Raw genomic sequence first — 230,686 nt, forward strand, 5'->3', positions numbered from 1 at the left:
AAGGGATCAATATTAAAAATATCGTTTTCAGCTGTGGCGAGAAAATAAATATTTTTTTTGTGCTTTTCTGCTTGTGCAAGGATGGTTTCGGCAACAGCAATACGTTTTTTCCATTCTTTTGCAGATGCCCAACCATTATCGATGATGAGCGCAAGAGGTTGAGATCCTGAGAGAGTAATAGGTTTTGGATTCCAAGTAGGCTGTGCTAAAGCGATAATAACCAGTGTTGCCATGGTTAAGCGTAATAACAATAACCACCAAGGTGCATGGTTTGCAGCTTCTTGCTGATTTGCTGTCTTAGGCAAAAAACGCAAAGGGGGGAAAAGCTCTTTGCGCGGAGCAGGAGGCATTATCCTTAAAAGCCACCAAATAATTGGTAGGGATAAAAGTCCTAATAAAAGTAGGGGGGCACCAAAACTCAAAGTGACCTCCTTGTAGAAAATGAAGAGTCGTTTATTTTATTTACAAGTTGTAAAATAACTTCTGTTAAGGACTGATCGGTTGTACTTACTTGATAGGTCCATCCTTGGCGTGCGCAAAAATTTTTCAATTCTTGTCGTCTTGCGTGGTATGATTTGTGATATTGTTCACGCAAATTTTCTGCTTTTTTCAAAATACGTTTTTCTTTTGTTTCAGGGTCAAGAAATTCTGTATGACCTGTGTAGGGAAAGTTTTCTTCTGCAGGATCTGCAACCTCAATTAAATGAGCAGTGATCTGTTTTGCAGATAAAGTTTTAAAATCTTGAATGATTTTTTCGGGAAAATCAAGAAAATCACTTATTATGATGACATGTGAAAAACGCGTAATGACTGAAAAATCTGGAAATGGATTATTTGCTTGATAATTTGTAAAAGCAAGCGCCATGCGTTCCACTACATTAGATGCTATTGTAGGTGGCATTAAATTGGGAATCGCAATATGTTCGCCGCTTCGCGCAAGAAGTATTGCTAATGCAAGAGAAAGAATGATGGCATGATCGTTCTTAGAATTTTTAGAAAAGCGTGAGCAATAATGCATGGAAGTGCTTTGATCAGGCCAAATCCAAACCGTCTGTGTCATTTCCCATTCATGTTCACGTAGATAAGTATGCTCATCACGCGCTGAGCGGCGCCAGTCAATGTGTGTAATGGATTCACCTTCAACATAAGGTCGAAATTGCCAAAAATTCTCTCCGTTACCGCGTTTATGTCGGCCATGTCCTCCTTTTATCAGTGTATTGGCGATCAAGCGTGCTTTTAAAAGAAAGTATGGCATTTTTGCCGCATCTTTATGCAGCTTTGCGGCGAGTGACAGTGGAGACTTTTTCAAAACTTTTTTGCCAATGGCCATTAGAGGACATCTTTCACAAGATTTTCGATAATATATTTTATGGTTATATCTTCAGCACGTGCAGAAAAATTAAGCGCCATACGGTGTTGTAATACGGGTTGAGCTAATTTTTCAACATCATCAAGAGAGGGAGATAAACGTCCATGATAGAGAGCGCGCGCACGAGCACAAAGTGAAAGCGCTTGCGATGCCCGAGGACCAGGACCCCAAGCAACGTAAGTATTGGCAAGGATGTTATCTTTATGAGGGCGTGCTGAACGAACTAGCTTTAAAATGGCTTCAACAACACTTTCTGAGATAGGCATTTTGCGGACGATTTTTTGAATTTTTTGCAGTTCTTTTGTCGATAAAACCGATTTTGCGCTTTGTTTTTTTGCAGTTGTTGTTTCTAAAATGATACGTCGTTCTGTTGTCAAGTCAGGATAGTCAATATCGATTTGCATTAAAAAACGATCTAGTTGCGCTTCAGGAAGTGGATAAGTTCCTTCTTGTTCAAGAGGATTTTGAGTTGCAAGTACATGAAAAGGTTTTGGCAATTCATAATGAGTGCCTGCAACGGTTACATGATATTCTTGCATAGCCTGTAAAAGAGCTGATTGCGTACGTGGAGAGGCACGATTAATTTCATCAGCCATAAGCAGTTGGGTGAAAATAGGGCCTTGAATGTAACGGAAAGAACGCTTACCATTTTCGTCTAAATCCATAATTTCAGAGCCGATAATGTCCGATGGCATTAAATCAGGTGTAAATTGGATGCGTTTTTCACTAATTCCCAATACGATTCCTAATGTTTCAACAAGACGCGTTTTTGCTAGCCCTGGAACGCCAACGAGAAGGGCATGCCCACCAGCTAAAATAGCTGTTAAAGCATATTCGATTACATGATTTTGGCCAAAAATAACTTTGTCAATTTCTTGTTGTAGAGTATCCAATTGTTTGTACGCTGTATCAATATCATCAATAGTTATTTGATCTTCATTACTGATATTGGCCGTCTCAATAGAATTGGATAATGTATCGCTTTGACTCATATTTTTTCCTTAGGGCATTTATCGCAACATTGATAATTTTTGCATGATAATGAACGTCCCATAATTTGTAGCAGAAAATGACAAGAAAAGAAGTATAATATTTTTTTGCATTTATGTGCAGATAGAAAATCCACTTTTTAATGCGTAACATGTGTTTTATTAAGCGATGTAATGAAAAATTTTCTTATAAGAGAATAAATAACAGTTTACAAACAAATGGTTGTTGTTTGTGTAAAGGGGTAAAGGGTGAGCGTAATACAAAATTTTAAACATGTTGATTGGTTACAGGATAGTTGCATCCAAACATTGCTCCACGTTTTGTCTTTAGATGGTGGAGAGGCACGTATTGTAGGTGGAGCGGTGCGTAATCAGCTGCTAGGGCAGCCTATTAGTGATATTGATATTGCTACAACTTGTTTGCCACAACAGGTAGTAGAGCGTGCAGAAGAAGCCGGGTTTAAAGCAATTCCTACAGGTGTTGCGTTTGGTACAGTAACGGTGATTTCCAAGTCATGCGCTTATGAAGTTACAACGCTTCGCTCTGATGTTGAAACGGATGGTCGCCATGCAAAAGTGGTGTTTGGTTGTGATTGGAAAAAAGATGCTGAACGGCGGGATTTTACTATTAATGCACTTTATTGTGATTCTGCTGGTCAGCTTTATGATTTTGTGGGAGGCTTAAACGATATTGCCAGTCGCACAGTGCGGTTTATAGGTATTGCAGAAAATCGTATTTGTGAAGATTATTTGCGTATTTTGCGTTTTTTTCGATTTTTTGCTTGGTATGGAGCGGGACGACCAGATGTAGAAGGATTAAAAGCATGTGTTCGTCAAAAATACGGTTTGCAAAAACTTTCATGTGAACGGATTTGGGGAGAAATGAGAAAACTGTTCGCTGCCTCTGATCCAACACGTGCTCTTTTATGGATGCGTCAAAGCGGAATTTTGACACTTATTTTTCCAGAAACAGAAAAATGGGGCATTGATGCGATCCATTCACTTGTTAAAGTAGAACAGGCTCTTGGTTGGAAAATAGATCCGTTGTTGCGGCTAAAAAGTATTCTTCCCCCAGATTCCATACGTCTTGATGAAATGATGCATCGCTTGCGTTTATCTAATAAAGAAACAACGCGGTTGAAGGAATGGGCAGAGTTGGAAAAGATTAGCCAAAGCAGTTCAGATACTTTTGTGCAAAAATTGATTTATTTGCATGGTCGACAACCGGTTTTGGATCAATTGTCCTTATCTATAGTTGCTGCGTATGATGATACTCAAGAGAAAAGCAAGGCTTTGCAAAAAGCAGAACATTATATAAAGCTCTATCAGCTTGCTCAAAAATGGCAGATTCCAACTTTTCCTGTTAGTGGCAAGGATTTGATAAAAAAAGGTTTGGAGCAAGGCGTGTTTATAGGACAAAAGCTCAAAGAATTAGAAATGATGTGGATTGAAAGTGGATTTGTAATAGATCGAAATGAATTATTAAAAAAAATTAATTTATAACATTATATTTTGTTAATAACTTTCCGATTTTATTTATTATATATCAATTATATTTGGCTTTTTATGGTGCTATGTTAGGATTGTTGGTAGTAGAAATGATATGAAGCTTTAATGGTATTGTAGCATTTTATAAGCTTGGCTTCTTTCTTTTAAAAATTGTTTATCATGTGTAATGTAGTGGTATCTGTGCCAATAGATTGAAGATTTTTATATTTTTTTATTATTGTAACCAATTTGGCGCAGTGCTTCCCCTGTCGTTATGGCTACACTCATTGCAATATTGAGAGAGCGTGCATGTGGCTGCATGGGAATTTTCAATGTATAATCAACGTCTTTAAAGACGTAGTCTGGAACTCCTGCTGATTCACGACCAAAAAGTAAAATATCGTCTTTTTGATAGCGCATATCTGTATAGTATATGTCTGCTTTTGTACTTAAAAGCAAAAGGCGACGATTAAAATGTTTCATGGTGCTCATAAAATGTTGCCAGTCAATGTGTCGTTCTAGTGAGACATATTCGAGATAATCCATACCGGCTCGCTTAAGGTTGCGATCCGACAGGTTAAAGCCTGCAGGCTCAATAATGTGCACATGTAAACCAAAACAGGCGCTAAGGCGCAAAATTGTTCCAGTATTACCAGCAATATCAGGTTGAAAAAGAGCAATGTGAAGTGTCATACACTATGTATTATGTTTTTTTCTTTGTGATTTGTAAAGGAGCCATATGGACTACTTCAGAAATATGATTTTGAGACCATACAGTTTTTGTGCTTGGCTATCCATTTCTTTAAAATTTCAGAAGAAAATTTTTCTGCTTCCCAACATGTAAGAATTTGGCAGTACGTAAAAATTTTTGATACTAATTAGATTGGACAATTCTCTGAGCATTAGAGAATAAAAAGTTGAATGGGTTGTGAAGAAGTCTATAGCTGATGTTTACAATAAAGTGCAATTACAACATGGAATGAAGGTCTTTATCAATAAATTATTATAGATTAGAAGATATGTTGGTTTTCACAATTTGAAGGAATTTGGTCGTAATTCAAGTGCGGGTTAAGGTTTTCCATAAGCAATATGTGAGCGATGGTTCGAAGAGGAAAGGAAAATTTTTAAAATGAGCTGATTGTTATAATAGACTATTTCCCATCCCTTTTTGTTCATGCAAGAAAACATTGATAATGCGCTTATTTTTTCAGATTTTGCATTGATGGCATGTATGCGTGCAATATATTTTTCATTTCTTCTTTTTATTTCTGATATTGCCTGATAAGCTCTACGTTATAACGGCTGTCAAAATAGGATATCAGAAGATGATTAGAGAGCATAAAAATTACTAATGGTTATTGATTTAGCCTTTATTTCATTGCAAATATCGTTTTTGTATGGAAGTTTTTTTTTGATATGGATAGCTGAGCTATGCGGGGAAATTTGTAAAAAAACAGTCTCCATGTCTTTTTATGTTCAGTTATTTTTTGAACTTATGTCTATAATAGGCTAGCTCTTTGTATACTCTAGAGGAAGAGTTGGAGGATAAATAGAAGAACTGAGAGAGACAGAGAAAGTTCTTGGTTCGAAAAAAAGCACAGGGAACAAATCCGGTTATGACGCATTGAAGTTTTGTAAAGTCAAAACGGAGATGTTTATAAAATGAATAAAATTGCATTTACTACTATGTTAGTTGTAATGGCTTCTAGTGCTTACGCTCAGTCTTTTACAGCTTCTTCTGAACCTGAAATAATTGCTTCAACGGGTATTGTACAGATTAATTCAGCTATGTCTACACGTTATGTTACTCCTTTAGCGACTGATTTCGTTGCTTCAAGTCTTATTGGTGCAGATGTATACAATATGGAAAACGAAAAAATTGGTGAAGTGAAAGATATTATTTTACGTGAAAATAATATCGCAGGGATTGTTGTTGCTGTTGGTGGTTTTCTTGGTATAGGGGAACATTATGTCGTTGTTGCTCCAGAAACAATCCAGATGTCTAATGATTATGGTAAATGGAAACTTATTACTAATGCGACAAAAGATTCTCTAAAGAATGCTCCAGCATTCAAATATAAAGGACGTTGGAACCTTTAATTTTTTCTTTGCTTTGTTTTATAGGTAAGAACAGTCGCTATCACACAGCGTATGATGGCGCTGTTTTTGTTTTTTAGAAGTGTAAAACATTTTAACAGAATGGTTTCAGGTATTGTGTTTAAATAACATGATATCACCATCTTGCACAATATATTCTTTTCCTTCATCGCGAGCTTTCCCCGCTTCTTTTGCTCCACTTTCTCCACCTAGAGTAATATAATCTTCGTAGCTTATGGTTTGAGCGCGGATGAAGCCGCGTTCAAAATCTGAATGGATGACACCAGCTGCTTGTGGAGCCTTGGTTCCACGCACAATTGTCCATGCTCGTGTTTCCTTAGGTCCGCACGTGAAATAAGTAATTAAGTCCAACAAATGGTAGCCTGCGCGAATAAGTCGATTTAGACTTGGCTCAGAGAGTTCTAAAGCACTAAGATATTCAGTGGCTTCTTCATCGCTTAGCTGGGTAATTTCAGCTTCAATGGCAGCAGAAATGATAATGCTTTGAGCATTTTGCTCTCTTGCCATTTTCTCAACTGTTTGAGTAAAGCTATTTCCGTGAGCAGCATCATTTTCGCTTACATTGCAAACATAGAGTACAGGTTTAGAGGTTAAAAGATTCAAATCATCAAGGATGCAGCGTTCATCAGAGGAAATATTTTTGAGCAATAATCGGACAGGGCTTCCCTTTTGCAGCAAATTCAATGCTGCTTCCATTACGGGAAGAATTGCCAGAGCTTCTTTATCTTTTCCTGTCGCACGTTTACGGATTTGTATGATTCTTCGCTCAAGACTTTCAAGATCTGCAAGCATAAGTTCTGTTTCAACAGTTGTGGCGTCAGAAACAGGATCAACGCGTCCTTCTACGTGGGTAATATCTTCATTTTCAAAACAGCGTAGAACATGGATAATAGCATCAACTTCGCGAATATTAGCTAAAAATTTATTGCCTAAACCTTCACCTTTTGAAGCTCCACGTACAAGTCCCGCAATATCAACAAAATTAATGCGCGTAGGAATGATTTCTTTTGAACCAGCAATTGATGCAATTTTTTCCATACGCAAATCTGGAACAGCAACTTCACCAGTATTTGGTTCAATTGTACAAAAAGGATAATTAGCAGCTTGTGCTGTGGCTGTTTTTGTTAATGCATTAAAAAGGGTTGATTTACCGACATTTGGTAATCCGACAATACCGCATTTAAAACCCATGAGCTGCCTTCTTTTCTGTTTGTTTTATGGTCAAGATAATGTTTTTAGCATTTCTATAACATATTTCAGAAAAAGTCATAGCTTCTAGTTGCTGTAAGAGAACAAAAAAGCTATGCTAAGAAATAGTTAACTTTTTATCGTCATATTTTAAGTATTTCCTATCTTAAATCATGATAGAATTTAAAATTAAATATTAACAGTGTATTAAATTTCTTTTAATACATGGATTCGCATGATGAATTAATCGGAGTAAATATGAGAGTACTGTCTCGTCGTGCCTTTTTGATAGCAACGCCTTTGGCTTTGGCTGCATGTGCTACGCGCCAACAATTAGATATGTCGCTTATTTCTTCTCAGCAAACTTGGCACGTTCCAGCGGAAATGCAGGCTTTGTATGGGCCTGTAATAAATGAACCTTATTCGTTACCTGCTGTTGATCTTTCTACAATTGAGCCAAAGTTTTGGCGTCAAGAAGTCATTTATTATACACCTTATCCATCTGGTACACTGGTTGTTGATACTCAGAAACGTTTTCTCTACCTCATTGGTGAAAATGGGAAAGCTCTACGTTATGGTATTGGTGTTGGTAAAGAAGGGTTAGAATTTGAAGGTGAGGGGATTATACGGCGTAAACGTCATTGGCCTAGCTGGGTTCCAACTCAGGCAATGATGATTCGAGAACCAGAACGTTACGGTCATTTAGGAAAGGGAATGCCACCAGGACCTGATAATCCACTAGGGGCACGGGCTCTTTATCTTTATAAAAATGGGCAGGATACACTTTTCCGCATCCATGGTTCACATGAAGCGTGGTCAATTGGTCATGCAGTTTCAAGTGGGTGTATTCGTTTGCTTAATCAAGATGTAATTGATCTTTATGATCGTGTTCCCATTGGTGCGCGTGTGGTTGTGTTGCGGAGCCAAGAAAATATATCTAAAGTTTCAAGTCAACAGCAAAATGTTCGTGATCCATTATTGTCGACTATCAATCAAAACGATTTATTTTAGTTTCATAAGATACAGAAATTTAAATAGTTTTATTTAATAAATTTTACTTGCTGCTCAATAATTTTTTATATGTATAGAAACTGCAGCAAGTGATATTAACTTTGTTTTATGAGTTAAAAGGTTATTTCTTATTAGAGATCTTTATTTTTCATTATTCGTGAGATTTCATTCAAAAACAAACTGTTGTTGCCGTTTATGAGAAGAGCAATATTTTTTGCAATCGTGTCTAATAGAGGCAGTAGCCATTCTTGGTCAGATTTCGCAAAATTTCCTAAAACATATTGACTGACAAGATCTTTAGAACCAGGGTGTCCGATCCCAAGTCGTAGACGGTAGTAATCAGTGCTGCAATGAGAATCGATGGACTTTATACCATTATGCCCATTACTGCCTCCACCGATTTTTATGCGTACTTTTCCAGGCTGTAGATCCAGTTCATCATAGATGACAATCAAATTTTTTGACTCTAATTTATAAAATCTCAAAATTTCACCAATAGCTTGGCCAGATAAATTCATGAAAGTTTGAGGTTTTATAAGAAGGGTTTTTTCGCCATTTATAAGTCCATTGGAGATTTCGGATTGAAACTTTTTTGACCATGGAGAAAAAGAATAAAACTGGTAAATAGCATCAACTGCCATGAAACCAATATTGTGACGGTTATTTTGGTAAGATGAACCAGGATTGCCTAGACCAGCAATAAGCCACATGTGCGCCCTTAGTGAAATATATGGGTTCAAAAATTTTTAAGAGAAGGCGGGAATTTTTCCCGCCAGCTAGAGTTTATTAAGATTTTGCACCGCCATCGCCATTTTCTTGTTCTGAACTTTCATCACGGATATCCAAGTCAGCGGGAGCTGCAATGGTTGCAATGGTGAAGTCTCTATCTTGAATCACTGGTGTAACACCTTTTGGCAGTTGCACCGCTGAAATATGGATAGAGTCACCAATAGAGTAACCAGAAAGATCAATTTCAATTGCGTGAGGAATCGCATTTGCTGGGGCAGTACATTCAATTTCATGGCGAACAATATTTAAGACACCTCCACGTTTAATACCAGGAGCGGTATCTTCATTGAGGAAGTGCACAGGAATATTTACATCCACGACGGATTCTGCTGAAATACGTAAAAAGTCCACATGTATGGGAAAGTCACGAACTGGATCTAGTTGATAATCTTTTGCTAGAACCTGAATTTTTTTCTCACCGATGATAATCGTAGCGGTGGTTGTACGAAAGCCGCCAGCGTGAATTTTATAGAAAATTTCTTTATAGGGAACTGCAATTGCTAAAGGCGGTTGTTTGTCACCATAAATGACAGCTGGAATGAGACCGTTGCGGCGTAGTTCACGGGAGGACCCCTTACCAACCCGCTCGCGTACTTCGGCCTTAAGAGTGTAGCTTTTGCTCATAATTTAAGTCCTTTTACATGATTGGAGATTCATCAAAAACTAACAACAGTTTTTACATGAAAATGAAGATATGCGCTTTATTAATTAGCGATTGCTCCATTCTGCGTTGCCTCCAAGGGTGTCTACGCAGAAGATTACTCTATAGTTCAAACCTTTTGAAGTTTCAAGAGTTGTGGGAAATATTCACGATTTCTACCGTTAAAGAAGAAGAAATGTTACAAGTTTCATACATATGGGGAATCAATCAATACGGATTTGTATATTTACAATCGAATACTGGAGACATTCATGAAGGTTGAGATTGCCTTGGGTGAGGTGTCGGAATCTCGTGCTTTACACAAATCGGTTCCAGCACTTGTTGATCTTGAAGAATTATTGGCGACACGTCTTTTAGTGCAAGGCAATTCTGGTTCAGGAAAATCCCATCTCCTTCGACGTCTGCTTGAACAAAGTGCTCCATGGGTACAGCATTGTGTCGTTGATCCAGAGGGTGATTTTGTAACTTTGGCAGATAAATTTGGCCATGTTGTTGTTGAGGCTGAGCGTAGCGAACAAGAATTGGCGCGTATTGCTTATCGAATTCGCCAACATCGGGTTTCTGTTGTGTTTAATCTTGAAGGTTTAGATAATGAACAACAGATGCGTGCTGTTGGTACTTTTCTTGGTGCATTGTTTGATGTGGAGCGCGATTATTGGTATCCTATGCTTGTTGTGGTTGATGAAGCACAATTATTTGCGCCAGCAGCGGCGGGAGAAGTTTCTGATGAAGCGCGTAAAATTTCACTTGGTGCGATGAGCAATCTTATGTGTCGAGGGCGCAAACGTGGTCTTGCCGGTGTCATTGCTACACAGCGTTTGGCTAAGCTTGCAAAGAACGTTGCTGCAGAAGCTTCAAATTTTTTAATAGGACGAACTTTCTTAGATATAGATATGGTTCGTGCTGCAGATCTTTTGGGAATGGAGCGCCGCCAAGCAGAAATGTTTAGAGATCTTGAGCGTGGTCATTTTATAGCTTTAGGTCCCGCTTTATCACGACGATCATTACCCATCATCATTGGACCTGTTGAAACATTAGCGCGCTCTTCTAGTCCAAAACTCATGCCACTTCCAACAGAAAGAGATGACGTAAAGGAATTGGTTTTTACGGTTTCGCCAGAGGAAATTTTAATTTCATCTAAATATTCACAGGAGCCTGTGAAAAAACAATCTATTCATGAAATGTTAGAAGAGGCCGTGCACAAAAAACAAGAATTGTTGGAAGAAAAGCTAAGCCTTTTTCCTGAATTTTCTGCTGTTGATCACAATATACAAGTCGAGCGTGTTATTTGTGAAATTATGGATGATCCCGATGCTGCTTATCGTTCAACAGCGGTATTGTATCAAGATTTTTTGGTTCGTTGCCGTATTCATGGAATTTCAGGAGTTTCTCTTAATCTTTCGCAATTTCGGCGTAAATTGGCTATTGCTCAAGCTGATATTGATGAAGAAACTGCTGAAAGTGAAAGTTGGAAACGCATTTTATACATATCAGAAAGTTTAGAAGATGATATCCAAGGTGTTTTTTTGAATGTGGCACAAGCAGCGCTTACTGGAAAACCTTGCCCATCAGATGCATTTTTAGCACGTCTTTATGGAACTCATTCTTTAAGTCGTGTACGCTGGCTTTTAACTCATTTCGAAGAACGTGGACTTATTGTGATCCGTATGCATCTTGGCGGTCAACGCATTATAGCTTTTCCTGACATTGGTGTAGAAACAGCACCAGGAGATCCAAAAGCTCCAATTTAGTTGAATAAACTTGAGACAGATTGTTCTGCTGCTGTTCTTGCAATTGCTTCTCCAAGTAAATCGGCAACTGGCAGAACACGGATATTGCGTGCACTCTCAATTGCTGATGTTGGCATAATTGAATCAGTGATGACCAATTCTTTCATTTCTGAGTTTGTAATGCGTTCGATAGCATTTCCGGAAAGAACACCGTGCGTAATATAAGCTGTGACGCTATTTGCACCGTGTTTGAGCAAAGCACTTGCTGCGTTGCATAAAGTTCCTCCAGAATCAACAATATCATCGAGCAAAAGGCAATCTTTTCCAGAGACATCTCCAATGATATTCATAACTTCTGATTCTCCTGGGCGTTCGCGACGTTTATCAACAATAGCAAGCAAACTGTTTAAGCGTTTAGCTAAGGAACGTGCACGCACCACACCTCCCACATCAGGTGAAACAACAATAACATTTTCAAGAGAGTAATGTATTTTCACATCACGAGAAATGACAGGAACAGCATAAAGATTGTCTGTTGGGATATCAAAAAAGCCTTGGATTTGTCCTGCATGAAGATCCAATGTCAAAACGCGATTGGCTCCTGCTTCAGTAATCAGATTAGCAACAAGTTTTGCGGAAATTGGGGTACGTGGTCCAGGCTTTCGATCTTGGCGAGCGTAACCAAAATAGGGAATAACAGCTGTAATACGACGTGCTGAAGAACGGCGAAGAGCATCAATCATGATGAGTAATTCCATCAGGTGGTCATTTGCAGGATAGGATGTAGATTGCAAAACAAACACATCCTGTCCTCGGACATTTTCTTGCAATTCTACAAAAATTTCTTGATCTGCAAAGCGCTTCACCGTTGCCTTGCCTAAGGGAATATTTAAATAAGCTGCAACTTTTTCCGCAAGGCGTGGGTTAGAGTTTCCGCAAAAAAGTTTCATAGTAGAACCTCTGAATAATCATGACCGAGTGTGATTCAGTTTTTAACTTTTTGTTATCAGATTGCAAGAAAACAATCACAAGAACATTACAATTTTACTCATCATTATTAACGAGGCGCATGTTTTATTTTTTAGAAAAGTTTTTAACTGTGGAGAAAAGAAATACATACTGATTAAAGTTTTTTGCAATCGCTTTATAAAAAACGGTTTCAGCATTAACAATATTTATGTTTAGGGTAATGATGGGGGCGTGTTTAAACAGAGTGCTTTTCTATAAGTTATTCTAATTAAATGTTAAAAAAAAGAATAGGAAAAGCTATCCTATCATATGAACTAATAACTGATTTTGTAAAAGACAGCATTGTATAACTAAGTTTATTCTTTTAGAATAATAGCAGAAATTTGTCGTCCGTAATCTGGTTCTTTACGGTGCACTGCACGGCGATAGGAAAAAAAGCGCTGTTCATCTTTGTAAGTGCAAAGCTCTAAGCAAGAAGCATTGACTCTTGCTTGCGTGAGTTGATCTATAATGAATGCCCATAGGTTAAATTTAAAGCAATTTACTTTATCTGTTTTTAAAAAATACTTTTGAAATTCACTGTGGCAATCAAGAAATTGGTTATAAAATTCGCTTGTTACTTCATAATGGCATGGACCAATACAAGGTCCAAGAACTGCTGTTATTGACTGTCGTTTGGCACCTTGTTCTTCCATAACAGAAATTGTTTTTTCCACAATTCCGTTTAAATTTCCTCTCCAGCCAGCATGCGCAGCAGCGATAACACCTGCTTGCGGGTCAGAAAAGAGAACAGGGCCGCAATCTGCCGTAAGAATGCCAATTGCTAAATTTTTTGTGGTTGTAACAAGAGCGTCAGCTTTAGGAGGTTCACCATTGAAGGCTTCATGAACAACAACGACTTTACAAGAATGTATTTGATTGATAGTGACTAAATTTTGCATTTCAATACCAAAGTAATTGGCGATTAAAGTGCGGTTTTGTGCAACATGTTCAGGGTTATCATTTGAGCTTTTGCCTGTATTAAGGCTCTGATAAATACCCTGTGAGACACCACCTTGACGTGTAAAAAAGCCATGCTGTATCCCATGTGTGTGTAAATCAGAAAGATTTTTTGCCAATATGGGCTTAAGAACAGGTTGCATAAAAGTTCCTTACAGGATTTTTGTTAAGTGGTAATGGTGTGTGAGATATTTGCATTTGTCAATGTATGTTATTGTGGGCAGTTAAAATTTAGGAGGTAAGGGTATATTTTTATCGCTTATGTGTAAAACTTTAAACAGTTTACCCATTTGATCTGAACCAGCTAATCGTTCGATATCTTGGCGGATTTTGTTTTGCAGTGTAGCGTTTTTGTTGATTCCAAGCTGTTTAGCTCTTTCCAACAGACCCATTTTTAAAAGAAAGTCTCTTTGTTCTAAAATTTCAGCAAAACAGCCTTGTTCAATGGCTATCATTTTTAAAGGGAAAAAATTTACATGTGATGTTAGATCATGTTCACCTGGAGCATCAAAGATATCACGAAATTTGTGTTTTGAAACAGCTTGCAATGTATCACCAAATGCAAAATCAGAAGCTCCATAGTCAATAAGTAAAGCAGAACCTTTCATTTGTATTAACCGGTTACTGATTTTGTGCATCAATTGATGTCGTAAGGGCGCATGTTCAAAAATTGTTCCATCAGGGATGTTCCAATCGTAAGATTGTAAATAAAGGAAAGGGAGTTTACGCTGTTTAGCAATAAATGTGAAGTTTCCGTTTTGATTAACGGTAATGCAGCGTTCTTTCCATTCTCCATCAAGTTTAATATATTGGTTGATTGGGAGTGCATCGAAGAATTCATTGGCAATTAAGAATAAATGTCCTGAGGGGATCTGGTCAAAATTTTCAACGTTATGGATCTGTTTTTGATAAGATGAAAGACGACTTTTTTGTTCTTTTGCAAGGTTTTGGCTTATTTCAATAAGAAAAATTTCAGCAGCATTAAATGCTGTGGTACATAATTTTTGAATGGTACGTAAAATATCATCCATAAGAGTTCCGCGTCCTGGGCCTATTTCAGCTAAAATGAAAGGGCGAGGACAGTTATGGGCTTTCCAGCTTGCGAGAGTCCAAATGCCAATCATCTCTCCAAATAATTGGCTTATTTCAGGGGCAGTGATGAAATCACCGGTGCGCCCAAAGGGTGTTTGTGTTTGATAATAGCCAAATTGAGGATCTGTGAGAGCCAATGTCATATATTGACTGACAGTGATTGACCCATTGAGCGCGATAATTTTTTTAATTTTCTCTTTGAGTGTGGCCATTATTCTTTAAATTATTAGGATTGGTGCTTGAAGGCTTTAAAAATAAGATAAACACCGAAAAAAAACATAGGCAGAGATAAAGCCATGCCATAGGTAAATCCAGTGGAATGAAAAAGGATAGAAAACCATTCTGGGTCTTCTTGAGGAACACGGTAAAGTTCTGAAATAATACGCGCTATTGCATAGCTCATAACAAATGTTCCTGCTATAGCTCCGGAGCGTTTTAGTGCTTTGAAAACAAAAATAAGAATGAACAGGATGATAAAAAGAAGAAATCCTTCCATGAATGCTTCGTAAAGTTGGCTTGGATGACGCGGTAAATACTGAGGATCTTGAGGAAAACAAACGGCCCAAGGGACACTGGTCACATTGCCCCATAATTCTTGATTAATGAAGTTGCATATTCGTACAATACCAATACCAATAGGGGCACCTGCAGCGATTATATCAAACATTGCTCGCATTTTAATGTTATTCTTACGGGCAAATAAAATCATTGCAATGCCAATACCAATGAGCCCTCCATGAAAAGACATTCCTCCATTCCATATAGCGATGATGGAACTTGGATGACTAAAGTAATAAGCTGGATCCCATACGAGTACTTGGCCTAAGCGACCACCAACGATGATGCTGATAATAGACCAGATAACAAAGTTTTCTATCTTTTCTTTATCCATAGGAGGTTGGTTTGCATACCATAAGGATGGTCTTTCTAATAATTTTTGCGCATACCACCAAGCAAAAAGAACGCCAATAACGTAACCAAGTCCGTACCAATGTAGAGATATGGGACCTAAATGAATAATTACAGGATCCAGATAATCAGGAAAAGCAATGGCAGGACAAAAAAAATCATTCATGAGTTAAGTACTCTAATATTTATAAGGTTATATGATACTCAGGAATGACAGATGAATGTGCAGTGGTCAAGAGCCAAGAAAGAGGCAAGTTATGGAGGGATTTGATAAGGCTTTCATTGTTTACAGGTGTAGGCGTAAAAATTATAGTGATAAAAAATTATAAAAGGCATAAACAGAAGTCTATATAACTGATGTACAGTCTATTAAGTGTGAGGGAACAAATGCGATATCTAAATGTTGTGAAAATGCGTTATAATGCACGTGTTAAGAATGAAAACTAAAGGAAAATTACATGCGTAGTCGATCAAACCGTATTTTTGATGAATTAGCAAAATTAGCAACAGATGCAGCTGATGCTGCACAAGGTATAAAACATGAAGCTGGAATGGCTTTTCGTTTACAAGCTGAAAAGATAGCAAATAAACTTAACCTTGTTTCACGCGAAGAATTTGAAGCTTTTAGGGAGATGGTGCTGAAAGTCCATGCTGATAATGCTGATTTGAAAAGGCGTTTTGATGATTTAGAAAAAGAACAAACGCAAGAAGAATAAATTGGTTTTTGTAAAAAAATTATAGATTCAGAAAAAATATCCCCAATTTTTCGATGTAGTGCATAAATTAAAAAAATGCTTAATCTTGAGTCTGTTAGAGAAGATCGCTCATTTATTTTGGGTTTGTTTTTTATAAAAAAAGCATTTTTTTGAATCAGGGGACTGGCGCTATGAAATTGTATCAATACACTGAAAAACTTGATGATTCGTTTTAATTATCAGGCTTATTATTGAAGGAGAGTATCTTTCGGTATTGTGTATTGCTTTGTGTTTTAGTGTGTATTTGTGTGGCGTAAAGGCTGTAATTGTAGCAAATTGTTAGAGTTTCAGTGTTTTGAGTTTTGTTGTAACGTTGTTCATATTATTGATTGTTGAGGACTAATGATGAGGCTTGCATTTTGCGCCACAGAAAGAGAAGAGCATCCTGTTGATTTTATCGAGCAGATTGCCCATAAGTACGATTGGTCTTTTGAGCGGAATGTTAAAGATGAAATTAATGTTTGTGTAGAAGGGGCACGGACAAATTATCGCGTTGCATTTTCATGGATGGAAGAACAGGAAGCCCTTCATTTAGCTTGTGCGTTTGATCTTTTTACCGACAATGCTCGAACAGCTGAAATGCATCGTTTATTGCTCGCAATTAATGAAAAATTATTGCTGGGGCATTTTGATTATTGGCAAGGGGACAATTCAGTTATTTATCGGCAGGGTCTTCTTTTGGCTGGAGGTTTGCATCCATCTCATATACAGGTTGAAACATTGTTGGTACATGCGCTTAGAGTTTGTGAAAGCCATTATACTGCGTTTCAAATGGTTGCTTGGGCTGGTGAAAGCGCTTGCAAGGCATTACAATACACTTTATTTGAAACTGTGGGAAATGCTTGAGTTCCTTAGGCATGTTTGTTTAACAGTTACTTTTCTATGATCAATTTGCAAAATATTTATCATAAGGGGATGTCGATAATAGCACGAAATCTCCCTAGTGGGCTGTTATCTAATTGATATTGCCTCCATGGTTGCGCGCTATATCTTGAGCAATAGAAAGGCCAAGATCCGTTCCACAGACATCTTGATCTCGTGCTTTATCAAGTTTGAAGAATGGTTTAAAGACTTCCGTACGCATGTTTTCATGAATGTTAGATCCATCATTATCAATAGTCATTATAAAAGATTTTCGTTGTGAATAGCTGTTAGTTTAACAGTGTTTGCTTAACAAAATGCATTTGATACGAGATTGCTGACCAAGCGCGTGAAAGCATGAGGGTGTTTTTGTATTTCTGTAGAACTTTTAATGGTGTAGAAAAATTGACGTTTGTGAAGATGGGCATCAGCGGAAAATGTTTGCATAAGAGCATTTAAGTCAAAGGTTTTAACATTTTTACTGTTTTTGCTTGCGTACAAAAGTAAGGTAATCCTCTAGCATATTTTGCATATCACTGACATCTTGTTCAAGTTGTTCAAGTGAAGTTGTGTCAAAGTTGTTAGTATTGACGAGTGCTAGCTACAGTTTGAAGTGCATGAGAGTGGTTCTTAAATCATGATTTACGCCTGATAGCATCATGGTGCGTTATTCAATTTGGCGTTCAATACATTCACGCATACGCAAAAACGTGATGCCAGCACGACGGATTTCATCAGTTTCTTGAGGCTGAAATCTTTCTGGTAAGGGATGACTAAACCCAAAACTTTCTACGACTTTTGCTAATTGTTGGATTGGTTTGATTTGATTGCGCAAAAAGTAAATTGCTATCAGCAATAAAACAAGAACTGTTCCTACCATCCAGCTTTAAAAAATATCAGTATTGGCAGCATAAGCTTGGTTAGGCATAGCAAAGATGCACAAGATGCTGTGACAAAGATGGAGACAAATTTCGATAAGATCAGAATTGCCCACTGTATCATCAATAATAATTTGTTCGATTTTGGGTTGGTTTTGCGAAAAGCTACGTCGTAAAATGGCGTTGCTGCAGTAAACGCTCACGAGGATCAAACAAACTGCTTGACTAAATAGTCATCTGCGCCTGCTTCTAATCCATGGATCCGATTTCTCTGTTTCTGATAAAGCTGTGAGCATGAGAATGGGAACATCTTTTGTTTGATGTAGTGAGTGAGTAAAATCGATATCATTTTCGCTAGGCATCATTACATCAACTATTCGAAGATCAAAGTTTAAGCTGGCAAGTTTCTTTCTTACTTCATCGGCATTGGCAGAGATGGAAACACGAAATCCATTTTTAAAAAGAAATTGAAATAAAAGACCGGTGAATACGAGTGTCATCATCAATAACAAGTAGATGAGATGCGTTGTCGTGCAAAACTTAACTGGTCATTCTTCAAAACTATGATAAAAATTCAGTTTACACAAAATTTAATTTTACATAAGTTGTATAAAACTATCGAGCGGGTTATTTTATCAAAGAACTGAGCAGTGTATTTATAAAATTAGAAATATTTAATTTTTGAAAAGGATATTATGGGAAATCTCAGTGCATATATTATCCCAGTTACACCTTTCCAACAAAATTGCACTCTGCTTTTTGATAATGATCACAAAACGGGTGTTTTAGTTGATCCAGGTGGAGATTGGCTTCGTATTCAAGAAGGAATTCAAAAGGTAGGCGTTACCGTTGAGGCTATTTGGATAACACATGGTCATATTGATCATGTGGGAGCGGCAATGCAAGCTAAAGAAGCACTTGATGTTAAAATTATTGGTTCGCATTGCGACGATAAGCCTGTAATGGACATGATGAACGAAAGTGCTAAAAGTTACGGTATGACTGGAACACGTATTTGTGTTCCTGACCAATGGTTGGAGGATGGCGATAGCGTTAATTTTGCTGGACACGTATTTAATGTTTTCCACACACCAGGGCATTCTCCTGGTCATGTTATTTATTTCAATAAAAAGGAACGTTTTGCTTTATTAGGAGATGTACTTTTTCGTGGTTCTATTGGACGTACGGATTTTCCTTTTTGTTCTTACGAAGAATTGATAAAATCCATTAGGGATAAGATTTTGCCTTTAGGCGATGATGTGCGTTTTATTTGTGGTCATGGTTTAGGAAGTTGGATAGGTTATGAGCGCCAGAGGAATCCTTTTCTTCAAGAGATTGACAAATGAACAAACGCAAAAAAACCGCCTTAAGGCGGTTTTTTTGTTGCTTAAAATTTCTAAAATGCTTTTAGTAAGGTATATCAGAAGTTAATGGGGGCATAACAAATGTGTTCCTTGCCATCATAGCCTTTAAAGGTTCCTGTTTTTTCGTTAAATGAACGATATTTATTTTTGCAATATTGAAGCCAATTAGATGCCAATGGTTGTTGGACAGTCTGATATGTCTCTGTTGGTACTGTTTTATAAATCACCTGAGCTTGTGGAACAGTTTGATATACCACTTGGCGTTGTGGTTCTGGTGCAACTTGATAGATAACCTGTGGCGATTTTGATTTTGTTAAAACATTACCGATAAGTGCACCTGCAGCAAGACCGAAAATACCCGCAGCTAAAGTATCTCCAGAATCATTACGATTTATATAATGGTGGTTGTGTACTACATGTTTATGGTTTTCCGTGTGAGTGTAACGATGCGTTTTTTGCTCACGATGTACTTGATGACGTTCACGCCTAATATGGGTTTGTACTTGCGCTGGATGATTATGATTAAAAGCAGGATAAGAAGGACCAGTTATCGTTGTGCTTGTCATTCGTTCATCAAAGATTGATTTTACATCTGCAAAAGTTGCACTTAGTGGAGCTACAACGGTTGCAGTTGATACCGCTGATAACACCGCTAGCTTAGTAAGTTTTTTCATAGCGACACTCCTTTTATAATTCGTTATTTGCATCTTACATACGTCAAACTGAATATAGCCTGAACAATTTTGGACTTTATTTAGGCAAAACGAATAAAGAGCCATTTAGTTTAGCTAAATTATAAAATCATAAAATAAAATTAGATATTTCATGCAAAAAAGTGCAATTTATTTAGATTAATTTATAAATATTGTATTTATAAACACTTACTTTTTAGTTTTTGTAGTAAAATTTTACACTGAATAATAATATTTGCACATTATTAATTGTCCAATCTAAAATTTTAGAGAATTTAAGGTTTATTTTGAGTAGCTTGAAAGTTTAAGATCATTTATTGGAAATTTTTTTCTTTGTTTTGTTATTAGATAGTTTAATAGTATTTTTGCGAAATTTTTTTCTGTCTATTAATTCTTCAAAGTACTTATAGCCATAGCTGAACTTATGTGATCTCAGGTTCTGGTTTAATGAAGAGGACGATTGTATCATAGGATGTATAGAAATTATTCACTGTGGTAAGGTAAAGGATTGTCAATGATTGTTAATTCTACTTTCTTCAGTTGTTTGATTTCATCACGAAGTCTTGCTGCTTCTTCAAAGTTAAGATCGGCTGCTGCTTCATGCATTAGTTTCTCAAGATGTTGAATATGGGATGTCAAATTATTGCCAACCATACTGTTTTGCGTAATGAAATCTGGAATATTTGTGTGAATGTGGTCATTTTTGTATTCTGAATTGAGAATATTGCTGATATTTTTTTTGATACTCGTTGGTGTAATATTGTGCTTTTCGTTGTAGGCTATTTGTTTTTGTCGACGTCTTTGTGTTTCTTGTAAAGCTCGCTTCATGGAGCCAGTGATTGTGTCTGCATAAAGAATAACGTGACTATCTACGTTGCGCGCAGCACGCCCTATTGTTTGCACAAGCGAAGTTTCGGAGCGCAAAAAACCCTCTTTGTCAGCATCTAGAATAGCGACAAAACCGCATTCTGGAATATCTAAACCTTCTCGAAGCAGGTTGATACCAATTAAGACATCAAAGGTGCCAAGCCGCAGATCACGAAGAATTTCAATACGCTCTAATGTATCAATATCAGAATGCATATAACGTACGCGAATATCTTGTTCGTAAAGATATTCAGTTAAATCTTCAGCCATACGTTTTGTTAGAACAGTCACCAATGTACGGTAGCCTTTTTGAGTTGTTTTACGAATTTCGTTTACAACATCATCGACTTGCATGCTGGCTGGACGAACTTCTGTTGGTGGGTCAATAAGTCCTGTTGGGCGAATAATTTGTTCAGCAAAAATGCCGTGAGATTGTTCTATTTCCCAGCGCCCTGGCGTTGCAGAGACAGCAACAGTTTGCGGGCGCATAGCATCCCATTCTTCAAAGCGTAAAGGACGATTGTCCATACAAGAAGGCAGGCGAAATCCATATTCTGCTAAGGTGGCTTTTCGTCGAAAATCACCCCGATACATGCCACCAATTTGGGGAATTGTTACATGGCTTTCGTCGATAAAAACTAGAGCGTTGCTTGGAATATATTCGAACAGGGTTGGCGGTGGTTCACCAGGATTTCTTCCTGTTAAATAGCGTGAATAATTCTCAATTCCAATACATGATCCAGTTGTTTCTAACATTTCTAGATCAAAAATTGTACGCTGTTCTAAACGTTGTGCTTCTAAAAGACGTCCAGCTGCTTTTAATTCATCGAGACGTTGAGTTAGTTCTATTTTAATTGATTTTATTGCCTGATTTAATGTTGGGCGTGGTGTTACATAATGTGAATTGGCATAAATTTTAATAGATTGAAGATCGCCAGTTTTTTGTCCTGTTAGAGCATCAAATTCAGTAATTGTTTCGACTTCATCACCAAATAGTGAAATACGCCAAGCACGATCTTCAAGATGAGCAGGAAAAATTTCAATTGTATCTCCTCGGACACGAAAGGAACCACGGATGAAATTGATATCTTGTCGACGGTATTGTTGAGAAACCAAATCAGCAAGTAGTTTGCGTTGATCAAGTTTATCCCCTTTTTTTATTTGTAAAGTCATGGTTGTATAAGTTTCTACCGAACCAATTCCATAGATACAGGATACAGATGAAACGATGATGACATCATCACGTTCAAGAACAGCGCGTGTTGCAGCATGGCGCATACGGTCGATTTGTTCATTAATAGAGGATTCTTTTTCAATATAAGTGTCAGAACGTGCAATATAGGCTTCTGGTTGATAGTAATCATAATAAGAAACAAAATATTCAACGGCATTATGGGGGAAAAAGCTTTTAAATTCTCCGTAAAGCTGTGCAGCCAGAGTTTTATTTGGTGCTAAGATCAAAGCTGGACGTTGTGTTTTTTCAATGATTTTGGCCATTGTATAGGTTTTTCCTGAGCCAGTAACTCCTAAAAGCACTTGAGTACGCTCATTTTTTTCAATTCCTTCAACCAAAGTTTTAATGGCTTGTGGTTGATCCCCTGCAGGTTCAAAGGATGTTTCAAGTTGAAAAAAAACGCCGCCTTCAGATTTCTCGGGACGAATAGGGCGATGGGGTGTCCACAACACGCCATTTTTAAAAAGAGGATTTCCTGAGGCAATAAGCGCAGAAAGTGCTTCAACTGTTGCTGTGATGCCATTTTTCATCGTTGCATCCTTTAATGTAAAATGCTCATGATTTTGAAGAAAATACCAACTTTTGTTACTTATTTAAAATAACGAAAAAGTATTACGTAGCAATTTTGTTTCAGTTCGTTTGGTATTTTGTGGGATCTTTAGTTAATTTTTGAGGAAGTTTTTTCAGTGTTTTTATAATATCAGTGTTTTTACAACAATTGTGGTTGTTCTTAATTTTATTTGCATCATGATGATGTTTACGAAGCATTTATTATAATATCCATTATATACTCTGCTACGGATAATGGGTGTGATTTATGACTGAAAGCATTGTGTATGTGCGATAAAGATCATTTCCATCTTTAAATGAGAGATAACGAGATGAGACCCAGCCTGTTTGATTCTTATATCTGATGTGGCACCAATTCCCTCTACAAGCTTGAACAAATACAGATTGTCCTGCAGGAATTAAACCATGAAGTGCAGATTGCGTGCTTGGCCCCGCCCTAAAATTAAGATTCTTTGTAACAAAAGCATCTGCAGATTTAACTACTTTTGTGGTCAGAAAGAGAGAGCCAAACACAAAAAAAATTATCGATTTTTTCATTTTTTTTCCAGAGGACTCTTTTAAAGATTTTTCGTCCTTCTATCTTTATAAAAACCCCCCTCTAAACTATGATAAAACAGAGAATAATACAATTACTTCTTTTATATATTTCTTATTATAGAGATTTGAGTGGAGATTTTTAACTCTTTTAAGTGGTTTAAATGCAGTTAGTGGAGTGCTTTATGTTCTTTTTTATTTTTATATGGAAAACAAGAACGCTGTACTATATAATACTATACTATATAATAAGGGATTAGTTTTTCGGATTCCAAAAGTAATTTTGGAAGCCGTTTTTTGTATTTTTATTGAACCTTCCGTGTAATAGAAAGGGACGGATTATGGAAAAAGTTCCGATGACTACAGCTGGTTTTGAAAGTCTTAAAGAAGAGTTACGTTGGCGCCAACAACAAGAACGTCCGCGGATTATTGAAGCAATTTCTGAAGCGCGTGCGCATGGTGATTTGTCAGAAAATGCTGAATATCAAGCTGCAAAAGAGGCGCAAAGCCATAATGAAGGACGTATAAATGAGCTTGAAGATTATATTGCGCGTGCAGAGGTTATTAATGTTTCGCGGCTTTCAGGTGACAAAATTAAATTTGGGGCAACTATAAAGCTTTTGGATGAGGATACTGAAGAAAAAAAGATTTATCAGATTGTAGGTGATCAAGAGGCTGACGTAAAAACTGGTAAAATTTCTATTTCTTCACCTATTGCACGTGCGCTTATTGGTAAGCAAGAAGGTGATGTCATTGAAGTGAATGCACCAGGTGGCGCGCATAATTATGAAATTATTCAAGTGCAGTATATCTAATGAGAAGGATATACAAGAGAAGATTAGCCACTAAAAAGTTTTATTATCTTTAATTTTATGCGTGTACTTTTGCAAGAAACAGATGTCATAGCTCCTCACTTTAAAAAACGTTTGTCAGGAGTGACATCTACGATTATTCAGCTTATTCCATTGCAGCGAAGGCAAGGTATACGTATATCCACTTTGGGAGTGGGGTTGCCAAAGAATTTGCCTGCTCTCACTTTTAAAGATCTTTTGGGGCTTTGGAAAAGCCCCACAGATAAACCATTTCGTATTTGGCATGCACGGCGTAATATCGAGATGCTTTGTGGGGTCTTTTTACGCGATATTTTGCGAATGAAGCTGAAGCTCATCTTTACATCGGCATCTCAACGTCACCATAAGCCTTTTACCAAATGGTTGATTCGTCGTATGGATAAAGTTATTGCGACGAGTTTGCGTACAGGAGCCTACTTAGAGGTGCCTTATCAAGTTATTATGCATGGGGTAGATGTTGAGCGTTTTTCACCGCCAAAAACTATTGATGATCATTTTTCTTCATCTGGATTTCTGGGGAAATATGCAGTGGGGTGTTTTGGGCGTTTGCGTTATTCAAAAGGTGTAGATTTGTTTGTGGATGCAATGATAGCATTATTGCCACGTTATCCTGATTGGACAGCAATTATTGCTGGTCGTACTATGATGCAGCACTATCATTTTGAAAAAAAATTACACCAAAAGATTGCTGAGTTTGATTTAAGCGATCGCATTATTTTTCTTGGTGAGATATTGGATGCACCTCTATGGTACCGTCGTTTATCGCTTTATGTAGCACCTTCTCGTATAGAAGGTTTTGGTTTAACACCATTAGAGGCAATGGCTTCTCAGACTGCTGTGGTGACCAGTGATGTAGGAGTGTATAAAGAATTAGTGGTAGAAGGAACAGGGACGGTTGTCAAAGCAGGGGATTTACAGGCTTTAACAACAGCGATTGAACCTTATCTTGCTGATTTAGAAAAAACATTAGTGGCTGGAGAAAGAGCTTTATTCCATGTTCGTGCTCACTTTCCTTTAGAAAAAGAGGCAGCAGCAATTGGAAATGTTTATGAAACGATGTTTGCAGAAAAAAATTTTAAACATATTCAAAGCTTCTCTTGAGAAGCAAATGAAATAAACTATTTTAATTTTTGCAAATTAAATCTTTTAAAAAATAATAAAACAATATAAACATTATTTTATGTATTTTATACTTTAAGAATGTTGCTTTAAATAATAATTCATACATTTTATTTTGTTTCAAGAGTGTTTTTTTAGAAAATATAGGAAAATTTTTTAAAAAATAGATTTTTTAAGCCATTTAACTTAATCTAGTGTTTGAAACAATAGTGTATTTTTCAGTAAAAAGTTCAATATTCGTGTGCACTGCAATATAAAAATTATTTGTGCTGCAAGTTATCCAGCTTTACAAATTCACAGTTTTTCTTAAGGTTGAAATTCTTACAGAAAAATTTTTAAAGGGAGTAGCTTAAACAAAGCAAAATTTTGTGAGATTATGCTTATGTAAGAGCCATTGAATGATAACTGACAATTTTAATGTAACGTATTTATTTTAAACGATTAATGCACTCAAGATAAAAATATCAGAGAAGCTAACTTGTGCATTAGTTTTATATCATTGACATTGAATGTTCTTAGAAATTTTTTAATTAATCGAATCCTATAACGCATGTTATTTATTCTGTAAATTCTTTGCTATTATAAAGAAAAAATGCCCAAGCATTAAAACTGTTCACGCCAAAAAGCGGGGATAAAAAGCACAAATATGGTTATAATTTCAAGGCGTCCAGCCAACATCAAAAAGCTTAAAATCCATAAAGCATTGTCATTAATTGTAGAAAAATTGCCAACAGGACCAATAATATCTCCAAAGCCTGGACCAATATTTGAAAGAGCAGTTAAGACACCTGTAAAGGCAGAAGTGAAATCGAGACTGGTTGTAAGTAAAAGTGCTGTACCGATAATAAGACAAAACATGTAAAGGCATACAAAAAATAATACTGCTTTAGCAGCATCATTTGATATATTTGAATGATCATAGTGCGTTTTTACAATGACATTGGGAGAAAGAAGTTTTGCTATATTTGTTTGCGTAATGCGCCAAAGAATAATTAGGCGATTGATTTTCATGCCGCCGGAGGTAGAACCAGCACATCCACCTGTAAAAGAAACAATGAAAAAAACTCCAAGTGCAAAAGGTCCCCAAAGCTGATAGTCTTCAGCACTATAGCCAGTGGTGCTGATGATAGAAGAAAGGTGAAAAATTACATCAAGAAAAATCTGGTAGAAGGCGCGGTGATCATGAAATCGCATCCATGCAGCTAGTGCAAAGCTGAAAATTAAAACAATATTAAAAAAAACAATTACTTGCGGATCAATGAAGCGTTTTGAACGGCCAGGAAGCACTAATTTAACGTAAAGCACAAAGGGTAAAGAAGAGAGTAACATAAAGATTGTAGCAACAATCAAGATAGCTGGTTTATCAACAAAATAGCCAAAGGAGGCATCATGGGTTGAAAATCCAGCTGTTGCGATTGTGCTCATTGCATGGTTAACAGCATCAAATAAAGTCATACCAGAAGCAAAGTAGGAGAGCATGCAAGCAAGTGTTAATCCGACATATGCTATAATAATTCCATTAGCGATTTGATTTATGCGGGGGAGTATTTTTTCAGATTTATCTGATGATTCCATATGAAAAAGCTGGACACCTCCAACGCGCAGTGAAGGTAAAAGCAATAAAGCAAAGCCAACAAAGCCAATGCCTCCAATCCAGCACATGATAGAACGCCATAGTAAAATACTTCGTGATAAATTATCAAGGCCAGTAACGACTGTAGAACCTGTGGTCGTAATGCCAGAAACGGATTCAAAAACCGCTCCTGCTAAAGAAATTGGAAGAGAAGAAAGATAAAGAGGAAAAGCACCCACGATACTTCCCGTTAACCAAAGACAAACAGTGAGCATAAAACCAAGCCTTGCTGAAAAACAGCAAGTGGCACCTCTGGTTGCCAAAAGAATCAGCGTTGCTAACATAGTAGTCATGGCGCAAGAATAGAGGAAGATCTTCCAATCATGGTTACCATCATGCAAATCCACAAATGCTGGCAGGAGCATTGTCATTCCCATGATTAACGCAAAACGCGCACAGACATTGATAATAAATTGAAAAATGATTATTCCCTATCTTTTTTTATCACAATTTCATATTCATTAGAATCTACGTTTTTATATTACAAGATAAAGCCTAATTGATACATTAGGTAGGAGTTCTCTGGTAAGTTAGTAATCAACCTTTAGTAATAAAGTGAAGAAAGCACATATACACTATAATTTAAGTTGTTGAAAAATGTTTTTTTAAAGGCAACATTTTATTATAGTTTATAAAGTAGTCCAAGGATCAAAAATGAAAGGGATGCCATGGAACAATCGCATATTCGTCTGCTTATCATTGGATCGGGACCTGCAGGCTATACAGCGGCGATTTATGCGGCTAGAGCAATGCTAAAACCTGTTTTGGTCACTGGATTGCAACAGGGGGGACAGTTAACGATTACAACTGATGTTGAAAACTATCCAGGTTTTTCTGAGCCAATCCAAGGACCATGGTTGATGGAACAAATGGCAAAACAGGCCGAATATGTGGGCACAAAAATGGTCTATGATATTATTATAAAAGCCGATTTATCAAAGCGCCCTTTTGTTTTATATGGAGATTCGGGAACACAGTATTTTTGTGATACGTTGATTATTGCAACAGGAGCGCAAGCGCGCTGGCTTGGCTTGGAAAGCGAACAAACATTTATGGGTGTTGGTGTTTCTGCTTGTGCTACGTGTGATGGTTTTTTTTATCGTGGCAAGGACGTTCTTGTTGTCGGAGGTGGAAATACAGCTGTTGAAGAAGCTCTCTATTTATCAAATTTAGCTAAAACTGTCAGTGTAATTCATCGGCGAGATCATTTTCGGGCAGAAAAAATTTTGCAAGATAGGTTACTTGCTTGCAATAATGTACGTGTTATTTGGAATCATGTAGTGGAAGAAATTGTTGGTATACCAGCGCAGGCTTCAACAGGAGCTTGTGTAACGGGTGCATGTCTTAAAAATGTGATAACGGGTCAGAAAATTCAAGTCGAGGCAGATGGGGTATTTATTGCTATTGGACATAATCCTGCTGTCTCTTTGTTTGAAGGACAACTAAAACAGAAAGCTGGTGGTTACTTATGGACAGCACCAGATTCAACAGCAACGAGTATTGCTGGTGTTTTTGCTGCAGGAGATGTTGCAGATGATACATTTCGTCAAGCTGTAACAGCGGCAGGAAGGGGATGTATGGCAGCATTGGAGGCAGAACGGTTTTTAGATTTACAGGTATAGATGTCCAAAAGTCGACATCCATAAAGTAAAATATTAAAGGAAAAATTGTGATGTCACCATTGGATTGGGATAAGCTAAGAATTTTTCATGTTGCAGCAGAGGCTGGTTCTTTTACACATGCAGCTCAAAGGCTTCATTTATCTCAATCAGCAATTTCACGACAGGTTTCAGCTTTAGAACAGGATGTTGGTGTGTCTCTGTTTCAACGTCATGCACGTGGTTTAATTCTAACAGAGCAAGGTGAAATTCTTTATCGCACAGCGCATGATGTTTTGATGAAGCTTGAAAGTGCGTGTTTGCAATTAAGTGAAAGCTGTGAAAAGCCAGCGGGACGTTTGCGTGTTACATCAACCTTCGGAATGGGAGCTGGATGGCTTGTAAAGCATATGCCTGAATTTCTTAACCTTTATCCTGATATGCGCATTCAACTTTTATTTGATGATGAAGAACTTGATTTGGCAATGCACCATGCAGATTGTGCAATTAGTTTGCGTCAACCTAAACAACCCGATCTTATACAAAAAAAATTATTTACAGTTCATATGCATGTTTATGCTTCAAAGAATTATATTACAAATTATGGTAAACCAGAAAAATTGTCGGAGTTAGATGCGCATCGTATTATTTCATTTGGCCAACCTGTGCCAGCTTATTTATCTGGTTTAAATTGGTTAGAAAAGGCTGGAAAAAACGATGGATCTTTGCGTGTTCCAGTATTACAAATCAACAATATTATTTCAATTAAGAATGCGCTTGTACATGGTCTTGGCATTGCTGTGCTTCCTGATTACATCGTAAATAATGATGAGCGCGTTATGCGTCTTTTTCCCAATATGATTGATATTCCTTCTTTTGATACCTTCTTTTGTTATCACGATACTTTAAAAAATTTTGCAAAGTTAAATGCTTTTCGAGATTATATTTTTCTGAAAGCTCGTACATGGTCTTTTTGATGGATGGTATGTTTAAGCTATGTGTTTATTGCATAGCAGGTGCGCGTAAGTTGTTATTGTTCTTTTGGGTATAAAATGACATAAAGCGTCATCTCTTGATCATGTTGCCTCCCATTGCATTTTCTTGAGTGTTCCCTTATGAAAATCTGTCGGATTGATTTTATCTCTGGGATTTTCAAAATTTGCCGGGCATTAATTTGTCCGGCTTTTTTTATTTATGTCTAAAATAAAAATTGATATGTCTTAAAGATTGTAAGAAAAAGTTTTATAGACGTCTAATAATTTTTTTACAAATGTTAGGTGAAACTAAGAATCTGAGCAGGGGTTTTATGAGTAAAAAACTGTAAAAGATAAAATATGATGGGATATATAGTGTAAGTGCCAGATTTTCAGCATTGCAAAATTTAATTAAGATATTTTAAGCCTTACAAGTATGTGGCAATGTTTTTTTATGATAAGAATTCAATATGATTATAGAAATTTTTAAATTTTATTATAAATTTGAGATAAATAATGGCATTCTTTAAGCATGAAAAAAATAGAAGTCTATTTATTTTGCGTTGTGTCATCTTAGAAATGATTTGTGTACCATCAGCGTGAGTTGAGTATCTAAAAACTTTTGATTTCTGTTATGATATATGCTGGTGTATAATTTCATTAACACAAATTTTTTTACAAAATCCATTTATTAATGCAACAACTTAACTTGTCGGAAATATGGAAAAAATATTTGTACTAAATAATAGATCTTAATAATTTGCAATCTTTAAGAATTTTAGAGTAAATTATTACAAAAACGTTGGATACGGGAGCAAGCTTCTTCAAGTAATTTTTCTGATGTTGCGTAAGAAATGCGAAACGCTGGTCCAAGTCCAAAAGCAGATCCATGAACAACAGCGACGGATTCTGCTTCTAAAAGAGCGAGTACAAAATCTTCATCATTCATGATAACTTTACCTTTAGGGGTCTTTTTTCCAATAAGTTCTGCACAAGAGGGGTAAACGTAAAAGGCACCTTCTGGTGTTGGGCAGTTAATGCCAAGAGCTTGATTTAACATGGAAACGACGAGATCCCGACGTGTTTGGAAGATACTTTTATTCTGAGCGATAAAATCTTGTGATCCATTGAGAGCCTCGACGGCTGCCCACTGAGAAATAGAACTTGTACCGGATGTTTGTTGTCCTTGAATGATATCCATGGCTTTAATTAATTGTTGTGGACCACCTGCATAGCCAATTCGCCAACCAGTCATGGCATAAGCCTTAGAAACACCGTTCATTGTAAGTGTGCGGTTGTAAAGTTCTGGTTCTACTTGAGCGGGAGTAACAAAAGTAAAATCCCCATATGTTAAATGTTCATATATATCGTCGGTAAGAATATGTACATGAGGATATTTCACTAAAACATCTGTTAACTTCTTTAATTCATCGTATGTATAAGCAGCACCTGATGGATTTGAAGGAGAATTAAAAATAAACCACTTAGTTTTGTTGGTGATAGCCGATTCTAGATCTTGTGGTTGAAGCTTATAAAAGAATTCAGCTTTCGTCTCTACAAAGATGGATGTTCCACCGTTAATGGCCACCATTTCTGGATAACTTACCCAATAAGGAGATGGAATAATAACTTCATCTCCTTTATTTAGAGTGGCCATCAGGGCATTAAAGAGGATCTGTTTACCTCCAGTACCAACAATAATTTGCTCTGGTTTATAAGTAAGATTATTTTCTCTTTTAAATTTTGCAGAAATTGCTTGGCGTAATTCTGGAATCCCAGATATCGGCGTGTATTTTGTCTCTCCACGTCGAATAGCTTCAATGGCAGCGTTTTTAATATTATCTGGTGTGTCAAAATCAGGTTCTCCAGCGCTTAAAGCAATAACATCTTGACCTAACGCTTTCAAATCACGCGCTTTTTGAGAAATAGCGATTGTTGCAGAAGGTTTGATATAAGAAAGCTTATCGGCGATAAGAGCCATAATTTAATTCCTCACACGATATAAGATAAGTAAACAATTGATGATTCAAAAATATTCTATAAAAGATTACGTTGTATGCAATAAAAAATTGCGAAAAAGCTTTTAAGAAATTTTATATCGTTATTTTTTTGAAATTTCATAGGAAAGCGGTTTTTGGTGATGATGAAAATTAAAAAAAGAACAAGGAGATTGTAGCAGTTCTTATGAAATTTTTGATATTATCTGATACATAAAATGCAATATTTTATGAAGATAAGCTCTATAATTGTAGAGAAAAAATCCTTATCAATAAGGATAAGGATTTTTTATATTTAGAAAATTTTAAATATTAAAGAGCTGCAAGGTTACCAGCGGCAAATTTCCCTGAGCGACGATCTTGAAGAACATCATAAGAAACCTTTTGTCCTTCTTTAAGATCACTTAAGCCAGAACGCTCAACGGCGGAAATGTGTACAAACACATCTGCGCTTCCGTCACTAGGCTGAATGAATCCGAAACCTTTTGTTGTGTTAAACCACTTAACTGTTCCTGTAGACATTGGAAACTCCTTGGAAATATATAATTAACGCGTGCTGAAAAAAATCAGCAAAAACCTTGATCGAAATTAGGTGGAGAAAGTCTCGTCAAAAGCATACGCTCTAAGCCGCGTATTGCACAGGGAAGAAAGTTACATAACCGAAAGTTCGACGGAATCTAAATAAAGATTTTTTAGATAAAAAGCAAGCCTTAATTTATATTTTTTGCAAAAAAAATATAAATACAAAATGTAGTAATACTAAAACTTTAAATCAAATAGCTTTGCAGTGAATGTACTTCAAGGTTGTTTTTTTTAAGTGCTTCTATGGCTTGTACTACAGCTTCAGCACCAGCTGTTGTTGTATAATAGGGGACTTTGTGCATAAGTGCTGCGTGACGCAATGATTTAGAATCTGAAATAGCACTGGCGGTATTCGTTGTATTAAAAATTAGTTGAATTTGTCGATTGCGGATTGCATCTTCAATATGAGGATGACCTTCTAGCACTTTGTTGATTTTTTCTGCTTTAATATTGTGCTCGGAGAGAAATTTTTGTGTTCCTGTTGTCGCTAAAACAGAAAAACCTATCTCCGTTAAACGTTTAACGGGGGTAAGAACGCGTTTTTTGTCTTCATCTCTGACAGAAACAAACAAAGTCCCTTCTTGTGGAAGCTCAACACCAGCTCCAAGCTGTGCTTTAGCAAAAGCAAGCGCAAATTCACAATCAAGTCCCATTACCTCACCAGTTGAACGCATTTCTGGTCCAAGGAGTGTGTCAACACCTGGAAAACGAGCAAAAGGAAAAACAGCTTCTTTTACAGCAATACGTTGTTTTTGTTTCTGAGATGGCAGTCCACCATAAGCCTGAAGGGCACTTTGGAGGGTTTCTCCTGCCATAATACGTGCAGCCATTTTAGCAATAGGGCGACCAATTGTTTTGGCAACAAATGGAACAGTTCTCGAAGCACGAGGATTTATTTCTAGAACATAAATCGTGTCATCTTTAATGGCATATTGCACATTCATAAAGCCGCGAATATGAAGTGCCTGCGCTAACGCTTTAGTTTGACGCTCTAATTCAGTGACTAATTTATGTGAAAGCGTATGTACTGGTAGGGAACACGCTGAATCTCCAGAGTGGATTCCTGCTTCTTCAATATGCTCCATAATGCCAACAACTAGCGTTTCTTTTCCATCACATAGACAATCAACGTCAACTTCAATTGCTTCTGTTAGATAGGTATCAAATAAAAGTGGATTTTTACCAAGCAATGTATTGATCTGGCTAGTTTTGTCATTGGGGTAACGAGCTTTAATATCTTCCGATACTAACTCAGGAACGATTTCAAGCAAATAATTTTGCAAGTTGCGTTCATCGCGGATAATTTGCATAGCACGTCCTCCTAGAACATAAGAAGGGCGTACAACCAATGGAAAACCTAATTCATGTGCGATGAGGCGTGCTTGTTCTATTGAATGAGCAACACCATTTTTGGGTTGTGTTAAATTAAGTTTGAATAACAATTTTTGAAATCGATCTCTGTCTTCTGCTAAATCAATAGCGTCAGGCGATGTTCCTAAGATGGGGATATTGTGTTTTTCTAGTGCACTTGCCAATTTTAATGGTGTTTGTCCTCCAAATTGAACAATGACTCCAATCAACTCACCTTTTTCTCGTTCTGTTTCTAAAATAGCGAGGACATCTTCTGTTGTTAAAGATTCAAAATAAAGACGGTCAGATGTATCATAGTCTGTTGAGACTGTTTCGGGATTACAATTAATCATGATGGCTTCAAAGCCTGCATCACGTAGTGCAAAAGCAGCATGACAGCAGCAATAATCAAACTCAATTCCTTGTCCAATGCGGTTTGGTCCTCCACCCAAAATAGCAATTTTTTTGCGTTCAGAAACTTGTGCTTCTGAGTGTTCTGCACCTGCAAAGGGTGTTTCATAGGTTGAATACATATATGCTGTGGGCGAAGAAAATTCAGCTGCACAAGTATCAATGCGTTTGAAAACATTCCTAACATTGAGGGATTTGCGTAAAGCCGCAATATCATCGGGTTCTTGTTGCGTAAGAGTGGCTAATCGCGCATCCGAAAATCCCATAGCTTTCAACATGCGCAGAGTTTCTGCGTCTTGGGGCAATCCATGTGTGCGGATGCGTTGTTCCATTTCAATGATGGAGGCTATTTGTTCTAAAAACCATGGATCAATTTTGCTTACTTGATGAATTTCATTCAATGGTAAGCCCATCCGCATTGCTTGGGCTATGTAGCGCAGACGATCAGGGCTTGGTATTGCAATGGCGGAGCGTATAGAATTTTTTTCATCACCTTCAGCGTGTTCAGGAATCATAATTTCATCAAGACCGGTAAGACCTGTTTCAAGTCCACGAAGCGCTTTTTGCAGTGATTCTTGAAAAGTGCGACCAATGGCCATTACTTCTCCTACAGATTTCATCGCAGTTGTTAAGACAGGTGATGAACCAGGAAATTTTTCGAAGGCAAAACGAGGAATTTTCGTAACAACATAGTCTATAGAGGGCTCAAATGATGCTGGTGTTACACCGCCTGTAATATCATTTCTTAACTCATCAAGTGTGTAGCCAACTGCTAATTTAGCTGCTATTTTGGCAATTGGAAAACCTGTTGCTTTTGAGGCAAGGGCTGAAGAGCGGGAAACGCGTGGATTCATTTCAATAACAATTAAGCGACCATTTTCAGGATTAACAGCAAATTGTACATTGGATCCTCCAGTTTCAACGCCAATTTCACGCAGTACTGCTATTGAAGCGTTACGCATACGTTGATATTCTTTATCAGTTAAGGTGAGGGCAGGAGCTACGGTGATGGAGTCGCCAGTATGGATACCCATAGGATCAATGTTTTCAATGGAACAGATAATGATACAGTTGTCATTTTTATCACGAACAACTTCCATTTCATATTCTTTCCATCCTAGGACACTTTCTTCAATCAAAACTTCTGTTGTTGGCGAAGCTTCAAGACCACGCTCAATAATTTCATAAAATTCAGAGCGATTGTAAGCAATTCCACCGCCTGTGCCACCAAGTGTAAATGAAGGACGGATAATGGCTGGAAGACCGATAATCTCAAGGGCTTGAACAGCTTTTGCAGTAGCATGTGCTATATAACGTTGTTTGCGATCAGTTTGTGTGAGATGCCAATCATTCTCAAGTTTTTTTAGCGCTTGATCAAGAGCATCGCCAGAAAACTTAGCTTTAAGTTCATTGCGTTTTTTTGCATATAGTTGCCGATCTTCTTCTTTGAGTTCAGTCGCATTGGCTAACATAGAGCGCGGTGTTTCCAAACCGATTTTTGCCATTGCCTTTCGAAACAAAGCGCGATCTTCAGCTTTATCAATAGCATCGGCATTTGCGCCTATCATTTCAATATTGTAGCGATCTAAAATGCCCATACGTTTTAATGATAAAGCGGTATTAAGTGCCGTTTGTCCTCCCATAGTTGGTAAAAGAGCATCTGGGCGTTCATGAGCGATAATTTTAGCCACTATTTCAGGAGTGATGGGTTCAATATAAGTTGCGTCAGCTAAATCTGGATCCGTCATAATGGTGGCGGGATTTGAATTAACTAGAATAATGCGGTAGCCTTCTTCTTTTAATGCCTTACAAGCTTGTGTGCCAGAATAGTCAAATTCACATGCCTGACCAATAACAATAGGTCCTGCTCCAATGATAAGAATAGATTTTATATCTGTGCGTTTTGGCATGTTTTTTCCTATAGCAAACATCTGTGCCTGCTACTGTAGCAGGCAGAGTATTTAAATTCTGAAGCTAAATATAATTTTATAAGTTAATAGACAAGAAAGTAAGCTATAAAATGCCTTTTTCCATGTTTTTTTTATAAAGTGGAAATTCAATGTGATGAGTAAAATAAGCTTGTTATTGGTGGCAAGTGAAAATTCTTTGATTGGGAACAAGTCTCTTAATGTATGATGGTAAATATAATGTGCGTGTTGCTTTTATTGTGTTTATCTTTTTAAACTTTTTTTGGTGATGCATCCTTTGATTATACAGTATATTTGTGGATAGCTGAGGGAATAGTTTTAAAACGATATGTTTTGAAAATTTTATGTCAGAATACATTATGCCCAGAATTTAACAGGGTTTCTTGAAAGTGATGATATTATATTGTACGGAGCATTAAATGTGCATAATAAAATTGGTCATAGTGCTTTTGAATGCTGATAATCCCCATATCTTCTTTTTAAGATCTTGCTTATGATTTATTCAGTTAATCAATAGATTTTTAAAAGTATAAATCGTCATTTTGAATATTGCATAAGATCCATTGGAATATTTTGTTACTTTAAACATTTCCATTTTTAGTTAGCAAAGATTGTTTAATAGCAAAACAATGAAGCAGTTGATTATCAGTATTACAAAGTATTTTTAGAATAAATTCATTATACGGTTGCTGAACTATTTAAATGCAAAAATAAGAGTGGAGTATTCGGGGTGAGGCAATACATGACAGAGCTGGTTTATCCCTTCATAAATATAAATAATAGTGGTGCTCAGTGAGTTTTGCGTTATCCCTCATGAGCAAATGTTAGGGAGTGAGATTTAAGGGTAAGAAAAAATTGATCTTTAAAGAAAATTAATGAATTAAAATAGATAAATGGCGCAATATTATTTACATAATATGAAAAGTAAATTTTATTACAGTTATATGAAAAATAATATTTAGTATTATTATAATATTATTTATCATTTAGAAGTAAATAAAATAGTATATATTATTATATATTATAACTTAAATAAAATTTATTATAATTATTCTTCATAATTTACCTAAATATTTTACTTAGTTAATGGGAAAGGATATTAAGGTATCTCTTTGTAGAAAAAGGAAAATTACTTGTGACTTATTCAGTGATGCAATTTTGTCTTGTCATTGGCGATTTTTTTATTCGTTACGGTCATTACTCTATTTTGCTTCTCTCTGATTATTCGTTTTGTTGTTGATAATTTCATATGTGTTATAGCACAGAGCTATTTTTTCTGTTTGTTTAGCATCTTTATAGGGATAAGTGATAGCGAGTTCTATAATTTGTATGGCTTATCTTGCTGATGTATCTAATGATAAGATATGCACGTACAATTTTAGCATGTTGAGAATTGTACTTAGATTAGTTTTTTAAGTTTGCTTATTGGTGGTTTGTTGTAGTCAGTTGATTCTTCATATCCCGTTTAATTTTGCGACTGGTTTTTCATTCATTAATTTTATTTTTGCGTGTACAATGCCTCTTGAGTATTTTTATGCACTTATGCGTGATAGCTTTCAGCGCAAATACTCAAGAGAAATTGCAGGGAACTATGGTGTTCGTTGTTTCATTTAATTAAAATATTTGATCCTATTTTTTATATGCTTTTTTGAATAATTTACAAACAAAGATGTGGTGTTTTATCTTTTGTGCTCTTTTGTAGAAAGTCTCTGTGTGCTTGTTATTACGACGGTAATTTTGAGCTTACAAGTGCACTACTCTTTTATAATTTTAAGGGAGAATATCTTATCTAAGATAATTCAAAAGTAAAATGAAGCTCGTGACTCTATAATCAAGATAAGTGGTTTTGCTACGAAAAGCAACAGCTTCTATGCAAAACGTGTGTTTATGCGCAAAAAGGTTGAGTTTTTGAAAAAACAAACACAAAAATTTTTTGATTAAGTTGTTTTTTTATAATCTAGAATGAGATTGAAAAAACGTTGAAAGAGATAGTGACTATCTTGTGGTCCAGGAGAAGCTTCAGGATGGTGTTGAACAGAGAAAATTGGCTTTCCGATAATCCGAATACCGCAATTCGAGCCATCAAAGAGGGAAATATGTGTTTCTTCAACATGCTTTGGTAAAGATGCAGTGTCTACTGTAAAACCATGATTCATTGATACAATTTCAACTTTTCCAGTGATAAAGTCTTTAACAGGATGATTGGCACCATGGTGTCCTTGATGCATTTTGATGGTTTTGGCTCCAACAGAAAGAGCAAGAAGCTGGTGTCCAAGACATATGCCAAAAATTGGTATATTACTCTCAATGAGTGCTTGGATGGTTGGAACAGCATAATTAGCTGTAGCCGCTGGATCTCCTGGTCCATTGGAAAGGAAAATGCCATCAGGCTTCATTGTAAAAATTTCCTCTGCAGTTGTATCTGCTGGCACAATGGTTATGCGTGCACTTTGTGCAGCCATGAGGCGGAGAATATTGCGCTTAATACCATAGTCAATCGCGACAATATGAAAGTTGTGCACGTCATTTGTGCTATAGCCTTTATCCCAAATCCATGGCTTTTCGTTCCACTCTCTCGATTGTTTTGACGCTGCTTCTTTTGCAAGATCAAGATTAATGAGACCTGTCCATTTTTGTGCGCGTTTTTTTAGAGCATTGATATCAAAATTTCCATCTGGGTCATGAATGATGACGCCATTTGGTGCTCCTTTTTCACGAATAAGGACTGTCAATGCTCGTGTGTCAATGCCACAAAGCGCAATGATTTTACGTGCTTTAAGCCATTGATTAAGATTTTTATTTGCACGGTAATTGGAGGGATGAGTAATGTCTGCTTTAAAAATAGCACCGACTGCTCCATGGCAATTAAGGGGGATGAGATCTTCAATATCTTCATTATTTGTACCTACATTTCCGATGTGAGGAAAAGTGAAGTTAATGATTTGTTGTTTATATGATGGATCTGTAAGAATCTCTTCGTAGCCTGTCATGGCTGTGTTAAAACATACTTCTGCTTCAGCAATACCTGTCGCACCCGCTCCTTTGCCCTGAATAACTGTTCCATCAGCTAACACTAAAAGAGCTGTAGGCCTGCTTGCACTCCAAGGATTGGGAGATAGGATCGTTTGTGTCATAGTGCGTGCGCTTACAATTTATTATCTTATCATCTGAAAGGTACAATGATCAATGTTACACAGAAAACACAACTATAACAGATGTTGTATATTGTTTATTGCAATGTTTCCCTTGAAGAAGGAAGTATAAGTATATTCTACTAAGAGGTAAAGTCTTGTTTTAATATTTTTTAAGACGATATTAATCATTTTAAAGAAATTGGCTCTTCAATAGACAAAAGATTCATAAAATTTAATGAAGATAAATCAAAAGCCTTTTCTCTTAAAGGTATGAACATTGTTACTTTAAGTGAAGAAGAGTTATTCAATAAAAGAATAAATGATTACAAAACATTACGTCAAGCTATGGAAGACTATAAAAAAATTCTACAGAACCGTTAACAGTTTTGGTTCTTATTACAATATAATTGGTTATCATTTAACTGAACAGCAAAAATAAAGCGGGCAAAAGAAACTGTATTTTATGATCATTCACTCCTAGCTACCCACTTTTACATGATAAAATGGAAAGGATTACCGTAAATAGTAGCGTTTTCATAAGTTTTAGCATTATAAAAAAACAACAATATCCGTTATGTGATAAATTTTTTCAGATTCTATGTATCCCCCTAAATCGTATCCCCCTAAATCTCTTTTCTTTACACTTAAAAAATCAGTAATTGCTTTTATTCGATAACGTATTTAGTCATCGATATAAATTATATCATCGGTTAAGACATTTTTTTCAAAAAAGGTTCTATATAACGTTTAACTCCAATTTATGCATTATACACGACCATAATATTATGCTTTCAGCTAATTTCTTTAAATGATAATGTGATCTCATTTTACCTGTGATTGCATTTTCATACATTTTATCTGATAAAAAGTGCTTGAATAATGTGAAGAGTTGGCATGTATTTATTCCCATAGGAAATTGAGTAGCGTGGCATTGGTGAAGACAAAACAAAAGGAAATGGCAGTCATCTGTGACTTTCTTTCTCTCTGTTTATTAAGAGGGGAAATTGAACAATTTTTTTATAAAGTTTTGATACAAGCAAAGGTTAAAGAGCAGCGTGGTATGGTATGTGATAAGCGTTGGTAAGCAGTAAGGTTATTGTTGTGGTTCAACAGAAAAAATGAATTTCTCTAAGGTGCGTCATAATCTGTATGAAAAATTGCAATAAATCTTCAATATTAGAAGCTTATGAAGTGTATAGAGTGTGGAGGGGGAATGTTAATAAGCAATATTTATGGAACAACAATAATAGTCTAAGGTAAGCAAACTTGTAATTTTTTTGCTGAACAATAAATAAAGCATTTATTCTCTGTTATTCATTATGCTCTTTAATTTGTGTTTTCCATTGATGCAGGGGTTATTTTGTACAACGGTGAAGCTGCTAAAAATAATTCAGTTAGTAATAATGGTTGGCCGGCTAGTCGTAGACGAGAACGGCGTGCCCACAGTGTATTTTGTCGGCCGATATGAATATAATCACGGGTTAGTTTATCACTACTGAATAAATATCGCCCTAGTGGTGTAGTGCCCAAATGCATTAGGGCTTGATTGTGATAAAAAAGAGTTTCTTGCGGGATCACAGTGCGTCCGATAAGCCAAGGTTGATTGTCTCCCATCAGTATAACCTCACGTAGCCAGTAACGTGAAGTTTTTGGCAGATGTTCAGCTTCTTCCTTCAGTTTATCTTGCGTAATAAAACCTTCACGTTGTGGTTCGACACGTATACAAGTGCAGTGAGTTTCAAATCGACGGGTCATGGATCCCTCTTCCATTAACCAATCATTGACATCAGCTGGAATTGGAAGATCTTGATCTGATAACCATTTAAGAGGTGGCAAGATAGAATCTTTAAGATCAGGTGTCATCTCGTTCCATATCTAAACCGTATTGCATGTACTCTGTGGGATGATAAAAATAGACATTCTTATTTTAGTACAAAAATATAAATGCAGCAAGATTCTAAATGGAAAAATACAAAATAGAAGCGGAATATTCTCTTTTAAAGAGCTATATTTGCATTTCCTGCTCGTAGAAGGATAACTCTATTTTTATCAATTCTGGTTATCAGTAGGGTGCATTGTAGTAAAATTCTATATTAAAAAAGATACTCTTTGAGAGAAAATTAAAAAACAAACCAATGCTGTGCAAATACAGCGCAAAAATTGTTAAAGATCATTTTGCTCAATATGGTAATTAAAAAGCTCGGGGTAGCGCATATCACTATTTTCTATTGGTAATGTTTACAATGCTTAAAATCATAACAGAAATATTTCAAACGTTCCAAAATACGAGGAGGGTATTTTTAATAAACGAAGAGGTGTCCTATATATATAAAAATGCAGGAGCCAATCAGACCTAAAACGGGATAGCTAAGCCAGCCAGCAAAATGAATGCTGAAAAAGCCAGAAAGAAAATTAGCAAATGCTGCTCCAATAATTCCTAAGACGATATTTAAAAATACTTTTGTTTGGTTTTTCGTAAAATATTTTGCACCCCAACCTACTAGACCACCAAGAATAATAGCTGTAATCCAACCAATGTTTACATCTTCCATTATCTTTTCCTTTATCTGAACCTGATTTGCTACTCCCAACTAGGGTAATCTTTATAAAGGTCAAGATTTTTTATTTTTTTATTTAAGAAGATATTATTGTTATTAAAAAATATTACAATTTTTATTTTACTATTTTAAAATAATGAAAATATATTATAATTTTAGTGTAAAGTTAATTAAATAATAAATTATATATTTATAGTTTTACTTATGATAATAAGAAGTAATTAAGTTAATACTTTTTTCGTAAAAAAATGTTTTTGCTTAACTCTTTATAGAATGTTGTGAAGACTAAATTTGTGAAAACATTAATACAAATGCAATTATAATTCGAAAAATATTTGTATCTCTCATGACATCATTTTTTATTTTAAAGTTATGACTTTGCTGTCTGCTGTTCAGAAGGATTACGTAGGCGGGAGCTTTTAAGTAATCCCTGTGCTTCTAAGATTGGATAAATCATTGAGGTTAGAAGGGAGTTAATCTGTTTCAGATCGCGTACGGTGTCAAGATGCAGACTAGAGGACTCAGCGTTTTTGAGATCACCTTCACGAAGACGTTTAAAATGCTTCAGACTCATCTCTTTTTCTAAATTTCGAAGCTGATCTTTTTTTTGTACCAATAAATGCGCAGTGTGTGTGTCACGCGAGACAAGAACATTAAATGCGATATGCGCATTGGCTAAAACAATGGCGTGAAAACGAAGTAGATCATTCCATCCGTCTTTGCTGAATTGTAAGCTTTTTTGTTGTTTCTTTTTAACCAGCGTAAGCATATTATGAATGATAATATTTCCTGCTTGATCTAATTTTATACAAGCGCCTAAAAGCTCTTGTGTTTGAAAAGCTTCTTCATCGGATAATTTTTGCCTCGCTAGTCGTGCAAGATAAAGTTTGATTGCGGTATGCTTTTTGTCCAAAATGGTGTTCAGTTGATTGAGCTCACATATGATGTCAGGATCAGGTTTTTCATAAAGTTCCATGATTTTTTCTAGCATGATGTCCACAAGATCACAAATATGAATGACTTCACGCATAACGTTAGAAAGTGCTAAAGTTGGACATTCAATAACACTATCATCAAGAGCTGTTTGATCAGATAAATTAATAATTTTATGAGTTTGTGTTTTTTTTATACTGACATGAATGATTTTCGTTGTCAGTTTTAAAACCCATTTTGATAATGGTATTCCAGCAAAGAGAGTGAAAACATTAAAGATGATATGGGCATTAATGACTTGAGTAGGAGCATCATTACCAAGCCATGTAATTGACGGCTTAAAGGAGAGGAATAAGATAAGGATAAAAATTGAACCAGCACCGCGCATGAGTAAATTGCCTAATGGGACAATGCGTGTGTTCGGAGAGGCGTTACGTGTTAAAAGTGGCGCTATGAAAGATGAGCCAAAATTAACGCCAAGAACCATTATGACACATAATTGAGCATGGATAAGGTCATAATTAGCAAAATTGACCAGTAAAATAATTCCAGCGATGGATGAATGCAAGAGATAGGTCAATATCGCTGCTAACAAAAAAGAGGAAATAGGATCAGTTGAAAGATAGCCAATGATGCTAGGCAAAATTACACTATCACGTAAAGGTTCTGTGGCAGCGCTTGTCATTTGTAAAGACAAAACCAAAAGGCCAATACCGATGACGATGCGTCCTATTTGACGCCAATTACGTTTTTCAGTTGCCATGAAAATAAAAGTGCCAATTAAAAGACATAGTGGCACAACAATAGTGAGGTTATAGGAGAGAATTTTTGTAACTAATGCCGACCCTAATTCTCCTCCACGAACAGCCATAAGTCCTGCCAAACTAGAGACAAAACCAGAATCAACAAAAGAACCAACAAGGAGTGTTACTGCTGTAGAGCTTTGTAAGATCATTGCTGTAAAAAATCCAAAATTTACAGCAAAAAACGGATTGGACATAATGTAGCGCATTTTAAGTTTTAGCCTATCTCCATAGGCGCGTTCAACTCCTGTACGCACCATGCGTGTAGCCCAAAGAAGTAAGGAAATAGCCCCTGCAAGATGAAGGAGTACCAATGAACCATTCATGATACTTTTTTCTCTCTATTGTTATGGATATGGGTTTATCTAAAAATTGTTAACATGATGGTTTATCATTTCACCTCTTTTCAAATGCATGCATAATATCATAGCCGCTTGGATTTTGAAAAACTTTTAGACCAAAACTGGGAAGAATGGAATAAAGGTGGTCAAAAATATCAGATTGAATTCGTTCATAATCCGACCAGACTATCGTGTTAGTAAAGCAATAAATTTCTAAAGGTAAGCCATTTGGTGTAGGAGGTAATTGTCTCACTAAGAGAGTTGCGTTCTGTTTAATGTATAGATGCTGTCCTAGATAAGCTAAAATATAAGCGCGAAAGGTTCCAATATTGGTTAGACGGCGCTTATTAGCTAATATGTTATGGTTTCTGTCTAATTGAGCGTTCCATTCATTAATTTGCGGTATTTTTTGCGCAAAGTAATTTTCTAACAAATTAAATCGGGAGAGATATTTTTGCTCTTCTTCTGTATGAAAACGAATACTTAACTGATCGATAAATAAGGATCGTTTGATACGTCTTCCACCTGATTCTTGCATTCCACGCCAATTTTTAAAAGAATTGGTTACAAGCTTACGAATAGGGACTGTGGTGATTGTTTTATCAAAATTTTGAACTTTGACGGTATGAAGTGCAATTTCAATGACATCACCATCTGCATTGAGATCAGGGATTTCAATCCAGTCGCCTACACGAACCATATCGGTGGATGAAATTTGAATACCCGCAACAAGAGAAAGCAGCGTATCTTGAAAAATCAACATGAGAACTGCTGCCATTGCACCAAGACCGGAGAAAAGAATAATAGGTGAGCGATCAAGCAATGTAGCTACCATTAAGACTGCAGCGATAGCAAAAAGAGCAACTTTAGCGATTTGAATATAACCTTTTATTGGTCTCAGTCGTGCTGCTGGTCGTTGTTGGTAAAGTGTATTAACGACATTGAGAAAAGCAGAAATTGCTAAAGCAACGACAAAAATAATGAAGGAGTTAGAAACATTGCGGATAATGATGCTGAATGTTTCAGGCAATGCAGAAATAAAATGAGAACCGATTGAGAGAATAAAAGCTGCGACAATATTTGCTATGTAACGAATGATTTGCTCAATATCAGTGGTTGTATCTTCGGGGAGAAACAAAGAAAGCCGCTTTGTTCCATGAATGAGCATATTTCGTACTAATACATTGACTAAAAATATTGCGAAAGTAAGAATAATGAGCCAACAAATAGATTCTAACCACGGATATTGCACAAGAAATTCAGTCACTTTCGCTATCTCCATTTTTAAATTTTTATCTCCATTTTTAAATTATATAGTTTAATATATAATGTGCAGTTGATCTTTTAAAATTTTTAAATCATTTAAAATGAAGCATTGGAATTATGCTCTAAAGCCGTTAAACATGCAAAAAAGAATTTTACAACTCTGTGAGAGATAATGCGTTTTCCGTCTGATTTCCTTGATGAGATTCGTACCAGATTACCAATTTCAATGGTTATTGGCAAAAGGGTGACATTTGATTCCCAAAAAAGCAAGCCTTCACGGGGAGATTTCTGGTGTTGTTGTCCATTTCATGGCGAAAAAACGCCAAGTTTTCATTGTGATGATCATAAAGGCCGTTATTATTGTTTTGGCTGTGGTGTGAGTGGTGATATTTTTACTTTCCTTTGCGAACTTGATGGGTTGCGTTTTTCAGAAAGTGTAGAGCGTTTGGCTGATTTGGCTGGAGTGAAATTGCCTGTCTTTGATTCACAAAGTCATAAACGTCAAATGGAAAAAACTAACCTTTATGATGTTATGAAAACAGCCACGGATTTTTTTCAATATAGCTTAAAAGATAAGGGAGGTGAGCAGGCACGTCGTTATCTTAGTGAGCGTGGTATAACGCCAAAACTTGCAGAACGCTTTCGGATTGGCTTTGCTCCAATTAGGCGTACAGCTTTGAAAGAAGCTTTAAGTGCACGCGGTATCTCAATAAAACAAATGGAAGATTGTGGGCTTCTTAAATTGAGTGAAGGAAGTGCGGTTTCTTATGACCGATTTAGAAATCGTATTATATTTCCTATTGAAGATTTACGAGGGCGCGTAGTGGCTTTTGGAGGGCGTGCGTTAGATAAGAATACACCAGCAAAATACCTTAATAGCCCTGAAACCATACTATTTCATAAAGGAAACATTCTTTACAATGCAGCAGCTGCACGTAAAAATAGCTGCTTAGTTGGTGATGGTGATAACAAAGTCCGTTCATTGCTCGTTGTTGAAGGTTATATGGATGTGATCGCGTTGACTAAAGCTGGTTTTGAAGGGGTAGTGGCGCCTTTGGGTACAGCTTTAACAGAAGCGCAAATTCGGCTTTTATGGCAGATGGGAGCTGAACCAATTTTATGCTTTGATGGGGATGATGCTGGTTTAAAAGCGGCTTTTCGTGCTGCGGATCGTGTACTGCCTTTTTTAAAGGCGGGAGTGTCTGTACGTTTTGTTTTGTTGCCACAAGGCAAAGATCCTGATGAAGTTATTTGCTCTGGTGGTGCAGAACTTTTTAATAGTTTTTTGCAAAAGTCAATTTCGCTCATTGAGCTTTTGTGGTGGCGTTCTACCTCTGGGAGGAATTTTGAAACTCCAGAAGCACGAGCAGCATTGGAAAAACAACTGAAACAGCAAATTTTTACGATTAAGGATGAAGATATTCGCCGTTATTATTTGCAGGATGTAAAAAAACGACTTTTTGATTTTTTTCGTCCATCTTTTCCAAAAAAGAAAGGTGCAGGGCGGTATGACCAAAACCAAAAAAATAAGATATTTAAAAATCAATCTTTTTCTGCTTTGGAAAGTTCCAATATAGTTCGCAACTCATCACATTTCATTCCTTTACGTGAAGCGGTTATTTTGCTCATCTTAGCGCATTATCCTGAATTATGGTATGAAAATTTTGAAGTTCTTAGTGAATTAGAGCTACACAATGCGCAATTAATTAGCTTTCATCAATCGATGCTGGAAATTCTCGGGAATCAGCAGCTTCATAATCAAGAAAAAATGGTTGCACTCTTGGAAAAAAGGGGGCAAAAAGCTCTTTTAGAGCGTATGAAAAATCTCGTAAAAAATGTTGGTATGAATATCATTTTTGCTGAGGGGCCTATAGAAGATATCCGTACTGTATTAAAACAAGCTGTCTACTTGCATCTTCAAGAATACCACCTACATAAGAGATTGCAAGATGTTGAAGAGCAACTCGTGGAGAATCCTAAGAGTGAGGTTTTTGATTTGCTTCGTGAAATAAAAGTTGAGCTAGAGCAAATGCAAGCAACAGAAGCTTTGATTGAAGGGTTTGGAAGTTGGTTTAATGAAAAAATAGATGGGAATAAGCAAGACGGAATAAAATGATTCGCTTTTTGGGAGCGAATCAGTCACCTAAGCTAGGTATGAGGAATGTTATGTAGCGTGTCATTTTTGTAGAAGTGACAGTTGAATTTTAGGAAAAGCGGGAAATTGGTTCTTATTATATTGTGCAGAGATTTTCTCAAAAAGGCTGAGAGGTATTGGGGAAGCTTCTGGAGTTTTTCCGTGTTTTTGTGTAAGAAGAGCGTGTACATATGTACTCTTTGTATTTCTTTCAATAAAGCTTTCCTTTAAGGATAATATATTGCGAGAAATTTTTGATATGCTAAGTAAGAATGCAAAAAAACTGGTCACATAGAAGCTGGGTAAGTGATCAAGTGGAGTGAACGGTATGGCAACAAAAATTAAACAGAAATACAATACGGAAGTAACGAGCCAAGCGAGTCTAGATCGTCCTCTTCTTGATTTTTCTGATGATGCCATCAAGAAAATGGTAAAACTCGCCAAAAAAAATGGTTACGTGACGATGGATGAATTGAATGCAGTTCTTCCTTCTGAAGAGGTCACGTCGGAACAAATTGAAGATATCTTGGCGATGTTTTCTGAGATGGGCATTAATGTTGTGGACGATGAGGATGAAGTCGAGTCTGAGCATTATGAAGAAGAAGCTGCTATAGAAGGTGGTGATTTAGTAGAGGCTACTAACTACGCAGTTGCAACAACATCTAAGCGTGAAGTAGCAGATTCTACAGATGATCCAGTGCGCATGTATTTGCGTGAAATGGGAGCTGTTGAGCTGCTTTCACGGGAAGGTAAAATCGCTATTGCTAAGCGTATTGAAGCAGGGCGTGAAACAATGATTGCGGGGCTTTGTGAGAGTCCTTTAACTTTTCAAGCCCTCATCATATGGCGTGAAGAACTAAAAGAGCAGCGTATTCTTCTTCGTGAAATTATTGATCTTGAAATGACTTATGCTGGTCCAGAAGCTAAACAAGCTCCTGTTCTTGAGCGAAGTGAAATTGAAAAACTAAAAGAGGAAAAGTCATCTTCTGGAGTCCATGATATGGAGGACTTTGTGGGAGATCTAGGTCTTGATGAAGATGAAGATGAAGATGATGAAGCCAATTTATCGCTTGCTGCAATGGAAAATGAGCTATGTCCTCAGGTTATGAAGACATTAGATTTTATTGCTGACACTTATGTAAAATTGCGAAAATTACAAGATCAGCAGGTTGAGAGCAGTTTGGCAGAGCATAAAGAGGGGGGACTTTCACCTTCTCAGAAGAAGAAATATATTCAATTAAAGGGAGAATTGGTTCAAGCAGTAAAATCTCTTTCTTTGAACCAAAATCGTATTGAAGCTTTGGTTGAGCAGCTTTATGATATCAATAAGAGGTTGATTCATAATGAAGGTAAGCTGAAGAGGCTTGCCAATAATTATGGCGTTAGTCATGAAGGTTTTTTAAAAGAATACCAAGGCCGTGAATTGGATGCGGATTGGGTTAATTATATTGCGACTTTGTCAGGGCGTGGTTGGAAAGAATTTTCAACGTGTGAAGCTAAGGAAATTCAAAGGCTGCGCAGCGAAATACAAAATCTTGCACAAGAAACTGCAATTTCAATTGGTGAGTTTCGTCGGATTGTTACGCAGGTACAAAAAGGTGAGCGCGAATCAACTATTGCTAAAAAAGAAATGGTGGAAGCCAATTTGCGTCTCGTGATTTCAATTGCAAAAAAATATACCAATCGTGGTTTACAGTTCCTTGATTTGATACAAGAGGGTAATATTGGTTTGATGAAGGCTGTGGATAAGTTTGAATATCGGCGTGGATATAAGTTTTCAACTTATGCCACGTGGTGGATTCGTCAAGCAATTACACGCTCAATTGCTGATCAGGCACGCACCATTCGTATTCCTGTTCATATGATTGAAACAATTAACAAAATTGTTCGTACGTCGCGCCAAATTTTACATGAAATTGGGCGTGAGCCTACATCAGAAGAATTATCCAGCAAACTTTCTATGCCACTAGAAAAAGTGCGCAAAGTGCTTAAAATTGCAAAGGAACCGATTTCATTAGAAACACCTGTTGGTGATGAAGATGATTCACATTTGGGTGATTTTATTGAGGATAGGAATGCATTATTGCCAATTGACGCAGCTATTCAGGCAAATTTGCGTGATACAACAACTCGTGTACTTGCTTCGTTAACACCACGTGAAGAACGTGTTTTGCGGATGCGTTTTGGTATAGGAATGAATACTGATCATACGTTAGAAGAAGTTGGTCAACAATTTTCTGTTACGCGGGAGCGTATTCGCCAAATTGAAGCGAAGGCTCTCCGTAAATTGAAACATCCAAGTCGCTCACGAAAATTGCGTAGTTTCCTCGATTCTTAGACAATATAATAATAATGTGATCGCACTTTTTAAAAGTGCGTCCTAGAGTGGTGGATATGAACAAAAGATATATCATAGAGTTTTCTAGTGTTTTTTAAGGAAATAGAAAATTGAGAAAGGCTCTTTTTTCTTTGATGTTTGCACTATGGTTTATAGGGTACAATAGGGGAATATTTACTAATTTTAAAAAAAAGATAAACGATATCTAAAGCATTATTTTGTGCGCATCAGCGTGTTTGTTGGCAAAGATGATAACTAAGAGTACTTTAAAAACCATCAATTTTTAGTGGAGTGGTAAGGTTTTTTCTTGTTTCTAATTATCTACAGAAGTGTCTTGTGTTGAATATGTGGGGAGATGAAAAACCTCGTTTACAGTGTTTTGTTTCTTAAGCTTCTCGATATTTGAGGTTGTAATTACAGACTTAGTTTATATTTGCTTATGATGGATAATGTAGTTAGTTGTTTTTTAATCATGTGATTGAGAGAAGATATATTTTATTTTCAGTTAAATTGGATTTTGAAAAAGTTGCTTTTATATAGCATGCTTTGAGAAGTAGTGTACTGGATTAAATAATTTTAAAATAAGTAAGATATAAAAATGATAGGATTTGAATTTTATATATAATTTTTTGTAGATTTTCTTATTTAAAAAATATACGGTCGATTTTATGAGTGAAGAGGTTCCTTTTTGGAAAACGAAAAAATTGGAAGAAATTTCCACTTCTGAGTGGGAGAGTCTTTGCGACGGCTGTGGGCATTGTTGTTTGCACAAAGTGGAAGATGAGGATACCGGTGATATTTACACAACTAGCGTTGCTTGCCATCTTTTAGATAGTGAAACTTGTCGGTGTCGGGAGTATACTAATCGGAAATCAATAGTTCCAGATTGTATATCGTTGAATGTTGCAATAGTTAAAACGGCTCGTTGGCTTCCAGAGAATTGCGCTTATAGACTTATTGATGAAGGAAAAGATCTGCAATGGTGGCATCCATTGGTGTCAGGAAGTTATAAGACGGTGCATCAGACTCAGTTTTCTGCGCGTAAACAAATAAAAATTTACGATGACGAATTATCATCTGAAAGAGATTATACTCAGCATATCACCGGTATTTTAAATAAAGACCAATGATATGCATGATATGTTCTATGCAATTTATTCAACAGCAAATGTCACAGTAACATTAACGTTATAATTTAATTCACCACCTGAAAAGTCCGTATCTTCAAAGCTTGTATTTGTTGCCATGCCCATTAAACGTGGTGTGGGGTGAGTATAATTATTGCTTTCCGTGATTTTTAGAATTTTCCCTAATTTTAAATCAGCCGCTTGTGCTATAGTTTCCGCTTTTTCAATGGCTTCAGTAATGGCTTTTTTCCGTGCTTCTTGATAAAATGGCTTTGTATTACTATTAATAAAAGTGATGCCACTAACTGAGTTAACACCGAGTGCCATTGCTTGATCAAATATCTTTCCAGCGTTTGGAAGATCGCGAATGCGGACTGTTAGAGAGTTCGAAACTTGGTAAAGGGTTTCGTTATCTTTTTTTTCATCATGTTTATTTGAACTAGATTGATAAATGGACAAGCCTGATGTTTGCAAATCATTTGCTTGAATGCCACTGCTTTTAAAAGCTTTTATAACACTGTTCATAGATTTGTTATTGGCTGCTAGTGCTTTTTGAGCAGTTTTGTTTTGGGTAACAATGGCTAGGTTGATAATTGCTATGTCTGGTGCGGCGTGACTTTCACCGGTTGCAGCAACAGTAATAGATGGATTTTTAATTATTTCTTCTTCTGCGTGTGCACTGAATGAAGTGATTAATAACGCGAATACCGTCATAGCTATTTTTATTCGGTAGCTATTTAACGCCTGAAAAATTACTTTTTTCATATCTGCTCCTTACTTTGATTGATTTATTATGTTCTCATTTTCTAAAGTTCCTGTAAAGAAGTTAAGATTCTAGAAAAAAATGATAAAAAAGAAAAAAAGGTAGCTTATAATTTAAACAAGCTATTGTGTCATTGAATATTTTAGTTTAGAGAAAGAACAAGCTGTGGGGCCTGTAGCTCAATTGGTTAGAGCCAGCGGCTCATAACCGCTTGGTTGGGGGTTCGAGTCCCTCCGGGCCCACGTTGCCATGTAAAATTGGTATTCTTGTATATATGAATCATCGGCGCTATTGGTTTCAGGGGTTTTATTCTTCGTTTTTTATTTTACGATTTACGGCTTTTTTATAACTTACAACATAGCCAAGTAGAATGACATATTTTATTGGGATTGCAAGGCGTACTGGGTTATAAATTTTTGTTATGTATCGAAAGTCATCCATAAGGGACAATCGTCGGTTTATTGTGATTTCTTATATGTTTTTTTTGATTTATCTTCTATTTAATTATAACTACAAACTTGAGCTTAATAAAAGAAAGTGATGCTTATTTTATAGGATAGAGCTAGTTTAATGCTTTAGGGCGATAAAATTTATTTGCCTAATTCACAGAGAATTGCACAAATTTATCAGTCAATTTGCAGCTTAAGATGTGTGGATAAAGAGGCTGTTTATATAATTTGAAATAGGTCTAGTCTTAGGTTTGGAATCTAGATTTCCAAAATAACAGGATAGATTTCTGAAAACTAAGCAATGTTATGTGCTTTTTTAAGGGGAGAGCAGTTTATTCATAAAAAATTAACCAACTGCTTATTGATAAATTAAAGCAATCCAATTCTTGAACAAAAAGATTTTGCAAAAAAACTCCTTTACGACCGTTTGCAGTGTGCTGCAATTTTGTGAAAAAACACTTCCTTCCCTATTGCAAAAGAAGCATTCTCTCCAAAGTAACGCAAACACATCACACTGCAAACATCCTGTAAAGTAAATTTTATCTTAATAGAAAAATATTAAGATTGTAATTCTTTAATAGGGGCTCTATGCGTGATTTTTTTAATTTGTTCAATATTTACAAGAGTATCATGCTTTGTTGGATATCCCTTACCAGAAAAAGCAACTTTTTGTTCATCTCCTGAGATTAAACGCCAGTACCATTGATTGTGAACTCCTTGAAACACTTCAAAATACATGCCTCTTACCTCATAAAACAGTCTCCAAATTCACGGTATGAACATACGAATCACTTAACCATGAATATTAAGTATGTCTAAATAATAAGTAGTCAACAGATTTTTTTATTTCACAATAAATTTCACAAAAATTACATTCTGTAATAAAAAACATTTTTTCCAATAGACCATAAAAAAGTAACTTCTTTGTTAAAAAAATTCCTTTTTATTTTCACTAGGAAAAATATCAATTTTATTACAAAAAACTTTACACAGCGCTCGAACTTTTGCAATATGAAAAAATTTAAATACTTCTTTTTATTCCAATAAAGTTCGAGTTCTTCCTTTTAATTATAATTATTGATTCGCGACAGCCTCCTTTTGTGATATGCTTCGAATGAGTAAATCGATGAACAGGCTAAGAGTATAAGAGTTAGCCATCTTTGCTTTCATATCCATCAAAGAAGTTGATGTTTTTGAATTAGGTCCATCGAGCGATCCTTGTGCTAGCAAATACTGCTGCAACTTGTTATAAGAATTTTCGACTTTTTCTTTGTCTAATTCTTCATTACGATTACTATTGACAAGAATTTCTTCAAGTCCTTCAATTTTTTTAATAAAATAGTTCCAATCAAAGTCGCCTTGCGTATATTCGTTGTCAAACATTTTTCCTTGTCCTGTTAGAAGCCAGTTAATATTGACTCCGTATAACGTACGATATGTTTGCAAGACACTAAGATTTGGTTCTCTTTCTCCACGCTCATAAAAAGCGATAGAATTTTTTGTCATACTAAAACTTTTAGCTAACGCTTCACGTGATGGATCTCCTAAAGCTAGGCGTACATAACGTAAACGTTTTCCAAATATAGTTTTTGCTTCAGTTTCAGGACGTGCCACGAATTATCTCCCTCAGTAAATCATCATGGTATAATACACAAGGTATAAGATTCAGCAGGTAAATGCACACTACGTATTAATATCTCATTATGCAATGTCAATATTTGTAATCAATATTTATAACATTTATTTCTTTTTATTCTCTAAATTTAGCGGATAGAGGGTAATTTTCAACTTAATTTTCAACTTATTGTGATTTTTAATTTAAAAAATTTAATGAACTTTATCCTTTCTAAATTAAAAGACACACTTATCTGATTCTTCTCTTGTTTTTTAGGGGGGAGATTTCATATAAAGCGCTGTATGCATTCTCTTTTTGTGTGAATGATACATTAAATTTGCGAAATTAAAATTAAAGAAAAATTTTGAGGAATGATCATGGCCTTATTAGGCTATTTTAGGTGGGCTTTTTTTTTCACAATTGTTGGCGTTTTTTTGGGGGGAGCAGTTGGGTGGTTTGAAACAAGAAGTGCTACAGGTTTTTTTAAATATTTTTTCATTTGCTGTCTTTTAGGTATTTTAGAAATTTCTTTATCTTTTGATAATTCTATTATTAATGCTCGCATTCTTGAAAAAATGAATCAGCTATGGCGCCGTCGTTTTTTGGTATGGGGCATTTTAATAGCAGTGTTTGGGATGCGGATTATTTTTCCATTATTGATTGTTGCTGTTGCTGCTTGGATTAATCCTATTGCAGCAGTAAAATTAGCAATATGGGAACCACATCAATATGCTGCAATTTTAACGAGTGCCCATGTAGGTATTTCTGCTTTTGGGGGAACTTTCCTCATGATGGTTGGTTTAAAATATTTCTTTGATCCTGAAAAGGAGGTGCATTGGTTAACTTTTGTGGAGAGGTTAGCTCAAAGGCTTGGTGCATTTGTTAAGATTGATATTACAATTGTTTTTATCTTGATGTTATTTTTTTCAGGACAAATTGTAGCAGAAGATAGGATGATTTTTTTATTAGCGGCGCTTTATGGACTTTTGACGTTCATTGCAGTTGAGGCTGTTGGTTCATTCTTAGATGCTCCAAGAATTACTTTATCTACGGTTGCCAAGGGAGGAGCAGGCTCATTTCTTTATCTAGAAGTTCTGGATGCTAGTTTTTCTTTTGATGGTGTTATTGGGGCTTTTGCTTTTTCACATAACCTTTTTATTATTGCAATTGGTCTTAGTATAGGTGCATTTTATGTTCGCTCTATGACTATTATGTTAGTCGAATCAGGGATATTGTTACATTATCGTTATCTGGAGCATGGTGCTTTTTATGCAATATTAATACTTGCAGTGATTATGTATATGCGAACCATTATACCAGTTCCTGAAACATTAACGGGATTCATTGGTGTACTCATTATTGGAATGTCACTTTACTCTTCTATTCGTTTTAAGCATAATTCTTTAAAAAAACAGGTTGTATCTAGGTAAGCTGTAAGTTTTTGATATCATTGTAATTATTAAGAAAAACAGAGGTCTTTTAAGAAGCCATCAAGAGTTCTATGCCTGTTTCGTTCATGGTTTTAAGTATTGTGTTAAGTGATCCATTTAGATCAATACCGGCACAAGCATTTAATGAAACGCTGACTTTAAAGCCGCATTCTACAGCATGGAGTGCAGAAAAACCGACACAAAAATCTGTTGCTAAGCCACACATAGCTAGTTTCGTAAAACCATGTTCTTTAAGATAAACGTGTAGACCTGTGGGGGTTTTTTGATCATTTTCAAAAAAGGCAGAATAGCTATCAATTTTTTTATTGTAGCCTTTTCGAAGGATGAGTTGTGCTTTATCAGCTCTGAGGGATGTATGAAATTCTGCTCCTTTTGTTCCTTGTATGCAATGATCGGGCCAAAGTGTTTGGAGCCCATAGTCAAGATTAACGGTGTCGTAGGGTGCTTTCCCAGGATGAGAAGAAGCGAAGCTGCAATGATTTTGGGGATGCCAATCTTGGGTTAAAATAACATGATCAAAATGGTCGATAAGATTATTTACTGCAGGTAAAATGATGTCACCCTGTGGTACTGCAAGTGCTCCACCTGGCAAAAAATCATTTTGAATATCAATGACGATTAAGACTTTCTTTTCCATAAATATATTCCTAGAGGTCTCCTTTTTTGTAGTAGACTGTGAAGACTGTATTTTATCTTGCTAGTTTAGAAATGATTTGGTGGATATTGATGTTATTTTTGTAATTATTAAGCCAAAAGAGATTGGGAGACAAATCTTTACAATTCATCTTATAGTTTTTCACTAATTGCAACCATGTGTCAATGGAAAGTGCACTGTAATTGCTATTAGCGACATGCTTGTGTAAAGATTTCATGATCATAGGGCTGGGTACGTCAGATCCCATAAGACGGCGGTCATTTTTTAAACGCAATTTTAGCCACATTAAGGCAAGTGGTGAATACCATTGTTCTTCGTGGCACAAAAGCGATGAAAAGAGGTGAGGATTTTTTACAGCGTAATGTAATGCCCATAAAGCAAAAAAAGAAGGGGCATAGAGAACTGGCTTTATTTGTGGCGTTATATTGCATTGATAGGTTGGATGAATACGATAAAAGCATAATGTTATATCTGGTATAGAAAAGCAAAACGACGTCTGATAGCAGGTTTCAGGTACAGCTAAGAAGATTTTTTTTTTGCTCTGAGAAGGGATATTTTTATGCATTCAAAATCGTAGTGGGGCTTGTGAGAATGGGAAAAATGTATCAATATAGAACTATAGCTCCTGATGCAACATGAATGCTCCTTTGCTGACCGTGAAGTTTAAGACAGCGAAAGTGTTTTTTGAAATTTTAACATTTAATAACTTTTAATATACCGCACAATAAAAATAAAGAGAAGTTTATGGCACGTCAATTTATTTACCACATGGCTGGACTCAATAAAACTTATGGAAATAAAAAAATTTTGGAAGATATTCATCTGTCTTTTTATCCGGATGCAAAGATAGGTATTTTAGGGCCAAATGGTGCGGGTAAATCAACCATTTTACGTATTATGGCTGGATTAGATAAAGAGTATACAGGAGAAGCATGGCTTTCTGAAGGGGCGCGTTGTGGTTATTTGCCACAAGAGCCCGTTCTTGATACAAGCAAGGATGTGTATGGTAATGTGATGGAAGGTGTTGGGGATAAGCAGGCAATTTTGGATCGTTATAACGAATTGATGATGAATTATAGCGAAGAGACGGCTGATGAAGGGGTGCGGCTTCAGGATATCATCGATAGTCAAAACCTCTGGGACTTAGAAAATCAAGTAAAAATGGCTATGGCTGCTCTTGATTGTCCGCCAGCAAATGCAGATGTGGAAAAACTTTCAGGAGGTGAAAAGAGGCGCGTTGCACTTTGTAAGTTACTTTTGTCCAAACCTGATTTATTGCTTTTGGATGAACCAACAAACCACTTGGATGCTGAAACTACAGCTTGGCTTGAAAGACATTTGCGTGAATATCCAGGCGCGGTGCTTTTGATTACACATGATCGTTATTTTCTTGATAATGTCACGGGTTGGATTTTAGAATTAGATCGTGGTAAAGGTATTCCTTATGAGGGGAATTATTCTGCTTATTTGAAAGCTAAAGCAAAACGGATAGCTCAGGAAGGCCGTGAAGAGGCTGCTCGTCAGCGTGCACTGTCACGCGAGCAAGAATGGATAGCATCCAGTCCAAAAGGGCGGCAGGCAAAGTCAAAAGCCCGTATTAAAGCTTATGATGAATTGGTTCGGGCTGCGCATGAGCGTCGTCCTGGAGAGGCACAAATTATTATTCCTATTGGCGAAAGGCTGGGGCAGGTTGTCATTGAAGTTGATAACTTATCTAAAGCATATGGCGAACGTGTGTTAATTGATGCTCTTTCTTTTAAACTTCCTGCCGGTGGGATTGTTGGAGTCATTGGTGCCAATGGGATGGGAAAATCTACTTTATTTAAAATGCTGACAGGGCAGGAGCAGCCAGATTCAGGTCAAATACGTATTGGGGAAACTGCTCAGATGAGTTACGTTGATCAGAGTCGCGATTTATTGGCAGGTGAAAAAACCGTTTGGGAGGAAATTTCTGGTGGAAATGACATTATTAAGTTAGGTAAATATGAGATGAATAGTCGTGCTTACTGTAGCGCGTTTAACTTTAAAGGTGCAGATCAGCAGCAAAAAGTGGCAAATCTTTCAGGAGGGCAGCGCAATCGCGTACATTTGGCTAAACTTTTAAAAGAGGGGGGTAATGTTCTTCTTCTTGATGAGCCGACAAATGATCTTGATACTGAAACGTTGGGTGCGCTGGAAGATGCATTGGAAAATTTTGCTGGTTGCGCGGTTATTATATCGCACGATCGTATGTTTCTTGATCGATTAGCAACTCATATTTTGGCTTTTGAAGGTAATGGTCATGTTGAGTGGTTTGAAGGTAATTTTGCTGAATATGAAGCTGATAAGATTCGCCGTTTTGGTGCAGATGCTCTTAGCCTTAAGCGTGTAAATTATAAACCGCTTACACGATAACATTTTTTGTTTTGCTTGAAGTTGAAATTAAAAAAAATTTGATGGCATGCTGTTAGCTTTATTTTTGAAGGAGAGAGAGTGTGTTGTGTTATAAAGCTAGGCTTTTGGTTAATTGCATCTTATATAAAAAGAGAGTGTAGAATTCTGATTATATTCTTCATGAAGTGATGATCTGTTTAAATATACTGATGGCACATTATGTGGATAGTTTTTACCTATAAAGTTATAATAGAGAGTAGTAAATTTTATATGAAATTTGTGCGATCGCTCTGGTTATTATAGCAGAGTAGATGCCGCGTTCTGTATTACCTATTTCCTATTATCACAACATAATATTTCTAGAATGGACGTAGATATGCATGTGTTGACTTTCTATTAATGTCCGCTGATATTTATATGAGTGGCTAAAAATATTTATGAAAAAGTAGTTAGTTTGGGCGAAATGGTCGTGCTGCAGCTGAGAGCAATGGGAATAGCTGTTTGCATATTGTACGTTTTTGTATCATAAAGATTTAACAGTTTTGGGTTTTATTTTCACCTTTAGCGCGTTGTGCGGTGTGTATCGTTATGTTTGCGTTTATTGTACAAGATGTGAGAAGGGTGAGTCTTATCAGGAAAGGGGACTATTTAAAGCTTTTCGTGATTGTTTAAGTGAAGATTTAATGTGGTGACTGTTACTTTAAGTTTTTCCAGATGGTAATTTAAGTTAGCGTGTATTTAACATCTTTAGTGGGTATTTTAAAATAGTGTTACAAGCGAGAAAGGTATTTTGTACAATAGCGTAATAAGTTATCACAGTAACAGATCACATTGGGGAGAGGGCTTTGCTTAAAATAGTTGGCGATAATATTTGAAATGATGCTGGGCTGTTGATGCAGTTAGAGGCTTTGTATTGAAATGATTTTCAGGTTTTTATACTTTTTATATGTATGCAGTTTAAGTTGCTATTAAGAGTGATTCTTTGGGTTTGTTTTTTAGAAAAACAACTTTTTATCTAGAAATTTTTTGTTGGGTTTTAATTAAACTTTTTGATAGTTCTCAGATGGCATTTAATGAGGTTGTACGTGTTTTTGCGTTCTCATGATATTATTGGTCGTGGATTTTTTTCTGCCATGAGTTTAAATTTTTACTTTCTGATTATGTTCATGGGTATTCTTGGATTTTCAGATTTATACATAGGGTAGTGATTTAAAAATGCAGAGCTCATTCAAGAATAAGCGGTTGGTCTTATTCCCATGCAAAATGTGAGGGCTTATTAAGCTTTAGTTGCTCGTAGATTGGCGTTTATTGGTAAATGATATACAATAAAACAATACTGGATTTTTTATAATAATATTTTCTAAAATATTAGTTTCTTTTTTTAGTGCGTGAAAATAGTTTACGTTCATATTAATGCGCAATATCTTTAGTTTTTTCTGTGATCTTAAGGAGTCTAAAATATTTTTATAGCCACATTTAAAGTTTAATTATGATTGTTGTTGAATAATTATTGTATTCATATGGTTGTTTTTTCACAGAGATTAAAGCGATAAAAACCGTATATGTTTTCTAAAATTTTATAGCGATGAATTTTTTTAGCAAAATTATAATAAAAATGAAGATGATAAAAAGATATTTTTGAGTATACTCTAAAGCGAAATTGCTTCAAATTGGATCAATTTTTATTGTGTTCTGCCTAAATTTAGTCATTTTTAAAGCAATTTGCAACTTTTTTGTATTTTTTGTATAAAAGATGACAAGAAATTCTTGTTGTTTAGAATATTTTACTTCATAGCATGATTACATCGGCTATTTTAGCGGATGTGAGAAGACGATCAGGGGACCTCCTCCCCTCCCCCCGCGTGGATCCCTTAGATTGTCTGGCCTGACTGGGGGAAACCTCAGCCGGGCCTTTTAGGGATCAATATTCAAGTATTATAATGTGATGAGAAGTAGTAGGTATGTGACGTTATGTCGCATGGTGAAAAGTCACTGAAGATTACTTGTGATAAGTGTTATACTCTAATGTTTTTTGTAATGGGAGGGATTCTGTAGTGATTGAGGGTCTGAGGATTGTGAATAAGGAGCTTGCCTAGTATATTGCGACGTTTGTGAGTGAAATTATGGAATTTTTCTGGCGGCGTATAACTTTAGCCCTGTTTTTTTTATTGATTTTAGGAGCTATTTTCTTTACTTTTCAGAGTAGAACGGTTTTTGAGTTTGTGTTTGCCAAGCGATTTTCTTCTAATCAAACCAAGGTGTCCCATCATGCGGAGGCGGATTTAACAGAAGGTATAATTTTAGAAAGATTGTTAGTATCCTCTCCAGGTATTATAGAGAGCATTTCTAAGATGAATTCTCAGCAAAAAGAAAAGGCAATTGAGCTTGTGCGTCAAAAGGCGATTGCTATTGCTACTATGAATGGTTGGAGCGATGAACGTGCGCGAGAGTTTGGTAAATCTGTTGCCATGGCTATATCAAAAGCCGCTTCTCGTGCTTCAGTTGGTAATGATTATTTTTAGCTTTTTATAAAATTGGGGAAATTATACGTTTTTTGTTGACACAAATTTTTTATTATGTTCTCTGCAGTGAAAAAAGTTTGTAGGAGGGCTATTATATAGATGTGGGTGAAAAGCTAGATTATTTAAGTGCTGCTTTTCAACGAGTATGGTGTTTGTTTCTATTTAAGAAGTGCTGCATTGGTGCGCGTATGTATTTTGTTCTCTACAAAATGGTTGGTTTTGGCAAATAGGGTTTGTGTAGTTCCATAGTTTTTGTAACGAGTTTGCCTCTCCATGAAGTATTGAGAGCGTTTTTTTTCTAAGTATTAATGATATTGAGCAGCATTTTGATAAAGGCATCCTAATTTATATCTTCTTTTCATGATTAGAGGGTTAGCATATTGGGTGTTCAATAGTTACGCGTGAAAAATGATAGAGATTTTTCAGAAAAATTTTCGTTCGCTAAAAGTTATTAGTATAGCAGATATCAGTAACTGATATATTACATGATTTTAATTTAGTGTTTTCAAGTTCGTATTATAATTTTTTTACTTTTTCAATATTTTGTAAAATAATTATATACTTAATAAATTGATTATTTTTCTTTTTATATAGAAATTTATCTTGATATTTTCATTTTAGCAACACTTTTTAGCTTTCTTTTTACATATAATACACCCACAAAGTTTTTATAGCTGTGATTTAAGAATGTTTTATTAAAGAGAAAGAGAATGCAATTTTTAAAAATCCTTTTAAGCACAGCATGTGCTGTATCTTTTATGATTAACATAAGTGTGGCTCGTGTTGCGCTAAATGCTCCAGAAGGTTCAGATGAGCGCTTAACGAGTGTTGTTTCTAAGACGCCTGCTCGTCCTTATGAATCTCTTATTAATAAACTTGCGATTAAGTATAATGTTCCCGTTAATTTAGCACATGCTGTTGTAAGTGTTGAAAGTAGCTATAAAGCATATATAAGGGGTGCTGCTGGTGAAATAGGTCTGATGCAAATTAAGCCATCTACTGCACGAGCATTAGGTTTTAGTGGTTCTGTGAAGGATCTTTACGACCCTGCGACTAATCTTGAATATGGTATGCGCTATTTAGCACGGGCATATAAGTTAAGTGGTGGCAGTACGTGTGGCACAATTCTTAAATATAATGCAGGTCACGCTGCAAAAAAAATGAATTCCGTCTCAGCAAAATATTGCACAAAAGTGAAAACTTATCTCGCTTCATTAAAGTAATAATGTCTTTTGAAGATGGTAAGTTTTTTATAAAGATTTATAAAATGTTTTTGTTGAACTATTTTCACTTAATTAAAAATGTTTTATAAATGATGTGTCAGTCGGCTGGGCAGCCGCGCTTGCTCAATGCTTAAAGATGGTAAGTGAGGAAAGTCCGGGCTCCATGGAAAAACGGTGCCGGGTAACACCCGGCGGGGGTGACCCTAGGGAAAGTGCCACAGAAAGCAAACCGCCTATTTTTGGTAGGTAAGGGTGAAAGGGTGGGGTAAGAGCCCACCGCGCATTCAGTAATGAGTGTGGCAAGGTAAACCCCACCGGGAGCAAGACCGAATAGGAATGACGCGCAAGGCTTAACTTGCAGCCAGTTTCCAGGTAAGTCATTCGGGTAGGTTGCACGAGGCGGATGGTAACATCCGTCCTAGATGAATGGTTGCCATGTAAAGTGTGAGCTTTACCATACAGAACCCGGCTTACAGGCCGACTGATATTTATGTAATTATATTGTACATAATTGATACTGTACATATTTTGCTATGAAAATTTGGTTTTTTATCTGTGCACTTGAAAAGAAGAGTGTGCTTTTTTTATCATAACATTTTTTTAAACATAACGCGTTAATATCTTCGTTGAACTAACTTTAGTTCTGTTTTCTTTCATTATGAGAGGGATACGAGAGCTAAAGTTTTGGTTATCATGGCACTATTTGTTATTAATAGTTATGATTTGAATAAGCGTAAACCAAGACGGATTATTTTGATAAAACAGGGTAACAGAGCTGAACGTCATATTCCAGTGTTGTTACAGTCAGTTTTAGCTGGGCTTGCACCATTGGCTGGGATAAAAATAATTGATGGCACCTTTGGTGCTGGTGGTTATACGCGTGCTTTTTTAAATGCAGGTGCAGATGTTATTGCTCTTGATCGTGATCCTCTAGCTATTCGTGAGGGACAACCACTTGTTGATGAATTTTTTCCGCGGCTTCGTTTGGTGCAAATGGAATTTTCAAAGTTGGATCGCGTAGTTGAAGAGAAGGTGGATGCGGTTATTTTAGATATAGGTGTATCTTCAATGCAGATCGATGAGGCTGAAAGGGGGTTTTCTTTTCAAAAAGATGGTCCGTTGGATATGAGAATGGCTCAGACAGGTTTTACAGCAAGCGATGTTGTCAATCATTTAAAAGTCAATGAGTTAGCTCAGATATTTAAAATATTAGGAGAAGAGCGTTATGCAGGTCGAATTGCACGGATGATTGAAAAGCGCCGTTCTGTTCGTCCTTTTTTACGTACAGGTGATCTTGCTAATGTCATTGAAGCATTAGTAGGTCGTAGCTCGAAAGATCGTATTCATCCCGCAACACGTGTGTTTCAGGCTCTTCGCATATATGTTAATGATGAAATTGGTGAACTTGCGCGCGGCTTATTTGCTGCTGAACGTGTTTTGAAAGCAGGAGGTCGTTTAGGCGTGGTGAGTTTTCATTCTCTTGAAGATCGCATGGTCAAAAGATTTTTTTCTGCTCGCTCAGGAGTACAAGGAAGATCACGCTATCTTCCTGAAGTAGAGGCATCTCCAGCGACATTTTTTCCTTTGTTTAAGGGTGGAATAACTGCAAGCAAAGAAGAGTTAGCACAAAATCCTCGTGCACGTTCTGCAAGGTTGCGTATCGGTGTGCGCACCAAGGCAGATAATCTCGCTGCAGACATGAAATTATTTGGCTTGAGTGAGATTGCTTGTTTTGAAGGTAGCAAAAAATGACAGTTTTTCGCACTTTGGATATGATTTTAGTAATGGTTATGATTTGTATGGCAGGTCTTACTTATAAGGTGAAATATGATGTCCAAAAACGTATGAGCGAAATTCGTCGTCTTGAACATAAAATTTTAGTAGAAAAAAATATGGTTCACTTGCTTCATGCTGAATGGGCTGTAATGATAGAGCCTTCACGGATGCAAAAGCTTGCAAAGCGTTATAAAAAAGAGCTTGGTTTAGAGATAATTCAACCTCGCCAAATTGTTGAATTTAAAGATATTCCGATACGTGTGCATGATGAAATTGAGGAAATTATTAAACAAAATACTTTGGAAAAGAGTAAAAATTTTTTGGCAAATAATCGTGCTGCACGTATGGATGATGTTATTCAAAAGGGCGTGCAGTGATAAAGCTATCTTTTCTATTTTCGCGGAAAAAAAATCGCTTAAATAATAAGCTAAATATTCATAATCTTTCTGTTGATCGCTTGTATTCTATTCGTTTGCGTTTGCTTTTGTCTTTGTTATGTTTTTTCATTTTATATGGCATTATGGGGGCGTGTCTTATCTCATATGGGCTTAAAGGTGGACAGATTGAAGAAGCGAAAGGACCAGCAGTTTTTCAGTTAGCTGCTCGACCTGATATTATTGATCGCAATGGGCGTTTATTGGCAACGGACATTAAGACTTATTCACTTTTTGCTGAACCACGACGTATCATTGATGTGGATGAAACAATTGAATTGCTCTCAACAGTTTTGCCCAATCTTAATTGGCAGGAGACTTATAAGCGCTTAAAAAGAAAATCTAGCTTTTCTTGGATACAACGTGGATTAACGCCAACGCAAAAATCACAAATTATGGCGCTTGGTATTCCGGGTATTGGTTTTTATACTGAAATTCGTCGTTTTTATCCAAGTGGATCTGTAGCATCGCATGTTCTTGGCATGGTTAATGTTGACAATCATGGCATAGCGGGTATGGAAAAATATATTGATGATACTGGTTTGAGTGTTTTGCGTGCTGCTGGTCTTGCAACGGAATCATCATTAAAGCCAGTTCAGCTTTCACTTGATATACGTATTCAGACAATTGTACATGATGAATTGATCCAAGCGATGAAGCGTTATAAAGCAATTGCTGCTGGAGCAATCATTTTAAATATTCACACTGGTGAAGTTTTAGCTATGGCATCTATACCTGATTTTAGTCCTACAAATCCTGTTGATGCTTTGAAAAGTGATCGCTTAAATCGGATGACTGCTGGAGTTTTTGAAATGGGATCTATCATTAAAAGCTTTACGACGGCGATGGCACTTGATTCAAATCTTTTTCATTTAAACAGTGTCATCGATGCTTCACAGCCTATTCAAGCAAGTGGACATTATTTTATTCGTGATTTTCATGGAAAAAGTCGTCCTCTAACATTATGGGAAGTTTTTATTTATTCTTCTAACATTGGTTCTGCTAAAGAAGCATTGGCGATAGGGGTTGATGAACATCGTAATTTTTTAAAACGGTTAGGTCTACTTGATCGTGTAGTAACCGAATTACCTGAAGTTGCTCATCCTGTTGAACCGCGTCATTGGCGTGATATTCATTCTATGACAATTTCGTTTGGGCATGGTATGGCAACAACGCCTTTACAAACAGCAGTAGCTGCTGCTGCTTTAATGAATGGTGGTTGGTTAATTTCCCCCACTTTTTTAAAGCGCACAAAAGCACAAGCTTTTCAACATGCAAAGTCGGTTTTACATCCTAAAACGAGTCAAGATATGCGCTACCTTTATAAATTAAATAGCAGTATAGGTTCTGGGCGTAATGCAAAAGTGGAGGGGTATCGCGTTGGTGGTAAGACAGGGACAGCTGAAAAAGTTGAAAATGGAAAATATTCTAAAACAAAAAATTTAAATAGTTTTCTTGCTGCTTTTCCGATTGATGATCCTTCTTATGTTATCTTAACAATTATTGATGAACCTCAGTCTGAAGATGGAAAAAAATCGGCAACAGCAGCAATGAATGCAGGACCGATGCTTGCTAATATTGTTCGCCGCTCAGCTAGCCTTTTGGGAATTAAACCAGATTTTAAGAAAGAATACGAGCCAATTTTAAATTTGAATAGTGATATGAGACTGTTAAAAACAATGGTGAGAAATTAACATAGAGATAGGTGTTTGGTCATGTTACTTGGAGCATTGTTTCCGGAATATATTAAAGAGGATTGTCTTGGACACATTGAAATTACAGGAATAAGTGCAGATTCTCGACAAATATTGCCGGGCTATGTTTTTGTGGCTATTCAAGGAAATAAGGGTGATGGCAGACAATACATAAATGATGCGATAAAGCGTGGTGCGAAAGCGATTGTGACAGATTATAATTTCACCTTTGAGAATTTATCTGTTCCGGTTTTGCGTGTTTTAGATGTTCGTCATAGTTTAGCGGTAGCAGCTGCACGTTTTTATGGTCTCCAACCTAAAACTGTCGTAGCTGTAACAGGTACAAGTGGTAAGACATCGGTTGTATCTTTTGTCCAGCAAATTTGGAAATATGCTGGGCTTTGTGCAGCTAGCATAGGGACGATAGGTGTTGTTTCTCAAAAACGGAATGATTATGGATCTCTCACGACACCAGATCCAGTAATTCTGCAGCGTTTATTATGTGAAGTTACGAAAGAGGGGGTTACGCATGCTGCTCTTGAAGCTTCTTCGCACGGACTTGATCAGAGCCGGCTTGATGGGATTCATTTAGCGGCAGCTGCTTTTACGAATTTAGGTCATGATCATATGGATTATCATACGTGCGTGGAGGATTATTTGCGTGCTAAAATGAGATTGTTTGATACGCTTTTGCCGCAAAATTCTCCTGCTTTAATTTTTGCAGATGATGTTTATTCACAAAAAGTTATTGATTATGTTGAACGCGCGCATCGCCGTGTGTTAACAATTGGACGTAAAGGGCAGTTTATCACAATTAATCGCGTTGAGCATCAACGTGCAAAACAGTGCGTTGAATGCCGTATGGGAGACAATATTTACACATTTAATTTGCCTTTAGCTGGAGATTTTCAAGTAGCCAATGCACTTATGGCCGCAGGGTTGGCGATTGCAACGGGTGTGTCCTCTGATGAAGTTTTTCGTTTTCTTGAAAATTTGCGAGGAGCACCTGGCAGATTGGAATTGGTGGGAAAAACAGAAAACAATGCCCCTGTTTATGTAGATTATGCGCATAAACCAGAAGCTTTGGAGCAAGTATTGCTTTCTGTTCGCCCTTTTACGCAGAAACGTCTCATTCTTGTTTTTGGTTGTGGTGGTGATCGTGATAAAGCAAAAAGACCTTTAATGGGAAAAATTGCAGCTAATAAAGCTGATATTGTTATTGTGACTGATGATAATCCTCGCACTGAAATGCCGGAACAAATTAGAAAAGAGATTTTACAAGCAGCACCAGAAGCAATAGAAATAGCAGATCGGGGTGAAGCAATTTCTTATGCAGTGGGGCTTCTTGAAGCTGGAGATACATTGATTATAGCTGGAAAAGGTCATGAAGATGGTCAGATTATAGGGCAAAAAACCTATCCCTTTTCGGATCATTTGCACGTGCTTTCTGCTTTAAAGGAAAGATATTAATGACCGCGCTATGGGATAAACAGACACTTCTGACTGCAATGAATGGTTTTGCAATTGGATGCTTGCCAGAGACATTTTCTGGGATTTCTATTGACAGTCGGACACTTGTAAAAGGCGATGTTTTTTTTTGTATAAAAGGAGATCGTTTTGATGGTCATGATTTTGCTGCACAAGCTTATGCACAAGGTGCTGGAGCTGTTGTAATTGCACAAGATCATTTGTCTGAAATAGAAAAATTAGCTCTTCCATTAATTGTTGTTCCTGACGTTTTGCAAGCATTAAAAAAACTTGCTCAAGCAGCACGTAAGCGTTCAAAGGCTAAGGTTATTGCCATAACAGGTTCTGCTGGGAAAACAACGACAAAAGAAATTCTAAAACAAGCACTTGAAACTGTTGGAAAAGTTCACGCTAATCCCGCATCTTTTAACAATTGTTGGGGGGTTCCGCTAACTTTAGCGCGGATGCCTGTAGATAGTGATTATGGCATTTTCGAAATTGGCATGAATCATAAAGATGAAATTCGTCCTCTCGTTAAGTTAGTTCGTCCACATGTGGTTTTGATTACGCGGATTGCTGCTGGACATATGGGATTTTTTAACAATCTTGAGGAAATTGCAGATGCAAAAGCTGAGATTTTTGAAGGGTTAGATGGAGAGGGCATTGCCATTTTAAATGCAGATGATGATTTCTTTTCTTATTTAGTTCATAAAGCAAAACAATGTGGTGTGAAGAAGATTTTTAGTTTTGGTGAAGTTCACCATGCTGATTATCAAGTTAAAGAACTTCGTCTTTTGACTGATTCTTCTCATGTGGTTGTACGCATTGCTTCTGGTCATGATATGATGGTTAAAATCGGTGCTCCTGGTCAACATATCGTATATAATAGTCTAGGAGTTCTTGCCGTTTGTGATGCTGTTGGTGCTAATTTAGAGCATATTGCTTTCGCTTTGGGCTGTTTTTCTCTCCAAAAAGGTCGTGGTATTTGTCACCGGTTGTTTTTACCAAATGGTGGAGTGTTTCATTTAATTGATGAAAGTTATAATGCAAATCCTGCCTCTATGCGGGCTGCTCTTAATCTCCTTGCTACGGGACCTATAGGAAAAAAGGGACGGAGAATTGCTGTTTTGGGAGATATGCTTGAATTGGGAACTTATAGTGAAAAACTTCATCGTGATTTAGTCGAACCCATATGTGCTTCTGGTGCTGATTTAGTCTTTTTGTTTGGTGAGGCAATGAAGTTTTTAACTCCTGATCTGTCTGCTTATGTTCAGGTTCATTATGCTGAAAATATTGAAAAGATTTTGCCGCTTATTTTTTCAGAAATTTCAGATGGAGATCTGATTATGATTAAGTCATCCCGTAGTGTTCATTCATCAGATATTGTGATTGCACTTTTGGATAGCTATAAAATGATTTCTCTATAATTTTAATAGGTTTTTTTACGTTATGATGCTGTTTTTTTCTTTGCTTAGTGATTGGCTTCCAGGCGTCAATGTTTTTCGTTACATTACTTTTCGTACTGTGGCGGCTATACTTACATCGGGACTTATTGTGTTTTTGTTTGGTCCTAGCATCATTGCTGCCCTTAAATTGCGGCAGGGGAAAGGGCAGCCGATTCGGGCTGATGGTCCTCAAACACATTTTAAAAAAGCTGGGACACCCACTATGGGTGGATTAATGATTTTAACTGGCGTTGTGGTATCGGCACTTTTGTGGTGTAATTTATCAAATGTTTATTTTTGGATATCATTGTTGGTTATGCTTTTTTTTGGAGCAATTGGTTTTTATGACGATTATCTTAAGGTAACAAAACAAACGGAGAAGGGGTTTTCTGGTAAAGCACGGCTAAGTTTAGAGTTTTTGATTGCAATGATTGCTGCTTTTTTCATTTTGCAAATTGGCTCACCTGATTTAGCTTTGCCTTTTGTGAAAGATTATTTTATCAATTTAAGCTGGTTTTTTATTCCTTTTTCTGCTTTTGTTATGGTAGCGACTGGTAATGCAGTTAATGTAACTGATGGTCTTGATGGGCTCGCTATTGTTCCTGTCATGGTTGCTGCTCTTTCTTTTGCTCTGATTGCTTATCTTTCTGGTAATATAAATTTCGCTGATTATCTACAAATCCATTATGTCTCGGGGACAGGTGAATTGGCTGTTTTATTAGGAGCTGTTGTTGGTGCTGGTCTTGGATTTTTATGGTTTAATGCACCCCCTGCTGCGATTTTTATGGGAGATACTGGCTCATTAGCGCTTGGAGGATTGTTGGGTGTTGTCGCTGTAGCAACCAAACATGAAATTGTTTTGGTTCTTATTGGTGGGATTTTTGTTTTGGAAGCATTCTCGGTTGTTATTCAGGTTGGTTACTTCAAATTAACAAAAAAGCGTGTTTTCCTTATGGCGCCGGTTCATCATCATTTTGAGAAAAAAGGCTGGACAGAAAGTCAAATCGTAATACGCTTTTGGATCATTTCAATCGTTTTAGCTTTGATTGGTCTTTCAACACTTAAGTTGCGGTGAGATTGTGATTTCTATTGAATGTTATAAAGGTCAAAAAGTTGCTCTGTTTGGGTTAGGACGGTCAGGAATAGCGGCGGCACAGGCGTTGATGAGTGGCGGTGCAGAAGTGGTCGCGTGGGACGATAATCTTTCAGGTGTGAAAGCGGCTAGTGAGGTCAATATTCCAATCAAAGATCTTCGGTGTGAGGACTGGTCCAAATTTGTTGCATTGATTTTAACGCCTGGAGTCTCTTTAACTTATCCTAGGCCTCATTGGGTCGTTGATAAAGCGCATCAAGCAAATATAGAAATTATCGGTGATATTGAATTATTTGTTCGTGCGCGTAATCATTTTTTACAGCATTCTGGTCTTGGTGATAAAGATGTTCCATTTGTTGCTATTACGGGCACAAATGGGAAGTCGACAACAACGGCTTTGCTTACCCATTTATTAAAGGAAATGGGGTATGATGTGCAGATGGGAGGAAATATTGGAACTCCAATATTAATGTTAAAGCCATTTATTAAAAAATGTATCTATGTAATTGAATGTTCATCGTTTCAGATTGATCTTACACCATCTCTTCAACCGACAGTTGGTATTTTGTTGAACTTAACGCCGGATCATATTGATCGCCATGGTAGCTTTGCTCATTATGTGCAAGTCAAAAAGTATCTGGTGTCTAAAGCATTTCATGCCTTTATTTCAATTGATGATGCAGCTTGTCATGATTTGTATCAAAAATTAGTTGATGAGGGGCGCAAAGTTGAGGCAATTTCTAAGAATAATTCTATTGAAAATGGTTTTTATGCAGAGGGGACAAAACTTTTTTCTGCTCGTTGTGGAAAGTCTCATATGCTTGCAGATCTTGCTCATATAAGCACATTGCGTGGTAGTCATAACGCACAAAATACTCTTATGGTATTGGCAACATTACAGGCTTTAAAAATTACTGATCCACACATAGAAAAGCACTTAGCAAGTTTTAAGGGGTTGGCGCATCGTATGCAGCAGGTGCGTAAAATTGGGTCAGTTTTGTTTATCAATGATAGCAAAGCTACCAATGCAGATGCATCAGCTCCTGCGCTTTCTGCTTTTAGTGATATTTTTTGGATTGTTGGAGGGCAGGCAAAGAAAGGTGGAATTAATATTCTTAAAGAGTTTTTTTATAAAATTCGTAAAGCCTATTTGATTGGGAGTTCAGCAGAAAAATTTTCTGGTGTTATTGGGTCTGCTTTTCCTTTTTCGATGAGCTTAACTTTAGAAAATGCAGTGCATGAAGCGGCTATGGATGCAGCTTGTTGTAAAGAGAAAGAGGTTGTTGTTCTTTTTTCACCAGCTTGTGCAAGTTACGATCAATTCAAAAACTATGAGGTGCGTGGAGAAGCATTTGTTTCTTTTGTTATGCAGTTAAAAGGAACATAAAGTATAAAAAATTGTTTTGTGTTAATATTCCGGAATCCTTTTTCCTGTAATTCAGTTTTTGAAGTGCTTGCTAAAAAATGGGCAAACCATGTCACTTTGATAAAATAGTGAAAAGGATAAAGTGAATATGATGGTTACACGTATAGATCGAGATCCCATTGCTAATTGGTGGTGGACAATTGATCGTTCCATTTTTGCTGCTTGTTTGATGTTGATGGGAATTGGGATTATGTTGTCTTTTGCAGCAAGTCCTGCCATTGCGAAAAAAATCGGGATCGCTGATAGTTTTTATTTTGTTCGTTGGCATATCATTTTTAGCGTTTTTGCATTTTTTACTTTGATTACTATTTCTTTTTTTTCTCCCCGTAATATTCGTCGTTTATGCGCTCTTTTGTTAATTGTAATGCTTGTTCTTATGATTGCAACTTTATTCTTTGGTCCAGAATTAAAGGGAGCACGACGGTGGATTCGTGTATTTGGTGTTTCTATACAAGCTTCTGAATTTATGAAGCCAGCTTTTGTTGTTATGTCGGCTTGGATTTTTTCAGAACAGGTGAGACGTCGGGGTATTTTCAATTACATATTCGCTATTGCACTTTATGTTTTTTGTTGTACGCTTCTCGTTTTACAGCCCGATATTGGTCAGACATTGTTACTTAGTATAGCGTGGGGCGGTTTGTTTTTTGTTACAGGTGTGCCTATAACCATTATTTTATTATTTATTATTTTAGGTCTTGTAGGAGGCATTTCCGCATATCTTTTTATTCACCATGTACGTGAACGGATAAATGGTTTTTGGACAGGTAAAGGCGATACCTTTCAAGTGGATGTTGGACGTGAGGCTATTTTGAATGGCGGTTGGTTTGGACAAGGACCAGGCGAGGGAGCGATTAAACGTATCATTCCTGATAGCCATACGGATTTTGTATTTTCAGTTGCTGCTGAAGAATATGGTATCATCCTCTGTTTATTGATTTTGATGCTTTTTGGCTTTATCGTCATGCGCTCACTTTATTTAGCAATAAATACGCGTGACACATTTACACGTTTTGGTATTACTGGCATAGCAATGATGATTGGCTTTCAATCAGGGATTAACATGGCTGTTAATTTGCATTTAATGCCTCCAAAAGGTATGACATTGCCATTTATTTCTTATGGTGGCTCATCTATGATAGCGATTGCTATTTCCATGGGCATTTTGCTTAGTTTGACACGTCGCTGGCCAGAAGCACGTCTTTCAGCTTTTCCTTCATCTGTTGTTCTGGATGCTACTTATGACAAATAAAAAAGTTATTGTTTTAGTTGCTGGTGGTACAGGGGGACATCTTTTCCCTGCAGAAGCGCTTGCTGTTGAATTAAGGCAGCGCGGGTATGATGTTCATTTGGTAACAGATGAAAGAGCTAAGCGTTTTGTGCGTCACTTCGATAAAGAACATGTTCATATTGTTTCATCTGCAACATTTGCACGGCGTCATCCTTTTGCATTTATAAAGACATTTGGATCCCTCTTAAAGGGAATGGGGCAATCATTAGCACTTTTTTATAAATTGCGTCCTGTTCTTGTTGGTGGATTTGGTGGTTATCCGACAGTTCCTCCTCTTATAGCCGCTTTTTTAACGAGGCGCATAACGTTTATTCATGAACAAAATGCTGTCATGGGACGTGCCAATCGGGTGTTGGCAACTATGGTGTCTGCGATAGCAGGTGGCTTATTGTCGCCAAATAGTCCCCATACTCATAAAACACTTCTTACGGGGAATCCTGTGCGTGATGCTGTTCTCAAGGCTGCAGAAGTTCCTTATTGTCCTTCTATTGGTGATAAGCCATTTTACTTTTTGGTTTTTGGTGGGAGTCAGGGGGCATCTTTTTTTTCACAAATTGTGCCAGAAGCAGTTGCTTTGCTGGATAATGGGATCCGTAAACGTTTACGGATTGTTCAGCAAGTTCGGAGTGAAGCAGTAGAGTTGGAAAAAGTTTATCACGATATGGGCGTACAAGCAGAAGTTGCTCCTTTTTTTGATAATATGGCTGAACACATGGCGCAATCTCATTTTATTTTGTCACGCGCTGGTGCTTCATCTGTTTGTGAAATAGCTGTGATTGGTCGGCCTGCTTTACTCATTCCATATCCCTATGCTTTAGATCATGATCAGGCAGCAAATGCCGCATTGCTTTCTGCAGTGGGGGGTGCTCAGATTATACCAGAAAAGGATTTAAATGCACAAAAACTTGCGTCTTTCTTAACGCATGCTTGTTGTGAACCGTATTTATTGGAAAAACAAGCGCTGGCTGCAAAACAGGTTGGGCAACCCCATGCAACAAGTCGTCTTGCTGATATGGTGGAAGCGTTGATTGCAGAGCGGTTGTTGTCGGATATTAAAGAGGAGTTTTTTGATGAAAATGCCGCTTAATATAGGTCTTATCTATTTTGTCGGCATCGGTGGGATTGGTATGAGTGGAATTGCTGAGGTTTTGCACAGTCTTGGCTATAAAGTGCAAGGATCCGATCAAACTGATAATGCAAATGTTAAACGCTTACGAGATAAAGGAATTAATGTTTACATAGGCCATCATGCTGAAAATTTAAGGGATGCAGAGGTTGTTGTTATTTCTACTGCTGTAAAAAAAACAAATCCTGAATATATTGCTGCGAAAGAAAAACATTTGCCGATTGTAAAGCGTGCGGAAATGCTGGCTGAATTGATGAGATTTCGTCGGGCAATTGCTGTTGGTGGTACGCATGGAAAAACAACGACCACGTCAATGATTGCAGCGCTTCTTGATGCTGGTCGTTTTGATCCGATGGTGATTAATGGCGGTATTATCAATGCTTATGGTACTAATGCTCGTATGGGTGATGGTGATTGGATGGTCGTTGAAGCTGATGAAAGTGATGGTACATTTTTAAAATTACCCGCTGATATTGCTGTTATTACAAGTATAGACTCTGAGCATTTGGACCATTACGGTAGTTTTAGTGCTGTCCGTGATGCTTTTTGGCAATTTGTAGAGAATGTTCCATTTTATGGCTTTGCTGTTTTGTGCCTTGATCACCCAGAAGTTCAAACATTGGCTAGTCGTATTGATGATCGTTGGGTAATTACTTATGGAGAAAACCCACAAGCTGATGTTCGTTTCCTTAATTTATTGATGGATGGTCAAAAAACGCGTTTTGATGTTCTTATTCGGTCAAGAAAAACAGGAAGAGAAACTGAGTTTAGAAATTTGGTTCTGCCGATGTCTGGAAAGCACAATGTTTCTAATGCAACTGCAGCAATTGCCATTGCTCACGAGCTTGGTATTTCAAATGAATCTATAAAAAAGGGTTTAGCAGAATTTAGCGGAGTGAAACGGCGTTTTACGCAAACAGGGAGTTGGCGTGGTGTTGAGATATTTGATGATTATGGGCATCATCCTGTTGAAATAAAGGCTGTTTTACGTGCAGCCCGTGAAAGTACAAAAGGGCGGGTCATTGCAGTTGTACAGCCGCATCGCTACTCACGTTTACGTAATTTATTTGATGATTTTGCAGCCTGTTTTAATGATGCAGATACAGTGATGATTGCACCTGTTTATGCGGCTGGTGAAGAGCCAGTTACTGGTTTTGGTGCTAAAGAATTAGTAGAGCATATTAAAATGGCAGGACATCGTGATGTGCGTTTGGTTAACTGTTTAGAGGATGTTGTTTCGGTTGTATCTACATTTTCTAAGCCTAGTGATTATATTGTTTTTCTTGGTGCAGGAAATATTACACAATGGGCTTATGCATTGCCTAATAAGTTAATGGTACTTGATAACAATGATGAATTTTCAAGTAATTGATGGTGAGGCGCTGTTGGCGCGGTTGCAATCGGTGTTGGGTGGAATAAAAGGGAAGCTTACACCTAATGTTGATATGCGGAAAGTGACGTGGTTTCGCACTGGTGGGTTGGCTGAGCTTTTTTATCAGCCTGCTGATGAGGCAGATTTAGCCCTTTTCCTTCATGTTTTGCCTGAATGCATTCCTGTAACAATTGTGGGAATTGGTTCTAATCTTCTTATTCGGGATGGAGGTATCCCTGGAGTGGTTATTCGTCTTTCGGCAAAAGGTTTTGGGCAAGTGCAGCAAGTTTCTCCGACACGTTTTTTAGTTGGAGCTGCTACGGCGGATAAACATTTAGCAGCAGCAGCTTTGGAGGCTGAGATTGCAGGTTTTCATTTTTATCATGGTATTCCTGGTGGTCTTGGTGGAGCACTAAAAATGAATGCAGGAGCTAATGGTATTGAAACAGCCGCATGTGTCGTTGAGGTTTATACGCTTGATCGTAAGGGGCAGCGTCGTACCTTAAGTTTGGCAGATATGCGTTATTCTTATCGTCATTGCGATATCCCTGAAGATCTCATTTTTACTGCTGCTTTGTTGGAAGGGCAGCGAGGGAATAGAGATGATATTCGTGCTGCCATGGATGAAGTTGCTTATCATCGGGAAACAGTACAACCTATTCGTGAAAAAACAGGTGGATCAACTTTCCGCAATCCCAAAGATACATCTGCTTGGCGTGTTATTGATGAGGCAGGGTGCCGTGGTTTGAAGATCGGCGGTGCTCAAATGAGTGAAATGCACTGTAATTTTATGATTAATACGGGGCATGCAACAGGTTATGATTTGGAAGCATTGGGTGAAACAGTGCGTGCGCGTGTTTTTTCCCACTCATCTCATTTATTGCAGTGGGAAATACAGCGTATTGGTCAATTTGAGCAAAGCCGTATAGTTCCCTCTTTTGATCAATTTCGTTGATTTTTTGGACATAAAGAAATTAACCAAAAAAAAATGAGTCATTTCAAAGAGATAATAAAAAAAATTCGTTAAGAATCAATAAATTAACATGTAGACTCTTGCGTCATGCGCCTGAGTCTGATTCATTAGGGAGAGATGCTAGATTATTGATTCGCAAAGATAAATCTTGTTTTTTTCTGTATATGGTATTGGTGATTTCTATGTGGTCTATATGTAGTATACAAAAAGGAAAAATTCGTTATGAATGATGAGCATATAGCTGTATTGATGGGGGGATTTTCTTCTGAGCGGTCTATAAGCTTGTCTTCAGGATCTTCTTGTGCGGATGTTCTTGAAGCCAAAGGATATCGTGTGAGCCGTGTGGATGTTGATAGTCATATTGCTTCTGTTCTAGAGCAATTGCGTCCCGATATTGCTTTTAATGCATTGCATGGGCCATTTGGTGAGGATGGGAGCATTCAAGGTATTCTTGAGTATTTAAAGATTCCTTATACTCATTCTGGAGTGATGGCATCAGCATTGGCAATGGATAAGGGACGTGCGAAAATTATTGTTGCTAGCGCTGGTGTTTCTGTCGCTCCTTCTTGTGTGATGAGTCGTTTTGCTGTGGGGCAGAAGCATCCTATAGAGCCTCCTTATGTGATTAAGCCTGTGTGTGAAGGGTCGAGTTTTGGCGTTGTAATTGTAAAGAGGCATGAATCTTCGCCGCCGCATAATATTGTGGGAGCTGAATGGGCTTATACAGATGAAGTAATCGTTGAAAAATATATTCCTGGACGTGAGCTGACTTGTGCTGTTTTGGGAAATGAAGTTTTGGATGTTTGTGAAATTATACCCGATCAGTGTTTTCAGTTTTATAATTATGAATCAAAATATAAATCTGGTGGCTCTCTTCACATTTGTCCTGCACAACTTTCACCAAATATTTACCAAAAAGTGCAAGAAATGTCTTTGGCGGCACATCGGGCAATAGGTTGTCGAGGTGTTAGCCGTTCTGATTTTCGTTTTAATGAGGAAGCGGAAGAGTTGATTTGGCTTGAAATTAATACGCAGCCTGGCATGACATCAACGTCTCTGTTTCCTGATATCGCAAAAGCGAGTGGTCGTACTTATAGCGATATCGTTCAGTGGATGGTGGAGGACGCGTCATGTATGCGTTGAATGTTGATAAAACAAATGTTCAGATGGCATTATCAGTGCCAGCTCTTCCACGCCTTTATCGCCGCTTTTTTTGGTTTATGTTTGAGCTTGTCAATATTCATGTGCCTCGCCATTTAGGTTCTTTTGCAGTTGTATTTTTTTTCTTAGTGACAATGCTTTATGGAATTTTATCGAGTGGTCGCATGGAAATGATTATGACAACGACAATGTCGGATATTGGCTTTGTGGTCACTGATGTCGATGTACGTGGCAATAAGCGTGTCGTAAAACAGGAAATTTTGAAGCTTCTAGGACTTGATGTTTTTCCATCAATATTTATCTTTGATGTTGATAAGGCGCGTTCTGTTTTAGAACAACAAGTTTGGATTCAATCGGCTAATGTTCAGAAGATTTATCCCAATCGCTTGCGTATTTCAGTTGTGGAGCGTGAGCCATATGCAATTTGGCAACATGATGGTATGATGGATATTATTGATAATGCAGGGCGCGTAATTGTGCCTTTTCAGGGAGGGGTAGTCCAAGGTTTTCCTCTTGTTGTGGGGCAAGGTGCACCAAATTCTGCCAAAGCATTTATTCAAGCGCTTTCAGCGTATCCGCAAGTGTATGATCGTGTTCGCGCTTATGTACGTATAGGTGATCGGCGTTGGGATCTTATTTTGGATAATGGGGTACGCGTTATGTTGCCTGAAAATGGTGCATTAACAAGATTGGCCTCTCTTATTGAGGAAGGGCAAGCACAAAGTCTTTTTTCGCTTGATGTTTTAAGTATTGATTTGCGTCTTTTTGATAGGATTACAGTTTCCTTATCAGATGAGGCGTTAGAACGTCGTAGTGCTGCTGTGGCAGAAGAAGAACGCGCTTTAAAGGCGCGTAAAGCAGGGGGACTATAATGTTGCTAGGGGTACATCATCTAAGCGGACGTAAAACGCGTTATTTAACAGTTCTTGATGTGGGGTCAAGCAAGATCGTTTGCCTCATTGCTTGTTTGCGTCCTTTAAAGTATAAGCAGCATTTACATGGTCGTACGCACTCTATAGAAATTTTAGGTTTGGGAGTGCAGCGTTCACGCGGTATTAAATCGGGTGTTGTAATGGATATGTTCGCGGCAGAGCAATCAATACGATTGGCCGTTGATGCGGCAGAAAAAATGGCTGGTTTATTGGTAGATTCAGTGATTGTGAGTTTTTCTTCCGGTCGATTACAAAGTGCTCTTATCAATGGAATGGTACGTTTAAATGGTCGTGAAGTAACTGCGCGTGATGTGCGTATGGCATTGGCAGATGTTTCGCGAAAAGTTTTTGATGTTGAGCGTCATGTCGTGCATTCGGTTCCATTATCTTATGTATTGGATGGAGATAAAGGAATTTCTGACCCTGTTGGAATGATGGGAGAATTATTTGGTGTGGATGTGCATGTTGTGGCAGCAGAAACAGCGTCTTTGCGTAATTTAGAAACCTGCATTAATCGTGCGCACTTGAGTGTCGAAGCAATGGTTGCAACTCCCTTAGCAAGTGGTCTTGCTGTTTTAATTAATGATGAGGCGCGTTTAGGCGCGGCATGTATTGATTTTGGTGGCGGAACAACAACATTTTCAGTGTTTTCTGAAGGAAAATTTGTTCACGCAGATGTCCTTGCGGTTGGTGGACGCCATGTGACTCTTGACGTTGCACGTGGCTTCTCTACGTCTATTGAAGAGGCAGAGCGTTTAAAGGTTAAGTATGGTTCAGCGCTTTTGTCCAGCGCTGATGATCGGCATATGATTAATGTGATGGAGCTTGGGAATGAGCATCGTGAAACCCAATATCCACGTTCTGTTCTTTGTCGTATTATTCGTGCACGTGTTGAAGAAATATTGGAAATGGTGCGCGATTGTCTTAATCGATCTGGTTTTGGTCATATTATTGGGAAGCGTGTCATTTTAACTGGGGGAGCAAGTCAATTAATAGGGTTACCAGAAATGGCATGTACTATATTGGGGAGAAATGTTCGTATGGGACGACCCTTGGGTATTTCAAGGCTTCCTTCTCTTGCAAAAGGGGCGGCATTTTCATCTGCTGTTGGGTTGTTAATTTATCCGCAATTAATGGAGTTTGAAGAAAAAACAGTACAAGCGGCAGTAAATCATTTATCTATGGGCACGCGTGGATGTTTGCAACGTGTTGGTCAGTGGTTGCGTGAGAGTTTTTAAGTGAGTTTATTTAAATAAAGTTAAAAGTTAATTTTCATCGCTTTGGCTTGCGATGTCTTATGAAAAGGAAAAGGAAATGACGATTAATCTGCATCGGCCAGATATCGCGGAATTGAAGCCACGCATTACCGTTTTTGGTGTTGGTGGTGGTGGTGGGAATGCCGTGAACAATATGATTAATGCTGGTCTTCAGGGAGTTGATTTTGTTGTTGCTAATACGGATGCGCAGGCTTTGGCGATGTCAAAAGCTGAACGTGTGATCCAGCTTGGTGCGGCAGTGACAGAAGGTTTAGGTGCTGGTGCTTTACCAGAGGTTGGTCAAGCAGCCGCAGATGAGTGTATTGATGAAATTATTGATCATCTTGCAGATTCCCATATGGTTTTCATTACCGCAGGTATGGGAGGTGGTACCGGAACGGGAGCAGCGCCTGTTGTTGCTCGCGCAGCGCGTGAAAAGGGTATTTTGACTGTTGGTGTTGTGACAAAACCATTTCAGTTTGAAGGTGCTCGTCGTATGAAAACGGCAGAGACTGGTATTGAAGAATTACAAAAATCTGTTGATACATTGATTGTTATTCCGAACCAAAATCTTTTTCGCATTGCCGATGAAAAGACAACTTTTGCTGATGCTTTTGCTATGGCTGATCAGGTGCTTTATTCTGGTGTGGCTTCCATTACAGATTTGATGATTAAAGAGGGACTTATTAATCTTGATTTTGCAGATGTTCGTTCTGTTATGCATGAAATGGGTCGTGCAATGATGGGAACTGGTGAAGCGTCCGGCGATGGGCGTGCTTTGGCTGCTGCTGAAGCTGCTATTGCTAATCCGCTGTTGGATGACACTTCTATGCGCGGTGCTCGTGGTCTTTTGATTTCTATTACCGGCGGTCGTGATATGACTTTATTTGAAGTGGATGAAGCTGCTAATCGTATTCGCGAAGAAGTTGATGCTGATGCGAATGTTATATTTGGTGCTATTGATGATGAATCCCTAGAGGGTGTTATTCGTGTGTCTGTGGTTGCAACGGGTATAGATCGTGATGTCAGTGAGGTGGTTCAACCTTCTCATCCTAAAATGCAAAGACCTACAACTTCAATGCGCAAAAGCGATCTTGGAGTTTCGCAAACTTCTTTTCATTCCCAAACCCCTTCTCACTCACGTTCTGAGCCAATGGGAGAGATGATAGAAGCACTTGAAGTGGAAATGGGAAAATCTACTGAAGAAAAATTTCAACCAAAAAGTCAAATTTTTGCACAACCTGCGGATGCAGCTTCTGCGCGAAGTGTGAATGCTTTCCCTTATGGATCAGGTGTTGCTGCACAAGGGCAGCTGTCAAGTGCATCGCGTGCGCAGATTAATCGTGCTGCTCACCAATCCATGACTGCGGCAGTGAGTATGGAAGCAACAGCGCATGCTCTTAATGAAATGAAAGGAGCAGTTGTGAGGCGCAATGAGAAGCATGTGCAACAGATTCAGCCTCGTTCAGCACCAGTGCGTATGCCTGAGTTAAAGGATTTTCCTCCCGTTGCTCAAGGACAAAGTGGGAGATCTGTTTCTGCTGATCAAGGACCTCGTAATCTTTGGCAACGTTTAAAACAGAGCATATCATCTCGTGAAGAAGTAGAACCAGAAGCTCGATTAGAGCCTGCTGTTAGATCTCAGCAGCAAGAAACTTCTGCTTATGGTAAAAGTTCTCAGGCATTTTCTCAAGATTCTTCTTTTTATGTTCCGCGTCGTTCTGGAGAATTGCATCCACATGCATCGCAAGAGCAGCGTGCTATAAGTGAGGAAGATCAGCTAGAAATACCAGCGTTTTTGCGTCGTCAAGTATATTAATTGACAAAAACTAAGAAGAGGGGAAATTGTTGTACTTCTTCCATAGTTAGATAAAAGCTTTATGCCGTAGAGTGGGAAATGTTTTTATGTTCTTTGTAAACCCGCTTATATGAAATAGGCGGGTTTATTATTTATTATAGCTTATGTTTTTTATGATTTTTAATATTAAAAGAAAGCATAAAAAAATCAATAAAGTAATATTATGAATTTAATGCAAAAATATCAATCTACTCTTAAAAAGCCCGTAACATTTCAAGGATGTGGCGTCCATAGTGGATGTTTGTCTATGGTTAAAATTTATCCAGCAGATGCTGGGTGTGGTATTCTTTTTAAGCGTTGTGGAGTGGATGGAATAGAGCAAGTATTTCAAGCACATGCATTGCAAATAGGAGCAGTTGAATTATCAACAACGCTTGGACATGGAGATGTAAGGATTGATACAATTGAACATTTGATGGCTGCGATTGCAGCTTATAATTTGGATAATCTTATTATTGAGGTGTCAGGCAATGAGATCCCTATTTTGGACGGTTCTTCATGGCAGTATTGTCAAGGTTTTGAAGAAGCTGGTGTTGTGCAGCAGGATGCATTGCGTTCCTATTTTGTTATAAAAAAGCCATTGCGCGTTGAAATGGACGGTGGCGGTGCAGAGTTTTTGCCGTTTGATGGCTGTCGCTTTGATGTAACGATTTCTTTTTCTTCTTCTGTTATTGGTAAACAAAGCTTAGTTTTTGATCTTACTTTACAAGGGTTTCGAGACGATTTGTCACGTGCACGTACTTTTGGCTTTATCAAAGACGTAGAAAGACTACGAGCTTCTGGAAAAGGGTTAGGCGCTTCTTTGGAAAATTCTCTTGTTATTGATTTTGATAACAAAATTATGAATCCAGATGGTTTTTATTGGGAAAATGAATGTGTTCGGCATAAAATACTTGATGCAATTGGTGATACTGCTCTGCTTGGAGGGCCTTTTATTGGATTATTTCGCTCACATTGCAGTGGACATAAGATGAATTTGCAGTTGGTTAAAGCTATGTTAGCGGATGAATCATACTATGAAAAAGTGAATTTATAGGTTGAGTGAAAAAAATTAAAAAGATTTTATTAGAGCTTTTTTGATTTTTAATAGAATAATTGATCTAAGATTATAAATGGGTTAGTGGGTTTTAAAGTGATGTGGTATAAGGTTTTTTTTATAGATGACTTTTGCTACAAGGTAATGTTTTCTGGAGGCCAAAAAAAAATTATGACAAAACCTTACATACGTATTGAAAATATGGCATATGGGAAATCTAATATTAGATGTAGAATTTTGAGTGGAGTTCTTTTGGGGAGTACTCTCTTGCTGGCAGGTTGTTTATTTAAAGAAAAAAATACTCTTCCTTCATCTGCATATGTTTTAGCGATTGATCCACCAGATGTTTTGTATAATCAGGCACTTGCTAATCTTAATAGTGGGCGACTTGAGGAGGCATCAAAAAAGTTTCTTACGATTGAAAAACAGTACGCTTATACTGATTGGGGGCGTAAATCTTTAGTGATGGGCGCTTTTACAAATTACCGCCTTGCCAAGTATGATGATGCAGTTAGTATGGCTCAGCGTTATATTACTCTTTATCCAAGCGCAAATGATGCAGCTTACGCTTATTATATTATTGGTCTTTCTTCTTTTCACCAAATTCCTGATGTTACACGCGATCAACGAGATACTAAACGCGCTATTGCTGCTATGCAGCTTCTTATAGAGCGATATCCAAATTCTAAGTATGTTAAGGATGCTAAAGCTAAAATACGTTTTGGGCGTGAGCAGCTGGCTGGTAAAGAGATGCAGATTGGTCGTTACTATGAAGAAGGTCGGCGGTATCTTGCTGCAAGTAGAAGATTCCGTACAGTGGTTGAAGAGTATTCAGACACAAACCAAATTGAAGAAGCGCTTTTCCGCTTAACAGAGGTAAATCTTGCCCTTGGCTTAACTATGGAGGCTCAGACAGCAGCAGCTATTTTAGGACGTAATTATCCAAAAAGTGAGTGGTATAGATTATCTTACAATTTATTGAAAAAAAAGAGAATATCGCCGCAGGAGCATAAATCTTCTTGGATCTCACATGCTTTGAGTGGTAATAAAAATAAGGCACGTTGATTTTATATGCTGATACAGCTTTCGATTCATGATATTGTTTTGATCGAAACGCTCGATATTCATTTTACGGCGGGTTTATCGGTTTTGACTGGAGAAACGGGTGCTGGGAAGTCTATTTTACTTGATGCTTTGTCTCTAGCACTTGGTGGGCGTGGAGATGCTTCGCTTGTACGTCATGGCGCAACACAAGGACAAGTGACGGCTGTCTTCGATGTGCCTATTTCACATCCTGCGCGCCAAATTATCCGTGAAAATGGTTTTGATGATACAGGCGATATTATTTTACGACGTGTACAATCAAGCGATGGTCGCAGTCGTGTTTTTATCAATGATCATGTGGCCAGTGTTACATTGATGCGCAATATTGGTCGTATGTTGGTTGAAATCCATGGACAACATGATGATCGTGCTCTTGTTGATGTTGCTACGCATCGTCAATTATTAGACGCTTTTGGTGGGCTTGAAGATGAAACGAAAAATTTGCGTCTATGCTACCAGATATGGCGTGAATTTGAAGAACGTTTGCAACAACAGCGTATTAAGGTAGAAGATGCGATACGTGAAGCTGATTATCTGCGTGCATGTGTGGAAGAGCTTGATAAGCATAATTTTCAAGTTGGTGAAGAAGAAACATTGTCTCTTCGTCGCGCAGATCTGCTGAAGTTAGAAAAGATAGCGACGGATATTAAGGAGGCTGATGATCTTTTAAGCGGTACCAAATCGCCAATTCCTGTTCTTTCCAATTTAGTGAGACGTTTAGAGCGGAAGATCTCTGAAGCGCAAACATTGATTACACCTGTAGTAAAATCGCTTGATGATGCATTGTATGCACTTGCTACAGCACAAGACGGTATAGAAGCAGCAATGCAGATGTTGGATTTTGATACTGGTGAATTGGAACAGATAGAAGAGCGTCTTTTTACTCTTAGGGGGATTGCTCGTAAATATCATGTCTCAGCGGATGAGTTAGCGCAGTTACGTGATAAAATGGACGCTAAGCTTGTTGATTTTGAAGAGGCTCAAATTACATTAACACGTTTTGAAGAAGAAACGCGAGAAGCCAAAAAAAACTACGACATATTGGCGCAATCGTTGTCAATAAAGCGTAGAGCAGCAGCAAGTCGCTTATCTGAAAGCGTTATGGCTGAATTACCTGCGTTGAAATTAGAAAAGGCAGAATTTATCGTTGAAATGCAAAGTAATGCTGAAAAGCGTACGGCAGAAGGGATTGATCGTGTTGAATATTGGGTTCGAACAAATCCTGGAGCACGTGCTGGGCCAATGCTCAGTGTGGCTTCTGGCGGTGAACTTTCTCGCTTTTTATTGGCATTAAAGGTTGTCTTATCTGATAGTGGATCAGCTCCTACGCTTATCTTTGATGAAATTGATACAGGAGTTGGTGGAGCTGTAGCTGCTGCCATTGGGCAACGTTTGCAGCGTTTGTCAAAAACTGTTCAGGTTTTTGCTGTTACGCATGCACCGCAGGTAGCGTCTAAAGCGCATAGCCATTTTCTTATTTCAAAAGCTGAAAGTGGTGATGAAGGACGCTTTATTACGGCTATCCATAAAATGGAAGAGCAGGAGCGTGCAGAAGAAATTGCACGCATGTTGGCAGGAGAAAGGGTTACTAAAGAAGCTCGTGCAGCCGCTCAAAAGCTTCTTGCACAGAAATAATTGGTAAGCGATAAAATACTGACGATTTGACGATTGTGCGTTTATTTGATTCTATTCGTAATACAAAGAGTTAAGATTTTATGGTTATCGTCCATAATTTGGAATAGGTTTTATGAATAAAAACGCAATTAAAGACTTAACTGTTCTTGAGGCAGAAAGTGAATTGGAATGGTTAGCAAAAGAAATTGCACGTCATGATGTGCTTTATAATAATAACGACCAGCCTGAAATTTCTGATGCAGAATATGATGCTCTGCGTCGTCGTAATGCAGAGATTGAAGCTTTATTTCCAGAGCTAATTCGTTCAGACTCTCCTTCACATAAAATTGGAGCACCGGTTTCTGAAAAATTTGAGAAGGTTGTTCATACCCAAGCAATGCTTTCTCTTGATAATGCATTTAGTGCTGAAGATGTCAGTGATTTTGTTGAGCGTATTCGTCGTTTTTTACGTTTTCCAGAAACACAAGTTTTAGAAATAACAGCTGAGCCAAAAATCGATGGTTTATCTTTGTCTTTACGCTATGAACAAGGAAAACTTGTGCATGCTGCAACGCGTGGTGATGGGCATGTAGGTGAAGATGTGACAGCGAATGCACGAACAATTTCTGATATTCCGCAAGTTTTGCAGGGTGAATTTCCCGATATTATTGAGATTCGCGGTGAAGTTTATATGAGACGGGAAGATTTCCAAGCACTTAATGTGAGTCAAAAGGAAAAGGGAAAATTAGCTTTTGCTAATCCTAGAAATGCGGCGGCTGGTTCTTTACGTCAGCTTGATTCACGCATAACAGCTAGCAGGAAGCTTCAATTTTTTGCTTATGCTTGTGGTGAGGTAAGTGAAACATTTGCAGAAAGTCAAATGGATATGATGCAAAAGTTTCAGAAATATGGATTTGTTATAAATCCATTAACAAAAGTTTTTAACACAGTAGAAGAGATTATTTCTTATTATCATGATATTGAAGAACATCGTTATTCCCTAAGCTATGATATTGATGGGGTCGTTTATAAAGTTAATGATTTGACGTTACAAATGCGTTTGGGATTTGTATCTCGCTCACCACGTTGGGCAATTGCGCATAAATTTCCAGCAGAAAAAGCCGCGACTCTTTTGGAAGATATTGATATTCAAGTTGGGAGAACTGGGGCATTAACTCCTGTTGCGCGTCTTGCACCTATTACTGTTGGTGGTGTGGTAATTACGAATGCAAGTTTGCATAATGAAGATTATATTAAAGGGATCGGCAATAGAGGTGAGCCAATTCGTGAAGGGCGTGATATCCGTGTAGGAGATACAGTGATTGTGCAGCGCGCTGGCGATGTAATTCCTCAAGTTGTTGATATTATGGTTGAAAAGCGCCCAAAAGACACTTCTGCTTTTGTTTTTCCGCATCTTTGTCCAGCTTGTGGAAGTCATGCTGTTCGTGAAGAGGGAGAAGCTATACGTCGGTGCACAGGCGGACTTATTTGTCCCGCACAGGCAATTGAGCGTATTCGTCATTTTGTTTCGCGCAACGCTTTTGATATTGATGGTCTTGGTAAAAAGCAGGTGGAATTTTTCTTTCATGTTCAAGATAAGGCGCTTTGTATCCATACACCAGCTGACATCTTCACTTTACAACGACGCCAAGAAAAATCTCTAACACGCTTAGAAAATATGGAAGGTTTTGGTACTGTTTCAGTACGTAAGCTTTATGATGCCATTAATGCTTGTCGAAAAATTCCTTTAAGTCGTTTTTTATTTGCGCTAGGCATTCGCCATGTTGGAGAGGTTAATGCACGGCGCCTTGCGCGTGTTTATCAAAGTTATACCGCTTTTGAGACTGCAGCGATGGCAGCTACTATGCCATGCGATAAGATGGGTGAAGAGGGCAATGAGGTTTGGAAAGATCTTATTAATATCGAAGGAATTGGACAACAGGTAGGTACAGCAATTGTTGACTTTTATCAAGAAGCGCATAACCGTGAGGTTTTATCTGCTTTGCTTGAGGAAGTAACGCCTCTTGATGAAGAGCCTTTGATGACATTTTCTTCGCCAATAGCAGGAAAAATAATTGTTTTTACAGGAACTTTAGAGCATATGTCACGCGATGAAGCAAAGGCATTGGTGGAGAGATTAGGAGCTAAGACATCAGGTTCTATTTCTAAAAAAACGGATCTTCTTGTTGCAGGATTAGGAGCGGGATCAAAATTGGCTAAAGCACAAGAGTTCGGTGTTAAGATTATGGATGAAAAAATGTGGTTACAATTAATTAAGAAACATTATGTTTAGGCTTCTTCTCTTCAAGAGCGATGAAATAGGTTAGTAATTATTATTCATCTCATAAATCGTGTGGTTTTTGTTTATGTACTGTAATGAATATTGGTAAGCTTTTTTAGATTGTCATAATCTAACTTGTTTTGCAAAATAGCTCTGATTTTTAAGTTTTTAGATGCGATTTAATTATTTGTATAAAGAATTTTTTGTCTTCTTTGATAGTTCCAATGTGCATCTTTTTTTTAAAAAAAAGTAAAAAATGCTACATTATGATTTATTTAAATTGGCATTGTCGCTTCTTTTATCCATTTTTTATCTTCTTCATTTAAATAAGGCGCGTTAACGTGATAAATATGAGTATGGTAGTCATTGAGCCATTGCCGTTCTTGCTGTGTCAAAAGCTCTGGTAGGATTAATCGTCGATCAATGGGACAATTTGTGAGTGTTTCAAACGATAACATTTCTATATCGCCACCGTCAATTTTTTGTGCTGGCTTTACAATCATTAAATTTTCAATACGAATACCAAAAGCACCTTCACGGTAATATCCAGGTTCATTAGAGATAATCATTCCAGGGATTAATTCTTGGCTTCCACGACTTGAAAGATTTTGTGGTCCTTCATGAACAGAAAGATAAGATCCAACGCCATGACCAGTTCCATGGGCATAATCAAACCCCGCTTTCCACAATGCAATGCGTGCTAGGGCATCAATATCTTGTCCGCGTGTGCCTCTTGGAAATCGTGCAGTTGAAAGAGCAATCATGCCTTTGAGAACAAGAGTAAAACAGCGTTTTTCTTCTTTTCCAATATCTCCAATTGCCACTGTACGCGTAACATCTGTGGTGCCATCACGATATTGTCCACCTGAATCAACAAGATAAAGCTCACCTGCATTTAGTTGTTTATTTGTTTTTGTCGTTACGCGATAATGAATAATTGCACCATTTGTACCTGCTCCTGAGATTGTATCAAATGACAGATCTTCAAGTTTTTCACCCATTTCATTTGCTGTGATTATACGAAATTCTTCTAATTTTTGGGCAGAGGAAATTTCATCCTGTGTGCCTAGTGTTTGTTTATCTAGCCAAGAAAAAAAACGAGTAAGTGCTATACCATCGCGCAGATGCGCTTTGCGTGCACCATCTAATTCTGTGGCATTCTTTACAGCACGTGGCAGGGAAGCAGGATCGGAAAGCGAGATGAAAGAGCTACCTTCTTCTTCAATAATTGTGCGTAATTTTTCGCATGTTAGCCGTGGATCTAAGGCAAAAATTGTTCCTTTTTGAATGTAATCTTTGATTTTTGAAATTAGTTGCTCTGGTTCATACAACTTCACATAATTTTCTAGATACTGTTTCTGTTCTACACCAAGTTTTTTGCTATCAATAAATAAGGCTGGTATTTCTTTGGTAGGAATGAGAGCAAAACAAAGAGAAAAAGGCGTATTGGAAACATCATTGCCACGTATATTGAATGTCCACGCAATGGAGGAGGGATCTGTAAAAATAAAAGCATCCGCGTTGGCTTGTTGTATATTCTTTCGAATTAACGTAAGCTTTTCGTTGGCATTGCATCCTGCATATTTGAGAGGGTGAATGAATAAGGCAGATTGTGGTAATTGTGGTTGATCATGCCAGATAAGATCAATGAGATTGGATTGAGTTGCGATAAGTTTTCCACCTGCTTCGAATTCTAATGCTTTTTTTAATGCATTTGTTGCAGTAATGGTGTGAAGCCATGGATCAAAGCCAATAGAAAGTTTTTGCTTATTTTGTGCCAACCATTGTGATGGTGGACAAGATATTAAATCCTCATAATCGAAAATATGAGGGTCAGTTTGTTGGCGAACTTGGAGTTGATAACGTCCATCAGTAAATATGATAGCTTTGTTTTTTAAAATAAGTGCGATACCAGATGATCCAGTAAAGCCAGTAAGCCAGCTAAGACGTTGAGCGTGTGGAGGAACATATTCTCCTTGATGCTCATCTGCACGTGGAACAAGAAAGCCATCTAATCCAAGGCGATCAAGTTCTTTACGAAGAGAGGCAACGCGTTCTGCAGCGCAGTTTGGATTTGTTGTTGCTTCAAATGATTGATACATGACAACGCCTTTTTCTTTTATTTTAAATGTATCGTAACCCATCCTTGACGGTGGTATGTTTCAATATGTTTTAAACCATGTTTTATATAAGCTTCCAAAACATGAGCGTGTTGTTCTTCAAGAATCCCAGATAATATGAGTGATCCACCTTTTCGTAATGTTTGTACCATTTCTTGCGCAAGCTCAATGAGAGGATTGGCAAGAATATTAGCAACAATGAGATCAAAGGGTGCATGTGATGCAATGTCATTATGGCTAAATCCCGTGGCTGTAATAGCTGTGACGTATTCTTTCACATTATTGAGTTCGATATTGTGTTGTGCAACTTGAATAGCAATGGGATCAATATCAGTTGCAAGAATAGCGATAGGTTTGAGCATTGCAATGCCAATAGCAAGCACACCGCTCCCAGTTCCAAGATCAAGAGCATTTTGTGGATTTTCATTTTGCATTACTTTGGCAATCATTTCTAAACAACCAGCTGTTGTTCCATGATGTCCTGTACCAAAAGCTTGATTTGCTTCAATTTCAATTGGCAAAACATTAGGTGGAATGTTGTTCCGGTTATGACTTCCATGAAGAAAAAAAGGACCTGAACGCACAGGCGTTAGTCCTTCTAGACTTCGTTGAACCCAATCAATATTGGGTAAAATCTCTTTGTTAATTTTATCAGGATTTACTGAAAGAATGTTTGCAAAGCGTTTCAAAACATTCTCTTGGTGCTCTTTATCTACATAAAGAGAAAGCTCATATAGGGAATTTTTTTCATCTATCTCTGTCAAGCCAAGAGGGTATCCTTCTTCGTCAAAAGCTGTTTCCATAAAAGTATAAAACCGCTTCGCGTCGCTTTTGAGAGCGACATAATACAGACGAACCTGCTCAGACATACTGTTCTTTCTTAAAGGTATTTATAAAAATTTAATTTGAAATGAGTTTTTTTAGCTTTTCAATAGCAACTCCGTCTAGAACATCGTAGTCGATTTCTCCAGATTCATAAGGAATAACACCAAATAATTTGCCACCTTTTTTTAATAAAAAAATTGCTGCTGTGTGGTTATAGGTATAGTTTCCATCTGTTCCCGGGACTTTTTCAGCAACAATGTTGAAAGAGTCTACCATTTTATGAACTTTTTCAGGGTCACCACTGATACCAGTGATTTTATTGGCAAAATTACTAAGATAATCATGCATTACTTCTGGTGTATCACGTTCAGGATCAACAGTTACAAACCATACTCCTAATTTATCAGCTGCTGCGTCAAGTTTTGTAAGCCACCGATCAAGATTGGAGAGCGTGGTAGGGCAGCTTTCAGGACACATGGTAAAGCCGAAGAAAATGACTGAGGGCTTGCTGCGAATATCAGCTTCGGTGACGGTGTTTCCATTAGAATCAGTGAGAACAAAATCATCGCCTAAGGGTTTGTTTTTTAATGCATCGTAAATGAAAACGCCTGCAAGAAATAAAACCGTTATTCCTAAGATGCGCATTACATTTTTCATAGCGTAACTCTTCTATAAAATATCAAAATTGTGGCACTGGCGGGTTAATTTTGACTCTTTGCATTATAATCGATTTTGTCCGCCTGATCGGTATAGTTTCTCATATTATTGATAAAAAAACAATTGATAGAAAGTGAATAAATACCAAAAAAATCTTCAATTTTATGAGATGAACCTTACACTCATATGGCGAGACTAAATCCTAAATGGCTATAAATTGAGGTGCTATATAAAATAAAGGAGAGAGAAATTTAATTTTACTGCATTCCATGTATATGGAAATATATTAAGATCTTTTGTAAAATGTTTTTTGACTCCTATGAAATCACTTGTGCTAGGGAATGCTAAATTGTTCTTGTCGTGAAAGATATTTTATTCTATTCGATTATTATTGCAGATGCTTTATAAATAAGCACGGATATATTACCTTTGTTAATGTGATTCATATATCTAAGAGTATGTTTTTATAAAATTTTTAAGATATTACTTGATACGGCAACCGTAACTTTTATCATAAACAAAAATAATACTCAAAGCATGGTTTTTCATTTGGAAAAATGATCTTGTTATACTTTTTCTAAGCTTTGCTGACGAAATTGTCTAGCACACGCTTTTCTCCAGCTTTATCAAACATGATGGTTAGTTTGTGTCCGTCCACTGCTGAAATACGACCATAACCGAATTTGATGTGAAAAATTCGATCATTGATTAAAAAATTTGATGATGCATTAGATACTGATTGAGTAATGATTTCTCCTTCAATATTTTTTTGTGCACGCTTCCATCTTGGTGTTGAATAATCATTATAAAAAGAATCCTGATGCTTAAAGTGTGATTTTCCATAACCACCATAAGATGTTTCTTTTTCCATGACTTCTACATGTTCTTCTGGTAACTCATCAAGAAAGCGAGAAGGAATTGTAGATTGCCAAAGTCCATGAATTCTTCGATTAGATACGAACCATATATGCAGATGTTTTTTTGCCCTTGTAAGTCCTACATAAGCTAACCGCCGTTCTTCTTCTAATCCTAAACGACCACCTTCATCCAAGGAGCGTTGATGAGGAAAGAGTCCTTCTTCCCAACCAGGAAGAAAAACGGTTTCAAACTCAAGCCCCTTGGCGGAGTGTAGAGTCATAATATTGACTGCATCCATATTTTCATTGCTTTCAGAATCCATAACAAGTGCGACATGTTCTAAAAAATTCTGAAGGCTTTCAAATTGTTCCATAGAACGAACCATTTCTTTAAGGTTTTCTAGCCGTGTTGGTGCTTCTGGTGAGCGATCTTCTTGCCACATAGCTGTATAGCCTGACTCATCAAGAATTATCTCTGCTAACTCTCTGTGTGGTGTGTTTTGCAGCATATTTTGCCAGCGGCGAAAATCTTCAATAACGCTTCGTAAAGCAGTGCGTGCTTTTGGTTTGAGCTCATCGGTTTCAATTATTTCAGATGCGGCAGCAAAGAGAGGTATAGAACGTGCACGTGCACTTTCATAAAGGCTCCGTAAAGTTGCATCTCCTAAGCCACGCCTAGGTGTGTTGATGATGCGTTCAAAGGCTAAATCATCCGCTGGTTGGACAACAACGCGTAAATAAGCCATAGCATCGCGAATTTCCATTCGTTCATAAAAGCGTGGACCACCAATAACGCGATAATTCAGTCCAAGTGTAACAAAGCGATCTTCAAATTCACGCATTTGAAATGACGCTCGCACTAATATCGCCATATGATTTAATAAATGTCCAGCTCGTTGTGCTTGTTCAATTTCTTCTCCGATTGCGCGGGCTTCTTCTTCTGAATCCCATGCAGAGTGAATTTTCACTTTTTCTTCTTTAGTATTTACTTGATGAGAAAAAAGTTCTTTTCCAAATCTTCCTTGATTATGAGAAATCAAATGAGAAGCGGTTTTGAGAATATGTGATGTTGAGCGATAATTGCGTTCTAAACGAATAATTTTTGCAGAAGGAAAATCTTTTTCAAAGTGCAATATATTGTCGATTTTAGCACCACGCCATCCATAAATGGATTGGTCATCATCTCCAACACAACAAAGATTTACATGTTGTTCTTGAGGTCGTCGCGCTAAAAGACGAAGCCAAAGATATTGTGCTGTATTTGTATCTTGATATTCATCTACGAGAATATAACGGAATTTAGAATGATATTCTTTGAGAACATCTGGATTATTTTGCAAGATGGAAATAGAATGAAGCAGCAGATCACCAAAGTCACAAGCGTTGAGGTTTTGTAAGCGATTTTGATAGCTACGATAAAGTTTGCGTCCCATACCGTTGCCAAAAGAATGTGCATCACTTTCTGAAATACGTTCTGGCAAAAGCCCTTGATTTTTCCAAGAATCAATCATCATTGCAAAGCTACGTGCTGGCCAACGCTTATCATCTAATCCTTCAGCTTGAATAAGCTGTTTTAAAAGACGAATCACATCATCACTATCAAGGATTGTAAAGTTTCTTTTTAAATTAACGAGCTCTGCGTGGCGACGCAAAATCTTTGCACCGGTGGAATGAAAAGTTCCAAGCCAAGGCATCCCTTCAACAGTTTCACCAATAAGTTCGCCAATGCGTATTTTCATTTCGTGTGCTGCTTTGTTAGTGAAAGTTACAGCTAGTATCTGTTTAGGGAAAGCAAGCTGAGAGCGCAAAATATGAGAAATACGGGTAGTCAAAACGCGTGTTTTTCCAGTTCCGGCACCTGCCAAAACTAAAAGAGGCCCTTCTGTATTTATGACGGCCTGCTGTTGTTCAGGATTGAGTTTTTCTAAATAATCAAAATCACATTGTGTTTTTTCTTTTATAACGTTAGTATTTACTCTAAGGTTATCCGCATGCTGGTGAAGAGAGGACTCATCTTCAAAAAATGGTATGTTATCGAGGAAATTATTCATTATACCTTATTGTGTATTACTTTTTTGATTTAAGCGCTAGGTCTAAAAATTTTTTTTCAAGAAAACCACAACAGCTTTTTCGATTAAATAGAAAAATGTAAAAAAGAAAAAAGCGGAATACTAAAGATCTTGAGTAAGAATACTCTGGAGTGCGTAAACGCGTAATGCAGCTGAAAGATTTATCTGCGGTGGTCTTTGTTTATCAACATTAGTGATAATAAAAGTTAAAGATTTTTCTTTTTTACGCGCTATAGATTTGAGAATTTCTATGAATGGTTGTTCTAAGGACACGCTTGTTGAGTGTCCATCAATGCGAACAGATATTTTTTTCAAAGTTACTTTTGACCAATCAATAAGGATCATTTGTACGCACTTTTTTCTGCTCTTATTCATCGCTATATAGACGATTTTGATCAAGAAATTTTTTAGCTTTTAAAGATTTTTTATGCTCAAATAGTTTTTCAGCTTTTGTTCTTCCAAAACGGTAACGATTTTCCTCTGCGTGAATGTTTTTTTCCATACGTTTTTTTTGTTTTCGAAAGTGACGAAGGTTAATAGGTTCAGTCATGAGTAAATTTATTTGTTTTTTCTAAAAGAATCCAAGGAAACAACATCAGCACTTTGTTTTGTATCATTGTTTGATGGTTCTTTATTTGTTTTAAAGTTTTGCTCTTTCATTAATGTGTTTTCTTGTTTTTGCTTGTTCGATGGAATTGCAGGAGTGCACGCAGTATTTTCTGAGTTTCTATCTTCTTTAGAAGCGGAATTTGAAGGTAAGTCAAATGCTGCTTCAAATGCTGCAATAGGATCATAAAATACTTGAATAGCGGTAAAAGGGATCACTAATTTTTCACTAATTTCCTTAAAAGAGAGTGTTACTTCGAAAGTGGTTTCTAATACATTTAGGTCTCTAAATTGGTGTTGCAGTACGATTGTCATTTGCTCAGGATAGCGGCTTTTTAATCGATTAGAAATTTTGACTCCTGGTGCATTTGTTAAAAAAGTAATAAAGAAATGGTGATTGCCTGGGAGCCCTGCTTTGGCAACTTCTAATAAAACTTTACGTATAACTCCACGTAACGCATCCTGAACGAGAACATCGTAGCGGATTTGATCTTGAACCATCGAAGTTTATTCCTTTTATTTAACAAAGTCACTGAGCATGAACAATAACTGTGTAATGAAATGTTTCTTTAAGCTAGCAATATTTTACCTACTGTGCACTTAATTAATCGCTAAAAACACGAAATTTTATGAAAAATAATGTTCGAAAGATTAATCAATAATACCTATAAAAGTGAAGGCTTCTGTTGCCAGGTGCCTCCGAACCCCGCTTAAATCTGCGACGATTTAAGGCTTAGTTTGAAACATTCGCACTGCATTAAGCAGCGAGACGTGCTTCCGCATAGTTGTCATTTGCAACTACTAAATTAGTCCGATAACGGTGGTACTATGCCGAGTAAAAAAGCAATCTTTACGCTCTTGTCGATCCTATTTCGCCCCCACCAAAATATAATTTTGTTAATTACACTTTGGTGGAGGCGCCGGGTACCGCCCCCGGGTCCAATGAGTTTATTTCATTGTTCATTTATTACCATAGCTGGTAAGCCAGCTCTATAAATATAGATGAAGAATAGCCTTAGGAAAAGGGGGGGTGTTAATATTTTAAGTCCTTTAGTTATTTATTCAGTTGTATGATGCAATTAAAATACAGATATTAGTTTTTGGAGAGGGGATATATTGGAATGACAAATAGTTTGGCAGATATTAAATTATATGATCCAAACCCTGATGAAGCTGCAATAGAACGACTCAGTCGCCGTTTGGCTTTAGTAATGAAGAGTCAGGATTCATCGTTGGTGGCTATATCAGATACAAAAGAGTTAGAGCGCGTTGAAAAGTGGGTTATAGAGACATTAGAAGTTGATGAAGAAAATGCTAAAAAAGCTGTTTTAAAAGTTGCAGATATGATGTCCAAAAGTCGGAGAAAAAATCGTATAACTTTTTATTATTTGGTAGCTAAACAGTTAAATGCACTTGATAAACTGTAAATAATATTAAAATGAGACATTTTGCGTACTGATTACAAAAAAAAGCCCAATTTAGTGGGCTTTTTTTAATTTTAATATTTAATGCATATCATCGTCTTGAAGATACCCTTCTGTTTTGACATTTGGCACAAAAAGGAGTGCGATAAATGCAAAGATCATTACGCCAGTTATGTAGTAGTAAAAGATGGATTCATGACCAATACTTTTTAATTTAAGTGCTATAGATTCAGCAGATCCACCAAGCAATGCGTTGCCAATGGCATGAGAAATTCCAACGCCGAGTGCTCGTATTGAAGAAGGAAACATTGCTGATTTTACAATACCAGAAATAGACGTATAAAAACTCATAATAAAGAAGAGTCCAATGATAGTTGATAGAGCAACCCATGGACTATTAGTGTTTCCAATAATTTTCATTCCAGGGAACGTAAAGATAGTAGCTAATACACTCCAAGTAATAATTACAGTTTTTATTCCAATTTTATCAGCTAAAATTCCACATAGGGGTTGGATTAGCATGAAAATAAAGAGTGCAGAAGTCATTATTGTTGTAGCAGTGTGTTTATCAAATCCAGTTGTCGTGATTAGATATTTTTGCATATAGGTAGTGTATGTATAAAATGTGAGCGATCCTCCAGCAGCAAAAACAATAATCAGAAAACAAGCTTTTCCGTGATTACGTAAAAGTTCTTTAAAACTTCCAGTTTGTTGTTTGGCACGGCTTTCTTTAGTGGTTGTTTCATGGAGTGAGCGACGGAGATAAATTGCAACAATTGCAGCTACTCCACCAATCGCAAAAGGGATACGCCATCCCCATAACTTTAGCTGATCTTCTGTAAGATAAGATGCTAAGGTAAATATAATAAGGCTAGCAAGAAGCTGACCAGCAATAAGTGTTGCAGATTGAAAAGAAGCAAAGAGCCCGCGGTGGTTTTTAAGAGCGATTTCGCTCATATAAGTTGCAGCTGTACCATATTCTCCACCCGCAGAAAGTCCTTGAAGCATACGGAGCAAAAGGAGCAAAATTGCTGCTGTCGTTCCAAGAGTTTCATAAGTGGGAAGTATGGCAATCAAGAAAGAGCCACCGCACATCATAAAAACAGAAATAAGCATTGAGCGTTTTCGCCCATAACGGTCAGCAATAAATCCAAAGAGCCAACCACCGATTGGACGCATGAGAAAACCGATAAAAAAAACAGCAGAAGCTTTGAAAAGCTCCATAACAACATTGCCATTTGACGGAAAAAATTGTGATGAAAAATAAATAGATGTAAAAGCATAGACATAAAAATCATACCATTCTACCAGATTACCTGATGCGCTTGATATGATAGATAAAATACGTCTTCTTGTGTCGTGCGGCGCTAAAGCGGCTTGACTTTTCATAAGGATATCCCCCCATTTTTAGCATATTTATTTTTGTTATTATTGTAATGCTTTATTATATAGCAAAGATTTAATTGTATTATTACTTAAGGGGTGTTTACAGTATTTTATTTTTTGCGTCAAAAATTTAATTTGTCATGATAATTTTTATACGAGTTGCTCAAAGATAAAGATTCAAATTGTATATTTATTGAGTTTTTAAATTTTCTTTCTTTGTGGCTAATAAAATTGATTGTAGTGCTTATGTGAAAATTGACCTCGATTTTTGATTTCAGTTTTTAATAATGGGCGTTTATTGTTCAAATCAAATGAGTTATGGCTCAATCAATTTTGGGGATCAGATGTGCCCTTTATTCCCAGGCTTTCATTACTAACAAAAAACAAATTGAATGTTTTTTTGATTTTAAGTGTTCTAAATTTAGTAAAATAGAAAATAATATATTAAATGGTATTTTCTATAGCTTATATTGCAATAGGGAGTGTTATCTCTTTATGGCATTAAGAATTTTAGGATAAAAGTTTATAAATATTGTTTTTTTATAGGAAGACTATTACAAAAAAGCTCAATAACCTGAGCTTTTTTGTAATATAAAAAATTAATGAATATTATCTCCTTGAAGATATCCCTCTTTTCGAGCATCGGGCATCAAGAAAATTGCGATGAACGCGATGATCATTATACCGACTATGTAAAAATGGAATACAGATTCATACCCCATTTTTTTTAGTTGAAGTGCCACAGATTCAGCAGAACCACCAAATAATGCATTGGCGATAGCATAAGATAGTCCGACTCCCATTGCTCTTATTGAGGAAGGAAACATTTCAGCTTTTACGACACCAGAGATGGATGTATAGAAACTCATAATACAAAGCATTCCAATAATAACCAAGAGTGCAACCCATGTATCGCTGGTGCTGCCAATTAATTTAAGTGCAGGAATTGTAAAAATGATGGACAACATACTCCAAATAAGCAATGAAGTTTTTGTTCCAATTTTATCAGCTAAAGAACCAAATATGGGCTGGACTAGCATGAAGACAAAGAGTGCAGCAGTCATTACAGTTATGGCAGTATGTTTATCAAATCCAGTTGTCGTGATTAAATATTTCTGCATATAAGTGGTGTATGTGTAAAATGTGAGCGATCCTCCAGCTGTAAAGCCAATAACCAGAAGAAAAGCTTTTCCGTGATTACATAGAAGTTCTTTAAGACTTCCAGCTTGCTGCTTAGCACGGCTTTCTTTAGTGGTTGTTTCATGAAGTGAGCGACGGAGATAAATTGCAACAATTGCTCCTAGCCCACCAATCGCAAAAGGAATGCGCCATCCCCATGCCTTTAACTGATCTTCTGTTAGATATAATGCTAACACGAACATTACAAGACTGGCAAGGAGTTGACCACCAATGAGCGTAGCATATTGAAAAGAACTAAAAAAACCACGGCGATTTTTGAGAGCAACTTCGCTCATATAGGTTGCTGTTGTTCCATATTCACCGCCAACTGAAAGTCCTTGAAGCATACGGAGCAAAAGGAGCAAAATTGCTGCTGTCGTTCCAAGAGTTTCATAAGTGGGAAGTACGGCAATCAAGAAAGAGCCACCGCACATCATAAAAACAGAAATAAGCATTGAGCGTTTTCGCCCATAACGGTCAGCAATAAATCCAAAGAGCCAACCACCGATTGGACGCATGAGAAAAGCGATAAAAAAAACAGCAGAAGCTTTTAAAAGCTCTAAGACAACGTCTCCATCTGAAGGAAAGAATTGTGATGCAAAATAGATAGATGTAAAAGAATAAACGTAAAAATCATACCATTCTACCAGATTACCTGATGCGCTGGATATGATAGATAAAACACGTTTTCTCGTGTCGTGTGGTGCTAAAGCTGCTTCATTTTCCATAAGACTATCCCTTTTTCATATATTCATTTTTTTGGGGGGTGTTTACAGCATTTTACTTTTTGCGTCAAAAACTTAATTGTATTAGCTAATTTCTTGTGAAAGATGTTTGAGGGAAGAGATTTTTAATTTTCATAAATATTGCATTTTCTGTTTTATATTTTAATCAGAATATTGATCGTGTGGATTGAATTTGTGTGGAGAAGAGATCAATTTGGATATTTAAAGTGCAGTTTTTTTCTTGGTTATTTATGAGCTTTTGTAGTTTCTTAAAGGTGATACAAATATTACATGGTTGAAAAAACATGGTGTATCGATTTGGAATGAATGAACTGCTGAGAAAGAGTCTTGATTCTATTTATGGCTATCAATGGCATATTTGGCTAGTTTTTGATGAGTGTTCTCTCGATTAAATCAGTACTTTTTGACTGTGGTTAAAAAAATAGTTGTCTATTATTGCTGAGCTATAAAATTTAGTTGTACGTCAAAATATTTACGATAGTAAAACGCTTTTGATTTATTTAATTGTAGTTATTGCAAAGGTTTGGTTTTTATCAAAAAACTAAGGTATTTAAAAATGTGATGAGCTTTTTCTTGTAAGGTAAAAATTTGCGTTTTGGGATAAAGCTTACTATCAGACATCTTAATATGTGCATAATATGTGCATAAGTGTTATGATTTGTCGTTTTGCATTTAAAGCTTCATCCATTGTTATGACTCATTCTTTTTTAGGTATGTCATGTCATTATTGTAAAAAGAATGATTTTTAAAAAATGAAGAAGATGTGGCTTTTATTGTTGGAAGACGTCAAAAATTAATTGTCATTGATAATACTACTTATAGAAAATTTAAGCTTTATTGAAGAAATTTGTTTTTTGAATTTTTATAAAAAGATGGATTTTTTTAAAACAAAATTGAATATTTTTTTGGTCTTAATTGCGCTTAATTCAATAAAAATAAGAAAGTGATGATGGTATTCATTCACTTTTCATAGGTAACATTACAGAAGGGGGTATTGCTTTTTTACGGTGTTGAGAGTGTGGGTGCGAAAGTTTGTAAATGCTAAATTTTATATGATAGGGTAACAAAAAAGCTCAGTAATCTGAGCTTTTTTGTTTAACTAATTAATGAATATCATCTCCTTGAAGATATCCTACTTTCTGAACGTTTGGCATCAAGACAATTGCGATGAATGCAATGATCATCATGCCAACTATATAAAAATGGAATACAGATTCATGTCCCATTTTTTTAAATTGCAGTGCTACAGATTCAGCAGAACCACCAAATAATGCATTGGCGATAGCATGAGCTAACCCAATTGCTGTTGCTCGTATTGAAGCGGGAAACAATTCTGCCTTTACGATACCAGAGACGGATGTGTAAAAACTCATAACACAAAGCATTCCAATAATGACTGATAGGGCAACCCATACACTATTGGTGTTACCAATCACTTTAAGTGCAGGAATTGTAAAAATGATGGATAAAGCACTCCAGATAAGCATTGAACTTTTTATTCCAATTTTATCAGCTAGAGAACCAAATATGGGCTGAAGTAATACGAAAATAAAAAGAGCGATAGTCATCATAGTTGTCGCAGTATGTTTATCAAACCCAGTTGTCGTGATTAGATATTTCTGCATATAAGTGGTGTATGTGTAAAATGTGAGCGATCCTCCAGCTGTAAAGGCCATAACTAAAAAGAAAATTTTTCTGTGATTACATAAAAGTTCTTTGAGGATTCCAGTTTTTTGCTTAGCACGGCTCTCTTTAGTGGTTGTTTCATGGAGTGAACGACGGAGATAAATTGCAACAATTGCTCCTATTCCACCAATCGCAAAAGGAATGCGCCATCCCCACGCTTTTAATTGATCTTCTGTCAGGTATAATGCTAAAATAAAAATAACAAGACTGGCAAGGAGTTGACCACCAATGATTGTAGCATATTGAAAAGAGCTAAAAAAACCACGGCGATTTTTGAGAGCAACTTCGCTCATATAGGTTGCTGTTGTTCCATATTCACCGCCAACTGAAAGTCCTTGAAGCATACGAAGCAAAAGGAGCAAAATCGCTGCTGTCGTTCCAAGAGTTTCATAAGTGGGAAGTACGGCAATCAGGAAAGAGCCACCACACATCATAAAAATAGAAATAAGCATTGAGCGTTTTCGCCCATAACGGTCAGCAATAAATCCAAAGAGCCAACCACCGATTGGACGCATGAGAAAACCAATAAAGAAAACAGCAGAAGCTTTTAAAAGCTCTAAAACAACGTCTCCATCTGAAGGAAAGAATTGTGATGAAAAATAGATAGATGTAAAAGCATAGACATAAAAATCATACCATTCTACCAAATTACCTGATGCGCTGGATATGATAGATAAAACACGTTTTCTTGTGTCGTGTGGTGCTAAAGCTGTTTCATTTCCCATAAGCTTATTCCCCTTTTATATTTATTATGCTTATTTGGGGAGTATAATATTTTTTCTGTTACGTCAAAAAAATAAGTCTTACGTCAAAAAAATAAGTCTATAATCATAAAAATTATTTAAGGTAAGAATTTAATTATATTTTAAAATAATTATTTAAAAAGTTTTATATTTTATAATCAATAAAATTGATCGTGATATTTATATGAAAACTTACTTGGATCTTCTATCCCATGTTTTAGAAAATGGTGTTGATCGTACAGATCGAACTGGTGTAGGAACGCGATCTGTTTTTGGATATCAAATGCGCTTTGATTTGCAGGCTGGTTTTCCTTTATTGACAACGAAGAAATTGTATTTGCGTTCGATCATTTATGAGCTTTTGTGGTTTCTTAAAGGTGATACAAATATTACATGGTTAAAAGAACATGGCGTATCAATTTGGGATGAATGGGCTGATGAAAAAGGAGATCTTGGTCCTATTTATGGTTATCAGTGGCGTTCTTGGCCATCGCCTAATGGGCGTTGTATTGATCAAATGAGTAATCTTTTAACTATGATTAAGGAAACGCCTGATTCTCGTCGTTTGATTGTATCTGCGTGGAACCCTGCATCGATAGAGGAAGCGGCTTTACCGCCTTGTCATTGTTTTTTTCAATTTTACGTTTCTGATGGTAAGTTATCCTGTCATCTTTATCAGCGTTCAGCGGATATTTTTTTAGGTGTTCCATTCAATATTGCGTCTTATGCATTGTTAACGATGATGATTGCACAAGTTAGCGGACTTACAGCAGGTGATTTTATTCATACTTTTGGCGATGTTCATCTTTATTCTAATCATTTTGAGCAGGCCAAACTCCAATTGTCTCGTATACCAAATGCTTTGCCATTGATGCGTTTAAATTTAGCGGTAAGAGATCTTTTTTCTTTTAAATTTGAGGATTTTGAATTACTTAATTATGAAGCCTATCCACATATTAAGGCACCGGTGGCAGTATGACTTTTTCATTTTGTTTAATTGCAGCTGTTGCAGAGAATGGCGTTATTGGTAATGAAGGTGCTATGCCTTGGCAATTATCAACGGATTTGCAGCGCTTTAAAGCTTTGACTTTCGGTAAACCTATTATTATGGGACGAAAAACTTGGGATTCTATTGGACGTCCTTTACCAGGACGCACAAATATTGTAATTACCAGAAATTATTCATTTACAGCTGAAGGTGCAGTGGTTGCTCATTCTTTTTTTGAGGCTTGTTCTATCGCAAAAGAAGTTGCTTCTCAAAAGGGTACAGATACAATTTTTATTATTGGTGGGAGTGAAATTTTTCAACAAGGATTGAGTATTGCTGATAAAATATTTCTCACGGAAATATTAGCTTCCATTAAAGGAGATAGTTTTTTTCCTGTTTTCGATAAAGAAAAGTGGACTATAGCGCAAACGCAATATATTCCAAACGGAGATGAAGATAGTCATCCGACACGCTTTATTGTTTATGAGCGAAATAATCATTTGTAATTAAGTGGAAAGAGCCTGTAAGTCGTATTGTAATCAGATAAAAGGCACCCTATAAAGCTTAAGTAAATGGTTAGTACTTTGCTAGTGTTACTAAGTATAAAAGAGGTGATGATGCCCTGGACAAATCAAAATGGTGGTGGGCCGTGGAGTAGCGATAAAAATAAGCTTGGTGGTAATAAAAAAACACCAGCTAAGAACCTCTTCGGTTCTGGCGGCAATAACGGTGGTGATAATAATCCCAATCTTGATGACATTTTGCGTAAAGGGCAAAATCAACTCAAACAGTTTGGTGATGGTGGTCTTTTTATTTTAGTGTTTTTGCTCGCCCTGTTTTTTTGGTTGTACCAATCTGTTTATATTGTTCAGCAGAATGAGCAAGCAGTGGAGTTGCGTTTTGGAGTCCCTAAAGAAAAAACTATTGGTGATGGTTTACATTTTCATTTTTGGCCGATTGAGACCTATATGAAAGTGCCTTTAACAGAAAAAACAATCGCGATTGGTGGTCAGTCTGGTCAGGCACAACAAAGTGAAGGTTTGATGCTTTCGAGTGATCAAAATATTGTTAATGTTAATTTTTCTGTTTATTATAGGATTTCAAATCCTAGTCAATTTTTATTCAATGTAAGTGATCAAGAGGGGACGGTTCGTCAGGTTGCTGAAAGTGCAATGCGCGAGGTCATTGGTTCTCGTCCAGTAGATGATGTTTTACGTGATAAAAAAGAAGAAGTTGCTGATGATGTCAAAAAGATTATTCAGATGACTGTAGATAAATATCAGCTTGGTGTTGAAATAAATCGTGTGTCGATCAGTGAAGCTGCTCCACCTACGAAAGTTGCTGCTGCATTTAATTCTGTTCAACAGGCAGAGCAGGAGCGTGGGCGAATGATTGAAGAGGGGAATCGTGTACGTTTCACTAAAATTGGTTTAGCTAATGGTGAAGCTTCGCGCACACGAGAAGTTGCAAAAGGTAAAAAAGCACAAATGGTTGAAGAGGCAACAGGACGGGCTGAACGTTTCCAAGCTCTTGCTCGTGAAGCTGCGATCGCACCAGATGCCGTTCGTTATCGCCTCTATATGGAAATGATGGGACATATTATTTCTTCACCAAGTAAGTTGGTTTTTGATCAAGCACATTCTTCAGCAGTGCCTTATTTACCGCTGAATGAGTTGCTGCGTAGTAACTTGTCCGAGAAAGCAAAGATAACATCAGCGCGTTCTGCAACGCTATCGGATTTTGGCATTTCTGGAGGACATTAATCATGCAGCAATCTCGTTTTTGGTTTATCTTTAGTGCCATAATAGTGTTTTTGATGGTTTTATGGATGTCCATTTTTATTGTCTATCCTCGTCAGCAAGTGGCAATTAAACGTTTTGGGCAAATTGTTAAGGTAGAACCAGCGCCCGGTATTTATTTTAAGATTCCTTTTTTAGATAAGATGGTTATTATTGATAATCGGTTGTTACGTTACGATGTTCCCACGCAATCTGTACAGGTTCGTGGTGGCGCTTATTATGAAGTGGATGCATTCTTTATTTATCGTATTACAGATCCTAAGTTATTCTTACAGCGCATTGCATCGGGGCGACCGCAAGTTGCTGCGCGTGAAAATCTTGCACCACGCTTTATTGATGCTTTGCGTGCTGTTTATGGTAAGCGAGAATTTAAAGCAGCTTTATCAGATGAACGGGGTGCGATGATGGCTGAAGTACAGCGGCAATTTTCTGTAGATGCAGGCTCATTGGGTATTACCATTGTTGATGTGCGTATTCGCAAAACCGATTTAACTGATGCTGTCTCAGAAGATGTATATCGACAAATGGCAGCTGAACGCGAAGCTGTAGCAGAAAATATTCGTGCTCGTGGTCAACAAGAGCGGGATCGCATTGTGGCAGAGGCTAATCGTGAATATGAAGAAATTGTAGCAGCTGCAAAGCGTGATGCAGAAATTACGCGTGGTGAAGGGCAAGCTGAAAGTATTCGTATTTTATTGAATGCGCGAAAAATTAATCCGTCTTTTTATGACTTTTGGTTAGCGATGGAACAGTATAAGAATTTGGAGCGTACTCCAATGGTGATTTCGCCAAATGAAGCTTTCTTTTTTTATTTTAGTAATCCATTGCAAGTAAACAAAACATCTTCACCGAAAGTGAATGCGGACTTCCATCATACTGATCAAAAATCTGCGGGAGAATAGATCAGATAGTGGATTGTGGCTGAGCTTTTCATAAAAGGTTTTATCTGTGTTTTCTTTCTTTTACGATAAAAATAGTGTAGTGTTGTAAGAATATCTTAATTTCGCATGGATGAATTTAGTGATGCTCTTTGCAGCATTGATTACAAGGTGTATAATGAGTAAAAATATGTCTCTAAAGCGCTTTGCCACAAAAATTGTTATCTGTGTTATTTTGTCTTTGTCAGTATCAATAAGTTTGGCTGGTGTTGTTTCATCCCAGAATACTCCACCTTCTGTTCCTGATTTGGCTGCTGAACTTTTGAAGACGGTCGTAAATATTTCCACGGTACAAACAGTTGAGGGGACTGAGCAAGATGAAAATACTTCTGTGCCCGTTATCCCAAAAGATTCATTGTTGCAAGAATACTTTAGTGATTTTTTTGCACCTAAAGACAATCAAAAAGGTGGTCAATTCCAAAAAGTACGTTCTTTAGGATCTGGTTTTGTAATTGATGCAAAAAGAGGGCTTATCGTTACCAATTATCATGTTATTGTTGATGCTGATGATATTGAAGTTAATTTTACAGATGGTACAAAACTAAAAGCAAAATTGCTTGGAAAAGATAGTAAGACTGATTTGGCATTGCTTCAAGTAGATGCTGGAAGAAAAAAATTAACAGCTGTACGTTTTGGTGATTCAGAGAAAGTACGTATTGGTGATTGGGTTATGGCTATCGGTAATCCTTATGGTTTTGGTGGAAGTGTAACGGTTGGTATCATTTCTGCACGCAATCGCGATCTTAATGCTGGTCCTTATGATAATTTTATTCAGACTGATGCGGCAATTAATAGAGGCAATTCTGGAGGCCCCTTATTTGATAGGAATGGTCAGGTAATTGGAGTTAATACAGCAATTATTTCCCCTTCTGGAGGATCAATTGGTATTGGCTTTGCTATACCGTCTGATATGGCACTTTCTGTTATTAATCAGTTGCGTGATTTTGGAGAAATAAGGCGTGGTTGGTTGGCTGTTCATATTCAGCCTATAACAGAGGATATTGCAAAAGTTTTGAAATTAGATAATGCTGCAGGGGCATTAATTGCAGGGAAAATAGAACATGCAGAGGTAGATAATAGCCAGTTGCAGGTTGGAGATGTCATTTTGCGCTTGGGGAATGCCAAGATTAAAAACGCGCGTGATTTACCGCGTTTAGTAGCAGAAATCCCCGCAGGAAAGGTAGTAGATATTACGGTTTTTCGTGATAGACAAGAAAAAACAGTAAAAGTTAAGCTTGGTCGTTTGATTGAGACAGATGCAGATGAAAACCTAACAGAAGAATCTGATGATAAAAAAAACGATACTGTATCAAAAAACGCGACAATGCAATTTATGGGAATGACATTAGCTGAGCTTACGGCTGATTTGCGTAAAAATTATTCAATTACTGATAAGCTTAGTGGATTGGTTGTGACGTCTGTTGCACAAAATAGTGTAGCAGATAAAAGACGTATTCGCATTGGTGAAGTAATTGTTGATATTAATCAAAGCGCGGTTACGACAATTGATGAAGCAAAAAAACGGCTTCATAAATTACGCGAAGCTGGACGTAAAAATGCTTCATTTGTTGTTGCTCGTCCAGATGGGGAATTACGATTTGTAACAATCCGAATAGATTGATATTGCTTAATTTTTGAAGAGTTTATTAGCACCAAAAATGGTCACATATAACAGCAGTTTACAAGCATGGCTGCGTCTTTCTTTGTTGTTAATAAAAAGAAAGTTCATAGAAAAATATAAAATTTTTATGAGATTTTCTGATGCTTTTGGGTTATGTCGTGATAAAATGGGATGTAATTTAAACGTAGCTTTTTATTATGTTTGAGATAATCTGTATGGTGTTACAGTTAAAAATTTTTTTTACCTTTTATATATAAAAGGAAAGTCATCTGATACGAGCATTGAGCTAGTTTTGTTTCGTGTAAGCGGTAAAGGTTATTTTATTTTTCGTGTTCGCGGTGCAAGGATTTTGGTGGTAGGTCTTTATTGTGAGAGGATAATTTCAAAGAGAGTTTTGCTGTGATGCTCTTGTACAATTTTTATTGTACTTACCTTTTATCTTATTAAAGAATAACGGATTATCTGATATTTGTTTCTTTTTTTATTAATGCCTTTTCTTTTCGCTTTAAAGATTTAACATTTATGACATTATAGGCAAAGTGCTGGATTTAGAATACATCATGGATATGGTATTAAGTAATTCATTGATGGAGAGAAGAAGTTTCTATTCATGAAACAAAGAGCGATTACTTTGATAGCAGGTCCAACTGCAAGTGGTAAGTCAGCGCTGGCGTTAAAAATAGCGCAAGAAAAAGATGCTGTTATTATTAATACTGATTCTATGCAGATTTATGATGTTTTAAATATTTTAACGGCACGGCCAACAAAAGAAGATACTGAAATTGTTCCGCACTATCTTTATGGTTATGTAAATCCTTCTCTTCACTATTCAGTAGGGCAATGGTTACATGATGTTGAAAATCTTTTGAATACGTGCACGTCAAAATCATTAATTTTTGTTGGTGGAACTGGGCTTTATTTTCGTGCTCTTTTGGAAGGGATTTCAGAGATTCCCCATATTCCAGATGCTGTTCGGCAAAAGTGGCGCCTGCGACTTAATAAGGAAGGAGCTGAAAGTCTTTATCGTCAATTATTACAGGTTGATGCTCTTCTTTGCGAAAAAATTTCTCCGCAGGATGGTCAACGCATTGTGCGTGGTTTGGAAGTCTATGAAGCGACTGGAAAAAGATTAAGTTGGTGGCAAAAGAAAAAAACAACATCTCTTATTGCATCAGATTGCTTAAAAAAAATTTTTCTTGTTCCGCCACGTCAATTGCTTTATGCACACATTAATGAGCGATTTGACACCATGATCGAAAAAGGGGTTTTAAAAGAGGTCGCTTCTATGAAAAAGCTTATGCTTTCTCCTTTATTGCCAGCGATGAAAGCTATTGGTGTTGGTGAGTTGATAGCTTATTTAGATGGATATAAAAGTTTTGAGAATGCCGTTGAAATCGCAAAGACAAAAACAAGAAGATATGCAAAAAGGCAGATAACATGGTTTCGTCATCAATTTGATAAAGAATGGATGCTTATTTCTTCATATGAAGAGCTGCAGAAAATTTTAAAATAGTTCAAAAAGAAAAGCGTTTTGAATAGAGAGTTTCTTAGAAAAGTGGTTTTTTATTGCTTAATGTGGCATTGATGAAATTAAGAGTTTTCACTATAAAAAATATTTTTCTTATAATATATCGCCTATTTCAAATAGAAGGGTAATTGCACATTATATGTTTTTGTGTGTAATAGGCTATTGGGGGAGTCTTTTTTGTTATGCTATCAGATAGATGAGTGGGAAAAATGATAGAGCATTCAAAAATCAAAGAAAGTGCTGACGGAAAAATAATGTCAGGAGCTGAAATAGTAGTTCAAGCTCTTATCGATCAAGGGAGCACACATATTTTCGGTTATCCTGGTGGAGCTGTTCTTCCTATTTTTGATGTCCTGTATCAACAAGATTTACTTCAGCATATTTTAGTGCGTCATGAGCAAGCCGCAGGACATGCTGCTGAAGGTTATGCACGCAGCACAGGAAAAGTAGGTATTATGCTTGTAACTTCTGGTCCGGGCGCGACAAATGCTGTGACACCTTTGCAAGATGCGTTAATGGATTCTATACCTATTGTTTGTTTTTCTGGTCAGGTACCGACAACTATGATTGGAACAAATGCTTTTCAAGAAGCTAATACGATTAGTATTACAAAACCCTGTACTAAACATAATTGTCTTGTTAAAGATGTGAATGATCTTGCAGAGGCTATTCATGAAGCCTTTTATATTGCTCAATCAGGACGTCCAGGTCCAGTTTTGGTTGATATTCCTAAAGATGTTCAATTTGCTTCAGGTATTTATAGAGCGCCTCAAGTGCCAATATCTATGCGTTCTTACTCGAAGCCGAAAGAGGATATGAAAGCTATTGAATCTGCTGTTTCTCTTTTATTGGAAGCAAAACGTCCTGTTATTTATTCTGGTGGCGGTGTTATTTCATCGGGTTTGGAAGCTGTACAGTTTTTGCGTGAGTTGGTTCAATTAGGGAATTTTCCTATTACTTCAACATTAATGGGGCTTGGCGCATATCCAGCTTCTGGTAAAAATTGGCTTGGAATGCTTGGGATGCACGGAACCTATGAAGCTAATATGGCCATGCATGGTTGTGATGTTATGTTAGCTGTTGGTGCGCGGTTTGATGATCGTATTACGGGGCGACTTGATGCATTTGCACCTCATGCGCGTATTATTCATATTGATATTGATCCTTCTTCTATTAATAAAATAGTAAAAGCAGAGGTTCCTATCGTTGGCGATGTGGCTCATGTTTTAGGGGATATAACGCGACGTTTGCGTAGGTCTCCCTCAATATTTAAAAGCAAAGATTGCGATGCGTGGTGGGCTCAAATTAATCTTTGGAGAGATCGCAATTCATTGGCATATACTAAAAAAGAAGACGTTATTATGCCACAATATGCTCTTGAACGACTTTATGCTCTTACCAAAGATGTGCATGCTTATATTACGACGGATGTTGGGCAGCATCAGATGTGGGCTGCTCAATATTATCACTTTAATGAGCCAAACCATTGGATGACCTCTGGTGGTCTTGGAACTATGGGATATGGTCTTCCTGCTGCTATTGGTGCGCAAATAGCGCATCCTAGTGCGCTTGTTATGTGTATTTCTGGTGATGCTTCAATTCAAATGAATATTCAAGAACTTGCAACTGCAGTTCAGCATAATGCGCCTGTAAAAATTTTTATTTTAAATAATCAGTATATGGGCATGGTTCGTCAGTGGCAACAATTATTACATGGTAATCGTCTTTCTCATTCTTATGTGGAATCGATGCCTGATTTTGTAAAATTGGCGGAAGCTTATGGAGCAGTTGGTCTCTGTTGTTCTAAATTAGATGAGCTTGATAGTAAAATACAGCAAATGATTGCTTGTGATAAGCCAGTTCTCTTCGATTGTCGTGTTCATAATTTGGAAAATTGTTTTCCAATGATCCCATCTGGATGTGCACACAATGATATGTTATTATCTGACGAGGCTAATAATGAAGCTGTTGCGAATGCTGTTCCTACTAAAGGAAAAATTTTTGTATAAAATGTTTAGTAATAGCAACGATATGGGTTTAAATTTTTATTTACATTCTTCTTGTTTTAACATATTCGAGCAGAAACTTATATATGGACTATGTTGGTGATGTTTTTTGTAATTGAGTTAACTTTTCATGTTTTGCTGCAAGATAAGTATTTTTCTCAACAAGAATGGGGTTTTACCAAAATAGTAGATATAACTTCTGCACGGATGTGAGTTTTATACTGGAGAAGTATTTTGACAAAAATCATGAATATAATGATTTATGGTTGTGCTATAAGAGTGGCTTGATATTCTCTGTGTATCAAACATTGTTGAAGAACGTATTGCTTTTTCTTGATAGTTGTTTTGTTTCAAAAATACTTGCTCTTTTGGTGCGAATCTTATTCTTATAGCTTATGCAGTTTTCACCAGAACAGGATAAGGCGTTGAAGGCTGTTGCTGCTTGGTTGAAAGAGGGACGTTCTCCAATTTTTCGCCTTTTTGGCTACGCAGGAACGGGAAAAACAACGCTTGCTCGTTATTTTGCGGAAACAGTTGACGGTTCTGTTCAATTTGCTGCATTTACGGGTAAAGCAGCACAGGTTTTACGCTCTAAGGGTGCGAGTAATGCTTGCACTATTCATTCTTTGATTTATTGTCCACGTGGTGAGGAAGAAGTTTCCGATGAAGTCACGGGAAAGAAGTCTATAGCACCGACATTTGCATTGAATAGAAGAAGTGCAGCTGCACAGGCTAAGCTCATTATTGTCGATGAGTGTTCAATGGTGGATGAGCAATTAGCGCGTGATTTAATGAGCTTTAGGACACCAATTCTTGTTCTTGGTGATCCAGAACAATTGCCTCCTATATCAGGAGGTGGTTTTTTTTCTAATGGTGAACCGGATTTTTTGCTTTCAGAAATTCACCGACAAGCACGTGATAATCCGATTATCCGTTTAGCTATGGATGTGCGTGAAGGGCGCGATATTGCCTATGGAGATTATGGGGAAGCTCGTGTTATCACCCGCAAAGAGGTGGATCAAAAATTGGTTTTGGATGCTGATCAGCTTTTGGTCGGGATTAATAGAACGCGTCACCTTTATAATAAGCGCCTGCGTGAGTTGAAGGGGTTTACAGCAGATTATCCACAAGCTGGAGACAAGCTTGTTTGTTTGCGTAATGATCCTGCTAAAGGCTTGCTGAATGGCTCTTTATGGAAAGTTCTAACTTCACAGAAAGAAACTGTTAAGCCAGGTATTAATCTCCTTGTGAAGCCAGAAGAGAATGAGCGGGGAGTGACAAAGATTAAGCTTTTAAAATCATTGTTTGAGAATCCTGATAATGAAGTTTCATGGCAATTAAAAAAAAGATACGATGATTTTGATTATGGGTATGCATTAACTGTTCATAAAGCGCAAGGATCTCAATGGGACAATGTTGTTTTATTTGACGAAAGTTTTGCATTCCGTGATATGTATACGCGCTGGCTTTATACTGGAATCACGCGTGCTGCAGAGTGTTTGACGATTGTTCGATAGAGAAAAATATTTTTAATCTGGAATTATTTTTTTCTGCCTTTAGAATTATTATATGATAATGGGAGTGGATATGGCAGTAAAACTTTCGGTTAATCTCAATGCTGTAGCTGTTTTGCGTAATCGTCGGAATCTCCCGTGGCCAGATATTAAAAATATTGGTTATATAGCGCTTGCCGCTGGAGCAGCAGGTTTAACGGTTCATCCGCGACCAGATGAACGGCATATTCGTTTTTCTGATTTGCTAGATATATATCGTTTGATTGACAGCACTTTTCCTACTGCAGAGTTTAATATTGAAGGTTATCCAACTGATAGGTTTTTGAATTTAGCAGAAAAGTATGCTGACCAAATTACTCTTGTTCCTGACGATCCAGCTCAGTCAACCTCTGATCATGGTTGGGATTTTGCTCATAATGCTGAGTTTTTAGCGCCCATTGTTCAGCGCTTGAAAGAAAAAAAAATTCGTGTGTCTTTATTTGCGGATCCTGTTATGGATAATCTTGATATTGCTAAAGCAATTGGTGCTGATCGCGTAGAATTTTATACTGGGCCTTATGGTGGTGCATTTAAAGATAAAACAACGCAGGATAAAGAATTGGATAAGCTAACTTTAGCGGCAAATAAAGCTAAAGAATTACAATTAGGTGTCAATGCAGGTCATGATTTAACGATTACTAATCTTTCTGCGCTTGTTAATCGCATTCCTTGGCTTGATGAAGTGTCTATCGGTCATGGGCTTATTGCTGATGCATTAGAATATGGAATGCATGAGACTGTCAAACGTTTTCTCCAATTATTGTTGTAATTTTGTTCTTTTTTTAAATGTTGTAGATGATGTTTTATAATTTTATAATAGTTTGATTATAAAAATTGTGCATATAAATAATATTTACGTCTTAAGAATATTATTTTATTATTCAAGACTCTCTGTTTATCTTATTTTTTAGCGCATTAAATGCTTTTATATAAATCCTATCAAATTATAATATAAAGGTGCTTAACTCTTTTATGTGATCTTTAAAAATAAGGGCAGAAGCTGAAGCTTTAAGAATATTATTTTTCTAAAAAATTGCGTAAGAGACTGTGCAAGTAATGTTTTCATCGCGCAGTAGGTGGAATTGATCTTTTGTGCTGAAATGTAAAAAGCTAATTTGCTCGTTTTTATAATTTTCCTTGCTATCTGCTTTAATTTTGTTCATGTTTAAAATTTTCATAAAATGTTTTAATTTTAAATAATACAATGGTTGATTATGCAAAACAAAGAGTAAAATTTAAAAGTATATATTTGAAAAATAGTATTGTTTTGTATAATGCATTGTTTTTTTGAAGTATCAGCTGAAATTTACTTTTTTATATAAGTATATTTTTAAAGTTTTAGGCATGATTTTTAATGCAATATGTTAATTTTAAAGATTATTTAATTTCCGTGTTATTATGAATAATAATTTGGCTATTCATTATGTGTAAAGCGGTGAGGGAAGGTTTTGGCTTTATTCAATAAAAATATTTAAAATTTAGCTTAAATATAAGTATAAGGAAGTATTTTCATGCGTGTTTATTATGATTGTGATGCGAACGTTAATTTAATTAAAGAAAAAAAAGTAGCCATTGTTGGTTATGGTTCTCAGGGGCGTGCGCATGCTTTGAATTTAAAAGATTCTGGTGTTAAAAATGTGCAAATTGCTTTGCGCTTAGGGTCAGCGACAGCTAAAAAGGCTACCGCAGATGGTTTTGAGGTTGTTAATGTTGCTGAAGCAGCACGGTGGGCAGATCTTATTATGATGGCTACGCCTGATGAGCTACAGGCTGACATTTATAAAGAGCATATTCATGATCATTTACGTGATGGGGCGGTGATTGCTTTTGCACATGGTTTAAGTATTCATTTTGGTTTAATTGAAGCTAAAAAAACAGTTGATGTTGTAATGATTGCTCCTAAAGGTCCAGGGCACACGGTTCGTCATGAGTATCAACAAGGAGGTGGCATTCCTTGCTTAATTGCGGTTGCACAAGATGTTTCGGGACATGCTCACGACATAGCATTATCTTATGCTTGTGGTCTTGGTGGCGGGCGCGCTGGTGTCATTGAAACAACCTTTAAAGAAGAATGTGAAACAGATCTTTTTGGTGAACAAGCTGTTCTATGTGGTGGGCTTGTTGAACTTATTCGTGCAGGTTTTGAGACATTAACGGAAGCGGGTTATGCTCCTGAAATGGCTTATTTTGAGTGTTTGCATGAGGTAAAGTTGGTTGTTGATCTTATGTATGAAGGTGGTATTGCAAACATGAATTATTCAATTTCCAATACAGCTGAATGGGGCGAGTACATGTCTGGTCCACGCGTGATTACTGATGAAACTAAAGCAGAAATGAAACGTATTTTGAAAGATATTCAGACAGGTAAATTTACATCTAATTGGATCAAAGAATATAAGGGTGGTGCGGCTCATTTTAAAACTATGCGGCGTTTAAATGATAGCCATCCCATTGAAGAAGTTGGCAAAAAACTCCGTGAAATGATGCCTTGGATTAAATCTAACGCTTTGGTTAACAAAGAATATAATTAAATTTTATTAGAGTATAGATGCAAATACTTCAAATAAAAAGGGCAATCTTATTGCCCTTTTTATATGTTTTTTCGTATAAATTTTAATTTTTTAGTTTTCAAAAAAATTCTTTTTTCCAAATATAAAATACATGATTCCTAAAAAAACAAACCATAATGGAGTGTATTTTAAAGCTACTAGAGTGTCAGATTCTAACGTCAACAAAGAGATAATGAAAGTGAAGAAGACTAAAAGAATCCAACATATGGGGACACCTCCAGGCATTTTATAGATAGATTCAGCATGTCGTGTAGGATGATTGCGGCGATAAACAATATAACTTACCAAAATCACAGACCATACAAATATAAACAATATTGATGCCATGGTTGTTACGATCGTAAAAGCACCTATAATACTTTGAGATAACGATGAGATCGTATATCCCAAGAAAAGGCACGCGCAAGAAAAGAATAATGCATTGGCTGGAACATGATTTTTGGAAAGTTTTGCAAAAAAATAAGGAGCTCCTTGTTTTGTTGCAAGTCCATATACCATACGACTGGTAGAAAAAATACCACTATTTGCGGAGGATGCAGCTGAGGTAAGAACAACAAAATTTACCAAACTCGCAGCTATGGGAATGCCAGCAAGCCAAAACATTGCAACAAATGGGCTTTGATCTGGAATGACTTGATTCCAAGGTGTAACTGACATAATAACGATAAGAGAAAATATATAAAAAAATACAATACGAACAGGTATTGCATTGATCGCCTTAGGCAGAACTTTTTTAGGTTCTTTGACTTCAGCGGCAGCTGATCCAGAAAGTTCGATACCAACAAACGCAAAAATGGCAATTTGAAATCCAGCAAAAAATCCTGCAATGCCTCGAGGGAAGAGGTTTCCACCATTCCAAACGTGTCCGAGAGAGGCAACTGTACCATTTGGGGAGGTAAAACCGGTAAAAATCATATAAAACCCAACAATAATTAATGCTAAAATTGCTATGATTTTGATGAGACCAAACCAAAATTCAAGTTCACCAAAAAGTTGTACAGCTAGAAGATTAAATACTAAAAAGAAGATGACACAAGCTAAAACAACAATCCACGGATTAATTGAAGGCCACCAAAACTGTGCATAACTAATGATAGCAATAATATCTGCGGTTCCGGTTACAATCCAACATAGCCAATAAGTCCAGCCAGTAAAAAAACCAATTCTTGATCCTAGTAGATCAGCGGAAAAGTCAATAAAGGATCGATATTGCATATTAGAAAGCAGTAACTCACCCATAGCGCGCATCGTAAAATAGAGAGCAATGCCAATAATAGCGTAGACCAATATAATTGAAGGACCAGCAATACTAATTGTTTTTCCTGATCCCATGAAAAGACCTGTCCCAATAGCACCACCGATCGCGATAAGTTGCACATGGCGAGCATCTAGTCCGCGATGTAATTTTTTGCGCTGAGTTTTGTCTAAATTTTGTTTATAATCCATTTTGGGGAAGTTCCCTGTAATGATTTTGAGAATAAAATTATACTAAAAGAGGTAATTTCCTATATGGAAGCATGATAAGAGTGAGTCGTAAAGGATAAAAACATTTTAATTGATTTTTATGATTGTAAAAGAATGCTTTAGAAGCTTTAAACTGCAATGATAAGATTATCGTATAGTATCGTTTTAAGTTGTTACAAAAGAGGTTTTTGTCTTCCCATTTAAGTTATCTGCATGGCTTTATTTTTTTAGAGCACAAGCATTGGTGTTGAGAGGAGGGGGTGTGAGTGTGTTTTGAAAAAACGAATACAAAACCTATAGCAAAGATAGATTTGCCCCTCTGATCTAAAAAAGTTTTTAAAACAATAAGATGTGAAAATTAAGTAAACCTTAAGATCCAAAAAACACAAATATAAATACCTTGAAAAAATAGAGTTAAAAAAGTTACGCTGCTTTGAAGATGTTTATTTACTATTGTTTCAAGGTTAATGTATAATTGTAGGCAAAATACAATTTTGGAAAGGAAAGGTTGTTATCATTCATTGTACGATTTAAGTGCGAATTCCTGAAAGAGATACCCAACGTGTAGCCAGTCAAGTTATTTGGATGTTTGATTTATGAGTTATTAATGTTGTGAGAGTGCTGATAACTCCTATAAGTTGCTTCATAAATGTTATTTAAGCTTAATACGAAGATAAGTAGCAGGCCTTATCTAATGTGGTGAAGGCAATTGAGATTTAATTCTGTAAACAGAATATTCGACGATTTGTATGTGGATGATTGGAGGTGTTGCTGCTTTAAAGCATTATTTCAAGCATGAAATAAAGGGATGGCATTATAATCTTTTAGATATAAGATCGATTATTATCAATTTTTTCTAAAGTTTAAATTTCTATAACCTAATTTTTTAATAAGATATCCTAATTTTGTTACAGCAAAGATTTATGAAATATACTTTAATTATAATATATTATAGATAAATTGTTACATATTTGATAAGATCTAATTGTAAATATTTTGATCATGAAAAATTCCATTTAAATACTCTGCTGTTCTTAGCATTCTTTCATATACAAAACTATAATGATGAGTGGCTTTATTGCTTTTCTTATTTACAGTAGAAATTTTATTACGCGAAGAGCTTGATAAGATAATATGATGCATCATGATCAATTAATGTTTTCGTTGTACATCTGATAATCCCTGTACTTTGATACTTTTATATCTGGCCAATATCGATTAGATGCGGTTTTATTTCCGTTTTTGATGCTATTAAAAGTTTTGATGCTATTAAAAGAAAGTAAGTCTTATGTGATTGTTGTTAAAACAAAATAATGTGTATTTTACTCTTATTATGCATGTATAGATATGAGTGAAGAAAATTGACTATATCATTTTCATTGTTTATGAAATTTGGTCAAGCTATCAATTGACCGAAGTGTTTTCTGTTGAAGTTGATAATCTTATAAAGAGCAGGAAAATTTTGCTGATGTTACTGTTAGCAAGGTATTTTCGTTAATATAAAAATTCTCATCTCTTTACAACTGATTCATTGGCTTCATGGAGCTTGTGAGCTCTCTTTACATAAATAATTGTACCGTTCTTTAGAGTAAGGGATAAATTTTCTGCATTCTTAAAAAGATTACTTAAATGATACGATTATCAGCAGATTCCATGAACATAATGAGATATAGCGCGTCAGTAGAAGAGATAGCTACATTTAGTAATCATTTTATAAAAAGCCTCAAATGAATAGGGCTTTATAGAAGTTGCAATGGTTAATATTGGCAAAGCATTTTACTAGTTAACATCAACGTTTTTACCTTTGTCAGCATATTATTGACATCGAAAAAAGGTAGATCAGTATTATTGAGATTATTAGCGATCTTTTCTGTTGACTGAATAATATACTCTATAATTGTTTTTTACATCATAACTAAATAGTTTTTCCCTGTAATTATGTTATGTGTTTAGTGATTTATTAATGATAAGAAATCTTTAGTAAAATATGCTGTCGACAGTTTTCATTGTTCAGATATATTTATTACATTTTTGATGCAGTCAGGAATGCTTATTTTCAAATATTTTTTGGTTAAAAGAAGAAATATAGATTCTATAATATCCAATTAATTGGATAAATAACGAGCATTAAATTTTTATGCTTTTTCTTAGTTATATCAATTCATTTTTAAATATTGGTCTTTTTTGTGTTTGTCTGCTGTTTTTTTAATAATATTGAAAACTCCTCAGGTAGCTTTTATTACTTTAGATTTTGAGGATGAAGACATCTTATCAATCTGATGGAGATTATTCTGCATAGGAAAAAGATGTAGGTTGATAAAACAAATTATTGATTAGGAAATTATTCAAATGATCCTACGCGTGTGTGATCTGTATGTGTTTTTAGAGTTAAAATGTTTTTTCTAATTGGATTAAAGATCGCATAAATAAGTACAGATTGATGAAAAGTAAAGATTATATAGTTTTCATCAATTTTAGCTAAAACTCTTAAGAAGTATACTTTTCTAAAAATTATGCTTTTACCTTGGAGGCAACAAAAGAACTTCTATGATTGAGAACAATCAGAAATGTATGATAGTATTTTATGAATATAAAGGAATTGCCAATTTTATAGAGATAGTCCTTATTACAAAAATAATTTAAAGAAGGAGATGATTTTAGTTACATGTTCTAACCCGTCACTAGTTTCTTTTAGAAAAGTTAAAACTTTTTCTTTGTGTTTAAGACAATCTATCCATTTTGCTTGAATAAGAGGATCAACAGATTTTTTGTTTTCTTCTGTTAATGTTGTTAAATTCGATAACTTTTCACAAATAATTCTAGGGAGTGTGTTGCTATTTATTTCATTGCGCACAGAAAATAAATTTTCGTATGCTTCTTCGTTAATAAGATAAGGAGAATGAGTTGAATAAATCACTTTATTCTTTTCTGATTTTAATAAATTATTTAAAGAATTCAGAACCTTTTTTTGTGAATCAATATGTAAATGGCTTGCTGGTTCATCTAGGAGAAAAACAATTCCATTTTTATTTCTGTTAGATTTTGCACGGATTTCAGTAAGAAGCTTAAAACAAAAGAACCAACGAAATCCCTTGCTTTTTTCATGCAAAGAAAAATATCTATTATTTGATAGAATGTGCAACTGGAAATCCATAGCCCAGTTACTGCAATTATTGACTCTCTCTAAAGAATAAAAATCAGATTGCTTTTTATTTTCAACAACGTCTGACCAATTTTCTCCAATTATCGAATTTAAGTAAGAATTGATAGCGCTTAAATTTTGACGAACAGCATCCTCATCAGTATAATCAACAATGCTTTTCTGGAAGTCAATGTTACAATTCGAATTTTCATGAGACGCGTTATTGCTATTTTTATAATAGCATCCTATGAAGATATCATTGATAATTGCCTGCCATTGACGATTTTTTTCTGATTGCAAGAATTCATCTTCTTGGATAATTAAGCTAGCATTGTCAGAAAAAGCACTCTTCAAAAATCTAATTTTATCAGGAACTTCACAAATAAAGTCACCGTGGTAAATAATTTCAGGTATAGATTCTTTTATCCATTCCAGAATTTCATTTTCTTGTTGTACCTTTCTGCCGTTGACTAGTATAGAATAACCATAACATTTACTATTATTAAAATGGTATGCAAACGATACTTTAAGCGTTTCGTTATTTCCTTGGGAAATATTTTGTTTTCTTCTCTGTGTTTTTTCTTCATCTGCACTATAAGAAAGATATGCTGTCAGGGTAGTATCATCATTAAAATAAGGCACTTTAGGACGCATAGAAGTGATAGAATCTTCGTTTAATATCTCTCCAGAACAAAGACGATAAATTAAACGAATACCTTCGAGTATTGTTGTTTTTCCTGCTTCATTATCCCCAATAAGAACAAAAGGAAAAAAAGGATTCCCATCTGTCATATCTATTTTTATAGGATCTGAAATTCCTCTAAAATTTTCAAGCTCAAATGCAGTGAATTGCATATTATAAAATCCCCAATGTATATATTATTAAATCTGTTTTGATTTTTATAAGCGTTGTTATGTAAGAAGCAAGCTGTTTTCAGTTTTTTTATACATTTTTAATTTTTTGCATCGAAATGTATGAATAATTTAATAGGGATATTTAATGAAATAAAATAGATTGAAATTATAAAATATATTAAGAATAGTGAGAGCTATTTTGTTTTACGATTTCATGAATAATCACGGAATAAATATAGTCAAAATAGCTTTTTTTATACTAAATATAGCAAAAGAGCTTTTCATAATTGAGGGAAATAAAAAAATATAGGCAATTGATTTTTTTATTTTAAACATTAGAATAGTGTAATTAAAGCCAAATCAGATTTAAGAAATACCTTAAATTTACAAATGGATTGATTGCCAAACAGTTTTCTACGTATTTTAAAGGTTTTGATTTATTTTATGCTTATATAGTTGATTAGTGTGGCTATGCTGAAAATGAGGTATATCATGAGAGGGATGTGTCTCATTCCTTTGGCGATTCTAATTATCACAATTACGATTTTTAGCAGAAAGAGCATCTTTTAAAGGGTTTTCAAAGCTCTTTGAAAAATCGATTGGTATAAGATTTAGTGTAAAAGTATAAAATACACCACTGACTGGTTACAGTTCTGTAACTGACGAATTTTTTATTGAAAAATTGCTAAATTATTGATTTTCTTGGTGGGTGATGAGGGAATCGAACCCACGACCCGCTGATTAAGAGTCAGCTGCTCTACCGTCTGAGCTAATCACCCACAGCTATTTAAAAGATAAGGATAAGCGGTTCTATAACGTTCCTAAAGGAAGATGTCTAGATGGTTTTGTTATTTTTTACATAAAACTAAAGTCTATAGTTATATTGGCTCTACAGTTAAAAATGTGCTACTTTGCCTCTTGATCTTATACGAAAATGAAACCATTATATGAATCCTTATAAATAAATGTTTCGATTATGATGCGAAACTGGAGTTGGAGGATTATCGAGCGTAATGCCCGAGAAAAATTCAGAGAGACCTTCTTGTGGTTGCAAGGAGGGAGGGTCGTTTTTTTATTTTGTAAGTTTACTGTACTTTTTTATAAACTTTATAAATAATCATTTATGTATTTATGTGATCTTTTGCAGCTTTTTTCTCTTGAACTCAGCTTCTTTACGTTTAACCTTATTAATCAATTGTGTAAATGAGAGCCTATGAATTTGTTTTGCCAGCCGTGCTCATTTAAGTTTTTTAAGGCCTTTTTAAAGGGTGAACTATGATGGAATGGATCGTTGATCCTCATGCGTGGTTTGGTTTGGTCACATTGATTTTTCTCGAAATTGTTTTGGGAATAGATAATCTTGTTTTTATTGCAATTTTAGCAGAAAAATTGCCGCTACATTTGCGTGATCGCGCACGCTTAATAGGTTTAACTTTAGCATTAGCTATGCGGCTTTTCCTTCTTACGATTATTGGATGGGTGATGAATCTCGATACAATAATTTTTTCTGCTTCATCTTTTATGTTTAGTTGGCATAGTCTTATTTTGATTGGCGGTGGAGCTTTTTTGCTAGCGAAAGGAACGCTAGAGTTACATGAAAGGTTAGAAGGTACAACGCATAAAAAAGAGACGAACCTTGCTTATGCCGTTTTTTGGCAGGTTATTGTTCAAATCGTTGTGCTTGATGCAGTGTTTTCTCTTGATAGTATTATTACCGCAACAGGTATGATTGCCAAAGAGCAGGCAGCAGTTATGTACATGGCTGTTATTGTTGCTATGGGTATGATGATATATGGCTCAGGCACACTTATGCGTTTTATTCATCGTCATCCCACTATTGTGATTCTTTGTCTCGGTTTTCTAATGATGATTGGATTTTCTCTGATTGTTGAGGGGTTTGGTTTTCATATTCCAAAAGGGTATTTGTATGCGGCTATTGGTTTTTCTATTCTTATTGAAGCTTTTAATCAAATTGGACGTCGTAATCGTGAAAAGATGATTACAACAAATGATCTACGAAGTCGAACAGCTGACGCTGTTTTAAGGCTTTTAGGCGGTGGAAAAAAGGATGGCAGTCTTAGTGATACTGTAGATGTTATTGCTGAACAAGCGGCTGCTTCGAAAATTTTTATGCCAGAAGAAAAAGAAATGATTCGTGGTGTTCTTGATTTAGCTGACCGTCCTGTGCGTTCTATTATGTCGCCGCGTAATGAAATTGAGTGGTTAGACTTAAATGGTGATGAAAATGAAATGCGTAAAGAATTACAACAATTTAAACATAGCCGTTTAATTCTTGCCCGTGAAAAAGTGGATGAATTTGTTGGCGTTGCTTTGACAAAAGATCTTCTTTTGAATTTAGCTGAAGGAAAAAAGATTAATTGGAAAAAAGCTATGCGTGAACCGCTCGTGGTTCATGAAAATACCAGTGTTTTACGATTGATGGAGCAATTGCGGCGTTCTTCGATTCAGCTTGCAATTGTTGTTGATGAGCATGGATCTTTTGAAGGAATTGCAACACCTACGGATATTCTCGAAGCTATTGCAGGTGATTTTCCTGATGATGATGAAGAACCTGTGATAGCAGAACAGCTTGAAGATGGAAGCTTTCTTGTTGAAGGATATGCAGACATTCGCCGTTTAAGTGGTTATCTTGAGCGTAATCTTGTTGATGAAGCAGACCGTTATACTACTTTAGCGGGATTTATGCTTTGGCGCTTTGGTTATTTGCCGAATGAGGGTGAAAGTTTTGATACTGATGGTTTATGCTTTAAAGTTATTGAGATGGATCGTCGAAATATATCTAAAGTCCTTATTTCTCGACTTGCTTTTCAAGAAGATGCGGATCATTTAGATAAGTAAAAAGTGAGAAAATGCGTTATTATGCTATTATAGCGCTACAACTATTATAGTACATAACAGCTATGTAGTATATGGAAGGTTTATAAGGGTTGTTCATTTAATTACGTTACATTATTTACAAGCTCTTAAGTATGCAGAGTGCTGTATATGCCTAAGATTGCATTACAATAAGTAAAATAGATCATTCTTAATGATCTATGAGGGGGGGTTAAGAAAAAAATGATATGTAATCGTTTATAAAACAGCTATTCATAAAAAAATGATGATCGCATTTATGTTCTTTGTGCATTGGGGAAGGGAACATATAAATTTTGTAAAATTATTGTTTGCGTTTTTATAGAGAAGTCGACAAATTTACAAAAGTTTTCTCCGTCTTTTATACAATTTTATTGAATAGATCGATGAAAAAATTTTTCAAGAAAAATTAAAGTATCACTGTATTTTAATAAAATTTGTATCAAAATAGAGGCATTGTAATGAAGAGACTAATACTAAATCAAAAAATGCAACAAAGCACTTATCGCAATTGCATTGATTTTCTTGTTTGGTAAAATTTTACACAGCTATTGTTATTTAGATGCGTGCGAAAAAGAATAGTGAACCTTCTTTATTTGAGTGATATTTCTTGTGTTCGTTTCCAATATTGCTGGAATTCAAAAATTGCTACAACGAATAATGAGATGATGAATGGTATGATCAAATAAAGCATTCTAAATACAATGAGGGCTGCGATTACATCGGTTGGATCTATATTGGGCATACCCGTTATGAATAGGGCTTCAAGAACACCAACGCCTCCTGCTGGAGCATTAGAGAGAAGGGTTACAGTAAAAGATGCAAGAAAAACACCAAGAACAGAAATAAAAGAAATATCGGCGCTGTAAGGGAGTACAGCGTATATAATTCCTGCTGCTCCTAAAAGTTCTAGAGGGCTAATGAGAAGTTGTTGAATGACTATTTTTAGCCGTGGATAAGAAAGTTGAATTTTTTTCCCAATGCGTAAAGGTTTTAATTGGAGCCAGCTGCCAAAACTATAGAGCGCTACGCTGCTGAGTAAAATTGCACCAATCATTGTTCCGAGCCATTTGGGAAGATTCCCATAAATGAGAGTGATAATTTGGGGGTTAAGAATCAAAACGATACCAAAAAGTAAGATTGTGCCTATTACAAAAGTAAAAGAGCAAAAGCCTACCAATATCGCAACTTCTGTTCCATTTAATCCTTTCATTTTATAGGCGCGATAGCGCACAATAGCACCAGAAAAAACTGAAGCACCAATATTGTGTGAAAGTGCGTAAGTGGTAAATGAACATATAGCAATAAAAACCCAAGAAATTTTATGACCTAGGTGTTGTAAAGCAATTCGATCATATCCGGCAAGAGCAGCATAAGCTATGAGAGAGCATAAAATGGCTAAAAGCCAATGCTGTGCACTTAAATTGCTTAAGCGCTCTAGTACATCACTAAAAGAAATAGCAGATAGTTTTGTATAAAGAATGCGGATAGATATCAGCATTGCTAAGATACCGATAAATGGCCATATAAAATGCTTTATTTTCATGCTTTTTTATCCGCTTTTGTTTTTAATTATGTTTTTTCACAAATTGAGTTCATGGCTATTTTTATTAAGTAAGGATTGTTGCTCAATTATATGACCAATAATACCATTTGCGATTTCTTCATCATCTGTTACTACAACATCTGCTCCCAAATCAATGAGATATGCTGTATCTGAATCAGATAGTGCATGAGTGATTATTAAAATATCCTTTTTAACATTACGTATATTTTTTATGCATTGTCCTATTTCAATGGTATTCCGCATGGTAATAACTATTTTTTGTGCATTACTTACATTTGCTGCATCCATTATTTCTTGTTCAACGATATTGCCACAAATCGCCTCAATCCCATCTGTAATTGCTTTATCAGAAAGGCGTTTTGATTCTTCTATTACTACTACAGGTTCTCCTTTGTTCATTAAAGATAATGCAACATATTTACCAATACGACCGTAACCAATAATTATAATATGGTTAGTTTTTGATGTAATTGTCAAAAATTCTTGGTCAGAAACCTTTGAATCAATATCAATGATTGTTTGTGTATTCTCTAAATTGGAAGGCAGTTTTTCTAGATATTTTTTAAGTTTGTCACAAGTAATAAAGACAAGAGGATTAAGCAAAATAGACAGAATCGCACCTCCGAGGATTAATTCATGAGCCTCATTGCTTAAGAGTCCAAAGCTTGAACTTAATTCTGCAAGGATAAAAGAAAATTCTCCGATTTGTGCAAGGCTGGCAGAAATGGTTAAAGCTGTCTTATCAGAATAGCGAAAAGCTTTAACGATAAAAAAAGTAACAGCAGATTTTCCTAATACTATAATTAATAGTGTTGCTAAGAGAGGAAAAAAATTTGTTAATATTTTTCCTGGATCAAATAACATTCCTACAGAAACAAAAAAGAGAACAGAAAATGCGTCTCGCAGAGGTAGGGATTCTTCCGCTGCACGATGACTTAATTCTGATTCGCTCATAATCATACCTGCAAAAAAAGCACCAAGAGAAAGAGAAACGCCAAATAAATGCGCTGCTCCAAAAGCGACTCCTAGTGCAATAGCAAAGACACTGAGACGGAATAATTCACGTGATCCCGATTGTGCACTTATTTTTAGTAACCATGGAATAACGCGTCGCCCAATGATAAGCATGAGAGCGATAAATATAATAACTTTTAAGATGGTAAGTACAAAAACTCCGCTAATATCCAAATTTAACCATTGAACAAGAGGATCAATGGATTCTTTTTTGGTATCACCAAAGATATTTGCTAATGGTGGTATAAGAACAAGTATAAGAACCATAGCTAAGTCTTCAATAATTAACCAACCAACAGCAATACGTCCTTTTTCTGTTTCCATAAGATGGCGTTCTTGCAAAGCACGTAGTAAAATAACAGTACTTGCTGTTGATAAAGCTAAACCAAAGACTAAGCTGCCGCTAATTCCCCAATCCATGGTAAGGCCAAGAAGAAAACCTAAAAAAGTAGAAAAAGCCATTTGTGCAATGGCTGCAGGGATAACGATAGCTTTAACAGATAAAAGGTCTTTTAATGAAAAGTGCAACCCAACGCCAAACATCAGCAAAATTATACCGATTTCAGCGAGTTGGTTAATAATAACGTAATCTACACTAATTCCACCTGTATTGGGCCCCACAATAACACCAGCTAATAAGTATCCCACAAGTGGTGAGATGCGCAGCCGATTAGCAATCATTCCCAAAAAAAATGCTAAACATAAACCTGCAACAATAGTTGCAATAAGTGGCGTATCATGGAGCATTATTTACGACTCCTTTCAAAAAAACGAATTAATTGAAATGATTATAGTGTTTTATATGACAAGCAAAAAATAGCATGTCATATAAATTAACGTAGCATTTTCATTTTAGTTTAACGTTTATGCGATTATTTCGTTCATTCCACCAATTTCCGAGCAGCAATAAAATAGGGGCTGCAATAAAGATAGAGGACGACGTTGCAATAATAATCCCAAAAACCATAGGAAATGCAAAATTATGGACAGCACTTCCACCCCATATAGCCATAGGTAACATAGCTAGAACTGTAGTAGTTGATGTAAAAAGGCAGCGTATAAGAACTTGATTAATTGAGAGATCTATTAGTTCACGCAGTGGCATTTTTTTATAAAGGCGCATATTTTCGCGCATTCGATCATAGACAACAACTTTATCATTTATAGAATAGCCAACAATTGTTAAAAGGGCAGCGATAGCAGTTAAATTGAAATCCAGCTGAAATAAAACAAAAAAACCAACCATTTTTGTGGTGTCTAGGATAAGTGTAACAATTGCTCCAACTGCAAAAAACCATTCAAAGCGCAACCATATGTAAAGCGACATGGCAATTGCAGCTAAAATGACAGCAATAAAGGCAGCTGTAGCGAGTTCACCTGAGATTTTAGGACCAACGACTTCTATTTGATCAAATGTAGCATCTGGATAAATATTTTGTACGGCTGTTTTTATTTTCTCGATGGCGTTGGTTTGTTGTGCTTCGCTGCCATTTTGTTTTTGAATGCGAATTAGAATTGTATTTTCATTATCAATATTTTGCAGCGTAACTTCACCGATGGTAAGTAAGGAAAACTTTGAACGCAATGCTGCTAAGTTTGCTGGTGTTTTTGTGGTAATAATCATTTGACTGCCGCCAATAAAATCAATTCCAAAATTTAAGCCAGGTTTAAAAAACAGAACAGCTGAAGCAAGCGATAAAATAATTGATACACTGATACCGATGAAGCGCGCTTTCATAAAGCGGAAAGTTGTATTTTTTGAAATAACATTGAAAACAGAATGAAAACGTAAAATTTTAATTTTCCATTTACGAACAACCCAAATCATAATAATGCGCACAATGGTGATATTAGTGAACATGGATATGATAATACCAAGCAACATTGTCACGGCAAAACCACGTACAGGACCAGTGCCAAACCAAAAAAGTAGAACAGTTGCAATAATTGCAGTGACATTTGCATCAACAATGGTCGAAAAAGCGTGCTTAAATCCACGATCCAAAGCAGCAAAAGCGCTGACACCTTTTCGACTTTCTTCACGGATACGTTCATTAATCAAAATATTGGCGTCAACTGAGATACCTATACCTAAAATAATGCCAGCAATCCCTGGGAGTGTAAGTGTAGCACCGAGAAGACTTAATGCAGCAAATGTTAAAATTGTATGTAGTGCCAGCGCTACATTTGCGATAATCCCCCAAACTCCGTATAGGAGGAAAATAAAAATCGTAACGAGAATAAAGCCTATCATACCTGTATAAAGTCCCATTTGAATGGCGTCAGCACCAAGGTTTGGGCCTACGGTTCTTTCTTCAATTACAGTTAGCGGTGCAGGTAAGGCGCCAGCTCGCAGGAGAGCAGCCAGAGTCGATGCTTCTTTGGGATCAAAATTTCCTGTAATTTGACCTTGTCCATTAGGAATAACACCATTAATAACAGGAGCAGTCAAAACTTTGTTATCAAGAACGATTGCAAAGGGACGGTTGATATTTTTTCGTGTTATGTCCGCAAATATCTTTGAACCAGCGGCATCCATGGTGAATGAAATAATAGAGCGTCCTGGCATTTGCGGATCGAAACCTGCACGAGCATCTTTTAGGACATTTCCGTCTAAAGCAACTTGATCATAAATTGCATAGAGTTGTGTTTCGTCGGTATATCCAGGAAGAATTGAAACACCTATAGGTGGGTTATTGATATCTATATTGGAGGGCACAAGATGAAAGGTCATCTTAGCAGTGGTTCCCAAAAGATCACGCAGCTGCTTTGGATCTTGCAAACCAGGTAATTGAACCATAATACGATTAGTTCCTACCTTTTGAATGGCTGGTTCAGCGACACCAATTTGATCTATTCGACGACGGATGATTTCTAAACTTTGCTCAAGAGCATTGTTAACACGATCTTTGATGCTTTCTTCAGTGAGTGTTATACGGATAGTTTCATTTTGTGCACTAATGACGATGTTATTGTTTGTTGCACCAAAACTACTATACACAGGAGTTATCAATGTCTTTAAAGCTGAGATAGCTTTTTCACTTTGTGTCGGATCAGAAATAATAGCAACTACGCTATCTTCTATGATACGGACACTTGATGTGCGGATTTGTTTTTCACGTAGTGTATTACGTACATTGCCCAAAACTGTGTGTAATTGGTCGCGTTTTGATGCTTTAGTATCGATCTCTAGTAAAAGAGAAGAGCCCCCTTGAAGATCAAGTCCGAGTGTTACACGGGTGTCGGGTAAAAAGTTTGAGTTTTTAACCTGTTCTTGCGAAAATAAATTAGGTAAGGCAACGTATACGCTGCTTAAAAGGATAAAACAATAAAGAGTGATCAGCCAACCAGGTGTACGCATGATATATTCCGCTAATATGCAATCTAATGATTATTAAGGTTAAAGGCAGGAGTGTATAGAATGATGGTTTTAGAGTTCAAGTAATAGTAGGATAGGCGTGTTTATTTAAAAAATACTGTGTTTGGAAATCACTGGCAAGCAAAAAGATACTTTATATAAAATGTTACAAAATTTTGTTCACAAACATTGCAACATTCAATTGATTGCGTTTAATTTCTAATTTAAATATAGCTAGTTGTAATTAAATGAGTAGTATGTGGTTGTCCTATCAAATAAACCCTACGTTCTCAGATAGTAGCTAACAATATGCCAAAGCCGGACAAAAAATCTAGATTTTAAAAGGAAAAAATTTTCTTTTTGCAATATTAGGTATAAAAATATAGCTAAAGCGTTCTTTTTGTCTCAACTTTCAGTTTACTATTATTATTTTTTATCAATATTATAATATGGCGGAAGTGTTTAGAAGATTATTCTATAAAAGTTGAAAATATTTGCTACATAGCGTATTTTTTTAAAGAGAGTTCCTCGCATTTACATTTAAGGCAGATATGTATTCTTATTCATTTTTTAAAAAAAAATCACATATTCTTTTTTTTATTTTTGGAACTATGGTTGTATTTTGTTCTTGTGCATGGGGGCATTTGGTATCGCAAAATGCGGGTACTAGACAATCAGTGAGTACGCATTCGATTGATGAGATTCTTAAACAACAACAGTCAATTATTAAAGCTATTGAAGAAGATACTGAGACTTTAAAAAAAGATTTTGAAGGCGGGTCAGAAGATGAACGTACCTTAGCAGAACTGCGAGTGCGAGCACGGGATATAAATAAACGTGCTATGGATGCGGCATTTGTTTTACGCGCTCCTCTTAACGATATTAATGTGCTTTTGGGACAGTTAGCTGAGCTTGGTGATGATCAAAAAAAATTGAAGAGTTATAGTGAGGAACGTAATAATTTAATAAAACAAAAAGCTAAGATTAATGATGCAGTGCTTCGGTTCGAAGAAGTATTTTTGGCTACAAATAGAATAGCCGAACTTGCTATTTCTCAATCTCGAGAACTTTTAAAAAGTACACTCACGCATAGGTTTGAATTTTCGGTATCAACAGTTCAGCATTTTGTTGAAAAAACTAAAGAGGCTGCATCTGATTTTATGTTGCTGTTCAACTCTTGGTGGGAATTTGTATTTTATTTTAAGACGTTACAGTTCTTTCTTTCTTTTTTGATTCCGCTTTTTGTTGCTTTTAGTTTTTCTTATTTTTTTCGTAAAGCCCTTGCATATGTATACTGCCGTATTGTCAAAAATCACGAAGAAACGCCTTATTTAAAACGCTTACTGATTGCTTTTATTTCAACTCTTCTACCTTCGTTTACATGTATTGTTTGCGTTTATCTCGTGTTTTTTTTGTTTCATAATTTTAGCTTGGATCTAGGGAAGCTTACAACGGTATTTTATACAGTTGGATATCAAGTTATTTTTGTTTTTTTTGTCAATCGCTTAGCAGCAGCTCTTTTAGCCCCAAAAATGGAGAATCAGCGTCTTTTTAATATTACATTGCCTGTAGCAAATCAATTGGTTATTTTGCTTACTTTTTTAGGCATAATTTTAGCATTTGATGCTGTGCTCGATAGTATTTACCAGATAGTTTCAGCTTCTCTTTCTTTGACAATTTTTAAAAGCTTCTTTTCAGTTTTTTTTATCGCAATACTGCTGTTTTTAATCTCACTTGTGCCTTTACAGTTTAAACGTGGACGTTTTCAAATTAAAGAACAAGAGCCATTGTTTTGGCCATTCTATATACGCATTCCTCTTGTTTTGTTGGGGGTATTACTCGTTGTAGTAGATCTTTGGGGCTATATTGGTTTAGCGCGTTTTATTATGCAGCAGATTGTGATCAGCGGAGCATTTGTTATTTTAATGTATTTAGGAATAAAAAGCTCTCAAGCTATTGGATCTAAAGGACAATTTGTTAAAACAATCGCTGGTCGTGCTTTGATGCAATGGTTGCATTTAGAAAGAAAAACGGTGGATCAATTGGGGATTATTGTTAATGTTTTTCTCAATGTGATTGTTGTTGTGTTTTGTGCAATACCAGTTCTCATACAGCTTGGATTTTCATATTTTGATTTGAAAGAAATGTTGTGGCAGTTGATGACTGGTTTTACAATTGGAAATATGTCTATTTCTTTGATTTCTATTGCAACAGGAAGCGCGATTTTCTTTGTTTGTTTGTTTGTTCTTCACCGATTTATCTATTGGTTGGATAATATTGTTTTGGTAGGTGGAGAATTCGATTCTGGTGTACGTAATTCTATCAAGATGGTCATCAGTTATGCCGGTTTTGTCGTGTCTGCTTTAATAGGATTGTCAACGGCGGGATTAGATCTTAGAAATTTTGCTCTAATTGCTGGCGGGCTTTCATTAGGTATAGGCTTTGGTTTGCAAAATATTGTTCAGAATTTTGTATCTGGGCTTATCATTCTGATTGGGAGACCATTTAAATTAGGTGATTATGTAGAATCTGGATCAGTAGGTGGTATTGTTAGACGTATAAGTGTACGTGCAACTGAACTTGAAACACTCCAACATAAGACAGTAATAATTCCTAATTCAAGCTTGATCAATAATAATGTAATTAATTGGACAAAACATAATGAAATGGGGCAGATTGATATTCCTGTTATTGTTTCATCTAAAGTTACTCCAGAGCACATTGTTAACATGTTGTTAGAGATTGCTTCTGAGACAGAGGGGGTGTTAAAAAAACCTGCACCACAAGTAAATTTTAATGCATTTGATAGTAAAAAATTATCATTTACTTTGACTATCTACGTGCACAATATTACCTCTAGTTCTGCGATAGTTAATGCTCTTCACTTTGTGTTGTATACGCGCTTTGTTGAAGAAGGAATTCTGGAATGATAAAATATTTTTATATTGTTATTGCGTTTACGCTGTTAGATATTCTCACTATAGCTGCTTATGCAGCAACTGTGAAAAACACTGATCCAAAGGTACAATCTCTTATCATTGTTGAAGGAAGTACACTTTCAAATATTTCTTTAATTAGTAATCAAATCATGACAGTTTGTATGAAGGGTTGTTTTATTACTTTTCCCAATAAAGACCGCTTTGTGATAAAGGGAGATGATAATATAGAAATTAATGAGGGTAGAGCATTTTTTAAGTAAAATGGTTAAAGATTTTATTGTCCATAAAGAGTTATACTATCAATTTTACACTTGTTAATGAAACATGATTGAAGATTGATTTATAAGTATATTATGATATTAGTATAAAAATTTGAAATTTAATAATAAAATAAGATTTTTTATAAAATTAAAGTTTAAATTTAAATAAAAAATTGTATTATTAAATTAAATAATTTAACAGTATTTAAAACTGAAGAATATTTATTTTAATCTGCGATATTAATTTTTAAATTTTGTCAGCAATATTATTAATAACATTATGTGTTTATAGTAAAGTTGAATGAATAAAAAGATTTTTGTTGAAAAATTTAATATTATATTTGTATTAATTTATTCTCATAATGTATGATAAAATACTTTTAGATGTTATATGAAAAATGTGCTAAACAATGATCTATTGTATTTTAGAGAGAGCTTTATGTAAATAGATTGCAATGATGTATTAATTTTACATTTTACATTTTACATTTTATATTTGAATAATAATTTGTATGAAATGTGTCATAATTTGACAATTTTATAAGAAAGCATGATAAATTTGGGGGAATAGAAATTCAAATTTTAAAGTGTTGCTGATTATTAGAATCTTAGAAGTTGTAAAAACTGTTTGATAATATTAAACTTTAATGTATTTTTTGCGTTTAAAGAAGTGCATGCGTGATTTTGCAATATGAGGTTTTGTCGCATTTTTGTAATATTTATAATTTAATAATAGTATTGTAGAGGTATAATTTTATGAGTAAAAAATATTTAATAGCAGCATCCGTTTTTGCTTTCGTTTCAGTATCCACTGCACAGGCAGCAGATGTGATAGTTCCTCGTCAGCCAAAACAGGTTGTTTCGTCAGTTATTGCATCTCCTACTTTCTCTTGGACGGGTTTTTATTTTGGGGGACAAATTGGCGGTTTTTCGAGCAAAATTTCTGCGAAGAGTTCTGATTTTGATGCTACTTCCCCGTCTGATCCAGAGAATGAGCATCTAGAGTGGACTCCACTTGAAGGAAAATATGTGCCTAAACTTTCTGGTTTTATAGGTGGTATCTATGCAGGTGCTAATGTTGAATTTAGTCGGAACTTTATCCTTGGTGTTGATACAGATATACTTTTTTCTGAACGAAAAGATACAAAAACTGTGCTCCTTACAGAGGACAGTGATGGAGTCGCTTTTGATGATGTTGATAAAGTCTCTTTGAGTCATACTTTAAAACAAAAATGGGTTGGTGCTACACGTGTGCGTATTGGTTATGCTGCTGATTGTATTATGCCTTACATCGCTGGGGGTATTGCTTATGGGCAATTTCAAGATGTTTTATCGGGATCAGGTTTAAAGAAAAATTCCGAAGTTTCTAGAGCTATACAAACTTCTGAAGATGCAGATTCCATTAGTGCTACATTCGATGATACAAGGACAATGGTTGGTTTTACTCTTGGTGCTGGTGTTGATTTTGCGGTGACACATAATATTCTTTTGCGTGCGGAATACCGTTACTCAGATTTTGGAAAAAAGAAATTCAGTAACATGGTTGATATCGATTATAAAACGAATGATTTTCGTGTTGGTATAGCTTATAAATTTTAATTTTTACGGATTAATATTATTAAAAGGCTCCATCAAAGATGGAGCCTTTATTTTTGCATTGTGAGCATTGTTTTTATGGTAGAGAGGAGGGAGTTATTGCTTTAAAAATGATTGTAATAAGGTACGAAGAGCAATTATTAAAATTTTTATTTTGTAGAATGACAATTTTGAAAGTTATCGATGTATTCAAAATACTAGTTTAGAAAAATGAAGTTGTGATTTTTAGTTTACATAATCACGACTCTACCTAAAAAGCTTTATAATAGCGCTACAAAGAATGGTTTCACTGTTACTTTTATTGAAATAAGAAGAAATCGTATATTATGGTGCGGACGGCGGGACTTGAACCCGCAAGGTCTTCGACCGGCAGATTTTAAGTCTGCTATGTTTACCGTTTTCATCACGTCCGCGATAGAGGTTCTCTCATAAGCTATATTTTTTATTGAATCAAGAATTAATATAAATCATCCTTTAATAAATTTTTAACTGACAAGCAGTGTTTTTGCAATTAATAAGAATCTGCATATTTTAAAAACATAAGATGATTGGTATTATGACTAACTTTCTCCAAGATGTCACTAAGGCTGCAACGGCTTTACATACTGTGTTTGCTGAAACACCACTTCAAAAAAATGATTTTCTTAGTCAAAAATATGATGCGGAAATTTATTTAAAACGTGAAGATTTAACACCAGTGCGATCTTATAAAATTCGCGGTGCTTTTAATTTTGTTTCAGGAATGCTTGGTCAGATACCTCAAGATGCTGCTTTTGTTTGCGCGTCAGCGGGAAATCATGCACAAGGGGTTTCTTTTGTTTGCCGCTATTTTAAACGTAGGGGCGTGATTTTTATGCCTATAACAACTCCACAACAGAAAATTGATAAGACACGCATTTTTGGTGAAGAGTTTATTGATATACGTTTAATTGGTGATACTTTTGATCAATGCTATGCGGCTGCGCGATCTTTTGCTGCTGAAAGTGGTGGTGTAATGGCACCACCTTTTGATGATAATCGTGTTATTACAGGGCAGGCGACGGTTTTGTGCGAGGCTGTTTCGCAATGGAAAAGACTTAATGGGGAGAGCGAGCCAGATTTAATAATTGTGCCTGTAGGCGGAGGAGGTTTGGCCAGTGGTATTAGTAAATTTTTATACGAATATGATTGGAAAACAAAACTTTATTTTGTTGAACCACAGGGAGCTGCAAGTTTATTTGCTTGTTTAAAGAGTGGAAAACGTGTCAAATTAGAAAATCTCGATACACTAGTAGATGGTGCTGCTGTGGCTGAAATTGGCACGCTAAATTACGAAATTTTGAAGAAGTTCCCGTCAGATTCTGTTATTATGGTTCCTGAAAATCGTGTTTGTTCTACAATGATTGAGATGCTCAATGTTGAAGGTATTGTACTTGAACCAGCTGGCGCTTTATCAATTGATGCTCTTAACAGTATTCCGTCCCAAGAATTGAAAGGTAAAAAAATTCTTCTCGTTGTTTCAGGTGGTAATTTTGATTTTGAGCGTTTACCAGAAATTAAAGAACGTTCTTTGCGTTTTCAGGGATTGAGAAAATATTTTATTTTTAGCTTTCCACAACATCCTGGTGCATTGCGTCATTTTCTTGCTCAATTATCTCCGGATGATGATATCGTACGCTTTGAATATCTCAAAAAATCATCTAGAAGGTTCGGTTCTGTGTTGATTGCAATTGAAACAAAAAAATATGATAATTTTTTTCTTTTAGAGAAAAAATTTCAAGTGTTAGGTTGGCGCTACCGTGATATTACTGACGACCAAACGCTATTTGATTTTGTCATTTGAAAAGATGATGTTTTTACTAAAACAAGAGATATGAAAATGAAATCTATTTTTTATTTTATGCTGAGTTTGTTTTTGTTTTTTAATGTTGGTAAGCAAAGCTCAGCATCTGAGCTTACAATAACACAAAAGACTGAACTTTCAAGTTTAATTATTAATGTTAATAATGCTGTAAAAAATAAAAATTTTGAGACTATTTCCGCTTACATACCTCGTCGGCTTTATAAAGAAATGGCTCGCCGATTAGATACGACAGAGGATGATTTACGACATAATTTTCTTAAACAGCTGCGTGTTCAATTTGAGAATTTACCCGCTAATGCTTATCATTTGGATAAAGAAAACATAGATTATCTGCAAACTGATAACGGTACTTTTTATGCTTTTATTCCGACAAAACTTGAGACGTCAGATTGCATTATTCAATATAAAACCTTGGCGATTTTTGATAAAACGCAGTGGTATTTAATTTATGGAGGACAAAAAACCGTACAAAATCCAGTTTTTCTTGAGATCTATCCTGATTTTGATAAGGTACATTTACCTCAGAAGATGATAATAAAAAAATAAACTATTAACATATTGTTTTTTATTTATGGAATAATTTGCAAAGTTCACTTTTTTACTGTAACTCTAATAACAGATAAATGTAAGATATCTGAGGTAAACAATCTTTTTTTGTAAAATGAAATTTATGCACCTTTCTTTTTTATTCTAAGATACTTATAATGGAGTGCGCAAATCGCTATTTAAAGCGTTGCTTCACAAATTTTTGAATATCAAGATCTTTATTGCGCAGATTCTTGAGTTATCAAGCTCAGCTGATTACTCATTTATAGTTGTTGGGCAAAGGAAAGATTTTATTTTGAGTGTAAATAGAGAAAATATTTTTACAAAATTAGGTTTGTCAGAACTTCTGGTTAAGAATTTGCTCATTGCTGGTATAAATAAGCCTAAACCTATTCAAGAACAAGCTATTCCCGTGATGCTGAAAGGGCATGATATTTTAGGTATTGCACAGACAGGTTCTGGAAAGACTTTAGCATTTAGCTTACCTATTTTGAATAAAATTTTGACTTTTGGAGATAAGCGTTTTCCTAAAGCTGCTCGTGCTTTGATTTTGGCTCCTACGCGTGAGCTTGCTGTTCAAATTGATGAAACAATTCGTATTGCTGCGAAAGGAACGCATCTATCGACATGTCTCATTTTTGGTGGGGTCTCGCGTTTAAAACAAATTAAACGTATGCAGGCAGGCGTAGATGTTTTAATAGCAACGCCAGGTCGTTTAATGGATCTTGTTCGTGAAAAATGTGTTGATCTATCTCAATCTCGTTTTCTTATTCTAGATGAGGCAGATCGTATGTTAGATATGGGTTTTATTAACGATGTGAGACAAATTGCAAAACTTTTGCATAAAGAGCGTCAAACAGCGCTTTTTTCTGCAACAATGCCGAAAGAAATTATAGCGCTCGCAAGCAATCTACTTGATAATTTCATAAAAATAGAAACTGCTCCTCAAGGAACTACTACTGCGGAAATAACTCAAAAGGTATATTGTGTTCCTACGAGTGAAAAAAAGAATGTTTTAGGTAAATTTTTGACAAATTCAGCGTTTGCTTCGGTTCTTGTTTTTACTCGAACAAAACGTATTGCAGATGTCGTTACACGTAATTTAGAAAAAATGGGGTATTCTGTTGCAACGATTCATGGTGATAAATCACAAAGTGCTAGGCAGCGCGCATTAAAAGCTTTTCGAGAGCGATCAGTGCGAATTCTTGTTGCAACGGATATAGCAGCGCGTGGTATTGATATACCAGAGATAAGCCATGTTATTAACTATGATTTACCAGATGAAGCTGAAAATTATGTGCATCGCATTGGTCGTACAGGACGTAACGGCGCATCTGGTGATGCCATCACACTTTTTGATAAGTCCATAGAGGAAGCACGGTTGCGTGCTATAGAGCGATTAATTTGTATAAAATTAGTGCGTGAGGCTGTTCCAGCACAGTTTTCGACATTTTCAGAAAAGCCATTTATGTCAAAAAATGGAAAGCTAGAACAGCGTAAAGAGCTTCATCTTCAAAAATCTAAAAGTCAAAAACGATTTTCAAAACGCAAAGATGATGCTGCACAATTAAAGAATAAAAATTCTTCATCTTCAAAAGAAAGACATGAAAAAGCAAAGGCATCAGCAAAGTGTGCAAAGTCTTTTCGTTTTCGCAAATCCGTAAAGAAGGCGGCTTGAATAAAATATTTAGACTAGTTTATGGAAAAGGGTTATTTTCCTTTTTTAGTTTAAAGAAGAAAAACAGAAGTAAAAATATTTTTTTCCAAAGTAGTATCCATTACATGTTGGTTTATGATGGAAAAAAATGTGGTTGGTAAGATTTTTAAATACAATTTGTGAGTGGCTTGCATCCATTTTTAAATCTTAGCAATGAAGTAGTTGATTTTGATATTCTTGCGACATTTATTATCATAGTAGAACACAGCAGGATATGTATTTGTGTTTTGAAAAGAGTGCTTAAAGAGGTATAAGATTTGTGCGTAAAAACTTATCTCATAGTTTTTTAGGCTGTGGCAATTTTTGTTATATTGGTGTTATTGAGATAATTCTTATGACTCAGTTTCGGTTGTATTTTTTTATATTTTTGAATGATTGTTTTGAAAGCAAATCTTTTAGCTTAATTACTTTTTAAGCATAAATGATTTGCTTTTGGCTGTATAGACAAAATTTATAGGAAAACTTCGGGATTATTAGCTTATTTGGCAAGTTTTTCAAAAAAATCACGATTTGTAATTTAGAGTAACCGTAATTTCACCTAAATATATAGTATGAGAAAAAGCAGCTCACTTTATTATGATTTTGACAATAACGAGTAAATGAATAAAAACCCTATAAGTGGCTCCCCGGGCCGGATTCGAACCAGCGACCAACCGGTTAACAGCCGGTTGCTCTACCACTGAGCTACCGAGGAACAATTCACTATTAAACTATGCAAGCTATAGCAAAGCAATATTGATTTGCAAAGGGAAAAATTACTTTTTTTAAAAAAATGTCAAACTATTGTGTAAGAAGAGGAAAAAAGATCAAAAGAGATTTCTATATCTTGACGGATGTGTTACCTTCCCTTATGGAAAGTGCTGTATTTATTTGATGAGGCCTCGTGGCAGAATGGTTACGCAGAGGACTGCAAATCCTTGTATCCCGGTTCGATTCCGGGCGAGGCCTCCAGTTAATTTTATCAAGATGGCATTAGGGGGTAGATAGGTTTAGATGAATTGTTTTGCCTCCTTAATAGAAACGCTTTTATATTTATATAAAAATAATGCACACAAAAAATAATGCACACAATTAGAGTCTAATTATAATCTAATTGTTGATTATGGCGTACTTTTTGTTGATTGTGGCGTGCTTTTTTGCAAAACTCACAAAGGATTTGGATTTAATTATCGTTGCTTTTGTGTAGGTTTTGTTATATGTTGAGAGAAAAGGTTGGCTATGGTTGCAGATTTTGCAGAGCTTCGCCGCAAAATGGTAGATAATCAAATTCGCACAGTAGATGTGACGAATTTATCAGTCCTTGAAGCGTTTTTAACGGTTCCGCGTGAAGATTTTGTACCAGAAAATATTAAGGCTTTGAGTTATCTCGATACCGATGTTATTGTTTATCCAGCGCAAAATGGGTTACCTGCACGTTATTTGATGAAACCTGCATCTTTAGCAAAATTACTACAGCTTGCAGCTATAAAATCCTCTGATACTGTTTTAGATATTGGTGCAAATAGTGGGTATTGTGCAGCATTGCTTTCAAAATTTGCAAAGTCTGTGATTGCGTTGGAAAATAATAAAGCTCTTTCAGATCAAGCAATCAAGATTTTAGAGCGTAATCAATGCGATAATGTTAGTGTGGTTCATGGTTCATTAGAAAAGGGATATGCCGTTGAAGAGCCTTATGATGTAATTTTTATCGAGGGTGCTGTTGATTTTATTCCTGATGGTATTTTTGACCAAATGAATGACAGTGGACGTCTTGTTGTTGTTGAAGGACAAGGTAATGCTGGTGTTGCACGTGTCTATGTCAAAGAAAATGGGATTGTCTCGGTGCGTCGTGCTTTTAATCTTGCTGTAAAATGTCTTCATAGTTTTGCAAAAACACCTAGTTTCGTATTTTAGTGCTTATTTTGTTTTATGGGTAAAGATAGTTATAATGATTGTTTAGGGGGTTCTGTCGTGTTCAAAATAAACAAGAAGTTAAAAGTCTGTTTGTTGTTTGTACCAAGTGTCCTTATCTCAGGGTCGGTTTATGCTGAGACATTGATGGATGCTTTGTCTAAAGCTTATACATATAATGCTAAGTTAAATAATGAACGTGCAGCTGTACGCATAGCAGGTGATGATGTAATCATTGCGCGTTCAGGGTTATTACCACAAATTGAAGGAGTTGGAAATTATGGGCGTAGTAAGCCTTTGATGGGTTCTTATAATACGTCTGGATCTATAGGGATAAAATTAAGTCAAAGATTATTTGATGGTTTCATTACGCAAAATATATTTTCTTCAGCTCAGGTTAAGTTTCAAGCGCAACGTGAATATCTTCGTAATGCAGAACAAAATATATTTTTGGAAACTGTAACGGCCTATGCTGATGTTTATAAAGCGCGTCGTATTGCTGATCTTCGTAGAGAGAATTTGGCTGCTCTTGAAGAACAAGTTCGTTCAAATAGGGCAAAACTTGATGTAGGAGAGGGAGGGCGTGTTGACCTTTCTCAGGCAGAAGCTGCGCGTTCTGTAGCAGTTTCAGAGCTCAGTTTGGCACGTGCTGATGTAAAGTCAGCAGAAGCTGTTTATCGACAAATAGTTGGCTCTGATCCTAGAAAATTGCAACATCCACCAGTGGCAAAAGGATTACCTATAAATCTTGATACTGCTTACAAAATTAGCGTTGTTATGCATCCAGCAATTCTTTATGCAAAATATTTAGTTGATGCTAGTTCTTATAATGTAAAAGCTAAAGAAGGAGCCTTGCTTCCTAAAATTGATTTATTCGCAACAACATCCTATAATCGTATTTACAGTGGTCCTGGAGAAGATGGGGTTTCTAAATCAATGGGGCTATCATTGAGTATCCCAATTTTTGAAGGTGGACGTACGTCTGCACAAATTCGCCAGTCAAGGGAACAACTTGAACAAGCCCATCTGCAGCTTGATTTGGCTCATAGTAATATAAGGCAAGCGCTTACTTCTACTTGGTTCCAGTTAGAGGGTGCACGCGCATCTGTAGTTGCTTATCGTGATAGTGTTTGTGCTGCTGAAATTGCTCTTAAAGGCCGTATTCAAGAAAATCGTGTAGGACAAGCAACCACACTAGATGTTTTAAATTCTAGAACTCAGTTGATTAACGCTCAAATTGCGCTTGCAATGGCAGAACGCAATGCTGTTGTTGCGAGTTATGGTGTTCAATCTTCCATTGGTAAACTAACTGCAAATTATTTAGGTTTAAAAACCATTCAATATATTCGATAAGAACATAAAACAGCCTTTTTTTTGTAAAAACTTTTTACTTTTAAAAGATCAATATATTAATGGTCAAACATATTGGGAAATGTAGCGGTTAGATATTATTAAAAAACATGAAGAAAATTGTGTGTAGCATCATCTTCATGTCAAAGAGGTGTGTTGATATTGCGATCCTTTTGCTTACACTAAAATATAGTGATTCTGTTTGTTGTTGCGTCTTTGAAAGGTTTTAAGTATGGTACAGAGTTCAAGCGTATTACGTGAGTCAAGTATGGATGAAATTTTGACATCTATACGTGAAATAATCGAGGAAAATTCGATTCAATCCGATTATCTTTCAAATGAAGGTAGTGCAGTGAATTCTTCTACAGATCATTCAGAGGCCTCTTCAGATGGTGTTTATGACGCAACCTTATCAGTTGATGATGCTATGAAGGCTTTAGCTGATCGTATAGGTCTTTCTTCTGAAAATCAGAATTTTTCTTCAACACAAGTACAAGAGAATACAGAAACAGAAAATAGTACAGTTGGCATGGATATGCAAAATATGAAAATTTCTTCTAAAGAACCGCATCTTATCCATAAAGAAAGTGAATACAGTAATGAAGGTGGTGCGTCACAGTCAGAAAATATAGTTTCTGGTCGTATGGAATTGCCTGCATATTGTGTTTCTTCTGCGGAAAAAATTGCAAAGGATGTTTTGCGTCCAGCTATAGCTGAATGGTTGCAGGGTAAATTGCCTGTGTTGTTAGAGGATATTTTACGTGAAGAGATCGTAAAGGCGATTAAGAAAATATCTTAATTATTTATTTATCAGTATTTTTTCATTTTCTATTTTATTTTTATGAAGGTTTTGTTAGCAGTTTTGCATGGTCAGTGGGACTTGCAAATAGTATGATTAATTTTTGAATCATACGCTGCGTTTTTAGCAGTGTTGTAGGTGAGTGGGTGAGAATGTTAGAAAAAAACTATGATGCTGCTTCTGTAGAGAAACGGATTGCGGAAAAGTGGGAAGCTCGTGGTGCTTTTGAAGCTGGGATGGGTTCAAAGGTGGGTGCTGAGCCTTTTTGTGTTATGCTTCCACCTCCTAATGTTACGGGCTCGCTTCATATGGGGCACGCGCTTAATACGACGATTCAAGATATTGTAGTGCGTTTTCAGCGGATGCGTGGAAAGAATGTATTGTGGCAGCCCGGTATGGATCACGCAGGGATTGCAACGCAAATGGTTGTTGAGCGTCAGCTTGCTGAGCGTCGAGAGCCAACGCGTCAGGAAATGGGAAGGGAAAAATTTGTTGAGCGTGTTTGGGAATGGCGTCATGAAACAGGTGGGGTTATTGCCAATCAATTACGACGGCTTGGCGTTTCATGTGATTGGTCGCGCGAGCGATTTACAATGGATGAAGGTTTGTCTCAAGCTGTTCTCGAGGTATTTGTTACACTTTATAAGCAAGGACTAATATATAAGGATAAGCGTCTAGTTAATTGGGATCCAAAACTGTTGACGGCGATTTCTGATCTTGAAGTTGAACAAAAAGAGATTAAAGGTCATTTGTGGCACTTTAGGTATCCACTTGAAGGTAAAATTTTTGATCCCAGTGATGCTACAACTTTTATAACAGTAGCGACAACACGACCAGAAACGATGCTTGGTGATACGGGGATTGCAGTTAATCCTGAAGATGATCGTTATAAAAACCTGATAGGTAAAAATGCTATTTTACCACTTGTTGGCCGTAAATTATTGATTGTTGGTGATGCTTATGCCAATCCTGAAGAAGGAAGTGGTGCTGTGAAAATTACACCAGCACATGACTTTAATGACTTCGAAGTAGGGCAGCGCAATAATTTACGTTTGATCAATATTTTTACACAAAAAGCTGAAATTTTCCTTCGTGGGAATGAAGCGTTTTTTGATGGTTTGGCTTTATCAGATGAATTAAAGTCATTAGTGGAAAATTTAGATAAATCTGACCGTTTTATTGCACGTAATCGGATTATTTCTTTGATGGAAAAGGGGGGATATTTAGTAACTATTGATGATCATATACACACTGTCCCTCATGGAGATCGGGGTGGGGTGCCTATTGAGCCATTTTTAACAGATCAATGGTATGTTCATGCTGCTGAATTGGCTAAGCCAGCAATAGAGGCTGTGCATCAAGAAAAAACACAATTTATCCCAAGCAGCTGGAAGAAAACCTATTTCAATTGGATGCAAAATATTCAACCTTGGTGCATTTCTCGCCAATTATGGTGGGGACACCAAATTCCAGCTTGGTATGGTCCTGATGGTACAGTTTTTGTTGAAAAAAGTGAGGAAGAAGCTTTAGCTTCGGCTCTATCTCATTATGGTGAAGTGGTTAAGCTAACCCGTGATCAAGATGTTTTAGATACTTGGTTTTCATCAGCTCTTTGGCCTTTTTCAACGCTAGGATGGCCCGAAAAAACAACTGCTTTAACGACTTATTATCCTACATCTTTGTCAGTAACTGGATTTGATATTATTTTTTTCTGGGTTGCTCGTATGATGATGATGGGGCTGCATTTTATGGGTGAAGTTCCTTTTCCAACGGTTTATGTGCACGCTCTTGTAAGGGATCAGAAGGGCGCAAAGATGTCAAAATCGAAAGGAAATATTATTGATCCATTGGAGCTTATTGATCAATATAGTGCGGATTCTCTTCGTTTCACTTTAGCTATTATGGCTGCACAAGGCCGTGATGTAAAACTTGATCCTTCTCGTATTGCAGGTTATCGTAACTTTGCTACAAAATTGTGGAACGCTACCCGATTTGCAAAGATGAACGGTGTTAAGCATAATCCAGATTTTAAGCCAGAAGAAGCAAAGATTACGCTTAATCGTTGGATTTTAACGGAGTTATCTAGAACTGTTTTAGCAGTGACGAGCGGTATTGAAAATTATAAATTTAATGAAGCTGCTAGTGCACTTTATCGTTTCATCTGGAATACGTTATGTGATTGGTATCTAGAGCTTCTCAAACCTATATTTCAAAGTTCGGATGAGGATGCTAAAAGTGAAGTTCAGGCATGTACTGCTTGGGTTTTGGATGAAGTTTATAAGCTTCTCCACCCTTTTATGCCTCATATAACGGAGGAGTTATGGTTTCTCACAGAAACGTCAAGCATGAAACGTGAGGATATGCTGGTGCTGACTAAATGGTCAGAGGTAACGTTTTCAGATGAAGAAGCTGCTTCTGATATTAATTGGCTTATTGATATTATAACAGAGATTCGTTCAGTGCGTTTTGAGATGAATATTCCAGCAGCTGTGCTAGCGCCCCTTGTTATTGTGGAGGGGGGGGAGATAATGCACGAACGTGTGCAGCGTTATGAGGCTATCCTTAAAAAGTTAGCACGTATTGAGACAATTAAGTTTTCTGATAAGATTCCAGCGACATCGGCGCAGATGGTTTTTGGAGAAGCAATTTTTTGCTTACCATTAGGGCAGTTGATTGATTTGGAGGTTGAGCGTGCTCGTTTAATAAAAGACATCAAAAAAATCGAACAAGATATTGAAAAAATATCAATTAAATTAAATAATGTAAAGTTTGTAGAAAATGCGAAACAAGAGATTGTTGAGGCTGAACGAAATAGAATTGCAGAATTGTATGCTGCTAAAAAGAAAATATCCGTTGCTTTAGAGCGGTTAGTTTAATTGTGGTTTTTTTATTTCCATCATTTTGATGATTCTTTTTGATAGGTAATACACCACTCATTGATAAAACATATCATCAATTATTAATGGTAAAATGATGGTTTATCCGTCTAATTCAGGAAACATCTCAAGGTTTTTTTTGTCTTTTGTTCTTTCGCATTTTCTTCTTTGAATAACAGTTGTAAAGGCAATGCGATCACCGTTAAAAACAAAGTTTGGGTTTATAAAGTAACATCCTTTCCGCATTGTTTTTGCAATGATTTGAGCCTTTTCCAATTCATTAATTCCTCGTTTGAAAGTCGTAAGACTAAGCTTTAATGATTGTTCTGATGTTGTTTGAAACTTCAAAAAGTCTTCTAGGATAAAACTATCTAAATCTACTTCATCTTTTGATAGAGCTAGATTTTGAATCACCCATAGTAGAATGCCAAAAGCTTTAATTCCAGCTGATGATAGCTCAAAAATTAGACCAATATTAGCTGTAAATAATTTAACAAACTGTTCTCCATCTATCTTCTTAAAGGGGGCACATGAGTGCCTTGAATTTCTCCAGTATTTTGATTTACCAGAATGTTATTATCACGTCCTAAACGAGATAATTTGATTTGTTTTCCTTTTTAGGAAAGAGGAATAGTTTATCCGTATTATAACGATGACTTATTGTAACGTATGAAAAAACAGTCGTGAAAAATTAAATCAAGAGACGACCTTATCATTTTGGATGAATCTAAATGGTATATGGTATGCGGCAATATCGTTGGTGGTTATATATTAAAATAATTTTTGAATATTTTATTATCATATTTCCTAAACACCCCTAAAAACTACGGCTTGAGCTTTTATATCTTAATCTTCAACAAAGATGACTTTGTTAGCCTTAATGTACTGGTTAATTAATGACTAAGGATTCTAGATAAAAATTCTTGTGCACGCGGTGTTCTAGCTTGTGGGTTAGAGAAAAATTCTTCAGATGAACAATCTTCAAGAATTTTTCCTTGATCCATGAAAATAATACGCTCTGATACTTTTTGAGCAAATCCCATTTCATGAGTTACGCAAATCATTGTCATGCCTTCTTCTGCTAAGCTGATCATAACATCTAGTACTTCACCTACCATCTCAGGATCTAGAGCAGATGTTGGCTCGTCAAAAAGCATAATAAGTGGATCCATAGTTAAGGCGCGTGCAATAGCAACACGTTGTTGTTGACCTCCAGAAAGCTGACCTGGGTATTTATCTTTATGTTTAATGAGTCCAACGCGTTCAAGATATAATAAACCGTGTTCTAGTGCTTCTTTTTTGCTGCGCTTTAAGACTTTAGTTTGTGCAATTGTTAAATTTTCCATGACGGACAAATGTGGAAAAAGCTCAAAGTGTTGAAATACCATTCCTACGTGGCTGCGCAATTTAGGCAGATTCGTTTGTTTTGAATGAACTGGTGTTCCATTAATCCAAATTTCACCTTTTTGAAAGGGTATTAGAGCATTAATAGTTTTAAGAAGTGTTGATTTACCAGATCCCGATGGCCCGCAAACTACGACAACTTCTCCTTTATTGATATTAGTTGTGCAGTTCTTTAGAATATTGACTTTACCATACCAATTGGAAACATTTTTTATTTCGATCATATGTGTAGACATTTTTTTTCCTGTTAGCGAATAATGGATATTTTTTTTTGTAAGTATAAAACTATCTGTGACAATGTAAAACAAATAACAAAATAGAAAACCGCTGCTAATATATATGCTTCTTGTTTTACACCAAAGTTGTTTGCGACAATATCGAAGCTGTTCAAAAGGCTATTGCCACTGATCGCATAGACAAGGGTTGTATCCTGAAAGAGGATAATGATCTGTGTTAAAAAGATTGGAAGCATATTTCTAAAGGCTTGAGGAAGAATTACAATGTACATATTTTGCCAATATGTCATTCCAAGGGCTTGTCCTGCATGTTTTTGTCCTTGTGAAACTGAATTTATTCCAGCACGCATAATCTCAGCAAAATAAGCGGTTTCAAATGCGCTGAAGGTAATTAATGCCGATTTATTTGCACCAATTGATGTGCCGGTCAAAAAAGGTAAAAGCACAAAAAACCACAAGATAACCATGACAAGTGGTATTGAGCGCATGGCAATTATGTAAATTATTGCAAGTATAGAAAGCAATTTAATAGAAGAAAGTCGCATCATTGCTAATAGTGTGCCAAAAATAAGCCCAAATACTGTAGCAAAAAGAGTCAAGAAAATGCTAAAAAGCAATCCTGGCAGAATATAAGAACAGAATATATCGAAGGTAAAAAATGAAAAATCAAAATTTGAAAAATTAAAAGGAGAATGAAATTCAAACTGGGAGTTTATGAAATCTATCATATTTAACGTCCCTCTGTTTGAAAACTGGGAATTTTGAGCATTTGTTCAATTATTGTCATAATAATGTATATGGATAATGCTATAAAAATATAAAGAATAGTTACAATGAAGTAGTTTTCATAAACATGACTTATTTCTTCAATCGTTTGGTATTGAAATTGCATGAGTTCATGTATTGAAACTGCGAATGCTATAGATGAGTTTTTTACAATACCCATTGCCTCTGATGTGAGTGGGGGCATGATTGTGCGCATAGCGCGCGGTAATATAATATAGCGATAATTTTGATAGATCGTAAATCCCATTGCTGTGGCTGCATCGCGCTGTCCAGAAGGAATGGACTCAATTCCTGAACGAACCTGTTCTGCAATGCGTGCAGATGTAAAGAATCCTAAAGCACATGTTATCAATAAAATAGGTGGAAAATTCATCGCTGGTGGATAAACTTTAGGCACGACAAAGTACCATAAAAATACTTGTATCAGTAAAGGAATGTTACGCATAATTTCTACCCAAACACCTCCAATGATACGAAATAAGCAATGAATCATAGACGTATTTGGCAGAGTGCGCATTGTTCCTATAATAACACCCAAAACTACAGCCAAGATTAGCGAAGAAATAGATAATATAACTGTATTTTGAAAGCCATCGAGTAGTGTATCTAAATAGGTATGATTTACACCTGGTGTTCCGATACATCCAGCTACTAGTGTTTGATTAAGATCATCTGTACAAAGGAAAGAAAAGTCCATCATTTAATATTTCCCAAACGTAGTCATTTGCAAATAAGCTGCATTCACATATGTTAAAATTTATTGAAAAATGAACTAAACATAACTGTCCTCAATTTTTGAAGAGTTTGGTTATGTTTTTCAAATTTTACAAATCATTTTCTGCATAGTCTTCGCGAGGCTTACTATTTGGGTGTTCCCAAGCGTATTTTGTTGATTTTGATAGAGGGAGATTTACAATGACATTTGTAGGTGGGGTTGGTTTCATAAACCATTTGTTATAAAGATCTTTAAGTGATCCGTCCTGAATTTGGCGTATAATACTTTCATTGATTGTTTGCTCTAAACCTTCATCATTTAATCGGAGCATACAGGCGATAGGTTCAACTGAAAGGACAGTATCAAGAATGACATAATCAGATGGATTTCTTGATTTAGCAATATGTCCAGCAAGAATCGAAGCATCCATAACATATGCATCTGCACGACCAGATTCTAATAATAGAAAGCTATCTCCATGATCTTTCCCTTTCATGGTCTTAAAGTTAATATTTTTTGTACGTTGATTTTTACGGAGAAGCTGGACAGAAGTTGTACCAGTGGTAGTTGCGATTGTTTTTCCATTTAAATCATCAAGAGATTTAATATTAGAACTTTTCTTTACAGCAATCCGAACTTCTTCAACGTAAGTAGTATAAGCAAATGCTGCTTCTTTACTGCGAGCAATATCATTTGTTGTTGAACCACATTCAAAATCATAGGTCTTATTTTTGAGTAAGGGAATTCTATTTTGTGATGTGATGGCGAGATAATTAATTTTAATTGGTTTGCCAATTTTTTTTGAAATGTCATCAACGATATGCTTTGCCATTTCTGTGTGGAATCCAACATATTCTCCATTCCCAAGAGCATAAGCTAAACCTGATGCTTCACGAACACCTAAAGTAATTTCCCCTGTTTTCTTTATTTTTGCAAGTGTATCATTTCCAGCTTGTGCAGAACTTGTTAGCCCAATGATGGCCGCTGCAATGAATATTAACAGTGATTTTTTCATTTTTTCCTCCATTTATTTATTATTATTATTATTTTTATTTAAAATATACTTTTATCCGTGTTGTGTAACATATTCATTAATTAAAGTGGCATGTTTTTTATTCTTTTAATGAGGGATGAGTGTTGTACTTTATTAACTAAAGTCAAGGCAGATCCAAACAGGGGTATGATCTGATGGTTTTGGATACCCTCTTACTTCTGTTTGACTATAAGCGCAGATGAGTTGATCAACAGCTTCTGGTGACAATAATAAGTGATCAATGCGGATACCGTTATTTTTAAGCCATGCTCTAGCTTGAAAATCCCAAAAGCTAAATGACGGCATATCCGTGACGTTACGAATAGCATCATAATAACCTAAATGAATAATGCGTTGAAATGCTTGTCTTGTTTGTAGAAGAAATAAGGCATCATTACTCCATTGTTGAGGATTTTTTGCATCCAATGGGGTAGGGATGACATTATAATCTCCAGCTAATATAAGAGGTTCTTCATATGCAAGCAATGATTTTGCATGTGCATACAATCTTTCCATCCATTCTATTTTATAAAGGTATTTTTCGCTGTTGATGGGATTGCCATTTGGAAGATAAAGAGATGCAATACGAATAGCTTTTTTATTTATTGAATAAACGGCTTCAATGTAACGTGCTTGTTCATCATCATCATTCCCTGGTAGTCGACGGATAACTTCATCGGGTGTTTTTTTAGAAAGAATCGCAACACCATTGAAACTTTTTTGTCCGTGAGCTTCTATGTGATAACCTAGGCTTTCGATTGTGTCGCGTGGTAAATTTTCATCTCTACTTTTAATTTCTTGTAAACAGACTATATCGGGCTGATCTTGTTGTAGCCATTTATATAATGTTTCATGTCGTGCTTTTATTCCGGCGATATTCCATGTTGCTATCTTCATGGTGTTTGCTCTTAGATATTACGTATGCAATTTGTTAAGTGACTACGTTGCAGTGTCATAGAAGTACCTTTTATAGTTGTCGTTCTTTATTATTATCCTGTGGGAATATTACTATGACTATTTTATTTATCAAGAGCTTCCCAAAAAGCTAAATTAAAGTATTATCATTACAATATTAATTTTTTTATAAACTTTATGATGTTTAGTTCTTGACGAATGTATATGTTCTCGCTATTAGAGGCTATTGTAACCGATGTCAGAGTGATTAAAGTTCTGGGTATTTATCTTGGTGATCATCTCTAACAGGGTTTGTTTTAAAAATAAAAGCAAATGCCAGTGCAAGAGGCTATTGCCTTCTCTGCTTGTAGTCGGGTGAACTGTTTATTGCAGTCATGCCCGATTTTGTGTATGAGATTAGGTTCTTGTTCTGGCTTGTGTTGGAATAGGTAAAAGTAAAGCCCATCTGGGTGAGACGAACGTAAAAAGAGGAAGGTTTGTATGCCTACCGTAAATCAGTTAATTCGCAAGCCGCGTGTGGTGCCTGTTAAGCGTAATAAGGTTCCTGCTCTTCAGTCGAATCCGCAGAAACGTGGTGTTTGTACGCGTGTCTATACAACGACGCCAAAGAAACCAAACTCTGCTCTTCGTAAAGTTGCTAAAATTCGTTTGACAAATGGATTTGAGGTAATTGGTTATATTCCTGGGGAAGGGCATAATCTTCAAGAGCACTCTGTCGTGATGATTCGTGGTGGTCGTGTGAAAGATTTGCCAGGGGTTCGTTATCACATTATTCGTGGGTTGCTTGATACTCAGGGTGTGAAGAATCGTAAACAGCGTCGTTCGAAATATGGCGCGAAGCGTCCAAAATAATATTGAAAGACAGAGCTAATGTCCCGTCGTCATAGAGCAGAAAAGCGTGAAATTAATCCAGATCCTAAATTTGGTGATTTGGTCATTACAAAATTTATGAATGCCATAATGTTTGATGGAAAAAAATCGGTCGCTGAGCGTATCGTTTATGGTGCGCTTGATGTTGTGGAAAATAAAGTGAAGTCAGATCCCGTGGCCTTGTTCCATAAAGCGTTAGAAAATGTTGCTCCTCATATTGAGGTGCGTTCGCGTCGTGTTGGAGGCGCTACTTATCAAGTCCCGATTGATGTTCGTCCAGATCGTCGTCAAGCACTTGCTATCCGTTGGTTGATTGCAGCGGCGCGCGGACGTAATGAGACAACGATGATTGATCGTCTTTCTGGTGAATTAGTGGATGCGGCTAGTAATCGTGGTTCTGCGGTGAAGAAGCGTGAGGATGTTCATCGTATGGCTGAAGCTAATCGTGCGTTTTCTCACTATCGCTGGTAAGTGTTTTTTTTGAACTAAGGCAAGTATAATGGCTCGCGAATATAAAATTGAAGATTATCGTAATTTTGGTATTATGGCGCATATTGACGCCGGTAAAACCACTATGACTGAGCGTATTTTGTTCTATACCGGTAAAAATCATAAAATCGGTGAGACGCACGATGGTGCGTCTACAATGGATTGGATGGAGCAAGAGCAAGAGCGTGGTATTACGATTACATCTGCAGCAACAACGACGTTTTGGGAAGGGCGTGATGGTCGGAAGCGGCGCTTTAATATCATTGATACACCAGGGCACGTTGATTTTACTATTGAGGTTGAGCGCTCTTTACGTGTTCTTGATGGTGCAATAGCGTTGTTGGATGCGAATGCTGGTGTGGAGCCTCAAACAGAGACTGTTTGGCGGCAGGCTGAGAAATATCATGTGCCGCGTATGGTTTTTGTTAATAAAATGGATAAAATAGGTGCGGATTTCTATCGTAGTGTAGAAATGGTCGGTTCGCGATTAGGGGCTAAAGCTCTTGTTTTGCAGTTGCCGATTGGTGCTGAGAATGATTTTGAGGGTGTTGTTGATCTTATTGAAATGAAGGCATTGAGATGGGATGGTTCTATTGGTGCTTCGGCAGTGGTAAGTGAGATTCCCTCTGATTTGAAAGACGAGGCGGAAGAGTATCGCGAAAAGTTAATTGAGATGGCTGTTGAGGTTGATGAGACTGCGATGGAGGCTTATTTAGAAGGCGTAATGCCGACTAATGAACAGCTTATTGCTCTTATTCGTAAGGGGACGATAGACGTTCAATTTCATCCTGTTCTTTGTGGTACGGCTTTTAAAAATAAGGGGGTGCAACCACTTTTAGATGCAGTTGTTTCTTATCTCCCTTCTCCAGTTGATGTTCCGGCGATTAATGGTATTGATGTGAAGACTGAAGCTGAAGTAACGCGTGAATCTTCAGATGATGCTCCACTTTCCATGCTTGCTTTTAAAATTATGAATGATCCTTTTGTTGGATCATTAACTTTTTGTCGTATTTATTCTGGTAAAGTTCAGAAAGGTGTTTCTCTTGAAAATACCGTAAAAAGAAAGAAAGAACGCTTAGGGCGTATGCTTCAGATGCATTCAAATTCTCGTGAAGATATTGAAGAAGCGTTTGCGGGTGATATTGTTGCTCTTGCTGGGCTTAAAGAGACAACAACAGGTGATACTCTTTGTGATCCTTTGAAACCTATTATTTTGGAGCGGATGGAATTTCCTGAACCTGTTATTGAAATTGCAATTGAGCCAAAAACGAAAGCAGACCAAGAAAAAATGGGTATCGCGCTTAATCGTTTAGCGGCGGAGGATCCTTCGTTTCGTGTTAAATCAGATGAGGAGTCAGGGCAGACGATTATAGCGGGGATGGGTGAACTTCATCTTGACATTATCGTTGATCGTATGCGGCGTGAGTTTAAAGTTGAAGCAAATATTGGGCAACCTCAGGTTGCTTATCGTGAATCGATTACGAAAGCTGCAGAGATCGATTATACTCATAAAAAGCAGTCTGGTGGTGCGGGGCAGTTTGCTCGTGTAAAAATTATTTTTGAACCTCATGATGGTGATGATTTTGTTTTTGAATCGAAAATTGTTGGGGGTTCTGTTCCAAAGGAATATATTCCAGGTGTTCAAAAGGGAATTGAAAGTGTTATGGGGTCTGGTCCTCTTGCAGGTTTTCCTATGCTTGGTGTAAAAGCTACTTTGGTTGATGGTGCTTACCATGATGTTGATTCTTCCGTTTTGGCTTTTGAAATTGCTGCGCGTGCAGCTTTTAGAGATGGTGCTAAAAAGGCTGGTGCGCAACTTCTTGAGCCGATCATGAAGGTAGAGGTTGTTACGCCAGAAGATTACGTAGGTGATGTTATTGGTGATTTGAATTCTCGTCGGGGTCAAATTTCAGGAACTGAGGCGCGTGGTATTGCGACAGTGGTGAATGCAATGGTGCCTTTAGCAAATATGTTTGGTTATGTGAACAGTCTTCGTTCGATGAGTCAAGGACGTGCTCAGTATACAATGCAGTTTGATCATTATGAGCCTGTTCCTTCGGCTGTTGCTTTGGAGATTCAAAAGAAATATGCGTAATTTTTAGTTGTGTAATTAATTTTTTAACTTAGTCCTTAATTTGGACAAAAAATGGAGAGCTCAAAATGGCAAAGAGCAAATTTGAACGTACGAAGCCGCATGTTAATATCGGTACGATTGGTCACGTTGATCATGGGAAGACTTCATTAACAGCAGCGATTACGAAGTATTTTGGTGAATTTCGAGCCTATGATCAAATTGATGCGGCGCCAGAAGAACGTGCGCGCGGAATCACCATTTCTACAGCGCATGTTGAATATGAAACGGAAAATCGGCATTATGCACACGTTGATTGTCCAGGGCACGCGGATTATGTTAAGAACATGATTACGGGCGCTGCTCAGATGGATGGTGCGATTTTGGTTGTTTCTGCAGCTGATGGTCCAATGCCTCAAACGCGTGAGCATATTTTGTTAGCACGTCAGGTTGGTGTTCCTGCAATTGTTGTTTTTCTTAATAAGGTTGATCAGGTTGATGATGCTGAGCTTTTGGAGCTTGTTGAGCTTGAAGTCCGTGAGCTCTTATCAAAGTATGATTTCCCAGGAGATGATATACCAATCGTTAAAGGTTCTGCATTGGCAGCTCTTGAAGATACAGATAAAAGCATTGGTGAAGATGCAGTTCGCCTTTTAATGAGTGAGGTTGATAATTATATCCCAACTCCTGAGCGTCCAGTTGATCAGCCATTTTTGATGCCGATTGAAGATGTTTTTTCAATTTCTGGTCGTGGAACAGTTGTCACCGGTCGTGTTGAGCGTGGTGTTATAAAAGTTGGTGAAGAAATTGAGATTATTGGAATTCGTCCAACTTCTAAAACGACGGTTACAGGAGTTGAGATGTTCCGCAAGCTTTTGGATCAAGGGCAAGCAGGTGATAATATAGGTGCGCTTCTTCGTGGTGTTGATCGTGAAGGTGTTGAACGTGGTCAAGTTTTGGCAAAACCCGGTTCGGTTACCCCGCATACTAAGTTTAAAGCCGAGGCTTATATTTTAACGAAAGATGAAGGTGGCCGTCACACGCCTTTTTTCACGAATTATCGCCCACAGTTTTATTTCCGCACTACGGATGTGACAGGTATTGTTTCGCTTCCAGAAGGAATTGAAATGGTTATGCCTGGTGATAACGTCGCTATGGATGTTTCTTTGATTGTTCCGATTGCAATGGAAGAAAAGCTTCGTTTTGCTATTCGTGAAGGTGGCCGTACTGTTGGTGCAGGTATCGTTTCTAAAATTATTGAGTAAATAATGATTGTTGAGGAGCATCTTTAATTTTTTAAAGGTGTTTTATATGGCAGGGAAATAGAGAGCATGAACAGTCAAAATATCCGCATTCGCTTAAAGGCGTTTGACCATAGAATTCTTGACGCGTCGACACGTGAAATTGTGTCGACCGCTAAGCGTACCGGTGCTAATGTCCGTGGTCCCATTCCGCTTCCAACGCGGATTGAAAAATTTACGGTCAATCGTGGTCCGCATATTGATAAGAAGAGTCGTGAGCAATTTGAAATGCGTACACATAAACGTCTTCTTGATATTGTTGATCCAACACCGCAAACGGTTGATGCGCTAATGAAGCTTGACCTTTCTGCTGGTGTGGATGTTGAAATTAAGCTCTGAGGTTTGAGGACAGAAGGAACAGACCCGATGCGTTCAGGTGTAATAGCACAGAAGCTGGGCATGACCCGTATTTATAATGATGCTGGTGAACATGTGCCAGTAACAGTACTTCGTTTGAAGAATTGTCAGGTTATCGCTCAGCGAACAGTTGAAAAGAATGGTTATACTGCTGTTCAATTAGGTGTAGGTTTTGCTAAAGTTAAAAATATTTCGCGAGCCCTCCGTGGACATTTTGCGAAGGCTTTTGTTGAACCAAAGGCTAAAGTGGTGGAATTTCGTGTTACTCCCGACAATCTTCTTGATGTCGGTACTGAGATTACAGTAGAACATTTTATTCCGGGACAAAGGGTTGATGTAACTGGCACGAGTATAGGTAAGGGTTTTGCTGGTGTTATGAAGCGGCATAATTTTGGTGGACATCGTGCTTCACATGGTAATTCGATTACGCATCGTGCTCATGGTTCAACTGGTCAGTGTCAAGATCCTGGTAAAGTATTTAAAGGCAAAAAAATGGCTGGCCATATGGGGCAGGTACGTGTAACAACACAAAATATTGAAGTTGTTTCTACGGATGTTGAGCGTGGTTTAATTTTAGTTCGTGGCTCTGTTTCTGGTTCTAAAGGAGCTTGGATTTTAGTGCGGGATGCTGTAAAAAAACGTCTTCCTGATAATGCGCCGAAGCCTGCTGGTATTCGCCATCTTGTGAAGGAAAAAACGGAAATGGTTGCTCCGGTAACGGAAACCTCTAAGTCTGAAGGGATTGAATGATGGATCTCATAGTTAAGACGCTTGATGGTGATGAAGCTGGTAAATTAAAAGTTTCTGAAGGTATTTTTGGTCTTGTTCCTCGTGAAGATGTTTTACAACGTGTTGTGCGTTGGCAGCTTGCTCGTCGTCAGCAAGGAACGCATCAATCTCAAGGTCGATCTGATGTATCGCGAACAGGGGCAAAGATGTTTAAACAAAAAGGAACTGGGCGTGCGCGGCATTCATCTGCACGTGCTCCACAGTTTCGAGGTGGTGGTAAGGCACATGGTCCAGTATTTCGTAGTCATGTGCACGATCTTCCTAAAAAGATTCGTGCTCTTGGATTGCGCCTTGCTTTATCATCAAAATTAAAGGCAAATGATTTAATTGTAGTTGATGAATTGAGTATGAAGGATTTTAAAACTAAAGCGCTTGCTTTCAGTTTCTCTAAGCTTGGTTTCAGTAATGCTTTAGTAATTGGTGGTCAAAAAATCGATATTAATTTTTTTCGTGCGGCATCTAATATTCCTGATATTGATGTTTTGCCAGTTCAGGGAATTAATGTTTATGATATTTTGCGCCGTAACAAGCTGGTTTTATCAAAAGCAGCTATTGAAGCTCTTGAGGAGCGTTTTAAATGACAGATCTTCGCTATTATGATATAATTATTAGTCCAGTTGTTACTGAAAAATCGACTATGATTTCTGAGTATAATCAAGTTGCTTTTAATGTTGCGTTGAATGCGACAAAATCTGAGATTAAGGCTGCGGTTGAAGCACTTTTTAGTGTTAAAGTTAAAGCAGTTAACACTGTAATTCGTAAAGGAAAAATGAAGCGTTTCAAAGGAATTGTCGGTCGGCAGAGTGATGTCAAAAAAGCGATCGTGACGTTGGCTCAGGGTCAATCTATTGATGTTTCGACAGGTCTTTAAAGAGGTTCGAGGATAAGAATAATGGCACTTAAGCATTTTAATCCGACTACTCCTGGGCAGCGTCAGCTTGTTGTTGTGGATCGTTCTGATCTTTATAAAGGGAAACCTATAAAAACGTTGACTGAGGGATTGTCATCAAAAGGTGGACGCAACAATCGTGGTCGAATTACTGCTCGTTTTCAAGGTGGTGGTCATAAACGTCGTTATCGATTTGTTGATTTTAAGCGTCTCAAACGTGATATTTTTGCGAAAGTTGAGCGTTTAGAATATGATCCAAATCGTACTGCTTTTATTGCATTAATTCGTTATGAAGATGGACAGTTAGGTTATATACTTGCTCCACAGCGTCTTGGAGTTGGTGATTCTGTTATTGCTGGTTTAAATATTGATGTTAAGCCAGGTAATGCAATGCCGCTTGGTAATATGCCAGTGGGTACAATCATTCATAATGTTGAGATGAAGCCAGGAAAAGGTGGTCAGATTGCGCGTTCAGCTGGGGCTTATGCACAATTGGTCGGGCGTGATCAGGGGATGGCTATTCTTCGTCTTAATTCTGGTGAGCAGCGTTTGGTTCCTAGTAGTTGTTTTGCGACTGTGGGTGCTGTTTCAAATCCTGACCATGGAAATATTAATAATGGTAAGGCAGGTCGGTCACGTTGGCGTGGTAAGCGTCCGCATGTTCGTGGAGTTGCTATGAACCCTGTTGATCATCCTCATGGTGGTGGTGAAGGTCGTACGTCAGGTGGGCGTCATCCAGTATCTCCTTGGGGAAAGCCTACAAAGGGTAGGCGTACGCGCTCTAATAAAGCCACTGATAAATTTATTATGCGTACGCGTCATCAACGTAAAAAGTAGAAAGGTAGTCTAGAGTGGTTCGTTCAGTTTGGAAAGGTCCGTTTGTTGACGGCTATCTTCTTGGAAAGGTAGAGAAGGTGCGTGCGAGTGGGCGGAATGAAGTTATAAAAATATGGAGTCGTCGTTCTACGATTTTACCACAATTTGTTGGTTTAACTTTTGGTGTTCACAACGGAAATAAGCATATTCCTGTTTCTGTTTCTGAAGAGATGGTTGGGCATAAATTTGGTGAATTTGCTCCAACTCGGACTTATTATGGGCATGGTGCAGACAAAAAAGCGAAGAGGAAGTAAGCATGGGAAAAACTAAGGTTTCGCGCCAGCTTAAGGATAATGAGGCAAAGGCTGTTACTCGAACAATTCGTGTTAGTCCGCAAAAACTTAATCTAGTTGCTGCAATGATTCGTAGTAAAAAAGTTGATGTTGCGCTTGCTGATTTAACGTTTTCGCGTAAACGTATTGCTGGGACGGTTAAAAAAACTCTTGAAGCCGCGATTGCAAATGCAGAAAATAATCATGATCTTGATATTGATTCGTTGGTTGTTGCAGAGGCTTATGTTGGGAAGTCTATAGTGATGAAGCGTTTTCATGTTCGTGGTCGTGGACGTGCTAGTAGAATTGAACGTCCGTTTTCTCATCTTACTATTATTGTTCGTGAAGTTACCGAAAAAGTGGAGGCCGCATAATGGGTCAAAAAATAAATCCAGTAGGGCTTCGTCTTGGAGTTAATCGGACTTGGGATTCACGTTGGTATGCCGACAGTGGTGAATATGGAGTTCTTCTTCATGAAGATTTGAAAATTCGTTTATATGTGATTGAAGAGTTGAAGCAGGCTGCTATTTCTAAGGTGGTTATTGAACGTCCTCATAAAAAATGTCGCGTAACAATTCATTCGGCTCGTCCCGGTCTTATTATCGGTAAGAAGGGTGCTGACATCGAGAAGCTTCGTCGGAAGATTTCTGAGATGACGAATGCTGAGACTTCATTAAATATTATAGAGATTCGTAAGCCAGAAATTGATGCGACAATTATTGCGCAATCAATTGCTCAACAGCTTGAGCGTCGTGTTGCTTTTCGACGTGCAATGAAGCGTGCGGTTCAATCAGCTATGCGTCTTGGAGCAGAAGGTATTCGTATTAATTGTTCGGGTCGCCTTGGTGGCGCTGAAATTGCTCGTATGGAATGGTATCGTGAAGGTCGTGTTCCACTTCACACTTTGCGTGCTGATGTAGATTATGGTACAGCGGAAGCTAAGACTGCTTATGGTATTTGTGGTGTTAAAGTTTGGGTTTTTAAAGGTGAAATTCTTGAACATGATCCTATGGCTTCAGAACGTCGAGCTATAGAAAGTGATCATTCTAGTTCATCATCGAATCGTCGCCGTGAAAATACTTAGTTTTTGTGGTTGAGCTAAAATTTGGAGTAGAAAGCAATGTTGCAGCCAAAGCGCACAAAGTTTCGTAAGCAGTTTAAGGGTCGTATTCACGGTGTTTCGAAAGGTGGTACAGATTTAAATTTTGGTGCTTACGGTTTGAAAGCGGTTGAACCGGAGCGTGTTACTGCCCGTCAAATTGAAGCGGCGCGGCGTGCGATTACACGTTATATGAAGCGTTCTGGTCGTGTATGGATTCGTATTTTTCCAGATGTGCCAGTTACATCTAAGCCGACTGAAGTTCGTATGGGTAAGGGTAAGGGAAGTGTAGACTATTGGGCTGCTCGTGTTGCGCCTGGGCGTGTCATGTTTGAGCTTGATGGTGTACCTGAAAATGTGGCACGTGAGGCACTGAGATTGGGTGCTGCAAAGTTGCCTATTAAAACGCGTTTTATCCAGCGTATCGCTGAGTAGAGAGGTTATGCGATGAGAGCCACAGAGTTACGGGCGCAAACGCTCGACCAAATGAAAGATGAGTTGGCTAAGTTGAAGAAGGAGCAGTTTAATTTGCGCTTTCAGAAAGCGACGGGTCAATTGGAAAAGACTTCACGTATTAAGCAGGTTCGTCGTGACGTTGCACGTGTTAAAACTTTTCTTCGTCAAGAAATAAACAAAAGTAAGGTTTAAGGAAGTAAAAGATGCCTAAACGCGTTTTGCAAGGTGTTGTCATTAGTGATAAAAATGAGAAGACTGTAGTTGTCAAAGTGGAGCGTCATTATTCTCATCCACTTCTTAAAAAAACTGTTCGGAAATCTAAAAAATATCAAGCGCATGATGAAAAAAATCAATTTAAAGTTGGAGATCAGATTTTTATTCAAGAATCTAAGCCAATTTCAAAAAATAAGCGTTGGATTGTTGTTGAAGGCAGTGTAGTATAGTTATTTAGGTTTATTATTTTTTTTAAATTTAACAACAGTGGGTTTTGCTTCCGTTGGTAAGTTTAAATGTGTAGTTTTATCATTATTTGGCAGGTTTATCCGTGTGTCTTAGGGGCGTGATCGGATGTAAATTTTAAGAAAAGGTAGCCAGTCATGATTCAGATGCAAACAAATCTTGACGTTGCAGATAATTCTGGTGCCCGTCGTGTTATGTGCATCAAAGTGTTAGGTGGTTCAAAGCGAAAGTATGCTTCAGTCGGTGACATTATTGTTGTTTCGGTTAAGGATGCTATTCCTCGTGGACGCGTTAAAAAAGGTGATGTGATGAAAGCTGTGGTAGTTCGTACTGCTAAAGATATTCGTCGCGCGGATGGTAGTGTGATTCGTTTTGATGGTAATGCTGCTGTTTTAGTTGATAATAAGAAAGAGCCGATCGGTACACGTATCTTTGGACCGGTTCCACGCGAACTTCGTGGTAGGAATCATATGAAGATTATTTCGCTCGCTCCTGAAGTGTTGTAAGGAGTGGGTATCATGCAGAAAATCCGAAAAGGTGATAAAGTTATTGTTTTATCTGGTAAGGATAAAGGATTTAGAGGTGAAGTGATTAAAGTTAATCCGAAGGAAAATAATGCTCTTGTTAGTGGCGTTAATATGGTTAAGCGTCATCAGCGTCAAACGCAAAAACAAGAAGCTGGAATTATTTCTAAAGAATCTCCAATTCATTTGTCTAATTTAGCGATTGCTGATCCTAAGGATGGTAAGCCTACGCGTGTAGGTTTTCGTATGAATGCTGATGGTAGCAAGGTTCGTTTTTCCAAGCGTTCGGGAGAGTTGATTAATGGCTGAAGAAAAACAAGAGCCGCGTATGAAGACGCATTATTTTGAAGTAGTTCGTAAGAGGCTTCAGGAAAAATTTAATTATAGAAATGAAATGCAAATTCCGCGGCTTGATAAGATTGTGGTTAATATGGGGGTTGGAGAAGCGACTGTCGATTCTAAAAAGCCTTCTATTGCGGCTGAAGATTTAGCGTTAATAACTGGCCAGAAGGCTGTTGTTACACGTGCACGTAATTCCATTGCAAGCTTTAAAGTTCGTGAAGGAATGCCGTTGGGGGCTAAAGTTACGCTGCGTAAAGATCGTATGTTTGAGTTTTTGGATCGTCTTATTACAATTGCGCTGCCACGGGTTCGTGATTTTCGTAGTTTGAATCCTAAAAGTTTTGATGGTCGTGGTAATTTTGCTATGGGTATCAAAGAGCATATTGTATTTCCAGAAATCAATTATGATAAAGTCGATCAAATTTGGGGTATGGATATTATCGTTTGTACGACAGCGAAGACGGATGATGAGGCGCGCGAATTATTGCGTGCTTTTAATTTTCCGTTTCGTTCGTAACGGCAAACGTAGCGAGGTAAGATTATGGCCAAAGTTAGTGCCGTTGAAAAAAATAAGCGTCGTGAGATGATGGTGAAAAGTTATGCAGCGCGTCGTGCACGTTTAAAAGCGATAGTTATGAATCAAGAAATTTCTCTTGAAGAACGTTTTAGAGCTTCTGTTCAATTGGCGAAGTTGCCGCGTAATTCTGCAAAAGTTCGTGTGCGTAATCGTTGTGAAGTTTCTGGACGTCCGCGGGCTTATTATCGTAAATTAAGGATGTCACGAATTGCGTTACGTGAGCTTGGTTCTTTGGGTCATATTCCTGGTATTGTTAAATCTAGTTGGTGAGGAGAGGTCGCTTAATGTCTATGTCAGATCCTCTTGGTGATATGTTAACACGTATTCGTAATGCGCTTTCTCGTAAAAAGGGTAAGGTAATTACGCCTGCTTCAAAGCTTCGTGCGCGTGTTCTTGATGTTCTTCAGTCTGAAGGTTATATTCGTGGATATAATCAAATTGATTTTGGTGACGGAAAATCTGAAATCGAAATTGAATTGAAGTATTTTGAAGGATTAGCTGTTATTCGTGAAATTTCGCGTGTTTCGAAACCTGGTCGTCGTGTATATGTTTCCGCTAAGTCTATTCCTCAGGTGGCGAATGGTCTTGGTATTTCGATTTTGTCTACTCCTAAGGGGGTAATGGCGGATCATCAAGCACGTGAGCAAAATGTTGGTGGAGAGATTCTTTGTCGTGTTTTCTAAGTAATTGTGAGAAAACAGAAGAAAGATAGGTTAAAACAATGTCTCGTATTGGAAAAAAGCCCATTTCAGTTCCTTCTGGGGTTACCGTTGCTGTTGAGGGGCAATTGGTTAAGGCAAAAGGTCCGAAAGGTGAGCTGAGCTACGTTGTGAATGATGAAGTTTTGGTTAAATTTGAAGAAAATGTTATATCGGTTACACCACGTGATCAATCAAAAGATGCTCGTTCTAAATGGGGTATGTCACGCTCAATGATTGAAAATATTTTTTGTGGTGTGAAGGATGGTTTTGAAAAAAGACTTGAAATTAACGGTGTTGGTTATCGTGCTGCTTTGCAGGGTAAGGATATTCAGCTATCATTAGGTTTTTCGCACGATGTTATTTATAAAGTGCCGTCGGGTGTTACCGTAACAGTTCCTAAGCCAACAGAAATTGTTGTTTCTGGAGTTGATAAGCAACAAGTTGGGCAAGTTGCTGCAGAAATTCGTGAATATCGTAGTCCTGAACCTTATAAAGGTAAAGGTGTTAAGTATGCAGATGAGCGTATCTTCCGCAAAGAAGGTAAAAAGAAATAAGGATTTTGCATCATGGTTTCGTCTAAGAACATTATTCAGCGTCGCGCACGGCGTGTTCGTCGTAGAATTAAAATGGTTTCTAATGCTCGTCCACGGCTCAGTGTTTATCGTTCAAATCAGAACATTTATGCTCAGATTATTGATGATTTGCGTGGATGTACACTTGTTTCTGCATCTACTCTTGAGAGCGATTTGAAAAAATCTTTTAAAAGTGGTTCTGATAAAAAGGCTGCATTTGCTGTTGGTGCATTAATTGCTGAGCGTGCAAAAAAGGCTGGTGTTAGTGAAGTGATTTTTGATCGTGGGGCATATGTCTATCACGGGCGAGTAAAGGCTTTAGCTGAGGCTGCGCGTGAAGGTGGTTTAAGTTTTTAAGGCATTTTATTCAGAAGTTTTTGTAAAGGTCTTTTAAAGTATTTCGTATAAGTTCCTTTAGTTTTATTTTGGAACTTTATTGACGTGCTTCCGGAAAAGAAAAAGGAATTAGGAATGGCACAGAAAGAGCGTAGTGAGCGGGATGAACGTGATAGCGAGTTTATTGATAAACTCGTTCATATTAATCGTGTTGCTAAAGTTGTGAAGGGTGGTCGACGTTTTGGTTTTGCTGCTCTTGTTGTTGTTGGAGATCAAAAAGGGCGTGTTGGTTTCGGTCATGGTAAGGCACGTGAAGTACCTGAAGCTGTTCGTAAAGCTACAGAAGCTGCAAAAAATGGAATGATTTATGTTCCGCTTCGGTCAGGGCGGACGTTGCATCATGATCTTGAAGGATCTCATGGGGCTGGTCGTGTTTTGTTGCGTTCGGCTTCTGCTGGTACTGGTATTATTGCTGGAGGTCCGATGCGTGCTATTTTTGAAACTCTTGGTGTGCAGGATGTTGTTGCAAAATCGTTAGGGTCTTCAAATCCTTATAATATGGTGCGTGCAACTTTTGATGCGTTAAAGCGTCAAATGCATCCTAGAGATATTGCTGCACAACGTGGTATAAAATATTCGACTTTGCAGGCACGTCGTCAAAATTTGATTGATGCGGAATAATAGTTTCTGAGGTTAATAGAAAAGGAATTAGAAAATGGTTCAGAAAAAATCTCAGAATGGTAAAACTGTAACGGTAGAGCAGATTGGGAGTCCGATTCGGAAACCACAGATTCAGCGTGCAACATTAAAGGGTCTTGGGTTGGATAAAATGCGGAGGCGGCGTACTTTAGAGGATACACTTTGTGTGCGAGGTATGATTGCTAAAGTTCAGCATCTTGTTCGAGTTATAGATGAAAATTAAAGGTCACGGGAGTATAAAATATGAAACTCAATGAATTGCGTGATCGCGAAGGTGCGACAAAGGATCGTAAGCGTGTTGGGCGTGGTATTGGATCAGGTATTGGAAAAACTGGTGGTCGTGGTGTTAAAGGGCAAAGATCTCGTTCAGGTGTTTCGCTTAATGGTTTTGAAGGTGGGCAAATGCCTATTTATCGTCGCTTGCCAAAGCGTGGGTTTAAGAATTTTTTTGCTAAGACTTATAATGAAGTTTCGTTAGGGCGTATTCAGTTGGCAGTGGATGCTGGTAAGTTGGATGTTGGAAGGCAGATCGATGTTGTCGCATTGAAAGAAGCTGGCATTATTCGTCGTGTAAAAGATGGAGTTCGTCTTCTTGCTGATGGTGAATTGAAAGCAAAAATTACGTTTAATGTTTCTGGTGTTTCCAAGGCTGCTCGTATAAAAATTGAGAAAGTTGGTGGTCAGATTGTTTGTTCTGAAGTTGCTTAGTAGATTTATTATAATATAAATGGCGATTTAAAAGAGGGGCGTATGTTTCTCTTTCAAGGATATTTCTTGTAGAAATTATTTAAGTTTTGCATTTATTATGTATGACGATATGGATTTTGGGGTTGCGCTTCTATTATTTAATAAATAGAGTGTATACTGGAGACGTTTTATGGCATCAGCAGCAGAGCAATTTGCTTCCAACATAAATTTAGGTACTTTCTCGCGTGCGACTGAATTAAAAAAGCGCATTTGGTTTACTCTAGCAGCACTTCTTGTGTATCGTTTTGGTACATATATTTCCCTTCCGGGCATTAATATTGATGCTTTACGGCAAACGTTTGAGCATCATTCATCTGGTGTATTAGGCTTATTCAATATGTTTGCTGGGGGTGCTGTTGGGCGTATGGCAATTTTTGCGCTGGGAATTATGCCTTATATATCGGCGTCAATTATAGTGCAATTATTGACTTCAATCGTCCCTTCTTTGGAAACTCTTAAAAAAGAAGGTGAATTAGGTCGTAAAATCATTAATCAGTATACTCGATACGTTACAGTTATATTGGCTATTTTGCAGGCTTTTGGTATCGCGGTTGCGCTTGAGACTGGTATAGGAACAGGGCTTCAGGTTGTTGTAGAGCCAGGTCTTATGTTTCGTATTTCATCTGTTATTACACTTGTTGGTGGGACAATGTTTCTAATGTGGCTTGGCGAACAGATCACGTCACGTGGCATTGGGAATGGGGTTTCTCTTATTATTTTTACAGGGATTGTGGCTAACTTTCCTTCCACTTTTGCTCAGCTTTTGACGGCACATAGTCAGGCTGATTTATCGACTTTTTTATTAATAGGAATTTTTCTTATTACTGTTTCCGTTATAGCAATTATTGTTTTTGTTGAGCGTGCGCAACGGCGAATTCTTATCCAGTATCCGAAACGTCAAGTCGGTAATCAAATTTTTCAAGGTGATATGTCGCATCTCCCTTTAAAATTGAATACCGCTGGTGTTATTCCACCCATTTTTGCTTCATCTTTGTTGTTGTTGCCAGCGACTATTAATAATTTTTCTGATAAAATACCGCATTGGATTCAAGCTGTTTCTTATTCTCTTGGTCATGGACAGCCGCTTTATATGATCGTTTATGCTATTTTGATGGCGTTTTTTTGCTTTTTTTATACAGCTATTGTATTTAATCCAAGTGATACGGCAGATCAGTTGAAAAAGCATTCTGGTTTTATTCCAGGGATTCGTCCTGGTGAACGTACAGCTGAGTATATTGATTACGTTTTGACACGTATTACTGTTGTGGGTGCTATTTATATTATTTCTGTCTGTTTATTGCCTGAATTTATGATATCTGCTTTAAAAGTTCCTTTTTATCTTGGGGGAACTTCTTTGTTAATTGTTGTTACGGTTACACTTGATACAGTTGCTCAAATTCAGGGGCATCTCGTTGCTCATCAATATGAAGGTTTGATTAAAAAATCAAAGCTTCGTGGGGGGCGAAGAAGACTATGAGAATTGTCCTTTTAGGTCCTCCTGGAGCTGGAAAAGGTACGCAGGCTAGGGTGTTGACTGAGGAGTATAACATTCCTCAATTGTCAACAGGTGATATGTTGCGTGAGGTTATTGCCAAGGAAACAGATTTTGGTAAAAAAGTTAAAGCCATTATGGATTCCGGTTCTTTGGTATCTGATAATATTGTTAATCAAATTGTATCAGATCGTATTGATGAAGATGATTGTGCGAATGGTTTTGTGTTGGATGGGTATCCGCGTACTGTAGAGCAAGCAGAGGTTTTGCAACAAGTTTTGCAATCAAAAGGTATGAAGCTTAATGCTGTTATTGAGTTACTTATTGATGAGAGTGCATTGATTGAGCGAATGAATAAACGGGTTCAAGAAACAACAGCAGCTGGTGGGCAGGTTCGTTCAGATGATAATGCTGTTGCATTTGCAAAACGATTAGTGGAATATCGTGAAAAAACAGCTCCTTTATCAAAGTTTTATTCGGAGATGGGACTATTAAAGGTGGTTAATGGGATGATTGATGCTACTGAAGTGTCTTACATGATTAGGGAGTTTCTTCAGTAAGAATTTTTTTTTGGAAATAAATGAAAAGAGTTGACTTTTGCAATGAAATCTATCAAAAGCTGCTTTAGTTTATTTAGGTAAAATGGTTGGCTTTGGTGCGTGTTTGTGCTGAGCCATTGTTATTTGTAAGGTGCATAAAGTGCTTTACGGGTGGTTGTAAATGTAATCAAGGAGAATAGGCGTGGCTCGTATTGCTGGCGTCAATATCCCGACAAATAAGCGTGTGGTGATTGCGCTTCGGTATATTCACGGGATTGGACAGAAATTTGCGCAAGAAATTACTAAAAAGGTTGGTATTCCTGAGGAGCGTCGTGTGCATGAGCTTTCAGACGCAGAAGTGTTGCAGATTCGTGAAGCAATAGATCAGAGCTATCAAGTTGAAGGTGATCTACGTCGCGAAGTCGCTATGAATATTAAGCGTTTAATGGATCTCGGTTGCTATCGTGGTTTGCGGCATCGCCGTTCTCTACCGGTTCGAGGGCAGCGTACACATACAAACGCACGTACGCGTAAAGGTCCAGCTAAGGCAATTGCTGGTAAGAAAAAATAATAGTATCTTTTTAAAAAAGGATTATATTTTTAGGTATTCTGTTTCTTGTTTAAATTTTCTAACAAGGATAAAGATGGTGGAGCTGCTGGTGTTACGGCGGTGGAGAGATCGTTGAAAGGAAGATTATGGCCAAGGAAGCCACGCGTGTTCGTCGTCGCGAACGCAAAAATATTTCATCAGGTATCGTGCATATCAATTCAACATTTAATAATACGATGATCACTATTACTGATGCGCAGGGCAATGCAATTGCTTGGTCATCTGCTGGTGCGCAAGGGTTTAAAGGTTCTCGTAAGTCTACACCTTTTGCAGCGCAGGTTGCAGCAGAAGATTGTGCTAAAAAAGCACAAGAGCATGGGATGCGTTCATTAGAAGTTGAGGTTTGTGGACCAGGGGCTGGTCGTGAATCAGCTCTGCGTGCATTGCAGTCTGTCGGTTTTACAATTGTTTCCATTCGCGATGTAACGCCAATTCCTCATAATGGGTGTCGTCCAAGAAAAAGGCGGCGTGTTTAATTGGGTATTGTTTTTCATTATCAGAGTTCTCTCTGATGTTCACATTGTCCGTTACGATTGGATGGTAGCGGAGCTGAAGGAACGGGAATAAAAATATGATCCAGAAAAACTGGCAGGAACTTATAAAGCCTAATAAAGTTGAATTTCATGCGCATGATAATCCAAATGTTTCAAGTATGGTTGCAGAGCCTCTTGAACGGGGTTTTGGTTTAACATTAGGAAATGCGCTTCGTCGTGTATTATTATCGTCGCTTCGTGGTGCTGCGGTTACTGCTGTGCAGATTGATGGTGTATTGCATGAATTTTCATCGATTCCAGGTGTTCGTGAGGATGTTACAGATATTATTCTGAATATCAAAGAGATTGCTATTCGTATGGAAGAAGAGGGACCTAAGCGTGTTGTTGTTTGTAAAGAAGGTCCTGGTATTATTAAAGCTGGAGATATAAATGTTGTTGGAGATATGGAAATCTTGAATCCTGAACATGTTATCTGTACTCTTGATGAAGATGCTGAAATCCGCATGGAGTTTATTGTTAATACAGGGAAGGGCTATGTTCCATCTGATCGTAATTGTTCTGCTGATGCGCCGATAGGTCTTATTCCTGTTGATAGTCTTTATTCACCGATTCGCAAGGTATCTTATAAAGTAGAGAATACACGTGAAGGTCAGGTTTTGGATTATGATAAATTGACGTTAACAGTTGAAACAAATGGTGCTGTTAATGGAGAAGATGCGGTTGCGTTTGCAGCGCGTATTCTTCAGGATCAATTATCGTTGTTTGTTAATTTTGAAGAACCTCAAAAGGAAGTTGTTGAGGAATCTGCTTCTGAGCTTGCTTTTAATCCAGCGCTTCTCAAAAAAGTGGATGAGTTAGAGCTTTCAGTTCGTTCAGCAAATTGTTTGAAAAATGATAATATTGTTTATATTGGTGATCTTATTCAAAAAACAGAATCTGAGATGCTTAAGACACCAAATTTTGGGCGAAAATCGTTAAATGAAATTAAGGAAGTTTTGGCATGTATGGGGCTTCATCTTGGTATGGAAGTTCCTGCGTGGCCACCTGAAAACATTGATGATCTTGCTAAGCGCTATGAAGATCAATATTGAAATTTAGGATTTAAGGAGAAGGCTCGTGCGCCATAATAATTCAGGCCGTAAGTTGAACCGGACTGCTAGTCACCGTAAAGCGATGTTTGCAAATATGGCGGTTTCTTTAATCGAACATGAACAGGTTGTAACGACGCTTCCGAAAGCGAAAGAAATTCGCCCTATTGTTGAAAAATTAGTTACGCTTGGCAAGCGTGGAGGTTTACACGCGCGTCGGCAAGCAATTTCAGCTATTCGTGATGTTGAGAAGGTTGCAAAATTATTTGATGTGCTTGCACCACGTTATGCAACGCGTAATGGCGGGTATTTGCGTATTATGAAAGCAGGATTTCGTTCCGGTGATAATGCACCCATGGCTGTTATAGAATTTGTTGATCGTGATGTTGATGCGAAAGGTGCTGTAGACCGTGAACGTACAGGGGATACAGTAAAGAAAAAAGAAGTTTCTTAATAAAGTATTTTTTCTTCTGGCTTTTTAAGAAACCGTCTTTAAAAGACGGTTTTTTTGTATTTCAAAATAAATTTTACTTAAATGAGATACACATAAGAAAAAAATTACGTAATTTTATACAATATTGAATTATTTGATTTTTATAATACCTATTTTTCAAATGGTTGTTTTTGTTTTAAATTATTAATATTAGTAAGGCTTTTAGTTTCTGAGAAAAAAGTTTTTTATACTATTAAAAAATGTATCAGTTTTATGAGGAATGAATAATGAAACATTTTCTTTTTGTGTGGTTTTTTTTGACTATTATGGCGCAAACATGGTTTTGTTATGCGTATGCTAAAATTCCACAAACACAATCAGAAATTACTCTTTCATTTTCTCCTTTAGTTAAAAAAACTATTCCATCTGTTGTAAATATTTATGCAGCTCGGCAAATTAGAGCGCGTTCACCTTTTGAGGGAGATCCATTTTTTGAACAATTTTTTAATCGTTATCAAAATCGTCGACCTTTACGTAAGCAGTTGTCATTAGGATCTGGAGTGATTGTTGATACGCGAGGTCTAATTGTTACAAATTACCACGTCATTAAAAATGCAAACGAAATTAAAGTAGCTTTGTCTGATGGGCGAGAGTTTGAGAGTGAAATTATGCTAAAGGATGAAGCAACTGACATTGCAGTACTTAAAATTAGTGCAAATGATGTTGAATTTCCTGCTCTTCCTTTAGGAAATTCTGATGCGGTTGAAGTTGGTGATCTCGTTCTTGCTATTGGTAATCCATTTGGTGTTGGTCAGACAGTTACGAGTGGAATTGTTTCAGCGCAAGCACGTACAAGTGTTGGTATTTCTGATTTTGACTTTTTTATTCAAACAGATGCTGCCATTAATCCAGGGAATTCTGGTGGAGCTTTAATTGATATGAAAGGGCAATTAATAGGGATTAATACAGCTATCTATTCGCGTTCAGGTGGTTCTGTAGGAATCGGTTTTGCTATTCCAGCAAATCTTGTAAAAGTAATGCTTGATACCGTTGATCGTGGGGGAAAATATTTTGTTCCACCTTATATTGGGGCATCTTTTCAAGCAGTTACATCTGATATTGCAGGGAGTTTAAATTTACGACATCCTTACGGTGCTCTTATTGTTGAGGTTATTAAAGATAGTCCCGCTGCAAAAGCGGGTTTGAAAGTAGGCGATGTTATTTTGAGTGTACAAGGAATGCGAGTTGACAGTCCTGATATTCTTGGATATCGTCTAATGACAGCTGATGTAGGACAAAGTCTTACTTTAGAGTATTTGAGAAATGGAAAAATTCTTAAAGCGAAAGTAACTATTTTACCAGTTTCAGAATCTGCATTTTTAAAATCTGAGAAGATTATTAATGAAGGTCCGCTTTTTGGTGCTGAAGTGTTGGATTTAACACCGCAAAATAGTCGACGTTTTCATCTTCCTGCGAATGTAAGAGGCGTTGTGATTGTCAATATTGATGAAATGAGTAATGCTGCAGAAATTTTTCGTTCGGGAGATATTTTGCGTGTTGTTAATGGACAAAAAATCCAAACAGTTAGTCAATTAAAAAAGATTCTTATGCAAGGTCGTCCACATATTTGGCAATTAGAATATGAACGTGATGGCATGTATATTCGTCAATTTATTCGCTGAGGTTTTTTTGAGTAAAGACTTTTTTACTTCGTCTTTTGATTTTCATATTAATAAAAGTCGGCCGCTAGCAGAAAGAATGCGTCCTCATTCTCTTAGTGATGTAACGGGACAAAGTCATCTGATTGGAGAAAAGGGATTGCTTTCACGTATGATGATTGCTGGTTCATATGGTTCAATGATTTTTTGGGGGCCTCCAGGAACGGGAAAAACAACAGTTGCACGTTTATTAGCACTTGAAACAAAGTTTGCTTTTGAGCAAGTCTCTGCTATTTTTACTGGTGTTTCTGAGCTTAAGAAAATTTTTGAAGCAGCGCAGAAGCGCTTTATGTCTGGATGTCAAACGCTTTTGTTTGTTGATGAAATTCATCGATTTAATCGTGCTCAGCAGGATAGTTTTTTGCCCGTTATGGAAGATGGTACTGTGATCCTCATAGGTGCAACAACTGAAAATCCTTCATTTGAACTTAATGCTGCTCTTCTTTCTCGTGCACGTGTTTTGACATTTTTTCCTCATGATAACGAAAGTTTGGGTGCGCTTTTGAAGCGTGCCGAAGAACTGGAAGGTAAATCTCTTCCACTGGATGATGATGCTAGAGATATTTTGGTAAGAATGTCTGATGGTGATGCGCGGGCAGCGTTGACATTGGCAGAAGAAATTTGGTGTGCTGCACGACCAGGGGAAATTTTCGATGCTGCAGCTTTGCAAAAAATTACTCAACGTCGTGCTCCAATTTATGATAAAGGACGAGAGGGTCACTATAACCTCATTTCGGCATTGCATAAATCAGTTCGTGGTTCTGATCCTGATGCTGCTCTTTATTATTTGGCACGTATGTTTGATGCGGGAGAAGATCCTTTATATATTGGTCGCAGATTGATTCGTATGGCTATTGAAGATATTGGTTTAGCGGATCCACAAGCCCTTGTTATTTGTAATGCAGCAAAAGATGCTTATGATTATTTAGGATCACCTGAAGGAGAGCTAGCTTTGGCGCAAGCATGTATTTATGTTGCGACTGCACCAAAATCAAATGCAGCATATCTTGCTTATAAGGCGGCGATGCGTTGTGCTCAAAAAAATGGTTCTTTGTCTCCCCCTAAGCATATTCTTAATGCACCTACAAAATTTATGAAAGACGAAGGGTATGGTCATGGCTATCGTTATGATCATGATGAACCAGATGCTTTTTCAGGACAGGAATATTTTCCTGAAAAACTAGGACGTCAGATTTATTATCAGCCACAAGAACGTGGTTTTGAGCGTGAAATTGTTAAGCGCCTTGATTGGTGGAAAAAATTGCGACAAAAACGAAGTAGTTAAAAACACATTTTTAAAATAAAGCTTTAGTTAGAAAAATTCATTATTTTAGAAATAACTTCATTTCAATGATATGATCATAATTTGATTAACAGTTTAGACTGCTTCTTATTTTTCATAAAACAAAAAATTTGTTCTTTTATGCAATCAAAAGATTCTAAAGCTGAATTGTAAAGGAATGTTTGTACAGTTGCAATTTGTATAGATTGTATAGATGGTTAATTCAGTACAGCGTTATATAGTTTTGTTTGTAGTAAATATTTTGGTTATAAATAGTCCTAAGCTAGGGACGCTTATTTTATAAAAAATTAAAAGGGTGTACCCAAAGCTGCATATTGAGATTTAAATTGTTTCTTCTTTTGAGGAAAGTTATAAATGTGCTAAGCTTATATCTTTTACTAAAAGGTGCTTTGTATTGTAAAAAGAGCAAAAATTTCTTTTTACTCGCGTTAGTGAGATGTTGTGGGTACATTACGGTAATGAAAATAGAAATAGTCTGTGAAAATCTAAACTCAAGACTTTAGCTAGGTTAAGAGAACAGTGTACATTGGGTATTGGATTATTTTGACTCAATAAGGATATAATTGTGGATAAAAAAAAGGCTCTAGATGCTGCTCTATCACAAATTGAACGTTCTTTTGGTAAAGGCTCTATTATGCGCCTTGGGCAAAAAGAGCAAATTATTGAAATTGAAACAGTTCCAACAGGTTCATTGTCTTTAGATATAGCTTTAGGTGTAGGTGGGTTACCGAAGGGGCGTATTATTGAAATTTATGGACCAGAAAGTTCTGGAAAAACTACATTGGCTCTTCATGCTATTGCTGAGGCGCAAAAAAGTGGTGGGGTCTGTGCTTTTATAGATGCAGAGCATGCTCTTGATCCCATTTACGCACGCAAGCTTGGCGTTGATTTAGAAAATTTGTTTATTTCTCAACCAGATACTGGTGAACAAGCATTAGAGATTACCGAAACACTTGTCCGTTCTGGTGCTGTTGATGTGCTTGTTGTTGATTCGGTAGCTGCTTTGACACCACGTGCGGAAATTGATGGTGAAATGGGTGATGCTTTACCAGGGCTACAAGCGCGATTGATGAGTAAAGCTTTACGGAAATTAACGGCATCGATTTTTCGTTCTAACTGTATGGTTATCTTTATTAATCAAATTCGTATGAAAATTGGAGTGATGTTTGGTTCTCCAGAAACGACAACAGGTGGGAATGCTCTAAAATTCTACGCTTCTGTTCGCTTGGACATTCGTCGCATTGGAGCAATTAAAGATCGGGATATGGTTATTGGCAATCAAACGCGCGTTAAAGTCGTGAAAAATAAATTAGCACCTCCATTTAAACAGGTTGAGTTTGATATTATCTATGGCGAAGGTATTTCAAAATTAGGGGAGTTGATTGATTTAGGAGTCAAAGTTGGTATTGTGGAGAAATCTGGCTCTTGGTTTTCCTATAATTCTCAGCGTTTAGGGCAGGGACGTGAAAATGCAAAACAGTTCTTGCGTGAACATGCAGAAATAGCAGCAGAAATTGAAACAGCTTTGCGCCAAAATGCGGGTTTAATTGCAATTGAGTTGTTAGAAAATGCAGGATCAGAAAATATAGAAAGCGATGAATCAATGTGATGGAGTTATTTGTGTAAGTAAAACTCTTTCATTTTAGATTTTTTCTGTTTTTATTTTTTCAAATTTTAAAGTATAAAATTGCTTATTTTTCAACATTTTTGAAAAAACATCTATATTTTTGATTAAATCGACTCTACGAGTAGCAAAGAGAGCGTTTAATTGAGAATAAATTTTTTTGTTCTGTATTCTGCAGGTATAAATATGAATAGTGTTAATAGCATCCGGTCAACCTTTCTGGACTACTTTCATCGTAATGGACACAAAATTCTTCCCTCTAGCCCACTTGTTCCACGCAATGATCCTACACTCATGTTTACAAATGCAGGAATGGTGCAGTTTAAAAATATTTTTACTGGATTTGAGCAGTCTGCTTATAAGCAGGCAACAACTGCACAAAAATGTGTTCGTGCAGGTGGAAAGCATAATGATCTTGATAATGTTGGTTACACAGCGCGCCATCACACTTTCTTTGAAATGCTAGGTAATTTTTCTTTTGGTGATTATTTCAAAGAAGAAGCAATTTTTTTTGCATGGAATCTTTTGACAAAAGAGTTTTGTCTCCCAAAAGATAAATTGTTGGTAACGGTTTATCATACTGATGAAGTCGCTGCTAAATTGTGGCGGAAAATTTCAGGTCTTTCAAATGAAAAAATTGTTCGTATTGCGACAACTGATAATTTTTGGACAATGGGGGATGTTGGTCCCTGCGGTCCTTGCTCAGAAATTTTTTATGATCATGGTGATAAAATTTGGGGAGGACCGCCTGGAAGTACTGATGAAGATGGTGATCGCTTTATTGAAATTTGGAATCTTGTCTTTATGCAGTATGAGCAGGTGAGCAAGGACGAGCGAGTTGAATTACCGCATCCTTCTATAGATACAGGCATGGGATTAGAACGTATTGCTGCGGTTTTGCAGGGTGTTCATGATAATTATGACATAGATCTTTTTCGCGCATTAATTCGTGCATCACAAGAGTTAACAGGTGTTGAGGCAACTGGTGATTTTGTTGCGAGCCATCGTGTCATTGTTGACCATCTTCGTTCCTCTGCGTTTCTGATTGCTGATGGTGTTCTTCCTTCTAATGAAGGGCGAGGATATGTTTTACGTCGTATTATGCGTCGAGCTATGCGTCATGCTCATCTTCTTGGTGTTAAAGAGCCATTGATGTGGCGTCTTTTGCCCGCTTTAATCCGTGAAATGGGGCAAGCTTATCCTGAATTAGTGCGCGCTGAATCTTTGATTTCAGAAATTTTAAAATTAGAAGAAATACGTTTTCGTAAAACTCTCGAACGAGGGCTTAGTTTATTAGATGAAGCAAGTATTGATCTTAAAGAAGGAGATCATTTTAATGGTGAAGTTGCTTTTAAACTCTACGATACGTACGGTTTTCCGCTTGACTTGACACAGGATGTTCTTCGGCGTCGTGGAATATTTGTTGATGTTGATGCTTTTGATAAAGCGATGGAGCGTCAAAAAGAAGAGGCACGTGCTAGTTGGTCTGGTTCTGGTGAATCTGGAACAGAGGCAATCTGGTTTTCTCTTCGTGATCAGGTGGGAGGTACAGAGTTTTTAGGTTATGAAACAGAAAAAGCTGAAGGAATTATTACAGCTCTTTTGCATGATGGCAAAGTTGTTGATCATATTTTTTCAGGACAGAAAGCTATGATTGTTACTAATCAAACACCTTTTTACGGTGAATCTGGAGGGCAGATTGGTGATTGTGGTATTATTTCTGGTGAATACTTTATCTTTGAGGTGCGTGACACTCAAAAAAAGGGCGATGGTATTCTTGTTCATATTGGAGAAGTTAAATCTGGTCAAGCAAAAACGTCTGATTGTGTAGAATTAACCGTTGATATTGTTCGCCGTAAAAAAATTCGTGCAAATCATTCAGCTACTCATTTATTGCATGAGGCATTACGTCAAGTGTTAGGAAATCATGTTGTACAAAAGGGCTCTCTTGTATCACCAGATCGGTTGCGGTTTGATTTTTCTCATCCAAAAACAGTTTCTTCACAAGATTTAAAAAAAATAGAGAATTTAGCAAACGATATTGTTTTGCAAAATAGTGAAGTGACAACACGCCTCATGACAGTAGATGATGCAATTTCTGAAGGAGCAATAGCTTTATTTGGCGAAAAATATGGTGATGAAGTTCGTGTTGTTTCTATGGGTGAGCAATTAAACAAAGAGGAATTAAAAAGCTGTTGGTCAGTTGAGCTTTGTGGGGGGACTCATGTGAAGAGAACAGGAGATATTGGTTTGATCCATATTATTTCTGAAAGTTCTGTAGCCGCTGGGGTTCGTCGTATTGAAGCTTTAACGGGTGAAACTGCACGTCTTTATCTTAATCTTCAAGAAGAACGAATCCATGAAATTGCTGATCTTTTGAAAACTTCTACTGTTAATGTAGAAGAACGTGTGCGTGGTTTACTTGATGATCGTCGTAAAATTGAAAAAGAGCTAAATGATGCACGCAAAAAAATTATGCTAAGCGGAGAAACTTCAAGGAGTGGACAAAAAGATATTACCATTATCAATGGCATTTCTTTTATGGGGCGTATTGTTGAAAATATTTCATCGCGGGATCTTAAGGCAGTAGTTGATTCTGGAAAAAAACAAATTGGATCTGGAGTTGTTGTTTTCGTTAGTGTTTCAGAAGATGGAAAGGCAAGTGCTGTTGTTGGTGTTACTGATGATTTAACTGACAAATTGAATGCCGTTGATTTAGTTCGTATTATTTCGGAGATTCTCGGTGGCAAAGGTGGTGGTGGTCGTTCTGATATGGCACAGGCTGGTGGTCCTGAAGGGAATAAAGCTGGTGAGGCTATTACGGCATTAAAAACTTTTCTTGAAGGATCGCTTTAAATTGATTATTGATGCTGCAAGGCTTCTAAATTCCTTTAAAAGATGAAATTTTATCATTTAGATAGTGTTCTTTTAAAAATGCAGAGTGTCCTTCTATGATGCAATAGCTTCACGCAAAGGAGTTGTATTTTTGTCCTCTATTGTTGGTTGGTCAATTGTGAAGCCACCAGCTTTTAATAGTTTGTAGAAGTAACCGCCTTTATCGATCAACTCCTGAAAGCTTCCTTTTTCAATTAAGTGACCATTATCTAAAAATAATATGAGATCAGCATAGCGAATTGTTGAAAGGCGATGTGCTATAATGAAAGTGGTACGGTTTTGTCTTATACTCTCAAGAGCATCTTTAACTTTGATTTCTGTCTCGACATCAAGAGCACTGGTTGCTTCATCTAAAATGAGAATGGGTGCATCTTTTAAGATTGCACGTGCAATCGCTAATCGTTGCTTTTCACCACCTGATAATTGAGAACCTCGTTCACCAACTAACGTACTATAATGATCCTTTTTTTTCAGAATAAAGTCATGGGCAGCTGCCATTTTTGCAGCTTTATGAAGTTCTTCATCCGTTGCGGTAGATTTTCCTATCAAGATATTGTCGCGAATACTGCGGTCAAAAAGACCAGCGTCTTGAAACACTGTTGCTAAAGATGTCCGTAAAGATTCGCGATTAATAGAACATATGTTTATTCCGTCAATGGAAATATGGCCGAGCGTGGGATCGTATACGCGCTGCAGTAAACTAATTAATGTTGTTTTACCAGCACCTGTTGGTCCTACAATAGCAACAGTCTGGCCTATTTTAACCTCAAAGGATATGTCGAAAACGCCTTGAGAAGAATTGGGAAATTTATAGGTAACGTGGTGAAATTGTATTGCACCTTTAACATTTTGAAGGGAAGGTAAATCTTTAGGTTCATTTATATGAAAGGTTGAATCTTCCATTTCAAAAAATTCTTGTAATTTTGCTTGTGAAGATACTGCGAAATTAATAAAATTACTAACTTGATCTAAACGGCTAATCATTAATTGTGCAAATCCAACAAAAGCAACAACTTCGCCTACGCGTAACTGATCTTTTGTCACAAAAAAAGCTCCAAGTAAAAGGACACATACTATTGAAATTGTAGAGGCCATTCGGTTTAAGCCACTTGCAAGAGCCCACCAGTTTAAAACAGGGGTTTGTGCTTTAAGAAGATCATTTGCATGTTGATGGAGTGCTAAGCTTTCTTCTTTTATTCGATTGTAGCTTTGTACAATAGAAACATTAGAAATTGAATCACTGATATGTTTAAAAAGGTTATGATGGTAGCATTCTACAGCAGCTTGTCCATCTTTTGTTTTTTGCATCACTAAACGCGCAATCAATATATAAATGGTAGCAAGAACAGCTAAGACTATTGAAAGACGCCAATTCATGTTAAAAGCTGTAGGTATGAGAACAAATAGCGCAACGAGAGTTGAGAGATGCTGGCGCATAAAATCAAGCCATATAGCTGACATAGAATCTGTAGCACGCAATAGTATGTGGAGAGTATTAGATGTTCCACGCTGTTGATGCCAAACTAAGGGCATGGTGATGATACGTTCGAACGCTTCAGTTAAAACAGTTAAACGACGTCTGTGTACTAAACGGTCAGCACCGCGAGCAACAAGAACGTAGGCAATAATATTAAAAATACCAAAACATACCCAAACCGTGAAAGTAAGAACAATCTCTGATCTATTAGCAATGGAATCAATTACGCGTCCAAACAAAATAGGTTCTGCAATCGTAATAACAGCTAATATGATATTCGCGGAACAGATTAGAAAAGATGCATTTTTTTCTCTGTTTAGATAAGTAAGTACGCGAGCATAAGTTTTAAATAAGGACACAGATGATATCTCCAATAGCTATCGTAAGCATAATGGTTTTCAATTATTGTAGTGACAATATTTGAACTAATAAAATTAAAACGGTAAGGAAATGCAATTTTGGATACTAACTGTAATGTGGTGTGATAAAGTTAATTCTACTTTATAATATGTAGATCTTTGTGTTTGTAAAGATAGAGCGCAAAAATTAATAAATCAAATTAGATAGCAAGGGAGCTGTCATGGTAGGTGTAGAAATAAAAAAGGTTGAAGCAGACGAAACTGGAATGCGCTTAGATCGTTGGTTTAAGGTGCATTATCCAGGACTTGGGTTTGGATCTTTACAGAAATTGTTGCGTTCTGGTCAGATACGGATTGATGGTGGTCGTGTAAAAGCAGAGACACGTCTTCTCATAGGGCAATCTGTTCGCATTCCGCCTTTACCTATTAATGACAAGGGAAACTTTCTTGTAGCGGATAAAAATATTCATGGACAAGATGATGAAATTATTTTGAAAAAAATGCTTCTTTATGAAGATCCAAAAATTTTTGTTTTTAATAAACCTGCGGGATTAGCTGTACAAGGTGGCTCTGGTTTAACGCGTCATGTAGATAGTATGCTTGAAGTATGGCGCAATAAAAAAGGTGAAAAACCGCGTTTGGTTCATCGTCTTGATCGTGAGACATCAGGTGTGCTTATTGTTGCGCGGTCAAGAGGAGCTGCGCAGGCTTTAACTGCTGCTTTTAGAGCGCGGGAAACGAAAAAGACTTATTGGGCATTAGTTCGAGGAGTTCCTAAAAAAAAGCAGAATAAAATTTCAACATGGATGGTCAAAGATACAACTGAACAGGGTGATAAAATGCGTGTATGTGAACATGGAGAGCCTGATTCTAATCATGCAGTTTCTTATTATCGTGTTTTAGATACTCGGGGACGAGCTCTTTCATGGCTTGAAATGGAACCTTATACTGGTAGAACACATCAGTTACGTGTGCATGCTGCTCATATAGATCATCCCATCATTGGCGATTCAAAGTATTTTTTTTCTGATAGTAATTGGAATTTGCCGGGAGGCATCCAAAATCGGCTTCATCTTCATGCGCGTCGTATTAGGATACCACATCCTTCAGGAGGTATATTGGATATTGTTGCACCTTTACCACCTCATATGGTACAAAGCTTTAATCTTTTGGCCTTTAATGAAATTGATGGTGAAATAAAATAATGTAAGGGATGTGGATTCTCTGTTTCATTATGAGCGAAAATGCTCTTCCATTGAAAATTTCAGCTTTACTATACAAGGTTGATAAAATTTGTTGGCATGACTATCATTGATGCCTTCTAGGACTGCTGTGCTTATTTTATAAAAAATATGGGCAGATTTTTTCAGAAAAATCAATAAATTTGTTAAAATAGTATATAATAGGTACAATGATATGCGTAAAATTTTTGATAATTTTGATACGCCTTTAAATAACAATAAGGCCATTAGTGGAACGCAAAAATTATTACATAAGAGGTTACCTAAACGATTTTATAAAGAAGTAAAAATTGTATGTGAAGAGGAAAAATTTTCTATATTATTAGATAAAATTCCAGTTAAAACACCGGCAAGGCGTCATTTTGTCGTGCCAACAGAAGCTTTTGCAGCGTTAGTAGCTCAGGAATTTGAAAACCAGAAAGAAGTTATTGATCCAGAAAAAATGCCGATTACACGTATTGTTAATACTGTTATCGATGGCATAGCGGACGATATGCAAGCTGTTTTTGAAGATTTGTTACGTTTTGTTGCATGCGATATGATCTTTTATCGTGCTCAAACACCAAAAGAGTTGGTGCAACGACAATGTGAGCAGTGGGATCCTTTATTGGATTGGGCAGAAGAAAAACTTGGTTCACGTTTCAATTTGACGGAAGGGCTTATGCATGTTGAACAACCGCAAGAAGCTATTCAAGCAGTGAGCAATTATTTACGCAAGATAGAGTCTCCTTATATACTTGCTGTACTTCATACGATGACAACCTTAACGGGGTCTGCTCTTATTGCTCTTGCTGTATTTGCGAAAAAAATTGATCCAGATCATGCTTGGAATATTGCACATTTGGATGAAAATTGGGTGATGGAACAATGGAGTGCCGATAAAGAAGCAATGGAACGTTTAGCTTATAAAAAAGCAGAATTTAATGCAGCCGCTACTATTATTAAGGCTTGTTTGTAAAGTTAAATTTTCTTCTGCTTACGTGTGTATTTATTTTTCTAAGTTTTTAAAATGTTTTATTGGCTTTATTTAAGTTTGTTTTTTCATTAACATCGATAAAGTATCACTGGTTATTATAATGGATGACAATAATTTCAGTCTAAATAAGGCATTTTTTCCAGCATTTGTGCTGTGTTTATGAACTTTATAGGTTCAATAAAATAGAGGAAAAATTATCTTCATATTTTTGTTTTTGGTTGATTTAAATGTTTTCAATTTTATAATTTTTCTCCAATAGTTTTGTCGATCTTCTGGTGATTTATTTAAATTTTTTTGATAGTTAAGCTGTTAAAAATTTAAGAAAAGCTGAATTAAGATGGCATATCAATCAGCATTTTAAGCGGTTTAACTGTAAGAAGATGTTGCTTAAGGCATTACTAAATTTTTCATTTTTGATTGTATAAATTTGAACTACCTACATAAAAAATGCATAAGAGATAAGGAACAGGGGACAAATTAGCAGCACTAGAAATTTTAGTAATGGATTTAGTTAGATTCTAGCTAAATGTATAAGGCAAGAGTATATTGTATTCCTTTTAGAGGAAGAGTATTATACAAAATGGAGATTTTAACCTCCATTTCTAAATTGAAAAGAATAAGCTATTCTTTAAACAGAATAGTACATATCAAATTCGATGGGATGTGGGGTTGTTTCATAACGCAGAATTTCTTGCATTTTTAATTCAATGAAGGAATTAATTTGATCATCATCAAAAACATCACCAGCTTTCAGAAAATTTCTGTCTTTATCAAGTGCTTCAAGCGCTTCACGCAGACTTCTTGAAACTGTTGGAATTTCTTTGAGCTCTTTGGGAGGAAGGTCATAAAGATCTTTATCCATGGCGTGCCCAGGATGGATTTTGTCTTTGATGCCATCAAGACCAGCCATTAAGAGTGCTGCAAAAGCTAAATATGGATTTGCTGTTGGATCTGGAAAACGAATTTCTACACGTTTTGAATTTGGCGAAGAACTCATTGGAATGCGGCAGGATGCAGAGCGATTGCGTGCAGAATAAGCAAGAAGAACAGGAGCTTCATAACCGGAAACCAAACGTTTATAAGAATTTGTAGATGGATTGGTGAAGGCATTGAGTGCTTTTGCATGTTTAATAATACCACCGATAAAAAAGAGACAGGTTTTTGATAATCCAGCATATTCATTTCCTGCAAAAGTTGGTTTACCATCTTTCCAAATGGACATGTGTACATGCATACCTGAGCCGTTGTCACCAAAAACAGGTTTTGGCATAAAAGTTGCTGTTTTTCCGTAACTATTTGCTATTTGATGCACAACGTATTTAAAAATTTGCATATTATCAGCTTCGCGAACTAAAGTATCAAAACGAATGCCCAATTCATGTTGCGCTGCAGCTACTTCATGGTGATGCTTTTCAACGCGGATGCCCATACCTTTTAATGTTGTGAGCATTTCTGAGCGCATGTCTTGGCATGAGTCTATTGGGGGAACAGGAACATAACCACCTTTTATTCGTGGGCGGTGCCCAAGATTTCCTATTTTGTATTCAGTATCATCGTTCGATGGAAGTTCATTTGAATCAAGCTTAAATCCTGTATTGTAAGGATCAATTTTGTAGCGCACATCATCAAAGATAAAAAATTCTGCTTCTGGACCTATATTGATTGTGTCTCCGATACCTAAAGCTTTCATATAAGCTTCAGCTCTCTTGGCGATAGAACGAGGATCTCTGCAATAAAGTCCTCTAGAAACAGGATCGAGAACATCACAAAACATAACTAAAGTAGATTGAGCAAAAAAAGGATCAACATGTGCTGTTTTTGGATCTGGCAATAACACCATGTCAGATTCATGAACTGTTTTCCATCCAGAAATTGAAGATCCATCAAACATAATACCATCAGTGAATGTATCTTCATTAATTTCTATAACATCCATTGTTATGTGATGCAGTTTCCCCCGTGGATCGGTAAAGCGTAGATCGACAAAACATATGTCATTATCTGCAATCTGTTTAAGAATATCTGATGCGGTTATCATATTCCATTTCCTTATTGGATTGATGTGGATAAAAAAGGTAAAAAAATTTGCGAATGTTAGAGAGCGTCATTTCCAGATTCGCGAATGCTGATACGAATGACCTCATCAATGGGGAAAACGAATATTTTTCTATTTCCGATATGTTTTGTTTTAGCTGCTTTAAGAATTGCATTAATGATTTGTTCTAATTTTTTGTTGGCAATAACAATTTCTGCTTTTACTTTAGTGAGAAAATCAACAACACATTAACGCTGTAATAGAGTTCTCTATGTTCTTTTTGAAGATCACAATCCTTTATCTCTGTTATGGGAATATCCTGTAATTCAATTTTTTTCATACTGAAATTGTCTCCAACATTATTTTACCTCTTTAGGTCGCATTATATTATATTGGCAACAATGAGATGTGCCAACAAATACTTTCTATACGAAAAAAATTATGAAATCATGTGCTCTTTTTGAAAAGATTCTTTTATAATGTAAAATTAAGCGCTATATTTCTGAAAAAAGCTGCAAGATTTATGGAAAGTCAAGATAATACAATAGAAATATTTTTGTTAAATTTTTTATTTGTCATTGTGTATTTCATAATTTTATTATTTCTTTAAATATTAGGGTTATGATGGTTGGCGTAATAAAACCTCTTTTAAAAATTTTCCAGTGTAAGAAGCGGAAACATTAATAATATCTTCAGGTCGCCCACTTGCAACAATTTCACCGCCGCGATCACCACCTTCTGGCCCTAAATCAATAATCCAGTCAGCTGTCTTTATTACTTCAAGGTTATGTTCAATTACTGCAATTGTATTACCTTGATCGACGAGTTCATGCAATACTTCAAGAAGTTTAGAAATATCATGAAAATGCAGACCTGTTGTTGGTTCATCCAAAATATAAAGCGTGTGTCCCGTTGTTTTGCGTGAAAGTTCTTTGGCAAGTTTTACACGTTGCGCTTCACCGCCAGAAAGAGTTGTGGCTTGCTGCCCCACTTTGATATAGCCAAGGCCAACTTTGATGAGGGTTTTCATTTTATTATGAATAGCAGGAATAGCTTGAAAAAATTCTTCTGCTTTTTCGATTGTCATATCTAAAATATCTGCGATGGATTTTCCTTTAAATTTTACTTCCAATGTTTCTCGATTGTAGCGTTTGCCTTGGCATATATCGCAGGTAACATAAACATCGGGTAAAAAGTGCATTTCAATTTTAATTACTCCATCACCTTGACATGCTTCGCATCGTCCTCCTTTAACATTAAATGAAAAACGTCCTGCTTTATAACCGCGTGCCTTTGATTCAGGAAGTTCGGCAAACCACTCACGAATTGGGGTAAATGCTCCTGTATAGGTTGCTGGATTAGAGCGGGGAGTGCGACCAATGGGCGATTGATCTATATCGATAACCTTATCGAGAAATTCTAATCCTTCAATTTTATCATAGCTTGCTGGGTTGTGATGACTTCCCATGATATGACGTGATGCAGCTTTAAAAAGAGTTTCTATAAGGAATGTTGATTTTCCTCCACCTGAAATTCCTGTTATGCATGTGAAGGTGCCAAGAGGGATGCTTGCATTGATATTTTTTAGGTTATTGCCTTTAGCGCCTATTACTTTAAGTGTTTTTAATTTTGATACTTTTCGTCGTTGAGTAGGCACTGTAATTGCCATTTTCCCTGAAAGGTATTGACCTGTGAGGGAAGATGGATTTTTTATAATTTCTTGTGGTGTGCCTTGAGCTATGATTTCTCCACCATGAATGCCAGCAGCAGGACCAATATCAACAACATGATCCGCATTAAGAATGGCATCTTCATCATGTTCAACAACAATAACTGTATTGCCCAGATCGCGCAGATGATGCAGCATTTTCAGGAGGCGTTCATTATCGCGCTGGTGTAAACCGATAGATGGTTCATCTAAAATATAAAGGACACCTGTAAGGCCAGATCCAATCTGGGATGCTAATCGAATACGTTGACTTTCTCCACCTGAAAGTGTGCCTGAATTTCGAGATAAGGTAAGATATTCAAGTCCTACATGATTTAAAAAAGCCAAGCGTTCGCGAATTTCTTTTAAAATACGGAGTGCTATATTACGTTGTTTTTCAGTTAGATATTGATGAATATTGGCAAACCAGTTATCTGCTTTTAAGATAGAAAGTTCTGATATTTGTCCAATGTGCATTCCATGGATTTTAATAGCTAGTGCTTCTGGTTTTAAACGGTAACCATGGCAAGCCGGACAGGGTGAAGAAGACATATAGCGCTCAATTTCTTCACGTGACCACGCAGAATCTGGTTTTTCCCACCGTCGTTGCATATTTGGAATAATGCCTTCAAAATGTTGAATTATTTTATCAACATTTGAATCATTTTTACGTCCAGAAAAAACTTCTTTTTCTTTTATACCATATAGAATGGCATGTTTTGCTTCATTTGAAAGTGCAGACCACTTATCTGTGAGTTTAAATTCATAAATTTTTCCTAATGTTTCCAAGGTTTGGTTATGAAAAGATGAGGACGATTTAGACCAAGGAACAATTGCTCCAGCTTTTAAGGTAAGATTTTTATTTGGTATGATTTTTTCTGGATCAATTATCCTTTTTGAGCCCAGTCCATCACAAACAGGGCAAGCTCCAAAAGGGTTATTGAATGAAAATAACCGCGGTTCAATCTCGGGGATAGAAAATCCAGATATGGGGCAAGAAAATTTTTCCGAAAAAATTAGCCGCTTATGTGTTTCATTTTTGGATTTATTGACAGATTCTTTAGCACTTTCTCTTTGTGCCAAAGGTTGATCTGCCATTTCAGCAATGGCAATTCCATTTGCTAGCTTTAAGCATGTTTCTATACTGTCAGCTAAGCGAGACGCAATATCATCACGTACAACAATGCGGTCGACTATTATATCTATGTCGTGTTTATACTTTTTATCAAGGGGAGGAACATCAGGGATTTCATAAAATTTTCCATCAATTTTAACGCGTTGGAAGCCTTTTTTTAAAAGTTCTGCTAGCTCTTTTTTATATTCCCCTTTTCGTCCTCGCACTAAAGGAGCCATAATAAAAATTCGTGTACCTTCTGGTAAGTCCATAACTTGATCTACCATTTGACTTATTGTCTGGCTTTCAATAGGTAGCCCCGTAACCGGAGAATGTGGAACACCAATACGCGCAAAAAGAAGACGCATATAGTCATAGATTTCTGTGACAGTTCCCACCGTTGAGCGGGGGTTTTTGCTGGTTGTTTTTTGTTCAATGGAAATAGCGGGAGAAAGTCCATCTATTCTGTCAACATCTGGCTTTTGCATTACTTCTAAAAATTGACGCGCATAAGCGGAAAGACTTTCAACATAACGGCGCTGACCTTCGGCATATATTGTATCAAAAGCTAAGGATGATTTACCTGATCCAGAAAGTCCTGTTATCACAATTATTTTGTCACGAGGAATATCTAGATCAATATTTTTAAGGTTATGTTCACGGGCACCGCGAATGGAGATATATTTTTGATGGAGCATGTCTATCCTTAGCATATGTGATAAGAATTGAACATTTAAAATTGGGGTAGAACTATTTATTTGTCATTATAGTTTGCTTAATTATTTAAGAAGAGTGAAGGTTGCAAATTTTGTAAGAAAAAGATGAGGATAGTAGCGTTTTATTTTCAGTAATGGAATATACTATATGTTTTTGTCATATTTTGTTATAATAATGTAGTTTAAGATTTTGGAGTTTATACTATGGCTGGCAGCCTTAATAAAGTTATTTTGATTGGTAATTTGGGTGCAGATCCAGAAATTCGGCGTTTAAATTCTGGTGATCAAGTGGCAAATTTGCGTATTGCTACTTCTGAAAGTTGGCGCGATCGCACTACAAATGAGCGTAAAGAGCGCACAGAGTGGCATAGTGTTGTTATTTTTAATGAAAATCTTATCAAGATTGTGGAGCAATATGTAAAAAAAGGAAGTAAAATTTACATTGAAGGTCAGTTGCAGACACGCAAATGGCAAGATCAAAATGGCAATGATCGCTATACAACAGAGATTGTTTTGCAAAAGTACCGTGGTGAATTACAAATGCTTGATGGGCGATTGGCTGCGAGTGGAGAGCAAATGCATGGAGCAAATCAGCAAAGCGGTAATTATAGTAGCGGTAACTTTGATGATAGTAATTCAAATCAGAGAAATGCTTTTGGTCAAAATAATGAATTTTCGGGAGAAAGTTTTTCACAAAAATTAGATGATGATGTACCTTTTTGATAGTACTTTAAAGTTTACTATTATTGCTTTTTATGTTTTTTTAATTATTTATTTGAGTTTCTTAAAACTCATGGGGGGAGTTTTTTTCTTTGTTTGCAATTTTGGGTACAATAGGTAATTTATTTGAATATTGTTAAATTCCTCCTTCATTGTGAGAGGAGAATTGGTGTTTTGACGTATTTTTATATATAAAAATAGAGTGAAGTGATTCTTTTTTTGAAAGTCTGAAAATTGTGACTGATCTTACTCCACTACCAGAACGTGATGTGTTAAATGGTGTTGAACCAGTTAGCATTATCGATGAAATGCAACGCTCTTATCTTGATTATGCAATGAGCGTGATTGTTTCACGTGCACTTCCTGATGTACGTGATGGCCTTAAACCTGTTCATCGGCGTATTTTACATGCCATGAATGAGATGGGGCTTTCTTTTAATAAGTCTTATCGTAAGTCTGCGGGTGTTGTCGGTGAAGTTATGGGAAAATTCCATCCTCATGGTGATGCTTCGATTTATGATGCATTGGTGCGTATGGCACAGGATTTTTCTTTGCGAAATCCGTTAATTGATGGTCAAGGCAATTTTGGTTCTGTTGATGGTGATCCACCTGCTGCAATGCGCTATACAGAGTGTCGTTTAGAAAAGGTTTCAGAAGAGCTTTTAGCTGATATTGATAAAGACACCGTTGATTTTCAGGATAATTATGATGGGCGTGAGCGTGAACCCGTGGTCTTACCAGCACGTTTTCCTAATCTTTTGGTTAATGGATCAGGTGGTATTGCTGTTGGAATGGCAACCAATATTCCTCCTCATAATCTTGGTGAGATTGTCGATGGCTGCATTGCTTTGATTGATGACCCTAATATAACGCTTGATAAAATGATTGAAATCATTCCTGGGCCCGATTTCCCCACTGGTGGCATTATTCTTGGTCGCTCTGGTGTTCGTTCGGCTTATGAAACAGGCAGAGGTTCAATCATTATGCGCGCTAAGGTTGATATTGAAGAAGTGCGTAATGGTCGACAAGCAATCATTGTAAGCGAAATACCTTATCAAGTTAATAAGGCAGCGATGATTGAGAAAATGGCCGAATTGGTGCGTGATAAACGCATCGAAGGAATTGCCGATTTGCGTGATGAGTCTGATCGTGATGGATATCGTGTTGTTATTGAATTGAAAAAAGATGTTGTTGCGGATGTTGTTTTGAACCAATTATACCGTTATACGCCACTGCAAACTTCTTTTGGTTGTAATATGGTTGCGTTAAATGGGGGAAAACCTGAACAAATGACGCTGCTTGATATGCTTCGTGCATTTGTTTCTTTCCGAGAAGAGGTTGTAAGTCGGCGAACAAAATATCTCTTGCGTAAAGCACGTGAGCGTGCGCACGTTTTGGTTGGTCTTGCTATTGCTGTTGCCAATATTGATGAGATTATAGCCTTAATTCGTAAGGCATCTGATCCACAAACAGCACGTATACAGTTAATGGAACGGCGTTGGTTGGCTGCTGATGTAGCGCCTTTGATAAAACTTATTGATGATCCTCGTCATATTATTCATGAGGATAATACTTATCATTTATCTGAAGAACAAGCGCGTGCTATTTTAGAATTGCGTTTGCAAAGGTTGACAGCGCTCGGACGTGATGAAATTGCTGATGAATTAAATAAGATTGGGGCAGATATTACCAATTATCTTCATATTTTGGCATCGCGTTCTCGCATCATGAGCATTGTTAAAGATGAATTAAATGCTCTTCGTGAAGAATTTGCAACTTCTCGACGCACAGTGTTTGGTTCTGGTAGTGCTGAGATGGATCATGAAGATCTAATCGCATCAGAGGATATGGTAGTAACAGTTAGTCATAGTGGCTATATTAAGCGTGTGCCCCTTAATACATACCGTGCGCAGCGGCGCGGTGGTAAGGGGCGTTCTGGTATGTCAACAAAGGATGAGGATTTTGTAACGCGTTTGTTTGTAGCTAATACGCATACACCAGTTCTTTTCTTTTCGTCTCGGGGGATTGTTTACAAGGAAAAAGTTTGGCGTTTGCCTATTGGTACGCCGCAATCACGCGGACGAGCTCTGATTAATTTGCTTCCTTTACAGCAAGATGAACGCATAACAACTATTATGCCTTTGCCAGAAGAAGAGACAAGTTGGAGCGCGTTAGATGTTATGTTTGCAACGACGCGTGGAACGGTGCGTCGTAATAAATTATCCGATTTTGTTCAAGTTAATCGTAATGGCAAAATTGCAATGAAGCTTGACGAAGAGGGAGATGAAATTCTTTCTGTAGAAACTTGTACAGAACATGATGATGTCGTTCTTACAACTGCTAATGGACAGTGTATTCGTTTCCCAGTTACTGAGGTTCGTGTATTTGCAGGACGTAATTCAGTAGGGGTGCGTGGTATTAATTTAGCTAAAGGTGATCAGGTCATTTCAATGACTATCTTAGAGCATGTTGAGGCAACTTCAGTTGAGCGTTCTGCTTATATCAAGCGTGTGATTAATGAGCGTCGTGCAATTGGTGTAGATGCTGAAGATATTTCAACTCTTGATGAAGATGATGGGGAAGCTGAAATGGAGTTGACAGATGAACGATATGTAGAATTAAATGCTCGTGAGCAGATGCTTTTAACAGTAAGCGAATTTGGTTATGGAAAGCGATCTTCCTCTTATGAGTTTCGTATTTCGGGGCGTGGAGGAAAAGGAATTCGCGCAACAGATCCGTCTAAAACGGCAGAAATTGGTAAGTTAGTGGCGGCTTTTCCGGTGAAAGCGCAAGATCAGATTATGTTGGTGTCTGATGGGGGGCAGCTTATTCGTGTTCCTGTTGATGGCATCCGTATAGCTGGTCGTTCAACTAAAGGGGTAACAATCTTCAATACAGCAGAGGGAGAAAAAGTGGTTTCAGTTGAGCGTATTTCTGAATCTGAAGATGATGTTAATCAATTAGATAATGAATGTGAAATGCATTCCAATACGATTGATATTAATGAAAAGAAGTAATTTTGAAGGTAGTGAAGTAAGGTGATGAGAATTGCTCTTTATGCGGGTTCTTTCGATCCTCTTACAAACGGTCATCTTGATGTTTTGAAGGGTGGTTTAGTTTTAGCTGACAAAGTAGTCGTGGCTATAGGTGTGCATGCTAAAAAAAGAATGCTTTTTAGTTTTGAAGAGCGTGTTGATTTAATTATGCAGGTAAGACGAGACTTGTTAAAAGTAGGTTCTGATAGAGTGCAAGTTATTTCATTTGATAATCTTTTGATTGATAAGGCGCGCGAAATTGGTGCTTCATTTCTTATTCGTGGATTGCGTGATGGTACTGATCTTGATTATGAAATGCAGATGGCTGGGATGAACGGCATCATTGCTCCTGAATTACAAACTGTTTTTTTGCCAGCGAGTGTTTCTGGGCGTGCGATAACTTCCACGTTGGTGCGCCAAGTTGCTTCTATGGGAGGGAATGTCTCACCTTTTGTGCCTCCAAACGTTGCACAAGCTTTGCATTTAAAATTTCAATCTTTAGGAGAAAATGATTGTGTATCTTAGAATTTTTGCCATTTTGACATGTATTTTTTATTTCTTTTCATTTGACGTTTTAGCAAATGATTCTAATATCCTTGTTTTATCTCTTAAAAATGGTGATGTGGTTATTCGTTTACGTCCTGATCTAGCTCCTAAACATGTTGCGCAAATAAAAAAATTAACAGAAGAAGGTGCTTACAACAATGTTGTATTTCACCGTGTTATTCCTGGCTTTATGGCACAGACTGGTGACGTAAAATTTGGAAAAAAAGATAGTGAAAGTTTTGATCTTAAACGCGCTGGTATGGGAGGATCAAATTATCCCAATATAGTGGCAGAATTTTCAAAGCAGCCATTTAAGCGTGGGACTGTTGGTATGGCACGTTCACAAGATCTTCATTCAGCAAATTCTCAATTTTTCATTTGTTTTGATGATGCTGATTTTTTGAATGGTCAGTATACTGTGATCGGAGAAGTGATAAAAGGAATGGAGGTTGTTGATAAAATTAAGAAAGGTACTGCAAGTGGTGATGGATTTGTAAAAAATCCTGATGCTATTAATGCAGCCTATTTACAAGCTGATAAGTGAGATAAAGGAGTTAGCCGTATGGCAGAAACTAAAGATTTAGAAAATACATTAATTCTTGAAACAACAAAGGGCAGAGTTGTTATTGAGCTTCTTGCTGATTTAGCTCCTAATCATGTTGCACGTATTAAAGAGCTCGTACGCGAAGGTGCTTATGATAATGTTATTTTTCATCGCGTTATTGATGGATTTATGGCACAAACTGGTGATGTTCAATTTGGAAAAAAGAACAGCGAGAAATTCAATTTATCACGTGCTGGTATGGGAGGGTCAGATAAATCCGATTTGACAGCAGAATTTTCAAATCTTTCTCATAAGCGTGGTACAGTTTCTATGGCTCGTAGTCAGAATCCAAATTCCGCTAATTCGCAGTTTTTTATCTGCTTTGCAGATGCTCCTTGGCTTAACCGTCAATATTCGATATGGGGGCAGGTCATTGAAGGTATGGAAAATATCGATCAAATTAAGCGCGGAGAGCCGGTTGTAGATCCTGATGCAATCACTAAAGCTACAATTGCGGCGGACATGAAATAATATAAAATATTAAATGATAATTGCTATTTACAGCTGTTTTAGGTTTCATTAAAGCGAGTCTGAATTTTATATTTTATGTAAATAAAATTTTTAAATTTTAGTTTCTTAAGCGTAATATATCAGATTAAGGCCAGTATATTTAAATAAAAATACTGCTTTTTGTGTTTTTCAAAAATAAGTGTGATGAGATTTTCTCATCATGCCTTTTTTATTGGTGATCAGAAGTACATATTGATTTAAAAGCTGTGAAGATCATTTAGGTGTCGTAATCAAGCGTTTCTTTATTCATATCACATTTGCTTAAGTATTTTTTGTAGTAAAGTCATATGAAAATAAATGTTAAAATATTAGTCACATTATCTAATATTATGGTGGGTAGTGCAGGCATTTAAAAGTATTGTGTTGTTAGATACTGCTGATATTTTTATGAACTTAGATTATTGCTTTTACTGTAATAATTGCTTGATAACAAATATTCCACTTGTCCTATTTCGTTTTTTATGCTGATCACATAGTGTTTAGCAAAGCAAAAATTAATTCATAAAATTTATGACGATGCTATCAGAAAAGGTATAGCTTTTCTTTTTATAGCGATGTGAATTTATGGAATAAAAAAGATAAGAGTAATGATCAAAACATTTCACTATAGAAAAATTGCTCAAGATGGATATGCGCGACGGGGCGAAATTATAACAGGACGTGGGTGTATTCGTACGCCTGCATTTATGCCTGTTGGAACGGCAGGTACTGTTAAGGCCATGTATATGGATCAGATTCGTGCTCTTGGGGCAGATATTATTTTGGGCAATACTTATCATTTAATGTTACGACCGGGAGCTGAGCGTGTTGCGCGTCTAGGAGGCTTACATAAATTTGCATGTTGGCCTGAACCTATTTTAACGGATTCTGGTGGATTTCAAGTTATGTCTCTTGCAGGAATTCGTAAAATTACGGAACAAGGTGTGATTTTTCGCTCCTACATTAATGGAGCGTACTATGAAATGAGTCCAGAGCGTTCTATCGAAATTCAAGGGCTTCTTGGTTCAGATGTCCAGATGCAGTTGGATCAATGTATTGCATTGCCTGCAAGTGAAAAAGAAATGGAAGCTGCTATGGAGCTTTCATTGCGATGGGCACAGCGTTGTAAAACGGCTTTTGGTGAACAGCCAGATAAAGCACTGTTTGGTATCGTTCAAGGTGGTGATAATATGAAGCTGCGCGAACGCTCTGCACAAGCATTGAAAGAGATGGATTTAAAAGGCTATGCTATTGGGGGGCTTGCTGTCGGTGAACCGCAAAGTGTTATGATGGCTGTATTGGATGCTACTTGTATGATTTTGCCAGAAGATAAGCCACGTTATCTTATGGGGGTAGGCACGCCTGATGATATTTTAAAAAGTGTTGCTCGTGGTATTGATATGTTTGATTGTGTTTTGCCAACGCGTGCAGGACGCCATGGGTTGGCTTTTACGCGCTTTGGTAAAATTAATTTACGCAATGCGCGCTATGCAGAGGATCCATATCCTCTTGATCCACAATCGCTTTGTCCTGCTGCATATGATTACAGTTGTGCTTATTTACACCATTTGATCAAATCTGGTGAATCTCTTGGTGGGATGTTATTAACATGGAATAATCTTTTTTATTATCAACAACTTATGCAAGGAATTCGTGATTCTATTGAATCTGAATGTTATGCTGATTTTTGTGCTGAAACGAGAGCTTTATGGGCACAAGGACGACAACCATAATACATATTATATATGGAATTTACTTTTTCACATTGTTTAATTTATTATTTCTATGAAGAGTTTTTACTAAAAGATGAATGTTTGAATAGTGCTTTCAAAAAGCATAAAACTGCGCTATCCTAAGAGATGGATGCGCAGTTTTATCAATGCATATTTTTCTTGCTGTTGCATTCTTAAACAGAAATCATTACTCCGGTACGCGCTACCTGATCCAGAGAAAAACAGTTTTTTCTGTTTCTGGTGATTATTTAAATCAACAATGTTAATGAGGAGTTAGTGAACCTTTAAAGAAGTATGAAAATTGCATTTTTATGAAGTATTTTTTGTTTTTCATTGTTAATAATGAAATATCGATAAAATGTGTAAAGATAGTTCACTTCTGTATAAAAAATAATTTTTGGGAATCCATTGTTTAATTGAAAACTTTACAAGATTTTATGTAAAGATAAAAACTGTTTCAATTATGGTTATGTGAAGACAGTTTACTCTAAAATAAAGGTTAAGATGACACAAACGGTTTAATTATTATAGAATGTTGAGTTTGTTTTTATTGGAGCAATATTTTAATAATTAAAATTCCATTTAGATTGTAAACGTTACAGTTGCAATGGAGTTTAAAGTCACAAGTTTTATTTATGAATATATATTAGTATATCACTATAAAAAAATTCAAGATGTTGTTCTTTTTACTATAAAAAATATTTTCAGATCTTCATTAAAGAAGCATGGATGCAAGAATGCTTTTAGTTCATTTATGTATGATATCATAGTTAAAGTATCGCAATACAGATGACAAATTCTCATAAAAAAAATACTTTTTTGCCTTTTAAAATTGATCTTAGAACGCGGCGTTTGGCAATTTTTTCCCTTGCGGTGGGAGGCTTTGCTATTGGCACTGCTGAATTTGTTGCAATGGGTTTACAGCCAGAGATGGCGAAAAGCTCATATGTTGATATTCCAACAGCTGGTCAATATATTTCTGCTTATGCATTAGGAGTTGTCATTGGGGCACCTCTTTTTGCGATTGCAACAGCTAAGTTATCACATAAGATTGTTTTGGTAGGATTGATGCTTTTTTATGCGCTAGCAAATATTGCTAGTGCCTTTTTTTCTGATTTTAACATATTAGTGGCATTGCGGTTCATTAGCGGTCTTCCTCATGGAATTTACTTTGGACTTGCAACTATAGTTGCATCTTCAATGGTGGAAATGAATGAGCGTCCAAAAGCTGTTGGCAGTGTTATGCTTGGTTTGACAATTGCAACAGTTTTGGGAGCACCAAGTACAACTTGGATTGGACAGTTTGTTGGTTGGCAGATCGCTTTTATCCTTGTCGGTGTTATTGCATTATTGTGTTGTTTCCTTATTTGGAAATTTTTGCCTTCTGTTTTAAATGTACCAAGAACAAATTCTCTATGTGAATTGAGTGCATTAAAGCATAAACAGGTATGGTTACTCTTGGTAATGGTTTCGATTGGTGCATCAGGATTATTTTCTGTTTTTACTTATATTAAATCAACGTTGATGCATGTTTCAGGTATTTTGCTTGATTGGATTCCATTTATTATGCCGTTAATTGGATTGGGAATGGTTGTCGGTAATTTTTGTGGGCCTAAATTTGCAGTTAAAATCGGTATTTCGCCGATGATTTTTTTTGCTATGCTTTGGAGTGCATTTGTTTTTTTTCTTTTTTTCTTTTTATCTTATACCCCATTAACGGCAGCGTTAGGATGCTTTCTCGTTGGAACCTCTTTTGCATCTATGCCTTCTATACAAACAAAAATTATGGATGTTTCTGTACATGGACAGATTTTGGCAGGCGCTTTAATGCAATCTGCTTTTAATATTGCTAATGCTCTTGGAGCACAGTCTGGAGCGTGGGTTTTAAAATTAGGCTACAGTTATGAATATACTGCTGTTTTAGGGGGTATTTTAACTCTGTGTGGATTATTAATTTTTTGCTTTTCATGGTATATAGAAAAACGTGAGCAATGTTTATCTAAATTATAAATGTCTTTTCGAAAAATATTTAATCATTTGGTTGTTTAGTTGGATTTTTAAATATATTGTAGGAAACGCGCAGAGAAAATGGAATACCAAGACAAAATAAAAGACTGATGAGTGTTGCAAGAAGAGCTTTTGCTGCGAAGATCATTCCAACAACTCCCCCAGGATTAAATAAACCAGCGAGATTAGTTATTGTTCCTGCTAGTGTTGTGCTTAAAGCTGCTGAAAATAATTGTACAGAAGTGAGAGATTCGCTGGCACGTAATGCGTCTTTATCACTTGCACATTGTAAGATTCGCGTTAATAAATGCGGCCAAGCTATACCAGCACTGATTCCGATAGAAAATAATGCTAAGCAAATAATAAAAGTATATTCAGGTGTGGAAATTTCTGTTGGGACAAGCCATAAAAGGACGCTTATACTCAAGAGATTTAATATAGGAGAATATACGATAATGCTGCGAGTTTTTTTTGCGGACGCACCAACACTTAATAGAGAACCACACGTCCAACCAAAACTTATTAGTGCTGCCATATAACCAGCAATAAGAGGGGGGTGTCCGTGAAGAACTTGAAGAAAAAGTGGAAAGTAAAGCTCTATACTATAGGCTACTGTAGTCATAACGAGTATTAATGAATAAACAGAAAAAAATTCAGAAGAGAAGGAAAAGGTTTTGTGTGGCAACATAGGATAAAGTGTAGATGATTCTATCTTTGCTAAAACAAAGAGGAGACTAAATCCGATAACTAATCCGCAAATTTGCGCAATTGTGGTGTCCATTGCTCCACTAACGGAAATGATAAAAATCAATAAAACAAGTGTACAAAGCTGTGGAAAGGGAAGTGGAGATGCTGAAATACAATTTTCATTTTCTTTTGGTAAAACTTTAAGCGCTATGAGTGAGAAGACTATTGCTAATGAGCCGACTATCCAAAAAGATGTTCTCCATGCACCATATTGTAAAGAAATTCCCCCGATAGCCGGTCCTAATAAAGTCGATATTCCCCACATTCCAGAAATAATACTAAATGCGTGTGGCCATAAAGATGGATTGAAAACAATACGTACCATAGAATAAGAGAGGGATAATAAAGAACCACTTCCGAAACCTTGAACAAAGCGTCCTATTAAAAAAAACGGCATGGTTGAAGCAATGCTACACATAAAGGTGCCAATAGTAAAAATAAATCCTGCAATAACATAAGCTTTACGAGGACCTATTTTTTCTAATATTTTTGTTGAGAGTGAAGTGCCAAGGAGCGATGCTGTAACAAAAATGGTAGCTACCCAAGAATAATACAACTCACTTCCAATATCCTCCATAAGAGAGGGTAAAATAGTGGCAACAATATAGACGTTGACAGCGTGCAGTGCAACACCGCCCGTAAACGTTAAAGAACGAATACCATTTTTCCCCCGTAAAAGTGCAGACCAGTTCTGTTTTTTCACTATTTTTGCTATTTAGTAGAGAATTGATTTTTTTATTTATAAGGCAGTTGTTTAAATTTTCCAAGGGAATATCCAAAGCTCTATAAAAAGAGAGCTTTGGAATTTAAATAAGCTATCTAATTAATCATTGCTTTTTTGAGATTTTCATCAACTTTATCAAGGAATCCTGTTGTCGAGAGCCATTTTTGTTTAGGTCCAATCAAAAGTGCAAGATCTTTGGTCATAAAGCCTTCTTCAACGGTTTTAATACAAACTTTTTCTAATATTGTGGAAAAGTTTTTTAACTGCTCATTGCTATCTAGTTTTGCACGATGTGTTAATCCACGTGTCCATGCAAAAATAGAGGCAATAGAATTTGTTGATGTTTCTTCGTTTTTTTGATACTGACGATAATGACGTGTTACTGTACCATGTGCAGCTTCTGCTTCAACAGTTTTACCATCTGCTGTCATGAGAACAGAAGTCATGAGACCGAGTGAACCAAAACCTTGAGCGACAACATCTGATTGAACATCACCATCATAATTTTTACATGCCCAAACATAGCCACCTGACCATTTAAGTGCAGAAGCAACCATATCATCAATCAAGCGATGCTCATAATATAATTTACAGTTTTCAAATTCATCTTTAAATTCTGCATCAAATACTTCTTGAAAAATGTCTTTAAAACGGCCGTCGTAAGCTTTTAAAATAGTATTTTTTGTTGAAAGATAGACTGGAACATTTCGCTGTAGTCCATAATTGAAAGATGCACGAGCAAAGTCACGAATTGATTCATCAAGATTATACATAGCCATGGCAACACCTGAGCTTGGGGCATCAAAAACTTCATGTTCTATGATTTGATTGTCATCACCAACAAATTTAATACTCAATTTTCCTTTGCTAGGGAATTTAAAATCAGTTGCTTTATATTGGTCACCAAAAGCGTGACGTCCGATAATAATTGGTTTTGTCCAGTTAGGAATGAGGCGTGGAACATTTTTGCAGATAATGGGTTCGCGAAAAATAGTACCTCCTAAGATATTGCGGATTGTACCATTGGGCGATTTCCACATTTTTTTTAGGTTAAATTCTTTTACACGTGCTTCATCAGGAGTAATCGTTGCGCATTTTATGCCAACTCCATGTCGTTTGATAGCATTGGCAGAATCGATCGTTATTTGATCATTGGTTGCATCACGATTTTCTATGGAAAGATCGTAATATTTTAAATCAATATCGAGATAGGGATAAATCAGTTTTTCTTTAATATATTTCCAGATGATACGGGTCATTTCATCCCCGTCGATTTCAACAACGGGATTTTCTACTTTTATCTTTACCATTAGAAGTCCTTCTTTTTTGAAAGTGATATTATTTTCTATATATTTTCAGGATTGTCATGAAAAGTAAAAAACAGGGATGATAGTGGTATATTCATGTGTAATATTGCTAAAATATATTTATCAATAGGACGTAAAGCTTTTTCATTTAAAAGAAAGTAACACGCCATTCATTATATAATTTATGGAAAGCTAATTTTATAAAAACGGTTAGATGGGTATTTATGACGATATAGAGTTTAAGTTATTTCCATTGTTGTCTTTTGAAATATTATATTTTGTAAATGGAATTATAAATTTTTATCATTTTGAAAGAGACAAAAAAGCTAATTGCACAGTGATTTTCACGATTATACGCAACAAAAATATTAAAATCTTTATTCTTTCATTTTTTTGAAAAACAAAAAATATTAATAAATCAAATAGTTAATATTAAAAACAATATGGTACGCCCAAGGGGAATCGAACCCCTGTTTCCGCCGTGAAAGGGCGATGTCCTAACCGCTAGACGATGGGCGCAAACCAATGACAAAGCTTATAGAGAGGATATTTCTACTTCGCAAGCCCTATGCGCAATTTTTTTTAAAAAAATGTGCTTTGTTGAATTATTTTGATACATGCTTATATAAGCACCATCCAAGTTACTTTCTTTTCTAAATTGTGTGTAAAAAAATATGATGGTAGATGAAGAAAGTTTTAGTGTTAGCGCAACAATAATTGGATGATGTTTTTTGTGCTTTGGTTTGAGGAATAGTAAAATGATAAAATCAACATCTTTGGTGTGGCGAATGTTTTTCTGCACCATCTTACTTGCTATTGCGGGGTGTCTGCACGATGAGAGTACGACTTCTCATATTGAGAGTTCTTCATTTACGCAAAAATCTTTCGAGACAAAAGGGGACAATCATGTAAATTTTCCAATAGAACCAGCAGGTTCTACACGTCGACAAAGAATTATTAACAATTACAAAAAGAGTGAAGAGCATGTAAAAACCTTTTCTAGAGAAAAAAGTTCGGGTTCATCTTTCTCAATTAGAGTTGGAAGAGATGCGCATAATGTTATCAAGAACATATTAGAATAGATTGAATGGAGTGGAAATTAATAGTTATTTTTTTTCACTCATCTCTATGTGATTAAGCGAGAAATTTTTAAATCTTTTACTAATTTATGCGTTTGAGGTAATCATTGTTTAAGAATTGCCGCATAGAAAAGAAGTTTAGGCACGATTGGTGTAGTATCGATGTTTCAAATTGTCATCGATATGGAGATTTCATTGCAGTCTTATATTTTTTAGTACTTTAAAATTGTGTTATAGACAAATCAAGTATTTGTGATTCATGTTCCTAATATAAATTGCAATTTAGGGCAAAATGATTATTTTAAATAGTAAAATTTTGGTATTGCAATAGTTTTTTGAATTATAAAGCAATGCAAATTTAAATGATTGAGAACTCGTTCTGCTTTCTGAAGTAGTGTGGGTTTATGCTGGTTTCTATTTTAAAAAATACGAATATTTATATTTTTTAGAGCTTTTGTTTGAACAGACAGATTGATTGTGCTGCAAATGAGCTTTATGCCATGTAAAACAGTGATGGTTCATCTATATTGATTGTTGATAAATATCATTTATGCTGTGTTCTGCAGAATTTAAAATATTTTTTCATTGAGGCAAGGAAATAGGCAGTTTGAGTAATGGCAGAAGCTTTAAAAATTGGTATTGGAGGTCTTGGTACGGTTGGTACTTCAGTTTTTCGGATTTTACGTGAAAAAGCAAATAGTTTGGCTTGCCGATGTGGTCGGCCTATTAAAGTTGTTGCAGTTAGTGCACGTGATAAAGACCGTAATCGTGGAATTGATCTGAGTGATGTAAAATGGTTTGATTCACCTGTGGAAATGGCGTTTTCTGATGAAATTGATGTTTTTGTTGAGCTAATTGGTGGTGAATTAGATATCGTGCATGAGGCTGTTAAGGGAGCAATTGAGGCAAAACATCACGTTGTTACTGCCAATAAAGCGCTTCTTGCTCGACATGGGGTAGCACTTGCACTTAGTGCAGAAAAAAAAGGCGTTTTTTTAAATTTTGAAGCTGCTGTTGCAGGTGGAATTCCTGTTATCAAAGCAATGAGAGAGTCACTTTCTGGAAATCATGTATCGCGGATTTATGGTATTTTAAATGGAACTTGCAATTATATACTAACACGTATGTTCATGGAAGGTCTTTCATTTAGAGATTGTTTAGCAGATGCGCAGAAACTTGGATATGCTGAAGCTAATCCATCTTTTGATATTGGAGGTTATGATACTGCTCATAAACTCGCTTTATTAACAAGTTTAGCATTCGAAACTTCTATTTCGTTGGATAATGTTTATGTTGAAGGAATTAGCAATATTTCACAAATTGATGTTCGTGTAGCTGATGAATTAGGCTACCGGATTAAACTTTTAGGGGTTGCGTTAAAGACTGATTCTGGGATTGAGCAACGTGTTCATCCGACAATGGTTCCAACATCATCTATGATTGCGCAGATTCATGGTGTGACAAATGCTATTTCTATTCAAAGTGACTTGTTGGGTGAACTATTGTTTTCTGGTCCTGGTGCTGGAGGAGCGGCAACAGCATCGGCAGTTATTGGCGATTTGGCTCATATAGCAAAGGCGCGTCCTGGTTTTCAGTATACATCTGTTTTAGGATTACCGGCATTGACACTTAATCCTTACAAAAAAGCGTGTATTGCTAATCATACAGGTGATTATTTTATTCGTTTGAGCGTTTATGATCGTGCAGGTGTTTTTGCCGCGGTTGCAAAGCATATGGCTGATAATTATATCTCATTAGAATCAATTGTTCAAAAACCTTTTGTAGAAAATAAAATTTTTAAAACAATTATTTTAATAACGCATGAAACAACAGAAGTGAATGTACGACGGGCACTTACAGCCATTGAAAAAGATGGTCATCTCGTTGCAAAGTCTCAGTTCATTCGTATCGAACGTGCAGCATAAAATGATAATTTTTGTATTGTAATAAAGAGAATAGGTAATCTTTTCTCTTGTGGAAAGCTTTCATCTTTGCAAAAATCTTTATTCTTAATATTTAGTAATAAATGTTAAATATTTCTTGCTAACGTTTATTTGGTAGGATTTTTTATATGCCCACAGCTCAGAAAATTTTAAATGGACTTGATCGTATTTTGACGCTTGAATTGGTACGTGTAACTGAACGTGCTGCCGTTGCAGCTGCGCGCTGGCGCGGGCGTGGTGATGAGAAGGCTGCAGATCAAGCGGCTGTAGATGCAATGCGCCAAGAGCTTAATCGTTTGCCCGTTGATGGTACTGTGGTGATTGGAGAAGGGGAACGTGATGAAGCTCCGATGCTTTATATTGGAGAAAAAGTAGGTCTTCAGAATGGATTGGCCGTTGATATTGCACTTGATCCACTTGAAGGAACTACGATTTGTGCAAAAAATCTTTCTAATTCTTTAGCTGTGATTGCAATTGCTGAAAAGGGTAATTTGCTTTACGCTCCTGACGTTTATATGGAAAAAATTGCTATTGGTCCTGGATATCCAAAAGGCATGATTGATATAGATGCCAATCCTGCTGATAATATTCACGCACTTGCAAAAGCTAAAGGAGTGGCTATTAATAAGATTACTGCTTGTATTATGGATCGACCGCGTCACGAGAAATTGATTAATGAAGTACGTGCAACAGGTGCGTCAATTCGTTTAATTAGTGATGGTGATGTTGCTGCTGTTATTCATACCACGGATCCAGATGAAACGGGTATCGATATTTATATGGGTATTGGAGGAGCACCAGAAGGCGTATTAGCTGCTGCAGCTTTGCGTTGTATAGGTGGACAGATGCAAGGACGTTTACAGCTTGATACGGAAGAAAAAATCGCACGTGCAACTAAAATGGGAATTGATGATCCTCATAAGGCTTATACCGTGGAAGAGATGGTAAAAGGTGATGTTTTGTTTTCCGCAACAGGTGTAACTGATGGCAATATGCTTTCCGGTGTTAAATTTACTCCTCGCTATATTCAGACGGAGACTATTGTGATGCGTTCACATACAAATACAATTCGTAATATTAAAGCACAGCACAGAGATCTCTCAAAATTTGATTGATACTTTTTTGTCATTATAGAGAGATAGAGGGGATCACTTTGTGATCACACCTCTATAGAATACGGAAGATTTTATGGGTATGTTTTTAAATATCTCATCATTATGCTAGTGTGACGGAATGTACCCAGCCATTTTTATCTACTGTATTTCCTCTTTGTAGATCAATAAGTTGTGTGCGAAGTTGCTCTGCAACCGTCCCAATCATTTCATTTCCGATAACGAATTCTCCATCTTTATATTTGAAGCGGCCAATTGATGTAATAACAGCAGCAGTACCACATGCAAAAGCTTCTTTTAGATGACCGCTTTGTGCATCTTTTTTAAGTGATTCAAAAGAATAAGGACGCTCTTCTACCGTTAAGCCCATTTGTTGTGCTAATTTTAAAATTGAACAACGCGTTATTCCTGGAAGAATAGTTCCATTAAGTGGTGGTGTTACAAGCGTATTATTCTCCATAATAAAGCAAACATTCATGCCACCTAGTTCTTCGATCCATTTATGTTCAATCATATCAAGGAAGAGTACTTGGCTACAATTATTTTGTGTTGCGCTATTTTGTGCAAGCAAACCTGCTGCATAATTTCCACCACATTTTGCAGTGCCTGTACCGCCTGGACCAGCGCGGCTATAATCTGTTTCTATCCATACACTGACAGATTTTTCTTTTTCTGAAAAATATGATTCAACTGGAGAAGCTATGATACAGAAGATATATTCTCGAGAAGGATGAACCTTTAAAATGCTTTCGTTACCAAACATGAATGGACGTATGTAAAGACTCGCATTTGGATGATCAGAAACCCATTTTTGATCAATTTTTACTAATTGATTAATTGCATCTAAAAAGATATCCTTTGGTAATTCAGGCATAGCTAATCGTCGAGCTGATTCCATAAAACGCTGTGCATTAGCATTGGGACGAAATAAAAGAACACGTCCATCTTTTGCACGATATGCTTTTAATCCTTCGAAAATTTCTTGCCCATAATGCAAAACGGTACTTGCTGGACTGATTTCTAAAGATTTGTATTGAGAAATAATGGCATTATACCACCCTTTTTCTTCAGTCCATTGAATAATAACCATGTGATCTGTAAAAAATTGACCAAATCCAGGATTTTTTAAAATTTTTTCACGATTCTCGTCTGATAGAGGGGACGGATGTTTTTCTATTTTAAATTGAAGCGATGATGTGGAAGATTTCATAAATAAAACTTTCTAAGATATGTATTATTTTTATATATATTTTATTAAATAAGTAAAAATAATTATATAATGATGTTATGATAAGTATTTTAAAATAAACAATTATTATAAAATTAAAAATGAAGATTATTAATAGAGCTATTTTGATTATGTTTTCATAAATTCTCTTCGATAAAATAATTTGGAACTTTTATAATTGATTATTGTTTTGCTAAGTAAAGATTTTAATTGCTTTTATACTATACTACCAAATAACGAAAGGCAGAAAAATTAAAAAGGGAACTTATTATGATTGATAAAAAACAACCCAAGCATGAACAACGTATAGTAGCAGATAAAACAGATCGTAAACGATGTAATTCGATTTTGAAAGGCGCTCTCGCTATTATTTTTGCACTCATTATTATTTGGTTTGTTTTCGGCTTTTTAGGGTCTTTTTTAAAAAATTTTTAAAACGTACATTGAGGTATAATGTTACAGAATTAACACAAATAATGATAATTTCGAAAAAATTTAAATAAACTAGTTCTAATATTTAATATTTTATAAGGTGTAATTATAACATTATTTTTATTCCATTAACAAAACACAACTTTAATTTTTGCAATTAATTTTATACCACGACAAATAATGTAAAGATTGTTAAAATTATTACTTTATTCGTTTAGCGTGTGATGAAGCAATCGCCTCCGGAATTTTTGATATCTTCACAAAGATTTATAGCTTCGTTACGGTTTTGAGTTTGAATACGAATACGATAATAAGTGCCTTTTCCTTGTATAAAAGCAGGTTGAATATTTAAAGGACGAGTGCCTATAAGATATCCAAACTTATATTTTATATTTTGCAAAGAATCTTGAGCTAACGCAGATGTTGGCTGAGATGCAACTTGTACATAATAATTTTCTGTATTTTGTGTTATAGCATTGGCTGATGGAGGTGAATGAGTGGAAATGTGTGTCTGTGCATTTGAATTAAACTTTGCACGTGAAGGAATTGGTACAAATTTAACGTGAGGAATAGAAATAGTTTTTGCATCCACTACATCAGCATCAACCGTGAGATTATGCTCTATTTCGTTGCTATTTGTATCGGAAAATTCCGGTGAGATAGAAGATTCATCTCGATGTTTATCTATAGTAGTTTCATCAATTTTTTCAGAATTGTCAATAGATTCTTTATCTGGATCATGTGCTGGGGTTAGTGCGATTGTACCATCTTGTTTTACAATGACGGTTTGTACCTCTCGCGTTGGAATAGTGTGGTTAATAGCTTCTGTAACTGCACCTTCAACATCAGGTTCATCAAGAAAAGAAGATGAAACGCTTTCAGATTCTTGTTTATTTAATGATGCTAACTCTTCAGGCGTTTCAGAATTATCAATAAGAAACTGTTGTGTAGTATCTTGTTTTTCATTCTCTCCGGTTGTTTGTTTGTAGACATCTAAATTGCTAGTGAGATTATTTTCAGTTTCAGTTGTTTCTGGCTTCAATTTGAAAGGTGTATTATCCGCACGAATAATAAGTGAATCTTCATTTTTTTGTGGTGACGTAAAAAAGCGAGAGTAGCCAATAAAACCAATTGTTATTAATATGAAAAAAATAACACTTTTGGTAAAGATCTTTTTTCTGATAAAGGTTTTTAAAATGGGAATTGTTTGGATACCGGTAGGAGTTTCATTTTCATCTTTATATGGTGAGTTTTCGGTAAAAGACGAGGAATAATATCCTCTATTATCGGCAGAAAAATAGTCGGAATCCCGCTCTTTATCACTTACATGTATATCTACTTCTGGATTTTGCATAGTTTGGTGAAAAATTTCGCTTAAAATTTCATCTTGTTGATGTTGTTGCGAAAAATCTTTTTTTGGAGCATTTCCTACATTAAAAACATCAGCAAATTCTTCTTTAAGATTATCAATAGGTACATCATATTCTGGAGCTGTATATGGAACTTCTGGAACCATAATTGGCCCAGTTTTTTCTACGGTTTCTTCTGCAAATTTATAAGTATCAACATTTGGAGGAGGATTATCCCTGCGAGTACAATTATCTGCAGAAAAATTATTCGTTTGTGTTGTATTAAAAATTTCTGATGATACTTGTGTATTATTTAAATTATTTTGATTACAAAAAACTTCTCTTTCATTGTTCTGATAAGAAGGATTTTCTGCATTATTGATATACTGTGTGTGAGCGTTACTATATTCTGAATTTTTTGCAATATTAACTTCTTGCTTTAAAAATTTTTCTTCATAAAACTGGGGATCATCGGTAGTATAATCTTCGCTCCAATTTTTTTGATTAGCTGAAATTTCATATGAATGGTTTATGGAAGTGTCGTAAGGACTTTGATTATCTCCATAATTTTGTTGTATATTCTGAGCATTTGGTTGTGGTACAGCTATTTGTAAAAAAGGCTCGGCTTGTTCATGAGATTCTGCAGCAGCGTTATTGTTTTGTGTACTGGTTTCATCAAAAAAGAAATTTTCTGATTGCACATTAAAATTATCTTTTTCAAAAAAAGGATCAATATGAGATGGTATTGTTTTATTTTGAGGTGGCTGGTTATTCTGAATGGGTAATGGAGAAAGCGTATCTAAAATTTGTTCTTCATCATGATTTATAGGCATAGAGCGTACTTTTTTAGATGAAAAACTATCTTGTTCTAAACGATTGATAGTATTAGTTGCTGCGATATTCATCACAGTTGATTCATCATTAGTTGCGTATAAACCCCATTGTTTACTTTGATCATCAAGTGGCAAATTATTAGCTAAATTATTTTCAATTTCTGTTTCTAAAAAAGATAAATCAAAATCTTCATTCTGGAATGAAGTTTCAGGAGTCTGAGATATAGATGAATCAGACTGTAATGAAAACTTATTGTTTTGGTTTTCACTTTGTTTGTTTGAATTAAAAATTCGCGCAAGTCCTTCTACAGGATCATAAAGTTTATTTTCCTGTTTTATTTTTTGCGGATTTTTGCGATCGTTATCGCTCATAACTTTTCTCACATAATGATCTGCATTCAAGTATAATAAACTACTTAATTCTAATTTATTATATTTCTACAAAAGTTATACAAAAAAATTGTCAATAAAGCTTTCATTTATATTTATTAAACTTTTTCAACGCATTTCTGTTAGTGCTTCTACTCCTATAATAGTAAGTCCTGATGATAAGATATTCATTACAGCTTGTATCAGTCCTAACCTAGCAAATGATAATTCTTTATCATCATATTTAATAAAACGTAAATCAGGATTATCACTTCCTTTATTCCAATGCGCATGGAAATTTGAAGCAAGATCATAGAGATAAAATGCTAATCGATGTGGCTCTTTATGAACTACGGCTTGCTCAATGATACGTGGATATTCGGCAAGTTTACGTATTAAAGATATTTCATTGTCGTCTATTAATCGATGAAGATGTGTAATCATTATATCGTTTGAAAAATTATCAACAAGAAAAACTTCTTTTGCTTGACGAAAAACTGAATGACAACGTGCACTTGCATACTGTACGTAAAAGATGGGATTATCTTTTGATTGTTCTGTCACTTTTGAGAAATCAAAATCAAGAGGTGCTTCGCATTTACGATAAAGCATCATAAAACGCACTGGATCACGACCAACTTCCTCCACTACATCACGCAAAGTGATAAAGGAACCAGCTCTTTTTGACATGCGCACAGGTTGGCCGTTGCGAAAAAGTTTTACCAGTTGACATAAGAAGACGCTCAATTTGGCTTTATCTCCAGAGATTGCCTTTGCCATTGCTTCTAACCGTTTTACATAGCCAGCATGATCTGCTCCTAGAATATAAATCATTTCATCAAAATGACGGTTAAATTTATCGCGAAAATAAGCGACATCAGCAGCAAAATAAGTGTAAGAACCATCAGATTTAACTAAAACACGATCTTGATCGTCTCCAACGTGAGTTGAACGAAATAAAGTTTGTTCACGGGGTTCCCAGTCTTCTATGTTCTGTCCTTTTGGTGGCGGTAATTTACCTTTGTAGATATAACCACTTAAAGTAAGATCATTAATCGTGTCCCGTATGGCTTGCGCATTATCTGCATAAAGTGTCCGTTCAGAAAAAAAGATGTCGTGATAAATATTAAGAGCGGATAAATCTTTTTGAATCATCGACATCATTGCATCAATTGCACGATCCTTTACTATAGATAATGCTTTCTCTTTATCCATAGTGAGTAATTGGTTGCTGAATTCTTGAGCGAGTGATTGGCCTAATGGTATTAAGTACTCACCAGGGTATAAACCTTCTGGAATTTCGTTAATTTTTTCTCCAAGAGCTTCGCGATAACGCAACAATACAGAATTGGCGAGTACTTCTATTTGTACACCAGCATCATTGATGTAATATTCTTTTGTAATGTTATAGCCGACAAATTGCAATAAATTAGAGAGAACATCACCAACAACAGCACCTCGACAATGTCCAACATGCATTGGACCAGTCGGATTTGCTGATACATATTCAACATTAACGTGCTTTCCTTGTCCTATTGGAGAACGTCCATAGGACATACCTAATTCAAGCATAGATTTTATTGTGCTTTGCCAAAATAATTTTGTAAGTTTAATATTGATAAATCCAGGACCAGCAACTTCAATATTCTCAATAACGGGATCATTTTTGAAAAATTCTGTAATTTTTTCTGCAAGTGCACGTGGATTAATCCCAACGGATTTTGCAAGCACCATAGCAGCATTAGTTGATAAATCGCCGTGTAAAGAATCACGTGGAGGGTCAACAGTGATTTTTGATAAATCTAATTTTCCTCCATTTTTTTCTTTTATATCAGATAATTCGAGTAATCTTTTAATTTTTTTCTCGAAATTTTTAAAAATATTCATATCTAATTTCCATAATATATTCAAAATCAATTAAACAAAATTATCTGTGTGGTCAAATAAACGGAGATGTTCACGTAAAGCATAATGATCGGTCATGCCTGAAAGAAAATCAGCAATAAAACGTGCTAATTCTTGATTTGTTAAGTGAATTGTTTTTATCTGCCAGTTTTTAGGCATTAGATCAGGGTTTTCATAATAACAGTTAAATAAGTTTTCTACAATGCATTTTGCTGCATTGCGACGATTGAGAACTTGATCGTGATAATATAGATTTTTAAACAGAAAATTTTTTAATTCTTTTTCATAAACGCTTATAGTCGGTGAAAAAGTGACAATGGTTTGTCCTGCTTGATGAATATCATTTATGCTTTCTGGTTTGAGATACGCTAAATTTTTTTGTGATTGTTTAATAACATCTTCAACCATAGTTGTGATTTGTCTACGTACCAATTGGTAACCAAGTCGAGTTTGATCGAGCTTTGGATGCTCTTGTTTTATGTCTTTTAATAATAATGCAGTTAGCGGAATCTGTTCAAACTGATCAATTGTTAAAAAATTTGAGCGTAGACCATCATCAATATCATGAGCGTTATAAGCGATATCATCAGCAATAGCAGCACATTGCGCTTCTAGTCCTGCAAAGCAGTCTAGCTCAAGATCCTGCTTTTCATTATATTGCAGAATATAAAGAGGAACGTCTTTGCGATTAGCATAAGAGCCCAAAAGAGGACCATTATGCTTTACAAGTCCTTCGAGTGTTTCCCAAGTAAGATTAAGTCCATCAAAATCTGCATAACGCTGTTCCAGCTTTGTAACGATACGTAAAGCTTGTGCATTATGATCAAAACCACCATAATTTGCCATTATTTCATTCAGAGCATCTTCTCCAGCGTGACCAAAAGGTGTATGCCCGAAATCGTGAACAAGGGCAATAGCTTCGGCAAGATCTTCATCAAGACATAAGGCGCGGGCTAATGTTCGTGCAATTTGAGAAACTTCTATCGAATGCGTAAGTCGAGTACGATAATGATCGCTTTCATCAGCAATAAACACTTGCGTTTTATGTTTAAGACGTCGAAATGCGTTAGAATGAATGATACGATCTCTATCTCGTTGAAAAGGTGATCTTATGGTACTCTCAGTTTCGTAGAATAATCTTCCACGGCTTGTTTTGGGGTTAGCACTGTATATCGCTCGGGATTGGTAATTGATATTGCTCATATCCATTGCAAGCTATCCATTTTTACCCTAAATTTAAATAGTCTATTCTTAATAAGCTTTTATTTGTTTAGGATACCTTTTCTTGACAGTTTAATGCAAGGATATATAAAAAATGAGTGTGGATATTTCAGATTTGGCTGCCAAGCGGATTGCACAAATACTTTTAAACGAAACGGATAAGATAGGATTGCGTATTTCCGTTGAAGGTGGTGGGTGTTCAGGTTTTTCTTATAAATATGATTTAGTTTCTGAAAGTAAAGAAGATGATTTTGTTCTTAAAAAAGATGGGGCGATTGTACTGATTGATTCAGTATCTCTTTCTTTCATGGACGGAGCTCAAATTGATTTTGTTGATGATCTTATGGGGCAGTCTTTTCAAATCCGTAATCCTAATGCTATTTCATCGTGCGGTTGTGGTGTGAGTTTTTCAATTTAGAATAGTGACTTTGTAATATTGCTTCTTGCAAAGCTTGTTACTTTAATCAATAATGCAAGAATGGATATTTTTGCAAAAATATTACGTCGATCTTTGTGGTTATGCACTGTCTGTGTCTCATTAATTTGGGGTGATTGCGCGTTTTCTGAAGAAGGAATGAGGCAGGATTATCAACAGAAAAAAGCAACAAGTTTTATTTTAAAATCTCAAGATCGTGAAAAAAAAAATTTATATTCTCAGTCTCAGTTAGTATTACATGCTCGATTAACAGATAGCGGCGAAAATATTACAAAAGGACTTATATGGCGGATTTATGCTCCCACTTTAGGAATTGATAAAAAATTACCGTTAATTGCAACTTATGAAGGTGGTAGTGCGCGTTTTGATTTAGAACCAGGGAGTTATCTTATTCATGTTTCATTTGGCCACGCGAGTGCAGTGCATCATGTAAATTTAGAAAGTGGGCAGAATCTTATTAAAAATTTTAAACTTGATGCTGGTGGTGTTATTTTAAATGCTACTTTGCTAAATGGTGCGATCGATGAAAAAGAATTGCGTTTTACTATATATGAAGACGAAAAAGAAAATGATGATACTGGTGTGATTTTATCAGATATTAAACCTCAATCAATTGTGCGTTTAAAAGCTGGTCATTATCATGTTACTTCTTATTATGGCTCTATTAATGCTATTGTTCATTCTGATATCCAAGTGGATGCGGGTAAAATTACAGGGGTAACTCTTGAACATCAGGCTGCTCAAATCACATTAAAGTTAGTACGGCAAGAAGGAGGCGAAGCGCTTGCCGATACAAGTTGGTCTATTACCAATGATTCCGGTGATATCGTTTATGAAACAGTTGGTGCTTATGTTTCACTTGTATTGGCTGAAGGTGGATATATTGCGATCGCTAAAAATAAAGATCAAATTTATCAAAAAGTTTTTTCAGTTATCTCTGGTCATGATGAAGATGTTAGTGTGGTGGCAAATATGCAAAATATTGATGAAACAATAAATTAATGATCTTTTTGTAAGCATAATTTTACATTGAAAGTGGGGATAAAGTCTTGGTTATGGAACTTTCAACAGTAAGTGTATTTTTGGCAGGTGCGTTATCTTTTTTATCACCATGTGTTTTGCCGTTAGTTCCTCCTTATTTGTGCTATATGGCAGGGATTGGGATTGATGATTTTCGTTCAGCAAAACATCAGGGAAGAATGTCTATACATTTAGCTCTTTTATTTCCTGTTGTCGCTTTTGTTCTTGGCTTTACAACTATTTTTGTTGCTTTAGGTGCCAGTGCAAGCGCAGTTGGCAGATTTATTGGTTATTATCGTGATTGGTTTGCTATTATTGCTGGAGTTATTATTATTATTTTTGGTTTAAATTTTTTGGGTCTTTTCAAAATTGCTTTTTTATTTCGTGATGTGCGGTTTCAAACGTATAAAACGCCTTCTGGACCTTTAGGGGCGTATATTATTGGTTTAGCTTTTGCATTTGGTTGGACGCCATGTATTGGTCCAATTTTGGGGCCTGTCATAACACTTGCTGGAACAAAAGAAACAGTGGGTGAAGGTGCTTTTCTTTTAGGTATTTATGCATTAGGTCTTGGGGTGCCCTTTGTTTTGGCAGCTTTATTCTCGAGCAGCTTTATGAAATTTTTTGGAATTTTTCGAAAACATTTAGGAAAAGTTGAGAAAGTTATTGGTATTCTTTTGATTATTACAGGGATTTTATTTTTAACAGGCTCTATGCAAAACTTGTCATTTTGGCTTTTGGAAAATTATCCTTCGTTGAGTAATGTTGAAGCTATTAGTTGGCATGATATCGTTGTTTTTTTTGGATTTTCTCGTTAAATTTTTGTGTTTTTATGGTTAGAAATTGTCTTTCTATTATTCTTGCAGCAGGTGAGGGAACGCGTATGAAGTCGTCTACCCCTAAGGTGCTTCATACAATTGCTGGCTTACCACTTATATGCCACGTCATAAAACAGATAGAATTGATGGATTCTTCGCAATTAGCAGTAATTGTTGGATTTGGTGCTAAAGATGTCATTGAAGTTGTTCAATCATTTGCAAAAAATGCGATGATTTTTGAACAAAAAAAACGTCTAGGAACTGCTCATGCTGTTTTATCTGCTCGTACAGCGTTGCAAAAAGGGGTGGATGATGTTCTCATTATTTTTGGCGATACTCCTTTGATTGAGAGAGAGTCATTGTTAAAAATGCGTGCTCAACTTGCTTCGGGAGCAGATATTGTTGTTGCTGGTTTTCATGCAGAAAATCCAGCAGGATATGGGCGTCTTGTTAAAAAAAATGGTAAACTGATCGCAATTGTAGAAGAAAAAGATGCAAGCGATGAAGAAAAAAAAATCTCTTTTTGTAATGGTGGGATACTTGCTATTAATGGAAAACATGCAATTTCTCTTTTAAACAAGATTGATAATAATAATGTGAAGCAAGAATATTACTTAACCAATATTGTTTCTATTGCATCATATAAAGGGTTAGATGTTCGGATCGTTGAAGTGCCCTTTGATAATATTGTAGGAATCAATAACTGCTTTGAGCTTTATGAAGCTGATTCTTTATGGCAAAAGCGTAAAGCGCGTGATTTTATGTTATCTGGTGTTACAATACTTAAACCAGAAAGTGTTTATTTTTCTTATGATACAGAAATTGAACCGGGGGTGGTGATCGAACCAAATGTTTATTTTGGTCCGAGTGTAAAGGTACAATCTGGTGCAGTTATCCGTGCATTTAGTTACTTGGAAGGCGCTATGATTGGTAAAGATGCACAGATTGGTCCTTATGCACGTCTACGGCCTGGAACAGAGCTGGCACGATCGGTAAAGATTGGAAATTTTTGTGAAATCAAAAAAGCTAAAATAGGAGAATTCTCCAAGATTAATCACTTAAGTTATATTGGTGATGCCAAAATTGGTGCACGTACCAATATTGGAGCTGGTACGATTACTTGCAATTATGATGGATTTCATAAACACAATACTGTAATTGGTGATGATGCTTTTATAGGATCTCATTCCGCGTTTGTTTCTCCAGTGATTATAGGAAACGGTTCTTATATTGCTTCTGGCAGCATTATCACTGAAGATGTTCCCGCAAACAGTTTAGCGTTGGGTCGTGTACGACAAGTGATAAAAGAGGATTATGCAATAAAATTGCGTGCACGTTTATCAAAGGATAAACAGTGAAAGTGAATATTTCTAAGTTTATTTTCTTTGCTTTATGGTGATTTAGTAATTGTGTAAGAGGCCTTATTTTAAAATATCGCCTACTATAACATATTTGATTTATGTAATTACTCAAAGTTTTTAATAAAGACAGTTAGATTTTCTTTATGGAATTATATAAATCTGAGATGTTTATTGGAGCTTTTAAATGTGCGGAATTATTGGAATTCTTGGAAATAGATGTGTAACATCCTCTTTAGTTGATGGTTTAAGGCGTCTTGAATATAGAGGATATGATTCATCTGGTATTGCGACTGTGCACAATGGACGTCTTCATCGTATGCGTGCTGAAGGCAAGCTTGTTAACTTAGAAGAGAAATTAAAAAAAACACCTTTAAAGGGGAATTTAGGGATTGGTCACACGCGTTGGGCTACTCATGGAGTTGCTGTAGAGCGGAATGCACATCCTCATATGACAGAACGGCTTGCGGTTGTTCATAATGGCATTATCGAAAATTTTGCAGAATTGCAAAAAGAACTCATTGAAGATGGTTATAGTTTTGAAACAGAAACTGATACAGAGGTTATTGCTCATTTAATTACGCGTGCATTGAAAAGTGGTCTTTCTCCACAAGAAGCAGTATGCACAAGTTGGAAAAAATTGCAGGGAACTTTTGCTATTGCTCTTATTTTTGAAGGTGAAGATAATCTTATGATTGCTGCTTGTTCTGGTCCGCCATTAGCAATTGGTTATGGGCAGGATGAGTTTTTTGTCGGATCGGATGCAATAGCTTTGGCACCATTTGTAGATCGTATCAGTTATATGGAAGATGGAGATTGGGCGGTTCTTACACAAGAAGGTGTAACAATTTACAATGCAAAAAATGAATCCGTAAAACGTCCTATTGTAACATTATTTGAAGGGAATTTACTAATTTCTAAGGGAAATCATCGTCATTTTATGCACAAAGAGATGTTTGAACAACCTGAAGTTATTTCTCATAATTTGGCGCATTATTTTGATCTTGGAAACTATACGGTGCGCCCACTTAAAAATTTCATTGATTGGAAAAAAATTAACCGAATACTTTTTGCGAGTTGTGGAACTGCTTATTATTCAACTTTGGTTGCACGTTACTGGTTTGAACGTTTTGCTGCTTTAAGTGTTGATAATGATGTCGCTTCAGAATTTCGTTATCGTGAACCACCTATAGCTTCCGATATGTTATCGATGTTTGTTTCTCAATCTGGTGAAACAGCTGATACGTTAGCATCTTTACGTTATTGCCGTAAATGTGGCGTGCAAACAGCAACAGTTGTCAATGTTGAGCAATCAACAATGGCAAGGGAAGCTGAGTTTGTTTTACCGACATTAGCAGGTCCAGAAATTGGTGTTGCGTCAACAAAAGCTTTTACTTGCCAGTTGGCAACACTTGCTGCAATGGCACTTGGTGCTGCTAAGCAACGCGGATATCTTTCTGAGAAGGAAGAACATTTGCTTGTTAAGCAATTGGCAGAAATCCCAAGAATTTTGAGTAAAGTTTTAAAGTTGGATAATAAAATTGAACAAATTTGTCGTAATTTAGTAAATGCAAAAGGTGTTCTTTATCTTGGGCGCGGAACTTCTTATCCGATTGCTTTAGAGGGGGCGCTTAAATTGAAGGAGCTTTCTTATATTCATGCTGAAGGTTATGCGGCAGGAGAGTTAAAACATGGACCGATTGCACTGGTGGATGAGACAATACCGGTTATTGTCGTGGCACCTTATGATAGATGGTTTGAAAAGACCCTTTCTAATATGCAAGAAGTCGCAGCGCGCAATGGCCGGATTATTTTTATAACCGATAAAAAAGGAGCAAAAATAGCTTCTCTTAATACCTTATCGACTATTATTTTGCCAGACGTTCCAGAATTTATTGCACCCATTATTTATGCTGTACCTATTCAGTTAATCGCTTACCATACAGCAGTTTTATTGGGAACGGATGTCGATCAACCTCGTAATTTGGCAAAATCAGTTACTGTTGAGTAAAAAATAGTTTTGTGTCTTTGAGGTTGCGTGCGGGATGGTAAAATAGTTATTAATTATGATAGTAAAGCTATTAATTTAATAAAATTGTTATCAGTTTAATAAATCCGGTTACACAATATAGAAAGCGTACCGGATTTTTTATGGTTGAATCTAAAAAATCATTATTAAAGATGGATATCTTAAGGAAAATCAAAAATGGATACGGTTGGGGAGAAGAAAAAGTTTAGCTATGGATGAAAGGTGATGAAGTGTTTTCTTTATGAGATTCATGTCGTGTTTATTTTTTAAGGTACAGCAAGTTCATATCTATTTTCTTATATTGAGTTTGGCTTGTGTTTACAATATTCGAGTGGTAATCGCATAAATTAATATAGAGAATAATGCTAGTCATAGTTCTAGTTTGTTTCAACTATTAGTGTTGATATTGCTATTCGTGCAGGTTTTGAAAATATACAAATAGCTAAGAAAATAGATTCAAAAAAATTTCTGAAATATGGTGGTGTTGCTGAATAACATATTTTGTTTGTGTTTATGTTATAAATTCTATTATAGTGCTGTGGGATAATTTCATTTCATGATGAGTTTAGTGTAGTACTATTAGTGATATAGAGTGAAGGATATTAGCAGTTTTTTTTATCTTACATGTTGTGTGAAATTAAACTTGTAAACAATGTAAATACATTTTAATATGGAGTTTTCTATTTATAGCTGTTTTATGTGATAAATAATCCCATTATTAACGTTATTGTTATGACTGAGAGTAATGTCGTCCATGTGATTATGGATGCCATAACTTCATGATCTCCCCCCATTTGTCGAGAAAGTATATATGCATTACCTGCGCAAGGCATTGAAGAATATAGGATTGCAATGCAAGCAGCAACTCCAGAAGTTCCTGTTGCTTTAAGAATTATAATCGTTATTATTGGCATAATGAGTAGTTTTAGAACGATAGCCCACAAAATAGAAACCATTTTATGGAATTGCATAGATATAACCAATCCTGCTCCTACTGACATAAGGCTTAGCGGTGTAGCAGCACCTGATAAATAGGATAATAGCTGTTTTATTGGTTCAGCAATATGAATATGAAGTGTATTAATTATTACTCCAGTTATTGCTCCTATTATCAATGGATTTTTAGTTAATGCTATCAATGCTCTTTTTATACTTTTTTTGTTTCCTGTTCCATAATGACTCATTACCAAAACACTCATTATATTCGTTATAATAATCATATACGCAATAAAAAAACCAGATAAAGCTACGCCTTTATTTCCAAATAGAGATTGAGATAGAGCAATAAACACATATGAATTATAGCGAATTCCACCTTGAAATATTGAAGTAAATAAATCCGGTGATTTTCCTATGAAGCCTTTCATTAAAAAAATTATTGCGGATACTAATAGTGTTGAAGCTATAGTTGAAATTATTGGGTAGATGTTATTATTACTGCTAAAGTTAGCGTCACTGATATCAAGTATGAGTAATGATGGAAAAAAAATATAATATACAAACTTATCTGATGTTGACCAAAAAATAGATATATCTTTTATGTAAGCTTTAGAGAGGTAGCCTATTACTATTAATAAAAAAATTGGCAGTATGGAAAGGAAGGTGTTGATCATAATAAATTCCTTTTATACAGAAAAATACGATTTTAAACTCTTTTAAGATTCCTGTTTTTCCATAAATTATTTCGAGATAAATACTTCTTGCACCTACTGTAAAGGCGTGTTTATTTTACCAAATTTTGGTTAAAATTTATCTCATTGAGTGTAATGAAAATCTATTAGCTATATAATTTAGAGTCTTGAGAATAATATTTTATAGTTATATTTTCAATATGAAAATCAAATTTAATATAAAACTATATTTCTATATATTATTATTTTAAACTTTGTATACATTAATTATCATTTATTAAAACATGTTATATTATAATTAATATTTTTAATAATATTATTTTATTTATTAATTAAATATTTATTTATAATACTTATAGTTTTTAAAAATATATCACAGATTTATAATATTTAATTACTTTATTGTAACAATGTTTATTAAAATTTTATTATAGCTATCCTGCACGTAATAGCCGAGTGGCGTCATCACGTCCAAAAATATTAAGCAACAAGCGTAAAGCTTGCCCTCGTTCTGAAGAAAAATCGGCATCACGTTGTAAAAATAAGCGCGCATCTTTTCTTGCCATTAACAAAAGATCACTATGCACTGCGAGGTTTGCTATACGAAATTCAGGTATACCAGATTGTCGGGTTCCTAAAAGTTCTCCTTCCCCTCGTAAACGCCAATCCTTTTCAGCAATTTCAAAGCCATCTTCTGTATTGCGTATAATATTAAGGCGCATTGCGGCTATTTTTGTTAGTGGATCTTTGTATAGTAGAACACAGGAAGATTTTTTCTCTCCTCGTCCGACACGTCCGCGCAATTGATGCAGTTGTGAAAGTCCAAAATGTTCCGCATGTTCGATAATAATGATCGAAGCATCTGGAATATCTACTCCCACTTCAATGACTGTGGTCGCAACTAAAATACTTGTATTTCCACATTTAAAAGACTTGATAGCCGCTTCTTTTTCATTCGTAGACATTTTTCCATGTAACATACCAACATGCGCTCCAAATCGTTCACGGAGAAATGCAAAACGGCTTTCAATTGAAGTAAGCTCAAGGGTTGTAGATTCTTCCACCAAGGGACATATCCAGTAGAGCTTTTCTTTTTTTTTCAATGCAACTGCAATTCGTTCTATAATTTCATTAATACGTTTTAAAGAGAGCATTGCTGTAGTAATTGGTTGTCGTCCGATTGGTTTTTCTATAATTTTAGAAACATCCATGTCGCCAAAAGCAGTCAAAACTAATGTGCGTGGAATAGGGGTGGCGGTCATTACCAACATATCAGCTTTATTCCCCTTTGCTGTAAGGGCAAGACGTTGATGTACACCAAAACGATGTTGTTCATCGATAATGGCTAAAGCAAGATTATTATAAGTGACATTATTTTGTATGAGAGCATGGGTTCCGATGATAATAGAGGTTTGTCCTGATAAGATCTCTTGTAGAATATTTGTGCGCAATTTTCCTTTTTCTCGCCCTGTTAAAAGCGTTGTTTTTAATCCAATTTTTTCGGCAAGAGGCGCAATTGTAGTAAAATGTTGCCGAGCAAGAACTTCCGTTGGTGCCATTAAAGCTGATTGTCCTGAATTTTCAGCAATTTGTGCTATTGCCATTAATGCAACTATAGTTTTTCCTGCTCCTACATCACCTTGCAGCAGCCTTAACATGGGTTCTGGTGAAGCGAGATCATGTGCAATATCTTCTATTGCTTTTTTTTGTCCATTCGTAAGTTGAAAAGGTAAAGCTTTCAGCAATTTTTTAGTATAGACTCCTGTTGGTGGACGAGAAATTCCTGCAAGAGATTTTGTTTTTAATCGCACAAGACCTAGAGCTAGTTGACAAGCTAGCAATTCATCGTAGGCAAGACGTCTGCGTGCTGTACTTTCTAAATTTAAATCATCAGGATCTACGGGAGTGTGGATACGGTGTAATGCAACAGAGAAAGAAGAAAAATTATGTTGTTTTTTAACGCTTTCCTCTATCCATTCTGGTAAAAGAGGAATATATTCAATGGCGTTTTTTATTCCACGCCTTAATATTTTTGCGGGTAGCCCAGCAGTAGAGGGGTAAATGGGCTCAATTAGTGGCATCTGATTATATTGCTCGCTTAGTGCAATATAATCAGGATGCACCATTGAAAGTTGTCCATGAAATCGTTCAGCTTTACCTGATACGATAACTTTTTTTCCTTCTGGTAGTTGTTTTTTTAGCCAAGAACGTTGGGCATGAAAAAATACTAAATTCATTTTTCCTGTTTGATCATGAGCAACGATACGATAAGGTGATTTATTATAGCCAGTTGGTGGTTGTTGATGCTGATCGATAATAATTTCAAGAGTAACGGTGGCTCCTTCTTGTGCACAAGCAATGCTGGGGCACATTCTGCGATCTATAACAGAATGGGGCATTAATTGGATAAGGTCAATAAGGGTTGGCTCACGTTGTGTAAGATTAATATTTAAGACTTTGGCTAGTAAAGCACATATTTTAGGGCTAATTCCTGGAAGAGTACGAATAGAAGAAAAAAGAGGACTAATAAGATTTGAATACATAAAAGTTTAGCCTGCTCTTTTTGTTTTTATGAGTTTATTTGTTATAATTATAAGAACTTTTTTATGGAAGTCTAATATGGAATATAAAGAAATTAAAATGTTTTCTGGATATGTAGAGAGCTGGATTGGTAAATTTAGCATTAAAATATCCTTTTATTACAAGACAGATAAAAATTGTTGTTTGGCATTTATTTTGTAGTGAGAAATTGTGAGAGCATCAGAAAATAAAATAAAATATAGTAAAAATCTTCTTCCTCGTTTTATTCATTTGAGGGTTCACTCAGCTTACTCATTACTTGAAGGGGCTTTAAAAATCCCACAAATTATTCAGAATGTAATTTCTGATCATGCGCCAGCAGTTGCTATTACGGATACGAATAATTTATTTGGTGCTTTGGAGTTTTCTCAACGTTGTATTTCTCATGGTATCCAACCTATTATAGGCTGTCAGCTTGCAATTGATTTTGACAATGAGAATGATGATCTACGTTCAGTTAAATGGCGCTATTCTTCTGATTTTTGCTCTATTGTTTTATTGGCGGCTAGCGAAATTGGTTATGCCCATTTAGTTCGTCTTGTCAGTCGTGCTTATCTTGATAAGAGTGATACCGATCCTCCTCATATCAAAGCCGATTGGCTATTGTCGCACAGCAAAGGAATAATTGCTTTAACCGGTGGCAGAGGTGGACCGATTAATTTTCTTTTAGAAGAGGGTAAAAAAGAACGAGCTGTTGAGTGCTTAACTTATTTGAAAAAAGTTTTTGGTGATCGTCTTTATGTGGAATTACAGCGGTGTGGTTCTTATGACAAAAAAATAGAAGCTATGCTTATTGAACTGGCTTATGCGCATGAAATTCCTCTTGTTGCAACCAATGAGGCCTTTTTTCTCAATAAAGAAGGATATGAAGCTCATGATGCGTTGATGGCAGTTGCAGAAGGACAAATTGTCTCTAATCCAGATCGCAAACGTGTGACACCAGATCATTATTTAAAATCACAAGATGAAATGGTTGCACTTTTTTATGATCTTCCAGAAGCTTTGGAAAACAGTGTTGAAATTGCATTGCGTTGTCATACTGCTACGCCAATTAGAAAACCAATTTTACCTCGTTTTATAGGACAGTCTATCAATTCAAATTTTACTTTAGAAGCAGAGGATAGTGAATTATTAAATCAGGCTAAAGCTGGTTTAAAAATGCGGCTTGAAACAATTGGATTAGCCGAAGGATACACGATTGCAGATTATGAGCAACGGCTTGATTATGAAATTTCAGTTATTACGCGTATGCAATTTTCTGGCTACTTTCTTATCGTTTCAGATTTTATAAAATGGGCAAAAATCCATGATATTCCCGTTGGACCAGGGCGTGGCTCTGGTGCTGGCTCGCTTGTTGCTTATGCATTGACTATCACCGATATTGATCCATTGCGTTTTTCTCTTCTCTTTGAACGCTTTCTTAATCCAGATCGTGTTTCTATGCCAGATTTTGATATCGACTTTTGTCAGGAGCGACGCGAAGAAGTTATTCGTTATGTTCAAGAAAAATATGGTCGTGATCAAGTTGCTCAAATTATTACGTTTGGTAAATTACAAGCACGTGCGGTGTTGCGCGATGTTGGGCGTGTTTTAGAAGTGCCTTATCGTCAGGTGGATTATCTTACAAAATTAATTCCTGCTGCACCTGGGATTCAAGTTGAGTTGGCTGATGCTATTAAAGATGAACCAAAATTTGAGGAAGAAAAGAAAAAGGATCCTGTTATTGGACGAACATTAGATATAGCGCTTCAATTGGAGGGGCTTTATCGTCACGCATCAACTCATGCAGCAGGGATTGTTATCGGAGACCGTCCGCTGTCAGAGCTTGTTCCAATGTATCGTGATTCTCGCTCTGACATGCCTGTTACGCAATTTAATATGAAATATGTTGAACAAGCCGGATTAGTAAAGTTTGATTTTCTTGGGTTGAAGACACTTACTGTTTTAAAAATGGCGGTAGATTTTGTTGCACGAAAGGGAATCAAAATAGATTTATCGCGTATCCCGTTGGATGATGAAGCAACTTACACCATGATGACACGTGGCGAAACAATTGGAGTGTTTCAAGTTGAAAGCGCTGGTATGCGTAAAGCACTGATAGGGATGAAGCCAGATTGTATTGAAGATATTATTGCACTTCTTGCGCTTTATCGCCCTGGTCCAATGGAGAATATTCCAACATATAATGCACGCAAACACGGAGAAGAAGAAATTGCCTCCATTCATCCTAAAATAGATTATCTGCTTAAAGAAACACAAGGCGTTATTGTATATCAGGAGCAAGTGATGCAGATTGCTCAGGTGCTTTCTGGTTATTCGCTTGGAGAAGCGGATTTATTGCGTCGCGCTATGGGTAAAAAAATCCATGAAGAAATGCAAAAACAGCGTACGCGCTTTGTAAATGGAGCAGTTGCTGGTGGTGTAGACAAAAATCAGGCTGATATTATTTTTGATCTTTTAGCAAAATTTGCAGATTACGGTTTTAATAAATCGCATGCTGCTGCTTATGCGATTGTTTCTTATCAAACAGCTTACATGAAGGCTCACTACCCAGTTGAATTTTTAGCTGCTTCAATGACGTATGATATGGCAAATACGGATAAGCTAAATGATTTTCGGCGTGAAGCGTTAAGACTAGGGATTGAAGTTATTGCACCTTGTGTGCAAACATCACACAGTGTGTTTGAAGTTGGAGAAAATTGTATTTATTATTCTCTTTCTGCTATTAAAGGTGTGGGGGAAGCTGTTGTTGATCATATTGTAACATGTCGCGGAAGTAAAATTTTTAAGGATCTGGAAGATTTTTGTGAGCGGATTGATCCCCGCATTGTTAATAAACGCGCGATGGAGAGCTTAATTTGTGCTGGCGCTCTTGATTGTTTTAACATTCCTCGTGAAGTTTTATTGGAGAGTCTTGGAATAATTCATGCGCGTGCACTTCGTATCATTGAGAGTAATTTTAGCGGGCAGACTGATATATTTGGGATAACGGATACGTTAAAGGAGCCTTTGATTTTATCGCAAGCAGATCCTTGGTTACCAGCTGATAAGCTTTATCGTGAATTCCAAGCAATAGGTTTTTATTTTTCCGCCCATCCTTTAGATGAATATCAAGATATTCTTGCTAAAAAACGTATTCGGACTTGGATTAATTTTTCCAATGAAATCAAAGGAGAATCAGTTCCTATTAAACTTGCTGGAACGGTTGTGGCAAAACAAGTTCGCAAAACAAAATCTGGTAAAAAAATGGGAATTATTCAGTTTTCTGATACAAGCGGACAGTATGAGACAGTTATATTTTCTGAGGAGCTTTCAATTTATGAAGATATACTAAAACCTGGAGAATCTTTTATTGTTACTGCGAATGCAGAAGGTCGATCTGAAGGGATTCGTTTGCAACTTGAGGGGATTGAATCTTTAGAAAAGGAAGCATCAAAGCATTATAAAATGATGCGCATCTTTATAAAAACAGTTGATATTCTTTCACAAATTGAAAAAAATTTAGATTTTAGTGGAAATGGAGAGGTAAGGATTGTTTTGATTCAAGAGAATGGATTCCAAGAAGTCGAAATTGAACTTCCAAAGCGGTACAAGATAAATTTACGCGTCAAGAGTGCTATAAAACTAATTCTTGGTGTTGTTAATGTGGAGTTAATTTAAATAGATGGTGCGGTGGGATAACTGTTTGGTTTAAGTGACATTTGCTTTTATCTGAGATTTAGCATTTTAGTTTTAAATTAAATTATAATTTTTAAAGGATTCTTCGTTTATTTTATATCAGTTATGATGGATTTTTAACTTAGTAAATTTAAAAAATTTATCTATTTAAGTTATGAACGCTCAGAGTGATTGGAAATGTCAAATTTTTACTACGTGTTTCTTTATTTCATTTTTTGTTAAGTTCATAGCGTCATGCATATAAAGCCAGTTAAGGCTAGACATGATACTTTCTGGTGTGCGAATTTTCATTATGAAATCACGTGCAATCGCTATGGAACCAGTTGCATGATAAATTGCTCTGTTAAAATCTCCACGTTTTTTTACTGCTGTAATGCGGGGGCGGCGTACTTTTTCGTAAAGTAAAAGAGATTCAATGGGTGAAAGTTCTTTAAGAGAGAGTGTTTCTGCTAATGTAGCAGCATCTTCTATTGCCATAGCAGCACCTTGTGCTGCAAAAGGTAAGGCTGCATGTGCACAATCACCGACAAATACTTGTCGCTTTAAGCCTAGAAAACGATTATGCTTCATTTGAAAAAGTGGCCAATAACTCCATTCATCAATATGATCAAAAATCTGCAAAATTTGGGTATTCCAACTTTCAAAAAGAGATTTCAGCTTTTCTTTTTTTCCTTTACTATGCCATTCTTTTTTTGCATTTTCTCCGTGAGTAATGGCAACAAAATTAAAAATTTTTTCTGATGATTGAAGGGGATAAACAACAAGGTGGTTTTTAGGCCCCATCCAAGCGGTAATTGTCTTTATATTTTGAAATAAAGAGTGGAAATTTTTTGGAAAATTTTCAAATTTTGCTGTTGCTCGCCAAGCAATAAAGCCACTAAAATCTGCTTTCTCATGAAATGGAGCTAATTGCCGTAATGTCGACCAAACCCCATCGCATCCGATAAGGAGAGACGCTGAATAAGATTGATGTTGTGTTTGAGACGTCGCATCTGTTTTTATTGTTTTTATCTCAATACTGTTAGTTGTAGTTTGACTAAACGATACAAGTGTTTCACCTGTTTTATATTTGATAAGGGGATTTTCAATAACAGCGTTATGTAAAATTTTTTGTAAATCAGCTCGATGAATTGTAATATAGGGAGCTTTCCAATTTTGTTCTGACAAATTGACGAGGTTAACATGCAGATGTGTTTTTAAAGATATTCCATTTCTTAATTCAAGAAAGTGTGGTGTCATTCCCATTTCGGTAAGCTTGCTGAGAATTCCCCAGCGAGCAAGAATGCGTGTTGCATTAGGAGTAAGTTGGATACCTGCTCCTACAGTGTCAAATTTTTTGCATTTTTCTATGAGGGTGCTTGCAATTCCCTTATGAGCAAGTGACAAAGCTGAACTTAAACCCGCAATACCTGCTCCGATGATTATTGGTGATTGATTCATTGGTTATTTCATATCGAAAAAGTATGAAAATGCATTATAACTAATTATTTGGATGATAAAAACATCCTGTTGGTTTTGTTTGATTATATGTTAATGAGGAATTATATCGGTAAAGTGTTGAGCAATAAGGGCAAATTTTTTCATCAGCTGATCCCATATCAATGAAAATGTGAGGATGATCAAATGGCTGTGTAGCTCCCACACACATAAATTCTTTTACGCCAATTTCGATTATTTTATATCCAAGGTCATTCTGGAAATGGGGTATGCTGTGATCAGTCATGATGTACAAACTCCGAATAAATTGCCCGATAAGCCATGATTTGGATTCTATATCTTTAAATTTCTAATTTGTAATAAAGATTATTCCAATGCAAGATACTTTTTAAGATAATTTGCAAATGAAACGTTTCTAATTTTTTAAATTATCACATATTAACATGCTGTAGGACTGGTCATTGGTGTATGGTTACGGTAAGATATTATAAGACTTACATAATATATTTAAATTATAAAGGAAAATTAGCTAAGATATATGGAACAGAAGATAACAGATCAGATCTTTGTGCGGGATATAACAATGCAAAACCCAGCACGGTTTGTTAATCGAGAATTTTCGTGGTTACAATTTAATAATCGCGTATTGATGCAAGCCTCTGATCTTAAATATCCTTTATTAGAACGTGTGCGATTTCTTTCAATTTCAGCGGCTAATCTTGATGAATTTTTGATGGTTCGTGTTGCGGGAATTATTGCTCAAATTCGTTCTGGAATTGAAAAGCATAGTGCGGATGGGCGTACACCGCAAGAGCAATTAAATTTTGTGTTAGCTGAAATTTCATATCTGCAAGCTAATCAACAACAAGAATTTTATGTGTTACGTGATGAATTAAAACAGAATAATATTGCAATTATAGGCTCTAATGAGCTTTCCGAAATTGAAAAGTTATGGCTTGAAAGATATTTTAATGATACTATTTCCTCTCTTTTAACACCTTTGTTTATTGATCCTTCTCAGCCTTTTCCTTTTATTCCTAACTTAGGTCTTACGATAGCACTCCATTTATTACCGCGTGGTAAACAATGTCCTGTGGTAATATTGTTGCGTGTTCCAACTACCTTGAAGCGTTTTATTCTTCTTCCGCAAAAAGACAATCATTTCCGCTTTATCACATTGGAGGATGTTGTTAGTCTTTTTATTCATCGTTTATTTCTTGCTGATGAAGTTAATGGATTTGGGATATTTAGAGTTATTCGTGATAGCGATATTGAGGTAGAGGAAGAAGCTGAAGATCTTGTTCGTTTTTTTGAAACTGCTCTTCAAAGGCGTCGTCGTGGGCAGGTTATTCGAATTGAATTTGATGCAAAAATGCCTAGAGATTTACGTCAATTTGTAACAAATGGACTTGCTGTTCCTGAAAATTATATAAGTGTTTTAGATGGATTGTTAGCGCTTAATATGATATCAGAAATTGCATCTATTCCACGTGATGACTTAAAATTTGTCCCTTATAATCCTCGTCTTCCTGAATGGATTCGTCAGCATGATGGTGATTGCTTTGCTGCTATTCGTGAAAAAGATATAGTGCTTCACCATCCTTATGAATCATTTGATGTTGTTGTTCAATTTTTACATCAAGCTGCTTGCGATCCTGATGTTGTTGAAATTAAACAAACTCTTTATCGTACATCAAATGATAGTCCAATTGTTAGCGCTTTGATTGAGGCAGCAGAACAGGGAAAATCGGTTGTTGCTTTGATAGAACTTAAAGCGCGTTTTGATGAAGAGGCTAATATTCGTTGGGCGCGTGATCTTGAACGTGCAGGTGTTCAAGTTTTTTTCGGTTTTATTGCATTAAAAACACATGCTAAGATGTCACTTGTGATAAGACGTGAAGGAAAACACTATCGCTCTTATGTTCATCTTGGAACTGGGAATTATCATCCAATTAATGCTAAAGTTTATACCGATCTTTCTTTTTTTACTATTGATGATGATATTGGTCATGATGTTGCGTTACTTTTCGATTATATTGCTCAATATACGCGACCAAATGAAAAGATGAAGATTGCATTTTCTCCGTTGACGTTGCGGAACCGTATCCTTGAGCACATAGAAGGAGAAATTATCAATGCGCAGCAAGGTCGGTGCGCGGCTATTTGGATGAAAGTTAACTCATTGGTTGATCCTGAAATTATTGATGCATTATACCGTGCCAGTCAAATGGGTGTGCAGATTGATCTAGTTGTGCGTAGTATATGTTGTTTGCGTCCTGGTATTTTAGGAATTTCAGATAATATTCGTGTAAAATCAATAGTAGGGCGTTTTCTTGAGCACAGTCGTGTTTTTTGTTTTGGCAATGGCAAAGATTTACCAAATGAGAATGCGCTTGTTTATTTGGGATCTGCTGATATGATGCCTCGTAATCTTGATCATCGTATTGAAATATTAGTTCCAGTTTTTAATAAAGCGGTTCGACAGCAAATTCTTTTACAAATTATGTTAGCTAATATCCTTGATAATCAACAAAGCTTTGGTATATTGAGCGATGGAACATCAAAACGTATAACGCCGCAAAGAAATAAAAGTCTGTTTAATGCGCAGGAGTATTTTATGACTAATGCAAGTCTTTCGGGGGCAAAAAAAAATTTTGGGTCTTCTGCCTCACGTTTGGTTGCGCAGTATCGTCAGCAAATCATATTTCATGAAGACTAAAATCTAATGACATATATAAATGCTCAGGGTCGGCTAAAAGGGCGCAAGCCTGTCGCTGTTATTGATATTGGTTCAAATTCTGTTAGGCTTGTTGTTTATGAAGGGCTTGTGCGCTCACCAACGGTTTTATTTAATGAAAAGATTCTTTGTGGTCTTGGTCAAGGTGTTGCAAAAACTGGATTTTTAGAAGAAAAATCGACCAAAATGGCGCTATTAACACTGAGGCGGTTCCGCGCAATTTGTCGACAAATTGGAGCGGACGAAGTTTATACGTTAGCAACAGCAGCAGCGCGGGAAGCAAAAAATGGGCTAGCGTTTATTAAAAGCGCTGAAGATATTTTGCAAAATAAAATATACCTTCTTTCAGGAAGTGAAGAGGCTGCATATTCAGGATATGGTGTTATTTCTACCTTTTATCAACCAAATGGCATTTCTGGTGATCTTGGTGGCGGAAGCTTGGAGCTTATTGATATTTGCGATTCTAATGTGGGTAAAGGGATAACTTTGCCATTAGGTGGGTTGTGGCTACAGTATATATCAAATGATAATATTGCTGTGGCAACAAAGATTGTACGTGAGCATCTTTATAATTCTACTATCGCGCATAAAAATGTGGCACGTTATTTCTATGCAGTGGGAGGAACATGGCGTAATTTAGCAAAACTTCATATGGTGACGAAACAGTATCCATTACCTGTGATGCACGGTTATGGAGTTGATGCCGTTGAGATGGAAAATTTTTTATGTCTTGTAGCCAATGGCAGTATTGATGATATGCAAGGGATTTCAGCTATTTCAAAAAATCGTCGTCAGCTTTTATCTTATGGAGCAATTGTTCTTATTGAATTAATTCGGTGTATGGGGCTTGAAAAAATAATCTTTTCTGGTGCTGGAGTACGTGAAGGTTTTCTTTATACACGATTACCTCAAAAAATTCGTACTTCAGATCCTTTAATTGCAGCATGTACAGAAATGGCTATTTTACGGGCACGTTCACCAAAACAAGCGGAAGAACTCATTGATTTTACTTCCAATGCGTTTGAAGCTTTTAGAATTTCAGAAACTGAAAATGAACGCCGTTATCGTAGAGCTGCTTGTCTTCTTGCTGATATTGGTTGGCGCATACATCCAGATTATCGAGGTAATGAAGCGGCTAATCGAATAGCGTTGGGATCTTATCCAGGAATTTCTCATGAAGGACGTGTCTTCGCTGCATTGGCTGTTTTTTTTCGCAATACGGGTTTGTTTTCTAACGAAGAAGATTTAGCTCTTTTTCAATTAGCAACTCGAAATATAGTTGAAAAAGCACGCATCCTTGGAGGGATTATGCGCATTGCTAATCTTTTTAGTGCTTCTATTGCAGGAGTTTTACCTAATTTATCGTGGCATAAAAAGCCTGATCATGTGATATTGCATATTCCAGTGCGTTATGCTGATTTAATAGGTGAACGTCCCCTTGAGCGGTTACAGCAATTGTCAAAAATAATAAATCTGCCTCTCGCTTTTGAAAGCTCGTGATTTCTTGTCTCTAAAATTTAAGAGTGAGTCTAATATGTTTGATTATGTTCGATATGATAACTATTATCGAGAAGGCTCAAAGTTTTTCAACTCTTTTAGGCAATTTTTCAGATGAAACTTTCTCATCTGTAGATAGAGCGCCAAATTTTGTCAATTTTTATATTAAACAAGATATCCTATTGTAATTTTTAATACTAATTTTCAAATGTAATAAGTAATTGGAGTTTTTTGCAAATTAAAGCTTCTTAATGCTTATTTTCCCGTTGTCAAAATAAAATCCTATCTGTCCTTTTAACATTTGTTCAGCTTTTTTGCCAAATATTTCATAGCGCCAACCGTTCATAGCAGGGATATTTTGTTTTGTGCCACCATTTATGATTTTTTTTAAATCGCTGGAAGTTGCGATCATTTTAGGTGCAATATTGTTTTCGTGCGCAACAACCTTTAACAAGACTTTGAGAAGATCAATTGCAACAATTATTGTATCATTAGTAGTACTATATTTAGGAAGAGCGGGTAAAGTAGATGTATCGACCTCTAAGCCTTCATGGACTGCTTTAAGTAATGTTTGTGTGATTGATAATTTATCCCAATTTTTATTAAGACTGCGCAAACATTTGAGTGCAAATTCGTCTTTTGGTTGTTGTGTTGCAATTTCAATAAGACATTCGTCTTTCATGATATGGCGACGTGGAATATTATGCCTTCGTGCTTCGCGTTCACGCCAAGCTGCTATTTTTTGTAAGACGGCAAGCTCACGAGGATTTTTAACTTTTCCTTTTACTTTTTTCCATGCTTTATCTTCTGGTATATCGTAAGTTTCTGGTGTTAACAGGATTTTTATTTCATCGTTCATCCAGTGTGTACGCTTATTTTTTTCTAGTTGTTTTTTTAATAAAAGGTAAACATCTCTTAAATGAGTTACATCGGCAAGCGCATAAAGCAATTGTTTTTCGGAAAGAGGGCGATTGCTCCAATCTGTAAAACGAGATGATTTATCGATGTGATGTCCTGTACAGCGTTGTACAATTTGATCATAGGAAATAGAATCACCAAATCCACAAATTGCCCCTGCTATTTGAGTGTCGAAGAGGGGGTAGGGAATGACACCTCCAAGATGATAAATAATTTCAATATCTTGGCGTGCAGCGTGAAAGACTTTAACAATTTTCTTATCTGTAATTAAATCAAAAAATATTTTTAAATCAATGTCTTTTGACATAGGGTCAATGAGCACTGTAATATCTGGTGATGCAAGTTGGATTAAGCATAGTTGAGGCCAAAAGGTTGTTTCGCGGATAAATTCAGTGTCTATTGTTACAAAATCAGAGGTACGTAATGCAGTAATAGCAATTTCAAGATCTGTTGTTTGTGTAATAAGTTTCATCATTTTATCTATCCAGAAATACCTTTTCCTGTATTTTTTTTAAGTCTCTATTGTTACATCTTGACAAATGGTTGTGAAAAAGCGTTTGTAGCGCATGTGAAACTATAATCAAAGGTAAAAATATGCACCGTTATCGCAGTCATAATTGCGCTGTTCTCCGTAAATGTGATGTAGGAACACAGGTTCGTCTTTCAGGATGGGTTCACCGTATTCGCGATCATGGTGGAATCCTTTTTATAGACTTACGTGATCATTTTGGAATTACACAAATTGTTGCTGATCCAACTTCGCCAGCTTTTAAAGCTATCGAAAAGGTACGTTCTGAATGGGTTATTTGTGTAGACGGAGAGGTGCGTGCACGTTCTGATGAAGTTATTAATACAACACTTCCAACAGGCGAGATTGAAATTTTTCTGAAAAAGGTGGAAATTCTCTCAAAGGCTGACGAGCTTCCTTTACCCGTTTTTGGAGAACCCGACTATCCAGAAGATATTCGATTAAAATATCGTTTTCTCGATTTACGTCGAGAAACTATGCACAAAAATATCATGCGCCGCACTGAAATTATTTCTGCTATTAGGCGGTGTATGCAAGATAATGGTTTTACGGAATTTACTACGCCACTTTTGACAGCATCATCGCCAGAAGGGGCACGTGACTTTTTGGTTCCAAGCCGTATTCATCAGGGCAAGTTTTACGCATTACCACAGGCACCTCAGCAATATAAGCAATTGTTGATGATGTCGGGTTTTGATCGTTATTTTCAAATTGCTCCGTGTTTTAGAGATGAAGATCCACGAGCAGATCGTCTTCCAGGTGAATTTTATCAATTAGATGTTGAAATGAGTTTCATTGAACAAGAAGATGTTTTTATCACAATGGAACCCATTATACGTTCTATTTTTGAAGAGTTTTCAAATGGAAAACCTGTAACACAAAGTTTCCCTCGTATTTCCTATGATGAAGCAATGCAAAAATATGGTTCTGATAAGCCTGATTTGCGTAATCCGATTATTATGGAAGATGTCTCTCAACATTTTTATGATTCTGGTTTTAAGGTTTTTGCCCAGATTTTAGCTAATGATGAAAATGCAAAAGTATGGGCTATTCCAGCTAAAACGGGTGGAAGTCGTGCTTTTTGTGATCGTATGAATGGATGGGCACAAAATGAAGGACAACCAGGTCTTGGTTATATTTTTTGGCGTGAAGAAGGAGGAAAATTTGAAGGTGCGGGTCCTATTGCCAAAAATATTGGTGAACAAAGAGTTGATGCTATCCGTATGCAACTTGGCCTTGAAAGTGGTGATGCTTGTTTTTTTGTTGCAGGAAATCCGAAGAAGTTTTTATCTTTTGCAGGACTAGCGCGTACACGGATAGGGGAAGAATTGAATCTCATTGATCGGGAGCATTTCTCTTTAGCATGGATTGTTGAT

Annotated in this window: 181 protein-coding genes, 6 tRNA genes, 2 other RNA genes and 2 pseudogenes (2 of these 191 cut by a window edge); 120 read left to right on the plus strand and 71 right to left on the minus strand. The window is 36.5% G+C overall.

Features of this window, described 5'->3' with window-relative positions; translation table 11 throughout:
• The 3 genes in view from V4B18_RS03475 to V4B18_RS03485 are tightly spaced (each overlapping or abutting the next) and all read right to left on the minus strand, a layout consistent with a single transcriptional unit that may run on beyond the window.
• Window positions 1–422, minus strand: partial view of a DUF4159 domain-containing protein gene (locus V4B18_RS03475; RefSeq protein WP_455476429.1) — the 5' portion only. The gene continues 2,377 nt to the left of window position 1, outside the view; 422 of the gene's 2,799 nt are visible here — the first part of the coding sequence; the start codon lies at window positions 420–422; the stop codon falls past the left edge of the window.
• A complete protein-coding gene (locus tag V4B18_RS03480; RefSeq protein WP_455476430.1) occupies window positions 419–1,330 on the minus strand; it encodes a DUF58 domain-containing protein in 912 nt (303 codons plus the stop codon). Before V4B18_RS03480 ends, V4B18_RS03475 begins: the two co-directional genes overlap by 4 nt.
• The gene (locus V4B18_RS03485) at window positions 1,330–2,361 is read right to left on the minus strand and encodes an AAA family ATPase (protein WP_455476431.1); all 1,032 of its coding nucleotides are present in this window, start codon (window positions 2,359–2,361) and stop codon (window positions 1,330–1,332) included. The genes V4B18_RS03480 and V4B18_RS03485 overlap by 1 nt, the downstream gene beginning before the upstream one ends.
• 246 nt (window positions 2,362–2,607) lie before the next feature.
• Between V4B18_RS03485 and V4B18_RS03490 the strand changes: the two genes are divergently transcribed.
• The gene (locus tag V4B18_RS03490; protein ID WP_455476432.1) at window positions 2,608–3,861 is read left to right on the plus strand and encodes a CCA tRNA nucleotidyltransferase; all 1,254 of its coding nucleotides are present in this window, start codon (window positions 2,608–2,610) and stop codon (window positions 3,859–3,861) included.
• Between the two features lie 207 nt (window positions 3,862–4,068).
• On the opposite strand, the gene V4B18_RS03495 is transcribed toward V4B18_RS03490, so the two are convergent.
• Entirely contained in the window at window positions 4,069–4,539 is a 471-nt protein-coding gene (locus V4B18_RS03495; protein WP_455476433.1) for a tRNA (cytidine(34)-2'-O)-methyltransferase, read from the minus strand.
• A 969-nt stretch (window positions 4,540–5,508) separates the two neighbouring features.
• On the opposite strand from V4B18_RS03495, the gene V4B18_RS03500 reads away from it, so the two are divergent.
• Window positions 5,509–5,946 carry a PRC-barrel domain-containing protein gene (locus V4B18_RS03500; RefSeq protein ID WP_455476434.1) on the plus strand — a complete coding sequence of 146 codons (438 nt, stop codon included), beginning with the start codon at window positions 5,509–5,511 and terminating at the stop codon, window positions 5,944–5,946.
• Between the two features lie 105 nt (window positions 5,947–6,051).
• Here V4B18_RS03500 and ychF read toward each other — a convergent pair whose 3' ends face one another.
• A complete protein-coding gene (gene ychF, locus V4B18_RS03505; protein WP_455476435.1) occupies window positions 6,052–7,155 on the minus strand; it encodes a redox-regulated ATPase YchF in 1,104 nt (367 codons plus the stop codon).
• Between the two features lie 255 nt (window positions 7,156–7,410).
• On the opposite strand from ychF, the gene V4B18_RS03510 reads away from it, so the two are divergent.
• The gene (locus V4B18_RS03510; RefSeq protein ID WP_455476436.1) at window positions 7,411–8,163 is read left to right on the plus strand and encodes a L,D-transpeptidase; all 753 of its coding nucleotides are present in this window, start codon (window positions 7,411–7,413) and stop codon (window positions 8,161–8,163) included.
• 131 nt (window positions 8,164–8,294) lie between these two features.
• Here the strand turns inward: V4B18_RS03510 and pth are convergent, their stop codons facing one another.
• Window positions 8,295–8,873, minus strand: coding sequence for an aminoacyl-tRNA hydrolase (gene pth, locus V4B18_RS03515; RefSeq protein ID WP_455476437.1), 579 nt, complete (start codon window positions 8,871–8,873; stop codon window positions 8,295–8,297).
• 76 nt (window positions 8,874–8,949) lie between these two features.
• Entirely contained in the window at window positions 8,950–9,576 is a 627-nt protein-coding gene (locus V4B18_RS03520) for a 50S ribosomal protein L25/general stress protein Ctc (RefSeq protein WP_455476438.1), read from the minus strand.
• A gap of 288 nt (window positions 9,577–9,864) precedes the next feature.
• Between V4B18_RS03520 and V4B18_RS03525 the strand changes: the two genes are divergently transcribed.
• Complete coding sequence (locus V4B18_RS03525; RefSeq protein ID WP_455476439.1) at window positions 9,865–11,364, plus strand: helicase HerA domain-containing protein; 1,500 nt, start codon at window positions 9,865–9,867, stop codon at window positions 11,362–11,364.
• On the opposite strand, the gene V4B18_RS03530 is transcribed toward V4B18_RS03525, so the two are convergent.
• The 4 genes from V4B18_RS03530 to lgt form a co-directional block, all read right to left on the minus strand.
• Window positions 11,361–12,293, minus strand: coding sequence for a ribose-phosphate pyrophosphokinase (locus tag V4B18_RS03530; RefSeq protein ID WP_455476440.1), 933 nt, complete (start codon window positions 12,291–12,293; stop codon window positions 11,361–11,363). The two genes, V4B18_RS03525 and V4B18_RS03530, sit on opposite strands and share 4 nt — an antisense overlap.
• Window positions 12,294–12,668: 375 nt before the next feature.
• A complete protein-coding gene (gene pgeF / locus V4B18_RS03535) occupies window positions 12,669–13,454 on the minus strand; it encodes a peptidoglycan editing factor PgeF (protein ID WP_455476441.1) in 786 nt (261 codons plus the stop codon).
• An 81-nt stretch (window positions 13,455–13,535) separates the two neighbouring features.
• The gene (locus V4B18_RS03540) at window positions 13,536–14,615 is read right to left on the minus strand and encodes a class I SAM-dependent methyltransferase (protein ID WP_455476442.1); all 1,080 of its coding nucleotides are present in this window, start codon (window positions 14,613–14,615) and stop codon (window positions 13,536–13,538) included.
• Window positions 14,616–14,629: 14 nt separating this feature from the next.
• Window positions 14,630–15,478 carry a prolipoprotein diacylglyceryl transferase gene (lgt, locus tag V4B18_RS03545; protein ID WP_455476443.1) on the minus strand — a complete coding sequence of 283 codons (849 nt, stop codon included), beginning with the start codon at window positions 15,476–15,478 and terminating at the stop codon, window positions 14,630–14,632.
• A 292-nt stretch (window positions 15,479–15,770) separates the two neighbouring features.
• Between lgt and V4B18_RS03550 the strand changes: the two genes are divergently transcribed.
• On the plus strand, window positions 15,771–16,028 hold the full coding sequence (locus V4B18_RS03550; RefSeq protein WP_455476444.1) for an accessory factor UbiK family protein: 258 nt from the start codon (window positions 15,771–15,773) through the stop codon (window positions 16,026–16,028).
• Between the two features lie 384 nt (window positions 16,029–16,412).
• A complete protein-coding gene (locus tag V4B18_RS03555) occupies window positions 16,413–16,913 on the plus strand; it encodes a YbjN domain-containing protein (RefSeq protein ID WP_455476519.1) in 501 nt (166 codons plus the stop codon).
• Between the two features lie 59 nt (window positions 16,914–16,972).
• On the opposite strand, the pseudogene V4B18_RS03560 reads toward V4B18_RS03555, so the two are convergent.
• Window positions 16,973–17,928 (minus strand): annotated as a pseudogene (locus tag V4B18_RS03560) (ATP-binding protein); the annotation flags it as partial.
• A gap of 6 nt (window positions 17,929–17,934) precedes the next feature.
• Window positions 17,935–18,343 (minus strand): annotated as a pseudogene (locus V4B18_RS03565) (response regulator); the annotation flags it as partial.
• Between the two features lie 158 nt (window positions 18,344–18,501).
• Between V4B18_RS03565 and V4B18_RS03570 the strand changes: the two are divergent.
• The gene (locus V4B18_RS03570; protein ID WP_455476445.1) at window positions 18,502–19,152 is read left to right on the plus strand and encodes an MBL fold metallo-hydrolase; all 651 of its coding nucleotides are present in this window, start codon (window positions 18,502–18,504) and stop codon (window positions 19,150–19,152) included.
• Window positions 19,153–19,226: 74 nt separating this feature from the next.
• Here the strand turns inward: V4B18_RS03570 and V4B18_RS03575 are convergent, their stop codons facing one another.
• The 3 genes from V4B18_RS03575 to V4B18_RS03585 all read right to left on the minus strand — a co-directional run bounded on the left by V4B18_RS03575 (window position 19,227) and on the right by V4B18_RS03585 (window position 23,070).
• The gene (locus V4B18_RS03575) at window positions 19,227–19,844 is read right to left on the minus strand and encodes a BA14K family protein (protein ID WP_455476446.1); all 618 of its coding nucleotides are present in this window, start codon (window positions 19,842–19,844) and stop codon (window positions 19,227–19,229) included.
• Between the two features lie 501 nt (window positions 19,845–20,345).
• Window positions 20,346–22,493, minus strand: a complete 2,148-nt coding sequence (gene uvrB / locus V4B18_RS03580; RefSeq protein WP_455476447.1) for an excinuclease ABC subunit UvrB — start codon at window positions 22,491–22,493, stop codon at window positions 20,346–20,348.
• Window positions 22,494–22,758: 265 nt separating this feature from the next.
• Window positions 22,759–23,070 carry an SH3 domain-containing protein gene (locus V4B18_RS03585; protein WP_455476448.1) on the minus strand — a complete coding sequence of 104 codons (312 nt, stop codon included), beginning with the start codon at window positions 23,068–23,070 and terminating at the stop codon, window positions 22,759–22,761.
• A gap of 338 nt (window positions 23,071–23,408) precedes the next feature.
• Between V4B18_RS03585 and greA the strand changes: the two genes are divergently transcribed.
• Window positions 23,409–23,882 (plus strand): transcription elongation factor GreA, encoded by a 474-nt coding sequence (greA, locus tag V4B18_RS03590; protein ID WP_455476449.1) that lies wholly within the window; start codon window positions 23,409–23,411, stop codon window positions 23,880–23,882.
• Window positions 23,883–23,939: 57 nt separating this feature from the next.
• The gene (locus V4B18_RS03595; RefSeq protein WP_455476450.1) at window positions 23,940–25,019 is read left to right on the plus strand and encodes a glycosyltransferase family 4 protein; all 1,080 of its coding nucleotides are present in this window, start codon (window positions 23,940–23,942) and stop codon (window positions 25,017–25,019) included.
• Window positions 25,020–25,640: 621 nt separating this feature from the next.
• On the opposite strand, the gene V4B18_RS03600 is transcribed toward V4B18_RS03595, so the two are convergent.
• Window positions 25,641–27,035 (minus strand): TrkH family potassium uptake protein, encoded by a 1,395-nt coding sequence (locus V4B18_RS03600; RefSeq protein WP_455476451.1) that lies wholly within the window; start codon window positions 27,033–27,035, stop codon window positions 25,641–25,643.
• Window positions 27,036–27,338: 303 nt separating this feature from the next.
• On the opposite strand from V4B18_RS03600, the gene trxB reads away from it, so the two are divergent.
• Window positions 27,339–28,292, plus strand: a complete 954-nt coding sequence (gene trxB / locus V4B18_RS03605; RefSeq protein ID WP_455476452.1) for a thioredoxin-disulfide reductase — start codon at window positions 27,339–27,341, stop codon at window positions 28,290–28,292.
• Window positions 28,293–28,339: 47 nt separating this feature from the next.
• Window positions 28,340–29,245: a LysR family transcriptional regulator gene (locus V4B18_RS03610; RefSeq protein WP_455476453.1), complete on the plus strand. Its 906-nt coding sequence runs from the start codon at window positions 28,340–28,342 to the stop codon at window positions 29,243–29,245.
• Window positions 29,246–30,020: 775 nt separating this feature from the next.
• Here V4B18_RS03610 and V4B18_RS03615 read toward each other — a convergent pair.
• The 4 genes from V4B18_RS03615 to carA all read right to left on the minus strand — a co-directional run bounded on the left by V4B18_RS03615 (window position 30,021) and on the right by carA (window position 38,644).
• Complete coding sequence (locus V4B18_RS03615) at window positions 30,021–31,223, minus strand: pyridoxal phosphate-dependent aminotransferase (RefSeq protein ID WP_455476454.1); 1,203 nt, start codon at window positions 31,221–31,223, stop codon at window positions 30,021–30,023.
• A gap of 328 nt (window positions 31,224–31,551) precedes the next feature.
• Window positions 31,552–31,761: a cold-shock protein gene (locus V4B18_RS03620; RefSeq protein ID WP_455476455.1), complete on the minus strand. Its 210-nt coding sequence runs from the start codon at window positions 31,759–31,761 to the stop codon at window positions 31,552–31,554.
• Between the two features lie 245 nt (window positions 31,762–32,006).
• Window positions 32,007–35,492 carry a carbamoyl-phosphate synthase large subunit gene (gene carB / locus V4B18_RS03625; RefSeq protein ID WP_455476456.1) on the minus strand — a complete coding sequence of 1,162 codons (3,486 nt, stop codon included), beginning with the start codon at window positions 35,490–35,492 and terminating at the stop codon, window positions 32,007–32,009.
• Window positions 35,493–37,447: 1,955 nt separating this feature from the next.
• A complete protein-coding gene (carA, locus tag V4B18_RS03630) occupies window positions 37,448–38,644 on the minus strand; it encodes a glutamine-hydrolyzing carbamoyl-phosphate synthase small subunit (protein WP_455476457.1) in 1,197 nt (398 codons plus the stop codon).
• Between the two features lie 925 nt (window positions 38,645–39,569).
• On the opposite strand from carA, the gene V4B18_RS03635 reads away from it, so the two are divergent.
• Window positions 39,570–39,728: a hypothetical protein gene (locus V4B18_RS03635; protein WP_455476458.1), complete on the plus strand. Its 159-nt coding sequence runs from the start codon at window positions 39,570–39,572 to the stop codon at window positions 39,726–39,728.
• Between the two features lie 242 nt (window positions 39,729–39,970).
• Here the strand turns inward: V4B18_RS03635 and ubiC are convergent, their stop codons facing one another.
• The 4 genes from ubiC to V4B18_RS03655 form a co-directional block, all read right to left on the minus strand.
• The gene (ubiC, locus tag V4B18_RS03640; protein ID WP_455476459.1) at window positions 39,971–40,507 is read right to left on the minus strand and encodes a chorismate lyase; all 537 of its coding nucleotides are present in this window, start codon (window positions 40,505–40,507) and stop codon (window positions 39,971–39,973) included.
• A gap of 437 nt (window positions 40,508–40,944) precedes the next feature.
• On the minus strand, window positions 40,945–41,196 hold the full coding sequence (locus V4B18_RS03645; protein WP_455476460.1) for a GlsB/YeaQ/YmgE family stress response membrane protein: 252 nt from the start codon (window positions 41,194–41,196) through the stop codon (window positions 40,945–40,947).
• A 376-nt stretch (window positions 41,197–41,572) separates the two neighbouring features.
• Window positions 41,573–43,264: a Na/Pi cotransporter family protein gene (locus V4B18_RS03650; protein WP_455476461.1), complete on the minus strand. Its 1,692-nt coding sequence runs from the start codon at window positions 43,262–43,264 to the stop codon at window positions 41,573–41,575.
• 70 nt (window positions 43,265–43,334) lie between these two features.
• Window positions 43,335–44,546, minus strand: coding sequence for a mechanosensitive ion channel family protein (locus tag V4B18_RS03655; RefSeq protein ID WP_455476462.1), 1,212 nt, complete (start codon window positions 44,544–44,546; stop codon window positions 43,335–43,337).
• A 171-nt stretch (window positions 44,547–44,717) separates the two neighbouring features.
• Between V4B18_RS03655 and dnaG the strand changes: the two genes are divergently transcribed.
• The 3 genes from dnaG (at window position 44,718) to V4B18_RS03670 (ending at window position 50,147) form a co-directional block, all read left to right on the plus strand.
• Entirely contained in the window at window positions 44,718–46,661 is a 1,944-nt protein-coding gene (gene dnaG / locus V4B18_RS03660; RefSeq protein WP_455476463.1) for a DNA primase, read from the plus strand.
• Between the two features lie 346 nt (window positions 46,662–47,007).
• Window positions 47,008–49,017, plus strand: a complete 2,010-nt coding sequence (rpoD, locus tag V4B18_RS03665; protein ID WP_455476464.1) for an RNA polymerase sigma factor RpoD — start codon at window positions 47,008–47,010, stop codon at window positions 49,015–49,017.
• A gap of 668 nt (window positions 49,018–49,685) precedes the next feature.
• Window positions 49,686–50,147, plus strand: coding sequence for a YcgN family cysteine cluster protein (locus tag V4B18_RS03670; protein ID WP_455476465.1), 462 nt, complete (start codon window positions 49,686–49,688; stop codon window positions 50,145–50,147).
• A 24-nt stretch (window positions 50,148–50,171) separates the two neighbouring features.
• On the opposite strand, the gene V4B18_RS03675 is transcribed toward V4B18_RS03670, so the two are convergent.
• The gene (locus tag V4B18_RS03675) at window positions 50,172–50,909 is read right to left on the minus strand and encodes an SIMPL domain-containing protein (protein WP_455476466.1); all 738 of its coding nucleotides are present in this window, start codon (window positions 50,907–50,909) and stop codon (window positions 50,172–50,174) included.
• Window positions 50,910–51,075: 166 nt separating this feature from the next.
• On the opposite strand from V4B18_RS03675, the gene V4B18_RS03680 reads away from it, so the two are divergent.
• Window positions 51,076–51,149, plus strand: a tRNA-Ile gene (locus tag V4B18_RS03680).
• A 765-nt stretch (window positions 51,150–51,914) separates the two neighbouring features.
• Here the strand turns inward: V4B18_RS03680 and V4B18_RS03685 are convergent.
• Window positions 51,915–52,094: a YegP family protein gene (locus V4B18_RS03685; RefSeq protein WP_455476467.1), complete on the minus strand. Its 180-nt coding sequence runs from the start codon at window positions 52,092–52,094 to the stop codon at window positions 51,915–51,917.
• A gap of 336 nt (window positions 52,095–52,430) precedes the next feature.
• Window positions 52,431–52,970 carry a helix-turn-helix domain-containing protein gene (locus V4B18_RS03690; protein ID WP_455476468.1) on the minus strand — a complete coding sequence of 180 codons (540 nt, stop codon included), beginning with the start codon at window positions 52,968–52,970 and terminating at the stop codon, window positions 52,431–52,433.
• A 378-nt stretch (window positions 52,971–53,348) separates the two neighbouring features.
• Here V4B18_RS03690 and V4B18_RS03695 point away from each other — a divergent pair, with 378 nt between their 5' ends.
• Window positions 53,349–54,401 (plus strand): DUF475 domain-containing protein, encoded by a 1,053-nt coding sequence (locus tag V4B18_RS03695; RefSeq protein ID WP_455476469.1) that lies wholly within the window; start codon window positions 53,349–53,351, stop codon window positions 54,399–54,401.
• A gap of 49 nt (window positions 54,402–54,450) precedes the next feature.
• Here the strand turns inward: V4B18_RS03695 and pncA are convergent, their stop codons facing one another.
• Entirely contained in the window at window positions 54,451–55,059 is a 609-nt protein-coding gene (gene pncA, locus V4B18_RS03700; RefSeq protein WP_455476470.1) for a bifunctional nicotinamidase/pyrazinamidase, read from the minus strand.
• A 52-nt stretch (window positions 55,060–55,111) separates the two neighbouring features.
• Window positions 55,112–55,642, minus strand: coding sequence for a hypothetical protein (locus V4B18_RS03705; protein ID WP_455476471.1), 531 nt, complete (start codon window positions 55,640–55,642; stop codon window positions 55,112–55,114).
• 179 nt (window positions 55,643–55,821) lie between these two features.
• Between V4B18_RS03705 and ettA the strand changes: the two genes are divergently transcribed.
• From ettA to ligA, 23 genes are all read left to right on the plus strand, one after another.
• On the plus strand, window positions 55,822–57,471 hold the full coding sequence (ettA, locus tag V4B18_RS03710; RefSeq protein WP_455476472.1) for an energy-dependent translational throttle protein EttA: 1,650 nt from the start codon (window positions 55,822–55,824) through the stop codon (window positions 57,469–57,471).
• A 2,090-nt stretch (window positions 57,472–59,561) separates the two neighbouring features.
• Window positions 59,562–59,972 carry a hypothetical protein gene (locus V4B18_RS03715; RefSeq protein ID WP_455476473.1) on the plus strand — a complete coding sequence of 137 codons (411 nt, stop codon included), beginning with the start codon at window positions 59,562–59,564 and terminating at the stop codon, window positions 59,970–59,972.
• A gap of 710 nt (window positions 59,973–60,682) precedes the next feature.
• The gene (locus V4B18_RS03720) at window positions 60,683–61,195 is read left to right on the plus strand and encodes a lytic transglycosylase domain-containing protein (RefSeq protein WP_455476474.1); all 513 of its coding nucleotides are present in this window, start codon (window positions 60,683–60,685) and stop codon (window positions 61,193–61,195) included.
• Window positions 61,196–61,292: 97 nt separating this feature from the next.
• Window positions 61,293–61,684: RNase P RNA component class A (gene rnpB / locus V4B18_RS03725), an RNA gene on the plus strand.
• Between the two features lie 264 nt (window positions 61,685–61,948).
• Entirely contained in the window at window positions 61,949–62,947 is a 999-nt protein-coding gene (gene rsmH / locus V4B18_RS03730; RefSeq protein WP_455476520.1) for a 16S rRNA (cytosine(1402)-N(4))-methyltransferase RsmH, read from the plus strand.
• The gene (gene ftsL, locus V4B18_RS03735; protein WP_455476475.1) at window positions 62,944–63,348 is read left to right on the plus strand and encodes a cell division protein FtsL; all 405 of its coding nucleotides are present in this window, start codon (window positions 62,944–62,946) and stop codon (window positions 63,346–63,348) included. The genes rsmH and ftsL overlap by 4 nt, the downstream gene beginning before the upstream one ends.
• A complete protein-coding gene (locus tag V4B18_RS03740; RefSeq protein WP_455476521.1) occupies window positions 63,348–65,099 on the plus strand; it encodes a peptidoglycan D,D-transpeptidase FtsI family protein in 1,752 nt (583 codons plus the stop codon). Before ftsL ends, V4B18_RS03740 begins: the two co-directional genes overlap by 1 nt.
• Window positions 65,100–65,120: 21 nt before the next feature.
• On the plus strand, window positions 65,121–66,569 hold the full coding sequence (locus tag V4B18_RS03745) for a UDP-N-acetylmuramoyl-L-alanyl-D-glutamate--2,6-diaminopimelate ligase (protein WP_455476476.1): 1,449 nt from the start codon (window positions 65,121–65,123) through the stop codon (window positions 66,567–66,569).
• On the plus strand, window positions 66,569–67,993 hold the full coding sequence (locus tag V4B18_RS03750; RefSeq protein WP_455476477.1) for a UDP-N-acetylmuramoyl-tripeptide--D-alanyl-D-alanine ligase: 1,425 nt from the start codon (window positions 66,569–66,571) through the stop codon (window positions 67,991–67,993). Before V4B18_RS03745 ends, V4B18_RS03750 begins: the two co-directional genes overlap by 1 nt.
• A 22-nt stretch (window positions 67,994–68,015) precedes the next feature.
• On the plus strand, window positions 68,016–69,086 hold the full coding sequence (mraY, locus tag V4B18_RS03755; protein WP_455476478.1) for a phospho-N-acetylmuramoyl-pentapeptide-transferase: 1,071 nt from the start codon (window positions 68,016–68,018) through the stop codon (window positions 69,084–69,086).
• Window positions 69,087–69,090: 4 nt separating this feature from the next.
• Window positions 69,091–70,491 carry a UDP-N-acetylmuramoyl-L-alanine--D-glutamate ligase gene (murD, locus tag V4B18_RS03760; protein WP_455476479.1) on the plus strand — a complete coding sequence of 467 codons (1,401 nt, stop codon included), beginning with the start codon at window positions 69,091–69,093 and terminating at the stop codon, window positions 70,489–70,491.
• Between the two features lie 130 nt (window positions 70,492–70,621).
• Window positions 70,622–71,779, plus strand: a complete 1,158-nt coding sequence (locus tag V4B18_RS03765) for an FtsW/RodA/SpoVE family cell cycle protein (RefSeq protein WP_455476522.1) — start codon at window positions 70,622–70,624, stop codon at window positions 71,777–71,779.
• Entirely contained in the window at window positions 71,769–72,905 is a 1,137-nt protein-coding gene (gene murG, locus V4B18_RS03770) for an undecaprenyldiphospho-muramoylpentapeptide beta-N-acetylglucosaminyltransferase (RefSeq protein WP_455476480.1), read from the plus strand. Before V4B18_RS03765 ends, murG begins: the two co-directional genes overlap by 11 nt.
• The gene (gene murC / locus V4B18_RS03775) at window positions 72,889–74,316 is read left to right on the plus strand and encodes a UDP-N-acetylmuramate--L-alanine ligase (RefSeq protein WP_455476481.1); all 1,428 of its coding nucleotides are present in this window, start codon (window positions 72,889–72,891) and stop codon (window positions 74,314–74,316) included. The genes murG and murC overlap by 17 nt, the downstream gene beginning before the upstream one ends.
• Window positions 74,294–75,271 (plus strand): UDP-N-acetylmuramate dehydrogenase, encoded by a 978-nt coding sequence (murB, locus tag V4B18_RS03780; RefSeq protein WP_455476482.1) that lies wholly within the window; start codon window positions 74,294–74,296, stop codon window positions 75,269–75,271. The genes murC and murB overlap by 23 nt, the downstream gene beginning before the upstream one ends.
• Before the next feature lie 240 nt (window positions 75,272–75,511).
• Window positions 75,512–76,432 (plus strand): D-alanine--D-alanine ligase, encoded by a 921-nt coding sequence (locus V4B18_RS03785; protein ID WP_455476483.1) that lies wholly within the window; start codon window positions 75,512–75,514, stop codon window positions 76,430–76,432.
• On the plus strand, window positions 76,420–77,322 hold the full coding sequence (locus V4B18_RS03790) for a cell division protein FtsQ/DivIB (protein WP_455476484.1): 903 nt from the start codon (window positions 76,420–76,422) through the stop codon (window positions 77,320–77,322). Before V4B18_RS03785 ends, V4B18_RS03790 begins: the two co-directional genes overlap by 13 nt.
• Entirely contained in the window at window positions 77,322–78,620 is a 1,299-nt protein-coding gene (ftsA, locus tag V4B18_RS03795) for a cell division protein FtsA (protein ID WP_455476485.1), read from the plus strand. Before V4B18_RS03790 ends, ftsA begins: the two co-directional genes overlap by 1 nt.
• A 76-nt stretch (window positions 78,621–78,696) precedes the next feature.
• On the plus strand, window positions 78,697–80,457 hold the full coding sequence (gene ftsZ, locus V4B18_RS03800; RefSeq protein WP_455476486.1) for a cell division protein FtsZ: 1,761 nt from the start codon (window positions 78,697–78,699) through the stop codon (window positions 80,455–80,457).
• A gap of 199 nt (window positions 80,458–80,656) precedes the next feature.
• The gene (lpxC, locus tag V4B18_RS03805; RefSeq protein WP_455476523.1) at window positions 80,657–81,532 is read left to right on the plus strand and encodes a UDP-3-O-acyl-N-acetylglucosamine deacetylase; all 876 of its coding nucleotides are present in this window, start codon (window positions 80,657–80,659) and stop codon (window positions 81,530–81,532) included.
• A gap of 171 nt (window positions 81,533–81,703) precedes the next feature.
• On the plus strand, window positions 81,704–82,597 hold the full coding sequence (locus tag V4B18_RS03810) for an outer membrane protein assembly factor BamD (RefSeq protein ID WP_455476487.1): 894 nt from the start codon (window positions 81,704–81,706) through the stop codon (window positions 82,595–82,597).
• A 6-nt stretch (window positions 82,598–82,603) separates the two neighbouring features.
• Complete coding sequence (recN, locus tag V4B18_RS03815) at window positions 82,604–84,271, plus strand: DNA repair protein RecN (protein ID WP_455476488.1); 1,668 nt, start codon at window positions 82,604–82,606, stop codon at window positions 84,269–84,271.
• A 112-nt stretch (window positions 84,272–84,383) separates the two neighbouring features.
• On the plus strand, window positions 84,384–86,543 hold the full coding sequence (gene ligA / locus V4B18_RS03820) for an NAD-dependent DNA ligase LigA (protein WP_455476489.1): 2,160 nt from the start codon (window positions 84,384–84,386) through the stop codon (window positions 86,541–86,543).
• 263 nt (window positions 86,544–86,806) lie between these two features.
• Here the strand turns inward: ligA and V4B18_RS03825 are convergent, their stop codons facing one another.
• The 8 genes from V4B18_RS03825 to ssrA all read right to left on the minus strand — a co-directional run bounded on the left by V4B18_RS03825 (window position 86,807) and on the right by ssrA (window position 94,693).
• Window positions 86,807–88,633 (minus strand): aminopeptidase P family protein, encoded by a 1,827-nt coding sequence (locus V4B18_RS03825; protein ID WP_455476490.1) that lies wholly within the window; start codon window positions 88,631–88,633, stop codon window positions 86,807–86,809.
• A 17-nt stretch (window positions 88,634–88,650) separates the two neighbouring features.
• The gene (locus V4B18_RS03830) at window positions 88,651–89,520 is read right to left on the minus strand and encodes a 50S ribosomal protein L11 methyltransferase (protein ID WP_455475168.1); all 870 of its coding nucleotides are present in this window, start codon (window positions 89,518–89,520) and stop codon (window positions 88,651–88,653) included.
• 31 nt (window positions 89,521–89,551) lie between these two features.
• On the minus strand, window positions 89,552–90,133 hold the full coding sequence (locus V4B18_RS03835) for an SCO family protein (protein WP_455475169.1): 582 nt from the start codon (window positions 90,131–90,133) through the stop codon (window positions 89,552–89,554).
• Between the two features lie 577 nt (window positions 90,134–90,710).
• On the minus strand, window positions 90,711–93,041 hold the full coding sequence (locus V4B18_RS03840; protein WP_455475170.1) for an ATP-dependent helicase: 2,331 nt from the start codon (window positions 93,039–93,041) through the stop codon (window positions 90,711–90,713).
• A 120-nt stretch (window positions 93,042–93,161) separates the two neighbouring features.
• Window positions 93,162–93,404, minus strand: coding sequence for a ribbon-helix-helix domain-containing protein (locus V4B18_RS03845; RefSeq protein ID WP_455475171.1), 243 nt, complete (start codon window positions 93,402–93,404; stop codon window positions 93,162–93,164).
• Window positions 93,405–93,426: 22 nt separating this feature from the next.
• Window positions 93,427–93,609 (minus strand): DUF4169 family protein, encoded by a 183-nt coding sequence (locus V4B18_RS03850; protein WP_455475172.1) that lies wholly within the window; start codon window positions 93,607–93,609, stop codon window positions 93,427–93,429.
• 8 nt (window positions 93,610–93,617) lie between these two features.
• The gene (locus V4B18_RS03855; RefSeq protein ID WP_455475173.1) at window positions 93,618–94,166 is read right to left on the minus strand and encodes an SspB family protein; all 549 of its coding nucleotides are present in this window, start codon (window positions 94,164–94,166) and stop codon (window positions 93,618–93,620) included.
• Window positions 94,167–94,337: 171 nt separating this feature from the next.
• Window positions 94,338–94,693: a transfer-messenger RNA gene (gene ssrA / locus V4B18_RS03860) on the minus strand.
• 93 nt (window positions 94,694–94,786) lie between these two features.
• Between ssrA and V4B18_RS03865 the strand changes: the two genes are divergently transcribed.
• Entirely contained in the window at window positions 94,787–95,092 is a 306-nt protein-coding gene (locus V4B18_RS03865) for a DUF2853 family protein (protein ID WP_455475174.1), read from the plus strand.
• Between the two features lie 78 nt (window positions 95,093–95,170).
• On the opposite strand, the gene V4B18_RS03870 is transcribed toward V4B18_RS03865, so the two are convergent.
• The 3 genes from V4B18_RS03870 to V4B18_RS03880 form a co-directional block, all read right to left on the minus strand.
• Window positions 95,171–96,478, minus strand: coding sequence for an MFS family transporter (locus tag V4B18_RS03870; protein ID WP_455475175.1), 1,308 nt, complete (start codon window positions 96,476–96,478; stop codon window positions 95,171–95,173).
• Window positions 96,479–97,074: 596 nt separating this feature from the next.
• Complete coding sequence (locus V4B18_RS03875; protein ID WP_455475176.1) at window positions 97,075–98,382, minus strand: MFS family transporter; 1,308 nt, start codon at window positions 98,380–98,382, stop codon at window positions 97,075–97,077.
• Window positions 98,383–99,503: 1,121 nt separating this feature from the next.
• The gene (locus V4B18_RS03880; protein WP_455475177.1) at window positions 99,504–100,811 is read right to left on the minus strand and encodes an MFS family transporter; all 1,308 of its coding nucleotides are present in this window, start codon (window positions 100,809–100,811) and stop codon (window positions 99,504–99,506) included.
• A gap of 202 nt (window positions 100,812–101,013) precedes the next feature.
• Here V4B18_RS03880 and V4B18_RS03885 point away from each other — a divergent pair, with 202 nt between their 5' ends.
• From V4B18_RS03885 to ilvC, 10 genes are all read left to right on the plus strand, one after another.
• A complete protein-coding gene (locus tag V4B18_RS03885; RefSeq protein WP_455475178.1) occupies window positions 101,014–101,808 on the plus strand; it encodes a thymidylate synthase in 795 nt (264 codons plus the stop codon).
• Window positions 101,805–102,323 carry a dihydrofolate reductase gene (locus V4B18_RS03890; protein ID WP_455475179.1) on the plus strand — a complete coding sequence of 173 codons (519 nt, stop codon included), beginning with the start codon at window positions 101,805–101,807 and terminating at the stop codon, window positions 102,321–102,323. The genes V4B18_RS03885 and V4B18_RS03890 overlap by 4 nt, the downstream gene beginning before the upstream one ends.
• A 111-nt stretch (window positions 102,324–102,434) precedes the next feature.
• The gene (hflK, locus tag V4B18_RS03895; RefSeq protein ID WP_455475180.1) at window positions 102,435–103,580 is read left to right on the plus strand and encodes an FtsH protease activity modulator HflK; all 1,146 of its coding nucleotides are present in this window, start codon (window positions 102,435–102,437) and stop codon (window positions 103,578–103,580) included.
• 2 nt (window positions 103,581–103,582) lie between these two features.
• Window positions 103,583–104,518 carry a protease modulator HflC gene (gene hflC, locus V4B18_RS03900; protein WP_455475181.1) on the plus strand — a complete coding sequence of 312 codons (936 nt, stop codon included), beginning with the start codon at window positions 103,583–103,585 and terminating at the stop codon, window positions 104,516–104,518.
• Between the two features lie 154 nt (window positions 104,519–104,672).
• Window positions 104,673–106,175 (plus strand): Do family serine endopeptidase, encoded by a 1,503-nt coding sequence (locus tag V4B18_RS03905; RefSeq protein WP_455475182.1) that lies wholly within the window; start codon window positions 104,673–104,675, stop codon window positions 106,173–106,175.
• A gap of 610 nt (window positions 106,176–106,785) precedes the next feature.
• Window positions 106,786–107,688 carry a tRNA (adenosine(37)-N6)-dimethylallyltransferase MiaA gene (gene miaA / locus V4B18_RS03910; RefSeq protein WP_455475183.1) on the plus strand — a complete coding sequence of 301 codons (903 nt, stop codon included), beginning with the start codon at window positions 106,786–106,788 and terminating at the stop codon, window positions 107,686–107,688.
• 224 nt (window positions 107,689–107,912) lie between these two features.
• Window positions 107,913–109,712 (plus strand): acetolactate synthase 3 large subunit, encoded by a 1,800-nt coding sequence (locus V4B18_RS03915; protein WP_455475184.1) that lies wholly within the window; start codon window positions 107,913–107,915, stop codon window positions 109,710–109,712.
• 392 nt (window positions 109,713–110,104) lie between these two features.
• Window positions 110,105–111,226: an ATP-dependent DNA helicase gene (locus V4B18_RS03920; RefSeq protein ID WP_455475185.1), complete on the plus strand. Its 1,122-nt coding sequence runs from the start codon at window positions 110,105–110,107 to the stop codon at window positions 111,224–111,226.
• A gap of 70 nt (window positions 111,227–111,296) precedes the next feature.
• Window positions 111,297–112,031: a pyridoxine 5'-phosphate synthase gene (locus tag V4B18_RS03925; protein ID WP_455475186.1), complete on the plus strand. Its 735-nt coding sequence runs from the start codon at window positions 111,297–111,299 to the stop codon at window positions 112,029–112,031.
• 742 nt (window positions 112,032–112,773) lie between these two features.
• The gene (gene ilvC, locus V4B18_RS03930; protein ID WP_455475187.1) at window positions 112,774–113,793 is read left to right on the plus strand and encodes a ketol-acid reductoisomerase; all 1,020 of its coding nucleotides are present in this window, start codon (window positions 112,774–112,776) and stop codon (window positions 113,791–113,793) included.
• Window positions 113,794–113,883: 90 nt separating this feature from the next.
• On the opposite strand, the gene V4B18_RS03935 is transcribed toward ilvC, so the two are convergent.
• From V4B18_RS03935 to V4B18_RS03945, 3 genes are all read right to left on the minus strand, one after another.
• The gene (locus V4B18_RS03935) at window positions 113,884–115,278 is read right to left on the minus strand and encodes an amino acid permease (protein WP_455475188.1); all 1,395 of its coding nucleotides are present in this window, start codon (window positions 115,276–115,278) and stop codon (window positions 113,884–113,886) included.
• A 2,644-nt stretch (window positions 115,279–117,922) separates the two neighbouring features.
• A complete protein-coding gene (locus V4B18_RS03940) occupies window positions 117,923–119,293 on the minus strand; it encodes an AAA family ATPase (protein ID WP_455475189.1) in 1,371 nt (456 codons plus the stop codon).
• Between the two features lie 703 nt (window positions 119,294–119,996).
• A tRNA-Lys gene (locus tag V4B18_RS03945) sits at window positions 119,997–120,072 on the minus strand.
• 496 nt (window positions 120,073–120,568) lie between these two features.
• Here V4B18_RS03945 and V4B18_RS03950 point away from each other — a divergent pair.
• Window positions 120,569–122,152 (plus strand): TerC family protein, encoded by a 1,584-nt coding sequence (locus tag V4B18_RS03950; protein WP_455475190.1) that lies wholly within the window; start codon window positions 120,569–120,571, stop codon window positions 122,150–122,152.
• A 607-nt stretch (window positions 122,153–122,759) separates the two neighbouring features.
• On the opposite strand, the gene V4B18_RS03955 is transcribed toward V4B18_RS03950, so the two are convergent.
• From V4B18_RS03955 to secD, 3 genes are all read right to left on the minus strand, one after another.
• Window positions 122,760–123,713: a lysylphosphatidylglycerol synthase transmembrane domain-containing protein gene (locus tag V4B18_RS03955; protein ID WP_455475191.1), complete on the minus strand. Its 954-nt coding sequence runs from the start codon at window positions 123,711–123,713 to the stop codon at window positions 122,760–122,762.
• Window positions 123,714–123,749: 36 nt separating this feature from the next.
• Entirely contained in the window at window positions 123,750–125,495 is a 1,746-nt protein-coding gene (gene ybaL / locus V4B18_RS03960) for a YbaL family putative K(+) efflux transporter (protein WP_455475192.1), read from the minus strand.
• Between the two features lie 100 nt (window positions 125,496–125,595).
• Window positions 125,596–128,109, minus strand: coding sequence for a protein translocase subunit SecD (secD, locus tag V4B18_RS03965; protein WP_455475193.1), 2,514 nt, complete (start codon window positions 128,107–128,109; stop codon window positions 125,596–125,598).
• Between the two features lie 608 nt (window positions 128,110–128,717).
• On the opposite strand from secD, the gene V4B18_RS03970 reads away from it, so the two are divergent.
• From V4B18_RS03970 to V4B18_RS03980, 3 genes are all read left to right on the plus strand, one after another.
• On the plus strand, window positions 128,718–131,036 hold the full coding sequence (locus V4B18_RS03970) for a mechanosensitive ion channel domain-containing protein (RefSeq protein ID WP_455475194.1): 2,319 nt from the start codon (window positions 128,718–128,720) through the stop codon (window positions 131,034–131,036).
• Complete coding sequence (locus V4B18_RS03975) at window positions 131,033–131,305, plus strand: hypothetical protein (protein ID WP_455475195.1); 273 nt, start codon at window positions 131,033–131,035, stop codon at window positions 131,303–131,305. Before V4B18_RS03970 ends, V4B18_RS03975 begins: the two co-directional genes overlap by 4 nt.
• Before the next feature lie 756 nt (window positions 131,306–132,061).
• On the plus strand, window positions 132,062–132,904 hold the full coding sequence (locus V4B18_RS03980) for an outer membrane protein (RefSeq protein WP_455475196.1): 843 nt from the start codon (window positions 132,062–132,064) through the stop codon (window positions 132,902–132,904).
• A 324-nt stretch (window positions 132,905–133,228) separates the two neighbouring features.
• Here the strand turns inward: V4B18_RS03980 and V4B18_RS03985 are convergent.
• Window positions 133,229–133,314, minus strand: a tRNA-Leu gene (locus V4B18_RS03985).
• Between the two features lie 143 nt (window positions 133,315–133,457).
• Here V4B18_RS03985 and ilvA point away from each other — a divergent pair.
• The 3 genes from ilvA to V4B18_RS04000 all read left to right on the plus strand — a co-directional run bounded on the left by ilvA (window position 133,458) and on the right by V4B18_RS04000 (window position 136,968).
• Complete coding sequence (gene ilvA, locus V4B18_RS03990; protein WP_455475197.1) at window positions 133,458–134,723, plus strand: threonine ammonia-lyase IlvA; 1,266 nt, start codon at window positions 133,458–133,460, stop codon at window positions 134,721–134,723.
• A 36-nt stretch (window positions 134,724–134,759) separates the two neighbouring features.
• A complete protein-coding gene (locus V4B18_RS03995) occupies window positions 134,760–135,290 on the plus strand; it encodes a hypothetical protein (RefSeq protein WP_455475198.1) in 531 nt (176 codons plus the stop codon).
• Between the two features lie 265 nt (window positions 135,291–135,555).
• On the plus strand, window positions 135,556–136,968 hold the full coding sequence (locus tag V4B18_RS04000) for a DEAD/DEAH box helicase (protein WP_455476524.1): 1,413 nt from the start codon (window positions 135,556–135,558) through the stop codon (window positions 136,966–136,968).
• A 658-nt stretch (window positions 136,969–137,626) separates the two neighbouring features.
• On the opposite strand, the gene V4B18_RS04005 is transcribed toward V4B18_RS04000, so the two are convergent.
• Window positions 137,627–137,701, minus strand: a tRNA-Asn gene (locus V4B18_RS04005).
• 183 nt (window positions 137,702–137,884) lie between these two features.
• Between V4B18_RS04005 and V4B18_RS04010 the strand changes: the two genes are divergently transcribed.
• From V4B18_RS04010 to V4B18_RS04030, 5 genes are all read left to right on the plus strand, one after another.
• Window positions 137,885–137,958: transfer RNA gene (locus tag V4B18_RS04010), tRNA-Cys, on the plus strand.
• Between the two features lie 267 nt (window positions 137,959–138,225).
• On the plus strand, window positions 138,226–138,900 hold the full coding sequence (locus V4B18_RS04015; protein ID WP_455475199.1) for a protein-L-isoaspartate O-methyltransferase family protein: 675 nt from the start codon (window positions 138,226–138,228) through the stop codon (window positions 138,898–138,900).
• Between the two features lie 15 nt (window positions 138,901–138,915).
• The gene (locus V4B18_RS04020; RefSeq protein WP_455475200.1) at window positions 138,916–140,250 is read left to right on the plus strand and encodes a TolC family outer membrane protein; all 1,335 of its coding nucleotides are present in this window, start codon (window positions 138,916–138,918) and stop codon (window positions 140,248–140,250) included.
• Window positions 140,251–140,479: 229 nt separating this feature from the next.
• Entirely contained in the window at window positions 140,480–141,046 is a 567-nt protein-coding gene (locus V4B18_RS04025) for a DUF2497 domain-containing protein (RefSeq protein WP_455475201.1), read from the plus strand.
• 152 nt (window positions 141,047–141,198) lie between these two features.
• Window positions 141,199–143,922, plus strand: a complete 2,724-nt coding sequence (locus V4B18_RS04030) for a valine--tRNA ligase (protein ID WP_455475202.1) — start codon at window positions 141,199–141,201, stop codon at window positions 143,920–143,922.
• 102 nt (window positions 143,923–144,024) lie between these two features.
• Here V4B18_RS04030 and V4B18_RS04035 read toward each other — a convergent pair whose 3' ends face one another.
• From V4B18_RS04035 to xth, 6 genes are all read right to left on the minus strand, one after another.
• Window positions 144,025–144,435, minus strand: a complete 411-nt coding sequence (locus tag V4B18_RS04035; RefSeq protein WP_455476525.1) for a replication/maintenance protein RepL — start codon at window positions 144,433–144,435, stop codon at window positions 144,025–144,027.
• 380 nt (window positions 144,436–144,815) lie between these two features.
• Window positions 144,816–145,562 (minus strand): amino acid ABC transporter ATP-binding protein, encoded by a 747-nt coding sequence (locus V4B18_RS04040; RefSeq protein ID WP_455475203.1) that lies wholly within the window; start codon window positions 145,560–145,562, stop codon window positions 144,816–144,818.
• 11 nt (window positions 145,563–145,573) lie between these two features.
• Window positions 145,574–146,290, minus strand: a complete 717-nt coding sequence (locus V4B18_RS04045) for an amino acid ABC transporter permease (RefSeq protein ID WP_455475204.1) — start codon at window positions 146,288–146,290, stop codon at window positions 145,574–145,576.
• A 2-nt stretch (window positions 146,291–146,292) separates the two neighbouring features.
• The gene (locus V4B18_RS04050; RefSeq protein ID WP_455476526.1) at window positions 146,293–147,045 is read right to left on the minus strand and encodes an amino acid ABC transporter permease; all 753 of its coding nucleotides are present in this window, start codon (window positions 147,043–147,045) and stop codon (window positions 146,293–146,295) included.
• Window positions 147,046–147,172: 127 nt separating this feature from the next.
• A complete protein-coding gene (locus V4B18_RS04055) occupies window positions 147,173–148,078 on the minus strand; it encodes a transporter substrate-binding domain-containing protein (RefSeq protein ID WP_455475205.1) in 906 nt (301 codons plus the stop codon).
• Window positions 148,079–148,210: 132 nt separating this feature from the next.
• Window positions 148,211–148,993: an exodeoxyribonuclease III gene (xth, locus tag V4B18_RS04060; protein ID WP_455475206.1), complete on the minus strand. Its 783-nt coding sequence runs from the start codon at window positions 148,991–148,993 to the stop codon at window positions 148,211–148,213.
• A gap of 498 nt (window positions 148,994–149,491) precedes the next feature.
• Between xth and rpsL the strand changes: the two genes are divergently transcribed.
• The 35 genes from rpsL (at window position 149,492) to alaS (ending at window position 175,594) form a co-directional block, all read left to right on the plus strand.
• Complete coding sequence (rpsL, locus tag V4B18_RS04065) at window positions 149,492–149,863, plus strand: 30S ribosomal protein S12 (protein ID WP_006589495.1); 372 nt, start codon at window positions 149,492–149,494, stop codon at window positions 149,861–149,863.
• A gap of 18 nt (window positions 149,864–149,881) precedes the next feature.
• Window positions 149,882–150,352, plus strand: coding sequence for a 30S ribosomal protein S7 (gene rpsG / locus V4B18_RS04070; protein WP_455475207.1), 471 nt, complete (start codon window positions 149,882–149,884; stop codon window positions 150,350–150,352).
• Between the two features lie 28 nt (window positions 150,353–150,380).
• Window positions 150,381–152,465, plus strand: coding sequence for an elongation factor G (gene fusA / locus V4B18_RS04075; RefSeq protein WP_455475208.1), 2,085 nt, complete (start codon window positions 150,381–150,383; stop codon window positions 152,463–152,465).
• A 65-nt stretch (window positions 152,466–152,530) separates the two neighbouring features.
• Window positions 152,531–153,706 carry an elongation factor Tu gene (gene tuf / locus V4B18_RS04080; protein WP_455475209.1) on the plus strand — a complete coding sequence of 392 codons (1,176 nt, stop codon included), beginning with the start codon at window positions 152,531–152,533 and terminating at the stop codon, window positions 153,704–153,706.
• A gap of 66 nt (window positions 153,707–153,772) precedes the next feature.
• Complete coding sequence (gene rpsJ / locus V4B18_RS04085; protein ID WP_004855744.1) at window positions 153,773–154,081, plus strand: 30S ribosomal protein S10; 309 nt, start codon at window positions 153,773–153,775, stop codon at window positions 154,079–154,081.
• A gap of 27 nt (window positions 154,082–154,108) precedes the next feature.
• A complete protein-coding gene (gene rplC, locus V4B18_RS04090; RefSeq protein ID WP_455475210.1) occupies window positions 154,109–154,849 on the plus strand; it encodes a 50S ribosomal protein L3 in 741 nt (246 codons plus the stop codon).
• Window positions 154,849–155,469: a 50S ribosomal protein L4 gene (gene rplD, locus V4B18_RS04095; RefSeq protein WP_455476527.1), complete on the plus strand. Its 621-nt coding sequence runs from the start codon at window positions 154,849–154,851 to the stop codon at window positions 155,467–155,469. The genes rplC and rplD overlap by 1 nt, the downstream gene beginning before the upstream one ends.
• A complete protein-coding gene (locus V4B18_RS04100) occupies window positions 155,466–155,759 on the plus strand; it encodes a 50S ribosomal protein L23 (RefSeq protein ID WP_455475211.1) in 294 nt (97 codons plus the stop codon). The genes rplD and V4B18_RS04100 overlap by 4 nt, the downstream gene beginning before the upstream one ends.
• Window positions 155,760–155,780: 21 nt before the next feature.
• Complete coding sequence (gene rplB / locus V4B18_RS04105; protein ID WP_455475212.1) at window positions 155,781–156,614, plus strand: 50S ribosomal protein L2; 834 nt, start codon at window positions 155,781–155,783, stop codon at window positions 156,612–156,614.
• A 14-nt stretch (window positions 156,615–156,628) separates the two neighbouring features.
• On the plus strand, window positions 156,629–156,907 hold the full coding sequence (rpsS, locus tag V4B18_RS04110) for a 30S ribosomal protein S19 (RefSeq protein WP_455475213.1): 279 nt from the start codon (window positions 156,629–156,631) through the stop codon (window positions 156,905–156,907).
• Between the two features lie 2 nt (window positions 156,908–156,909).
• Entirely contained in the window at window positions 156,910–157,299 is a 390-nt protein-coding gene (gene rplV, locus V4B18_RS04115; protein ID WP_455475214.1) for a 50S ribosomal protein L22, read from the plus strand.
• Window positions 157,299–158,009, plus strand: coding sequence for a 30S ribosomal protein S3 (gene rpsC / locus V4B18_RS04120; RefSeq protein WP_455475215.1), 711 nt, complete (start codon window positions 157,299–157,301; stop codon window positions 158,007–158,009). The genes rplV and rpsC overlap by 1 nt, the downstream gene beginning before the upstream one ends.
• 36 nt (window positions 158,010–158,045) lie before the next feature.
• Window positions 158,046–158,459, plus strand: coding sequence for a 50S ribosomal protein L16 (gene rplP / locus V4B18_RS04125; protein WP_455475216.1), 414 nt, complete (start codon window positions 158,046–158,048; stop codon window positions 158,457–158,459).
• A 12-nt stretch (window positions 158,460–158,471) separates the two neighbouring features.
• Window positions 158,472–158,672 carry a 50S ribosomal protein L29 gene (rpmC, locus tag V4B18_RS04130; protein ID WP_455475217.1) on the plus strand — a complete coding sequence of 67 codons (201 nt, stop codon included), beginning with the start codon at window positions 158,472–158,474 and terminating at the stop codon, window positions 158,670–158,672.
• Window positions 158,673–158,683: 11 nt separating this feature from the next.
• A complete protein-coding gene (rpsQ, locus tag V4B18_RS04135) occupies window positions 158,684–158,923 on the plus strand; it encodes a 30S ribosomal protein S17 (protein ID WP_455475218.1) in 240 nt (79 codons plus the stop codon).
• 153 nt (window positions 158,924–159,076) lie between these two features.
• Complete coding sequence (gene rplN / locus V4B18_RS04140; RefSeq protein WP_004859184.1) at window positions 159,077–159,445, plus strand: 50S ribosomal protein L14; 369 nt, start codon at window positions 159,077–159,079, stop codon at window positions 159,443–159,445.
• Window positions 159,446–159,457: 12 nt separating this feature from the next.
• Window positions 159,458–159,772, plus strand: coding sequence for a 50S ribosomal protein L24 (rplX, locus tag V4B18_RS04145; protein ID WP_455475219.1), 315 nt, complete (start codon window positions 159,458–159,460; stop codon window positions 159,770–159,772).
• A complete protein-coding gene (gene rplE, locus V4B18_RS04150; RefSeq protein ID WP_455475220.1) occupies window positions 159,765–160,322 on the plus strand; it encodes a 50S ribosomal protein L5 in 558 nt (185 codons plus the stop codon). Before rplX ends, rplE begins: the two co-directional genes overlap by 8 nt.
• 24 nt (window positions 160,323–160,346) lie before the next feature.
• Window positions 160,347–160,652, plus strand: coding sequence for a 30S ribosomal protein S14 (rpsN, locus tag V4B18_RS04155; RefSeq protein WP_455475221.1), 306 nt, complete (start codon window positions 160,347–160,349; stop codon window positions 160,650–160,652).
• 14 nt (window positions 160,653–160,666) lie between these two features.
• The gene (gene rpsH, locus V4B18_RS04160) at window positions 160,667–161,065 is read left to right on the plus strand and encodes a 30S ribosomal protein S8 (protein ID WP_455475222.1); all 399 of its coding nucleotides are present in this window, start codon (window positions 160,667–160,669) and stop codon (window positions 161,063–161,065) included.
• Window positions 161,066–161,103: 38 nt separating this feature from the next.
• Window positions 161,104–161,637, plus strand: a complete 534-nt coding sequence (rplF, locus tag V4B18_RS04165) for a 50S ribosomal protein L6 (RefSeq protein ID WP_455475223.1) — start codon at window positions 161,104–161,106, stop codon at window positions 161,635–161,637.
• 12 nt (window positions 161,638–161,649) lie between these two features.
• On the plus strand, window positions 161,650–162,012 hold the full coding sequence (gene rplR, locus V4B18_RS04170; RefSeq protein ID WP_455475224.1) for a 50S ribosomal protein L18: 363 nt from the start codon (window positions 161,650–161,652) through the stop codon (window positions 162,010–162,012).
• 114 nt (window positions 162,013–162,126) lie between these two features.
• Complete coding sequence (gene rpsE / locus V4B18_RS04175) at window positions 162,127–162,672, plus strand: 30S ribosomal protein S5 (protein WP_455475225.1); 546 nt, start codon at window positions 162,127–162,129, stop codon at window positions 162,670–162,672.
• A gap of 34 nt (window positions 162,673–162,706) precedes the next feature.
• Entirely contained in the window at window positions 162,707–162,913 is a 207-nt protein-coding gene (gene rpmD, locus V4B18_RS04180) for a 50S ribosomal protein L30 (protein WP_455475226.1), read from the plus strand.
• A gap of 20 nt (window positions 162,914–162,933) precedes the next feature.
• Entirely contained in the window at window positions 162,934–163,398 is a 465-nt protein-coding gene (rplO, locus tag V4B18_RS04185) for a 50S ribosomal protein L15 (RefSeq protein WP_455475227.1), read from the plus strand.
• A gap of 169 nt (window positions 163,399–163,567) precedes the next feature.
• Entirely contained in the window at window positions 163,568–164,914 is a 1,347-nt protein-coding gene (secY, locus tag V4B18_RS04190; protein ID WP_455475228.1) for a preprotein translocase subunit SecY, read from the plus strand.
• Window positions 164,911–165,489: an adenylate kinase gene (locus V4B18_RS04195; protein WP_455475229.1), complete on the plus strand. Its 579-nt coding sequence runs from the start codon at window positions 164,911–164,913 to the stop codon at window positions 165,487–165,489. The genes secY and V4B18_RS04195 overlap by 4 nt, the downstream gene beginning before the upstream one ends.
• 181 nt (window positions 165,490–165,670) lie before the next feature.
• A complete protein-coding gene (gene rpsM / locus V4B18_RS04200) occupies window positions 165,671–166,039 on the plus strand; it encodes a 30S ribosomal protein S13 (protein WP_455475230.1) in 369 nt (122 codons plus the stop codon).
• 125 nt (window positions 166,040–166,164) lie between these two features.
• Window positions 166,165–166,554 carry a 30S ribosomal protein S11 gene (rpsK, locus tag V4B18_RS04205; protein ID WP_336276728.1) on the plus strand — a complete coding sequence of 130 codons (390 nt, stop codon included), beginning with the start codon at window positions 166,165–166,167 and terminating at the stop codon, window positions 166,552–166,554.
• Between the two features lie 95 nt (window positions 166,555–166,649).
• Complete coding sequence (locus V4B18_RS04210; RefSeq protein WP_455475231.1) at window positions 166,650–167,663, plus strand: DNA-directed RNA polymerase subunit alpha; 1,014 nt, start codon at window positions 166,650–166,652, stop codon at window positions 167,661–167,663.
• A gap of 25 nt (window positions 167,664–167,688) precedes the next feature.
• On the plus strand, window positions 167,689–168,114 hold the full coding sequence (gene rplQ / locus V4B18_RS04215) for a 50S ribosomal protein L17 (RefSeq protein WP_455475232.1): 426 nt from the start codon (window positions 167,689–167,691) through the stop codon (window positions 168,112–168,114).
• A gap of 266 nt (window positions 168,115–168,380) precedes the next feature.
• Window positions 168,381–169,775, plus strand: a complete 1,395-nt coding sequence (locus tag V4B18_RS04220; protein ID WP_455475233.1) for a DegQ family serine endoprotease — start codon at window positions 168,381–168,383, stop codon at window positions 169,773–169,775.
• 7 nt (window positions 169,776–169,782) lie between these two features.
• The gene (locus V4B18_RS04225; RefSeq protein ID WP_455475234.1) at window positions 169,783–171,096 is read left to right on the plus strand and encodes a replication-associated recombination protein A; all 1,314 of its coding nucleotides are present in this window, start codon (window positions 169,783–169,785) and stop codon (window positions 171,094–171,096) included.
• Window positions 171,097–171,679: 583 nt separating this feature from the next.
• Window positions 171,680–172,723, plus strand: a complete 1,044-nt coding sequence (recA, locus tag V4B18_RS04230; protein ID WP_455475235.1) for a recombinase RecA — start codon at window positions 171,680–171,682, stop codon at window positions 172,721–172,723.
• Window positions 172,724–172,924: 201 nt separating this feature from the next.
• The gene (alaS, locus tag V4B18_RS04235) at window positions 172,925–175,594 is read left to right on the plus strand and encodes an alanine--tRNA ligase (RefSeq protein WP_455475236.1); all 2,670 of its coding nucleotides are present in this window, start codon (window positions 172,925–172,927) and stop codon (window positions 175,592–175,594) included.
• 93 nt (window positions 175,595–175,687) lie between these two features.
• On the opposite strand, the gene V4B18_RS04240 is transcribed toward alaS, so the two are convergent.
• The gene (locus V4B18_RS04240) at window positions 175,688–177,469 is read right to left on the minus strand and encodes a glucan ABC transporter ATP-binding protein/ permease (protein WP_455475237.1); all 1,782 of its coding nucleotides are present in this window, start codon (window positions 177,467–177,469) and stop codon (window positions 175,688–175,690) included.
• 221 nt (window positions 177,470–177,690) lie between these two features.
• Here V4B18_RS04240 and V4B18_RS04245 point away from each other — a divergent pair, with 221 nt between their 5' ends.
• Window positions 177,691–178,674 carry an RluA family pseudouridine synthase gene (locus tag V4B18_RS04245; protein ID WP_455475238.1) on the plus strand — a complete coding sequence of 328 codons (984 nt, stop codon included), beginning with the start codon at window positions 177,691–177,693 and terminating at the stop codon, window positions 178,672–178,674.
• 211 nt (window positions 178,675–178,885) lie between these two features.
• Window positions 178,886–179,668, plus strand: coding sequence for an ATP12 family chaperone protein (locus V4B18_RS04250; RefSeq protein WP_455475239.1), 783 nt, complete (start codon window positions 178,886–178,888; stop codon window positions 179,666–179,668).
• 646 nt (window positions 179,669–180,314) lie between these two features.
• Here V4B18_RS04250 and glnA read toward each other — a convergent pair.
• The 3 genes from glnA to uvrA all read right to left on the minus strand — a co-directional run bounded on the left by glnA (window position 180,315) and on the right by uvrA (window position 185,241).
• The gene (gene glnA / locus V4B18_RS04255; protein WP_455475240.1) at window positions 180,315–181,724 is read right to left on the minus strand and encodes a type I glutamate--ammonia ligase; all 1,410 of its coding nucleotides are present in this window, start codon (window positions 181,722–181,724) and stop codon (window positions 180,315–180,317) included.
• Between the two features lie 56 nt (window positions 181,725–181,780).
• On the minus strand, window positions 181,781–181,933 hold the full coding sequence (locus V4B18_RS04260; protein ID WP_455476528.1) for a P-II family nitrogen regulator: 153 nt from the start codon (window positions 181,931–181,933) through the stop codon (window positions 181,781–181,783).
• A gap of 407 nt (window positions 181,934–182,340) precedes the next feature.
• Window positions 182,341–185,241, minus strand: a complete 2,901-nt coding sequence (uvrA, locus tag V4B18_RS04265) for an excinuclease ABC subunit UvrA (RefSeq protein WP_455475241.1) — start codon at window positions 185,239–185,241, stop codon at window positions 182,341–182,343.
• A 222-nt stretch (window positions 185,242–185,463) separates the two neighbouring features.
• Here uvrA and ssb point away from each other — a divergent pair, with 222 nt between their 5' ends.
• The 7 genes from ssb (at window position 185,464) to V4B18_RS04300 (ending at window position 194,396) form a co-directional block, all read left to right on the plus strand.
• Window positions 185,464–185,982 carry a single-stranded DNA-binding protein gene (gene ssb / locus V4B18_RS04270; RefSeq protein ID WP_455475242.1) on the plus strand — a complete coding sequence of 173 codons (519 nt, stop codon included), beginning with the start codon at window positions 185,464–185,466 and terminating at the stop codon, window positions 185,980–185,982.
• 233 nt (window positions 185,983–186,215) lie between these two features.
• Window positions 186,216–188,996 (plus strand): DNA gyrase subunit A, encoded by a 2,781-nt coding sequence (gyrA, locus tag V4B18_RS04275; RefSeq protein ID WP_455475243.1) that lies wholly within the window; start codon window positions 186,216–186,218, stop codon window positions 188,994–188,996.
• A 24-nt stretch (window positions 188,997–189,020) separates the two neighbouring features.
• Entirely contained in the window at window positions 189,021–189,539 is a 519-nt protein-coding gene (gene coaD / locus V4B18_RS04280; protein ID WP_455476529.1) for a pantetheine-phosphate adenylyltransferase, read from the plus strand.
• On the plus strand, window positions 189,529–190,104 hold the full coding sequence (locus V4B18_RS04285; RefSeq protein ID WP_455475244.1) for a peptidylprolyl isomerase: 576 nt from the start codon (window positions 189,529–189,531) through the stop codon (window positions 190,102–190,104). Before coaD ends, V4B18_RS04285 begins: the two co-directional genes overlap by 11 nt.
• Window positions 190,105–190,122: 18 nt before the next feature.
• Window positions 190,123–190,635 carry a peptidylprolyl isomerase gene (locus V4B18_RS04290; RefSeq protein ID WP_455475245.1) on the plus strand — a complete coding sequence of 171 codons (513 nt, stop codon included), beginning with the start codon at window positions 190,123–190,125 and terminating at the stop codon, window positions 190,633–190,635.
• A gap of 626 nt (window positions 190,636–191,261) precedes the next feature.
• Window positions 191,262–192,386, plus strand: a complete 1,125-nt coding sequence (tgt, locus tag V4B18_RS04295) for a tRNA guanosine(34) transglycosylase Tgt (RefSeq protein WP_455475246.1) — start codon at window positions 191,262–191,264, stop codon at window positions 192,384–192,386.
• A 789-nt stretch (window positions 192,387–193,175) separates the two neighbouring features.
• Window positions 193,176–194,396 carry an MFS transporter gene (locus V4B18_RS04300; protein WP_455475247.1) on the plus strand — a complete coding sequence of 407 codons (1,221 nt, stop codon included), beginning with the start codon at window positions 193,176–193,178 and terminating at the stop codon, window positions 194,394–194,396.
• 19 nt (window positions 194,397–194,415) lie between these two features.
• Here V4B18_RS04300 and V4B18_RS04305 read toward each other — a convergent pair whose 3' ends face one another.
• From V4B18_RS04305 to V4B18_RS04315, 3 genes are all read right to left on the minus strand, one after another.
• The gene (locus tag V4B18_RS04305) at window positions 194,416–195,843 is read right to left on the minus strand and encodes an MFS transporter (protein ID WP_455475248.1); all 1,428 of its coding nucleotides are present in this window, start codon (window positions 195,841–195,843) and stop codon (window positions 194,416–194,418) included.
• Between the two features lie 116 nt (window positions 195,844–195,959).
• On the minus strand, window positions 195,960–197,174 hold the full coding sequence (locus tag V4B18_RS04310; RefSeq protein WP_455475249.1) for an NADP-dependent isocitrate dehydrogenase: 1,215 nt from the start codon (window positions 197,172–197,174) through the stop codon (window positions 195,960–195,962).
• A 441-nt stretch (window positions 197,175–197,615) separates the two neighbouring features.
• Window positions 197,616–197,690, minus strand: a tRNA-Glu gene (locus V4B18_RS04315).
• Between the two features lie 239 nt (window positions 197,691–197,929).
• On the opposite strand from V4B18_RS04315, the gene V4B18_RS04320 reads away from it, so the two are divergent.
• The 3 genes from V4B18_RS04320 to glpX all read left to right on the plus strand — a co-directional run bounded on the left by V4B18_RS04320 (window position 197,930) and on the right by glpX (window position 201,308).
• Window positions 197,930–198,253: a hypothetical protein gene (locus tag V4B18_RS04320; protein ID WP_455475250.1), complete on the plus strand. Its 324-nt coding sequence runs from the start codon at window positions 197,930–197,932 to the stop codon at window positions 198,251–198,253.
• Window positions 198,254–198,864: 611 nt separating this feature from the next.
• On the plus strand, window positions 198,865–200,175 hold the full coding sequence (locus V4B18_RS04325; RefSeq protein ID WP_455475251.1) for a homoserine dehydrogenase: 1,311 nt from the start codon (window positions 198,865–198,867) through the stop codon (window positions 200,173–200,175).
• Window positions 200,176–200,321: 146 nt separating this feature from the next.
• Window positions 200,322–201,308 carry a class II fructose-bisphosphatase gene (gene glpX / locus V4B18_RS04330; RefSeq protein WP_455475252.1) on the plus strand — a complete coding sequence of 329 codons (987 nt, stop codon included), beginning with the start codon at window positions 200,322–200,324 and terminating at the stop codon, window positions 201,306–201,308.
• A 100-nt stretch (window positions 201,309–201,408) separates the two neighbouring features.
• Here the strand turns inward: glpX and V4B18_RS04335 are convergent, their stop codons facing one another.
• Window positions 201,409–202,515: a branched-chain amino acid aminotransferase gene (locus V4B18_RS04335; RefSeq protein WP_455475253.1), complete on the minus strand. Its 1,107-nt coding sequence runs from the start codon at window positions 202,513–202,515 to the stop codon at window positions 201,409–201,411.
• A 288-nt stretch (window positions 202,516–202,803) separates the two neighbouring features.
• Here V4B18_RS04335 and V4B18_RS04340 point away from each other — a divergent pair, with 288 nt between their 5' ends.
• Complete coding sequence (locus tag V4B18_RS04340) at window positions 202,804–202,968, plus strand: hypothetical protein (protein ID WP_455475254.1); 165 nt, start codon at window positions 202,804–202,806, stop codon at window positions 202,966–202,968.
• 211 nt (window positions 202,969–203,179) lie between these two features.
• Here V4B18_RS04340 and V4B18_RS04345 read toward each other — a convergent pair whose 3' ends face one another.
• From V4B18_RS04345 to V4B18_RS04355, 3 genes are all read right to left on the minus strand, one after another.
• Window positions 203,180–205,519 carry an SPOR domain-containing protein gene (locus V4B18_RS04345; RefSeq protein WP_455475255.1) on the minus strand — a complete coding sequence of 780 codons (2,340 nt, stop codon included), beginning with the start codon at window positions 205,517–205,519 and terminating at the stop codon, window positions 203,180–203,182.
• Window positions 205,520–205,645: 126 nt separating this feature from the next.
• Window positions 205,646–207,403 (minus strand): arginine--tRNA ligase, encoded by a 1,758-nt coding sequence (gene argS, locus V4B18_RS04350; protein WP_455475256.1) that lies wholly within the window; start codon window positions 207,401–207,403, stop codon window positions 205,646–205,648.
• Window positions 207,404–207,433: 30 nt separating this feature from the next.
• Window positions 207,434–208,630 (minus strand): deoxyguanosinetriphosphate triphosphohydrolase, encoded by a 1,197-nt coding sequence (locus V4B18_RS04355; protein ID WP_455475257.1) that lies wholly within the window; start codon window positions 208,628–208,630, stop codon window positions 207,434–207,436.
• A 106-nt stretch (window positions 208,631–208,736) separates the two neighbouring features.
• On the opposite strand from V4B18_RS04355, the gene V4B18_RS04360 reads away from it, so the two are divergent.
• The 5 genes from V4B18_RS04360 to glmS all read left to right on the plus strand — a co-directional run bounded on the left by V4B18_RS04360 (window position 208,737) and on the right by glmS (window position 214,285).
• Entirely contained in the window at window positions 208,737–209,060 is a 324-nt protein-coding gene (locus tag V4B18_RS04360) for a HesB/IscA family protein (RefSeq protein WP_455475258.1), read from the plus strand.
• A 60-nt stretch (window positions 209,061–209,120) separates the two neighbouring features.
• Window positions 209,121–210,080: a carboxypeptidase regulatory-like domain-containing protein gene (locus V4B18_RS04365; protein WP_455475259.1), complete on the plus strand. Its 960-nt coding sequence runs from the start codon at window positions 209,121–209,123 to the stop codon at window positions 210,078–210,080.
• 47 nt (window positions 210,081–210,127) lie between these two features.
• Window positions 210,128–210,916, plus strand: coding sequence for a cytochrome c biogenesis CcdA family protein (locus tag V4B18_RS04370; RefSeq protein ID WP_455475260.1), 789 nt, complete (start codon window positions 210,128–210,130; stop codon window positions 210,914–210,916).
• Between the two features lie 14 nt (window positions 210,917–210,930).
• Window positions 210,931–212,274, plus strand: coding sequence for a bifunctional UDP-N-acetylglucosamine diphosphorylase/glucosamine-1-phosphate N-acetyltransferase GlmU (gene glmU / locus V4B18_RS04375; protein WP_455475261.1), 1,344 nt, complete (start codon window positions 210,931–210,933; stop codon window positions 212,272–212,274).
• 187 nt (window positions 212,275–212,461) lie between these two features.
• Window positions 212,462–214,285 (plus strand): glutamine--fructose-6-phosphate transaminase (isomerizing), encoded by a 1,824-nt coding sequence (gene glmS / locus V4B18_RS04380; RefSeq protein ID WP_455475262.1) that lies wholly within the window; start codon window positions 212,462–212,464, stop codon window positions 214,283–214,285.
• A gap of 713 nt (window positions 214,286–214,998) precedes the next feature.
• On the opposite strand, the gene V4B18_RS04385 is transcribed toward glmS, so the two are convergent.
• Window positions 214,999–215,916 (minus strand): AEC family transporter, encoded by a 918-nt coding sequence (locus tag V4B18_RS04385; RefSeq protein WP_455475263.1) that lies wholly within the window; start codon window positions 215,914–215,916, stop codon window positions 214,999–215,001.
• Between the two features lie 452 nt (window positions 215,917–216,368).
• On the minus strand, window positions 216,369–218,477 hold the full coding sequence (gene recG / locus V4B18_RS04390) for an ATP-dependent DNA helicase RecG (RefSeq protein ID WP_455475264.1): 2,109 nt from the start codon (window positions 218,475–218,477) through the stop codon (window positions 216,369–216,371).
• A gap of 208 nt (window positions 218,478–218,685) precedes the next feature.
• Here recG and dnaE point away from each other — a divergent pair, with 208 nt between their 5' ends.
• Window positions 218,686–222,174: a DNA polymerase III subunit alpha gene (gene dnaE / locus V4B18_RS04395; RefSeq protein ID WP_455475265.1), complete on the plus strand. Its 3,489-nt coding sequence runs from the start codon at window positions 218,686–218,688 to the stop codon at window positions 222,172–222,174.
• Window positions 222,175–222,372: 198 nt separating this feature from the next.
• On the opposite strand, the gene V4B18_RS04400 is transcribed toward dnaE, so the two are convergent.
• Together V4B18_RS04400 and V4B18_RS04405 are read right to left on the minus strand one after the other, a co-directional pair.
• Complete coding sequence (locus tag V4B18_RS04400) at window positions 222,373–223,632, minus strand: FAD-binding protein (protein WP_455475266.1); 1,260 nt, start codon at window positions 223,630–223,632, stop codon at window positions 222,373–222,375.
• Between the two features lie 40 nt (window positions 223,633–223,672).
• Window positions 223,673–223,915 (minus strand): zinc-finger domain-containing protein, encoded by a 243-nt coding sequence (locus V4B18_RS04405; protein ID WP_455475267.1) that lies wholly within the window; start codon window positions 223,913–223,915, stop codon window positions 223,673–223,675.
• 252 nt (window positions 223,916–224,167) lie between these two features.
• Here V4B18_RS04405 and V4B18_RS04410 point away from each other — a divergent pair, with 252 nt between their 5' ends.
• Both V4B18_RS04410 and V4B18_RS04415 read left to right on the plus strand, forming a co-directional pair.
• Entirely contained in the window at window positions 224,168–226,348 is a 2,181-nt protein-coding gene (locus tag V4B18_RS04410; RefSeq protein ID WP_455475268.1) for an RNA degradosome polyphosphate kinase, read from the plus strand.
• Between the two features lie 6 nt (window positions 226,349–226,354).
• On the plus strand, window positions 226,355–227,866 hold the full coding sequence (locus tag V4B18_RS04415; protein ID WP_455475269.1) for a Ppx/GppA family phosphatase: 1,512 nt from the start codon (window positions 226,355–226,357) through the stop codon (window positions 227,864–227,866).
• 235 nt (window positions 227,867–228,101) lie between these two features.
• On the opposite strand, the gene rnd is transcribed toward V4B18_RS04415, so the two are convergent.
• Window positions 228,102–229,256 (minus strand): ribonuclease D, encoded by a 1,155-nt coding sequence (gene rnd, locus V4B18_RS04420; protein ID WP_455475270.1) that lies wholly within the window; start codon window positions 229,254–229,256, stop codon window positions 228,102–228,104.
• 119 nt (window positions 229,257–229,375) lie between these two features.
• On the opposite strand from rnd, the gene aspS reads away from it, so the two are divergent.
• Window positions 229,376–230,686 carry the 5' portion of an aspartate--tRNA ligase gene (aspS, locus tag V4B18_RS04425; protein WP_455475271.1) on the plus strand. The gene runs 483 nt beyond the window's last position, so only the first 1,311 of its 1,794 coding nucleotides appear in the window; the start codon lies at window positions 229,376–229,378; its stop codon lies off the right edge, out of view.

It is taken from the genome of Bartonella sp. B17 (genome assembly GCF_053795755.1).

Coding starts and splice junctions, on each gene's coding strand:
- V4B18_RS03480 (WP_455476430.1), bottom strand. CDS start 1,330: ATGGCCATTGGCAAAAAAGTTTTGAAAAAGTCTCCACTGTCACTCGCC.
- V4B18_RS03485 (WP_455476431.1), bottom strand. CDS start 2,361: ATGAGTCAAAGCGATACATTATCCAATTCTATTGAGACGGCCAATATC.
- V4B18_RS03495 (WP_455476433.1), bottom strand. CDS start 4,539: ATGACACTTCACATTGCTCTTTTTCAACCTGATATTGCTGGTAATACT.
- V4B18_RS03500 (WP_455476434.1), top strand. CDS start 5,509: ATGAATAAAATTGCATTTACTACTATGTTAGTTGTAATGGCTTCTAGT.
- ychF (WP_455476435.1), bottom strand. CDS start 7,155: ATGGGTTTTAAATGCGGTATTGTCGGATTACCAAATGTCGGTAAATCA.
- V4B18_RS03510 (WP_455476436.1), top strand. CDS start 7,411: ATGAGAGTACTGTCTCGTCGTGCCTTTTTGATAGCAACGCCTTTGGCT.
- pth (WP_455476437.1), bottom strand. CDS start 8,873: ATGTGGCTTATTGCTGGTCTAGGCAATCCTGGTTCATCTTACCAAAAT.
- V4B18_RS03520 (WP_455476438.1), bottom strand. CDS start 9,576: ATGAGCAAAAGCTACACTCTTAAGGCCGAAGTACGCGAGCGGGTTGGT.
- V4B18_RS03525 (WP_455476439.1), top strand. CDS start 9,865: ATGAAGGTTGAGATTGCCTTGGGTGAGGTGTCGGAATCTCGTGCTTTA.
- V4B18_RS03530 (WP_455476440.1), bottom strand. CDS start 12,293: ATGAAACTTTTTTGCGGAAACTCTAACCCACGCCTTGCGGAAAAAGTT.
- pgeF (WP_455476441.1), bottom strand. CDS start 13,454: ATGCAACCTGTTCTTAAGCCCATATTGGCAAAAAATCTTTCTGATTTA.
- V4B18_RS03540 (WP_455476442.1), bottom strand. CDS start 14,615: ATGGCCACACTCAAAGAGAAAATTAAAAAAATTATCGCGCTCAATGGG.
- lgt (WP_455476443.1), bottom strand. CDS start 15,478: ATGAATGATTTTTTTTGTCCTGCCATTGCTTTTCCTGATTATCTGGAT.
- V4B18_RS03550 (WP_455476444.1), top strand. CDS start 15,771: ATGCGTAGTCGATCAAACCGTATTTTTGATGAATTAGCAAAATTAGCA.
- V4B18_RS03555 (WP_455476519.1), top strand. CDS start 16,413: ATGAGGCTTGCATTTTGCGCCACAGAAAGAGAAGAGCATCCTGTTGAT.
- V4B18_RS03570 (WP_455476445.1), top strand. CDS start 18,502: ATGGGAAATCTCAGTGCATATATTATCCCAGTTACACCTTTCCAACAA.
- V4B18_RS03575 (WP_455476446.1), bottom strand. CDS start 19,844: ATGAAAAAACTTACTAAGCTAGCGGTGTTATCAGCGGTATCAACTGCA.
- uvrB (WP_455476447.1), bottom strand. CDS start 22,493: ATGAAAAATGGCATCACAGCAACAGTTGAAGCACTTTCTGCGCTTATT.
- V4B18_RS03585 (WP_455476448.1), bottom strand. CDS start 23,070: ATGAAAAAATCGATAATTTTTTTTGTGTTTGGCTCTCTCTTTCTGACC.
- greA (WP_455476449.1), top strand. CDS start 23,409: ATGGAAAAAGTTCCGATGACTACAGCTGGTTTTGAAAGTCTTAAAGAA.
- V4B18_RS03595 (WP_455476450.1), top strand. CDS start 23,940: ATGCGTGTACTTTTGCAAGAAACAGATGTCATAGCTCCTCACTTTAAA.
- V4B18_RS03600 (WP_455476451.1), bottom strand. CDS start 27,035: ATGCTCCTGCCAGCATTTGTGGATTTGCATGATGGTAACCATGATTGG.
- trxB (WP_455476452.1), top strand. CDS start 27,339: ATGGAACAATCGCATATTCGTCTGCTTATCATTGGATCGGGACCTGCA.
- V4B18_RS03615 (WP_455476454.1), bottom strand. CDS start 31,223: ATGGCTCTTATCGCCGATAAGCTTTCTTATATCAAACCTTCTGCAACA.
- V4B18_RS03620 (WP_455476455.1), bottom strand. CDS start 31,761: ATGTCTACAGGAACAGTTAAGTGGTTTAACACAACAAAAGGTTTCGGA.
- carB (WP_455476456.1), bottom strand. CDS start 35,492: ATGCCAAAACGCACAGATATAAAATCTATTCTTATCATTGGAGCAGGA.
- carA (WP_455476457.1), bottom strand. CDS start 38,644: ATGACACAAACGATCCTATCTCCCAATCCTTGGAGTGCAAGCAGGCCT.
- ubiC (WP_455476459.1), bottom strand. CDS start 40,507: ATGACACCTGATCTTAAAGATTCTATCTTGCCACCTCTTAAATGGTTA.
- V4B18_RS03645 (WP_455476460.1), bottom strand. CDS start 41,196: ATGGAAGATGTAAACATTGGTTGGATTACAGCTATTATTCTTGGTGGT.
- V4B18_RS03650 (WP_455476461.1), bottom strand. CDS start 43,264: ATGAATGGTTCATTGGTACTCCTTCATCTTGCAGGGGCTATTTCCTTA.
- dnaG (WP_455476463.1), top strand. CDS start 44,718: ATGCGTTTTCCGTCTGATTTCCTTGATGAGATTCGTACCAGATTACCA.
- rpoD (WP_455476464.1), top strand. CDS start 47,008: ATGGCAACAAAAATTAAACAGAAATACAATACGGAAGTAACGAGCCAA.
- V4B18_RS03670 (WP_455476465.1), top strand. CDS start 49,686: ATGAGTGAAGAGGTTCCTTTTTGGAAAACGAAAAAATTGGAAGAAATT.
- V4B18_RS03675 (WP_455476466.1), bottom strand. CDS start 50,909: ATGAAAAAAGTAATTTTTCAGGCGTTAAATAGCTACCGAATAAAAATA.
- V4B18_RS03685 (WP_455476467.1), bottom strand. CDS start 52,094: ATGTATTTTGAAGTGTTTCAAGGAGTTCACAATCAATGGTACTGGCGT.
- V4B18_RS03695 (WP_455476469.1), top strand. CDS start 53,349: ATGGCCTTATTAGGCTATTTTAGGTGGGCTTTTTTTTTCACAATTGTT.
- pncA (WP_455476470.1), bottom strand. CDS start 55,059: ATGGAAAAGAAAGTCTTAATCGTCATTGATATTCAAAATGATTTTTTG.
- V4B18_RS03705 (WP_455476471.1), bottom strand. CDS start 55,642: ATGCATAAAAATATCCCTTCTCAGAGCAAAAAAAAAATCTTCTTAGCT.
- ettA (WP_455476472.1), top strand. CDS start 55,822: ATGGCACGTCAATTTATTTACCACATGGCTGGACTCAATAAAACTTAT.
- V4B18_RS03720 (WP_455476474.1), top strand. CDS start 60,683: ATGCAATTTTTAAAAATCCTTTTAAGCACAGCATGTGCTGTATCTTTT.
- ftsL (WP_455476475.1), top strand. CDS start 62,944: ATGACAGTTTTTCGCACTTTGGATATGATTTTAGTAATGGTTATGATT.
- V4B18_RS03745 (WP_455476476.1), top strand. CDS start 65,121: ATGTTACTTGGAGCATTGTTTCCGGAATATATTAAAGAGGATTGTCTT.
- V4B18_RS03750 (WP_455476477.1), top strand. CDS start 66,569: ATGACCGCGCTATGGGATAAACAGACACTTCTGACTGCAATGAATGGT.
- mraY (WP_455476478.1), top strand. CDS start 68,016: ATGATGCTGTTTTTTTCTTTGCTTAGTGATTGGCTTCCAGGCGTCAAT.
- V4B18_RS03765 (WP_455476522.1), top strand. CDS start 70,622: ATGGTTACACGTATAGATCGAGATCCCATTGCTAATTGGTGGTGGACA.
- murG (WP_455476480.1), top strand. CDS start 71,769: ATGACAAATAAAAAAGTTATTGTTTTAGTTGCTGGTGGTACAGGGGGA.
- murC (WP_455476481.1), top strand. CDS start 72,889: ATGAAAATGCCGCTTAATATAGGTCTTATCTATTTTGTCGGCATCGGT.
- murB (WP_455476482.1), top strand. CDS start 74,294: ATGATGAATTTTCAAGTAATTGATGGTGAGGCGCTGTTGGCGCGGTTG.
- V4B18_RS03785 (WP_455476483.1), top strand. CDS start 75,512: ATGAATGATGAGCATATAGCTGTATTGATGGGGGGATTTTCTTCTGAG.
- V4B18_RS03790 (WP_455476484.1), top strand. CDS start 76,420: ATGTATGCGTTGAATGTTGATAAAACAAATGTTCAGATGGCATTATCA.
- ftsA (WP_455476485.1), top strand. CDS start 77,322: ATGTTGCTAGGGGTACATCATCTAAGCGGACGTAAAACGCGTTATTTA.
- ftsZ (WP_455476486.1), top strand. CDS start 78,697: ATGACGATTAATCTGCATCGGCCAGATATCGCGGAATTGAAGCCACGC.
- V4B18_RS03810 (WP_455476487.1), top strand. CDS start 81,704: ATGACAAAACCTTACATACGTATTGAAAATATGGCATATGGGAAATCT.
- recN (WP_455476488.1), top strand. CDS start 82,604: ATGCTGATACAGCTTTCGATTCATGATATTGTTTTGATCGAAACGCTC.
- ligA (WP_455476489.1), top strand. CDS start 84,384: ATGAATAAAAACGCAATTAAAGACTTAACTGTTCTTGAGGCAGAAAGT.
- V4B18_RS03825 (WP_455476490.1), bottom strand. CDS start 88,633: ATGTATCAATCATTTGAAGCAACAACAAATCCAAACTGCGCTGCAGAA.
- V4B18_RS03830 (WP_455475168.1), bottom strand. CDS start 89,520: ATGTCTGAGCAGGTTCGTCTGTATTATGTCGCTCTCAAAAGCGACGCG.
- V4B18_RS03835 (WP_455475169.1), bottom strand. CDS start 90,133: ATGAAAAATGTAATGCGCATCTTAGGAATAACGGTTTTATTTCTTGCA.
- V4B18_RS03840 (WP_455475170.1), bottom strand. CDS start 93,041: ATGAATAATTTCCTCGATAACATACCATTTTTTGAAGATGAGTCCTCT.
- V4B18_RS03845 (WP_455475171.1), bottom strand. CDS start 93,404: ATGATCCTTATTGATTGGTCAAAAGTAACTTTGAAAAAAATATCTGTT.
- V4B18_RS03850 (WP_455475172.1), bottom strand. CDS start 93,609: ATGACTGAACCTATTAACCTTCGTCACTTTCGAAAACAAAAAAAACGT.
- V4B18_RS03855 (WP_455475173.1), bottom strand. CDS start 94,166: ATGGTTCAAGATCAAATCCGCTACGATGTTCTCGTTCAGGATGCGTTA.
- V4B18_RS03865 (WP_455475174.1), top strand. CDS start 94,787: ATGACAAATAGTTTGGCAGATATTAAATTATATGATCCAAACCCTGAT.
- V4B18_RS03870 (WP_455475175.1), bottom strand. CDS start 96,478: ATGAAAAGTCAAGCCGCTTTAGCGCCGCACGACACAAGAAGACGTATT.
- V4B18_RS03875 (WP_455475176.1), bottom strand. CDS start 98,382: ATGGAAAATGAAGCAGCTTTAGCACCACACGACACGAGAAAACGTGTT.
- V4B18_RS03880 (WP_455475177.1), bottom strand. CDS start 100,811: ATGGGAAATGAAACAGCTTTAGCACCACACGACACAAGAAAACGTGTT.
- V4B18_RS03885 (WP_455475178.1), top strand. CDS start 101,014: ATGAAAACTTACTTGGATCTTCTATCCCATGTTTTAGAAAATGGTGTT.
- V4B18_RS03890 (WP_455475179.1), top strand. CDS start 101,805: ATGACTTTTTCATTTTGTTTAATTGCAGCTGTTGCAGAGAATGGCGTT.
- hflK (WP_455475180.1), top strand. CDS start 102,435: ATGCCCTGGACAAATCAAAATGGTGGTGGGCCGTGGAGTAGCGATAAA.
- hflC (WP_455475181.1), top strand. CDS start 103,583: ATGCAGCAATCTCGTTTTTGGTTTATCTTTAGTGCCATAATAGTGTTT.
- V4B18_RS03905 (WP_455475182.1), top strand. CDS start 104,673: ATGAGTAAAAATATGTCTCTAAAGCGCTTTGCCACAAAAATTGTTATC.
- miaA (WP_455475183.1), top strand. CDS start 106,786: ATGAAACAAAGAGCGATTACTTTGATAGCAGGTCCAACTGCAAGTGGT.
- V4B18_RS03915 (WP_455475184.1), top strand. CDS start 107,913: ATGATAGAGCATTCAAAAATCAAAGAAAGTGCTGACGGAAAAATAATG.
- V4B18_RS03920 (WP_455475185.1), top strand. CDS start 110,105: ATGCAGTTTTCACCAGAACAGGATAAGGCGTTGAAGGCTGTTGCTGCT.
- V4B18_RS03925 (WP_455475186.1), top strand. CDS start 111,297: ATGGCAGTAAAACTTTCGGTTAATCTCAATGCTGTAGCTGTTTTGCGT.
- ilvC (WP_455475187.1), top strand. CDS start 112,774: ATGCGTGTTTATTATGATTGTGATGCGAACGTTAATTTAATTAAAGAA.
- V4B18_RS03935 (WP_455475188.1), bottom strand. CDS start 115,278: ATGGATTATAAACAAAATTTAGACAAAACTCAGCGCAAAAAATTACAT.
- V4B18_RS03940 (WP_455475189.1), bottom strand. CDS start 119,293: ATGCAATTCACTGCATTTGAGCTTGAAAATTTTAGAGGAATTTCAGAT.
- V4B18_RS03950 (WP_455475190.1), top strand. CDS start 120,569: ATGATGGAATGGATCGTTGATCCTCATGCGTGGTTTGGTTTGGTCACA.
- V4B18_RS03955 (WP_455475191.1), bottom strand. CDS start 123,713: ATGAAAATAAAGCATTTTATATGGCCATTTATCGGTATCTTAGCAATG.
- ybaL (WP_455475192.1), bottom strand. CDS start 125,495: ATGCTCCATGATACGCCACTTATTGCAACTATTGTTGCAGGTTTATGT.
- secD (WP_455475193.1), bottom strand. CDS start 128,109: ATGCGTACACCTGGTTGGCTGATCACTCTTTATTGTTTTATCCTTTTA.
- V4B18_RS03970 (WP_455475194.1), top strand. CDS start 128,718: ATGGTTGTATTTTGTTCTTGTGCATGGGGGCATTTGGTATCGCAAAAT.
- V4B18_RS03975 (WP_455475195.1), top strand. CDS start 131,033: ATGATAAAATATTTTTATATTGTTATTGCGTTTACGCTGTTAGATATT.
- V4B18_RS03980 (WP_455475196.1), top strand. CDS start 132,062: ATGAGTAAAAAATATTTAATAGCAGCATCCGTTTTTGCTTTCGTTTCA.
- ilvA (WP_455475197.1), top strand. CDS start 133,458: ATGACTAACTTTCTCCAAGATGTCACTAAGGCTGCAACGGCTTTACAT.
- V4B18_RS03995 (WP_455475198.1), top strand. CDS start 134,760: ATGAAATCTATTTTTTATTTTATGCTGAGTTTGTTTTTGTTTTTTAAT.
- V4B18_RS04015 (WP_455475199.1), top strand. CDS start 138,226: ATGGTTGCAGATTTTGCAGAGCTTCGCCGCAAAATGGTAGATAATCAA.
- V4B18_RS04020 (WP_455475200.1), top strand. CDS start 138,916: ATGGGTAAAGATAGTTATAATGATTGTTTAGGGGGTTCTGTCGTGTTC.
- V4B18_RS04025 (WP_455475201.1), top strand. CDS start 140,480: ATGGTACAGAGTTCAAGCGTATTACGTGAGTCAAGTATGGATGAAATT.
- V4B18_RS04030 (WP_455475202.1), top strand. CDS start 141,199: ATGTTAGAAAAAAACTATGATGCTGCTTCTGTAGAGAAACGGATTGCG.
- V4B18_RS04040 (WP_455475203.1), bottom strand. CDS start 145,562: ATGTCTACACATATGATCGAAATAAAAAATGTTTCCAATTGGTATGGT.
- V4B18_RS04045 (WP_455475204.1), bottom strand. CDS start 146,290: ATGATAGATTTCATAAACTCCCAGTTTGAATTTCATTCTCCTTTTAAT.
- V4B18_RS04050 (WP_455476526.1), bottom strand. CDS start 147,045: ATGGACTTTTCTTTCCTTTGTACAGATGATCTTAATCAAACACTAGTA.
- V4B18_RS04055 (WP_455475205.1), bottom strand. CDS start 148,078: ATGAAAAAATCACTGTTAATATTCATTGCAGCGGCCATCATTGGGCTA.
- xth (WP_455475206.1), bottom strand. CDS start 148,993: ATGAAGATAGCAACATGGAATATCGCCGGAATAAAAGCACGACATGAA.
- rpsL (WP_006589495.1), top strand. CDS start 149,492: ATGCCTACCGTAAATCAGTTAATTCGCAAGCCGCGTGTGGTGCCTGTT.
- rpsG (WP_455475207.1), top strand. CDS start 149,882: ATGTCCCGTCGTCATAGAGCAGAAAAGCGTGAAATTAATCCAGATCCT.
- fusA (WP_455475208.1), top strand. CDS start 150,381: ATGGCTCGCGAATATAAAATTGAAGATTATCGTAATTTTGGTATTATG.
- tuf (WP_455475209.1), top strand. CDS start 152,531: ATGGCAAAGAGCAAATTTGAACGTACGAAGCCGCATGTTAATATCGGT.
- rpsJ (WP_004855744.1), top strand. CDS start 153,773: ATGAACAGTCAAAATATCCGCATTCGCTTAAAGGCGTTTGACCATAGA.
- rplC (WP_455475210.1), top strand. CDS start 154,109: ATGCGTTCAGGTGTAATAGCACAGAAGCTGGGCATGACCCGTATTTAT.
- rplD (WP_455476527.1), top strand. CDS start 154,849: ATGGATCTCATAGTTAAGACGCTTGATGGTGATGAAGCTGGTAAATTA.
- V4B18_RS04100 (WP_455475211.1), top strand. CDS start 155,466: ATGACAGATCTTCGCTATTATGATATAATTATTAGTCCAGTTGTTACT.
- rplB (WP_455475212.1), top strand. CDS start 155,781: ATGGCACTTAAGCATTTTAATCCGACTACTCCTGGGCAGCGTCAGCTT.
- rplV (WP_455475214.1), top strand. CDS start 156,910: ATGGGAAAAACTAAGGTTTCGCGCCAGCTTAAGGATAATGAGGCAAAG.
- rpsC (WP_455475215.1), top strand. CDS start 157,299: ATGGGTCAAAAAATAAATCCAGTAGGGCTTCGTCTTGGAGTTAATCGG.
- rplP (WP_455475216.1), top strand. CDS start 158,046: ATGTTGCAGCCAAAGCGCACAAAGTTTCGTAAGCAGTTTAAGGGTCGT.
- rpmC (WP_455475217.1), top strand. CDS start 158,472: ATGAGAGCCACAGAGTTACGGGCGCAAACGCTCGACCAAATGAAAGAT.
- rpsQ (WP_455475218.1), top strand. CDS start 158,684: ATGCCTAAACGCGTTTTGCAAGGTGTTGTCATTAGTGATAAAAATGAG.
- rplN (WP_004859184.1), top strand. CDS start 159,077: ATGATTCAGATGCAAACAAATCTTGACGTTGCAGATAATTCTGGTGCC.
- rplX (WP_455475219.1), top strand. CDS start 159,458: ATGCAGAAAATCCGAAAAGGTGATAAAGTTATTGTTTTATCTGGTAAG.
- rplE (WP_455475220.1), top strand. CDS start 159,765: ATGGCTGAAGAAAAACAAGAGCCGCGTATGAAGACGCATTATTTTGAA.
- rpsN (WP_455475221.1), top strand. CDS start 160,347: ATGGCCAAAGTTAGTGCCGTTGAAAAAAATAAGCGTCGTGAGATGATG.
- rpsH (WP_455475222.1), top strand. CDS start 160,667: ATGTCTATGTCAGATCCTCTTGGTGATATGTTAACACGTATTCGTAAT.
- rplF (WP_455475223.1), top strand. CDS start 161,104: ATGTCTCGTATTGGAAAAAAGCCCATTTCAGTTCCTTCTGGGGTTACC.
- rplR (WP_455475224.1), top strand. CDS start 161,650: ATGGTTTCGTCTAAGAACATTATTCAGCGTCGCGCACGGCGTGTTCGT.
- rpsE (WP_455475225.1), top strand. CDS start 162,127: ATGGCACAGAAAGAGCGTAGTGAGCGGGATGAACGTGATAGCGAGTTT.
- rpmD (WP_455475226.1), top strand. CDS start 162,707: ATGGTTCAGAAAAAATCTCAGAATGGTAAAACTGTAACGGTAGAGCAG.
- rplO (WP_455475227.1), top strand. CDS start 162,934: ATGAAACTCAATGAATTGCGTGATCGCGAAGGTGCGACAAAGGATCGT.
- secY (WP_455475228.1), top strand. CDS start 163,568: ATGGCATCAGCAGCAGAGCAATTTGCTTCCAACATAAATTTAGGTACT.
- V4B18_RS04195 (WP_455475229.1), top strand. CDS start 164,911: ATGAGAATTGTCCTTTTAGGTCCTCCTGGAGCTGGAAAAGGTACGCAG.
- rpsK (WP_336276728.1), top strand. CDS start 166,165: ATGGCCAAGGAAGCCACGCGTGTTCGTCGTCGCGAACGCAAAAATATT.
- V4B18_RS04210 (WP_455475231.1), top strand. CDS start 166,650: ATGATCCAGAAAAACTGGCAGGAACTTATAAAGCCTAATAAAGTTGAA.
- V4B18_RS04220 (WP_455475233.1), top strand. CDS start 168,381: ATGAAACATTTTCTTTTTGTGTGGTTTTTTTTGACTATTATGGCGCAA.
- alaS (WP_455475236.1), top strand. CDS start 172,925: ATGAATAGTGTTAATAGCATCCGGTCAACCTTTCTGGACTACTTTCAT.
- V4B18_RS04245 (WP_455475238.1), top strand. CDS start 177,691: ATGGTAGGTGTAGAAATAAAAAAGGTTGAAGCAGACGAAACTGGAATG.
- V4B18_RS04250 (WP_455475239.1), top strand. CDS start 178,886: ATGCGTAAAATTTTTGATAATTTTGATACGCCTTTAAATAACAATAAG.
- glnA (WP_455475240.1), bottom strand. CDS start 181,724: ATGATAACCGCATCAGATATTCTTAAACAGATTGCAGATAATGACATA.
- uvrA (WP_455475241.1), bottom strand. CDS start 185,241: ATGCTCCATCAAAAATATATCTCCATTCGCGGTGCCCGTGAACATAAC.
- ssb (WP_455475242.1), top strand. CDS start 185,464: ATGGCTGGCAGCCTTAATAAAGTTATTTTGATTGGTAATTTGGGTGCA.
- coaD (WP_455476529.1), top strand. CDS start 189,021: ATGAGAATTGCTCTTTATGCGGGTTCTTTCGATCCTCTTACAAACGGT.
- V4B18_RS04290 (WP_455475245.1), top strand. CDS start 190,123: ATGGCAGAAACTAAAGATTTAGAAAATACATTAATTCTTGAAACAACA.
- tgt (WP_455475246.1), top strand. CDS start 191,262: ATGATCAAAACATTTCACTATAGAAAAATTGCTCAAGATGGATATGCG.
- V4B18_RS04300 (WP_455475247.1), top strand. CDS start 193,176: ATGACAAATTCTCATAAAAAAAATACTTTTTTGCCTTTTAAAATTGAT.
- V4B18_RS04310 (WP_455475249.1), bottom strand. CDS start 197,174: ATGGTAAAGATAAAAGTAGAAAATCCCGTTGTTGAAATCGACGGGGAT.
- V4B18_RS04320 (WP_455475250.1), top strand. CDS start 197,930: ATGATAAAATCAACATCTTTGGTGTGGCGAATGTTTTTCTGCACCATC.
- V4B18_RS04325 (WP_455475251.1), top strand. CDS start 198,865: ATGGCAGAAGCTTTAAAAATTGGTATTGGAGGTCTTGGTACGGTTGGT.
- glpX (WP_455475252.1), top strand. CDS start 200,322: ATGCCCACAGCTCAGAAAATTTTAAATGGACTTGATCGTATTTTGACG.
- V4B18_RS04335 (WP_455475253.1), bottom strand. CDS start 202,515: ATGAAATCTTCCACATCATCGCTTCAATTTAAAATAGAAAAACATCCG.
- V4B18_RS04340 (WP_455475254.1), top strand. CDS start 202,804: ATGATTGATAAAAAACAACCCAAGCATGAACAACGTATAGTAGCAGAT.
- V4B18_RS04345 (WP_455475255.1), bottom strand. CDS start 205,519: ATGAGCGATAACGATCGCAAAAATCCGCAAAAAATAAAACAGGAAAAT.
- argS (WP_455475256.1), bottom strand. CDS start 207,403: ATGAATATTTTTAAAAATTTCGAGAAAAAAATTAAAAGATTACTCGAA.
- V4B18_RS04355 (WP_455475257.1), bottom strand. CDS start 208,630: ATGGATATGAGCAATATCAATTACCAATCCCGAGCGATATACAGTGCT.
- V4B18_RS04360 (WP_455475258.1), top strand. CDS start 208,737: ATGAGTGTGGATATTTCAGATTTGGCTGCCAAGCGGATTGCACAAATA.
- V4B18_RS04365 (WP_455475259.1), top strand. CDS start 209,121: ATGGATATTTTTGCAAAAATATTACGTCGATCTTTGTGGTTATGCACT.
- glmU (WP_455475261.1), top strand. CDS start 210,931: ATGGTTAGAAATTGTCTTTCTATTATTCTTGCAGCAGGTGAGGGAACG.
- glmS (WP_455475262.1), top strand. CDS start 212,462: ATGTGCGGAATTATTGGAATTCTTGGAAATAGATGTGTAACATCCTCT.
- V4B18_RS04385 (WP_455475263.1), bottom strand. CDS start 215,916: ATGATCAACACCTTCCTTTCCATACTGCCAATTTTTTTATTAATAGTA.
- recG (WP_455475264.1), bottom strand. CDS start 218,477: ATGTATTCAAATCTTATTAGTCCTCTTTTTTCTTCTATTCGTACTCTT.
- V4B18_RS04400 (WP_455475266.1), bottom strand. CDS start 223,632: ATGAATCAATCACCAATAATCATCGGAGCAGGTATTGCGGGTTTAAGT.
- V4B18_RS04405 (WP_455475267.1), bottom strand. CDS start 223,915: ATGACTGATCACAGCATACCCCATTTCCAGAATGACCTTGGATATAAA.
- V4B18_RS04410 (WP_455475268.1), top strand. CDS start 224,168: ATGGAACAGAAGATAACAGATCAGATCTTTGTGCGGGATATAACAATG.
- V4B18_RS04415 (WP_455475269.1), top strand. CDS start 226,355: ATGACATATATAAATGCTCAGGGTCGGCTAAAAGGGCGCAAGCCTGTC.
- rnd (WP_455475270.1), bottom strand. CDS start 229,256: ATGATGAAACTTATTACACAAACAACAGATCTTGAAATTGCTATTACT.